This is a genomic window from Alteraurantiacibacter lauratis (assembly GCF_037154155.1).
Taxonomy (GTDB): Bacteria; Pseudomonadota; Alphaproteobacteria; order Sphingomonadales; family Sphingomonadaceae; genus Alteraurantiacibacter; species Alteraurantiacibacter lauratis.
The window spans coordinates 1-225,760 of sequence record NZ_JBANRN010000005.1 but is presented as its reverse complement, the minus strand read 5'-3'; the positions used below and the strand labels follow the sequence as shown (position 1 = coordinate 225,760).

General features: G+C 64.7%; 217 protein-coding genes, 2 tRNA genes and 1 pseudogene. 135 read left to right on the top strand and 85 right to left on the bottom strand.

Translation table 11 applies throughout. The features are described from left to right. The first annotated feature begins 148 nt into the window (after positions 1-148). Positions 149-1,090 (top strand): hypothetical protein, encoded by a 942-nt coding sequence (locus WFP39_RS07345; protein ID WP_336918660.1) that lies wholly within the window; start codon positions 149-151, stop codon positions 1,088-1,090. A gap of 140 nt (positions 1,091-1,230) precedes the next feature. Here WFP39_RS07345 and WFP39_RS07340 read toward each other — a convergent pair whose 3' ends face one another. Then, on the bottom strand, positions 1,231-1,809 hold the full coding sequence (locus WFP39_RS07340) for a nucleoside deaminase (RefSeq protein WP_336918658.1): 579 nt from the start codon (positions 1,807-1,809) through the stop codon (positions 1,231-1,233). Positions 1,810-1,903: 94 nt separating this feature from the next. Between WFP39_RS07340 and WFP39_RS07335 the strand changes: the two genes are divergently transcribed. Further along, positions 1,904-2,272: a hypothetical protein gene (locus tag WFP39_RS07335; protein ID WP_336918656.1), complete on the top strand. Its 369-nt coding sequence runs from the start codon at positions 1,904-1,906 to the stop codon at positions 2,270-2,272. A gap of 33 nt (positions 2,273-2,305) precedes the next feature. Here the strand turns inward: WFP39_RS07335 and WFP39_RS07330 are convergent, their stop codons facing one another. The 15 genes from WFP39_RS07330 to WFP39_RS07260 all read right to left on the bottom strand — a co-directional run bounded on the left by WFP39_RS07330 (position 2,306) and on the right by WFP39_RS07260 (position 21,509). Next, on the bottom strand, positions 2,306-3,025 hold the full coding sequence (locus WFP39_RS07330; RefSeq protein ID WP_336918654.1) for a M48 family metallopeptidase: 720 nt from the start codon (positions 3,023-3,025) through the stop codon (positions 2,306-2,308). Beyond that, positions 3,022-6,234: a type I restriction endonuclease subunit R gene (locus tag WFP39_RS07325; protein WP_336918653.1), complete on the bottom strand. Its 3,213-nt coding sequence runs from the start codon at positions 6,232-6,234 to the stop codon at positions 3,022-3,024. Before WFP39_RS07325 ends, WFP39_RS07330 begins: the two co-directional genes overlap by 4 nt. Then, positions 6,231-7,433 carry a restriction endonuclease subunit S gene (locus tag WFP39_RS07320; protein WP_336918652.1) on the bottom strand — a complete coding sequence of 401 codons (1,203 nt, stop codon included), beginning with the start codon at positions 7,431-7,433 and terminating at the stop codon, positions 6,231-6,233. Before WFP39_RS07320 ends, WFP39_RS07325 begins: the two co-directional genes overlap by 4 nt. After that, positions 7,426-8,451, bottom strand: a complete 1,026-nt coding sequence (locus WFP39_RS07315) for a virulence RhuM family protein (protein ID WP_336918650.1) — start codon at positions 8,449-8,451, stop codon at positions 7,426-7,428. Before WFP39_RS07315 ends, WFP39_RS07320 begins: the two co-directional genes overlap by 8 nt. Beyond that, positions 8,444-9,961: a type I restriction-modification system subunit M gene (locus tag WFP39_RS07310; protein ID WP_336918649.1), complete on the bottom strand. Its 1,518-nt coding sequence runs from the start codon at positions 9,959-9,961 to the stop codon at positions 8,444-8,446. The genes WFP39_RS07315 and WFP39_RS07310 overlap by 8 nt, the downstream gene beginning before the upstream one ends. Continuing rightward, the gene (locus WFP39_RS07305) at positions 9,958-10,587 is read right to left on the bottom strand and encodes a restriction endonuclease subunit S (RefSeq protein ID WP_336918648.1); all 630 of its coding nucleotides are present in this window, start codon (positions 10,585-10,587) and stop codon (positions 9,958-9,960) included. The genes WFP39_RS07310 and WFP39_RS07305 overlap by 4 nt, the downstream gene beginning before the upstream one ends. Positions 10,588-10,717: 130 nt before the next feature. Continuing rightward, the gene (locus tag WFP39_RS07300) at positions 10,718-11,968 is read right to left on the bottom strand and encodes a DEAD/DEAH box helicase family protein (protein ID WP_336918646.1); all 1,251 of its coding nucleotides are present in this window, start codon (positions 11,966-11,968) and stop codon (positions 10,718-10,720) included. 246 nt (positions 11,969-12,214) lie between these two features. Next, positions 12,215-13,252 (bottom strand): hypothetical protein, encoded by a 1,038-nt coding sequence (locus WFP39_RS07295; protein ID WP_336918644.1) that lies wholly within the window; start codon positions 13,250-13,252, stop codon positions 12,215-12,217. 83 nt (positions 13,253-13,335) lie between these two features. Then, complete coding sequence (locus WFP39_RS07290; protein WP_336918641.1) at positions 13,336-14,355, bottom strand: ABC transporter ATP-binding protein; 1,020 nt, start codon at positions 14,353-14,355, stop codon at positions 13,336-13,338. Then, positions 14,352-15,398: an ABC transporter ATP-binding protein gene (locus WFP39_RS07285; RefSeq protein WP_336918640.1), complete on the bottom strand. Its 1,047-nt coding sequence runs from the start codon at positions 15,396-15,398 to the stop codon at positions 14,352-14,354. The genes WFP39_RS07290 and WFP39_RS07285 overlap by 4 nt, the downstream gene beginning before the upstream one ends. A 6-nt stretch (positions 15,399-15,404) precedes the next feature. Then, on the bottom strand, positions 15,405-16,316 hold the full coding sequence (locus tag WFP39_RS07280; protein ID WP_336918639.1) for an ABC transporter permease: 912 nt from the start codon (positions 16,314-16,316) through the stop codon (positions 15,405-15,407). Beyond that, positions 16,309-17,226 carry an ABC transporter permease gene (locus tag WFP39_RS07275; protein WP_336918638.1) on the bottom strand — a complete coding sequence of 306 codons (918 nt, stop codon included), beginning with the start codon at positions 17,224-17,226 and terminating at the stop codon, positions 16,309-16,311. The genes WFP39_RS07280 and WFP39_RS07275 overlap by 8 nt, the downstream gene beginning before the upstream one ends. A gap of 33 nt (positions 17,227-17,259) precedes the next feature. Next, complete coding sequence (locus tag WFP39_RS07270; protein ID WP_336918637.1) at positions 17,260-18,888, bottom strand: peptide ABC transporter substrate-binding protein; 1,629 nt, start codon at positions 18,886-18,888, stop codon at positions 17,260-17,262. Positions 18,889-19,045: 157 nt separating this feature from the next. Further along, a complete protein-coding gene (locus WFP39_RS07265; protein WP_336918636.1) occupies positions 19,046-20,746 on the bottom strand; it encodes a RyR domain-containing protein in 1,701 nt (566 codons plus the stop codon). Continuing rightward, positions 20,733-21,509: a hypothetical protein gene (locus WFP39_RS07260; protein WP_336918634.1), complete on the bottom strand. Its 777-nt coding sequence runs from the start codon at positions 21,507-21,509 to the stop codon at positions 20,733-20,735. Before WFP39_RS07260 ends, WFP39_RS07265 begins: the two co-directional genes overlap by 14 nt. Before the next feature lie 107 nt (positions 21,510-21,616). Between WFP39_RS07260 and WFP39_RS07255 the strand changes: the two genes are divergently transcribed. Further along, complete coding sequence (locus tag WFP39_RS07255; RefSeq protein WP_336918633.1) at positions 21,617-25,411, top strand: DUF4062 domain-containing protein; 3,795 nt, start codon at positions 21,617-21,619, stop codon at positions 25,409-25,411. On the opposite strand, the gene WFP39_RS07250 is transcribed toward WFP39_RS07255, so the two are convergent. The 8 genes from WFP39_RS07250 to WFP39_RS07215 all read right to left on the bottom strand — a co-directional run bounded on the left by WFP39_RS07250 (position 25,399) and on the right by WFP39_RS07215 (position 33,820). Beyond that, positions 25,399-27,009, bottom strand: a complete 1,611-nt coding sequence (locus tag WFP39_RS07250; RefSeq protein ID WP_336918631.1) for a type IV secretory system conjugative DNA transfer family protein — start codon at positions 27,007-27,009, stop codon at positions 25,399-25,401. The two genes, WFP39_RS07255 and WFP39_RS07250, sit on opposite strands and share 13 nt — an antisense overlap. Further along, complete coding sequence (locus WFP39_RS07245; RefSeq protein ID WP_336918630.1) at positions 27,006-27,671, bottom strand: hypothetical protein; 666 nt, start codon at positions 27,669-27,671, stop codon at positions 27,006-27,008. Before WFP39_RS07245 ends, WFP39_RS07250 begins: the two co-directional genes overlap by 4 nt. A gap of 276 nt (positions 27,672-27,947) precedes the next feature. Further along, complete coding sequence (locus WFP39_RS07240; RefSeq protein ID WP_336918629.1) at positions 27,948-28,322, bottom strand: Na+/H+ antiporter subunit G; 375 nt, start codon at positions 28,320-28,322, stop codon at positions 27,948-27,950. A 6-nt stretch (positions 28,323-28,328) separates the two neighbouring features. Next, positions 28,329-28,598, bottom strand: coding sequence for a K+/H+ antiporter subunit F (locus WFP39_RS07235; RefSeq protein ID WP_336918628.1), 270 nt, complete (start codon positions 28,596-28,598; stop codon positions 28,329-28,331). Beyond that, entirely contained in the window at positions 28,595-29,086 is a 492-nt protein-coding gene (locus WFP39_RS07230) for a Na+/H+ antiporter subunit E (RefSeq protein WP_336918627.1), read from the bottom strand. The genes WFP39_RS07235 and WFP39_RS07230 overlap by 4 nt, the downstream gene beginning before the upstream one ends. Further along, complete coding sequence (locus WFP39_RS07225) at positions 29,083-30,606, bottom strand: monovalent cation/H+ antiporter subunit D (protein WP_336918626.1); 1,524 nt, start codon at positions 30,604-30,606, stop codon at positions 29,083-29,085. Before WFP39_RS07225 ends, WFP39_RS07230 begins: the two co-directional genes overlap by 4 nt. Then, positions 30,606-30,974 (bottom strand): Na+/H+ antiporter subunit C, encoded by a 369-nt coding sequence (locus WFP39_RS07220; RefSeq protein WP_336918624.1) that lies wholly within the window; start codon positions 30,972-30,974, stop codon positions 30,606-30,608. The genes WFP39_RS07225 and WFP39_RS07220 overlap by 1 nt, the downstream gene beginning before the upstream one ends. Then, positions 30,971-33,820 (bottom strand): monovalent cation/H+ antiporter subunit A, encoded by a 2,850-nt coding sequence (locus tag WFP39_RS07215; protein ID WP_336918623.1) that lies wholly within the window; start codon positions 33,818-33,820, stop codon positions 30,971-30,973. Before WFP39_RS07215 ends, WFP39_RS07220 begins: the two co-directional genes overlap by 4 nt. 501 nt (positions 33,821-34,321) lie before the next feature. Between WFP39_RS07215 and WFP39_RS07210 the strand changes: the two genes are divergently transcribed. The 4 genes from WFP39_RS07210 (at position 34,322) to WFP39_RS07195 (ending at position 40,046) form a co-directional block, all read left to right on the top strand. Continuing rightward, positions 34,322-36,205, top strand: coding sequence for a hypothetical protein (locus tag WFP39_RS07210; protein WP_336918622.1), 1,884 nt, complete (start codon positions 34,322-34,324; stop codon positions 36,203-36,205). A gap of 150 nt (positions 36,206-36,355) precedes the next feature. Continuing rightward, entirely contained in the window at positions 36,356-37,399 is a 1,044-nt protein-coding gene (locus WFP39_RS07205; RefSeq protein ID WP_336918621.1) for an extracellular solute-binding protein, read from the top strand. Between the two features lie 59 nt (positions 37,400-37,458). Then, positions 37,459-38,994: an ABC transporter permease gene (locus tag WFP39_RS07200; protein WP_336918619.1), complete on the top strand. Its 1,536-nt coding sequence runs from the start codon at positions 37,459-37,461 to the stop codon at positions 38,992-38,994. A gap of 11 nt (positions 38,995-39,005) precedes the next feature. Beyond that, the gene (locus tag WFP39_RS07195) at positions 39,006-40,046 is read left to right on the top strand and encodes an ABC transporter ATP-binding protein (protein ID WP_336918618.1); all 1,041 of its coding nucleotides are present in this window, start codon (positions 39,006-39,008) and stop codon (positions 40,044-40,046) included. Between the two features lie 64 nt (positions 40,047-40,110). Here WFP39_RS07195 and WFP39_RS07190 read toward each other — a convergent pair whose 3' ends face one another. Both WFP39_RS07190 and WFP39_RS07185 read right to left on the bottom strand, forming a co-directional pair. Then, positions 40,111-40,803: an OmpW/AlkL family protein gene (locus tag WFP39_RS07190; protein WP_336918616.1), complete on the bottom strand. Its 693-nt coding sequence runs from the start codon at positions 40,801-40,803 to the stop codon at positions 40,111-40,113. Positions 40,804-40,964: 161 nt separating this feature from the next. After that, the gene (locus WFP39_RS07185) at positions 40,965-41,546 is read right to left on the bottom strand and encodes a hypothetical protein (protein ID WP_336918615.1); all 582 of its coding nucleotides are present in this window, start codon (positions 41,544-41,546) and stop codon (positions 40,965-40,967) included. Positions 41,547-41,810: 264 nt separating this feature from the next. Here WFP39_RS07185 and WFP39_RS07180 point away from each other — a divergent pair, with 264 nt between their 5' ends. From WFP39_RS07180 to WFP39_RS07165, 4 genes are read left to right on the top strand one after another with little or no spacing between them, the layout of a single operon-like run. Next, positions 41,811-43,007: a sensor histidine kinase gene (locus tag WFP39_RS07180; RefSeq protein ID WP_336918614.1), complete on the top strand. Its 1,197-nt coding sequence runs from the start codon at positions 41,811-41,813 to the stop codon at positions 43,005-43,007. Continuing rightward, on the top strand, positions 43,004-43,702 hold the full coding sequence (locus WFP39_RS07175; protein WP_336918612.1) for a response regulator transcription factor: 699 nt from the start codon (positions 43,004-43,006) through the stop codon (positions 43,700-43,702). The genes WFP39_RS07180 and WFP39_RS07175 overlap by 4 nt, the downstream gene beginning before the upstream one ends. Then, complete coding sequence (locus tag WFP39_RS07170) at positions 43,699-45,717, top strand: ATP-binding protein (protein ID WP_336918611.1); 2,019 nt, start codon at positions 43,699-43,701, stop codon at positions 45,715-45,717. Before WFP39_RS07175 ends, WFP39_RS07170 begins: the two co-directional genes overlap by 4 nt. Next, positions 45,714-46,181 (top strand): response regulator, encoded by a 468-nt coding sequence (locus tag WFP39_RS07165; RefSeq protein WP_336918609.1) that lies wholly within the window; start codon positions 45,714-45,716, stop codon positions 46,179-46,181. The genes WFP39_RS07170 and WFP39_RS07165 overlap by 4 nt, the downstream gene beginning before the upstream one ends. On the opposite strand, the gene WFP39_RS07160 is transcribed toward WFP39_RS07165, so the two are convergent. The 3 genes from WFP39_RS07160 to WFP39_RS07150 all read right to left on the bottom strand — a co-directional run bounded on the left by WFP39_RS07160 (position 46,172) and on the right by WFP39_RS07150 (position 53,048). Further along, entirely contained in the window at positions 46,172-47,887 is a 1,716-nt protein-coding gene (locus WFP39_RS07160; protein ID WP_336918608.1) for a bifunctional metallophosphatase/5'-nucleotidase, read from the bottom strand. The genes WFP39_RS07165 and WFP39_RS07160 overlap by 10 nt on opposite strands. 90 nt (positions 47,888-47,977) lie before the next feature. Then, the gene (locus tag WFP39_RS07155; protein WP_336918606.1) at positions 47,978-51,391 is read right to left on the bottom strand and encodes a TonB-dependent receptor; all 3,414 of its coding nucleotides are present in this window, start codon (positions 51,389-51,391) and stop codon (positions 47,978-47,980) included. A gap of 334 nt (positions 51,392-51,725) precedes the next feature. After that, positions 51,726-53,048, bottom strand: coding sequence for a NupC/NupG family nucleoside CNT transporter (locus tag WFP39_RS07150; RefSeq protein ID WP_336918604.1), 1,323 nt, complete (start codon positions 53,046-53,048; stop codon positions 51,726-51,728). 116 nt (positions 53,049-53,164) lie between these two features. Here WFP39_RS07150 and WFP39_RS07145 point away from each other — a divergent pair, with 116 nt between their 5' ends. Beyond that, positions 53,165-53,848 (top strand): queuosine precursor transporter, encoded by a 684-nt coding sequence (locus WFP39_RS07145; RefSeq protein WP_336918603.1) that lies wholly within the window; start codon positions 53,165-53,167, stop codon positions 53,846-53,848. Positions 53,849-53,855: 7 nt separating this feature from the next. Here WFP39_RS07145 and aptA read toward each other — a convergent pair whose 3' ends face one another. After that, on the bottom strand, positions 53,856-55,181 hold the full coding sequence (gene aptA / locus WFP39_RS07140; RefSeq protein ID WP_336918601.1) for an omega-aminotransferase AptA: 1,326 nt from the start codon (positions 55,179-55,181) through the stop codon (positions 53,856-53,858). Between the two features lie 305 nt (positions 55,182-55,486). On the opposite strand from aptA, the gene WFP39_RS07135 reads away from it, so the two are divergent. From WFP39_RS07135 to WFP39_RS07115, 5 genes are all read left to right on the top strand, one after another. Beyond that, entirely contained in the window at positions 55,487-56,197 is a 711-nt protein-coding gene (locus WFP39_RS07135; RefSeq protein ID WP_336918599.1) for a TorF family putative porin, read from the top strand. A 72-nt stretch (positions 56,198-56,269) separates the two neighbouring features. Continuing rightward, positions 56,270-57,619: a glutamine synthetase family protein gene (locus WFP39_RS07130; RefSeq protein ID WP_336918598.1), complete on the top strand. Its 1,350-nt coding sequence runs from the start codon at positions 56,270-56,272 to the stop codon at positions 57,617-57,619. Between the two features lie 3 nt (positions 57,620-57,622). Then, positions 57,623-58,897, top strand: a complete 1,275-nt coding sequence (locus WFP39_RS07125; RefSeq protein WP_336918597.1) for an NAD(P)/FAD-dependent oxidoreductase — start codon at positions 57,623-57,625, stop codon at positions 58,895-58,897. Beyond that, on the top strand, positions 58,894-60,249 hold the full coding sequence (locus WFP39_RS07120; protein ID WP_336918595.1) for an aspartate aminotransferase family protein: 1,356 nt from the start codon (positions 58,894-58,896) through the stop codon (positions 60,247-60,249). Before WFP39_RS07125 ends, WFP39_RS07120 begins: the two co-directional genes overlap by 4 nt. Next, the gene (locus WFP39_RS07115; RefSeq protein WP_336918593.1) at positions 60,246-61,634 is read left to right on the top strand and encodes a glutamine synthetase family protein; all 1,389 of its coding nucleotides are present in this window, start codon (positions 60,246-60,248) and stop codon (positions 61,632-61,634) included. Before WFP39_RS07120 ends, WFP39_RS07115 begins: the two co-directional genes overlap by 4 nt. Before the next feature lie 16 nt (positions 61,635-61,650). Here the strand turns inward: WFP39_RS07115 and WFP39_RS07110 are convergent, their stop codons facing one another. Continuing rightward, positions 61,651-62,547: a LysR family transcriptional regulator gene (locus WFP39_RS07110; RefSeq protein ID WP_336918592.1), complete on the bottom strand. Its 897-nt coding sequence runs from the start codon at positions 62,545-62,547 to the stop codon at positions 61,651-61,653. A 223-nt stretch (positions 62,548-62,770) separates the two neighbouring features. Between WFP39_RS07110 and WFP39_RS07105 the strand changes: the two genes are divergently transcribed. The 14 genes from WFP39_RS07105 (at position 62,771) to WFP39_RS07040 (ending at position 81,209) form a co-directional block, all read left to right on the top strand. Continuing rightward, on the top strand, positions 62,771-63,892 hold the full coding sequence (locus WFP39_RS07105; protein ID WP_336918590.1) for an ABC transporter substrate-binding protein: 1,122 nt from the start codon (positions 62,771-62,773) through the stop codon (positions 63,890-63,892). A 40-nt stretch (positions 63,893-63,932) separates the two neighbouring features. Then, positions 63,933-64,835: an ABC transporter permease gene (locus WFP39_RS07100; protein ID WP_336918589.1), complete on the top strand. Its 903-nt coding sequence runs from the start codon at positions 63,933-63,935 to the stop codon at positions 64,833-64,835. Further along, complete coding sequence (locus WFP39_RS07095) at positions 64,835-65,680, top strand: ABC transporter permease (RefSeq protein ID WP_336918588.1); 846 nt, start codon at positions 64,835-64,837, stop codon at positions 65,678-65,680. The genes WFP39_RS07100 and WFP39_RS07095 overlap by 1 nt, the downstream gene beginning before the upstream one ends. Before the next feature lie 4 nt (positions 65,681-65,684). Then, positions 65,685-66,812, top strand: a complete 1,128-nt coding sequence (locus WFP39_RS07090; RefSeq protein WP_336918587.1) for an ABC transporter ATP-binding protein — start codon at positions 65,685-65,687, stop codon at positions 66,810-66,812. A 117-nt stretch (positions 66,813-66,929) separates the two neighbouring features. Then, positions 66,930-68,360: an aminobutyraldehyde dehydrogenase gene (locus WFP39_RS07085; protein ID WP_336918586.1), complete on the top strand. Its 1,431-nt coding sequence runs from the start codon at positions 66,930-66,932 to the stop codon at positions 68,358-68,360. Between the two features lie 4 nt (positions 68,361-68,364). Beyond that, complete coding sequence (locus WFP39_RS07080) at positions 68,365-69,102, top strand: gamma-glutamyl-gamma-aminobutyrate hydrolase family protein (RefSeq protein ID WP_336918585.1); 738 nt, start codon at positions 68,365-68,367, stop codon at positions 69,100-69,102. Positions 69,103-69,222: 120 nt separating this feature from the next. Further along, entirely contained in the window at positions 69,223-70,620 is a 1,398-nt protein-coding gene (locus tag WFP39_RS07075; RefSeq protein WP_336918584.1) for an aspartate aminotransferase family protein, read from the top strand. Further along, positions 70,617-71,732 (top strand): alanine dehydrogenase, encoded by a 1,116-nt coding sequence (gene ald, locus WFP39_RS07070; protein WP_336918583.1) that lies wholly within the window; start codon positions 70,617-70,619, stop codon positions 71,730-71,732. Before WFP39_RS07075 ends, ald begins: the two co-directional genes overlap by 4 nt. Next, entirely contained in the window at positions 71,732-73,228 is a 1,497-nt protein-coding gene (locus WFP39_RS07065; RefSeq protein WP_336918582.1) for a CoA-acylating methylmalonate-semialdehyde dehydrogenase, read from the top strand. Before ald ends, WFP39_RS07065 begins: the two co-directional genes overlap by 1 nt. Positions 73,229-73,324: 96 nt before the next feature. Continuing rightward, the gene (locus tag WFP39_RS07060) at positions 73,325-73,867 is read left to right on the top strand and encodes an RNA polymerase sigma factor (protein ID WP_336918581.1); all 543 of its coding nucleotides are present in this window, start codon (positions 73,325-73,327) and stop codon (positions 73,865-73,867) included. A 38-nt stretch (positions 73,868-73,905) separates the two neighbouring features. Then, positions 73,906-74,823, top strand: coding sequence for a FecR family protein (locus WFP39_RS07055; RefSeq protein WP_336918580.1), 918 nt, complete (start codon positions 73,906-73,908; stop codon positions 74,821-74,823). Positions 74,824-74,826: 3 nt separating this feature from the next. Beyond that, the gene (locus WFP39_RS07050) at positions 74,827-77,211 is read left to right on the top strand and encodes a TonB-dependent receptor (RefSeq protein ID WP_336918578.1); all 2,385 of its coding nucleotides are present in this window, start codon (positions 74,827-74,829) and stop codon (positions 77,209-77,211) included. Between the two features lie 80 nt (positions 77,212-77,291). After that, on the top strand, positions 77,292-80,507 hold the full coding sequence (locus WFP39_RS07045; RefSeq protein ID WP_336918576.1) for an autotransporter outer membrane beta-barrel domain-containing protein: 3,216 nt from the start codon (positions 77,292-77,294) through the stop codon (positions 80,505-80,507). Positions 80,508-80,591: 84 nt separating this feature from the next. Continuing rightward, positions 80,592-81,209: a TetR family transcriptional regulator C-terminal domain-containing protein gene (locus WFP39_RS07040; protein WP_336918575.1), complete on the top strand. Its 618-nt coding sequence runs from the start codon at positions 80,592-80,594 to the stop codon at positions 81,207-81,209. 6 nt (positions 81,210-81,215) lie between these two features. Here the strand turns inward: WFP39_RS07040 and WFP39_RS07035 are convergent, their stop codons facing one another. Continuing rightward, on the bottom strand, positions 81,216-82,823 hold the full coding sequence (locus tag WFP39_RS07035; protein ID WP_336918573.1) for a phytoene desaturase family protein: 1,608 nt from the start codon (positions 82,821-82,823) through the stop codon (positions 81,216-81,218). Positions 82,824-82,895: 72 nt separating this feature from the next. On the opposite strand from WFP39_RS07035, the gene WFP39_RS07030 reads away from it, so the two are divergent. After that, entirely contained in the window at positions 82,896-84,173 is a 1,278-nt protein-coding gene (locus WFP39_RS07030) for a Xaa-Pro dipeptidase (RefSeq protein WP_336918572.1), read from the top strand. Between the two features lie 279 nt (positions 84,174-84,452). After that, positions 84,453-85,355 carry an OmpA family protein gene (locus WFP39_RS07025; protein ID WP_336918570.1) on the top strand — a complete coding sequence of 301 codons (903 nt, stop codon included), beginning with the start codon at positions 84,453-84,455 and terminating at the stop codon, positions 85,353-85,355. A 48-nt stretch (positions 85,356-85,403) separates the two neighbouring features. On the opposite strand, the gene WFP39_RS07020 is transcribed toward WFP39_RS07025, so the two are convergent. After that, a complete protein-coding gene (locus tag WFP39_RS07020) occupies positions 85,404-87,401 on the bottom strand; it encodes a S9 family peptidase (protein ID WP_336918569.1) in 1,998 nt (665 codons plus the stop codon). A gap of 128 nt (positions 87,402-87,529) precedes the next feature. Here WFP39_RS07020 and WFP39_RS07015 point away from each other — a divergent pair, with 128 nt between their 5' ends. From WFP39_RS07015 to WFP39_RS06985, 7 genes are all read left to right on the top strand, one after another. After that, positions 87,530-88,933 carry a M20/M25/M40 family metallo-hydrolase gene (locus WFP39_RS07015; RefSeq protein ID WP_336918568.1) on the top strand — a complete coding sequence of 468 codons (1,404 nt, stop codon included), beginning with the start codon at positions 87,530-87,532 and terminating at the stop codon, positions 88,931-88,933. Between the two features lie 51 nt (positions 88,934-88,984). Next, on the top strand, positions 88,985-90,616 hold the full coding sequence (locus tag WFP39_RS07010; RefSeq protein WP_336918567.1) for a phytoene desaturase family protein: 1,632 nt from the start codon (positions 88,985-88,987) through the stop codon (positions 90,614-90,616). After that, entirely contained in the window at positions 90,613-91,812 is a 1,200-nt protein-coding gene (locus WFP39_RS07005; protein WP_336918566.1) for an aromatic ring-hydroxylating oxygenase subunit alpha, read from the top strand. Before WFP39_RS07010 ends, WFP39_RS07005 begins: the two co-directional genes overlap by 4 nt. A gap of 7 nt (positions 91,813-91,819) precedes the next feature. Further along, positions 91,820-92,170 (top strand): DUF2200 family protein, encoded by a 351-nt coding sequence (locus WFP39_RS07000; protein ID WP_336918564.1) that lies wholly within the window; start codon positions 91,820-91,822, stop codon positions 92,168-92,170. After that, a complete protein-coding gene (locus WFP39_RS06995; protein ID WP_336918563.1) occupies positions 92,167-93,906 on the top strand; it encodes a tetratricopeptide repeat-containing sulfotransferase family protein in 1,740 nt (579 codons plus the stop codon). The genes WFP39_RS07000 and WFP39_RS06995 overlap by 4 nt, the downstream gene beginning before the upstream one ends. 250 nt (positions 93,907-94,156) lie before the next feature. Beyond that, positions 94,157-96,601, top strand: a complete 2,445-nt coding sequence (locus WFP39_RS06990) for a TonB-dependent receptor (protein WP_336918562.1) — start codon at positions 94,157-94,159, stop codon at positions 96,599-96,601. 39 nt (positions 96,602-96,640) lie between these two features. Beyond that, complete coding sequence (locus WFP39_RS06985; protein WP_336918561.1) at positions 96,641-97,990, top strand: amino acid permease; 1,350 nt, start codon at positions 96,641-96,643, stop codon at positions 97,988-97,990. On the opposite strand, the gene WFP39_RS06980 is transcribed toward WFP39_RS06985, so the two are convergent. Further along, positions 97,961-99,583: an alpha-glucosidase gene (locus WFP39_RS06980; RefSeq protein ID WP_336918559.1), complete on the bottom strand. Its 1,623-nt coding sequence runs from the start codon at positions 99,581-99,583 to the stop codon at positions 97,961-97,963. The two genes, WFP39_RS06985 and WFP39_RS06980, sit on opposite strands and share 30 nt — an antisense overlap. Before the next feature lie 287 nt (positions 99,584-99,870). Between WFP39_RS06980 and WFP39_RS06975 the strand changes: the two genes are divergently transcribed. From WFP39_RS06975 to glgX, 5 genes are read left to right on the top strand one after another with little or no spacing between them, the layout of a single operon-like run. Beyond that, the gene (locus WFP39_RS06975; RefSeq protein WP_336918558.1) at positions 99,871-102,285 is read left to right on the top strand and encodes a glycogen/starch/alpha-glucan phosphorylase; all 2,415 of its coding nucleotides are present in this window, start codon (positions 99,871-99,873) and stop codon (positions 102,283-102,285) included. Positions 102,286-102,294: 9 nt separating this feature from the next. Beyond that, positions 102,295-104,460: a 1,4-alpha-glucan branching protein GlgB gene (gene glgB / locus WFP39_RS06970; protein ID WP_336918556.1), complete on the top strand. Its 2,166-nt coding sequence runs from the start codon at positions 102,295-102,297 to the stop codon at positions 104,458-104,460. Positions 104,461-104,500: 40 nt separating this feature from the next. Then, entirely contained in the window at positions 104,501-105,757 is a 1,257-nt protein-coding gene (glgC, locus tag WFP39_RS06965) for a glucose-1-phosphate adenylyltransferase (RefSeq protein ID WP_336918554.1), read from the top strand. Then, a complete protein-coding gene (gene glgA, locus WFP39_RS06960; protein ID WP_336918553.1) occupies positions 105,754-107,181 on the top strand; it encodes a glycogen synthase GlgA in 1,428 nt (475 codons plus the stop codon). The genes glgC and glgA overlap by 4 nt, the downstream gene beginning before the upstream one ends. Then, positions 107,178-108,947, top strand: coding sequence for a glycogen debranching protein GlgX (gene glgX, locus WFP39_RS06955; RefSeq protein ID WP_336918552.1), 1,770 nt, complete (start codon positions 107,178-107,180; stop codon positions 108,945-108,947). The genes glgA and glgX overlap by 4 nt, the downstream gene beginning before the upstream one ends. Before the next feature lie 16 nt (positions 108,948-108,963). Here the strand turns inward: glgX and WFP39_RS06950 are convergent, their stop codons facing one another. After that, a complete protein-coding gene (locus WFP39_RS06950; protein ID WP_377923218.1) occupies positions 108,964-109,368 on the bottom strand; it encodes a MerR family transcriptional regulator in 405 nt (134 codons plus the stop codon). A 40-nt stretch (positions 109,369-109,408) separates the two neighbouring features. Continuing rightward, the gene (locus WFP39_RS06945; protein WP_336918550.1) at positions 109,409-111,109 is read right to left on the bottom strand and encodes a long-chain-fatty-acid--CoA ligase; all 1,701 of its coding nucleotides are present in this window, start codon (positions 111,107-111,109) and stop codon (positions 109,409-109,411) included. A 214-nt stretch (positions 111,110-111,323) separates the two neighbouring features. Between WFP39_RS06945 and WFP39_RS06940 the strand changes: the two genes are divergently transcribed. Genes WFP39_RS06940 through WFP39_RS06915 form a run of 6 tightly spaced genes read left to right on the top strand, consistent with a single transcriptional unit; the run spans position 111,324 to position 119,164 of the window. Beyond that, positions 111,324-112,445: a thiolase family protein gene (locus tag WFP39_RS06940; protein ID WP_336918548.1), complete on the top strand. Its 1,122-nt coding sequence runs from the start codon at positions 111,324-111,326 to the stop codon at positions 112,443-112,445. Further along, the gene (locus WFP39_RS06935; protein ID WP_336918547.1) at positions 112,445-114,772 is read left to right on the top strand and encodes a 3-hydroxyacyl-CoA dehydrogenase/enoyl-CoA hydratase family protein; all 2,328 of its coding nucleotides are present in this window, start codon (positions 112,445-112,447) and stop codon (positions 114,770-114,772) included. The genes WFP39_RS06940 and WFP39_RS06935 overlap by 1 nt, the downstream gene beginning before the upstream one ends. A 24-nt stretch (positions 114,773-114,796) precedes the next feature. Next, positions 114,797-116,587 (top strand): acyl-CoA dehydrogenase C-terminal domain-containing protein, encoded by a 1,791-nt coding sequence (locus tag WFP39_RS06930; RefSeq protein WP_336918545.1) that lies wholly within the window; start codon positions 114,797-114,799, stop codon positions 116,585-116,587. Positions 116,588-116,643: 56 nt separating this feature from the next. Beyond that, positions 116,644-117,492: an NAD(P)H-dependent flavin oxidoreductase gene (locus WFP39_RS06925; protein WP_377923219.1), complete on the top strand. Its 849-nt coding sequence runs from the start codon at positions 116,644-116,646 to the stop codon at positions 117,490-117,492. After that, complete coding sequence (locus WFP39_RS06920; protein ID WP_336918541.1) at positions 117,489-118,238, top strand: electron transfer flavoprotein subunit beta/FixA family protein; 750 nt, start codon at positions 117,489-117,491, stop codon at positions 118,236-118,238. The genes WFP39_RS06925 and WFP39_RS06920 overlap by 4 nt, the downstream gene beginning before the upstream one ends. After that, positions 118,235-119,164, top strand: coding sequence for an electron transfer flavoprotein subunit alpha/FixB family protein (locus WFP39_RS06915; RefSeq protein ID WP_336918539.1), 930 nt, complete (start codon positions 118,235-118,237; stop codon positions 119,162-119,164). The genes WFP39_RS06920 and WFP39_RS06915 overlap by 4 nt, the downstream gene beginning before the upstream one ends. Here WFP39_RS06915 and WFP39_RS06910 read toward each other — a convergent pair. The 14 genes from WFP39_RS06910 to WFP39_RS06845 all read right to left on the bottom strand — a co-directional run bounded on the left by WFP39_RS06910 (position 119,130) and on the right by WFP39_RS06845 (position 132,531). Next, complete coding sequence (locus WFP39_RS06910; RefSeq protein ID WP_336918538.1) at positions 119,130-122,756, bottom strand: hypothetical protein; 3,627 nt, start codon at positions 122,754-122,756, stop codon at positions 119,130-119,132. The genes WFP39_RS06915 and WFP39_RS06910 overlap by 35 nt on opposite strands. Continuing rightward, positions 122,753-123,679 carry a fimbrial biogenesis chaperone gene (locus tag WFP39_RS06905; RefSeq protein ID WP_336918537.1) on the bottom strand — a complete coding sequence of 309 codons (927 nt, stop codon included), beginning with the start codon at positions 123,677-123,679 and terminating at the stop codon, positions 122,753-122,755. The genes WFP39_RS06910 and WFP39_RS06905 overlap by 4 nt, the downstream gene beginning before the upstream one ends. 91 nt (positions 123,680-123,770) lie before the next feature. Next, complete coding sequence (locus WFP39_RS06900; protein WP_336918536.1) at positions 123,771-124,304, bottom strand: DUF4402 domain-containing protein; 534 nt, start codon at positions 124,302-124,304, stop codon at positions 123,771-123,773. A gap of 73 nt (positions 124,305-124,377) precedes the next feature. Further along, a complete protein-coding gene (locus tag WFP39_RS06895) occupies positions 124,378-124,878 on the bottom strand; it encodes a DUF4402 domain-containing protein (RefSeq protein ID WP_336918535.1) in 501 nt (166 codons plus the stop codon). A gap of 166 nt (positions 124,879-125,044) precedes the next feature. Beyond that, positions 125,045-125,488, bottom strand: a complete 444-nt coding sequence (locus WFP39_RS06890; RefSeq protein WP_336918534.1) for a DUF4402 domain-containing protein — start codon at positions 125,486-125,488, stop codon at positions 125,045-125,047. Positions 125,489-125,577: 89 nt separating this feature from the next. Next, a complete protein-coding gene (locus tag WFP39_RS06885) occupies positions 125,578-126,069 on the bottom strand; it encodes a DUF4402 domain-containing protein (protein WP_336918532.1) in 492 nt (163 codons plus the stop codon). Between the two features lie 143 nt (positions 126,070-126,212). Continuing rightward, positions 126,213-126,953, bottom strand: a complete 741-nt coding sequence (locus tag WFP39_RS06880; RefSeq protein WP_336918531.1) for a sigma-70 family RNA polymerase sigma factor — start codon at positions 126,951-126,953, stop codon at positions 126,213-126,215. After that, complete coding sequence (locus WFP39_RS06875) at positions 126,950-129,004, bottom strand: flagellar biosynthesis protein FlhA (protein WP_336918530.1); 2,055 nt, start codon at positions 129,002-129,004, stop codon at positions 126,950-126,952. The genes WFP39_RS06880 and WFP39_RS06875 overlap by 4 nt, the downstream gene beginning before the upstream one ends. Positions 129,005-129,070: 66 nt before the next feature. Continuing rightward, positions 129,071-129,946, bottom strand: a complete 876-nt coding sequence (locus WFP39_RS06870; protein ID WP_336918529.1) for a transglycosylase SLT domain-containing protein — start codon at positions 129,944-129,946, stop codon at positions 129,071-129,073. Positions 129,947-130,028: 82 nt separating this feature from the next. Then, the gene (locus WFP39_RS06865) at positions 130,029-130,364 is read right to left on the bottom strand and encodes a flagellar protein FlgN (protein ID WP_336918528.1); all 336 of its coding nucleotides are present in this window, start codon (positions 130,362-130,364) and stop codon (positions 130,029-130,031) included. Continuing rightward, positions 130,364-130,657: a flagellar biosynthesis anti-sigma factor FlgM gene (locus tag WFP39_RS06860; protein ID WP_336918527.1), complete on the bottom strand. Its 294-nt coding sequence runs from the start codon at positions 130,655-130,657 to the stop codon at positions 130,364-130,366. The genes WFP39_RS06865 and WFP39_RS06860 overlap by 1 nt, the downstream gene beginning before the upstream one ends. A 79-nt stretch (positions 130,658-130,736) precedes the next feature. Further along, positions 130,737-131,297, bottom strand: coding sequence for a flagella basal body P-ring formation protein FlgA (locus tag WFP39_RS06855; protein WP_336918525.1), 561 nt, complete (start codon positions 131,295-131,297; stop codon positions 130,737-130,739). Between the two features lie 62 nt (positions 131,298-131,359). Further along, complete coding sequence (locus WFP39_RS06850) at positions 131,360-131,836, bottom strand: hypothetical protein (RefSeq protein WP_336918523.1); 477 nt, start codon at positions 131,834-131,836, stop codon at positions 131,360-131,362. Continuing rightward, on the bottom strand, positions 131,836-132,531 hold the full coding sequence (locus WFP39_RS06845; RefSeq protein ID WP_336918522.1) for a MotA/TolQ/ExbB proton channel family protein: 696 nt from the start codon (positions 132,529-132,531) through the stop codon (positions 131,836-131,838). Before WFP39_RS06845 ends, WFP39_RS06850 begins: the two co-directional genes overlap by 1 nt. Before the next feature lie 191 nt (positions 132,532-132,722). On the opposite strand from WFP39_RS06845, the gene flgB reads away from it, so the two are divergent. The 14 genes from flgB (at position 132,723) to WFP39_RS06775 (ending at position 143,733) form a co-directional block, all read left to right on the top strand. Beyond that, positions 132,723-133,070: a flagellar basal body rod protein FlgB gene (gene flgB / locus WFP39_RS06840; RefSeq protein WP_336918520.1), complete on the top strand. Its 348-nt coding sequence runs from the start codon at positions 132,723-132,725 to the stop codon at positions 133,068-133,070. Positions 133,071-133,107: 37 nt separating this feature from the next. After that, the gene (gene flgC / locus WFP39_RS06835) at positions 133,108-133,512 is read left to right on the top strand and encodes a flagellar basal body rod protein FlgC (RefSeq protein WP_336918518.1); all 405 of its coding nucleotides are present in this window, start codon (positions 133,108-133,110) and stop codon (positions 133,510-133,512) included. After that, entirely contained in the window at positions 133,512-133,844 is a 333-nt protein-coding gene (locus WFP39_RS06830) for a flagellar hook assembly protein FlgD (protein ID WP_336918517.1), read from the top strand. The genes flgC and WFP39_RS06830 overlap by 1 nt, the downstream gene beginning before the upstream one ends. Positions 133,845-133,857: 13 nt before the next feature. Next, positions 133,858-134,676 carry a flagellar hook-basal body protein gene (locus WFP39_RS06825; RefSeq protein ID WP_336918516.1) on the top strand — a complete coding sequence of 273 codons (819 nt, stop codon included), beginning with the start codon at positions 133,858-133,860 and terminating at the stop codon, positions 134,674-134,676. A gap of 25 nt (positions 134,677-134,701) precedes the next feature. Continuing rightward, positions 134,702-135,442, top strand: a complete 741-nt coding sequence (locus WFP39_RS06820) for a flagellar basal body rod protein FlgF (RefSeq protein ID WP_336918515.1) — start codon at positions 134,702-134,704, stop codon at positions 135,440-135,442. Between the two features lie 32 nt (positions 135,443-135,474). Continuing rightward, a complete protein-coding gene (gene flgG, locus WFP39_RS06815) occupies positions 135,475-136,263 on the top strand; it encodes a flagellar basal-body rod protein FlgG (RefSeq protein ID WP_336918514.1) in 789 nt (262 codons plus the stop codon). 11 nt (positions 136,264-136,274) lie between these two features. Continuing rightward, positions 136,275-136,943, top strand: coding sequence for a flagellar basal body L-ring protein FlgH (locus WFP39_RS06810; RefSeq protein WP_336918513.1), 669 nt, complete (start codon positions 136,275-136,277; stop codon positions 136,941-136,943). Beyond that, entirely contained in the window at positions 136,943-138,052 is a 1,110-nt protein-coding gene (locus WFP39_RS06805; protein ID WP_336918512.1) for a flagellar basal body P-ring protein FlgI, read from the top strand. The genes WFP39_RS06810 and WFP39_RS06805 overlap by 1 nt, the downstream gene beginning before the upstream one ends. Then, positions 138,049-138,369 carry a rod-binding protein gene (locus WFP39_RS06800; RefSeq protein ID WP_336918511.1) on the top strand — a complete coding sequence of 107 codons (321 nt, stop codon included), beginning with the start codon at positions 138,049-138,051 and terminating at the stop codon, positions 138,367-138,369. Before WFP39_RS06805 ends, WFP39_RS06800 begins: the two co-directional genes overlap by 4 nt. Before the next feature lie 3 nt (positions 138,370-138,372). Beyond that, the gene (gene flgK, locus WFP39_RS06795) at positions 138,373-139,704 is read left to right on the top strand and encodes a flagellar hook-associated protein FlgK (RefSeq protein ID WP_336918509.1); all 1,332 of its coding nucleotides are present in this window, start codon (positions 138,373-138,375) and stop codon (positions 139,702-139,704) included. Continuing rightward, complete coding sequence (locus WFP39_RS06790) at positions 139,701-140,618, top strand: flagellin N-terminal helical domain-containing protein (protein WP_336918508.1); 918 nt, start codon at positions 139,701-139,703, stop codon at positions 140,616-140,618. The genes flgK and WFP39_RS06790 overlap by 4 nt, the downstream gene beginning before the upstream one ends. Positions 140,619-140,633: 15 nt before the next feature. Next, a complete protein-coding gene (gene motA / locus WFP39_RS06785) occupies positions 140,634-141,497 on the top strand; it encodes a flagellar motor stator protein MotA (RefSeq protein WP_336918507.1) in 864 nt (287 codons plus the stop codon). A gap of 52 nt (positions 141,498-141,549) precedes the next feature. After that, positions 141,550-142,395: a flagellar motor protein MotB gene (locus WFP39_RS06780; RefSeq protein ID WP_336918506.1), complete on the top strand. Its 846-nt coding sequence runs from the start codon at positions 141,550-141,552 to the stop codon at positions 142,393-142,395. A gap of 84 nt (positions 142,396-142,479) precedes the next feature. Next, positions 142,480-143,733: a potassium/proton antiporter gene (locus WFP39_RS06775; protein WP_336918505.1), complete on the top strand. Its 1,254-nt coding sequence runs from the start codon at positions 142,480-142,482 to the stop codon at positions 143,731-143,733. A gap of 91 nt (positions 143,734-143,824) precedes the next feature. Here WFP39_RS06775 and WFP39_RS06770 read toward each other — a convergent pair whose 3' ends face one another. Continuing rightward, the gene (locus tag WFP39_RS06770; RefSeq protein ID WP_336918504.1) at positions 143,825-144,643 is read right to left on the bottom strand and encodes a flagellin N-terminal helical domain-containing protein; all 819 of its coding nucleotides are present in this window, start codon (positions 144,641-144,643) and stop codon (positions 143,825-143,827) included. A gap of 260 nt (positions 144,644-144,903) precedes the next feature. On the opposite strand from WFP39_RS06770, the gene WFP39_RS06765 reads away from it, so the two are divergent. From WFP39_RS06765 to fliS, 18 genes are read left to right on the top strand one after another with little or no spacing between them, the layout of a single operon-like run. Next, complete coding sequence (locus WFP39_RS06765) at positions 144,904-146,175, top strand: sigma-54 interaction domain-containing protein (RefSeq protein ID WP_336918503.1); 1,272 nt, start codon at positions 144,904-144,906, stop codon at positions 146,173-146,175. Next, positions 146,172-146,552 carry a flagellar hook-basal body complex protein FliE gene (gene fliE, locus WFP39_RS06760; protein WP_336918502.1) on the top strand — a complete coding sequence of 127 codons (381 nt, stop codon included), beginning with the start codon at positions 146,172-146,174 and terminating at the stop codon, positions 146,550-146,552. The genes WFP39_RS06765 and fliE overlap by 4 nt, the downstream gene beginning before the upstream one ends. Positions 146,553-146,555: 3 nt before the next feature. After that, positions 146,556-148,193, top strand: a complete 1,638-nt coding sequence (gene fliF, locus WFP39_RS06755) for a flagellar basal-body MS-ring/collar protein FliF (protein WP_336918501.1) — start codon at positions 146,556-146,558, stop codon at positions 148,191-148,193. Beyond that, positions 148,190-149,194 carry a flagellar motor switch protein FliG gene (locus WFP39_RS06750; protein WP_336918500.1) on the top strand — a complete coding sequence of 335 codons (1,005 nt, stop codon included), beginning with the start codon at positions 148,190-148,192 and terminating at the stop codon, positions 149,192-149,194. The genes fliF and WFP39_RS06750 overlap by 4 nt, the downstream gene beginning before the upstream one ends. Further along, entirely contained in the window at positions 149,178-149,795 is a 618-nt protein-coding gene (locus WFP39_RS06745) for a FliH/SctL family protein (RefSeq protein WP_336918499.1), read from the top strand. Before WFP39_RS06750 ends, WFP39_RS06745 begins: the two co-directional genes overlap by 17 nt. Beyond that, positions 149,789-151,150, top strand: coding sequence for a FliI/YscN family ATPase (locus WFP39_RS06740; RefSeq protein ID WP_377923214.1), 1,362 nt, complete (start codon positions 149,789-149,791; stop codon positions 151,148-151,150). The genes WFP39_RS06745 and WFP39_RS06740 overlap by 7 nt, the downstream gene beginning before the upstream one ends. Next, positions 151,137-151,556, top strand: a complete 420-nt coding sequence (locus WFP39_RS06735) for a hypothetical protein (protein WP_336918497.1) — start codon at positions 151,137-151,139, stop codon at positions 151,554-151,556. Before WFP39_RS06740 ends, WFP39_RS06735 begins: the two co-directional genes overlap by 14 nt. Positions 151,557-151,591: 35 nt before the next feature. After that, the gene (locus WFP39_RS06730; RefSeq protein ID WP_336918496.1) at positions 151,592-153,058 is read left to right on the top strand and encodes a hypothetical protein; all 1,467 of its coding nucleotides are present in this window, start codon (positions 151,592-151,594) and stop codon (positions 153,056-153,058) included. Positions 153,059-153,084: 26 nt separating this feature from the next. Continuing rightward, positions 153,085-153,660, top strand: coding sequence for a flagellar basal body-associated FliL family protein (locus WFP39_RS06725; protein WP_336918495.1), 576 nt, complete (start codon positions 153,085-153,087; stop codon positions 153,658-153,660). Beyond that, entirely contained in the window at positions 153,657-154,583 is a 927-nt protein-coding gene (locus tag WFP39_RS06720; protein WP_336918494.1) for a flagellar motor switch protein FliM, read from the top strand. Before WFP39_RS06725 ends, WFP39_RS06720 begins: the two co-directional genes overlap by 4 nt. Further along, on the top strand, positions 154,573-154,851 hold the full coding sequence (gene fliN, locus WFP39_RS06715) for a flagellar motor switch protein FliN (RefSeq protein ID WP_336918493.1): 279 nt from the start codon (positions 154,573-154,575) through the stop codon (positions 154,849-154,851). The genes WFP39_RS06720 and fliN overlap by 11 nt, the downstream gene beginning before the upstream one ends. Then, positions 154,851-155,156: a flagellar biosynthetic protein FliO gene (locus WFP39_RS06710; RefSeq protein WP_336918492.1), complete on the top strand. Its 306-nt coding sequence runs from the start codon at positions 154,851-154,853 to the stop codon at positions 155,154-155,156. The genes fliN and WFP39_RS06710 overlap by 1 nt, the downstream gene beginning before the upstream one ends. After that, on the top strand, positions 155,156-155,932 hold the full coding sequence (gene fliP / locus WFP39_RS06705) for a flagellar type III secretion system pore protein FliP (RefSeq protein WP_336918491.1): 777 nt from the start codon (positions 155,156-155,158) through the stop codon (positions 155,930-155,932). The genes WFP39_RS06710 and fliP overlap by 1 nt, the downstream gene beginning before the upstream one ends. 14 nt (positions 155,933-155,946) lie before the next feature. After that, a complete protein-coding gene (locus tag WFP39_RS06700; protein ID WP_336918490.1) occupies positions 155,947-156,222 on the top strand; it encodes a flagellar biosynthetic protein FliQ in 276 nt (91 codons plus the stop codon). Then, positions 156,219-157,001 carry a flagellar biosynthetic protein FliR gene (fliR, locus tag WFP39_RS06695; protein WP_336918489.1) on the top strand — a complete coding sequence of 261 codons (783 nt, stop codon included), beginning with the start codon at positions 156,219-156,221 and terminating at the stop codon, positions 156,999-157,001. The genes WFP39_RS06700 and fliR overlap by 4 nt, the downstream gene beginning before the upstream one ends. A 10-nt stretch (positions 157,002-157,011) precedes the next feature. Continuing rightward, a complete protein-coding gene (locus WFP39_RS06690) occupies positions 157,012-158,148 on the top strand; it encodes an EscU/YscU/HrcU family type III secretion system export apparatus switch protein (RefSeq protein ID WP_336918488.1) in 1,137 nt (378 codons plus the stop codon). 30 nt (positions 158,149-158,178) lie between these two features. After that, complete coding sequence (gene fliD / locus WFP39_RS06685; protein WP_336918486.1) at positions 158,179-159,627, top strand: flagellar filament capping protein FliD; 1,449 nt, start codon at positions 158,179-158,181, stop codon at positions 159,625-159,627. A 13-nt stretch (positions 159,628-159,640) separates the two neighbouring features. Beyond that, complete coding sequence (gene fliS, locus WFP39_RS06680) at positions 159,641-160,009, top strand: flagellar export chaperone FliS (RefSeq protein ID WP_336918483.1); 369 nt, start codon at positions 159,641-159,643, stop codon at positions 160,007-160,009. Position 160,010: 1 nt separating this feature from the next. Here the strand turns inward: fliS and recF are convergent, their stop codons facing one another. Further along, the gene (gene recF, locus WFP39_RS06675; protein ID WP_336918481.1) at positions 160,011-161,096 is read right to left on the bottom strand and encodes a DNA replication/repair protein RecF; all 1,086 of its coding nucleotides are present in this window, start codon (positions 161,094-161,096) and stop codon (positions 160,011-160,013) included. A gap of 224 nt (positions 161,097-161,320) precedes the next feature. On the opposite strand from recF, the gene WFP39_RS06670 reads away from it, so the two are divergent. Together WFP39_RS06670 and WFP39_RS06665 are read left to right on the top strand one after the other, a co-directional pair. Next, complete coding sequence (locus WFP39_RS06670; protein WP_336918479.1) at positions 161,321-161,449, top strand: hypothetical protein; 129 nt, start codon at positions 161,321-161,323, stop codon at positions 161,447-161,449. Continuing rightward, positions 161,446-161,679: a PspC domain-containing protein gene (locus tag WFP39_RS06665; protein ID WP_336918477.1), complete on the top strand. Its 234-nt coding sequence runs from the start codon at positions 161,446-161,448 to the stop codon at positions 161,677-161,679. The genes WFP39_RS06670 and WFP39_RS06665 overlap by 4 nt, the downstream gene beginning before the upstream one ends. 7 nt (positions 161,680-161,686) lie before the next feature. Here WFP39_RS06665 and WFP39_RS06660 read toward each other — a convergent pair whose 3' ends face one another. Further along, on the bottom strand, positions 161,687-162,436 hold the full coding sequence (locus WFP39_RS06660; RefSeq protein ID WP_336918475.1) for a queuosine precursor transporter: 750 nt from the start codon (positions 162,434-162,436) through the stop codon (positions 161,687-161,689). 59 nt (positions 162,437-162,495) lie between these two features. Between WFP39_RS06660 and WFP39_RS06655 the strand changes: the two genes are divergently transcribed. Beyond that, positions 162,496-162,572: transfer RNA gene (locus WFP39_RS06655), tRNA-Arg, on the top strand. A 239-nt stretch (positions 162,573-162,811) separates the two neighbouring features. On the opposite strand, the gene WFP39_RS06650 is transcribed toward WFP39_RS06655, so the two are convergent. The 7 genes from WFP39_RS06650 to leuC form a co-directional block, all read right to left on the bottom strand. Next, entirely contained in the window at positions 162,812-163,426 is a 615-nt protein-coding gene (locus WFP39_RS06650) for an SOS response-associated peptidase (RefSeq protein ID WP_336918473.1), read from the bottom strand. A gap of 137 nt (positions 163,427-163,563) precedes the next feature. Continuing rightward, positions 163,564-163,893, bottom strand: coding sequence for a Grx4 family monothiol glutaredoxin (grxD, locus tag WFP39_RS06645; RefSeq protein ID WP_336918472.1), 330 nt, complete (start codon positions 163,891-163,893; stop codon positions 163,564-163,566). A gap of 34 nt (positions 163,894-163,927) precedes the next feature. Further along, complete coding sequence (locus WFP39_RS06640; protein ID WP_336918471.1) at positions 163,928-164,161, bottom strand: BolA family transcriptional regulator; 234 nt, start codon at positions 164,159-164,161, stop codon at positions 163,928-163,930. Positions 164,162-164,165: 4 nt separating this feature from the next. Then, positions 164,166-164,489, bottom strand: coding sequence for a DUF1476 domain-containing protein (locus WFP39_RS06635; protein WP_336918470.1), 324 nt, complete (start codon positions 164,487-164,489; stop codon positions 164,166-164,168). Positions 164,490-164,535: 46 nt separating this feature from the next. After that, positions 164,536-165,138 carry a 3-isopropylmalate dehydratase small subunit gene (gene leuD / locus WFP39_RS06630; RefSeq protein ID WP_336918469.1) on the bottom strand — a complete coding sequence of 201 codons (603 nt, stop codon included), beginning with the start codon at positions 165,136-165,138 and terminating at the stop codon, positions 164,536-164,538. Further along, positions 165,138-165,296 (bottom strand): isopropylmalate isomerase, encoded by a 159-nt coding sequence (locus tag WFP39_RS06625; RefSeq protein WP_336918468.1) that lies wholly within the window; start codon positions 165,294-165,296, stop codon positions 165,138-165,140. Before WFP39_RS06625 ends, leuD begins: the two co-directional genes overlap by 1 nt. Before the next feature lie 48 nt (positions 165,297-165,344). Next, positions 165,345-166,778: a 3-isopropylmalate dehydratase large subunit gene (gene leuC, locus WFP39_RS06620; RefSeq protein WP_336918466.1), complete on the bottom strand. Its 1,434-nt coding sequence runs from the start codon at positions 166,776-166,778 to the stop codon at positions 165,345-165,347. A gap of 127 nt (positions 166,779-166,905) precedes the next feature. Here leuC and WFP39_RS06615 point away from each other — a divergent pair, with 127 nt between their 5' ends. Together WFP39_RS06615 and WFP39_RS06610 are read left to right on the top strand one after the other, a co-directional pair. Next, on the top strand, positions 166,906-167,337 hold the full coding sequence (locus tag WFP39_RS06615) for an acyl-CoA thioesterase (protein ID WP_336918465.1): 432 nt from the start codon (positions 166,906-166,908) through the stop codon (positions 167,335-167,337). Between the two features lie 26 nt (positions 167,338-167,363). Next, a complete protein-coding gene (locus WFP39_RS06610; protein ID WP_336918464.1) occupies positions 167,364-167,885 on the top strand; it encodes a sterol desaturase family protein in 522 nt (173 codons plus the stop codon). Positions 167,886-167,894: 9 nt separating this feature from the next. On the opposite strand, the gene WFP39_RS06605 is transcribed toward WFP39_RS06610, so the two are convergent. From WFP39_RS06605 to WFP39_RS06555, 11 genes are read right to left on the bottom strand one after another with little or no spacing between them, the layout of a single operon-like run. Further along, complete coding sequence (locus WFP39_RS06605) at positions 167,895-168,242, bottom strand: YbaN family protein (protein WP_336918463.1); 348 nt, start codon at positions 168,240-168,242, stop codon at positions 167,895-167,897. Positions 168,243-168,247: 5 nt separating this feature from the next. Further along, positions 168,248-168,658 (bottom strand): SufE family protein, encoded by a 411-nt coding sequence (locus WFP39_RS06600; protein WP_336918461.1) that lies wholly within the window; start codon positions 168,656-168,658, stop codon positions 168,248-168,250. Between the two features lie 56 nt (positions 168,659-168,714). Continuing rightward, positions 168,715-168,966, bottom strand: a complete 252-nt coding sequence (locus WFP39_RS06595; RefSeq protein WP_377923215.1) for a hypothetical protein — start codon at positions 168,964-168,966, stop codon at positions 168,715-168,717. Between the two features lie 11 nt (positions 168,967-168,977). Beyond that, on the bottom strand, positions 168,978-169,238 hold the full coding sequence (locus WFP39_RS06590) for a hypothetical protein (protein ID WP_336918459.1): 261 nt from the start codon (positions 169,236-169,238) through the stop codon (positions 168,978-168,980). Beyond that, a complete protein-coding gene (locus tag WFP39_RS06585) occupies positions 169,235-169,561 on the bottom strand; it encodes a hypothetical protein (protein ID WP_336918458.1) in 327 nt (108 codons plus the stop codon). Before WFP39_RS06585 ends, WFP39_RS06590 begins: the two co-directional genes overlap by 4 nt. Then, positions 169,561-169,944, bottom strand: a complete 384-nt coding sequence (locus WFP39_RS06580) for a hypothetical protein (protein WP_336918457.1) — start codon at positions 169,942-169,944, stop codon at positions 169,561-169,563. Before WFP39_RS06580 ends, WFP39_RS06585 begins: the two co-directional genes overlap by 1 nt. Further along, entirely contained in the window at positions 169,944-170,261 is a 318-nt protein-coding gene (locus WFP39_RS06575) for a hypothetical protein (RefSeq protein WP_336918456.1), read from the bottom strand. The genes WFP39_RS06580 and WFP39_RS06575 overlap by 1 nt, the downstream gene beginning before the upstream one ends. 29 nt (positions 170,262-170,290) lie before the next feature. Next, positions 170,291-170,671, bottom strand: a complete 381-nt coding sequence (gene pspC / locus WFP39_RS06570; protein ID WP_336918454.1) for an envelope stress response membrane protein PspC — start codon at positions 170,669-170,671, stop codon at positions 170,291-170,293. After that, positions 170,668-170,964, bottom strand: a complete 297-nt coding sequence (gene pspB, locus WFP39_RS06565) for an envelope stress response membrane protein PspB (RefSeq protein ID WP_336918453.1) — start codon at positions 170,962-170,964, stop codon at positions 170,668-170,670. Before pspB ends, pspC begins: the two co-directional genes overlap by 4 nt. Before the next feature lie 3 nt (positions 170,965-170,967). Further along, entirely contained in the window at positions 170,968-171,822 is an 855-nt protein-coding gene (gene pspA / locus WFP39_RS06560) for a phage shock protein PspA (RefSeq protein WP_336918452.1), read from the bottom strand. Further along, positions 171,819-171,995, bottom strand: coding sequence for a hypothetical protein (locus WFP39_RS06555; RefSeq protein ID WP_336918451.1), 177 nt, complete (start codon positions 171,993-171,995; stop codon positions 171,819-171,821). Before WFP39_RS06555 ends, pspA begins: the two co-directional genes overlap by 4 nt. Before the next feature lie 165 nt (positions 171,996-172,160). Between WFP39_RS06555 and pspF the strand changes: the two genes are divergently transcribed. The 8 genes from pspF to rbfA all read left to right on the top strand — a co-directional run bounded on the left by pspF (position 172,161) and on the right by rbfA (position 180,278). Further along, a complete protein-coding gene (gene pspF, locus WFP39_RS06550; protein ID WP_336918450.1) occupies positions 172,161-173,222 on the top strand; it encodes a phage shock protein operon transcriptional activator in 1,062 nt (353 codons plus the stop codon). Positions 173,223-173,287: 65 nt separating this feature from the next. Next, a complete protein-coding gene (locus tag WFP39_RS06545) occupies positions 173,288-173,596 on the top strand; it encodes a hypothetical protein (RefSeq protein WP_336918449.1) in 309 nt (102 codons plus the stop codon). Positions 173,597-173,762: 166 nt separating this feature from the next. Then, positions 173,763-174,320: a ribosome maturation protein RimP gene (gene rimP, locus WFP39_RS06540; protein WP_336918447.1), complete on the top strand. Its 558-nt coding sequence runs from the start codon at positions 173,763-173,765 to the stop codon at positions 174,318-174,320. Beyond that, a complete protein-coding gene (gene nusA / locus WFP39_RS06535; protein WP_336918445.1) occupies positions 174,320-175,972 on the top strand; it encodes a transcription termination factor NusA in 1,653 nt (550 codons plus the stop codon). Before rimP ends, nusA begins: the two co-directional genes overlap by 1 nt. Next, on the top strand, positions 175,953-176,720 hold the full coding sequence (locus tag WFP39_RS06530; protein WP_336918444.1) for a DUF448 domain-containing protein: 768 nt from the start codon (positions 175,953-175,955) through the stop codon (positions 176,718-176,720). The genes nusA and WFP39_RS06530 overlap by 20 nt, the downstream gene beginning before the upstream one ends. A gap of 4 nt (positions 176,721-176,724) precedes the next feature. Continuing rightward, positions 176,725-179,280 (top strand): translation initiation factor IF-2, encoded by a 2,556-nt coding sequence (gene infB / locus WFP39_RS06525; protein WP_336918443.1) that lies wholly within the window; start codon positions 176,725-176,727, stop codon positions 179,278-179,280. Positions 179,281-179,335: 55 nt separating this feature from the next. Next, on the top strand, positions 179,336-179,872 hold the full coding sequence (locus WFP39_RS06520; RefSeq protein ID WP_336918441.1) for a DUF1697 domain-containing protein: 537 nt from the start codon (positions 179,336-179,338) through the stop codon (positions 179,870-179,872). A 1-nt stretch (position 179,873) separates the two neighbouring features. Beyond that, positions 179,874-180,278 carry a 30S ribosome-binding factor RbfA gene (gene rbfA / locus WFP39_RS06515; RefSeq protein ID WP_336918440.1) on the top strand — a complete coding sequence of 135 codons (405 nt, stop codon included), beginning with the start codon at positions 179,874-179,876 and terminating at the stop codon, positions 180,276-180,278. 3 nt (positions 180,279-180,281) lie between these two features. Here the strand turns inward: rbfA and WFP39_RS06510 are convergent, their stop codons facing one another. Next, complete coding sequence (locus WFP39_RS06510) at positions 180,282-181,901, bottom strand: AbgT family transporter (RefSeq protein WP_336918439.1); 1,620 nt, start codon at positions 181,899-181,901, stop codon at positions 180,282-180,284. A 90-nt stretch (positions 181,902-181,991) separates the two neighbouring features. On the opposite strand from WFP39_RS06510, the gene truB reads away from it, so the two are divergent. From truB to WFP39_RS06465, 9 genes are all read left to right on the top strand, one after another. Continuing rightward, positions 181,992-182,975: a tRNA pseudouridine(55) synthase TruB gene (truB, locus tag WFP39_RS06505; RefSeq protein ID WP_336918438.1), complete on the top strand. Its 984-nt coding sequence runs from the start codon at positions 181,992-181,994 to the stop codon at positions 182,973-182,975. A 25-nt stretch (positions 182,976-183,000) separates the two neighbouring features. Continuing rightward, positions 183,001-183,270 (top strand): 30S ribosomal protein S15, encoded by a 270-nt coding sequence (gene rpsO / locus WFP39_RS06500; RefSeq protein ID WP_336918437.1) that lies wholly within the window; start codon positions 183,001-183,003, stop codon positions 183,268-183,270. A gap of 205 nt (positions 183,271-183,475) precedes the next feature. After that, entirely contained in the window at positions 183,476-185,794 is a 2,319-nt protein-coding gene (gene pnp / locus WFP39_RS06495) for a polyribonucleotide nucleotidyltransferase (protein ID WP_336918436.1), read from the top strand. Positions 185,795-186,055: 261 nt separating this feature from the next. Next, positions 186,056-187,108 carry a histidine kinase dimerization/phosphoacceptor domain -containing protein gene (locus tag WFP39_RS06490; protein WP_336918435.1) on the top strand — a complete coding sequence of 351 codons (1,053 nt, stop codon included), beginning with the start codon at positions 186,056-186,058 and terminating at the stop codon, positions 187,106-187,108. A gap of 97 nt (positions 187,109-187,205) precedes the next feature. Further along, positions 187,206-188,267: a class I SAM-dependent methyltransferase gene (locus WFP39_RS06485; protein WP_336918433.1), complete on the top strand. Its 1,062-nt coding sequence runs from the start codon at positions 187,206-187,208 to the stop codon at positions 188,265-188,267. Positions 188,268-188,396: 129 nt separating this feature from the next. Then, positions 188,397-189,344 carry an SDR family oxidoreductase gene (locus tag WFP39_RS06480; protein ID WP_336918432.1) on the top strand — a complete coding sequence of 316 codons (948 nt, stop codon included), beginning with the start codon at positions 188,397-188,399 and terminating at the stop codon, positions 189,342-189,344. 25 nt (positions 189,345-189,369) lie between these two features. Next, positions 189,370-189,969, top strand: coding sequence for a histidine phosphatase family protein (locus tag WFP39_RS06475; protein WP_336918431.1), 600 nt, complete (start codon positions 189,370-189,372; stop codon positions 189,967-189,969). A 78-nt stretch (positions 189,970-190,047) separates the two neighbouring features. Further along, the gene (locus WFP39_RS06470; RefSeq protein ID WP_336918430.1) at positions 190,048-191,385 is read left to right on the top strand and encodes an MFS transporter; all 1,338 of its coding nucleotides are present in this window, start codon (positions 190,048-190,050) and stop codon (positions 191,383-191,385) included. A gap of 133 nt (positions 191,386-191,518) precedes the next feature. Continuing rightward, positions 191,519-192,331 carry a helix-turn-helix transcriptional regulator gene (locus WFP39_RS06465; RefSeq protein WP_336918429.1) on the top strand — a complete coding sequence of 271 codons (813 nt, stop codon included), beginning with the start codon at positions 191,519-191,521 and terminating at the stop codon, positions 192,329-192,331. Between the two features lie 334 nt (positions 192,332-192,665). Here WFP39_RS06465 and WFP39_RS06460 read toward each other — a convergent pair whose 3' ends face one another. Next, complete coding sequence (locus tag WFP39_RS06460) at positions 192,666-193,391, bottom strand: GcrA family cell cycle regulator (protein WP_336918428.1); 726 nt, start codon at positions 193,389-193,391, stop codon at positions 192,666-192,668. A 239-nt stretch (positions 193,392-193,630) separates the two neighbouring features. On the opposite strand from WFP39_RS06460, the gene WFP39_RS06455 reads away from it, so the two are divergent. Further along, complete coding sequence (locus WFP39_RS06455) at positions 193,631-194,431, top strand: ABC transporter permease (RefSeq protein WP_336918662.1); 801 nt, start codon at positions 193,631-193,633, stop codon at positions 194,429-194,431. Between the two features lie 99 nt (positions 194,432-194,530). Here the strand turns inward: WFP39_RS06455 and hspQ are convergent, their stop codons facing one another. Continuing rightward, the gene (gene hspQ, locus WFP39_RS06450; RefSeq protein ID WP_336918426.1) at positions 194,531-194,911 is read right to left on the bottom strand and encodes a heat shock protein HspQ; all 381 of its coding nucleotides are present in this window, start codon (positions 194,909-194,911) and stop codon (positions 194,531-194,533) included. Between the two features lie 177 nt (positions 194,912-195,088). Between hspQ and WFP39_RS06445 the strand changes: the two genes are divergently transcribed. Beyond that, positions 195,089-195,178 (top strand) — tRNA-Ser (locus WFP39_RS06445). 287 nt (positions 195,179-195,465) lie between these two features. Here WFP39_RS06445 and WFP39_RS06440 read toward each other — a convergent pair. The 5 genes from WFP39_RS06440 to WFP39_RS06420 form a co-directional block, all read right to left on the bottom strand. Further along, positions 195,466-196,449: a calcium/sodium antiporter gene (locus WFP39_RS06440; protein ID WP_336918425.1), complete on the bottom strand. Its 984-nt coding sequence runs from the start codon at positions 196,447-196,449 to the stop codon at positions 195,466-195,468. Between the two features lie 186 nt (positions 196,450-196,635). Then, positions 196,636-197,001, bottom strand: coding sequence for a hypothetical protein (locus WFP39_RS06435; RefSeq protein ID WP_336918423.1), 366 nt, complete (start codon positions 196,999-197,001; stop codon positions 196,636-196,638). 142 nt (positions 197,002-197,143) lie between these two features. Next, complete coding sequence (locus WFP39_RS06430) at positions 197,144-197,977, bottom strand: universal stress protein (protein ID WP_336918422.1); 834 nt, start codon at positions 197,975-197,977, stop codon at positions 197,144-197,146. 133 nt (positions 197,978-198,110) lie between these two features. Beyond that, the gene (locus tag WFP39_RS06425; protein ID WP_336918661.1) at positions 198,111-198,359 is read right to left on the bottom strand and encodes a TFIIB-type zinc ribbon-containing protein; all 249 of its coding nucleotides are present in this window, start codon (positions 198,357-198,359) and stop codon (positions 198,111-198,113) included. Between the two features lie 116 nt (positions 198,360-198,475). Then, positions 198,476-198,649, bottom strand: coding sequence for an HP1242/YdcH family protein (locus WFP39_RS06420; RefSeq protein ID WP_336918420.1), 174 nt, complete (start codon positions 198,647-198,649; stop codon positions 198,476-198,478). Positions 198,650-198,737: 88 nt separating this feature from the next. Here WFP39_RS06420 and WFP39_RS06415 point away from each other — a divergent pair, with 88 nt between their 5' ends. Next, positions 198,738-199,649: a hydrogen peroxide-inducible genes activator gene (locus WFP39_RS06415; RefSeq protein WP_336918419.1), complete on the top strand. Its 912-nt coding sequence runs from the start codon at positions 198,738-198,740 to the stop codon at positions 199,647-199,649. Between the two features lie 33 nt (positions 199,650-199,682). On the opposite strand, the gene WFP39_RS06410 is transcribed toward WFP39_RS06415, so the two are convergent. The 6 genes from WFP39_RS06410 to WFP39_RS06385 all read right to left on the bottom strand — a co-directional run bounded on the left by WFP39_RS06410 (position 199,683) and on the right by WFP39_RS06385 (position 203,609). Beyond that, the gene (locus tag WFP39_RS06410) at positions 199,683-200,060 is read right to left on the bottom strand and encodes a hypothetical protein (protein WP_336918418.1); all 378 of its coding nucleotides are present in this window, start codon (positions 200,058-200,060) and stop codon (positions 199,683-199,685) included. Then, positions 200,057-201,391 carry a recombinase family protein gene (locus WFP39_RS06405; protein WP_336918417.1) on the bottom strand — a complete coding sequence of 445 codons (1,335 nt, stop codon included), beginning with the start codon at positions 201,389-201,391 and terminating at the stop codon, positions 200,057-200,059. Before WFP39_RS06405 ends, WFP39_RS06410 begins: the two co-directional genes overlap by 4 nt. Then, on the bottom strand, positions 201,388-201,855 hold the full coding sequence (locus tag WFP39_RS06400; RefSeq protein ID WP_336918416.1) for a DUF2924 domain-containing protein: 468 nt from the start codon (positions 201,853-201,855) through the stop codon (positions 201,388-201,390). The genes WFP39_RS06405 and WFP39_RS06400 overlap by 4 nt, the downstream gene beginning before the upstream one ends. Positions 201,856-201,896: 41 nt before the next feature. After that, entirely contained in the window at positions 201,897-202,181 is a 285-nt protein-coding gene (locus WFP39_RS06395; RefSeq protein ID WP_336918414.1) for a hypothetical protein, read from the bottom strand. A gap of 130 nt (positions 202,182-202,311) precedes the next feature. After that, positions 202,312-203,244 (bottom strand): ImmA/IrrE family metallo-endopeptidase, encoded by a 933-nt coding sequence (locus WFP39_RS06390; protein WP_336918413.1) that lies wholly within the window; start codon positions 203,242-203,244, stop codon positions 202,312-202,314. After that, on the bottom strand, positions 203,241-203,609 hold the full coding sequence (locus WFP39_RS06385) for a helix-turn-helix domain-containing protein (protein WP_050474482.1): 369 nt from the start codon (positions 203,607-203,609) through the stop codon (positions 203,241-203,243). Before WFP39_RS06385 ends, WFP39_RS06390 begins: the two co-directional genes overlap by 4 nt. Positions 203,610-203,704: 95 nt before the next feature. Here WFP39_RS06385 and WFP39_RS06380 point away from each other — a divergent pair, with 95 nt between their 5' ends. The 27 genes and pseudogenes from WFP39_RS06380 to WFP39_RS06250 all read left to right on the top strand — a co-directional run. After that, entirely contained in the window at positions 203,705-203,947 is a 243-nt protein-coding gene (locus WFP39_RS06380; RefSeq protein ID WP_045449871.1) for a DUF2188 domain-containing protein, read from the top strand. Positions 203,948-203,958: 11 nt separating this feature from the next. Continuing rightward, positions 203,959-205,146 carry a hypothetical protein gene (locus tag WFP39_RS06375; protein ID WP_336918410.1) on the top strand — a complete coding sequence of 396 codons (1,188 nt, stop codon included), beginning with the start codon at positions 203,959-203,961 and terminating at the stop codon, positions 205,144-205,146. A gap of 31 nt (positions 205,147-205,177) precedes the next feature. After that, complete coding sequence (locus tag WFP39_RS06370) at positions 205,178-206,074, top strand: hypothetical protein (RefSeq protein ID WP_336918408.1); 897 nt, start codon at positions 205,178-205,180, stop codon at positions 206,072-206,074. 101 nt (positions 206,075-206,175) lie between these two features. Continuing rightward, on the top strand, positions 206,176-206,385 hold the full coding sequence (locus WFP39_RS06365; RefSeq protein ID WP_050474479.1) for a helix-turn-helix transcriptional regulator: 210 nt from the start codon (positions 206,176-206,178) through the stop codon (positions 206,383-206,385). Positions 206,386-206,395: 10 nt separating this feature from the next. Next, positions 206,396-206,884, top strand: a complete 489-nt coding sequence (locus WFP39_RS06360) for a hypothetical protein (RefSeq protein WP_188236055.1) — start codon at positions 206,396-206,398, stop codon at positions 206,882-206,884. After that, positions 206,881-207,177, top strand: a complete 297-nt coding sequence (locus WFP39_RS06355; protein WP_336918402.1) for a hypothetical protein — start codon at positions 206,881-206,883, stop codon at positions 207,175-207,177. Before WFP39_RS06360 ends, WFP39_RS06355 begins: the two co-directional genes overlap by 4 nt. Continuing rightward, positions 207,177-208,064 carry an ATP-binding protein gene (locus WFP39_RS06350; protein WP_336918401.1) on the top strand — a complete coding sequence of 296 codons (888 nt, stop codon included), beginning with the start codon at positions 207,177-207,179 and terminating at the stop codon, positions 208,062-208,064. The genes WFP39_RS06355 and WFP39_RS06350 overlap by 1 nt, the downstream gene beginning before the upstream one ends. Positions 208,065-208,082: 18 nt before the next feature. Then, positions 208,083-208,682, top strand: a complete 600-nt coding sequence (locus WFP39_RS06345; protein ID WP_336918400.1) for a hypothetical protein — start codon at positions 208,083-208,085, stop codon at positions 208,680-208,682. Positions 208,683-208,689: 7 nt separating this feature from the next. Then, on the top strand, positions 208,690-210,378 hold the full coding sequence (locus tag WFP39_RS06340) for a DEAD/DEAH box helicase (RefSeq protein ID WP_336918399.1): 1,689 nt from the start codon (positions 208,690-208,692) through the stop codon (positions 210,376-210,378). A gap of 3 nt (positions 210,379-210,381) precedes the next feature. Continuing rightward, complete coding sequence (locus tag WFP39_RS06335) at positions 210,382-210,789, top strand: DUF6511 domain-containing protein (protein WP_223181236.1); 408 nt, start codon at positions 210,382-210,384, stop codon at positions 210,787-210,789. Beyond that, on the top strand, positions 210,789-211,577 hold the full coding sequence (locus WFP39_RS06330; protein WP_188236050.1) for a hypothetical protein: 789 nt from the start codon (positions 210,789-210,791) through the stop codon (positions 211,575-211,577). The genes WFP39_RS06335 and WFP39_RS06330 overlap by 1 nt, the downstream gene beginning before the upstream one ends. Then, positions 211,574-213,895: an AAA family ATPase gene (locus WFP39_RS06325; protein ID WP_336918398.1), complete on the top strand. Its 2,322-nt coding sequence runs from the start codon at positions 211,574-211,576 to the stop codon at positions 213,893-213,895. The genes WFP39_RS06330 and WFP39_RS06325 overlap by 4 nt, the downstream gene beginning before the upstream one ends. 431 nt (positions 213,896-214,326) lie before the next feature. Then, positions 214,327-214,863, top strand: a complete 537-nt coding sequence (locus WFP39_RS06320; protein ID WP_336918397.1) for a crossover junction endodeoxyribonuclease RuvC — start codon at positions 214,327-214,329, stop codon at positions 214,861-214,863. Continuing rightward, entirely contained in the window at positions 214,860-215,312 is a 453-nt protein-coding gene (locus WFP39_RS06315; RefSeq protein WP_336918395.1) for a DUF6362 family protein, read from the top strand. Before WFP39_RS06320 ends, WFP39_RS06315 begins: the two co-directional genes overlap by 4 nt. A gap of 54 nt (positions 215,313-215,366) precedes the next feature. Further along, complete coding sequence (locus WFP39_RS06310; RefSeq protein WP_086620131.1) at positions 215,367-215,642, top strand: type II toxin-antitoxin system TacA family antitoxin; 276 nt, start codon at positions 215,367-215,369, stop codon at positions 215,640-215,642. After that, positions 215,639-216,157, top strand: coding sequence for a GNAT family N-acetyltransferase (locus tag WFP39_RS06305; protein ID WP_086620132.1), 519 nt, complete (start codon positions 215,639-215,641; stop codon positions 216,155-216,157). Before WFP39_RS06310 ends, WFP39_RS06305 begins: the two co-directional genes overlap by 4 nt. Positions 216,158-216,692: 535 nt before the next feature. After that, positions 216,693-218,069 (top strand): site-specific DNA-methyltransferase, encoded by a 1,377-nt coding sequence (locus WFP39_RS06300; protein WP_027442681.1) that lies wholly within the window; start codon positions 216,693-216,695, stop codon positions 218,067-218,069. Position 218,070: 1 nt separating this feature from the next. Further along, positions 218,071-218,580: pseudogene (locus WFP39_RS15230) on the top strand (DNA cytosine methyltransferase); the annotation flags it as partial. A 202-nt stretch (positions 218,581-218,782) separates the two neighbouring features. Continuing rightward, positions 218,783-219,265, top strand: a complete 483-nt coding sequence (locus WFP39_RS06290; protein WP_027442683.1) for a hypothetical protein — start codon at positions 218,783-218,785, stop codon at positions 219,263-219,265. Then, positions 219,262-219,522, top strand: coding sequence for a DUF7220 family protein (locus WFP39_RS06285; RefSeq protein WP_051220904.1), 261 nt, complete (start codon positions 219,262-219,264; stop codon positions 219,520-219,522). Before WFP39_RS06290 ends, WFP39_RS06285 begins: the two co-directional genes overlap by 4 nt. A gap of 29 nt (positions 219,523-219,551) precedes the next feature. Beyond that, positions 219,552-220,130 carry an elements of external origin gene (locus WFP39_RS06280; protein WP_336918387.1) on the top strand — a complete coding sequence of 193 codons (579 nt, stop codon included), beginning with the start codon at positions 219,552-219,554 and terminating at the stop codon, positions 220,128-220,130. After that, complete coding sequence (locus WFP39_RS06275; protein ID WP_336918386.1) at positions 220,075-222,117, top strand: phage terminase large subunit family protein; 2,043 nt, start codon at positions 220,075-220,077, stop codon at positions 222,115-222,117. Before WFP39_RS06280 ends, WFP39_RS06275 begins: the two co-directional genes overlap by 56 nt. Positions 222,118-222,127: 10 nt before the next feature. Next, entirely contained in the window at positions 222,128-222,340 is a 213-nt protein-coding gene (locus WFP39_RS06270; RefSeq protein WP_188236044.1) for a phage head-tail joining protein, read from the top strand. 3 nt (positions 222,341-222,343) lie between these two features. After that, complete coding sequence (locus WFP39_RS06265) at positions 222,344-223,816, top strand: phage portal protein (RefSeq protein ID WP_336918384.1); 1,473 nt, start codon at positions 222,344-222,346, stop codon at positions 223,814-223,816. A 10-nt stretch (positions 223,817-223,826) separates the two neighbouring features. After that, positions 223,827-224,165 carry a MerR family transcriptional regulator gene (locus WFP39_RS06260; protein WP_188236042.1) on the top strand — a complete coding sequence of 113 codons (339 nt, stop codon included), beginning with the start codon at positions 223,827-223,829 and terminating at the stop codon, positions 224,163-224,165. 10 nt (positions 224,166-224,175) lie between these two features. Next, on the top strand, positions 224,176-225,546 hold the full coding sequence (locus WFP39_RS06255; protein ID WP_336918382.1) for a S49 family peptidase: 1,371 nt from the start codon (positions 224,176-224,178) through the stop codon (positions 225,544-225,546). An 11-nt stretch (positions 225,547-225,557) separates the two neighbouring features. Then, positions 225,558-225,760: head decoration protein (locus WFP39_RS06250; protein ID WP_336918381.1), on the top strand; the 203-nt coding region annotated here is incomplete at its 3' end.

Below are 225,760 nucleotides of genomic sequence, written 5' to 3'. Positions count from 1 at the left end.
AAAACCAAAGAATCATACCTCGGCTTCGTCGCACTGGCCTCAATCAAACTCTGGATACCCTTTGTCCACGAAGCCTAGTATCACCATCGTCCCCGCGGTAAGCGCCAGGACACCCCAAGTCCGGATCCGGCAGGTGTTGGGAGCCCCGGTGAGCAGCAAGGCGCTGGTGCCGGGGCCGCGCTCCAAGGAGCGGGAACACACCACCGCAGCCAACAACCTGCGCGCCCTGCGGACTTACCTTGCTGCCCGATCCAGGCAGATGAGTGGCGGGACGGCACCGGTGCTCGCTATCGGTCAGATGCGGACGGTGCAGGCTCTCACCAAAGGCGAACTGCCAGCCAATCTGGAGACTGCCCACTTCAATGCGCTGAGCGGGCTCGATCGCTGGGGCAATGTCGCCGGCATGATCGTCATGGGCCGCACGCTGCCTGCACCGGCGGTGATCGCGAAGCTGCAGACTGCGCTCACTGGCAGGCCGCCTCAGGAGGACACCAGCAACGAGAGTTGGTGGTATCCGTTGACCGAGCGGGTCATTCGCCGGCCGAGAGGACGATCCCATCCAACGCGCGGAGAATACCATCCCGATCCGATCGCCGAGGCCATCCGCTGGAGTATCTGCGAGGCCGAACTGATCCAGGCGCTGGGTCGCGGTCGCGGGGTGAACCGCACGGCCGAAAATGCGCTCCAGATCGACCTGCTCACCGACATTGTCCTGCCGGTCCCTGCCGACGAGGTGATCAGCTGGGATGACCTTGCGCCCAGCCGCATCGACATGATGGCCGCGCGCGGAGTGATCCTCGACAACGCCGCAGACCGGGCCCGCTGCTTCCCCGACCTGTGGCCGAACCACGATGCCGCAAGGAAGGATGGGCAGAGGACTGGGACAAATTGCTATTATAGAAGTTCCTATAATAGCAGAATGTCCCACTCCTCGGGCATGGTGACCTATCGACCGGCCGGTCCGGGACAGAAGCGGCGGACGGCCAACTTCGACCTCGACCTGATCCCGGACCCGCGATCGTGGCTCACGGAACACCTGGGCGAACTGGCCAGCTACGAGGTGGTTGCGGACCGGGACCTGGCTGCATGATCCGTGCCCCCCGGGGGGAGGGTAAAACTTGAGACGGTTCGCAACGGAAACCGCCCCCGATCCAAAGTTTTCACGCCCGCGAGTTAGTGACCGGGGGTCACGGTGAGGAATTGGCGGAAAACCGTGCCTTCGGGCTGCGGCTAACCGGCTTCCTGTGAATTGTAGATCTGGCCGCCGCGGCGGACATATTCGGAGAACACCTCGATCGCCTGATCGCGGCCAACATCACGCATCACGGCGATCCCGCGTTCTTGCAGATCGCATTTCCAGTTGCGGCTCTTGGGGCCTTCATCGAACCCGATCTGCTCCGCCTCTTCGCTGCGCGCACCGCACACCACCCGGCGCACCCCCGACCACGGGATGGCGCCAAAGCACATCGCGCAGGGCTCGGCACTGGTAACCAGTTCATGCGCGGCCATGCCGGGACCTCCCAGGTCGTAGGTGCCGAGGGCGCGTTGCGCGGTGATGAAGGCGACCATTTCGGCACGCAGAATCGACAGGTTTTCGGTGGTCACCAGATTGACGCCAAGGCCCACTAGTTCGCCGCTGTCGATCGCGAAAATGCCGGCGGCAAACGGGCCCCCGGTCCCATGCTTCACGTTCTCCATGGCCGCCGCGATGACGAATTCCATCCGCGTAGAGATATCAGGTGTGGGGACATAGGTTCGGGCGAACGCCGGCAGCCATTCGGGCAGATGGATTTCTATCGTCGGAAGCATGGCTTTGTCTCTTTGTCCTGCTGCCGCATCTTATCGAGTTGCTCTGGTCGGCCAATAGAGCGTTAGTCGCCTCCGCCAACCACGGAGACGCACGATGAGCAACTCGACCCTTCCGACCCGCAACGAGGCCTGGGGCTTCTACGGTGCCGCCGCCGGGTTCACGGACGCGGACGCCGCATGGTCGATTGCATTGCCGGCGATCGCGAAGGCTGTTCGCGCCAGTGCCGAAGGGGTTCGGGACTTTCTCGACAGCCGCCACGGCCGCCACTTCGCCGACGACGTGCATAACGGGATCCACGCAGGCCTCGCCCTCAAAGCGGCGATCGACGCTGCCATCGCCCGCTGGATGGGCTGGACCATCAGCCGGGCAACTGCGCAGGAGCATGGCATTCCTCAGGGGCTGCCATATCTGACTGGTTTCGTTGGCCTATACGAAATCATGGCTGAGGCGGAACAAGTCTGAGGGATTGGGTGGTCGGCCACATTCACGTGGCTATCAGGCCATTGTCCGTTCGAGCCGCAGCTTGCGGCGCTCCCAGTCCGGCATCACCCGTTCGAGCAGATCATAAAAGGCGGCGCCATGATGCGGCTCTGTGATGTGGCAAAGTTCATGGGTGATGACATAATCGATCGCGTCGATCGGGGCCTCGATCAGGCGGCGATTCAGCATTAGGCGAGCTCCCGGTGACATTGACCCCCAGCGTTGTTTGAGCTGACGGACGATTAGTCCTTTGGGGCGGCGTCGTTCCGGGTCAGCAAAGCGCTTTAGGTTGATCTCGATACGCTCTGCAAATTTGACATGCGCCCGTTCGCGGTACCAGGCCTCGACCAATTCCTGGGTCACATCGGGACTGAGCGGCCTGTGCGTTTGCACCACGAAGTAGCCGCGGATCAATTTTACCGTCTGCCGCACGTGGGGGACGACCTTCAGCCGGTATTGGCGCCCAAGATAAAGATGTGTCTCGCCCGGCACGAACTCCCGCGGTGGGACACGGGGAAGGAATTGGGCAAAGAAGCGCTGCTGACGCGTCACCCAGGCTGCCCGTTTCCGCAACTTGGCCTCGATCGCTTCGAGGCTCGCATCTTCCGGGGCCGCAATAACCACGGACGCGTCCGGCTCGACCGCAATCTCGAGCGTTTTACGTGCCCGTCGGATAACCTGGTAATCGATCCGGCCTTCACCATACATCAGGCTGAGATGCTCAGGCTGCGTCACGGAAACCTCGCCCGGGCCAGATCCATGATCTTCTGCTCAAGGTCATCCAGCATCTCAACGGGGACGCCGACACCCTTTTCGTCACGCAAGACGTCGAAGAAATAGTCGTCGATGGCGTTGCGCATGTTGTTCTGAGCAACTTCGTTGGACCACACGCCCACAATGTGGTGGGCCTTGATGATACCGATGATGTCGAGCGCCACCTGGGCGGTGTCCTCGCGCTCGACCGGTTCGCCAGCCTGGGTTGTCAGGCTGCCATCGAGAAGGCCGAAGAAGGCCTGACCGTCATCATTGCCTTTGACGGCGTCGGGCACATCCCGCCCGCGATCCTTGCGCGCAACCTTGCTGGCAAGATCGATGACACCATTCAGGTAGTCTCGTTCGGACAGGCGCTTTTCTCGGTAAGCGCGGATCGTCTCTTCCAGCAGTTCGGAAAACTGCATGTAGAAGGCCGGATCCTCCTCCATCTTCTCCGTGATCGTCCGCCGAGTGGCGCTGGCAATGCGGTCGGCCTTGGAACCTTCGGACACCCCGGTTTCTTCAACCACGGCCTTGAGCGCGTCGGGGTCATTTATGTTGACGACCTCGATAATGGTCTCGGCCGGCAATGCCACCACATGATCGTCGAGCAACTTCTGGATCTTGGGCTCGAACTCCTTGATGTCGACGACTTCCTGGTACCGCAGCTGGACCGATCGCTTGAGCTCGGAGAACCGCTTCCAGTCCCGCTTCATCGTCTCGACCTTGGCCTCGTCAAATACGTCGAGGAACTTGTCGGATGACATCGAGATGTGCAGGCACCGGCTGAACGCCTTCAGCCTTTCGTAGAAATCGTGCCGGATGGCTTCATCGCCCAGGAGCTGCTCGAATTCCTCCATGTCCTTCTTGTTTCGAACGGACTTGAAGATGTCCCAGAGCTGGTCGTGCAACTGCGGCAGCTTGCGGATTTCCTCCCGGACGTCGTGGACAGTCCCGACGAGATCGCCGGCATCATAACCCTCAAACGCGCTGTAGGTGGTCAGCGCGCTGTCGAGCTCGCCGAGCAGGCCTTCATAATCGATGATGAAGCCGAACTGCTTCTCGACCCCGTCATTCTCATACAAACGGTTCACGCGCGCGATGGCCTGGAGGAGATTGTGCTCCTTCAGGGACTTGCACACATAAAGGACCGTGTTCCGGGGGGCGTCGAAACCGGTCAGCAGCTTTGACACTACAATCAGGATTTCTGGATCGCCCGAGCCCTTGAACGCATCGATGATTTGCCGGTTGTACTCTTCCTCGGTCTTGAACCTCGCCATCATCTGGTCCCAGAATTTCCGGACCAGATCCTTGGATTCCTTGTCGACTTCCTCGTTGCCCTCGTTGTCATTGGGCGGCGACATGATGATTTCGCTGGTGACGTGACCAATCTCGTCCAGCATCTCCTTGAAGCGAATGGCCGCGGCCTTGGAAGGCGCCACGAGCTGGGCCTTGAACCCGGTGCCCTGCCAGTGCTGCCGGTAGTGTTCGGAGATATCGAACGCCTTTGCCCGGATCGCCTGGCCGGTCTTGGCCAGTGCATCCATGCGCGAGAACTTCTGCTTGAGGTCTGCCTTCTGCTTGTCGGTCAGGCCTTCGCTGATCTTCTCGAACCATTTGTCGATAACGGTGCCCGAGATCTGCTGTTCGACCATCCGGCCTTCGTAAAGCAGCGGGACGACAGCCTCGTCGGCCACGGCCTCGTTGATGGCGTATTTGTGGATCAGCCCGCCGAAGGTCGAAAGCGTGTTTTTTTCCTTCTTCAGTAGCGGCGTGCCGGTGAAGCCAAGGTAGCAGGCACGGGGAAGCAGTCGCCGCATCTTGGTCGCGAACTGGCTGTGCCCGCCGTACTTCCCGGTCTGGGTACGGTGGCTTTCATCGACCAGGACAAAGATATTCGCATCGGCATCGGCGCGCGCACTGTTGCGCAGGGCCGTGTCGAACTTGTTGATGATCGTCGTGATCAGCCCGGCCTTGTGCTCGATCAGTTCCAGCAGATTGGCGCCGGTCGTCGCCCGCACAGGCTCCATGTCGCAGGACCGGAACGTGTCCTTGATCTGTTTGTCGAGGTCGTCGCGGTCGGTGACGATGATGATCCGCGGGTTGGGAATATCCTTGTCGAGCGCCAGCGAACGGCCGAGCATGACCATGGTCAGCGATTTGCCTGACCCTTGCGTGTGCCAGATCACGCCGCCCTTGCGGGCGCCTGTGACATCGACCTGCTTGACCCGTTCCACCGCCTTGCGTATGCCGAAGAACTGCTGGTGGCGTGCCACCTTGCGCACGCCGCCGTCAAACACCGTGAAGCGGCGGATCAGGTCGAGCAGGCGTTCCGGCCGGCACAGGGCATGGATCGTCCGGTCCTGCGGAGAAATGGCGCGCGTCCCTTCCGCGGCCATCGCATCGAAATATCGGCGCGCATCGGCGAAATCGCCGGAAAAGATCGCGTCTTTCTCGGACGCGGTCAGCGGGCGGTTGGCACGCGGTTCGATCGCCTCGTCCGTGTCCTCCTCGTCCCGCCAAGTGCCCCAGAACTTCTGCGGTGTGCCGACGGTGGCATAGCGCGCCTCCACCCGGTTCATGGTCAGCAGCAGCTGGGCGAAGTGGAACAGCTGCGGGATCCGGTCTTCGTTCTGATAGCCGATCAGCTGGCTGCCGGCCTTCTTCAGGCTCTCCGTGGGGCGCTTGTTTTCGATCACCAGCACCGGAATGCCGTTCACGAAGGCGACGATATCGCAGCGCTTTGTCTGGGTGCTGCCCGTCCGCTCGACCGAAAATTCGGCAGTCACGTGGAATGCGTTGTTGGCCGGGTTTTCCCAGTCGATGAAGCGGAAAGAATAGCTCTTCGAATCCCCGTCGATCGTCTTAGTGATCGTCGTGCCCAGCACCAGCGTATCGTAGATATCCTGGTTGGTGCCGCGCAGGCCCTTCAGCCGGTCCGGCGTCGGCTTCAGCTTGCGCATCGCCTCGTGCGCGTCTTCCAGATCAAAGGGGTATTCGCGCCCCTTGTGGGTGAAGCGGTTTATGCGCATCAGGTTTTCGACAAGGATATCGTCGAGCACAACATTGCGCAGGCGTCCCCCGCGCAGACGCAGCGCCTCGGCCTGGCTCAGTGGCTGGAAGCCCAGCGCCACCAGCATTTGCAGTGCGGGGATCTGCGACTGGAACTTTTCGGCTGCGTTGAAGCTCATGCGGCTTCCTCCACTTGCACACGCCATTCGCCCGTCAGCAGCTTCTGCATCAGGCCGCGCTTCTGGCGGGTGAGAAGGTCGATTTCCCGATCCAGCAGGCCGACCTCCTGTTTCGAAGCGGTCAGGGCCTGTGCGATGGACGCTTGTTCCTCGACAGGAGGCACCGGCACTTTGCAGCCAAAGAAATCCTCTGGGTCCAAATTCAGGAGACCATCGTTCCTCACGCCAGAATTGATCAGGCGGGAAAGTTGATGGTTGAGTGCTCCGGCCGCAAACAGATGAGCATAGAATTCACGGTTCATGCCCGCATTAAGCGCAAAGCAGAAATACACGAAAGGCACCAGCGCAGTCGGACGGTCTAGCGGGAAAATGCAGCCATAGGGTGCCGTGAGTGAGTTGCCTTTGTTGTAGGCAAACTCGCCCTCATTCAGAACAATGTAGCGATCTACACTACTGCCAGCCATGTCGCGGCTGAATTTGTCGGACTGCAACCGAAAGCCAGATTTTGCAGAAATGGTCATCACCGGGTGATCGCCGCCGCCGTTTTGGCGACGAACCCGCGTTGATATTGCTGACAGCGGGCGTTGCTCCCACCGTTCAGGAAAAACGCCGCCGATGCCGAGCAATTTCTGCGCTAGCCCGATAAGTTGCTCCCGCTTCGCCGCCCGCAGCGCCTCCAGCTTCTCGATCGCCTCGTCCCATGTGCGCAGGATTTCGGCGATCTTGCGCTGTTCAGGAAGTGGGGGGAGATCGACAGTCACGCCAGCGAGGTCACTGGCATGGATATGGACAATCGACTGCCCTTTCCCGAGCCGAGATTTCTGTTTGATTACCGAATGACTATTCAACAAATGAGCGAGGAATGATGGGTCTTGCCCATGATCGCGCAGGATAACAGTATCTCCGCCTGCTACTGCGTCGAAGCGCCCGACGAACGCGACCGCCTTGCCAATATCTTCGGCTGTTTCCCCAGATGCAGCAAAAATTATATCGCCATATTTGATGCTTGTCGCATCAGATGCCGACTCAGTTGGCACAAAGCTAATTAGCTTTGACGTTACATCGCCGAACGTAGTGTAGATTTCGGCGTAGCGCAGGCATGGCACACCATCGTCACAAAGTTCCGACTTCGTAATCCCTTTGCCCTTATGAAAGGTGCCAAGATTGCCCAGCTGTGAGCGCGTCCACCCCTCAAGCATCGCCGCCTCCCTTCTTCCGCCCCTTGGAGGCCTTGGCAATCCGCTCCAGCTCCGCCAGATCATCCGTCTGTGCGGCAGCCAGCCGCTCGGCCTCCCGGCGCTTGCCCTCGAACTCCGCATAGCGCGCATGGGCAATCTGCTCGGCCTTCTTGGCCGAGATGCTGCCGGCATTGCGCAACAGCGGCAGTTCGTTGGAGGTGATGAAGGTATCGAGCACGCCCTCCCATTCGGCCAGCCGCATCGTCTGCCTGCGGCTGGCGCGCAGTTCCGCCGTGTCGAGGAACATGGTGACGATCAGGTTGAGTTCCCTGATTTCCGCCTCACCCAGATAGTTCTTGGCGGTGGTCACATCGCCCTTGCGGACGACCGCGCCTTTCCAGGTCGTCAGCCCCATGTTGGGCGCATCGGGATTGGCGCGGGACTTGATCAGTTCCGCTGCAGTGCCGCCGGCAACCGCGAACAGCATCTTGTTCTGGATTGTCGCGTAGAACTCCTGCGCGGCGCCCGATTTGGGATCATAATCCTCGCTGAGTGCCAGGATGTCCCGGATCTTCTGATAAAACCGCGCTTCCGACGCCCGGATATCGCGAATGCGTTCCAGCAGTTCGTCGAAATAGTCGTAAGCGGGATCCTTCAGGCGGGCATCGTCCATGACGAAGCCCTTGACCAGGTACTCCTTCAGGACGGTGGTTGCCCAGCGGCGGAACTGGGTTCCGCGGGGCGAACGGACGCGGTAGCCAACCGACAGGATGACCTCGAGGCTGTAGGCGTCAACTTCGCGGGAAACCTCGCGTGCGCCCTCGGTTTGAACTATCCGGAATTTCCGGATCGTTGCATCGGGATCGCACTCACCGTCAGCAAACACATTCTGAATGTGCTCGTTTATGGTGCGCACATCCTTGTCGAACAGGTCGGCCATCTGGCGCTGGGTGAGCCATGCGGTGCCGCCCACCGCACGAAGCTGGATCTGCGCGGCGCCATCATCAGTGGTGTAAAGGATCAGGTCGCCTTCAGACATTGACGCCCAGCTCCTTCAGATAGCCAGCCATCTTCGCCCGCACTTCGACCAGTTCGGCCTCGATCCGGTTGATGTCCTTTTGCAGGGCGGCGACGTCGATCTCCTCCTCGGCCTCGAAGGTGTCGACATAGCGCGGAATGTTGAGATTGAAGTCGTTCTCGGCAATCTCCGCAGGCGAGGCGAGGTGAGAATATTTCTCGATTTCCGTTCGGTTGCGGTAGGTTTCGAGAACCTTGGCGATATGCTCTTCGCTCATGACGTTCTGGGTCTTGCCCGGCGTGAATTCCTTGCTGGCGTCGATGAACAGCACGTCCTTGCGCGCTTCATTCGCGCCGCCTTGCTCGCGCGAACGGTCAAAGATCAGGATTGCAACCGGAATGCCGGTGGTAGTGAACAGGTTGGCTGGCAGGCCGATCACCGCATCGAGCAGGTTTTCCTCGATCAGGGCCTGGCGGATCCGGCCTTCCGCCCCGCCGCGGAACAGCACGCCGTGCGGCACGATCACCGCCACGCGCCCGCTCTGCCGCTTGGCGATCTCGATCATGTGCGTGATGAAGGCGTAATCGCCCTTCGACTTGGGCGGGATGCCGCGCCAGTAGCGATTGAACTGATCGCTGTCGGCGTGTTCGGCACCCCACTTGTCGAGGCTGAACGGTGGGTTGGCCACCACCACGTCAAACTTCATGAGATGATCGCCCTCAACGAGAGCCGGGCTGTTGAGCGTGTCGCACCATTCGATGCGCGCCGCATCCTTGGAATGCAGGAACATGTTCATGCGGGCGAGCGCCCATGTCGCGCCGTTCACTTCCTGCCCGAACAGGGCGAAGTTGTCCGAGCCCACTTCCTGCGCCGCCTGGATCAGCAGCGAACCGGAACCGCAGGCGGGGTCACAGATGGTGTCCCCCGGCTTCGCGCCGGCCAGCTTGGCCAGAAGGCCCGAGACGGCCGAGGGGGTGTAGAATTCGCCAGCCTTCTTGCCCGCATCCGAGGCAAAGCGGGAAATCAGGTAGATGTAGCATTCGCCGATGATGTCTTCGGTCACCCGCGACGGGCGCAGGTCGAGCGCGGGCTTGGCGAAGTCCTCGAGCAGGTTCTTCAGGCGCCGGTTGCGATCCTTGACCTTGCCGAGGTTCGCTTCCGAGTTGAAGTCGATGTTGCGGAACACGCCTTCAAGCTTGCTGCGGTTGGTGTCTTCGATCTTCTCGAGCGCAATGTTGATCAGCTCGCCGATATTGGCCTCGTTGCGTCGGTCGTAGAGGTCGTAGAAGCTGGCCCCTTCGGGCAGGACGAACCGCTCGCGCTCCAGTCGGCGGCGGATGCGCGCCTCGTCGCCACCGAACTGTTTGCGGTAGGTCTCGACGTGATCGTTCCAGAGGTCCGAGATGTACTTCAGGAACAGCATCACCAGGATGTAGTCCTTGTACTGCCCGGCATCGACGACGCCGCGGAAGGTATCGCAGGCAGCCCAGGCAGTCTGGTTGACCTGCTGTTGGGTCAGTTGGTCGGTCATTGGTGGGCTCCTTTAAGCTGGGCGCCGCCTCGGGCTGCATTGGCCAGATCGGCGAGAATGATGCTGGAAAGGGTGTGTCGTTTGTCGGCCAGCTCGTGGAGCAGCGACGTTTCCCGGGCTGCCAGCCTCCCGACCTGAACGATAAGCGCTTGGGTCTTGAGGTCCGGCACGGACACTTCGATGTTCTCGAGGCTGGTTTTCGAGATCATGCGAAGGCTCGTCCCCTGCGCCTCAGCGTCCAGTTGCCTTTGGGCATCCGCCTGGTTGATCGCCCAGGCAAGATATTCTGCTGAGACGAGCCCCGGTTTTGGGCGAAGGATAAACAAGGGTAGCAATGCAATTGCCGGTTCGACCATGTCCGCGGAAACGGCGCAGGCGATATTGGGCTGACCCCGCGACTTGAAGATCACATCGCCCGGCCCGACCGCATAGCGATCAGACAGTGGGCCGAGGTCAAACCTTTGAAGATTGCCCGCATCCAGCGAGCCACCTTCCAACAGATCTCTGAGCTGCACGCAGGGCTGACCACCTTCGCGCGCTGGCTCGAGCCGGCCGCGCACCGTGTAGCCCGTCTGGAGTTGGCAGATATCCTGGAGTCGCATGGCGTAATCCGCTGTATGAGTCATACAGATAAATATTAGCCGCCAAACCCTGCGTCAAGCAGAAATGTGCTGTAGCTAAATTACAGATTATAATTTCGGCGGGCGTAGGCTGACCTCACCGTCAGATGAGGTCAGCAGGTTACCGAAACTACCTTCACTCGGTCCGCAGATAGACCTTTGCCTCACACGAGGAATCCATGAGATTGCCGACACCGGACGACAAATCCCACTGGATTGACCGGCTTGATGGGCCCGGTGGTCCGACACGCGCGCGCATGATCCGATCGTGGAAGGCACGGCGATCGCGGTAAGGCCTGCAGCGCATATTGAAGATGCCTGGATCAAACCCGGCAGCTAGCAAGAGTCGTTTCATCTCGTTCTGCTGGATCTCGGGCCCTTCACCCGCTTCATCAGGATATTTTTCACGCCAGGTAAGTGCGACATACTCAAAGGAGGCGCCGTCCTTTTGGAGCGTGGTGAGCAATGCGATGAGCGCCCGGCGGGCGCGGTCATCCTTGAGCAGAAACGGATCATCGATCTCAAGTCGCACGGTGTTGTCCAGCATCGCCGCGAATGTCTCGGTGAGATTGCGCGGCGCTCCTGCTGGATAATCCCACACGCGAACGTTACCCAGAATGCTGGTCAAAGCGTTTTTGACGAGCTGCCCTGCCTTCAGCGCATCGAAGAGATTGGCGACAATGTCGTGCTCAAGATTGGCTGCGAGGTACGGCGCATCTCCAATCAGGCCGGCCAAGAGGGGGGAATCGCCCTCGTTGTTCCAAAGCGCCATTGCTCCATCGCTGCCTTGCGCGAAGAGTCTTGGAAGGTCGCGCGTGAAACGGTCAGGCGGCAGTCTGAATACAGATAGTCGCCCAGTCTTCTCGAGCTTGGCCAGAATTTCGACTGCTTCGAGATCTGCAGTGCCGAGTTCAGAAACCGACAGAGGAAGCTTCCCGGCCGCAGCAATGAATATGCGGCGGGTCGGATCGCGCTCGGCAAGGTCACGGAGCAATCGTGCCGTGGCAACAGCCGATTCTGCATCGTCGGTTCCGGCAATACGCGTTGCGAAGAGTACGATTTGTTGCGCACCGGACAACCGGGAAGCGAGAGCAGCCAGAGACGGATCAGTCCATTCGGTGGCGCCTCTGGGGAGGTCGTCACGACAATCGGGATCGGACAGAAGATCGCGAAGCCATTCAAGCACGGGTACTGCCTTCACCCCGGGCCGGTCTCGGTCCGGCGATCGCAAGAGCGCATCTACCAGCGGGTATAGAAATGACTCGGTCTTGCCAGAGCCTGTCCCTGTCGCGACGAGGTAGTTGTCTGACACAGCGCGAAGAATTGCGCTTTCCTGATGCCGGTGCAGACGGCGCTCATATAGATGCCGATGACCGGTATCGATCATACGGTTCCAGGTGGGGTCTAGGACGCCATCCTCAACCAGCTGGGAAATTGAGCGCCCTTTTTCGAAGTCTGGAAGACTCTCGAGATACGGCCCCTTCACCATGGCCGTGCCAGCCTGACGAATTGCATCGCGAACGCGCGCAGCCAGGCGCGGAGCACGTTCATCGGAAATCGGAACTGCCGATGCGGTGTAACGCCCCAGCGTCTCCTGAAGAGTGTCGCGCAGTTTGAGGGGGGTCCAGATCGCTCATGCGTCTTGTCTTTCTGTCATACGGATCAGCTCCCAGAGGAGCAGGTAAAAGGCTGTTAGTTCAGTTGCGAGACGGAGAAGAAACCCGATGTCCTCGAGCAGCATTTCCTGCGCTGTTGAGGTCCGCTGGCTCAGTTCATTCAGGAATGCGGAAAATTTGTTGAACCGCCATGCCTTAGCTGCTCCAGAAAGAAATGGCGCCACGCTGTGCACCAGCTGGCACCGCTCGCCGAGCATTTCCGAGATCGGGAAGGCCTCATTCTTATAATCGCGAGCCGCCGAGGAGATCAGCCGGTTCAAGCGCACCATGCGTACGTGATTGGAGGTGTCGTCAGGTACTGCGAGTTGGAAGCGGTCTATGAAGCGATCAACGCACCATTCGTGATGCCATTCGTTAAGGCGGCCATCTGAAGGGCGCCAAAGAGACGGACTTCTCTTTGTTTGGCCCATCAACTGGCGAGTGCTAACCAGTCTGGTGAGGGAGAAGTCGCGCAGTCTCACCGATTTCCGTTCGGCCTCCTGCCAATTGGCAAAGCCGAGGAAGAATAAGGGGTCTACGAACAAGGCTTCGCCAGCTTCGCGGACGCGTTCAATCGAAGCTAATCGGTGCAAGTGTTCGAGTTCTTCGGTGCCGTCGCCCTCTATCCCGACAGCATGGAAATATACCGGTTTGACCGACAGCAGTTCCGGGGCGATTTCGATCGGGTGCCGGAGTGGAACCCAGGCTGGCGCCTGACCAGCGGGCAGTGGTCTCCCCCACGCGCGAAGCAGTTCTTCTGTGCGTCCGCGTTCTACCAGAGCCCTGCCAGCTTCCTTCCAGGCAGTCACAATGGGTTTGACGAGATCCCAAGTTTCAGGCGCCACGCATCGCGAGAGAAGATCGGTGGCTGCAAGAAATGCAGTTGCAGAGTTCAGGCTCGGTTGCCCGTCGGTCAGAAATAGGAACGCATCGCCGCGCATATTCCGCAACTCACGGTAGCGTTCCTCGCCCTCTAGGCGAACCGCCAGCTCGGCGAAGCGGCAACTGTCGGCCATGGCCTGAGCGGACGCCGGGGTAGGGACAGCTCTGCCAATCGGCGACACGCTGCGGTCTGACAGACAGCACCAAACCCGGTGCATTACGCCGGTTTTTCCACACAGAACGGGCAATTGGCCGCCCAGTGATCGGGCAGGATTTCCTCGAAGGGGGGCGCGTGCGTTGTCATCCACTCGTCATGCGGCACGGGGCTGCGCGGCGCGAAGACGCAGCCCTGGGGAGGATTGAGCGGGGATGGCAGGTCGCCTTGCAGGATGATGCGCGACCGCTGCCGCTCTGCGCGGGGATCGGGCAGGGGGACCGCGCTCATCAGCGCCTTGGTGTAACTGTGCAGCGGCCGGTCGACCACTGCCTCCGCGCTGCCCAGTTCGACGATATGGCCCAGATACATCACCGCGATGCGATCCGCCACATAGCCCACCACCGACAAATCGTGCGAAATGAAGAACATGGTGAGGCCCATCTCGCGCACCAGCCGCTTCAGCAGGTTGAGGATCTGCGATTGGATCGACACGTCGAGCGCGGATACCGGTTCGTCGGCGATGATCAGCCGGGGTTCCGGCGCCAGCGCGCGGGCGATGGCGATACGCTGGCGCTGGCCGCCTGAAAACTCGTGCGGATAACGCTTCATCTGCGCGGGGTTCAGCCCCACCGTGCGCAGCAGGTCGGCAATGCGGCTGCGCATTGCGTCGCCGCGCAGATCCGGGTGCCGCGTGCGGATTGCCTCGGCCAGCGTATCCATCACCGTCATGCGCGGATTGAGCGAGGCGTAGGGATCCTGGAAGATCATCTGGAAGTTCATGCGCTTATGCCGGATATCCTTGTCCGAAATCGCGCTCAGTTCCTCGCCATCCAGCCAGATCTCTCCCGAAGTCGGCCGGATCAGCTGCATGATCGTGCGGCTGAGGGTAGATTTGCCGCAGCCTGATTCGCCCACCAGCCCAAGGACTTCCCCCCGGCGGACCACCAGCGATACGCCATCGACCGCCTTCACCACGCCCTTGCTGGTGCGGCTCCAGAAGGTGCGGCCCATGTCGAAATGGGTGCGCACATCGCGCAGGACGAGGAAATCGGTGGCGGGATTGCCGATGGGCGCGCTCATACAGCGGCGCTTCCAGCCGGCGCCAGATCGTCGGTCTTCAGCTCCTGCGGCAGCACGCTTTCAATCGGGGCGCTGCTGTCGCACGAATGGCAATCGGCATAGCAATGGCCATTGCCCAGATCGCGCAGCAGCGGGGTGTCGGCATCCGGCCCGGTTAGCTTGGGATAGGGGCAGCGGGGATAGAAGGCGCAGCCGGTGATCGGGCGGGCAAGGTCGGGTGGCAGGCCGGGGATCGTGAACAGCTTCTGACCCTTCTTCTGCAGCGACGGGATCGTCTTCTGCAATGCGCGGGTATAGGGGTGGCGCGCTTCGTAGAAGACCTGCTCGGTCGTGCCGCTTTCCATGATCCGCCCGGCATACATTACATTGACCTTGTCGCAGGTGCCCGCGACCACGCCCAGATCGTGCGTGACGAGGATGACCGCGGTGCCCAGCTTTTCCTGCCGCTCGCGGATAATCTCCAGGATCTGCGCCTGCACCGTCACGTCGAGCGCGGTCGTCGGCTCGTCCGCAATCAGCAGGTCGGGATCGGTGATCAGCGCCATGGCGATCATCACCCGCTGCCGCATCCCGCCGGAAAATTCGTGCGGATAGCTGCGCACCCGGCGCGAGGCTTCGGGAATGCCGACTTCCTCCAGCGCGGCGATCGCCTTGTTCATCGCGGTGCGATCATCGATATCGCTGTGCGATTGCAACGCCTCCACCAGCTGGGTCGATATCCGCAGGTAAGGATTGAGCGAGGTCATCGGATCCTGAAAGATCATGCTGATGCGCTTGCCCCGCACGCCGCGCAGCTGTGCCGGGGTCATCTGCAACAGGTCCTGCCCGTCGAACAGGGCGGTTCCGCCCTCTATCCGGCCCGGCGGTTCGGGGATCAGGCGCAGCAGCGAATAGCAGGTGACCGATTTGCCCGATCCGGATTCGCCGACAATGCCCAGCGTTTCGCCGCGATCGACGGTAAAGGACACGCCGTCGACCGCGCGAACCACGCCATTGCGCGTGTGAAAATGCGTGGTGAGCCCGGATACTTCAAGCAGAGCCATGAACGGTCAGTCTCCCGCGCTTTTGGGATCGAGGGCATCGCGCAAGCCATCGCCAAGGAAATTGAGGCAGAACAGGGTGAGCGCGAAGAAGAAGGCAGGGAAGATCAGCAACCAGGCGAAGATTTCCATGTTCTGCTGCCCTTCATTGATCAGCACGCCCCAGCTGGCATCGGGCGGCTGCACACCCAGCCCCAGAAAGCTGAGGAACGCCTCCAGCAGCATCACCGCCGGCACAGTCAGCGTGGCGATCACGATCACCGGGCCGAGCACGTTGGGAATCAGGTGGCGAAGGATGATGCGGCGGTTGGAGAGACCCAGCGAAACGGCCGCCTCGACGAATTCCTGTTTCTTCAGGTCGATCACCCCGGCGCGCACGATCCGCGCCATTGTCAGCCATTCCACACAGCCGATGGCGATGAACATCAGCCACAGCGATCGCCCGAAGGCCACCATCAACAGGATCACGAAAATCGTGAACGGCAGGGCATAGAGCAGGTCGACAAAGCGCATCATCGCCGCATCAACCTTGCCGCCGACATAGCCCGCCGTTGCGCCGTAGATCACGCCGATCAGCAGCGAAACGCCGGTTGCCACCAGGCCCACCAGCAGCGAGATGCGCCCGCCTTCCATCACCCGCACCATCAGGTCGCGGCCCAGCGTGTCGGTGCCGAACCAGTGCTTTGCCGATGGCGCCTCTGCCCCGCCAAACAGGTTCTGCGTTTGGCTGTCATAGGGCGAGAGCCAGGGGCCGACCACGCAGAACAGGCAGATCAGGATAAACACGAAGAGGCTGCCCAGCGCGAGCCTGTTCTTGCGCAGCCGCGCCCAGGCATCGCTCCACAGCGAAGAGCCCTGTTCGAGCTGTTCAGGAACAAGCGGTGCCGGTGCCAGCGGCAACTTGGATGCAAGATCAGCCATGTTTCAGCCTGGGATTGAGGGCCACCTGCGCAATATCGACCAGCAGGTTCATCACCACGATCAGCGCGGCGAACAGCAAGGTCAGGCCAAGGATCAGGAAATCATCCCGGTTGAGCGCGCCGCGCACGAACCACTGGCCAAGGCCGGGCACCTGAAAAATTGTCTCCACCACGAAGGAACCCGAAATGATGCCTGCCAGCGCCGGGCCAAGGAAGGTGATCGCGGGGATCAGCCCGCCTTTCAGGCAGTGGCGGAAGATGATCCGGCGTTCCGGCACGCCCTTGGCCCGCGCGGTGCGCACCCAGTCCTGATTGAGCATTTCCAGCATACCGCCGCGCGTCAGCCGGGCGAAATAGGCGGCATAGACCAGCCCCAGCGTGGCCGCCGGCAGGATCCAGTAATCGGGGCCGAACCACCCGGCCACCGGCAACCACCGCAAGGTAATGCCAAATATCAGCGCGAGCAGCGGCCCCATGACGAAGCTGGGCAGGCAGATGCCGACCATCGCGGCCGACATCGGCACATAATCGAGCCAGGTGTTGCGCCGCACGGCGGCCACGATACCGGCCGGGATGCCCAGCCCCAGCGCGATGAGCAACGCCATCCCGCCCAGATGCAGCGATACCGGAAACGCCTCGCCAATGATGGCGGTGACCGATCGGTTGGCATACACCGCGCTTGGCCCGAATTCGCCTTGCAGCATGTTCACCAGCGCGACCCAGAAGCGTTCGAGCGCGGGCTTGTCATAGCCGTAAAACGCCTCGATCTGCGCGAGGATTTCGGGCCGGATCGCCCTTTCCGAACTGAACGGGCTGCCCGGCGTCATCGCCACGAGGAAAAATGTCGCCGCATAGATCGCCAGCAGGACCAGCACCCCCTGCAGCAGGCGCAAGGCAATGAATTTCAGCATGGGGTCACCCCGAACCTGTCCGCCATCGCGCGATCAGCCCGCGCGTAGCGAAACATATTTGAAAGGATGGTTGTCGAGCAGTTTCGGTTCCCACCCCTGCACCCGCGGATCCTTCAGATAGACGCGCGTATACCAGTAGATCGGGATGATCGGCATGTCGCCCAGCAGCATCGCTTCGGCCTGTTGCAGAAGCTGCATCCGCTCGGCTTCGTTGGGCGCCACGCGGGCGCGGCGGATCAGCGCATCGTAAGCGGGATTGCTCCACCCGGTATCATTGTTGCCGTTGCCGGTGGTAAAGATGTCGAGGAACGAGGTGGGGTGCACATAATCACCGATCCATCCCGCGCGGCTGATGTCGTAATCCAGCTGCGACTGGCTATCGAGATAGACCTTCCATTCCTGGTTATAGATGCCGACATCGATGCCCAGCTTTTCCTTCCACATCGCCTGCAGTGCCTGCGCGATCTTGCGGTGCGATTCGGAGGTGTTGATGAGGATTTCGGCCGAAGGGAAGCCGCGGCCATCGGGATAGCCGGCCTCTGCCAGCAGGCGCTTGGCCTCTTCGGGATTGTATTGCACCGCCGTGGATGCGGGATAGCCGGCAATGCCCGAAGGGGTGAAGCCGGTGGCGGGGGCCTGCCCGCCTTGCGTCACGCGGTCCACCAGCAGCTGCTTGTCGATCGACAGAGCCAGCGCGCGGCGCACGCGCACATCGTCAAACGGCGGCCGGGTGGTGTTGATCCGGTAGAAGTAGGATCCGAGATAGGGCTCGATCCGCAGCTGGTCGGGCATTTCCTGGCGGAAGCTGGGGATCTTGTCGGGCGAAACGGTGTTGGTGAGATGCAGCCGTCCGTCGCGGAACATCGCTTCTTCGGTGCCCACATTGTCGATCGGGAAGAAGCGGATGCCATTCAGCTGCACCGTCGCGGCATCCCAGTAATCGGGGTTGCGTTCCACCTCGATGACCTGGTTGGTCACCCATGCCTTGAGCTTGAAGGGGCCGTTGCTGACATAATTTTCCAGCGTCGACCATCCGCTCTGCCGATCGGTCATGCCGCCATGCTCCTCCACCGCGCGCGGGTTCACCGGCAGGAAACTGGTGTGCATCAGCATGCCGAGGAAATGCGGCGTCGGGCCTTCCAGCGTCACCTCCAGCGTGCGATCATCGATGGCCCGCACGCCGACCTGGCCGAAATCGGTGGTGCGACCGGCATGAAAATCTTCCGCACCCCGGATGACATACAGCATCTCGGCATATTCGGCGCCCAGCGCGGGGCTGAGAATCCGCTGCCACGAATAGACGAAATCGCCCGCCGTCACCGGATCGCCATTGGTCCATTTCGCCTCGCGCAGGGTGAAGGTCCAGACGGTGAAATCGGCATTGCTTTCCCAGCTTTCCGCCATCGCGGGAGCAGGCGCGAGGTCGTCAACGGGATCGGGCGCGACCAGCCCTTCCATCAGCGCGCGCAGCAACTGCGATTCCGGCACGCCCGTTACCAGATGCGGATCGAGCCCCTTGGGTTCCGATCCATTGCCGATGAGAAGGATGCCTTCCTCTACCGCCCGGTCGGCTTCGGTAGGGCCGCCACAGGCCAGCAACAGGGAACAGCACAGAGTGGCGAGCGCGCCGCGAAAGAATCTGGTTGCCTTGGAAATCATCATGGCGGCAATCATGGCGCTATTGCCGTTCCGTGACAAATGCTGATTTCCCCCGCGATGCCGGAAATTGCCGTTTCATACCGAATGTGAAGGCCGGCGCTGACGCCGAGCGGGGCCTAACTGCGCCAATCGGAGCCGGAGAGCGGCCCGCCCGGCAGCATCAGGGCAATCTTGCCGCGGGCGACCGCTGCGCTTTCAGCAGGTCGGACACGGCGTCACGGTCCTTCTGGCGCGCCTCCTCGCTCAACCCGTCCCACGGCTTGAGGTCGGGATGCAGCCAGCGGACATCGTCGCGCGGGCCATCGCCAGACGGAGCCCAGCCTGAAAGCAGCCGCTCGGCGCACCAGCGGTTATGTTCCATTACGGCAAGCCCCTCGATCAGTTCGGCATCGCTCAGTCCACTCGTCCGCGCATCCCACAGCTTGATCGCACGGTGATCGGCTGCCGCGCGGTTGGCCGCGACAAATGTTTCGGCAAGGTCCTGCCACGGGCCGCTGGCAGGCGCGGCTCCGTCGCGGCCGTAGCGCGCGTTGTAGGCGATTTGAATGCGGGCGGCCTCTTCGTCCTGCGCACGGTCCACCAGCGCCTGCAAGGTCAGCCCTTCGCCGGGGAGGATCGGCGGCCGGAAGCAAAGGTCATTGGTGACAAACAGCGGAGCAGCCGCATCGGTGATTGTGTTGGCGAGTACGGCTTGAACCGGCGGCGGGTCGGCAAAGGCCTGCCGCAACCGCGCCGCCAGGGCAAAACTGGCCGCAACCGTGGCATCTGCATGGCCGGCATCGACCAGGTGGCAGGTGACAGTGGCATCATGCACGGCGTCATCCCGGCTCATCCGTTGGAACGTGGGCCGTTCATCGGGTGAAAACACGGCGGTCGCAAAATCTGCCAGTTTGGCCAATGCCTCAGGCAGGGGCAGATGGGCGGGCCGGTCGGCCCAGATCACACGCGGTGGGCCAAGGCGGATCGACCAGAACTGCCTGAGCGCGAGTTCTGCGGCCCAGACCAGCGCAGGACTGTCGCCCCACAGGCATATGGTGACCTGCCGCGACCCGCGCCGCAGTGCCAGTTCCGCCAGTTGCGGCCCTGCCAGCGAAGCTCGGACTGACATGCCCGCCAGCGAATGCGGGCGCAGCCGCGCTCCGCCTTGCTCCATCAGCGCGGGCACCTTCAGCAAGGCCCGCTGCAAGTCGGCGGATTGCACTGACAGGTGGATCTCGCGGGTGCCGGTGGTTCCCGCCTCACGCAGTTCGATGGCCTTGGCGATATTCTCCGCATCGAGCGGGCGCCACAGCGCCAGCGTGCCGGCCCGTTCCAGCGATGCGGGGGGCTGGGCGCGGCAGATTACCCCCGCGCAGCCAAGGCGGACAAGGCGATCCTTCTCGTCCACCACGCTCGGATCCACCAGCACCACAACCTCGCCTGCCTCGGCGCTGGCCAGGGCCAACGCATCTGCGCTGCCATCCTTGCCCAGGATCACGCCATGGCCGCTGGCGCCGTAGCGGATCAGCAATTCGGCCAGTTCGCCCAGCGCGCGTCGACGCACCAGCCAGACTATGCCTGCCACCGGCACCAGCGGGCCGATGATCCTGCCCACCGTTTCGGACCAGTGCAGATCCTTGGCGAATTGCAGGCTGTTCTGGGGGACGAGGTAGATGTAGAGCGCATAGACATGGTCGAGCAGTTGCGGCCATGTCATGGGCAGGTTGGCCTGCCGGTGACGTTCGGCCGTGCCGATCGCTGCCAGCACAAGGGTGAGCACAAGCAGAACCGACACCAGCGCCAGTCTCTGCCAGCGCACCGGAGACCAGGCGCGCTGCACGCACCAGCGGGCAAGTCGCGCGCGGCGGTTAGCTGTCTGCATGTTCGGCGACACCCTTTGTGGCATAACGGCCGATGGCGGCGGCCAATGCGGGTTCGATCCCCCTGTCCAGCGACATGTCGCCCGGCGCGAGGCCCGATACGGTATGGGGAGGCTGCGGGTCGATGCGGATCACCGGCACGCTGTGGGCAAACGCCATGGCCACCACATCGCCAGTCCCGCCGGGGCCGCGCGGGGCTTGGCCGTCCCACAGCGCGAGCAGCAGATCGGCCTGCGCCACCAGGGCCTCGCCCAGCGCGGCATAGCGCGTCGCCTCCGTATCGTCTGCCTGCGCGGGTGGCAGCCAGTCTTCGGGCAGCAGGACCATGGCCGCCTTGTCCGTCAGCTCGGCAATGGCATGAATGGCGGCAACGATCTCGGCATCAGCGAGAGGTTCGGTTCCGGGCGCTAGCTCGGCCATGCGCTGATGCAGCGCGGCGTGGGCAATGCGGCTGTAGTCGTCCAGGTCGAAAGGCAGAAAGGCATGAAGCTGCCAGCCATCGGCAAGAAGGGCCGCGCGCGCGGCAATCTGGTCTGCCCCCGGCGCAAGAGCGCTGATTAGGCGCAGCGTGGCCAAGGGTTCTCCCGTTTCAGCGCGGCTGGCGCACATGCGGGCGCGGACCTTATCCAGCAGGGCAGAGATACGGCTTTCCAGCGTGGCGTAATGGCTGTGGGCAATTGTCCGGTGCCCGGTGATCGCAACCGTAAAAGCCGCATTTTCGCCGGGGTGCGTGGGCAGCCGGGCGGGAGCCTGATCCTGTGCCACTACGGTGCCCTCAGGTTTTCGGGAAAATGCCCGATTCGCCAGCGCTTATGTTGCCAGCGTCAGTGCAGTGTGCATAGTCTGACCGTGGCTGAAGCAGGGGGACCATCGTGCCAGAGCTGAAATGGACAGTGATGGTTTCGAGCACCACGCGCGACCTTGTCAATTACCGGCAGGCCGTGAGCGAATTGCTGGCCGAGTTGCAGTTCGATGACGTATCCATGGAACAGGCACCGGCGCCGAACATGGATGAAATCGATATCTCCATGGCTCTCGTGGCAAAATGTGACATTTTCATCTGCCTTGTCGGCAAGCGTTATGGCACTTGCATACCTTGCTCCAGACGCAACCCGGATAACGTCTCGGTTGTCGAGTTGGAGCATCGCCGGGCAGTTGAGCTGGACAAGTCGCGGCATTACTTCCTGATCCAACGCGGTTTCGACCATGGCGAAGACGTGGATGAACTGCTCTTTGCGGAGCGACACGACGGCAGAAAGGCAAAGCTGGACACATTCCGCGCCAGCCTTGGCCGTGCTGTTATGCCGATCGCGAGCGTTGAAGAGCTGAAGAAAGAACTTCGCAAGACCCTCTTAAATCGGCGCGACGAGCTGAACAGGAGCGCCACCCCTTCGGCCGTCGGTGCGTTTGCCAGCGCCGGACTGCGCAGGGTTGCCACCGGGCTGGTTGCGCTGAATGCCCCCTATCCGATGAAGTCCAAATTGGTGGGGCGACAGCGTGAACTGGCGCTGCTCGATGCTTTCGCGCAAGACGCCGATCACAGCCTGCTGCTGATCCAGGCGATTGGCGGAATGGGCAAGAGCCGGATGTTGTGGCACTGGGCAGACCGGCACGCCCCCAACCTTGGCTGCGACTGGGCAGGCATCTTCTGGTACACCTTCGACGAGAAGGGCGCGACCCTGAAGAACCTGCTGGTCGAGGCGCTTTCCGAGATAACCGGCGCCAGCCAAGCCGATCTGGAACAAAAGCGGCTGGTTGAGCTGGGCAACCAGTTGTTCCGGATCATCGACAAGGAGCCGTTCCTGCTCATCCTCGACGGGATGGAGCGGCTGCTGGGGCAGTATGACACTCTTGGCAGGGAAACACAGGCAGAACGGGAAGCAGCGGGGAGGCCTGACCGTTCGGGCAGGCAGGGTGACGAATGCATTGACCCTGATGACGACGTCATTCTCCAGCGTCTTGCCCAATCGAGGAAGAGCAAGATTGTCGCATCCTCCCGGATCTTCCCGCGCGCCCTGACGCAAGGGTTCACCAAGCGCAGCCAGACACCGATCGACCGCGTCAGGCGACAGCCCCTGGATGGACTGGAACCGGAGGATGCGGCCCGATTGCTGCAACTGCTTGGAGTCCACGGCGATGTGAAGGCCATGGAGGATTACCTTGAGCGCAATTTCGAAGGATATCCGCTCGCGATTCAGGTGATTCCCGGCCTGATCGAGGATTTTCTTGAAAATGAGCCGCGCGGTATCGGTGAGGAGCCAGATCTCGATTTTGACCTGTGGGTGAAACACAAGGCTGGCGGCCAGCGGCCCGAACTTGTGTCTGGCGCCGTTTCCGAAAAGGTCGAGGCGTTGCTGCAGGTCGCCTTTGCGTCCCTAGAGGATGATGACGCCAGGCTTTTGGCAGCCATGGCCCTTTGCAACAGCGGCTATCAGCCCGAAATCTTGCAGGTGCTCAATCCGCATTGCCCGGCTGACCGGTGTGAGGACCCGGCCTGGCACGCTTCATCCGACGGAAAACAGGCTGCCGTAAAATTGCGGCAAATGCTCGACCGGCTGAGCAAACGCGGCCTTGTGCAGCGCGATCCGGAAACGGGAGCGCTGGCTATGCATCCGGCGATCCGCTCGGTGGTGTGCGAAGGCTCGCGCTTTGCCGAATGCAAGCATTGGGGGGCGCAGCGCGTGGCCGCCGCCTTTGACCGCTATGCCCGCAACCCGCGCCAGGAGCTCGCCAGCAAGGAAGATATTGGGCGGGCGATTGATTGCGTGGTGGCCTATGCCCTGATCGGACGGTTGGATCGCGCCATTGAGCTCTTTGTAGGCGGTCTGTCTTACGCCCTGCACCGGTCTGGGGCGCTGGATGCCAGCACCAAATTACTGCGGCTGTTCATGACCGACGATTTCAGCACGTTTCGCGATGATTTTTCCGCCCCCATCCGCGCATTCCTTCACAACGAGGCGGCTATTTTGCTTCACCGCAGCGGGGACAGCGAAGCGGCGCTCGACCGCTATCGGCGGGCGATTGCGATCAGTGCAGAGCAAGGCAATGTCAGGGGCACGGTGACCAATCTGCGCAACCTGACGGTCGATCTGATCGCAGCGCACAACTTTCGTGAGGCACAAGCGGCGGCTTCGCTGGGCTTTCGGGTCGCCGCGGAGAGCGGAATCGACGAATGCCTTGGCTGGGCGCTGGCGATTGAGGCCAACTTGCTGACCAGACGCGGAATGCTGGACGAGGCTCAGGCGAAGCTTGACAGCATACCGGCCATTGGCAAGGACTGGAACTTCGCGGAACAATTTCGGGCCGAATTGCAGTGGGAGCGCATCCGATGGCGCATAGCCAGCGATACGCTTGATCTGCCCAGTGCAGAAGCTGCGCTGGACGAGTTGCGAAGATCGGGTCTGACCGACTATATGAGCGATGGGCTCTGGATGGTCGGGGGATGGCTGCAGCGGCAGGGTGGCAGGCAAGGCCATGAAATGGCCGACGCGCTCTTGTCCGAAGCGGTCAAGCTGATGCGGCAGACCAGCCACACCAATGCACCCGCCGCCGAAGCGCAGCGGGCCATCTCGCTCATCGCTCTGGGGCGTGCCGAGGATGCCCGCCAGATTGCCGGGGCCGTCGAAGGGCGAGTTGCAAAATATCCCTCGATCCTCGCGCGGCTGTATTTCGATTTGGGCGATGCGGCAAAGGCACGCGAGTTCGCCTTGGCGGGCTATCGCCAGGCCTGGGCAGACGGGCCGCCCTATTGCCATGCCCGGCAACTGGCCGATTGCCGCGACCTGCTGGCCCGACTGGGCGAAGCTGAACCCAGGCTTCCCCCCTATGACCACTCGCGCGATGTGCCTCCACCCTATGCCGACGAGGTGGAAGGCCTGATTGGCCGGCTGAAAGTCGATCGCGCCAAGCGCGAAGACTTCCTCTCCACGGTTGGCACCCGCCTCGCCAAGGCTCGTGCAAGCGGCTGGCATTTGCCGCCACTTCTGCCGCAGGCATGGCAGGACGAGACGGGCGGGAATGCGCTGAACCTGCTGGCGCGGATATTCGGTTGGAAGGAGCCCTTCGATGTTCAGTCGAACTTCCCCAGGGAACGCCAGGTCGACCGCGTTCGCGCGGCACGGCTGGGCTGCTATTCGGATGCCATGCTGGTGGAAGTGCAGGGCTACACTGACGATGGCCGTCCGGGTCTTGCCTCGTTCCTCGTTCACGACAGGGGAATTGTCGCACTCAACGGAACATCCCCGCCGATCCACGATTACAACGCTGCCTCGCCGCCGGACTTCTCCACCGAAACCGCACGGCAGGATTACATCCAGCTGTTCATGAACCATGTGTGCGGAGAAGAAGGGCGCTTCCAACTGGTTGGGGACCGGCAGACACTGGCCCAGCGGCTGCGCAACAGCGCCCGGATCGAGGAGGTGGCGGACAGCCTGCAGCCTCTCACCCCGATCGGCGAGGAGCAGGACGATGTCGGCACGCACTTCCGCTATGTTGCCACGGTGCTGTATTCCGACGCATTGTTCCGGGCCGAGTTGCGGCTGTCGACATCGGGCATGATCGAGATGCTCGATGACGAAGCGCTTGCTGGCGATCTGGACGTGCGACGTGAAGACAGGGACGGGCTGCTGGTGATTGAACGCAAGCCGGCCAGCGATCAGGAAGCCTGATCCCTCCAGACCTTGGCGTGCAGGGGATCGGGCAGGGCTGCCCGCTCCTCGCTTTCGCGGCGGCGCCGTTGCTTCTCCTCCTCCTGCCGCCGCAGTTCCGCGATGAAGGGATCGCCTGCAGGCGGTGCCTCGCGCGGGACATCCGGGGCGCTAACAGGCGGCGTGGGTGGGGGCAGCAGGGTGACCCTTGGCTCCGGCTCAGGCATGATCGCCTGCTCCGGATCGTGATAGGGATTGGCATCGAAAAGGCCGGCAAAGGGCGGGTCGGTCAGATAATCCGGCTTCCTCGCCCGCATGGCCCGGTCCCCGGCGATCTGGAGCAGCATCTCGCTGTCATCAAGATCAAGAACGGCCTGCGCATCGCCAAAGCCGGTGAGCTGCGCCATCGCCCCTGCCGCCATCAGGTTGAGCGCGCCAAAGCACTGCACCACGCGGCAATTGTTGACCATTGTTTCCCAGTCATTGGGATACAGCCGCCGCAACTGGCTGACATCCTGCCACAGGCTCCAGCATTGCAGGCCATATCCGCGCAGCAGCGTTACCGCCTGGCGCAATTGCGGCAAGGTGCCCAACTGGGCCGCTTCGTCGAGGATGAAAAGCGTGGAGCGTGCCGGTTTGCCGCGCCGCCGGGTAATCAGCGAGATCAGCGCCATGACCCACAGCCGCAACAGACGGCCGTGGCTTTCCATCATGTGCGGCGGCAGAACAATGTAGATCGACAGCGGATCGCCGCGGGTAACTGCACCGAGATCGAAGGTGCTGGTTTCGATCGCTTTCTCGATCAGCGGGCCACGCAGGAAATCCACGCCATCCTGCGTCATCGACAGGATCGAGCCGAGCCCTTCGGTTGCGCTGGATTGAAGCACCGAGGCCGCCATCCGTGCTTCGGGATGCGGGCTGACAAGCATGTCGTTGGTGGCTTGGCGAAATTGCGGTTCCAGCCGCTGTTCGGCCATGACATCGGCCAGGAATCCACGCGCCTTCGCAAAGCTGCGTTCCCCGGTGCCGGGACGGCTTGCCAGATGCAGGAATATGCCGGTGAGCAGGTGCTGCGCACGCTGATACCAATACTGGTTTTCCGGATCCGCCTTCCCGTCGATCATCGCATCCGCGAACATGGTCGCCAGATCCACCGCACCAGCACTTTCCGCGTCGATCAGGTCGAGCGGATTGAACCCGCCTGCCTGTTCACCGGTGATGCCCATCGGATCGAGCACGACCACATGCTGGCCCATTTCACGCCGCCGCCGGGCGGTGACTGCCACGTTTTCGCCCTTGGGGTCGATCACGATCACCGGCCCTTCATGGCGCAGCAGGGCCGGGATGATGCAGCCTCGCCCCTTGCCGGTGCCGGTCGGGGCAATGGTGATGATGTGGCCCTCGCTCTCCAGCAGGATCGGGTCGAGCCAGCCCTTGTCAGGGGTGAGTTGCGGATTGCCGAAGCTGAAGCCAACCGGTTGGCGGCGATGTTCCTGCTCCAGCGACCAGCCGACCAGCAGGCCCGGTTCGGGCAGGTCTTCCGGCAGCCGCATGGCCACCGCGCGGTCGGTCGGCACGCCGGTCGGGTGGGCTGCAGGGGCGTTGGGAAAGGGCATCATGCGGCATCCTCATGCCTGGTGGGATCGGCTTCCGGTTCGGGCGAAACATTGCCGAGTTCGGCCAGATCGGGAGCGGCGATATGCAGCACCCCGTCGCGCCAGATGGGCACTGCACCGGGGATCACCCCGAACAGCGGCGCGTCGTCGATCATTTCAACCAGCACGGCCGCGTTGACGTCAAAGCGGGCGGCGAAGAACCGCGAGCCGTAGGCGATCGCGGCGTCCACATTCCAGCCTTGCCCGTCACGGGCAATTGCGAGTGGCTTGGCGATCTGCGCTGCGGCATGGGCGGCATGGGGATTGCTTGCACTGCGCCGCGTGGGAAAGCCCGTGCGCATCGGGTAAAATGCGCCTTCGCTTCCGTTGACCGAGGCGCAGAAGAGGCGGAACAATTGTTCTGCCTGTGCCGCCGTGTCGAGCCGCAGCGCACCTTCGGCATTGAGATCATGGAACGGCGTCGAGGCGCCTTCCAGAGGCAGGAAGCGGTTGGGTAGCCAGACAAAGGCGCCGGTTGCACGCCAGTTTTCGAACTGCCCGGCGAGGTCGTATTCCACCAGAATGCCCGCGCGCACACAGGCCAGCGGCAAGACCCTCACCGCCAGCACGCGCCCTTCGGCAAGCCCCCAGCGGTCGTTCAGCCGCGCCCCGGCAAAGCGGGTCATCAGTTGCAGGCCATCCTGTCCACGCAAGGTTCGCCACCTGCCCGGAACCAGTGGCAAGAAGCGCCAGTCATGCGGACGCACGGCTGCCGGCAGCAACCGGAGCCAACCGCGGCCCGACGCGGGCAGGGAATGTCCTTGAAACGATGCATCCACCACGACTGCCCCCCGCTTGTCGCAGGATGCTAGTTGATTTGTGTTGCGGAGTCTTGGGCCAATTCATGCGCCAAGCCATTGGTTTGGGGCGGCGCGCGCGGCCGCATCGGTTGCGGACCCGCATCAGCGCTTGTTGAAGGTCGCCCACTTGTCCGGTTCGGGCAGGTTCTCGCGGATATCGTCGGCCGGATTGGGATCGATCCCCGCGCCCTGCCGGTGCAGATGCGCCTTGGCAATCATGTTCGCGGTGATCGGCGCTGCGATAAACAGGAACAGCGTGATCAGCAATTCGTGTGCCGAAAAATGTCCCACGAACATGGGAAAGTAGATCATCGAGGCGATCAGGATCCCGCCTACACCCAGCGTGGTCGCCTTGGTCGGGCCGTGCAGCCGCGTCATCAGAGAGGGAAGGCGGACCAGACCCCACGACCCGACCAGCGCAAAAACGCCGCTCAGCACGATCATGAGCGAGATGACGATTTCGGCAAGCAGTTCCATCGCCACTTACTCCACAATATCGCCGCGCAGCAGGAACTTGGCATAGGCCACCGTGCCGACAAAACCCACCATCGCCAACAGCAGCGCCGCTTCGAAATAGAATGCGGTCCGCTCGTAAATGCCGAAAAGGACGATCAGCGCGATGGCGTTGATCAGCATGGTGTCGAGCGCCAGTATGCGGTCGCCGCGCGTGGGGCCGGCGAACAGCCGCCACACGGTGAGCAGGATTGCCAGCGAAATCATGGCAAAGCCGGCGATGATGGCGATGTCGATCATGCGAAAATCCTCATCAGGCGCGCTTCGTAACGCGATTTGATGCGCGCGACTTCTTCCTCGCGGCTTGCCACATCAAGCGCGTGGACCAGCAGCAGCCGGCCGTCGGTCGACACATCGGACGACACGGTGCCGGGCGTCAGGCTGATCGTGCCCGCCAGCACGGTGATCGCCTCAGGCTGCCGGACATCGAGCGGGATCACCAGCCAGCACGAGCGCAGATCGCGATTGCGCCGGAACAGGATCAGCCAGGCGACATGGAAGTTGGCGACGAAAATATCCCAGATCACCACCAGGACATAATCCACCATGGCCCAGCTCCATTTCAGTCGCGGTTTCCCGCTCCAGTAGGGGGAGGTGAACAGCGGCACCAGCAGGCCCACCACGCAGGCCATCACGATGGTGCCCGGCGAAATGGTGTTGGCCAGCAGCACCCAGACAATCGCCAGCATGGCGCTGAGGCCCGGATGCGGGAAAAGCCGTGCAATCATGGGCGGTCACTCCCTGGGGCGGGTTCCGGTTGCAGCACGGCGCCAATATATGCCTCGCGCGCAAAGAGCTGGTCCGCGGTCGCCTGGGCGAAGGAGGTGGCAGGGCCGGCAAGGGCGGCAAGCGCCACCAGCACGGCAAAGATGGCCCAGGCCGGAAACGTCGCCCCCGTGCCTGCGGTGAGCTGGCCCTGCGGCTCCCCCCCACTCTTCCAGAACAGCACGCTGCCCGCGCGGGCAAAGCCGATCATGGCGAGGAAAGTGGTGCCAAGGATGGCCAACCAGATCCAGAGCGCGGAACTGGCCTCAGCCGATGCCGACAGGATCATCAGCTTGCCGATAAAGCCCGCCAGCGGCGGCAGGCCGACGAGGGCGACCGCGGTGAGCATGAACAGCAGGGAAAGTTGCCCCATGCCGGCAAAGCGCGCGCCCGGTTCCAACCGGTCATCCAGCGCGCCGCGCGACCGGGCCACACAGTCCGCCACCAGAAACAGCATCGCGCTGGCAAAGGTGGAATGCGGCAGATAGTAGAGCGCCGCCGCGACCGAGGCAGGCGTGAACAGGGCCATCGCGGCGAGCAGCGTGCCGGTTGAACCGATCACGGCAAAGGCGGCCAAACCGCGCAGCCGCCGCGCCGCGACCAGCCCGACAAAGCCGATCGTCAGGCTAATCAGCGCTGCGGGCAGCATCCATCCGGCCGGCGCCCACGCCGCCGCGCCCGCATCCTCTCCAAACATCAGCGTGGTTGTGCGCAGGATCGAATAGACGCCGACCTTGGTCAGGATGGCGAACAGCGCCGCCACCGGCGCGGAGGTGCTGGAATAGGCGCGTGGCAGCCACAGGTGCAGCGGCAGCAGCGCGGCTTTCAGCGCGAAGACGGCGATCAGCACCTGCGCCCCGGTGCGCAGCAGCGCCTGATCCTCTGCCGGGGCATTGGCGATGCGCACCGCCATGTCGGCCATGTTGAGCGTGCCGGTCACGCCATACAGCAGTCCCACCGCCACCAGGAACACGGTCGATCCCACCAGATTGACGACGACATATTGCACGCCCGCCTGCAACCGTTCCGATCCCTGTCCGTGCAGCATCAGGCCGTAGGACGCGATCAGAAGGATTTCGAAGAACACGAACAGGTTGAACAAATCGCCCGTCAAGAATGCACCGCACAGGCCCAGCAACTGGAACTGGAACAGCGGGTGGAAATGCCAGCCGCGCCGATCCAGATCGGTCAGCACAGCGTGTAGCATGACCCCTGCGGCAAGGATGTTGGTGACCAGCACCATCAGCGCCGACAAGCGGTCGAGCACCAGCACGATACCGAACGGGGCCGCCCAATCGCCCACCGCATAGGTGCGGATCGCACCGTCCGCGGCAAGGGCGAACAGGGCCACGGCGATGCCCAGTTGCACCAGCATCGCGCCCAGCGACACATAGCGGCCCAACCGCGTCAGGCGCGCCGTGCGCAGCAGCAGAAAGGCGCCGATGACCGCCGGCAACAGAATGGGGGCAAGGATCAGGTTCATCACACCTCGTCCCCGGCATCGGGATGCTGTTCCCCGTCATTGGGCAGCCCATCGACGTGGTCGGTCCCGGTTTCGAGATAGGCGCGCAGCGCGAGCACGACCACCAGCGCCGTCATCCCGAATGCGATGACAATAGCGGTCAGCACCAGCGCCTGGGGTAACGGATCGGTATAGGTGGCCGTATCGGCAGACCAGATCGGCGGCTGATCGATCACCAGCCGACCCATCGAAAACAGGAAGGCGTTGATTGCATAGGACAGCATGGCAAGGCCCAGCACGACCGAAAAAGTGCGACCGCGCAGCGTGAGGTAGATGCCCGCAGCCGTCATCACGCCAATCGCGCTGGCGACTAGAAATTCGACGCTCATCGCTGTGCCTCCGCTTCGCGTGTGGGGTCGATGTCCATGGCCTCTTTTGGTGTCTCCAGCTTTTCGGCGCGCTGGGCAATGTTGGACAATTGGCCCAGCGCCAGCAGCACCGCGCCCACCACCGTCAGCGCCACGCCAATGTCGAACAGCAGCGCGGTTGCCAGCTCGACTTCGCCCACAACGGGGAAGTGGAAATAGCCGAACGCACTGGTGAGGAAGGGCGCGCCAAAGGCCAGCGATCCGAGGCCCGTGGCCGCCGCAATCAGCACGCCGAACGCGATCAGTGCGTGCCGTTCGGTGCGTCGCCGCTCCTCCGCCCATTCAAAGCCCGACGCCATGAACTGGATCAGCATGGCAATGGCAAACACAAGCCCCGCGATGAAGCCGCCGCCGGGCAGGTTGTGCCCGCGCAGGAAGATGTGCAGCGCCACCACGATGGCAATCGGCAGGATCAGGCGGCTGGCGACCACCAGCATCATCGGGTGCCGTTCGGGCGAGCGGACGATATCGGGTATCCACGCCAGCAGCCGCGCGCCCGACGCGCCGCGCGTGGCGGTTTGCAACAAGGCATAAATCGCCAGCGCCGCGATCCCCAGCACAATGATCTCGCCAAAGGTGTCGAACCCGCGGAAATCCACCAGCGTCACATTGACGACATTGGTGCCGCCGCCACCCGGCTTCGATTGCGCCCAGTGGAAAGCGGAAATGGGATCGTTGGGCGCGCGCGTCATCACGGCATAGGCCAGCCAGCCCACTCCGCCGCCCGCCCCGATCGCCAGCACGGCGTCGCGCACATGGCGCACGCTGGCGCTGCGCGGCAAAGTAATCTTGGGCAGCAGGTTGAGCGCCAGCAGCAGAAGCAGGATGGTCACCACTTCCACCGATATTTGCGTCAGTGCCAGATCGGGCGCTGACAGATAGATAAAGCCCAGCGACACGATCAGCCCGACGACGCTGATATAGATCAGCGCCAGGAAGCGCTTGTGTTCCGACACGACCACCGCGACCACACCGGCAATCAGCGCCAGCCATGCGATTACGGTAATGGGCGAGGCGGGCAGCGTCTCGCGCGTGCCCGCCGCGTAGCTGCCACCGCTCATCCCTTCGGCCCCCAGCGCCAGCGTAGCGAGGAAGAACACGAACAGCGTGCGTTGCAGCGACCCGTTATTGATACCATCGCTCAGCCAGCGGCAGCCTTGCACAAGGCCTGCGATGAAGCGTTCGAACAGGTCTTTTGCAACCGGCACGGGCAGGCGTTGCCAGATGCGTTCCGCCAATCCGAACCGCCACAGCACCAGCGCGCCGCCCGCCACGGCCAGCACGCTCATCAACAGGGCGGCGTTGAAGCCATGCCACAAGGCCAGCTTGTAAGCGGGCGGCTCCCCGCCGATCACCGCACCCGAAACCGCCTGCACCAGCGGCCCCGCCAGTGTCTGCGGAAACAGGCCGATCAGGACAACCAGCACGACCAGCGCAGCGGGCGGCCCCCACAGGCCAATTCCGGGATCGTGCGGGGTTTTGGGATAATCGGTGCGGCGCGGGCCGAAATAGACAGCGACGATGTAGCGAAACGAATAAGCCGCCGACAGCAGCGCGGCCAGCGTCACCAGCACCGGGACCAGCCAGGCGCTGCCCGCCCAGGCTGTGTGAGCGGCTTCTTCCAGCATCATTTCCTTCGACAGGAAGCCGTTGAGTGGCGGAATCCCCGCCATCGACAGCGCCGCGACAATGCCCAGCGTGGCCGCAATCGGCATGAGATGCAGCAATCCGCCCAGTTGCCGCGTGTCGCGTGTGCCGACTTCGTGATCGACGATACCTGCATTCATGAACAGGGCGGCCTTGAAAGTGGCATGGTTGAGGATGTGGAACACGCCCACGATCGCGGCCATAGGCGTGCCAAAGCCAAACAACATGGTCAGCAGCCCCAGATGGCTGACCGTGGAATAGGCAAGCAGCGCTTTCAGATCAGTCTTGAACAACGCGATCGCTGCGCCAACCAGCATGGTGACAAGGCCCGTGGTGGCAACAAGGTAGAACCACAGATCCGTGCCCGCCAGCACCGGCCACAGCCGGGCCAGCAGGAACACGCCCGCCTTCACCATGGTGGCGCTGTGCAGATAGGCGCTGACAGGGGTGGGCGCGGCCATGGCCTGCGGCAGCCAGAACTGGAACGGGAACTGCGCGGATTTGGTGAAGCAGCCGATCAGGATCAGCACCAGTGCCACCGGATACAGCGGCGAGGCCTGAATGACTTCGCCCGCGCCCAGGATCTCGGTCAACTCGTAAGATCCGGCGATATTGCCCAGCACCAGCATCCCCGCGATCAGCGCGAGGCCTCCGCCGCCGGTCACCGCCAGCGCCATCCGCGCGCCCTGCCGCCCTTCGGCCAGATGCCGCCAGAACCCGATCAGCAGGAAGGAGGACAGGCTGGTCAATTCCCAGAATACCAGCAGCAGCAGGATATTGTCCGACATCACGATGCCCAGCATCGCGCCCTGGAACAGCATCAGGAAACTGAGGAACCGCGCCGAGGAATCGGCCGCCGAGAGGTAGAAAGCGGCGTAAATGATGATCAGCAGCCCGATGCCCAGGATCAGCCCGGCAAACATCAGCCCCAGCGGATCGAGGAAATAGCTGACATTCAGCCCAATGGCCGGAACCCATTCGATGCGGGCGGAAATATCCTGCCCGGCCAGAACGGCGGGCGCCTTTGCCAGCACCAGCAGCAACGCGGCAAGGCTGAAGCTGCCGGCAAGGGCGGCGTGCGCCATGCGCGGCGCGCGCGCGGCCAGCGCAACCCCCAGCGATCCCAGAAACGGGAGCAGCGAAATCAGGATCAGGTCCAAAGGTAAGTTCCCCCAGGCAGGCTGCAGCGCTGCAACCGGGCATAATCGCGCACGCGCCATGGTCGATCAGCCAAGGCTGAATGCGCCATTCTGACAAATGGTTCCCGGATTTCAAATCCGTGCGTGGGCAAGGCTGCATATGGGTAACAGGGTCGAGGCGACATGGTGTCCTGGCTCTGTTTCGGATTGTTCGGGCGTTGGTTCTGCCTGAATGATCGGGGCATTTGTGTCAAAGGGAATACGGCCGATTTAGGCTTCCCGGCCTAGGCTGGGAAGCCGCAGGAGGTGTATCCGCGAGGCTGCGCCGTCGGGTACGGAGGGGCGGCTTTCGGGTGATCGGCGCCCGTGGACGGGGTTGCCAGAAATTGCCTTGTGCTGCATCGCAGCAAGGCGGGCTTCGGCCATTCAGCCCTCGATACGATTTATGCGGAATATGCCCAAGCCATGATCCGGAGCCTGTGCCAGCCTCTTCCCCTTCTGACTTTCGCGGGTGCCGCGGCCATGATGCCGCTGCCTGCCGCGGCGCAAGGTGTTGATGCCAATGCCATTGCCGATGCCAGCGATGCCTTTGGCCAATCAGTGGGCAATGAACGCATCGGCATATATTCCGCCTTCGAAGTGCGCGGCTTTTCCCCCGTGGATGCGGGCAATACGCGAATCGAGGGGCTGTATTTCGCGCCTATCGAAGCGCCGCCAAGCCGCTTGATTCTCGGCAACCGGGTGCGCGTGGGGTTGACGGCGCAGGGCTATCCCTTCCCCGCGCCCACGGGGATCGTCGATTACGATCTGACTGCGGCCGAACCGGGCGAACTGGTCACGCTGTCGCTGGAGCGGGCGCAATACGGGTCGCTGGTTGGCAATCTGGATGCGCGCCTGGCGCTGGGCGATGATGTCACCGGCTATGCCGGCGGCGCGATCCGGCGGCAGAACCGGCACGAAGGCGGCACATTCAAATCGCATATCCTGACAGGCGGGCTGACCTGGCGACCTTATGAGGGCGCGGCGCTGACCGGCTTCTGGGGCTATACCCGCCTGTATGACGACGAGGCCGCGCCGACCGTGTTCCTGGGCGGCGATTACCTCCCCCCGCGCATCACCCGGCGCCAGACGATCGGGCAGGAATGGTCGAAACGCGACAGCAACCAGTCCGTGGGCGGGCTGGTGGCGCGACTGCCGCAGGGCGACTGGCTGTTCGAAGCAGGGCTTTTCCGGGCAGAGCGGCAAGTGGATTTCAACTTCACCGATATCTTCACCGCCACGCAGCCTGATGGCACCACGCCCGACCGGGTGATGGTGATCGATGCCGACAATCACGACCGGCTGAGTTCGGGCGAACTGCGTGCTGCGCGCATCTTCGGCACAGCCAGTCTTGCCCACCGGCTGACCGTCAGCCTGCGCGGCAAGCGCGGCAACCGCGTGTTCGGCGGGGCGCAGCGCGTGTCGCTGGGGCCCAGCACGCTGCAATTTCAGGATCTGAAGCCGCAGCCGGTGTTTGCCTTTGGTCCTGACGATGCGGACCGCACATCGCAGACCACATTTGGCGTCGGCTATTCGGTAACGCGCCCCGGCCTGTTCGCGGTGGATATGGCGCTGTCGGCCTCGCGCTACCGCAAGACGATTGATCTCGCATCGGCGGCGGCCCCTGCCACCATGCAGGACGAGCCGGTAACGGGCAGCCTGACCGCAAATGTGACGCCGCTTGCCGGGCTGACCCTTTATGGCGGATATGTGCGCGGGTTCGAGGAGATCCCGGCCGCTCCCGCCAATGCCAGCAATCGGGGCGAGGCGCCGCCCGCCATCCGCACCAACCAGGCCGATTTCGGCCTCCGTTACGCCGTTCTGCCGGGGATGACGCTGGTGGCGGGGGTGTTCACGATCACCAAACCCTATTTCAATGTCGATGACGCGCTGCTCTATCGCGAGCTGGGATCGCTTCGAAACAGAGGGGCGGAGTTTTCGCTGTCAGGTCATCCACTGCCGGGCCTTTCGGTGGTGGCGGGCACGGTGCTGCTCGACGCGTCGGTCAGCGGGGAGCTGGTGGAGGATGGCACGATCGGCCCGCGCCCGATTGGCAGCATCAGGCGGCGCAGCAGCCTCAATATCGACTGGCGGCCCGAAGGGGGCAACAGCCCGCTGTCATTCGATTTGAGTGTCGAAAGCCTTTCGGGCCGGATTGCCAATGCGCGCAACACGCTGATGGTGCCGCCATCGGCTACGGTCGATGTCGGGATGCGCTACCGCTTTGCGCTCGCCCAATCGCGTGCGCTGCTGCGGGTGCAGGTGGCCAATCTGTTCGACAATTACAGCTGGCGCGTATCGGGCAATGGGTCGCTGCTCTACACCCACAACCGTCGCGTTCTGGCCGAATTGCGGCTGGATCTGTAAGCGCAGGCCGCATTGCCTGTTGCTTTTGATAACCATTCGCAATAATTCGCTTGCAAACCGGCCTCGGCCCTGCTTTTGAGGGTGCGAAGGGCGACTCCCGTCGGCCGGATGGTCGGCATGGCGGGCTGGCGTTTGCAAGGAGAAGACGAGATGGCGCGTTTCGGGATGATGGGGGTTATGCTGGCGGGCCTGGCTGCGCTGGCGGGGTGTTCGGACACGGGTGAGCAGGCAGCGCAGGAAGGCGGCGTGGTCAATCTGTACACTGCGCGCCATTACGACAGCGACCAGGCCCTGTATGACCGGTTCAAGCAGGAGACGGGCATTACCGTCAATGTGATCGAGGGCAGTCCGGATGAACTGGTCGCCCGCATGACCAGCGAAGGCGCCAACAGCCCGGCCGACCTGTTCGTGGCCGCCGATGCCGGCGCGCTGTGGCGCGCGCAGCAGGCAGGGCTTTTCCAGCCGGTTTCGTCCGAAACGCTGAACAGCCGCATCCCCGCCAATCTGCGCGAGCCGAGCGGCCTGTGGTACGGTTTCGTGCGCCGCGCCCGCGTGGTGGCCTATGATCCGGCCAAGGTGCAGCCGGACGAGATCGACGATTACGCCGACCTCGCCAGCCCGCGGTTCCGCGGCAAGCTGTGCGTGCGTTCGTCCGACAGCGTCTATAACCTCTCGCTGGTGGGCGCGCTGATCGAAGCGTGGGGCGAAGAACGCGCGGGCGAATGGGTGCGCGGCGTTGTCGCCAACATGGCCCGCCCGCCCGAAGGCGGCGACCGCGACCAGATCCGTGCGGTGGCGGCGGGCGTGTGCGAAGTCGCGCTGACCAACAGCTATTACTACATCCGCATGGCCAGCGGCGATGACGCGGCCGACCGCGAAGTGACGCAGAAGGTCAAGCTCGGCTTCCCCAGCCTCAACGGCGAGGGCGCCCATGTGAACATTTCGGGCGGCGGCGTGGCGGCCCATGCCCCCAACCGCGACAACGCGATCCGTTTCCTCGAATTCCTGGCATCGCCCGAATCGCAAACGCATATTGCGGCGAACAATAACGAGTTCCCGGCATCGCCCGATGTGCCGGCGCCCGCCCCGGTTGATGCCTATGCGAACTTCACCGCCAATCCGATGTCGGTGGCAGCCTTTGCGGCACGGCAGCCGCAGGCGCAATCGCTGATGAGCGCGGGCGGCTGGCGCTGATCGCTTCACCTGCTCTTGTTCCCACGCAAGGCCTGAGGCTGCCATCCCCCCTGGCGGGGATGGCAGCCCTTGCCGCGTTCATTGTCCTGCTGCCGCTGGCTGGCGTGGTGCTGGCCGCATTGGGCGGCAGCGGCACGGCGGATATCGCCGCGCGCGATCTGGCGCGCTACGCGCTGACATCGGCATGGCTGGCATTGCTGGTGGGATGCGCCACGGCCGTCATCGGCACACTGGCCGCGTGGCTGGTGGCGATGCACCGCTTTCCGGGCCGGAGCTTCTTCGCCTGGGCGCTGGCTTTGCCGCTCGCCGTGCCCGCCTTTGCGATGGCCTATTCCTATGCCGACCTGCTCGACGTGGCCGGCCCTTTGCGCATCTTCATGCGGGCGGAACTGGGCTTTGACATGCCCTTCAGCACGATCCGCAGTGTTGGCGGGGCGGCGTTCATCCTGACGCTGGCGTTCTATCCCTATGTCTTTCTGGCGATGCGCGCGGCGTTTCTGAACCAATCCGCCGCCGCGCTGGAAGCCGCCGCGATGCTGGGGTGCAATGGTTGGCAGGCGCTGCGGCGCGTGGCGCTGCCGATGGCGCGGCCGGCTTTGGCGGCAGGGGTGGCGCTGGCGATGATGGAGGTGCTGGCCGATTTCGGCGCGGTGCGCTTCCTGTCCGTGCAGACACTGACCACGGGGATTGTCCGTGCATGGACCGTTTACGGATCGACTGTCAGCGCGGCGCGCTTTGCCCTGCCGCTGCTGGCGGCGGCGGCGCTGCTGCTGTGGCTGGAGCGTTCGGCGCGCAAGGGACGCAGCCATGATGGCGCTCGCGCGCGCTGGCGCGAGATCGAACCCCAAGCACTCACCGGCTGGCGGGGTTGGAGCGCCAGCCTGTTCTGCGCCGTTCTGCTCACCGCCGGCCTCTTGCTGCCGGTGGGCTGGCTGGCGTCGAACATGCTGGGCCTGTCGCCCGATTGGGCGCGGCTGCTGCAGGCGCTGCGCCACAGCCTGTTGCTGGCAGGCAGCGGCGCGGCGCTGACGGTGCTGCTGGCGACATTGCTGGCGCTGGGCACGCGCCGCTTGCCAGTGGCCGCCCGGCTGGCGAGCCTTGGCTATGCCACGCCCGGCGCGGTGATGGCCATCGGCCTGCTGGCGCCGGCGGGCCTTGTCTGGTCGATGGTGCAGGGATCGGGCGTTGCGATTGCCATTGCCCTGCTGCTGCTCGCCTATGCCGCGCGGCTGATGGCCGCCGCGCTGGAGCCGATCGATGCGGGGCTGGCGCGCGTCTCGCCGTCGATGATGCAGGCCGCGCGCACGCTGGGCCGGACCGAGATGCAGGCAGCGGTGGCGGTGGACTTGCCGATCGTGCGCGGCACGCTGCTTACCGCCGGGCTGATCGTCTTTGTCGACATCCTGAAGGAACTGCCCGCCACGTTGATCCTGCGGCCGTTCAATTTCGATACGCTGGCGGTGCTGGCGCACCAATATGCCAGCGACGAGCGCCTGCCGCAGGCGGGGCCGCCCTCGCTGATGATCCTTGCCGTTTCACTGCCCACGGTCATCTGGCTGACGCGGCGAATTGCGCAGGCGCGCCCTGGCCACTAGAGCGCGCGGACATGGACGATCAACCTATCCTGTCTCTGCGCGGCGTTACGCGTCGTTATGGCCCGCGCGCGGTTGTGCAACAGGCCAGCCTTGATCTGGCAGAGGGCCGGATCGCCTGCCTGCTTGGCCCGTCGGGCTGCGGCAAGAGCACGATCCTGCGACTGATTGCCGGGCTGGAGCCGGTGGACGAAGGCGAGATCCGTGTCCATGGCGAGACGGTGGCAGAACCCGGCGCCAGCGTCCCGCCCGAACAGCGCGGCATCGGTCTGGTGTTTCAGGACAATGCGCTGTTCCCGCATCTGTCGGTGCGTGACAATGTGGCCTTCGGTATCCGCAACCAGCCCGCAGCGGTGCGGCGGCAGATGGTCGAGGCATTGCTGGCCCGTTTTCAGGTGGGGCATCTGGCGGGCAAGTTTCCGCACACGCTTTCGGGCGGAGAGCAACAGCGCGTGGCTATTGCGCGGGCGCTGGCGCGCGAGCCTTTCCTGCTGCTGCTGGACGAGCCATTCTCCAGCCTTGACGGGCATCTGCGCACGCAGGTGCGCCAGTCGCTGGTCGCTGATCTGCGCAGCGTGGGCACAAGCGTGCTGATCGTTACGCATGATCCGGACGAAGCAATGCTGATTGCGGACCAGCTGATCCTGATGGCCGAGGGCCGGATTCTGCAAAGCGGGCTGCCGGGCGATTGCTATGACAACCCCGTATCGCTGGTTGCTGCCCGGCTGCTGGGCGATGCCATGGGCATTGATGTGGCGGTGGCTGACGGCGCGGCGCAAACGCCGTTCGGCACGGTGCCGGCGCCCGGTCTGCCCGATGGCGTGGCGCAATTGGTGCTGCGGCCAGACGATCTGCTGGCGGTCGTCAACTCGATCCATCCCGGCCTTGATGGACAGGTTACCGCGTTGCGGCGGGTGGGCGCAGCGCGGACGGCCATCGTCGCGTGCGATCTGGGAGAAATTGCGGTTCCCTTGCCCGGCGCGCCGCTTCCGCAAGGGCAGGCGGTGCGCCTGCATCTGCGATCAGGGGCAGGGCGGATCGTTCCGCTGCCGTAACGAACGGCAAGGCCCCTCCCGCAGATGTGCGGCAAGGGGCCCCGGAAGTTTAAGTGTTCTGCGATCAGAAGCTGAATGTGACGCCCGCGCTGATCACCCACGGGTCGAGCTTGTGACGGCTTTGCAGCGCCACCGCATTGCCCGCGCGGAACGTGGCGGTGGTGTCCACGAAATAGCGCTTGGCATCGACGCTCAGGCCAAGGCCGCCATCGTTCAGCGGCACATCGAAGCCGGCCTGCAGCGCAAAGCCCAGATCATCGGACAGGTTCACATCGGTTGCTCCCAAGGTGGCGGCGGTGGCGCCCACGCCTTCGGAGAAGATGAAGAAGTGCGTCGGGCCTGCGCCGACATAGGGCTTGAACCCGCCGCCCAGATCCATGTGCAGCTTGGCGGTGACGGTTGCAGGCAGGATGATCGCATTCTCGATCAGCTGCGCGCCGTTCAGGCCGCCGGTGCCGCGCACATCGTGCGGGGTGATGCAGCAGATCGTTTCGATCGAGAAATTGGGCGACGGGAAATATTCCACCGCCACGGTGGGCACCACGCTGTCGGTCGCGCGGGTCTGTGACAGCGCGGGCAGGCCGATATTGTCGGTAATCACGCGGGTGATCTTGCCATCGGGCAGCACGGCGGTGCCCATGGCCTTGATCTGGATGGTGCCTGCATCCTGCGCCTGTGCCGGAGCAGAAAGCGCCAGCGAAGCGAGGGCGAGCGGAAGGGCAGCGCCGCCAAGGGCGCGGAAACGAAATGCAGTCATCTGGGGGAACTCCTTGGACTTGACCTCCCGCCATGCCCAGCTTTTCCGGAGGGAAGAGGAAGGCATGGCGGGCGGCGTAGTGGCCGACTGACCGGATCCTGGGGAGGGGGTGGTGGGGGGAGGGGCCCAGTCAGCCGCGCCGAGGCTGTCTGTGGGGGTGATTACCCCGAATAGGGCAGCGAGGAATGGTGCAGCACGATGCGCAGTTTGCCCTCGCCATCGCGGACATAGCCCCACGTCTTGTCCACCACGGTTTCATTGCCCTGTGCGTCGAAGATGTGCACATTGCCCATCGAAATCGCGGTATTGCCCGTGATCACAATGCTGGCATTGTTGATGCGGAAATTGCGCCAGCCCTTCAGCGCGAAGCCCGTGTCAGGATAGGCCGGATTGCCGCCGACGAAATAGGCCAGCGCCCCATCGCGGGTGGTGCGGAAGGTCTGCGGCGCGACGGTCAGCGTCGGCTTGAACAGCACCGGACCCATATTGTAGGCATAGGCGCTGTCGAGCACCTGCTCGGCAAGGCGGGTGGCGGCGGCATGGCCGTTGGTGTCATATTCGGTGGCGATGGCGACCAGCGCCTGACCCCAGGCCTGCTGCGCGGCTTCCACTTCGGCCACGGTGATCGGCGCGTAGGCAGCGGTGTGGTGCGCGCTCTGGGCAAAGGCGGGGGCGCCAACGGTCAGGCTGCCGCCCATCAGGGCAACGGCGGCAAGGGCGGAACGGAAACGGCGAGACGACATTGCAATCCCTTTCGTGATCGAAACTCACATCCCCCGGCATATGGCTGGGGAACGGCAGGGTGTGTTCTGCCCTGCCTGTGTCGTTAAACTATGGTCGCCGCTTGCCGCTTCCCATCCGCCGCGTGGCGCGCTGACGGGCCTAGGCTGGATGGCCTATGCGCTTTGCGCCGGACGGGTTAGATTGCGTGCATGGCCCCTCCCGCCAAACCTCTTGCCGCCCGACAGGCCCTTGCTTCCGCTGCCGCATCCTCCGGCGCTGGAGCGGTGCCCGCCTTGCTGCCCGGCCAGATCGAGACCGTGGCCGAATTGCGCGACCTCTACCGCGCGGCAGAGGCGCGGGCGGCACGGCTGCGCCTGTTGTCCGAAACGGGGCGCGAACTGGCCCAAATCGGCGCGGATAGCGGCGTCGATGCCAGGGAGGAGGCGTTTCAGGCTGCGCTGGACACGAGCGCGCGGCGACTGGCGCACTTTCTGGGCTGGGGGAGCGGGAAGATCATTCTGAGGCCGGAAGGGGAGATCGGCGATTCCCGCATTCCTATCCCCGCGCCGGGGGCAGACGGAGCGCCGATCGCCTGGCTCGTCATTCCCGGCTTCACCTCGCCCGACACGATCCGCGACGCCGAAGACCGGGAAGCGGTGCAGATGCTGCTGCAGATGTTCGGCGCTGCGATTGACCGCAGCCGCCGCGAGGCGGAGCGGTCGCAATTGCTGGAGCAGTTGCAGGAACGCGAAAGGCGCCTGGAATATCTGGTGGGCCGCCTCTTCTTTGCGCAGGAGGAGGAGCGCCGCCGTGTTTCGCGCGAATTGCATGACGGGGTGGCGCAGAAGGCGACCGCGCTGTTCCGGATGCTGGAGGGCGATGCGGCGGTGCCCGGCAGGCTGGCCGGGATTGCCCGCGAACTGGTGAGCGAGCTGCGCGAGGTCATCGGCGGTCTGCGCCCGACCATCCTTGACGATCTGGGCCTCCCCGCCGCTCTGCGCGCATTGGCCGAAGGGCTGAAAAGCGAAGGCTTCGCCGTGGAGCAGGACATAGCAGAGGGCGCGCCGCGTTGGCCCCCCAATCTGGAAACCGCCTTTTTCCGCGTGGCGCAGGAAGCCATGTCGAACATCCGCAAGCATGCCGGCGGCCCGTGCCGGGTCAAAATCGCGCTGATGGCAGGGGAACAGAATGCCGAATGGCGATTGCTGGTGCGCGATCACGGCACCGGCGGACAGGGCGGTGAAGTCGGCACCTCCGGGCTCAACCCGGCCGACTTCGCTGCCACGCTTTCGGCAAGTCCGGGCGAGCATATCGGCATCGAGGTAATGCGCGAGCGGATGGCAGCCATCGGGGGCAGTCTGTCCTGGCGCTTTGTTCCCGGCGGCGGGGTGGAGGTGCTGGCGACGCTCGCCCGTCACCGGCTGTCCATTCTTCCCGAAGCGCACATGCCTCAGAAAAACGCATCAGGAGGAACCGCATGATGACCGTATCCGCGTTGAAAGAGGGCGGGGCTGCCACTCTGCCGCGCATCCTCATCGTGGACGATCACCCGCTGGCGCGCGAGGGCCTTCGCGCGGTGTTGAGCGCGGGCGGGTTTGACGTCGTCGCTGATGTGGGAACGGGCGAGGAAGCGGTGGAACTGGCCGAACGGCTGGTGCCCGATGTGGTGCTGATGGATGTGCGGCTGGGTGCTGGGATCGACGGGCTGGAAGCCACGCGGCGCATCACCGCGCTGGGCCTGCCGGTGCGTGTGCTGATGCTGACACTGCACGACATGCCCGGTTATGTGCGCGAGGCGCTGGTGGCCGGGGCATCGGGCTATGTGCTGAAGGATACCGGCATTGCCGAATTGCGCACCGCGGTGCAGCAGGTGCTGGCGGGGCAAGGAGCCATCCCGCTCGACCTCATCGCTTCGGCCATGGATGGCGGCGCCGAGGAGGGGGCCGATACCGCCCGGAACCGCCGGCAAGCAGAGGCGCTGGGCAGCCTTACCCAGCGCGAACGCGAGGTGCTTGATCTTGTGGCGCTGGGGCAGACGAACAAGGAAATCGCCCGCAGCCTGGCGATCAGCCCCGCTACGGTCAAGGCCCATGTCGAGAGGATTATTTCCAAGCTGGGGGTGAGCGACCGGACACAGGCCGCCGTTGTCGCCACCCGCAGCGGATATGCGGAGTGACCCGTTTGTCCGCCAGTCCTGCACGGATCATGCGTTTGTGGGCGAACCAGCCGCTGGCCTGGAAAGGGCTGGTGGTGGTGGCGCTTCCGCTGGCGGTGCTGATCGGCGCGCTGGGATCGCTCTATATCTCCAGCAGGGTGGAGGCGCAGGCCGAAAGCGATGTCCGCCGCGCCTTCGCCATCCAGCGCGACACTTACCGCGTCCACGCCTTGCTGGCCGAAGCGGCGGCAGGCGTGCGCGGCTATTTGCTGACGCGTGAGGAACGCTTTCTGGAGCCATACCGTAAGGCGGAGGCGGATCTGCCCGCCACCATGGCGCGGCTTGATGCCGACATTCGCGATGCCGAGGTGCGTGCGCGGTTCGAGCGGGTGCAGGCGCGCACCGCGCAAAAGCGCGAGGGGTTGGCGACGCTGGTGGCGCTGGCCGACAGCCCCGGCAATGCGGCAGAGCGCGACGCGCGGATCGCGGCGGCGCTGGCGGCGAACAAGGTGGTGCTCGATTCCATGCGCGCGGAAATCGACAATATCCAGCGGCGCGAGGCGGTGCTGCTCGACCAGCGGCGGGCACGGGTGGAAAGCGTGCAGCGCAACTTTCTCATCCTCACCGTGATCAGCGCTCTGGTGGGGCTGCTGGGCAGTCTTGCCGCAGTCTATCTGTTTTCTACCGGCATCGTCCGGCGCGTCCGCTTGCTGGAAGGCAATGCCGAACGGCTGGCGCGCGGCGAGGAGCTGGGGCCGTTTCCCGAAGATGCGGACGAGATCGGCCGGCTGGCGCGCCGACTCTCTCTCGCCAGCCAGTTGCTGCGCGCGCGCGAACGCGATCTGCGCGAGAGCGAGGAACGGTTTCGCCTGGTGGTCGAAGGGGTGCAGGATTACGGCATCTTCGCGCTCGATCCCGATGGGGTGGTGGCCAGCTGGAATCTGGGTGCGCAGCGAATCAAGGGTTGGCAGGCACAGGAAATCCTCGGCCACCATTTCAGCCGCTTCTATCCACCCGAAACGCGCGACTACCTGCCTGCGAGGATGCTCGACATGGCGCGGCAGGGCGGAACGGCAGAGGACGAAGGCTGGCGGCTGCGCAAGGATGGCAGCCGCTTCTGGGCGAATGTGGTGATCACCGCATTGTATGACGAAGGGGGGCAGTTGCGCGGTTTTGCCAAGGTAACGCGCGACATTACCGAACGCCGCCGGACAGAGGAGGCGCTGCGGCAGGCGCGCGAGGAAGCGATTGCGGCCAATCTGGCAAAAAGCGAATTCCTGTCGCGCACCAGCCACGAATTGCGCACGCCGCTGAGCGCGATTCTGGGCTTTGGGCAATTGCTGGAACTGGACGAAGAGGAGTTTGATAGCCGCCACCGCGCCGCGATCGGGCAGATCACCAAGGCAGGCCGGCATCTGCTGTCGCTTATCAACGACTTGCTCGACATTTCCAGTATCGAGGCGGGCGGATCGGAGCTGGAGCTGGAGCGCGTGGACATGGGCGAAATGCTGGCCGAAATGCACGCGCTGGCCTTGCCCATCGTGGCCGAAGCGGGGCTCGATTTCCGGCTGGAGCCCGATCCCGGCCCGCTCGCCGCCACCGCCGACCGGCGTCGTTTGACACAGGTGATTCTCAATCTGGTTTCCAACGCTGCGAAATATAACCGCGATGGCACATTTGTCCGGCTCGGCTGCCATGTCCAGGATGACCAGGCGGTGGTGGAGGTGGAGGATGACGGCCCCGGCATCGCCGCTGCCGATGTCCCCCGCTTGTTCACCCCGTTCGACCGGCTGGGACAGCAAAGCCGGATGCGTGTGGATGGATCGGGGCTGGGGCTTGCCCTGTCGCGCCGGCTGGTGGAGGCGATGGGCGGGCAGATCGCCTATGCGCCGGGTCGCAAGGGCGCCTTGTTCCGCTTCACCTTGCCGCTCGCCGCGCGTTCGGCAGGCGAGGCAGCGGACAGGCGGCCGCGCAGGAGGACACAGAAGGCCGCAACTGCAAAGGGCAACAATCCGGCGGAGACTGACGCGAAATGATGGCGCAACCCGTTCAGCGCGCGGAACTGCTCGCGCGGCGTATTCTGGCGATCGACGACGAAGAGGCCAATGTCCTCCTGCTCGCCAGCCTGCTTGAACGCGAGGGATATGGCGATGTGCACTATCTGACCGATCCGGTGCGGGCGGTGGAAACCTTCCTGACGTTGCAGCCGGATATTGTGCTGCTCGACCTCATGATGCCGGGGGTGGATGGGTTCCAGCTGCTGGAAGCCTTTGCCCGCCATGCGCGCGAGGACGAGTTCCGCCCGATCCTGGTGCTGACCGCCGACACTACCTTGCAGGCCCGTCGCCGCGCGTTGGCGCTGGGGGCAAAGGATTTCGTGGTCAAGCCGTTCGACATTATCGAGATAAGCCTGCGCATCGCCAATCTGCTGGAAACGCGCATCCTTTACGAGCGGCTGCGCCAGAACGCTCTCCAGCAACCGCCTGCCAATCAGGTCTGAGGCGGCGTCAGATCGGCCAAGCGCCCGCAGGCAGGAAGCGTCCGTTCGCCTGAGCTCAGCCAGCTTTCCAGCGCGTCCAGATCAAGCCCGGCATCAGCCACGGTGCGGTGGCGGCTGAGGCTGGCGAAGCCATCTCCGCCGCTGGCAAGAAAATTGTTCACCACTACGCGGTAGCGCGCCTGCAGATCGAGCGGACGCCCGTCCACTTCCACGCCAGTCACACGCTGCCCCGCCGGATGGCTGCGGTCAAACCGGATGCGCAGATTGGCCGACGGCGCGAGCAGGCCGAAACAGGGCCGCGCCACGCCTTCGCCGCAAAACTGTTCTTCCAGCATATGCAGAACGTCCGCGCCCGTCATCTCCAGCACCTGCAGCGTGTTGCCGAAGGGCTGCATGGCGAAAATCTGGCCATAGGTGATCGCGGGATCGTAACCGGCGGGAAAGCGGGTGCGCACCCCGCTGATATTCATGAAAGCCATGTCCGCGTGCCCGCCGGTTGCCTGCCGGGCGGCGTGCAGCTGGGCATCGGCGACCAGATTGGCTTCCGCCGGGTCAATGCAGGCTTCGCCGTCGCTACCGGTGGCCGAGGGCGCCAGCGTGCCCACCACACGCGCCGCCACCGGCGCGGCCGCGGCGGCATAGCGTGCCACCAGCGCACCGATTGCCGCATCCTCGCCCGCCGCGCCGTTCACCGGCACATTGCGCGCGGCGGCAATGCGGACTGCGCGCGTTTCGGGATCAAAGGCGAGGCGGATATCGGTGACAAAGCTGCCGTAGCGGCCTGCACTCGTCAGCAGGCGCGGCGGGGCGTTCTCGCGGGGCAGCTGGCAGATATAGGATTGGTGCGTGTGGCCCGATACGACAAGCCCGATTTCGGGAATCAGCCGTTCGATGATCGGCACGACCGGACCGGAAAGGTTGGGGCAGGCGGAGATGTTCTGCGTGGGATCCACGCGGCCGCCTTCATGGATCAGCAGCACAACCGTATCGGCACCCTGATCAAGCAGCTGCCGCGCCAATCGGTTGGCTGTCTCTGCCTCGTCCAGAAAGGTGTAGCCGGCCGTTTGCGAAGGGGCGACAAGCGTGGCCGTGGCGCGCAAGGTCAGGCCGACAAAGCCGATCCGCGCAGGGCCGACATCGCGGATCAACCCACCGGGGAACAGCGTCTGCCCGGTATCGTCCACCGTATTCCCCGCCAGATAGGTGAAAGCTGCGCCGCCATAATGTTCCAGCGCGCACGGGGTGCGCAGCGTGTTTGTCTCGCACCCGCCGTTCTGGATCCGGCGCAATTCGGGGATGCCGCGGTCGAATTCGTGATTGCCCACCGCAGCCACGTCCAGCTGCATCAGATTGAGCGAGGCGATGGCAGGTTCATCCAGGAAATTGGCCGACACAAAGGGCGTTCCGCCGATCAGGTCGCCGGCTGCCACCGAAACGCTGTGCGCTTGCCCTGCGCGCAGCGCCGCCATTGTAGCCCCAAGCCGTGCCGCGCCGCCCAGCACCTCGCGCACCATTGCGCCATCGGCATTGTAGGCGGTGGTGCCGCTGGGCACTTCCAGATTGCCGTGAAAGTCGTTGATCGCCAGCACCTGCAATTCCACCGGCAAGGCCGATGGGGCAACCATTTGCAAAGCGGGCGTGCCCGCGCAGGCAACCAGCGCCAGCGCCGATGCGGCTGACAGAACGAATGCGGCAGAACGGCTCATCATCGCAAATCTCGCATAATTGCGACCAAAGGAAAGGGCCGCAGCGCCCGTGCGGAACTGCGGCCCTTTTTCATTGCAAACTTTCAGTCCTTAGAAGCTGTAGCTTACCCCAACCTTGACCCGCCAGACCGAGGAGGAGAGGTTGATCTGGTTGTCGGCTTCGAAATCGGGGTTGAAGGCGGTGAAGATATAGCGGCCCTGCGCGTCCACCCCGCTCACCGTCGCCACGTCCTGACGCCCGGCAAAGTCGCGGCGGCGCTGGATGTTCGCATCCTTGTCAAGGAAGTTCAGGAAGTTGTCGAACATGGCGAACAGCCGCAGGCGATCCTGCGCGATATTGGTAAGCGAGCCGAGGAAGGGCACTTCCTGCGACACCGACAGATCCATGTCGTAATACCAGTCGTTCGAGCAGGTGTTGCGAGGGATGCTGGTTCCGATGTGCTTGCGCGCGCACTTCAGTCCGTTGGCAAAATCGACCAGGCTTTGCACTGCCGCCGCGTCCGACGTGGGCGAAATGTTCGGATCGTTCACGCCGGTGGGCAGATAGGCGAGCGCGTTCTCAGCGCCCGACACGCTGTCGTTGAACACGCCGCTGCCGGTGAAAGTCAGGCTGTAGGGCCTGCCGGAACGCGCGATGAAGCTGATCCCCAGGCGCGTCGCGTAATCGGCGAAAAATTCCTCGCGGAAATTCAGCTGCGTGGTGATGTTGTGTTTGCTGGAATAGAAGCCACGCGAGGCGGCCGGATCCTGCCGGTCGAACGCTGCCGTCAGGTCGTAGTTAGACCCGGCGGTGGAATTGTACATGTTGCGGCGGTCGCGCGCATGGGTGAAGGCATAGCCGGCGCTGAAATAGGTCGAGCCGTTTTGAGTGAACAGGCCGCCGTCGAAGCTCTTCGAAAGAATGCCGCTGACGATGTAGCTGTTGAAGCTGCCAGCATTGGTCAGCTGCAGTTCGTCATCGCGTGAGGTGGCAAAACAGGCCGCCGTTACGCCGGAGAAGACCGGCGCCGGAGTCTGATCGACCAGCACTGCATCGCAATTTGCCACCGTGGGATCAATCGCGGCGTAGATCGGGCGACCGTCGATCGTGAAGCCGTTCAACCCCCGACGGATGTCGGGGATCTGCGACAGGTCAACCACGGTGAGCGGATTGCGATGGTGGCTGTAGATCGCGTCGAGATTGAGGTTCCAGTTGCTCAGGAAGCCGGTGGGGGCAAGGTCGAAGGGTGAGGAGAAGCCGAAATTGGCGCGCACCACTGTGGGTTGGGTGATGTCCGGGCTGATCGACTGGGTATCGCCGAGGCCGGCCGCCGCGCGGGCGCTGCCGGCAGCGCGGAAGCAATCGGGAACACCGGTAAACTGGCCGTTCACCACCACGTCGATTGGCCCGGCAGGGCAGGGCGCGTCGCCCAGCGTGCCGGTGGCAAAGCCGCGGCCGTCATTCTGGAAGGCGTTGCCGAACCACACCAAGGGGTCGCCGCCGGAGAAGATGCCGACACCCGTGCGTACTTGCGGCGCGGAGAAGGGCCCGAATTCGGGGGCATCCCAGGTCAGAGCGACACGCGGCAACCAGACCGGATCGAGATCGTCAAAGCCGACCGCGTTGCTGAAACCGTAGCGGTTGCGGAAATTGGGGTTATCCTTGGGTGCGCCGCCCGAAAACCATTCCACACGCACACCGGCGACTGCGCTCAGCGAACTGGTGATATCCCATTCGTCCTGGACGAAGGCGGCGTGGATCGTGCGCGAGAAGGCCGCGGCGGCATCGGTCACCACGCCGGAGGCCGAGAAATTGCCGTCCGCGCCCACCGACTGGCCGGCAACGAGCTGCGTGGCGCTGGGGTTGGTGGTGGTGCCGTTCGACAGGATCCCTTCGCGCAGATTGGCAAGGCTGCTGAAATACAACGTGCCGGTTGCGTTCTGGACGAACAGGTTGAACAGATTGGCGTGGTTCACTTCCAGGCCGAACTTCAGGCTGTGGTTTTCCAGTTCGTAACGGCCGATGAAACGGAACGCGTCAACATCGGTCTTGAGGTCGTTCGCGGCGCGCGAGAAACCCGGCCCGGCCAGCAGCTGGCCGTTGCGTCCGCCATTGGTGACGCCCACCACGATGCGCGGAATGGGATTGGCGCTCTGCGCTTCGCCGCCGCCAACGGGATCCTGAAGATCCTGCACTTCCGAGCGCGAATAGCGGATTTCAGTCGAGAAGTTGTCGCTCCATTGGGAATAGAGGCGGCCCGAATAGTAATTCGATTCCGTACCGCTGAAGTAGAAGGTATTGAGTCCCGCCAGGCGCGCATTGGTGGCCGAGGTGCTGATGTCATCGGCGCGCACCGTTGCTTCCTCTAACCGCTGATAAGTCAGTTCGAGGCGGTGATCTTCGTCGATCTGCCAATCGAGGCGGCCGAAATAGCGATCGTTCTTGAAGTCACGGCTGGTAACCAGGCCGCCGGTTTCGATGCCGTAAACGGTCTTCAGGATGTCGGTGAATTCGTTGAAATTGGCGAGCGTGATGGAGGCCACCTCGTTGGGGTAGCCTGCGCCTGCAGGGCCATCGTCCTGCGATTGGCCGGCCTCCTGGTGTTCGTAGGCACCGAAAAAGAACAGGCGATCGGGAATGATCGGCCCGCCAAGGTAAGCACCCCAGCGCTTGTCTGCCTTGATCGGCGCTACCGCGCGATCGGCCACCTGATTGCCGCGCAGGCCGTTGTCCGAATATTCGAAGAAACCGCCGCCGAAGAAATCGTTCTGGCCCGATTGCGTCACCACATTGATCGCGCAGCCGGTGAAATTGCCGTATTCCACATCGAAGGGCGCGAATTGCACCTGGGTTTCGCGGATTGCGTCAAACGGAAGCGGGGTGGAGCTGCGCGAGGAGAAGCCGGTGTCGTTCAGGCCGTAAATATCGCCCTGGCTGATGCCGTCTACGGTGAAGGCGTTGCCGCGGTCGTTACCGCCAAGGCACGAAATGCGGTCCACGCCCGAACCGCCATCGTCACGGTCAAGGCTGACGCGCGGATCGAAGCGGATGATGTCGCGAATGTCGCGGTTGAAGCTGGGCGCGGCGGTGAGCAGCTCGCCCGAAAAGCTGGTGCCAGGACCAACCGCCAGTTCGACCAGCCGCACCCGCGCGGCCGACACCACGATCATGCCGCCGCCGCTGGACAAGGTGAAGCCGAGGCTGGTGTTGCCCTGCAGCGATGTGGTGACGCCTTCCAGCGTCTGCCCTTCGAAACCGTTGGCATTGGCGGTAATGGTGTACGGTCCGCCCACGGTAAGGTTGCCGATCGAGAACGCGCCGTTGCTGCCGGTCGTCAGCGTGCGCGTAGCGCCGGTGCGTGTATCGGTGATGGTTACCTGCGCGCCCGCAATTGGGGCGCCGCTCTCGTCGCTCACCGTGCCCTGAAATCCCGAAGTGATCTGCTGGGCGGCAACCGGGGTGGACGAGGCCATCGCGGTCGCAAGGCTGGCAAGGCTGGCGGCAAGGAAATAGCGGATTTGCATGTGGGATTGGCTCCGGTCGTTTCACGCAAGGGTGTTCGAGATGCCGGCCGGTTAGGCAGGGCTTGTGACGAAACCAAGTCGCTTTGCATCACACGGCGGACGCATTTCAGCAGTTGATGCACTTTGTTTCCTGTGAAACAAAAATGTCACATTGCGATTGTTTTCCACCTGTTGCCGCAATGCAACACGGGACAGGGTCGTTTTTTTGCAAATGCGAAGGAAAGCGTGCGGCCTTGCTTGGCCGCGGTTGGTCCAGGGAACATTCCGACGAATCAGCGATCGGCGATTGCCGATCCCGGCTCTGCGCGCGGACTGCCCGGCAGTAACGGGCCGCCTATACGGGCAGCAACAGGCCTGCCAGCGCAGCGCTCATCAGATTGGCCAGTGTGCCCGCCGCCAGCGCCTTCAGCCCCAGCCGGGCAATCACCGGGCGTTGGTTCGGGGCAAGCCCGCCGGTTACCGCCATCTGGATGGCGATCGAGCTGAAATTGGCAAAGCCGCACAAGCTGAAGATCACGATCGCGCGGCTGCGTTCGCTGAGCGCGTCGGCGGCCAGCGCCTGCAAATCGATGAAGGCGACGAATTCGTTCAGCACCACCTTGGTGCCGAACAGGCCGCCTGCCAGCTGCGCCTCTTCCCAGGGAATGCCCAGCAGCAGCATCATCGGCGCGAGGATATACCCAAGCAAGCCCTGGAACGTGACATCGGCATAACCAACCAATCCGCCCGCCCATCCCAGCAGGCCGTTGGCAAGCGCCACCAGCGCCACAAAGGCCAGCACCATTGCGCCCACCGCGGCAGCCAGTTTCAGCCCGGTCTGCGCGCCTTGCGCGGCGGCTTCGATGATGTTGGCAGGGCGCGCTTCGCCTGCGAGACCCTCGGCCGCGATCACTTCGTGCGGACGTTCCGCGCCTTCGACCAGCGCGGCCGGCCCCTCTGCGCTGATGCGCACATCGGGCAGTTCCACTTTGTCCGCGTCACGGTGCGCGGGCCGGTGCTCGTCGGGCATGATGATCTTGGCCATCAGAATGCCGCCGGGCGCAGACATGAAAGTGGCCGCCAACAGATAGGGCAGGTATTCCGCCCCCAAAAGGCCAGCATAGGCGGCCAGGATCGTGCCGGCCACACCTGCCATGCCCACGCTCATCAGTGTGAACAGGCCCGACGGGGCCATGCGTGCGAGATAGGGGCGCACCACCAAGGGGCTTTCCGACTGGCCGACAAAGATATTGGCCGCCGCGCCCAGCGCCTCGACCCGGTCAATGCCGGTCACCCAGCCGATCGCCCCGCCCAGCCAGCGCACCAGCCGCTGCATGATGCCGATATGGTAAAGGATCGAGACCAGCGCGGCGAAGAAGATGATCACCGGAAGCGCGCCCAGCGCGAAGGTGTTGGCGAGTGGATTGGCATCGGGCGATCCGAGCAGGAAGGCCGTGCCGGCATTGGCATAGGACAAGAGCGCCGCCACCCCGTCCGCCAGCGCCTGGATAAAGGCCCGCCCGCCAGATGTGCGCATGATGAGCAGGGCGAGCCCTGCCTGCAACCCAAAGGCGGCGGCCACCACCCGCAACCGGATACGCCGCCGCGCGCTGGACAGCAGAACGGCAATGGCAAGGATGGCAACGATACCGATCAGGCTAATGGCTTGTGGATGCATGAGAGCTCCGCAAAGGGACAGGTGACTTGCATTGCCGCTGCCTATTTGCGGGTCAATCGGCAAGTCAGGCGATTTTTGGGTTTTGCACACCGGCCTGCCTGCGATAGCAAGCGTCGATGCCCGACGTTTCCCAGCTGCACACTTTGCCGCAAGCCGCCCCTGTCATCCCGCGCCCGCTGTTCCTGTTCGGTTTGCTGTATGGCGGGATGACCTGCATTGCCGGGGTGCTGGGGGCCAAGCAGGTTGCCATTGGCCCCCTGGCGGTGGAGGCCGGGATATTTCCATTCCTGATGCTGGTCGCAATATCGAGCGCGGTTGCCCAGCTTTACGGGCGGCCGGCGGCGGACCGGTTGGTGCGGTACGGATTCGTGCCGCTGCTCACCGCCATTTTCCTCACCTTCGTGGTGCTGCAATTGCCCGCGGATGAGGAGATGTATGAACCGGCCAAGGATGCCTTTCCTATTATCCTGGGGCAAAGTTGGCGTCTGATGGTGGCGGGCATTATCGCCTATGGCGTGTCGATGACGATGAACGTGCTGATCTTTTCCCGGCTGGCGCGCGTGGCGGGCGCGCGGCTGGTGGGGGTGCGCGCAGCGGTCGCCAGCATGGTCAGCCAGGTGGTTGACACGCTCATCTTCATCACCATTGCCTTTTACGGGGTGCGGCCGATTGCCGAACTGTTGCTCGGTCAGGCGCTGGCCAAGATTGTGCTGTCGATCGTGCTGGTGCCTGTGGTGATCCGCGGGCTGCTGATCGTGGCCGAGCGGATGGCCGCACCGACCGAGCGGGCGGCAGCCTGATCCAGCGTCACTCCACCGTTGGCAGGATGGCGGCGAGTTTCTCCACGATTTCGTCGATCTGCGGTTTTTCGATGATGAGCGGCGGGGAAAGGGCAATGATGTCGCCCGTGACACGGATCAGCAGCCCGGAATCGAATGCGCGGTGGAACACCTCCATCGCCCGCTTGGTGGGCGCGCTGGGGCGCGGTTCCAGCTCTATTCCGCCAATGAGGCCGATATTGCGGCAATCGATGACATGGCGCGCGTCGCGCAGCGAGTGGATCGCATCAGCCCAGTATTCCTCCAGCTCGACGGCCCTCTGGAAAAGCCCTTCGGACTGGTAAATGCCCAGCGTGGCAATCGCGGCGGCGGCGGCGAGCGGATGGCCCGAATAGGTGTATCCGTGGAACAGCTCGATCCCCGGCGCGGCGGAATTGAGGATGGTGTCGTGCACTTCGCGCCGCACCGCCACCGCGCCCATCGGCACCGCGGCATTGGTGAGGCCCTTGGCCAGCGTGATGATATCGGGTGTCACGCCCAGACGTTCGGCGGCGGTGGCACAGCCGATGCGGCCAAATCCGGTGATCACCTCGTCGAAGATGAGGAGAATGTCGTGCCGGTCGCAAATCTGGCGCAGCCGTTCGAGATAGCCGACCGGCGGGATCAGCACCCCGGTGGAGCCTGCCACCGGCTCCACAATCACCGCCGCGATCGTTTCCGCGCCGTGCAGCGCCACCAGCCTTTCGAGATCGTCCGCCAGTTCCGCGCCGTGCTGCGGCTGGCCTCGGCTATAGCTGTTGCGCGCCGGATCATGCGTGTGGCGCAGGTGATCCACACCTGTCAGCAGCGTGCCGAATTGCCGCCGATTGCCCACAATGCCGCCCACCGAAATGCCGCCAAAGCCTGTGCCGTGATAGCCGCGCTCGCGCCCGATCAGCCGCGTGCGTGTGCCTTGCCCGCGCGCCTTTTGATATGCGAGCGCGATCTTGAGCGCGCTGTCGACGCTTTCGGAGCCCGAATTGGTAAAGAAGATGCGGTCCAGCCCTTCCGGCATCAGCAGCGACAGGCGCGAAGCGGCTTCGAAGGCGAGCGGGTGGCCCAGCTGGAACGTGGGCGCGAAATCAAGCTGGCCGGCGGTGTGGCGGATCGCCTCGACAATCGCCTCGCGCCCGTGTCCGGCGTTCACGCACCACAGCCCGCCCGTCCCGTCGAGTACCTGATGCCCTGCGGACGCAGTGTAATGCATGTCCTTGGCCGCCACGAACATCCGCGGATGTTCCTTGAAGAAGCGGTTATCGGTGAACGGCATCCAGAAGGGAGCCAGATCGTTCGGCAGTTCGTTGGGTTCGGTCAAGGCTCGGCTCCTGCGCGGGGGTTCAAATGCGCGGGCAAACCATATCGCCCGGCCCGCCGCGCCGCCAACAGGTTCCCACGCCCGCAACCCATCGGAAAAGCCGATAGGGTGCTTGCGCATAAATATCTGTGGCGATTTCAGGCGAAACCGGACAGTATGGCACCTGCAATACACACGAATAAGGCCGTCAACGGCCAGCAGGAGGAACATTCGCACCCGGCCACGGCTTTGCCGCGCACGGGGGAGCAATGGCAACAAGGGGTCCGCAGACTGTCATGCAGGCCGAAAGACAAATGAGGGTTTTCATGAAATTGCTCAAGATCGCGGCGCTGGCCGCACCGTTCGCCCTGATATCCGCAATCGCCACGCCCGCCATGGCGCAGGACGAGGAAGAGGTCGCCGGCCCGTGGGAAGTCGATGGCGAAATTGCCGTCTTCTCCGACTACCGATTCCGCGGTGTCTCGCTGTCGGGCAAGAACCCGCAACTGACCGCTGAACTGGCCGTTTCGCATGAATCGGGATTTTATGCGGGCGTGTGGGGGTCCAATGTGGACCTCGGCAGCGGCAATGACGAGCTGGAAGTTGACCTGTATGGTGGCTGGACCACCGATCTGGGCGGCGTAACGCTGGATGTCGGTGCACTGTATTACTGGTATCCGGGCAATGACGGCTTCGATTACGCGGAAGTCTATTCGTCCATCGGCACGACCGTGGCCGGCGCGGACCTGACCCTGGGCGTCGCCTATGCGCCCAGTCAGGGCGCGCTGGGCAATACCGACAACATCTATGTCTATGCCGCCACGGAAATCCCGCTTGGGGATACGCCCTTTTCGCTATCGGGCTCGATCGGTCTGGAAGACGGCGCGTTCGGCAACAGCAAGGTGGACTGGCTGGTGGGCCTGAACATGGAAGTGACCAGCGGCGTGACCGCGTCGGTGTCCTATGTCGATACCGCTCGCGCGGGCAGCAATCTGGGCGATCCGACCGCGCTTGTCTCGCTGGCGTTCTCGTTCTGATGAAAGGGGCGGGGGTGGGCCTTCGGGCGCTACCCCCGCCACCGCCACCGCCGCGCAACCGGACACCCGATCATGACCAATGACATCGCCGCCTGGATTCGCGAACGCGGTATTGCCGAGGTCGAATGCATCGTGCCCGACATGAACGGCATTCAACGCGGCAAGGTGTTGCCCGCAAACAAGTTCCTGAAAAGCCTCACTGACCGCACGCTGCGCATTCCCGGCAGCGTCTTTGCGGTGACGGTGACAGGCGATTACCCCGAAGACATTGACGGTGTGGTCCCGTCTTTCGACCCCGATGTCGTGCTCGTGCCCGATGGCGACACGCTGCGCGAGGCGCCCGGTTTCAAGACGCCCACAGCCTATGTTATTGCCGATGCGTTCGACGGGGCGGGCAAGCCGTTCGACATCGCGCCGCGCCACATCCTGAAAAAGGTGCTGGCGCTGTTTGAAAAGCGCGGGTGGAAGCCGGTGATCGCGCCCGAACTGGAATTCTACCTCGTCTCCAAGAACCTCGACGCCGATTTCCCGCTGCAACCGCCCACGGGCCGATCGGGCCGCGCCGAAACGGGCAGCCAGCCCTATGGCCTCGAAGCGCTGAGCGAGTTCGAGGACATCATCGAGCATACCTATGACTGGTGCGAAAAGGCCGGCCTTAACATCGACACGATGATCCACGAGGCGGGAGCGGCGCAGCTCGAAGTCAATTTCGAGCATGGCGATCCGCTGGCGCTGGCCGACGAGGCGATGCTGTTCAAGCGCATCGTGCGGCAGGTCGCGCTGGAACACGGCGTCTATGCCACTTTCATGGCCAAGCCGATGTCCGACCAGCCCGGCAGCGCGATGCATATCCACCAATCGGTGCTCGATGTCGAAACCGGGCGCAATGTCTTCTCCACCGCCAATGGCCGCGACAGCGCGCTGTTCCGCAGTTACATCGCAGGCCTTGTGCGCTTGCTGCCGCAAATCTCGCCGCTGTTTGCGCCCAATGTAAACAGCTTCCGCCGGATGCGGCCCGATACCGATGCGCCGATCAATGTGCAGTGGGGCAGCGACAACCGGTCCTGCGGCCTGCGTATTCCGGTGTCGGATTCCCGGAACCGCCGTATCGAAAACCGCCTGCCGGGCGCGGATGCCAACCCCTATCTCGCCATCGCGGCCTCGCTCATCTGCGGCTATATCGGCATGGTGGAACGGATGCAGCCGCCCAAGGCGATCACCGGCAATGCCTATAACCGCGCGCGCACGCTGCCGCGCACGCTGGAAGGGGCGCTCGACCGGTTCAGCCATTGCAAGAAGGTGCGCGAATATCTGGGCGCCGATTTCTTCGAGGTCTTCTACGCCATCAAGGATGCCGAACTTTACGCTTACCAGTCGGTCATCTCCTCGTGGGAGCGTGAGCATCTGCTGCTCAAGGTCTGAGCCGTGGCTGATCCGCTGGCAAACAGCTATTACGCCGCATCGGTTGACCGGCCCGCCCCGCACCCTGCGTTGGAGGGGCAGCTATCCGCCGATGTGTGCGTGGTGGGCGGCGGTTTCACCGGGCTTTCTGCTGCGCTGGCCTGCGCGGAGGCGGGCCTCGATACCGTGCTGCTGGAAGCCGAGGTGGCGGGTTTTGGCGCATCGGGCCGTAATGGCGGGCAATTGATCCCAGGCCTCAACAAAAGCGGGCCGGAACTGGTCGCGATGCTGGGCAAGGCCCATGCCGAGGCGCTGTATCGCCTTGCGCTGTCCGCACGTGAGCGTGTGCATGACCGGATTGCCCGCCACGCGATTGATTGCGACCTGCGCGCCGGCCATTTCCATGTCGCGGCAAAGCCTGCGCATTTTGCCGCATTTGCCGAGGAGTGCGCCTTCGTCAACCGGCTGCTGGGGTACGAGGATGCGGTGCTGGTGCCGCCTGCCGAAGTCAGCCGCTATCTGGCGGTCGATGGCTATCACGGCGGGATTTACGTGCAGAGCGGCGGGCATTTCCACCCGCTCAAATACGCGCTGGGGCTGGCGCGCGCGGCCGAGGCGGCGGGGGTGCGGCTGTTCGAGCACAGCCGCGTCACCTCCGTTGCGGATGGTGTTCCCGCAACCGTCCGCACGGCCACGGGTAAAGTGCGCGCGGGGCGCGTGATCCTGGCTTGCGATGCGATGATGGCGGATCTGTCGCCCGATGCAGGGCGCTTCACCATGCCGGTGCTGAATTACAATATCGCCACCGAGCCGCTGGGAGAGGAACGGGCGCGCGCGCTGATCCCCAGCGGGGCGGCGGTGTCCGACAGCCGCTTTGTGCTCAATTACTTTCGCATTTCCGCCGATAACCGCCTGATCTTTGCCGGGGGCGAGAAATACACGCCCAAGCCGCCCGCTGACATTGCCGGTTTCGTGCGTCCGCATATGCTCAGGCTGTTCCCGCAGTTGGCTGATGCGCGGATCGATTACGCGTGGGGCGGCGCGGTGGGGATCACGCGCAACCGCCTGCCGCAATTCGGGCAGCGCGGCAATCTTCTGTTCGCGCATGGTTTTTCGGGGTTGGGCGCGCTGCTCACGACGCTGGCGGGCGATTTGCTCGCCGAGGCGGTGCAGGGCAAGCGCGACCGGTTCGATCTGTTCGCGCGCATACCGCATCGCCCGTTTCCCGGCGGCAAGCTGCTGCGCACGCCGCTCTATGTGCTGGGCATGGCCTATGCCGCTGCGAGTGACCGCCTATGATTAGCGATGCTGCCATTGCCGCAATGATTGCCGGGGAAACCGCGCACTTTGCCGCTGCCAATCCGCGTTCGGCTGAATTGGCGCGGCAGGCCGCTGCGCATTGGCACCGGGGCGTGCCGTTCCACTGGATGCTCGATTGGGGCACGCCGTTCCCGCTGTTCGTGGAACGGGCGCAAGGCGCCGAGCTGTGGGATGTGGACGGGCACCGCTTCGACGATTTCTGCCTTGGCGACACGGGCTCCATGTTCGGCCATTCGCCGCCGCCCATTGCCGAGGCGCTGGCGCGGCAAGGCGCGCGCGGCCTTACTTACATGCTTCCGGGCGAGGATGCGATTGCCGTGGCCGATGCGCTGGCCGAGCGGTTTGGCCTGCCGTTCTGGCAAGTCACATCCAGCGCCAGCGAGGCGAACCGCGCAGTCATCCGCTGGTGCCGGGGGATTACGGGCCGCGACAAGATATTGGTTTTCAACGGCTGCTATCACGGTGCGGTGGACGATGTGTTCGTCGATCTGCGCGATGGCCTGCCGGAATTGCGCCGCAGCCTGGTGGGGCAGGTCTATGATGTGCGGCAACATACCGTGGTGGTCGAGTTCAACGATCTGCCCGCGTTGGAAGAAGCGCTGGCCAAGGGCGACATCGCCTGCGTGCTGACCGAACCGGCGCTCACCAATGTGGGCATGGTGCTGCCCGATGCGGGATATCTGGAAGCGATGCGCGATCTGTGCAGCCGCCATGGCACGCTGCTGGTGTTCGATGAAACGCACACGATTTCGAGCGGCTATGGCGGCCACAGCGCGACCTATGGCCCGATGCCCGACCTTTTCGTGCTGGGCAAACCGGTGGCGGGCGGGATGCCCTGCGCGGTTTACGGCTTTTCCGCCGAAGTGGCCGAGCGGATGGAGCGGTGCCGCGCGGAAGGGGAAACGGGCCATTCGGGCATCGGCACCACGTTGTCGGCCAATGCGCTGGCGATGGCGGCGATGCGCGCCTGTTTGACCGAGGTAATGACGCGCGAGGCCTATGATCACATGTTGGCGCTGGGCGATCAGCTCGCGGCGCGGGTGGCCGAGGTTATCCGCGCCAACGGCCTTGATTGGCATGTCGCGCATATTGGCGCACGGGGTGAGTTCATCTGCGCCAGCAAAGCCCCGCGCAATGGCAGCGAGGCCCGCGCCGCGATGCAGGGGCCGCTGGAACGCGCGCTGCATCTGTTCCTCATCAATCGCGGCGTGCTTATCGCCCCTTTCCACAATATGACGCTGGTCAGCCCCGCCACCCGGCCGGAGCAGGTGGACCGGCTCGCGTCAGTTCTCGACGATTGCCTCAAGACCCTGATCGGAACATCCGCATGACCAAGCCGCCTTTCAGCTCGAACAAGATTGCTTCCGTTGACGAGGCGCGCGCCTTCTTTGCCGCGCATCCCGATGTGGACGCGGTGGACATCATCTTCACCAATCTGTCGGGCGTGCCGCGCGGCAAGCGCCTGCGCCAGCACGAAGTGATCGCGGTGTACGAAACCGGGCGTTTCCTGCCCGGATCGGTGTTGGTGGTCGATATTACCGGCCGCGATACCGAGGAGACGGGGCTGGTGTGGGAAGATGGCGATGCCGACCGCTATGTCCGCCCCGTGCCCGGCACGCTGGTGCCCGCGCCGTGGCTAGGCAAGGGGGCGGCGCAATTCCTGACCAGTTTTTACGAGCTGGACGGCACGCCCAACGATCTCGATCCGCGCCATGTGCTGGGCCGGGTGGTGGACAGCTTTGCCGAGCGCGGCTTGACCCCGGTCATGGCGGTGGAGCTGGAGTTTTACCTTGTCGATGTGGACGGCGGGCGGGTGCTGCCTGCGCGCGGGCAGGTGTCGGGCCATCGCGGCGAAGACATTCAGGTCTACGGCCTGAGGGAATTGCAGGATTTCAAGCCCTTCTTCGATGAGCTTTACGCTTCCTGCGATGCGCAAGGGCTGCCGCTGGAAAGCGCGATTTCCGAATTCGCGCCGGGCCAGTTTGAGCTGACTCTGCGGCACAAGGCCGACGCGCTGCGCGCCACCGACGATGCGGTGATGTACAAGCGGCTTGTGAAAGGTGTCGCCATGCAACACGGTTTCGAGGCGACCTTCATGGCCAAGCCCTTTGCCGACCAGGCGGGCAACGGGATGCACCTGCACATCTCGATGAATGACGAGGCCGGCGCCAACGCCTTTGCCAGCGAAGACCCCGAAGGCACGCCGATGCTGCGCCATGCGATTGGGGGCATGAAGGCATTGCTGGCCGACAGCATGGCAATTTTCGCGCCCAATGCGAACAGTTACCGCCGTTTTCGCGCCAATTCCTATGCCCCCGTTGCGCCCACATGGGGGGTGAACAACCGCACCGTATCGCTGCGCGTGCCCGCTGGCCCGCCATCGTCGCGCCATGTCGAACACCGCGTATGCGGGGCGGACGCGCATCCCACGCTGGCGAGTGCTGCCGTGCTCGCAGGCATGTTGCACGGCATCGCGCACCAGATTGATCCCGGCCCCGCGGTGGTGGGCAACGGGTATGAGCATCCAGAAGCCAAGGTGAAGCTGCCCAACAACTGGGCCGCCGCGATCGATGCTTTCGAGGCAAGCGCGGAGATGAATCGCTATCTGGGGACGCGCTTCGTGAAGAATTATGCCTGCGTGAAGCGGGTGGAAATGGCGAACTTCATGGCGCAGGTCACCGAGGCCGATTACGCTTGGTATTTGCGCAACGCATAAGGCCCGGAACAGCCCCTTACCGGCGGTGGTTCTGCGCGGTTTCGAGGAACAGCTTGACTGGCCCCGAATGGCGCGACAGGCGCCGCCAGCCAATGCCGATATCGACCGTGGGCAGGCTCTCGCGCGTGCGTTTGGCGAGGATGCGATCGCCTTCCAGCGTCCAGGGGCGATAGACGAGATCGGGCATCAGCGTAATCCCTGCGCCCGTGCCCACCAGGCTGCGCACCCCTTCGACCGAGGTGGTACGATAGGCAACGCGCGGCGGGTGGTCGAAATGCGCCCAGATGCCTTCGATCAACCCTTCCAGCTCGTCGAGGCTGAGCATCACCACCGGATCGTTTTCCAGTTGCGCCAGCGAAAGCCCGTCCACCTGCGCCAGCGGATGCGACGGGGCCAGCCACGCACGGCATTCGCTGCGCAGCAGGACTTCGAAATCGATCGCGCTCCTCTGTTCCAGCGTGGAGACATTGAGGAGAGCGAGATCGAGCTCTCCGCCCACCAGCATATGTTCGATATAGGGGCGCTTGTCTTCCACCAGCGAAACCTCGATCCGGGGGTAGAGGCGGCGGAATTGAGAGAGGAGATCGGCAAAGAAATAGCCTGTCACCAAAGGCGTTGCGCCGATGCGGATGCGGCCTTCGGTCTGGTCTTCCCCCTGCGCCACGCCCACCGCCAGATTGTTGACCGAATCAAGGATGGCGCGGGCATTGCGCAGGAACTGGCTGCCTTCGCGGGTAAGCGAAACGCCCTTGGCATGGCGGTTGAACAGCGTGAGCCCGGTTTCCAGTTCCAGCGTGCGGATCGCATCGGTCACCGCGCTTTGCGAAATGCCCACCGCATTCGATCCGCCCGATACCGAACGCGCTTCGGCCACGGCGATGAAATAGCGGAGCTGGCGCAGCGTGATGTTCATGGGCGGGCATCTTCTAGCAAGCGGATTTTCCGATAGCTATCGTTTTGCATAATCGACTGGCGCGCGCGTGGAATCAGGGCATTCTTCGCAATTGTGCACTTGCAGCATTGTCAGGCTGGGGTAGCATCACGATTTGACTGCGCAGGGACTCGCCACTGTTCCGCATCCGGTTTGGGGCTGGCATCTGAAGTTTCTGGCGCCAACAACAAGGGGCTTGACCGTCATGAGCAACTCCAGGGACATCACCATCGACATCCGGCAACTGCAAATGGGCCGCCGCTCGCTTCTGCAAGGGCTTGGCGTGGCGGCAGTCGGCATCAGTTTCGGCGGTCTGGCCGCGTGCAGCGATTCCAGCGGCGGTCTGGCCAGCACGGGCGAGGAGGCGACGCTCAACTTCTACAACTGGGACACCTATATCGGTGAAACCACGCTCGACGATTTCCGCGAGGCGAGCGGCATCACCGTGAATATGAGCCTGTTTGCGACGAACGATGAACTGTTCGCCAAGCTGCGCGCGGGCAATCCGGGGTACGACGTCATCGTGCCGTCGAACGATTTTGTCGAACGCATGGTGCAGGCCGAACTTGTGCAGCCGCTGGATCACTCGCTGATCCCCAACATGGCCAATATCGATCCCAGCTTTATCGATGTCAGCTATGATCCGGGCCGTGTCCATTCGATGCCCTATACCTGGCTGGCGCTCGGCATCGGTTACCGCAAATCCAAGGTTTCGAGCCCGCCCGACAGCTGGAAGGTGCTGTTCGATTCCAATGAATATGCAAACCGCATTGCCCTGCTTTCCGAAGCGGGCGATGTGATGCGGCTTGGTGCGAAATATCTCGGCCATTCGGTGAACGCGATCACGCCCGAAATCATCGCGCAGGTCGAAGCGATGATGATCCGGCAAAAGCCGTTCATCCGCACTTTCCACGAGGATAACGGGCAGGATCTGCTGTTGTCGGGCGAAGTGGATGTCGTCATGGAATATAACGGCGACATCGCCCAGATCATGACCGAGGATGACGATATCGATTTCGTGATTCCCAAGGAAGGCAGCCAGCTCAACTCGGATAATCTGTGCATTCCGGTGGGCGCGCCGCATCCCAAGAATGCGCATATGTTCATCAACAATCTGCTCGATGCGGAAGTGGGCAAGAAGATTACCGAGACGATCCTCTATCCCACCCCCAATGCGGCAACCAAGGCGCTGATGCCGGCCGAATACGCTGCCAATCCGGTTATCTTCCCGCCGGCGGACTTGCTCGCCAAGTGCGAGTATGCGGCCTACAACGCCACCAACCAGCCGCTGTACGAGGAAGCCTTCACCCGCATCCGTGCGGCCTGATCGCGGCATCTCTTCCTGACAGGCCCAAGGGGGGAACCGGATGGAAAGCTGGAAGAATGCCAAGGCGGTGTTTGCGGCAATTGCCGTGGCCCCGATGTTCTGGCTGCTCTTCTTTTTTCTGATCCCGCTTGGGCTTGTCTGGCTGTACAGTTTCGGCACCAATGCCAGCCTGACCGAGATCGAGATTTCGGGCACGTTTTCGAATTACGCCCGCGCTCTCGATCCGCTCTATCTGGGCATTTTGTGGAAATCGGTGCTCGTGGCGGCGGCCACCACCGTCATCTGCCTTGTGGTGGGATTTCCCGTGGCGCTGGCGATCGTGTTCGCGGCGGACAAGTGGAAGCCGTGGCTGCTGCTGGCAATCATGCTGCCGTTCTGGACGAACCTGCTGATCCGCACCTATGCGCTGATCGCGGTGCTCAGGCGCGAAGGCTATGTCAACCAGACGCTGGGTTGGCTGCACGAGCATTACGGAAACCTGATGGTGCTGGTGGGGCTGCCCGCCCCCGGCGCTTTCGAGCCGCTGGAACTGCTTTACAACAATTTCGCGGTGATCTTCGGCCTTGTCTATGTCCACCTGCCTTTCATGGTGCTGCCGCTCTATGCCGCGCTTGACCGGATGGACAAATCGCTGATCGAGGCGAGCCTTGATCTGGGCGCGGGCCATGTGCGCACGCTGCTGACGATTGTCGCCCCGCTGGCCGCGCCGGGCATCATTTCGGGGGTCATCATTACCTTTGTGCCGGCGCTGGGTGCCTATCTGACCCCCGATCTGCTGGGCGGGCCGGACAGCCAGATGATCGCCAATGTGATCGAACGCCAGTTCAAGCGCGCGAATGACTGGCCGTTTGGCGCGGCTTTGTCCTTCCTGCTGATGTATGCCACCTTCATCGCGATTGCCATTCAGGCCATGAAATCGCGCCAGGCGGAAAGGCGGCAGTGATGTTCTGGAAACGCCGCACGCCCATTGCCCCGCTCGAATATTCGCGTCGCACCTCGATGCGGCTGTGGGTGGGGCTGGTGCTGTTCTTCCTCTACGCGCCGCTGATCACGCTGATCGCGTTCAGTTTCAACGACAGCCGCCGCAATATCGTGTGGCGCGGTTTCACGCTCGATTACTACGAACGGGCGCTGAACAATGCCAGCCTGATGGAGGCGCTGCTCAATTCGCTCACTATTGCGGCGCTGGCCACGGCGGTCAGCGTGGTGCTGGGCGCGCTGGCGGCGGTGATGCTGTGGCGGTTCCGCTTTCCGTTCAAGTCAGGGGCCGAAGGCGCGATGGCCTTGCCTATCGTGGTGCCCGAAATCTGCCTGGGCGTCGCGTTTCTGGTATTCTTTGCCCGGATCGGATTTCCTGCCAACCTGCCCTGGCCGCTCAATCTGGGGCAGATCATCATCGCGCATATCACCTTCTGCTTCCCCTTCGTGGCGATGGTGGTGCGCAGCCGCCTGACCAGTTTCAACCGAGAGGAGGAGGAGGCGGCCAAGGATCTGGGCGCGAGCGAGTGGCAGACTTTCCGTGACATCCTGCTGCCGCATATGAAGCCGGGCCTGATTGCGGGCGCGCTGCTGGCCTTCACGCTCAGCCTTGATGATTTCGTGATCACCTTCTTCACCAGCGGGCCGAACACGATCACTTTCCCGGTCAAGGTCTATTCGATGGTGCGATTTTCGGTCACGCCAGAGGTGAACGCGGCATCGGCCATGGTCATCGCCATCACCGTCATTCTCACCACAATTGCGCTCAAGCTGCAAAGCCGCATGGGCCAGATCACCCAAAGGCATTGAGGCCATGGAAAGCAAGCAGCCGATCATCCAGATCAAGAATGTCTCCAAGCGGTTCGGCCCGGTGACCGCGGTGGACAATGTCAGCCTGGACATCATGCCGGGGGAGTTTTTCGTGCTGCTGGGTCCGTCGGGCTGCGGCAAGACCACGCTGCTGCGCATGATCGCCGGGTTCGAACTGCCTACCGAGGGGCAAGTGATTATCGACGGGCAGGATATGGCCCGCGTGCCGCCCAACAAGCGGCCCGTGAACATGGTGTTCCAATCCTACGCCGTGTTCCCGCATATGAGCGTGGCGGACAATGTCGGCTATGGTCTCAAGATTGCGCGGGTGGGCGGGGACGAGATCAAGAGCCGCGTGGCCGAGGCGTTGGAACTGGTGAAGCTTGACGGTTTTGCCGACCGGATGCCGAACCAATTGTCAGGCGGGCAAAGGCAGCGCGTGGCGCTGGCCCGCAGCCTGGTGATGCGACCCAAGGTGCTGCTGCTGGACGAGCCGCTTTCCGCGCTGGACGCCAAATTGCGCGCGCAGATGCAGTTCGAACTGGCCGATTTGCAGGACCAGGTGGGCATCACCTTCGTCACCGTGACGCATGATCAGGACGAGGCGCTGAGCATGGCGGGGCGCATCGCGGTGATGAACAAGGGCGAAGTGGCGCAGCTGGCGACGCCGTCCGACCTCTACGAGTTTCCGGCGAACCGCTTTGTCGCCGATTTCGTCGGGTCGGTGAACCTGTTCGAAGGCAAGCTTACGCTGGACGAGCCGGACCGGGCGGCGGTGGATTGCCCCGGTCTTGGCAAGGTGTGGCTCAACCACGGCGTTACCGGCCCGCACGGGGCGGATGTGTGGGTGGCGATCCGGCCGGAGAAGATCTACCTCCACGTGCCGGGTGACGGAAAGGCCGTGCGCGCTGCGGCCGAAGATGCGCCTGACGGGCACAATTTCGCGCGCGGCACGATCAAGGGGATGAGCTATCTGGGTGACATCACCCTGTTCGACATCAAGCTGGAATCGGGGGCAATGCTGCGCGTCTCGCGGCCCAATCTGTCGCGCCGCGATCAGGAGGATTTCACCTGGGACGACAAGGTGTCGATGCACTGGCGCGCCGACAGTCCGGTGGTGTTGCTGGGCTAGGGAATCGGCTTGCCTATCGCCAAAACCGATAGCGCTCGCTTTCCCTTTCCTATTTCCCCGGAATAGGCGCGGGGCCTAGTGTCTGGGGCATCAGCATAACCACCCGGAAAGCCTCGCATGATCGATCAGCACAGCCAGTTCATCGGTGGAAAAGCCGCACATGGCAGCGAAGCGCCCGAAGCGGTGTTCAACCCGGCCACGGGCGAACAGATCGCCAATCTGCCCAGCGCCAGCCGTGCGCAGGTGGATGCGGCGGTGGCAGCGGCGCAGGCTGCTTTCCCCATATGGTCGGCAATGACTCCGGGCGAGCGATCACGCGCCATGCTGAAGATCGCCGACCGGATCGAGGCGCTGGCGGATGATTTCGCCGCGCTCGAAATGCTCAATTGCGGCAAGCCCGTGGGCACGGTGCGCGCTGTGGATGTGGGCAATACGATCGATGTGTTCCGCTTTTACGCGGGCGCGGCGCGAACCGTGCCGGGGGTTCCGGCGGGCGAATACCGCAAGGGCCACACATCGATGCTGCGGCGCGATCCGCTGGGCGTCTGCGTGGGGATTGCGCCGTGGAATTACCCGCTGATGATGGCGGCGTGGAAAATCGCCCCCGTCATCGCGGCGGGCAACACGATTGTGCTCAAACCGTCCGAACATACGCCGCTCACCGCGCTGAAACTGGCGGAGGTTTGCGCCGAGTTTTTGCCCGAAGGCGTCGTCAATGTCGTCACCGGCGGCGGGGCCAGCGTGGGCGCGCAATTGGTGGCGCATCGCGCGGTGCGGATGGTCAGCCTGACAGGCGATGTCGCCACGGGCCGCAAGATCCTCGAAGCCGTCGCCCCCACGATCAAGCGCACCCATTTTGAACTCGGCGGAAAGGCGCCGGTTATCGTGCTGGCCGATGCGGATATCGACGCAGCCGTCGCCGCGATTGCCGAGGGCGGTTATTACAATGCCGGGCAGGATTGCACCGCCGCCTGCCGCGTGTTTGCGCACGATGCCGTGTATGAAAGGTTGGTGGCTGAACTGCAGCGCGCGGTGCAGGATATCACGATGGGCGACCCCACCGATCCCGCAACGCAATTGGGCCCACTCATCACCCCACGCCAGCGCGACCGGGTGGACGGTTTCGTTGCCCGTGCCGCTGCCGATACCGATGCGGAGATTGTGACCGGTGGCTTCGCGCCAGATGGCCCCGGATTTTTCTATGCCCCCACGCTGGTGGCGGGTGCTGGCCCGGCCGACGAGATCGTGCAGAAGGAAGTGTTCGGCCCCGTCGTCTCGGTTACCCGCTTTGGCGACGAGGAGCAGGTGCTGGGCTGGGCAAATGACAGCGAATACGGCCTCGCCAGTTCGGTGTGGACGCGCGATGTGGGCAAGGCAGCGCAATTTGCCGCGCGGCTGCAATACGGGGTGACGTGGATCAACACCCATTCGGTCAACGCCACCGAAATGCCGCATGGCGGGGTGAAGTCATCCGGCTATGGCTCAGATCTGTCGATATACAGTCTGGAACATTACATGACCACGCGTCATGTGATGATAAAGCACTGATCCGATGACGAAGTCGCGCCCGGTTCTTGGAGTGATTGCCTGCCAGCGGCAGGTGGGGACAGAGCCTGCGCAGACGGTGATCGAACGCTATGTCCGCAGCGCGATGCGTTATGCCGATGTGGCTGCGCTTATCATCCCCAGCCTGCCCGATCTGATGAGCGCGGGCGAAGTGGCGGGGCGGCTGGACGGCGTGTTGCTGACGGGCAGCCCGTCCAATGTGCAGCCGCACCGCTATGCCGACGAGGGGGGCGAAGGCCCGTTCGATCCCGGCCGGGATGAAATCGCGCTGGGCATGGTCGATGCGATGACCGCGCGGGGCCGCCCGGTGTTTGGCATTTGCCGGGGCTTTCAGGAAATCAACGTCGCGCTCGGCGGCACGCTGCGCCGCGATGTATCGGCCAGCGACGAATTGCTGCGCCATCACGCGCCAGACGATGTCCCCTTCGATGCCATGTTCGATCATGCGCATCCGGTGCATCTGACCGAAGGCGGTGTGCTGCACCGGGCGCTGGGCAAGGCGGAACTTACCGTTAATTCGGTGCATTTTCAGGGCGTGGGCCGGCTGGCCGATGGCCTCACCGTGGAAGCCACCGCGCCCGATGGACTGGTGGAAGCCTATTCCACGAAGATAGGCAACGCACCCATCATCGCGGTGCAATGGCACCCCGAATGGCAGCCGGAAAAGAACCCCGACAGTCAGGCTTTCTTCCGCCTTATGGGCGACACATTGCGGGGGATATGATGGCCGCCATCGTCCCAGCCACGCGCACCAACCGCTTTCTGGCACGGATCGGCTTTTCGCCCTGAGGGGCGGGCACGCGCCATCCGTTCCCCCCAACACTGATCTTCCAAGGAAACTACCATGCCCGGCAATTACGATATCGCGGAATTGAAGCGCCTCGACGTGGCGCACCACCTGCCCGCGCAGCAGGATTACAAGCTGATCGAGGATATGGGCGGCAGCCGCATCATCACCCATGCCAGCGGCTGTTACATCCACGATGGCGACGGCAACCGCATTCTGGATGGCATGGCGGGCCTGTGGTGCGTGAATGTCGGCTATGGGCGCGAGGAGCTGGCCGATGTGGCGGCGGCACAAATGCGCGAACTGCCGTTCTACAACACCTTCTTCAAGACGGTTACGCCGCCCACCGTGCTGCTGGCGCAGAAGATTGCCTCGCATACCGGTGGCAAGCTTCAGCACATCTTCTTCAACGCCAGCGGTTCGGAGGCAAACGACACCGTGTTTCGCATGGTGCGCCATTACTGGAAACTGAAGGGCGAACCCAAGCGCACCGTCTTCATCAGCCGCTGGAACGCCTATCACGGATCGACCGTGGCGGGGGTGAGCCTGGGGGGCATGAAGTTCATGCACGAACAGGGCGATCTGCCCGTGCCGGGGGTGGAGCATGTGCGCCAGCCTTACTGGTTTGGCGAAGGCTTCGGCACCGATCCCGCGCGGTTCGCCCATGATTGCGCCGCCGCGATCGAGGAGCGGATTCTGGCCGTGGGGCCGGAAAATGTCGCCGCCTTTATCGGCGAGCCGGTGCAGGGCGCGGGCGGGGTCATCATCCCGCCGCCGGGTTACTGGCAAGAGGTCGAGGCAATCTGCCGCAAATACGGCATCCTGCTGGTCGCGGACGAGGTGATCTGCGGGTTTGGCCGCACGGGCGAATGGTTCGGCCACCAGACCTACGGCTTTACACCGGACATGGTCTCGATGGCCAAGGGGCTGTCGAGCGGATATCTGCCGATCAGCGCCACCGCCGTATCCAGCGACATTGTCGAGGTGCTGAAAACTGGCGGCGATTTCGTGCACGGCTTCACCTATTCGGGCCATCCGGTTTCCGCCGCCGTGGCGATGCGCAATATCGAGATTATCGAGCGCGAAGGGCTGGTCGAACGCACGCGCACCGATACCGGCCCCTATCTGGCCGAGGCGTTGCAGCGCATCGCAGGCCACGAACTGGTGGGCGAAGTGCGCTCGATCGGCCTGCTGGGCGCGGTCGAGATCGTGAGCGAGAAGGGCACCAACAAGCGCTGGGGCGGGAAGGAAGGCAATGCCGGGCCAGTGGTGCGCGATGTGTGCATCAAGAATGGTCTGATGGTGCGCGGCATCCGCGATACCATCGTGATGTGCCCGCCGCTGATTATCAGCCATGACGAGATTGACGAGATGATCGCCATTATCGCCAGATCGCTCGACGAGGCCTTGCCCGCCCTGCGCGCAATCGGCCAGAACGGGGAGAGACTGCCATGATCGTGGGAACCGTTCGCGAGATCAAGAACAACGAATTCCGCGTGGGCCTGACTCCGGAGGCGGCGCAGGAGCTGGTCGCCGCCGGGCACGTTGTGCTGGTGGAAGCAGGCGCGGGGCAGGGCATTGGCGCGGGCGATGATGCCTATGCCAAGGCGGGTGCGCGCATCATCCCCACCGCCGCCGAAGTGTTTGCCAGCGCCGACATGATCGTGAAGGTGAAGGAACCCCAGGCGGTGGAACGCGCCATGCTGCGCGAGGGGCAGGTGCTGTTCACCTACCTCCACCTCGCGCCCGATCCCGATCAGGCGCACGATCTGATCACAAGCGGCGCGGTGTGCATCGCCTATGAAACCGTCACCGATGCAGGCGGCGGCCTGCCGCTCCTCAAACCCATGAGCCAGGTGGCCGGGCGCATGGCGATACAGGCGGGTGCGACCGCGCTGGAAAAGGCCAATGGCGGGCGCGGCGTGCTGCTGGGTGGGGTGCCGGGCGTGTTGCCGGCCAAGGTTGCGATCATCGGCGGCGGCGTGGTGGGCTTTAACGCCGCGCAGATGGCGGCAGGGCTGGGCGCGGATGTGACCATTCTGGATCGCAGCGCCGAAGTGCTGGAGAAACTGGGCATCCATTTCGAAGCCCGCGCCAAGACGCGCTTTTCCAACCGCGCCAATCTCGCGGCCTGCGTGGCGGAGGCGGATCTGGTGATCGGTGCGGTGCTGATCCCCGGTGCCGAAGCGCCCAAGCTGGTCACCCGCGACATGCTTGCCACCATGAAGTCGGGCGCGGTGTTGGTGGATGTGGCGATCGATCAGGGCGGCTGCTTTGAAACCAGCAAGCCCACCACCCATGCCGAACCCACCTATGTGGTGGATGGTATCGTGCATTATTGCGTGGCGAACATGCCCGGCGCGGTGGCGCGCACCAGCACCTATGCGCTGGGCAATGTCACGCTGCCGCATGTGCTGAAACTGGCGGGGCTGGGCTGGCGCGAGGCGCTGAAGCGCGACAGGCATTTGCTTGCGGGCCTGAACATCGCGCACGGCAAGGTGACCTGCGCGCCGGTGGCAGAGGCGCTCGATCTGCCCTTTACCGATCCGGCGGAAGTGCTGGGCTGATGCGGCGCATCGGGCATTATATCGGTGGGCGCGACATCGCCTCGCCAACCGGGCGGCAGGCGCCAGTGTTCAATCCGGCAACGGGCGAGGAAAGCGGCCGCGTGGCGCTGGCCTCTGCTGCCGAGGTGGCCGCGGCGGTGCGCACGGCGGCGGCGGCCTTTCCCGGCTGGGCCGCGACCCCGCCGTTGCAGCGCGCGCGCATCCTGGGCCGCTTCCTGCGCATCCTGGAGGAGCGGACGGGCGAACTGGCGGCGGTGATTACCGCCGAACACGGCAAGGTGCTGTCCGATGCGCGGGGCGAGGTGCAGCGCGGGCTGGAAGTGGTCGAATTCGCCACCGCCGCGCCGCAATTGCTCAAAGGCCAGATGACCGAGAATGTCGGCCGCGATGTGGACAGCCACGCGGTGCGCCAGCCTTTGGGCGTGGTGGCGGGCATCACCCCGTTCAACTTTCCCGCCATGGTGCCGATGTGGATGTTCCCCGTGGCGCTGGCGGCGGGCAATTGCTTCATCCTGAAACCCTCCGAACGCGATCCGTCCGCATCCTTGTTGATTGCGCGCTGGTTGACCGAAGCGGGCCTGCCGGCGGGTGTGTTCAACGTGGTGCAGGGCGACAAGGAGGCGGTCGACGCGCTGCTTGCCGCGCCGCAAGTCAAGGCGATCAGCTTTGTCGGATCGACGCCGATTGCCCGCTATATCTACGAAACCGCCGCGAAGGCGGGCAAGCGGTGCCAGGCGCTGGGCGGGGCGAAGAATCACATGGTCATCCTGCCCGATGCCGATATGGAACAGGCGGCCGATGCGCTGATGGGCGCGGCCTATGGCTCGGCCGGCGAACGCTGCATGGCGATTTCGGTGGCGGTGCCGGTGGGCGCGGAAACCGCGGACCGGCTGGTGGAAATGCTCAAGCCTCGCGTCGCTGCGCTGAAAGTCGCGCCCGGCACCGATGCAGAAGCCGAGATGGGCCCGCTGATCACCGCCGCGCACCGTGACAAGGTGGCCGGCTTTATCGCCAGCGGGGAGGCGCAAGGGGCCAGCCTGCTCGTCGACGGGCGCGGCCTGTCGATGCAGGGGCACGAAGGCGGCTTCTTCCTGGGCGGCACGCTGTTCGACCATGTGACGCCGGACATGGACATCTACCGCGAGGAGATTTTCGGCCCCGTCCTCTCCGTGGTGCGGCGCGACAGTTTCGAGGATGCGCTGGCGCTGGTGAACGCCTGCGAATTCGGCAACGGCACATCGATCTTCACGCGCAGCGGCGATGCCGCGCGCCGCTTCGCCGCTGGCGTTGAAGTGGGCATGGTGGGTGTGAACGTGCCGATCCCGGTGCCGATGGCCTTCCACAGCTTTGGAGGGTGGAAAGCCAGCCTGTTTGGCGACCATCACATGCATGGCGAGGAAGGCTTTCGTTTCTACACCCGTCTGAAAACGGTGACGACGCGCTGGCCCAAGGGCACGGGCGGCGGGGCCGATTTCGTCATGCCCACGATGCGCTAGGTCCGGGCCTCAGGTTTGGGGGCTAGGGCAGGGAAGGTCTTTCCAATTGCCATAACTGCCCCTATTCCCCCGCGCCGGGGCAGAACGGCAAGGGTGATGGCACACGGCAAGTCTGGCAGCGGGCTGGAACATGTATTCCTGGAAAACCGCGCGGCCCTGCTGCGGTTTCTGCGTGCGCGCGGCGCGGGTGAGGCGGCCGAGGATCTTGTGCAGGAGGTGTGGCTTAAAGTGGCCAACGCCCCCGCCGGGCCGGTGGGCGCGCCGCTCTCCTACCTCTATGCCGTGGCCAACCGGCTGATGATCGACCGTTACCGTTCCGCGCACGCCACTGCCTTGCGGGAAAGGGAATGGACGGCGACACAGTTCGACATCGCCACCGGACGAAGCGACGCACCCGATGCAGAGCGGCTGGTGGCGGCGCGCCAACTGGCCGCATTAGTCGAGCAATTGCTGAACGATCTGGAGCCGCCACGCGTGGCGCAGGTGTTCCGCCGGCACCGCGTAGACGGGGTGGCGCAGCGCGATCTCGCCGCCGAATTCGGCGTGAGCCTGAGCACGATCGAGGCCGATCTGCGCAAGGCCTATCGCGCGCTGAACGACTTTCGGGCGAAGATGGAGGTGGCGCAGGATGAGGGTTGAGCGCCATGTCTCCGTCTTACCTGTAAAGGGACCGCAAGATGCAGGCAGATGAGCAGATCCGCGACCAGGCGCTGAGCTGGGCATTACGCACCGGCGATCCCGCTTTTGCCGATTGGGAGGCCTTTACCGCATGGCTGGAAGCCGATCCCGCACATGCTGCCGCCTATGATGCCGTGGCCGCCGCTGTGGCCGATGCGGCCGAAGTGCTGGCGGCAGCACCTGCCAATGATGATGCGCCGTTGCTGTCTGTCGCCCGCCGCCGCTGGATGGGCGGGGCGATTGCGGCCGCGCTGGCGGTGGTCGCGCTGGTGGGGGTCTTGAACCGGCCCGGCGGTGCCGAACTCTACGAAACCGCGCCGGGCGAGACGCAGCTGATCGCGCTCGCCGATGGCAGCACGATTGAACTGGCGGGCGGGACCGTGCTGGAAATGCCCGAAGGCACCTCCACCCGCGAAGCCGTGCTGCGCGAAGGGCAGGCGCTGTTCACCATTGTCCACAATGATGCCGATCCGTTTGTGTTGCTGGCAGGCGCAGACCGGCTGGTCGATGCGGGCACGGTATTCGATGTGAAACTGGGCCAATCCGGCCTCACCCTGGGCGTATCCGAAGGGGCGGTGATCTACAATCCGGCCGCAGCCAATCTGCGGGTCGATGCGGGCAACGGCCTTGTCGCGCGGCCCGGCCGCGCACCCGTGGTCGCCGCGCTTGCCCCCGAACTGGTGGGCGAATGGCGCGAAGGGCGTCTCACTTTCGACATGGCACCCTTGCGCGAAGTGGCCGAGGATCTGACGCGCGCCACCGGCATTGCCTTTACCGCTCGGCCGGGCGGGCGCGATCAGGCGATTTCGGGTAGTATCGTGCTCGCCCCGGTTCTGGCCGATCCGCGCAGCCTGGAAGGGCTGCTGGGCGTCTCGCTGACGCGGCGGGGCGACGGCTGGGAGATCGCGGGACAATAGGCCATGGCGCGCGCGCTGAATCCGCTTTGCAGCCTTGTTGCTCTGACTATGCTCGCCGGGGCAGGCCCGGCCTTTGCCCGGCCCGTGCTGGTGGACAGCCCTGCGGGGCAGGCGGGGCGCGCGGCGATTGCGCTGGCGCGGCAGACCGGCGGCAGCATTGTGATTGCCGACCGGGCGTTGGCCGAACGGCGCGTCCCTGCCATTCGCGGGCGGATGGAACCGCATGAGGCGGCGCGGCGCCTCGCGCAGGCATCGGGCGGGCGACTGGTGCGCGCGGGCGATGGTGCGTGGCGCATCATTCCCACCGCGCCCACGGCGCCATTGCGTGCCATTGCCGCGCCGTCATCTCCCGTGCGCAGTGCCCCGCAGCCATTTGAAGGACCACCTGCCGAAGCGGAACCCGGACAGATCCTCGTCACCGCCAGCAAGCGTGATCTCTCGCTCGATCAATATGCGGGGCAAGCCTCCTTCCTGCCGGGGGAGGAGCTGATCTTTGGCGGGGTTGGCGGGACCGAGCGGATCATGCAGCGCCTGCCCACGCTATCTTCCACCCATCTGGGCAGCGGGCGCAACAAGCTGTTCATTCGCGGCATTGCTGATTCCAGCTTTACCGGGCCGACGCAGGCGACGGTGGGGCAGTATCTGGGCGATTTGCGGCTGACCTATAACGCGCCCGATCCCGATCTGCGCCTCTCGGACATGGAACTGGTCGAGGTTCTCGAAGGGCCGCAGGGCACGCTTTACGGCTCCGGATCGATGGGCGGGATCATTCGCATGGTGCCCAATGCGCCCGAACTGGGCGTGACATATGGCGCAGCCATTCTGGGTGCATCGCAGACCTGGCACGGCGCGGCGGGCGCAGACGCCAATCTGGTGCTCAACCTGCCGTTCCTGGTGGACGATGCGGCTTTTCGCGTCTCGCTCGATATGGCGAGCGAGGGTGGCTATATCGACAAGCCGCTGCTCGGGCGGCGCGATGTCAACCGCACGCAGATCCTCGGCGGGCGTGCCACGCTGCGCTATGAAATCGCGCCTGATTGGACAGTTGACCTGATGGGCGTGGCGCAATCCACCCGTGCGCAGGACAGCCAATATGCCGACCGCGATGGCCCGCCGCTCGAACGATCGAGCGCGGTAGAGGAAGGCGCGGATGCCGATTACGCGCAGGGCCAGTTGGTGCTGTCGGGGCGGCTGGGCGAAGTGCGGCTGCGATCCACCACCGGCATTGTGGGCCAGCAGCTGGAGGAACACTACGAAGCGACCATGCCCGGCGGCCCGCCGCGCCGCTTCGTGCAGATGAACGATACCAGCATGGTGGCCAACGAAACACGGTTGTGGCAGCCGCTGGAGAATCGTTTCGGCTGGGTGCTGGGCCTCAGCTACACGCACAACACCACGCAGCTCACCCGCGCGCTGGAGGGCGAAGGGCAGCGCGCCGCCACCACCGGGGTGACGAACGCGGTGCGTGAATTCACGACCTATGGCGAAGTGAGCGCACTGCTGTTCGATGGCCTGGTGGCGAGCGCTGGCGGCCGTTTCACCCATGCGCGGCTGGGCGGCGAGGGCGAGGATGTGGCTCCGCAATTGCTGGCGCAGATCGCCGGCATCACCGCTGCACGGCGCGAAACCGCATTCCTGCCTGCTGCCTCGCTGCTTGCGAGACTGACGCCTGAAACGCAGCTCTACATCCGCTACCAGCAGGGCTTCCGTCCTGGCGGCCTGGCGATCGAGGGCCAACTGGTGCGCCGGTTCCGCAACGACCGCAATTCCACTTTCGAGCTGGGCCTGCGCCATGGCGTGCCGGGTTCCTCCCCTTTCGAGATGGCGGCCAGCCTGTCCTACACCACCTGGCGCGACATCCAGGCCGATTTCATCGATGCGGGCGGCTTTCCCAGCACCGCCAATATCGGCGATGGCGAGGTGTGGACGGCCAGCTTCAACGCGGGCTGGCGCGTGACGCGTGACCTGCGGGTGGATGCGGGCGTCACCTATAATGACAGCCGGGTGGACGAACCGCGCCCCGAATTTTCGACCCTGCGCCTGACCGAAGTGCCCAATGTCGCGCGCGTGGCGGGCCGGGTGGGCGTGGAGTATGGCGGACGGCTGGACAATGGCTGGGACATCACGGCGCGCGGCTGGGCGGGCTATGTGGGCAAATCGCGGCTGGGGATCGGCCCCGAACTGGGCGATCCGCAAGGCAATTACCTTGACAGCGGGCTGACCCTGCGCGTGGGGCGGCCCGATCTTGGGCTGACGCTGGGCGTCACCAATCTGGCGGACGAAGTGGGCAACCGGTTTGCCCTTGGCACTCCCTTTGCCACCGGGCGCGATCAGATCACCCCGCTGCGCCCGCGCACGGTGCGGCTGGGGCTGGACGCAAGTTTTTGAACGAAATGGCAGGCCGCGGCCAAGGTTGCGGGGCTTTGTCTCCGTCCTGAGGGAAAACACCTTCAGGAAGGATCCCCTTGATGCATCGCCACCTGCTTGCCACCTCGGCCATGGCCGCCGCTCTTGCTCTGCCCGCTATTGCCGGCAGCGCGGCGGCGCAGGACATCACCACCGCGCGCACCACGCCCGCGGCTACTTCCACCATCGCCAATGGCGCGCCGGGCAATCTGCGCATCACCTCCACCGGATCGGTGACCGTGGGTGCGGGCACGGCGGTGACGCAGGACAGCAACCACTCCGTGCTCAATGAAGGCGCGATACGCATCAGCAATGCCGATAATGCGGTTGGCATTGCCGCCAATGCGGGCACCAATGGCACGATCACCAATACCGGCACGATCACGGTGGACGAGAATTACACCCCCACCGATGGCGACAATGACGGCGATCTGGACGGCCCCTTTGCGCTGGGCAGCGGGCGTTACGGCATCCGCACGCTGGGCGCGCATAGCGGCGCGATCACCAATACCGGCACGATCACGGTCGAAGGCAACAATTCCTACGGCATTGCTCTGGGCGGCACGCAGACTGGCAATGTCATCAATAACGGCACCATCAATGTCTTGGGCAACGATACGGTAGGCATCGCGCTGGACGATGTGGCGGGCAATGTCCGCATCGCTGGCGCTGTGACCGTGCGGGGCGAGGATGCCATCGGCGCGCATCTGGCGGGCGATCTGACCGGGCGGCTGGAAGTGCAGGGCACGCTGGCGGCAACCGGCTACCGCAACACCACCGCACCTGCCAACACCGCTTCGCTCGATGCCGATGACCTGCTGCAGGGCGGCCCCGCGCTGCTGGTGGAAGGCAATGTGACCGCCGGCATTGTGGTGGCGGTTCCGCCGCGCGATGCCGACGCCAACAACCCGGACGAGGATTCGGACGGCATACCTGATGCAAGCGAAGGCAGCGGCCAGATCCAGTCCTTTGGCGCGGCACCGGCAATGGTGATCGGCGCGACCGATCGCACGGTGGCCATCGGCCCGCTGGCGGGCACCGCCACGCAATACGGGCTGCAGGTGGATGGCACGGTGCGCGGCGCGGGTGTCTATACCGGCGTGGCATCCACCGGCATCCAGATCGGCGGGCGCGGCGGCGATGTGACCATTGCGAACGGCATCGGCATTGCCGGAACGGTGGGCGCCACCGCTGTCAACGCGAACGCGACCGGGCTGAAGATCGGTGCAGGCACGCAGACCCCGCTGATCCACGTGACCGGCACGGTGGAAGCATCGGCCAACAACGCCGCTTCCGCCAGTGCCACCGCGATCCGGGTGGAAGCGGGTGCGAATGTCCCCACGATCCGCAATGCCGGCCGCGTGCGTGCGGGCGTCGGGGCGGATGGCACGGCCACCGCGATTATTGACCTGTCGGGCAATGTCACGCTGATCGAGAACAGCGGCCTGATCGCCGCGACCGGCGCCACCGCCACCTCCACCCGCAATGTGGCGGTCGACCTTTCGGCCAATACCACCGGAGCCACGCTGCGCCAGACGGTGGTGGGGGCAGGCATCACCGCGCCGTCGATCGAAGGTGATGTGAAGTTTGGCACAGGCAATGACCTGTTCGACCTGGCGGATGGCACCTACAAGGGCACGGCTACATTCGGCGGCGGCAACGATCGGCTCACGCTCAGCGGCGATGCCGTATTTACCGGCACGGCCCGGTTCGGCGCAGGTGTCGATACGCTCAGTCTTGCCGGATCATCGGTATTTTCGGGCGCGGCCGATTTTGGCGGCGGCGCGGATATCCTGACACTGGCGGGCACGGCGCGCTTTTCGGGCACGCTCGCCAATTCGGGCGGGCTGGCGGTGTCGATGACGGGCGGGGTGCTCGATGTAACCGCGCCGGCCACCATCGCCTCGCTCAATGTCAGCGGCACATCGGTGCTGGTCGCCACGCTCGACAAGGATGCGGGCGAAGGCACTTTCCTGACCGTGGCGGGCGAGGCCAGCTTTGGCACCGGCGCGCAGCTTTCCCTTCGCGTGGCTAATCTGGACGATGCCGAAGGCACCTATGCCATTCTTCAGGCTGGCACGCTGACGGGGGCGAGCAATTTGCAGATCACCAACACCACGCTGCCTTTCCTGTTCAAGGCGACGCTGGGGACGGATACGCTGGCCAACCGCCTTTCGGTGACGATTGCGCGCCGCAACGCGACCGAGCTGGGCCTGAACGCGGCGCAGACCAGCGCCTACAGCGCCATTTTCGCCGCGTTGCAGCAGGACGCGCAGATCGAGGATCTGTTCCTCGCCACCACCGATGCGGACAGCTTCCGCCGGGCGGTGAACCAGATGCTGCCCGATCACGCGGGCGGCGCGTTTGACGGCCTGAGCCTTGGGCTGCGCACGCTGGCCCGGCAGCAGGCGGAAGCGACCGGCCCGGTCTATTCCTTCGGCGGGCTCGACATCATCCTCAACGCGGCGGTGTGGAACGGCGGCAAGGACGCGGCCGCAACCGCGGGCTACGATCTGGCTGGGCTAGGCGCGTCGGCGGCGGCGGAAGTGGATACGGGCCTTGGCGCCGTCGGCTTGTCGCTGGGCTGGATGTTCAGCGATTACGATCAGGGCACGGATCGTGCTTCGGTCTATTCGCACAGCTACGAACTGGCGCTCTATTGGCGCGGGCAGTGGGATGGCTTTACCGCCTTCGCGCGCGGTTCGGTCGGCAAGGCCAACTTCAAGGGCGAGCGCATCCTGCGCGGCACGCTGGGCACAACGCCCGTGGAACGCACCGCAACGGGCGACTGGAGCGGCACCTTCACCAGCGCCAGCGGCGGCGTATCCTACGAAACCGGCGGCACCTTCTTCGTGCGGCCTGCGGTCAGTTTCGATTACCTCAGCCTGTCGGAAAAGGGCTTTACCGATACCGGCGGCGGCAAGGCGCTGAACCTGACGGTCGACAAAAGGTCGAGCGACGAATTCGCCGTCAATGGCGGCATCACGGTCGGGATCGACTTTACCGGTACAGGCCCGCGCGATGCCAACTGGTTCCGCGTGGAAGGCGAAGGCGGCTGGCGCGAGATCGTCGGCGGATCGCTGGGGGCCACCACTGCGCGCTTTGAAGGCGGCACCGCCTTCACCATTACACCCGAAGACCGCGAAGGCGGCTGGTTTGCCCGTGCCCGCGCAGTGGGCGGCAACCGCATCTTCGAACTGGGCGGCGAACTGGGTGCGGAACAGCGCAACAGCGATGTCGCCCTGACGCTGCGTGGAACCTTGCGCATGGGGTTCTAAAGCGGGCTTCTGATAGCCGCGAGCCGGTCGCAGGGCTTGCGGCGGGGGTTCCCTTTCGCTTCATCAGGTGCCAAGGGAACCCCCATGGCCCGATCCGCCTTTGTCCGCGAAGATGCCGATACACGGCGGCACAGCCTGATCCAGGCGGCCGCCGCCTGTCTGGCGCAGCAGGGCGCGCGGGGCGTTTCGGTGCGGTCGATCTGCGCGCGCGCCGGGGTATCGGCGGGCCTTCTGACGCATTATTTCGACGGGATCGGCGATCTGATCCTTGCGACTTACCGCGAGACAGGGCGCAAGGTGGCGGATGCGGTGGCGCAGGCCGTGGCGGCGGCAGGCAACGATCCGCGCGCGAGGCTGGAAGCCTATGTCACCGCCAGTTTTCGTCCACCCGTGCTTGATCCTGAATTGCTCGCCACCTGGCTCGCCTTTTGGAGCCTGGTGAAGTCCGATCCCAAAGTGGCCGAAGTGCACGGCGAACTCTATGCCGATTTTCGCGCTGGGCTGGAAGGCCTGCTGCGCGAATATTGGGGCGAGGGGGCGAGGGACGAGGAGGTGCGCCTTGCCGCCATCGCGATCAACGCGCTGGTCGATGGGCTGTGGCTGGAACTGTGCCTGGACGAGCGCGGGCCCTTCAGCCCGGCAGAGGCGGAACGGCTGGCGCTGGACTGGCTCGATGCGATGCTGGCACGCCGAGAGGGTTAGGCGCGCTCAGCCGCCAAGCAAGCGGCCCACAAAACGGCGATCCGCCAGAATGGCCGCCGCCGCATTGTGCCCCGGCGCGCCGGTGACCCCTCCGCCCGGATGGGTGCCTGCGCCGCACATATACAGCCCCTTTACCGGCCCGCGATAACTGCCGTGGCCCAGCACCGGGCGCGCGGCCCAAAGCTGATCCAGTCCCATATTGCCGTGCATGATGTCCCCGCCGATGAGGCCAAACTTGCGTTCGAGATCGAGCGGCGAATGAATCTGCCGCGCGATCACGCTGGCGCGGAAGCCGGGCGCGTGTGCCTCCACCGTGTCGATGATGCAGTCCGCCGCCGCCTCGCGCTCGTCATCCCAGCTTCGGCCGTCTGGCAATTCGGGTGCGAATTGCTGGCAGAACAGGCTCGCAACATGTTGACCTTTTGGGGCAAGGCTATCGTCCGCGGTGGAGGGGATGAGCATTTCGACAATGGGCTGCTTCGACCAGCCGTATCGCTTCGCATCGAGGAAAGCTGCGTCCATGTAGTCGAGCGTGGGGGCAATGATGATGCCGCTCTGGTGATGCTCGCCCGCTTCGGGCAGGCAGGTGAAGCGCGGCAATTCGGACAGCGCCACATTCATGCGAAAGGTGCCGCTGCCCGCCTTGAACCCGCGCATCCGGCGGCGGAAGTCGGTCGGAAGATCAGCCGGGGCCATCAGCCGCTCATAGAGCAGTTTCGGCCCCACATTGGCAGCGACAAGACCGCCCGCGATCTCCTCCCCGCTCGCCAGCTTCACGCCTACGGCCCTGCCGCCATCGACCAGCACCTGCGCTACCGGGCTTTCGAGGCTGATTTCGACGCCCAGTTTCCGGCACGCCTGCGCCATTGCCTGCGTGATTGCGCCCATGCCGCCCACCGCATGGCCCCATGCGCCTTTCTTGCCGTTCACTTCGCCAAAGACATGGTGCAGCAGCACATAGGCGCTGCCCGGCGTATCGGGGCTGGCGTAATTGCCGACCACCGCGTCAAAGCCGAACGCCGCCTTCACCGCCTCGCTTTCAAACCACTGGTCGAGCATTCCGCGCGCGGATTTGGCGAACATGTCGAGCAGATCGCGCTTGGCTTCCAGCGGCAGGCTGGCCAGAGGGCGCCCTTGCGCGGCGGCAGCGATAACCATGCGCAGCCCTTCGCCCGCATTGGGCGGTGCCTTCAGCGCAAGGGCGCGCAGGATATCGGCAATGCGTTCCAGCGCGTCGTAATAGGCGGGCAACGCCTCGGCATCGGCGGCGGAGAATTTGCGGAATTCCTCCTGCGTTTTCAACAAACCTCCACCTAGCTTGAGGTAGCGTCCGTCCTCCTGCGGCAGGAAATTGCTGATCGGCCGTTCGACCACGCGGTAGCCGTAATCAGCCAGCCGCATATCCGCGATCACTTTGGGTTGCAGCAGGCTGACGGTGTAACTGGCGGTGGAATTGCGGAAGCCGGGATGGAACTCCTCGGTCACTGCCGCGCCGCCGACCACGTGCCGCGCTTCCAACACGCGCACTGACAAGCCGGCGCGGGCAAGGTAGAAGGCGCAGGTCAGGCCGTTATGGCCGCCGCCCACGATCAGGGCATCGTATCTCTTGGTCATGGGCGCGTGTGATCCTTGCTTGTTTTACATTCGTAAGACAAGATCGAAGGCCAGGCAAGAAGGGGATCGGCAATGGTGCGGTGGATCGGGGCGATAGCGGCGCTGATGCTGTGCATGATGCCCGCCCTGGCGCAGGCGCAAACCACCTATGTCCATGCCGGGCGGCTGGTCGATGTGCAAGCGGGCCGCGTGCTGACCGATCAGCGCATCACGATCGAGGGCGAGCGGATCGTGGCGGTGGAACCATGGAGCGCACCGCCCGAAGGCGCCACCGTGATCGACTGGTCACAACTCACGGTGTTGCCCGGCCTGATCGACGCGCATACCCATCTCGCCGATTGGGGGCAGACCGATAATGTGGCCGAACCGCTGCTGCATTCCCCGCAGAAAATCGCGCTGATTGGGGCGCATCACGCGCGGCTGACGCTGGAGGCAGGCTTTACCAGCGTGCGCGATGTCGGCACCTTCCGCGCCTTTGGCGATGTCGCGCTGCGCGATGCGATCAACCGCGGCTGGGTGCCGGGGCCGCGCATGTGGGTGGCAGGCGCCTATCTCACCGTGCCGGGCGGCGGGGGCGAAGTAACTGGCTTTGCCCACGGCGTGACCGTGCCCGAAGACATGCGCGTGGGCGTGGTGCGCAACGCCGACGAAATGCGCGCGGCGGCCCGTTACCTTTTCCAGCAACGCGTCGATTTCCTGAAACTGATCGCCACCGGTGCGGTGCTGGCCGAGGGGACAGAGCCGGGCGCGATGGAATTGACCGAGGACGAAATGCGCGCCGCAGTCGATGTGGCGCGTGGTTACGGCAGCTATGCCACCGCGCACGCGCACGGGGCCGAAGGGATCAAGGCCGCGATCCGCGCCGGGGTGCGCTCTATCGAACATGCCAGCCTTATCGATGACGAAGGCATACGCATGGCGCGCGAGGCGGGCGTGTGGCTGGTGATGGATGTCTATAACGGCGATTTCATCGACGAGGTGGGCACGCGCGACGGCTGGCCCGCCGATATGCTGCGCAAGAACCGCGAGACGACCGATGAACAGCGCGCCGGCTTTGCCCGCGCGGTGGCGGCGGGCGCGCGCATCGCCTTTGGCACCGATGCGGGCGTGTTTCCGCATGGGGATAACGCCCGCCAGTTCGCCTATATGGTGCGCCACGGAATGACGCCGATGCAGGCGATCCGGAGCGCGACGATTGAAGTTGCCGACATGATGATGACGCAGGATGTGGGCGCGATTGCGCCGGGCCGCTATGCCGATATGGTCGCCGTTTCCGAAGACCCGCTGGCCGATATCACCGCGCTGGAACGCATCGCCCATGTGATGAAAGGCGGCGCCCTGGTGCGCTGAGTCGCCGCCGCGACTTGCGGCCAAAATGCGGCGCACACGGCTCGCTTCACCGCATCAACCCCTCCTGCTGTCCCTCCTTTGGGTATCCTTTTCCAAAGTGTTCATCTGCCAGACAGGTTGATGACGAAAAATCAGCTCAAGCGACACAATTGGATACATTTCGATCCTTGTGAGTTTAGATCACCTGCATGGCAGGTTTTGCTTTGTTCCGCTGGCAATGATGCCTGCGGGATTGGGATGATATTTGCTTGGGCGGGATTGAATTGGAAGGATGTCTTTATGAAGAGTCGATCTGGCATCAAGTATGCAGGGCTTTTTGTTTCGGCGGCTGGACTTGCCTTTTCGGGCACGGCCTTGGCGCAGCAGGCCGATGCCCCCTGGGATGAAAACAGCATCACCGTTCAGGGCAGCGCGCCCGCCGATCTGGAAGGGCTGGCCGCAGGGCCGGAAATCGAAGGACTGATTTCGGCCCGCGGTTTCGAGACTTTGCAGGTGACGGGCGCCGATGGAACCGCCACCACGGTTTATATCAGCGATGCCACACAGGTGCGCGGGCGCGGCGGGTTTCTGGGCCTTGGTCGGACTGAAGCCAACGCCGCTGCGCTGATCAACGGCCTGCCGGTTACCGTGCAGACGGTGCAGTGGAATGGCGGCCTCGTCGCCAGCCGCATCCGGTACCGCGATGCCGATATGCAGACTGCCGCGATGATCCAGACCGGCACCGCCCAGCGCTTTGGCGAAAACGAAATGGCGATCCGGCAGAACGCCGCCGCCACCGAAGCGTTGCGCGGGCGCGTGGGCAGTATCGACCAGTACAACATCAAGAATACCACCAATGTCTATTTCGACACCGGCCGCTGGCAGATCAGCCCCGCCGCGCAGGCCGAATTGTGCGAGGCGGCGCGGCAGGCCGAGCAGATGGACAACGCGCTGTTGCTCGTCGTCGGCTACACCGACGCCGTGGGTGACGAGGAGTTCAACCAGCAATTGAGCGAGCGGCGCGCGGGCCGCGTGGTCAATCATCTGCAACAGCAATGCGGCTGGGCGCCGTGGCGGATGCTGACCCCCACCGGAATGGCCGAAGCCGATCCGCTGGCGGATAATTCGACCCCGGCCGGCCGCGCGCAGAACCGCCGCGTGGCGGTCAACATCCTTGTCAGCAAGGCGGTTGACGGGATCTAAACGAATGGGCCGGGGCGCGGCGCTGATGCTGCCGCCCCGGCCTCCGCCTTATTCCCCGCCAATGCCGCGCAGATAGCGGTCATACCAGCCAAGGCTGCGCTCGATCCGATCCTTCAGGTAACTGGGCACGGAAAGCCCGTGGTTCTGCCCCGGATATACCACCAATTGGGTGGGGACTTCGTTGCTGAGCAATGCCTGATACATCGCCAGCGAACCTTCGCACGGCACATTCCAGTCCTCTTCCGCGCACATATACAGCGTGGGCGCGGTGATCTGGCCTGCGCGGTAGAAGGGGTAGGAAATCTCCAGCCAGCGATCGAGGTTTTCCCACGGCTTGCCCAGTTCCAGCACATAGTCGCGGCCATATTGGTCGACGCCAAATCCGCCGAGGAAATTGGCCATGCCTGCGCCCGATACGGCGGCGGCAACGCGCGGGTCGCTGGCGATCATGTAATTGGACAGGATGCCGCCATAACTCCACCCGCCAACGCCGATGCGTGCAGGATCAGCAATGCCGCTGGCGATTGCCCAACTGATCCCGGCGCTGATGTCGGCGGCATCGGGGCCGCCCCACCGGGCCATCTGCGCCTGCGCAAAGGCGGCGCCGCGCCCGGATGACCCGCGTGGATTGATGCCCAACACCGCATAGCCGCGCGCGGCGAACACCTGCCAATCGGCCATGAATTCGTGGCTGAACTGGTAAACCGGCCCGCCATGCAGCCGCACGATCATGGGCAGGCCGCGCGCATCCTCCTGCCCCGGCGGGAGCAGCAGCATGCCGTGGATTTCGACCCCGTCGCTCATAAAGCTGACATCGCGCGTGGCGGCCAATTGCCGCGTCGCCACCCAGGCGTTGTGGGGGGACAGGGTGCGCGGGGCCGCCTCCACCGTGCGCAGTGCCGTGGGTGTCATCGCATCGCCATCGAGCACCGCGATGCGCGATCCGTCGGGGCTTTGCGCAAAGCCATAGGCAAAGCGCTGGCCCCGCGTCAGATATTCCACCCGGTCCGTCGCCGGATCGATGCGGGCAAGCCAGGTATCGCGGTCGCCCTCCACCAGTGCCAGAATGTGGCGGCCATCGGCGGTGAAGCGCGGGTGATAGAACCAGCGGTCGATCTGCGCCGGCATGATCTCGCGCCCCGTGGCAAGATCGGCCACCACGAGTTGCAACGGGTTGTACCAGGTCTCCTCCGGCGGGCCGCTGCGCAGCCAGACCAGCCGCGTGCCATCGGTTGACCATTGCGGGCCGCCGCCTTCGAGGCCGGGATCGGCATCCTCGCCTGCAAAGGTGCTGATGCGCCGCGCTGCGCCGCCGCTGGCGGGCATCACATATACATCCGAACACCGCAGGCGGCCCACCGGATCGCATTCGCGGCTGACATAGGCGATCTGCGTTCCATCGGGCGAGAAGGCGGGCAGATCGGCATCGAAACCGCCCGTTGTGATCTGCGTCGCGGTGCCGCTGGCAATCTCGATGCGGAACAGATGCGTGCGCCGGTCGTCCACCCAGCCGCGGTAATCCTCGCGCGCGGCAAAGCGGGTGATGACGATGGGTGCCGGGATGGCGGGCGGCGTGGCGGAGATGTTCGCCCCCACTTCGGACACGGCAACCGCGCTGCGCCCGTCGGGGGCAAGCGTGAAGCGGCTGACACCTGCGGCAAGGTCGCTGACCTTGCGCGGGGGTGCGCCGCCCTCGCTCACCCATAATTGCGTCGCCTCGCCCTCTGCCCCGCTGCGCAGGAAGGCGAGCACGCGGCCATCGGCGCTCCAGGCCGGGCTGGATTCGTCGCGGTCGAGCGTGGGGAACAGCGGCGCGGCACCGCTGCCATCCCAGCGCGCCTGCCACAGATCGGACTGGAATGCATCGCCATCGCCGGGGCCGGTGAGGACATAGGTGACCGCATTGCCATCGGCGGTAAAGATCGCGTCGGACAGATCCTCGATCCGCAGCATGTCGTCGCTGGTAAACGGCGTCTGCGCGGCGAGCGGGCTGGCGATGAAACCCAGGCCCAATGCCACAACGGATACGAAAGCGGTTGTCCTCATGATGTCCCCGGCCCTAATTTTACGATTGGACAATTTGTGTTGGACTTGGCTGCGCCATTCGGCAGATTGTTGCAAGTGTGACGATTGAGGGACGGATGGTTTTTCCTGCCTCTTGGGGGAGTTTGCCGATGAAAATCCGCGCAACTGCATCGCTTGTGTCGCTCTGTGTCGCTTTGGGTGCCTTTGCGTCCCCCGCCTTGGCCGCGCCCGACCAGGTGCTGGCGCGGCAGCTTCTGGACGACCTGATTGCCAGCAATACCGCGCCCAGCGGTGGGCCGGATACGCGCCACGCAGTGGGTCTGTTGGTCGATGCACTGCGCGCCGAGGGCTTTCCCGAAGAAGATATCCATGTTGTTGGCATATCCGAGGAATTGCCCAGCCTCGTCGCCCGCTACCGCTCCCCCGATCCCAAGGCGGGCGCGGTGCTGATGATGGCGCATATCGACGTGGTCGAAGGGCTGGAAAGCGACTGGAGCTATCCCCCCTATCAGGCCACCGAAGAGGACGGCTGGATCTATGGCCGCGGTTCCACCGACAACAAGGCGGGCGTGGCGATGCTGGTCGCCTATTTCATCGCGCTTCACCGCGAAGGCTTTGCGCCCGACCGCGACCTGATCCTGATGCTGACCGCGGACGAGGAGACCAACGGCTTTTCCGCCAACATGCTGAGCACCACGCAGCGCGACCTGATTGCGGCGGACTTCGCGCTCAACACCGATGGCGGCGGGGTGATCGCCGGGCCGGATGGCGCGCCGCTGGCCTTTGTGATGCAGACGGCGGAGAAGGTCTATGTCACCTATGCCTTCACCGCCAGCGATCCGGGCGGGCATTCCAGCCTGCCCAAACAAGACAGCCCGATTTCCGCCGTGTCGCGCGCATTGGCGGCGCTGGAGGATTACCACTTTCCCATCAATCTCAACGAGATATCGCGCGGCTTTTTCAGCAATTGGAGCGTGGTCGCCCCGCCCGAAGACCGTGCCTTGCTGGCGGCGATGGCGGCATATCAACCGGGTGAGGCCGAGCCGGAAGGGCTGGCGGCGCACCCCTATTACAATTCGCTGGCGCGCACCACTTGCGTTGCCACGCAGATTGGCGGCGGCCATGCCGAAAACGCCCTGCCGCAAACCGCGCGCGCCGTGGTCAATTGCCGCGTATTGCCGCAGGAAAGCGCGGAGAGCGTGGAGCAGCGCCTCACCGCTCTCGCCGCGCCGCACGGTGTGCAGGTGGAGACGGTGTTCCCCTATATGGCCAGCCCGCCCAGCCTGCCGCGCGAGGATGTGACCGGCCCGGTTACTGCATTGGCGCACCGTCATTTTGGCACCATTCCGGTGATCCCCGAACTCAGCACCGGGGCAACCGACGGCGCCTTTATCCGCAATGCCGGCATCCCGGTTTACGGCGTAAGCGCCATTCTGGAAGACCCCGCCGACATCCGCGCACACGGCATGGATGAACGGATTGCGGTGACCGCCTATCAGCGGTCGGTCGCCTATTGGTATGATCTGGCCAAGGCGGTTTCGACGCTTGATTGAAAGCCTGTTTTACATCTGTTAAACAAGCCTTCGGTCAACTGAGGACAGGTTTTGGCATCAGCCGCGCAGTACGATGCCGTCATCATCGGCGGCGGGCATAACGGCCTGACCTGCGCCTTCTATCTGGCGCGGGCGGGCAAGCGTGTCTGCGTGCTGGAGCGGCGGCACATCGTGGGCGGCGCGGCGGTGACCGAGGAGTTTGCGCCCGGTTTCCGCAATTCCACCGCTAGCTATTCGGTCAGCCTGCTCAGCCCGCGCGTGATTGCCGACATGGATCTGGCCCGCCACGGTCTGACGGTGAAACTGCGCGAGGCGGGTTATTTCGTGCCGCTGGGCGATGCGGATTATGTGCTGCTCCCCAAGGATCCTGCGGAAAAGCTCGCCGCGATTGCCGCGCGGTCGCCCCGCGATGCGGCGACGTGGCCAGAATACAACCGGCGGCTCGATGTGCTGGCCGCCTTGCTGCGCGAGAACCTGCACGAAACCCCGCCCAATCTGGGCGGCGGCCTGAGCCAGCTTCCCGGCACCCTCGGCCTTGGCAATCGGCTGCGCAAGCTGGGGCTGGAAGGGCAGGGTGACCTGATCGACCTGTTTGGCAAGAGTGCAGGCGAAATCCTTGATTCCTGGTTCGAGGATGACGCGCTGAAAGGCATGTTGGCCTTCGATGCGCTGACCGGCAATTACGCCAGCCCCTATACTCCCGGCACCGCCTATGTGCTGCTGCACCATGTGTTCGGGCAGGTGAACGGGGTGGATGGGGCATGGGGCCACGCGATGGGCGGGATTACGCAGGCGATGGCGCGCGCTTGCGAAGAAGCGGGCGTTACCATTCGCACCGAGGCCCCGGTGGCGCAGGTGCTGCGCGATAATGGCGCGGCGGCGGGCGTGCGGCTGGACGGTGGTGAGGAGATCACCGCGCCCGTGGTGGCCGCCAATGTGAACCCCCGGCTGCTGTTCAGCCAGATGCTGCCCAATGATGCGGTGCCGCCCGCCTTTGCCCGGCGGATGCGCGACTGGCGCTGTGCCAGCGGCACCTTGCGGATGAATGTGGCGCTCACCGAATTGCCGCGCTTCACCTGCCTGCCATCGGAAGGCGAGGGGCGGCACCACCGCGCCAGCATCCTCATCACCCCTTCGCTTGGCTATCTCGAACGCGCCTTTGACGATGCCCGCCAGTTTGGCTGGGCGCGCCAGCCTGCGATCGAGCTGCATATTCCCAGCACGATCGATCCCTCGCTCGCCCCGCCCGGTTGCCATGTCGCCAGCCTGTTCTGCCAGGGCTTCGCACCGCAGCTTCCCGATGGGCGAAGCTGGGAGGATGCGCGCGAGGCGGCTGCCGATACGGTGATCGACACGATCACCCGCTACGCCCCCAATTCCCGAGCCAGTGTTGTGGGCCGCATGGTGCTGACCCCGCTGGATCTGGAACAGCGGCTGGGCCTTGTGGGCGGCGATATCTTCCACGGCTCGCTGCGGCTCGACCAATTGTTCAGCGCGCGGCCTGCTGTGGGCCATGCCGATTACCGGATGCCATTGCCGGGCCTCTATCTGTGCGGGTCGGGCGCGCATCCCGGCGGCGGGGTGACCGGCATTCCCGGCCACAACGCCGCGCGCGAAATCCTCAAAGACATGAACAGCCGCCGCTTTGCGCGGCGCAAGCAATTGACCGGAGTGACGCCATGAACCTGATGACATCCCCGCCGCGCCAATCAGGTGCCGACCAGTCGGGCTGGAGCCTGCCCGCATGGACCTATTTCGACGAGGATTTCCAGAAGCTGGAGAAACGCCACATCTTCCTTCCCGCGTGGCATCTGGTGTGCCATGTCTCCGACCTTCCGCGCGCGGGCGATTACCGCACCTTTTCCATGATGGGCGAACGCGCGCTGGTGTTGCGCGGCAAGGACGGGCAGATCCGTGCGTTCCACAATGTATGCCCGCACCGCGCGGCGCGGCTGGTGGATGGTGACGCGTTCGGCGATGGCGGTGGCAATTGCGGCGGGCGGATGACCTGCCCCTATCACGCATGGAGTTTTGCACTCGATGGCAAGCTGCTCGCCGTGCCGTTCATCGAGGAATACGAGAATTTCGACAAGGCCGACTTCGGCCTGTTCCCGCTGGAACACGGGATTGCCCACGGCTTCGTCTATGTCCGCTTTGGCTCCGGCACCGAAACGCTGGAGGAATATCTTGCCCCCGTGGCTGAGGAAATGGGCATTTACCGCTTTGCCGAAATGGGCCCGATTGGCCCCATCCGTAGCCGTATTCGCGAGGTGAACTGGAAGAACGCCTGCGACAATTATGTCGATGCGCTGCATGTGCGCGTGGCGCATCCGGGGCTGAACAGCCTGGTGCGCGACACCTATCGCCTCTCGGTCGATCGCGGGGTGGACAAGATCTTTGCCCATGCGGGCGCGGGAAAGAGCGCCCATGCCAGCGTGACGGCCTACCGCCGCTTCCTGCCGCGCGTCGATCACCTGCCCGAAGAGCGGCAGAATATGTGGACATATTACCGCCTGTTTCCGGGGCTGATGTTCGATGTCTATCCCGATCAGATCGATTTCATGCAGTTCATCCCCGTCAGCCCGACGCGCTGCATCCTGCGCGACGGGGCCTATGCCCTGCCCGATGCGCGGCGAGAGATGCGCGCGGCGCGGTATCTCAACCAGCGTATCAACCGCGATGTGAATGCCGAGGACAAGGCGCTGATCGAACGGGTGCAGGATGGCATGGGCACCGCGCCGTTCAAGGCGGGGCCGCTGGGAAGGAACGAGATCTGCCTGCGCGCCTTTGCCCAGCGGATGCGCGCGACAATCCCCATCGCGGCAGAGGTGGAGCATCCGGGCCGCGAAAGGTTGCAGGCGGCGCTGGACGCGGCATAAGGAGGCAATGAGCCACCGCATCTATGCCATGACCTTTGCCCGCATCCATGCGGCACTGCTCGCCAAGGTGGAACGCAAAGGGCGTAGCCGCGAGGAACTCGATGCGGTGATCGGCTGGCTGACCGGCTACGACGCCAGCGGCATTGCGGATTCCGTAGCAGATGGGCGCGACATGGCGGCATTTTTTGCCAGCGCGCCCGCGCCCAATCCGGCCCGAATGGATGTGACCGGCGTGGTGTGCGGCGTGCGTGTGGAAAATGTCGAAGAACCGTTGATGCGCGATATCCGCGTGCTCGACAAACTGGTGGACGAACTGGCGAAGGGCCGTCCGCTGGCCAAGGTTCTGCGCCAGCAATGACCGCGGCCGATGCGATTGCCCGCCTCGAAGCGCTGGTGGCGCGCGATCCGCAATCGGCCGATGGCTGGCGCGCGCTGGGCGATGCGTGGACCGCGCGGGGGAACACGGCAGCTGCCGATGCCGCCTATGCGCAGAGCATCCGCGCCGCCACCCGCGATCCCGAATTGCTGCGCGCCGCCAACGCGCTGGTGGCGGGCGAGCTAGCCGTGGCCGAACCGATCCTGCGCGCGCGGCTGAAACGGGCGCCCACCGATGTGGCGGCGATCCGTATGCTGGCCGAACTCGCCAGCCGCCTGGGCCGTTATGGCGATGCCGAAAAGCTGCTGGCGCGTGCGCTGGAGCTGGCCCCCGGTTTCCGCGCCGCACGGCACAATTACGCGCTGGTGCTGCACCGGCAGAACCGCGCGGGCGATGCCTTGACGCAGATCGATATCCTGGCCGCGGAGGAGCCGGACAATCCCGCGCTCGCCAATCTGAAAGCCGCCGTGCTGGGCCGCATCGGTGAATATGAGGACGCGCTGGAGCTTTACGCCCGTGTGCTCGATCGCCAGCCCAACCAACCCAAGGTGTGGATGAGTTACGGCCATGCGCTCAAGACCGTGGGGCGGCAGGGTGATGCGGTGGACGCATACCGCCGCGCCATCGCGCTGGAACCGGGCATGGGCGAGGTGTGGTGGAGCCTTGCCAATCTCAAGCGCGTCACCTTTGATGCGGACGACATCGCCGCCATGCGGGCCGCGCTCGAACAGGACAGCCTGACAGCCGAAGACCGTTTTCACCTGCATTTCGCGCTGGGCAAGGCGCTGGAGGATGCGGGCGATTACGCTGCCTCTTTCGCGCATTATGCCGAAGGCAACCGCCAGCGCCGCGCCATGGTGCGGTACGACCCGGACGAGATTGCCGCCCATGTGCAGCGCAGCGCCGCGCTGTTCACGCCCGCCTTCTTCGCGGAACGGCAGGGCCATGGCTCCTCCGCGCCTGACCCGATCTTCATTCTGGGAATGCCGCGCGCAGGCTCCACGCTGATCGAGCAGATCCTTGCCAGCCACAGCATGGTGGAAGGCACAATGGAACTGCCCGACCTGCCGCAGATCGCCGCGCGGCTGGGCGGGCGGAAATTGCGCAGCCAGGACAGCGCCTATCCCGAAGTGCTGGCCGATCTTTCGCCGCACGAATGTGCGGCGCTGGGCGAGGAATATCTCGAACGCACGCGCATCCAGCGCAAGACCGATGCGCCTTTCTTCATCGACAAGATGCCCAACAATTTCCTGCATGTGGGGCTGATCCGCCTGATCCTGCCCAATGCGAAAATCATCGACGCGCGGCGGCATCCGCTCGCCTGCTGCTTTTCCAACTTCAAGCAGCATTTCGCGCGCGGGCAGGCGTTCAGCTACGATCTGGCCGAGCTGGGTGCCTATTACCGCGGCTATACCCAGGCGATGGCCCATTTCGACGCCGTGCAGCCGGGCGCGGTGTACCGCGTGTTTTACGAAGCTGTGGTGGATGATCTGGAAGGCGAGGTGCGCCGCCTGCTGGCTTATCTCGGCCTGCCGTTCGAGGAGGCATGCCTCAATTACCACGCCAGTGCGCGGGCGGTGCGCACCGCCAGTTCCGAACAGGTGCGCCAGCCGATCTTCCGCGAGGGGCTGGACCAGTGGCGGCATTACGAGGAGTGGCTGGAGCCGCTGAAAGAGGCGCTAGGCCCGGCGCTTTCGGGCTATCCCTTCGCCACCTGAGGCGGGCCCGCCACTGTGATGCAATTGCCATAGCGCGTCGGCATTGCGAACCGGTTTCGCCGGGAACTTGACAGGCCGCCGAATTGCAGTTCTCTTACAGTTGTTCAACAAGCGAAGCCTGCCGCAAGACAGGGACTTCCGGGCCATTCCAGGGGGGAGTGCGTTACAGGGACCAACCGAAATCCGCGGGATGCCTGCCAGGCACGAAGAAGGCGCAGCCCCCGCGCGACCGGCAATGAGGGATCATACGATGGCTAGCAAGATTTACGCATATCGCTGCATTCGCGCCCGCCGCCTGGCAGCTTCCGTGCTGCTGGGTTCCACCATCCTCGCCAGCGGCCATGTCGCCGCGCAGGAGGCAGTGGCAGAAGCGGAGGAGGTCGATCCCAATGTCATCCTCGTCACCTCGCAGCGGCGCGTGGAAAACCTTCAGGATGTGCCGCTCAGCGTGCAGGTGCTGGGTGAGCAGCAGCTCGACAATCTGCAGGTCACGAGCCTGGAGGATTACGTCAAGTTCCTCCCCTCGGTCACCACGCAGAACCTGGGCGGGCCGTTCAGCCAGCTGGTCTATATGCGCGGGGTCGCCAGCGGCGGGGACGGGAACCATTCCGGCCCGCTGCCTTCGGTCGGCACCTATCTGGACGAACAGCCGATCACCACGGCGCAGGGAAATCTCAATGTTCACCTGTATGACATCGCCCGCGTGGAGGCGCTGGCCGGGCCGCAGGGCACGTTATTCGGCGCGTCGAGCCAGGCGGGCACGATCCGCCTGATCACCAACCGGCCCGATGCATCCGGTTTTGCGATGAGCGCGGATGCCGAACTCAACTGGATCGATGGCGGGGAACCGGGCGGTTCGCTGGAAGGCATGGTCAACCTGCCATTGTCCGACGGCATCGCTCTGCGCGCGGTCGGCTGGTATGTGCGCGATGGCGGCTATATCGACAATGTGCGCGGTGTGCGCACCTTCCCCTCCAGCGGCGAGACTGACGATAACCAGGCGCTGGTGGAGGACGATTTCAACGATGTCGAAACCTATGGCGCGCGTATTGCGCTGGGGATCGAGCTGGACGACAACTGGACGGTGACCCCTGCCATCATGGCGCAGCGGCAGAACACCGACGGCGCGTTCTCGTTCAATCCGGCGGTGGGCGATCTGCAGACGCAGGTCTACCGCGACAATTTCGCCGACGACGAATGGTATCAGGCATCACTGCTGATCGAAGGGCGGATCGGCAATTTCGATCTGGTCTATTCGGGTGCCTATCTGGACCGCGCGATCGATGCGCTGACCGATTATTCGGACTACGCCTATTTCTACGACGTGCTGTATGGATATGGTGCCTATTTCGTGGGCGATTGCCCGGCGCAGGATTTCTCCTGCCCGATGGTCAACCCCTCGCAGTATTTCGCGAGCGAAGACCGCTTTACCAAGCTGAGCCAGGAATTGCGCCTGTCGACCGATATTGGCGAGCGCATCCAGTTCCAGACGGGCGTGTTCTACCAGCGGCAGACGCACGATATTCAGCAGCAATATATCATTGACGATATTGCCGATTTCATCTCGGTTCCCGGCTGGAATGACACGATCTGGCTGACCAAGCAGGACCGCGTGGACCGCGACTTTGCCGTGTTCGGGCAAGCGACGGTGGCGCTGACCGACGAATTGTCGCTGACCGGCGGCCTGCGCTATTTCCGTTACAACAACACGCTGATCGGTTTCTTCGGCTATTCCGACGGGTTCAGCGGATCGACCGGGGTTGCCGCCTGTTTCGGCCCGGCCAGCACCGATGGCGCGCCCTGCACCAATCTGGGCGTGCCGGTCGCAGGCGGCGGGGTTGCGCCGCGCCGGTCAAAGGATGACGGGCTGATCCATCGCCTTAACATCGACTGGAAATTCACGCCCGACAACATGGTCTATGCCACCTGGTCGCGCGGTTTCCGCCCCGGCGGCACCAACCGGCGCGGCGGCCTGTTCGGATACCAGGCCGATTACCTGACCAATTACGAACTGGGCATGAAGCATACCTTCCTAAATGGTGCGCTGCGCTGGAACACGGCGCTTTTCCAGCTCGACTGGAACAATTTTCAGTTCGCCATCCTTGGCCCCAACGGTCTGACCGAAATTCGCAACGCGGCGCAGGCGCGTATTCGCGGGCTGGAATCGGATCTGACCTTGCGCCCGGATGACAACCTGTCGATCGGGGCAGGGGTCACATTCCTTGATGCCAAGCTGCGCGAGAATTACTGCGGCTTCACTGATGCCAATGGCGATCCGGTGACGGTGTGCCCCAATCCGCAGGCTCCGGCGGGAACGCGGCTGCCCGCTTCGCCCGATTTCAAGGGCAACCTGACCGTGCGCTACGAATGGGACATGGACAGCGACCTGCGCGCCCATGTGCAGTTTGCCGGCGTCTACCAGACCGAAATCCGCGCCGAATTGCGGTTGGATGACGATGCCCTGATCGGGCGGCAGGATCCCTATGGCACGATTGACCTGGCCTTTGGCGTGACCAACGGCAATTCGGGCTGGCGGGCCGAAGCCTATGTCACCAATGTGACCGACACGCGGGGCGAGGCGTATCTTTCCACGCAATGTTCCACCAGTGTGTGCGCCAATCCGGTGAATGGGATCGTCTACCAGGTGCCCAACCAGCCGCGCACCTTCGGCCTGCGGGTGGGTTACAGCTATTGACCGGAGCGGCGGACGCGTGATGCGGGCGGGGCTTCGCCGGTGAGTGAAGTGCCGCTCGCCGCAGCGCGTTCCACCGCGGGCAAGATGGGCCGCTGGATGGCGGTATCGCTCGTCGTGGGCAACATGATCGGGTCGGGCATATTCCTGCTGCCGGCCGCGCTCGCCCCGCTGGGTTGGAACTCGGCGCTGGGCTGGCTGCTGACGATTGCGGGCGGGCTGTGCCTTGCCGCGACCTTTGCCTGGCTCGCGCGCGCCATGCCGGTGGCGGGCGGCCCCTATGCCTATTCCGCTGCCGCCTTTGGCCCGCTAACCGCCTTTCTGGTGACGTGGAGTTACTGGATCAGCCTGTGGATCGGCAATGCCGCGATTGCGGTGGCGGGCGTCAGCTATCTGGGCGCGTTCGTGCCGGGGCTGGCGACAGTGCAGGGCGGGGATGCGCTGGCCGCCGTGGTGATGATCTGGGCGCTGACGTTGCTCAACCTGCGCGGTGCGCGTTCGGCGGGCGGGTTCCAGCTGGTCACGACGCTGATCAAGATCGTGCCACTGGTGCTGGTGCTGGTTCTGGCGGCCATGGCCCTGGGATCGGGCGAGGCTAGCCTGCCGCCCTTGCCGCACGTGGGAGAGGCAGGCGGGCTGGAGGCCGGGCTGGTCACTGCGGCTGCCACGCTCACGCTGTGGGCCTTGCTGGGGCTGGAATCAGCCACGGTTCCGGCGGACAGCATTGCCGATCCGGAACGCAACGTGCCCTTTGCCACATTGGTTGGCACCGCGATCACGGGCCTGCTTTACCTCGTTACCTGCTCTGCCATCATCCTTCTGGTGCCGGTGGAGGTGATTGCGAACTCCTCTGCGCCTTTTGCGGACTTTGTGGCCCGTTTCTGGGCACCGGGGCCGGCGCTGGCGATTGCGGGTTTTGCCGCGATCAGCTGCATTGGCGCGCTCAACGGCTGGATCCTGGTGCAGGCGGAACTGCCCTGGGCGATGGCGCGTGATGGCACATTTCCCCGCTGGTTCGCCGCCACCAACGGGGCCGGGGTTCCGGCGCGCGCGCTGGTGGTGTCGAGCGCGCTGATGACGGTGGTAATGCTGCTCAATTTCCAAAGCAGCGCGGCGGAAATCTTCGGCTTCCTGCTGCTGATCGCCACCTGCACCAGCCTGTTCATGTATCTCGTGTGCATGGCGGCGGCTCTGGTTCTGCGGTTCAACGGTTCGCTCGGATCGCGCACATGGTTGCCCCCGGTGGCGGCGCTGGCGGTGCTGTATTCGGCATGGACGATCTACGGCGCAGGCGGTGAAGCGGTGGCGTGGGGGCTGGTGCTGCTGGCGCTGGGTCTGCCCGCTTATTATGCCTTCGCCGCCCTAGCGCGGCGTGCGGCCGATCCAGGCTGAGAGCGCGGGAAGCCCATCCCTGCTGCCCGCGCCGTTGATGGAGGCGAGCATGGCCATCCGGCCCGCCATCGGCGGCATGGCCGCATCATCTGCACCCAGATTGAAGGCGCACAGAACTTCGCTGCCCGGCAGGGTGCGGCGGAAGATCAGGACATGGCGGTTCGCCTGCACCAGTTCGAACCGGCCCAGCCGCAGTTCGGCATTCGCCTGCCTTATGGCGATCAGCCGGCGCGTGGCTTTGAGCAGTGAATGGGGCGCGGCTTCCTGAACGCTGACGGCCCGCGCGCGGTTCGCCTCGGACAGCGGCAACCACGGCGTGCCGGTGGTAAAGCCGGCCAGCGGTTCATCGCTCCACGGGAAAGGCGTGCGTGCCCCGTCGCGGGACAGGGTCAGCGGCCAATTGGCAATCGCTTCGGGGTCTTGCAGCAATTCGAAGGGAATATCGTCCTGCAACAGGCCCAGCTCCTCGCCCTGATAGAGGATCGGATTGCCGCGCAGGCACAACAGCAGCGCCATCTTGAGCGGGGCGTAAAGCTCCTGATCCTCCGGCGCGCACCAGCGGGATAAAGCGCGCGGTGCATCGTGGTTTTCGAACGCCCAACTGGGCCAACCTTCGCCCTCCTCGCCCGGCCATTCGGCCATCGCCTTGGCCACCAGCGCAGGCGTCAGATGCGGTTCATACAGGAAGTCGAAGCCATAAGCGCTGTTCAGCCGGTGATCGCCAAGAGTGAAGGCCTTCATCTCCTCCAGCGGGTTGCTGCCGCCGATTTCAGCCATGGTGAAAATCGCGCCATAGGCATCGGCCACACCGCGCAGCCGCTCGGTGAAATAGACCATTTCGGGCTGCGACTGGCTGTAAATCTTGTCCTGAAAATCGAACGGGCGCGTGCGCAGCTTGCCCGGCACCGGCGCGGCGGGCGGATTGTCGCGCAAGGCGGGATCCACCATCGCATGGTTCAGCGCGTCGAGCCTAAACCCGTCCACGCCGCGATCTAGCCAGAACCTTGCCACATCGAGCAGCGCATCCTGCACGGCCAAGTTATGGAGGTTGAGCTGCGGCTGTTCCTTCAGGAAAGTGTGGAGGTAATATTGCCCGCGCCGCGCGTCCCATGTCCATGCCGGCCCGCCAAATACCGATTGCCAATTGCTGGGCGGGGTGCCGTCGTCCTTTGGGTCGGCCCAGACATACCAGTCCGCCATTTCCCCTGCGCGCGCGGCGCGGCTGGCGGCAAACCAGGCGTGCTGATCGGATGTGTGGGCATAGACCTGATCGATCAGCACTTTCAGCCCCAATTGGTGCGCGCGTGCCACCAGCGCATCGAAATCGGCCAGCGTGCCGAACACCGGATCGACCGCGCAATAATCGGAGATGTCGTATCCGAAATCCTTCATGGGCGAGGCGAAGAAGGGCGATATCCAGATTGCATCCACGCCCAGATCGGCCACGTACCCCAAGCGCGCGGTAATGCCGGGCAAATCGCCCACCCCGTCGCCGTTGCTGTCCTGAAAGCTGCGCGGGTAAATCTGGTAGATCACCGCCCCGCGCCACCACGGAGCAGGGGCAATATTCTTGTCCGCAATATCGTGCACCATGGCGCGTCCCCCCGGAAAGTCGCTTGGCTGTTCATAGCACGAAAGCGCCGCGGACACAGCAATTTTGCTGCAATGCAACAATGTAGCGGTCATCTGCATGGAAAACCTTGTCGATCTGCATCTTGCGTCCTACGACATGGCGGTGGCGCGCGGTCCGGCAGGCGCGCCGGCGTTTCGGGGGATGGGGGGAACCGCCCGCCGGATCAGCAAACAAGACCGGTCGCCCGTGGGAGAGAACCGCAACCGCCGCTGCGGTATGGCAGCGCGCATTTGGTGAGGAAATGCTCATGCCCCGCAATGCCCAGCCCAGCAGCGCCCCGATCGAAGAACTGATCATCGATGTCCTGCGCCACCGCGTGGGCAAGGATGAACGCGCGGCAAAATCGCATGACTGGTATACGGCGACCGTCCTGACGCTGCGCGACAAGATCATCGACCGCTGGATGGAATCCACCCGCCGCACTTACGATGCGGGCAGCAAGCGGGTCTATTACCTCAGCCTCGAATTCCTGATCGGGCGGCTGCTGCGCGACGCGCTGAACAATATGGACCTGACGCAGGAAATGGACCGGGTGCTGAAGGAAAACGGCCTCGATCTTGCGGTGCTGGAAGATCTGGAACCGGACGCAGCGCTGGGCAATGGCGGGCTGGGGCGGCTGGCGGCGTGTTTCATGGAAAGCCTGGCCAGCCTCGATATCCCGGCTTACGGCTATGGCATCCGTTATGTGAACGGCATGTTCCGCCAGCGGATCGACGATGGCTGGCAGGTCGAATTGCCCGAAACCTGGCTCAGCCATGGCAATCCGTGGGAATTTGACCGCCGCGAAAGTGCTTACCGCATCGGTTTTGGCGGAGAGGTTGTTGCCAGCGCGGATGGCGGGGTGCAATGGCGCCCGGCCGAAGTGATCGAGGCAAGCGCGGTTGACACCCCCGTGGTGGGCTGGCGCGGCAAGCGGGTCAACACCTTGCGACTGTGGACGGCGCACGCGCTAGATCCCATCCGGCTCGACGCGTTCAATGCGGGCGACCATGTTGGCGCGCTGGAGAACGAGGCGCGCGCGGCGAGCCTTGTGCGTGTGCTCTACCCCGCCGACAGCACGCCTGCGGGGCAGGAATTGCGGCTGCGGCAGGAGTTCTTTTTCTCCAGCGCCAGCATTCAGGACATCGTGCGCCGCCATGTGCAGTATGAGAAGGACATTCGCACCCTGCCCGACAAGGTGGCGATCCAGCTCAACGACACGCACCCCGCGGTGGCGGTTGCCGAATTGATGCGGCTGCTGGTGGATGAACATCAGCTGGAGTTTGACGAGGCGTGGGAGCTGACGAAAAAGACCGTCGCCTATACCAACCACACGCTGCTGCCCGAAGCGCTGGAAAGCTGGCCGCTGCCGCTGTTCGAGCGGTTGCTGCCGCGCCATATGCAGATCGTCTATGCCATCAACAGCCGCGTGCTGCGCGAAGCGGGCAAGGCCGGTCTGGACGGGGACGCGATTGCCGCGATCAGCCTGATCGACGAAGGCGGCGAGCGGCGCGTGCGCATGGCGAACCTTGCCTTTGCCGGCGCGCACAGCGTCAACGGCGTGGCCGCGCTGCATACCGATCTGATGAAACAGACAGTGTTTGCGCATCTCCACCGCCTCTACCCCACGCGCATCAACAACAAGACCAACGGCGTCACCCCGCGCCGCTGGCTGATGCAGTGCAATCCCGCGCTGACCCGCGTGATCCGCGACGCAATTGGCGATGCGTTTCTGGACGATGCGGAAAAGCTGTCCGATCTGAACGCGCTGGCCGCCGATCCGGTGCTGGGCGAACGCGTGGCCGAGGTAAGGCGAGCGAACAAGCTGGCTCTGGCCGATTATCTGAAGCGCGAGATGGGCCTGCGCCTCAATCCCGATGCGCTGTTCGATGCGCAGATCAAGCGTATCCATGAATATAAGCGGCAATTGCTCAATCTGATCGAAGCGGTCGCGCTGTATGACCAGATCCGCAGCCATCCCGAACGCGACTGGGTGCCGCGCGTGAAGATCTTCGCAGGGAAGGCGGCGCCCAGCTATCACAATGCGAAACTGATCATCAAACTGGCGAACGACATCGCGCGGCGGATCAATTCCGATCCTTCGGTCGGCGGGCTGCTGAAGGTGGTGTTTGTGCCCAATTACAATGTGAGCCTTGCCGAACGCATCATTCCGGCGGCCGACCTGTCCGAACAGATTTCCACCGCCGGGATGGAGGCATCGGGCACGGGCAACATGAAATTCGCGTTGAACGGCGCGCTCACCATCGGCACGCTGGACGGTGCAAATATCGAGATCATGGAGCGCGTGGGCGCGGACAACATCTTCATCTTCGGTCTCACCGCCGATGAAGTGGCGGAAAAGCGTGCCAATGGTTACGACCCGCGCGCGATTATCGAAGGTTCCCCCGAACTGGCGCAGGCGGTGCATGCGATTGCCAATGGCGTGTTTTCGCCCGACGATCCCGCCCGTTACCGCGATCTGATGGAGGGATTGCTGAACAGCGACTGGTTCATGCTGGCGGCCGATTTCGACAGCTATTGCGCTGCCCAGCGCAAGGTCGACCTGTTATGGCAGGATCAGAACATGTGGCGGACCAAGGCCATTCGCAATATCGCCAATGTCGGCTGGTTCTCGTCCGACCGCACGATTGGCGAATATGCGCGCGATATCTGGGGAGTGTAGGACCTGTCATTGCAACCACCCGCATCGGCGATAGAGGCGCTGCTGAATGGCACCCATGCCGATCCGTTCTCGCTTCTGGGAACGCATGCCGGGCCAGTGGGCACCTTTGCCCGCGCGATCCTGCCGGGGGCGGAGGCGGCCAGCGCCTTCAGCCTGAAAGGCGGCTTTCTGGGCCATCTGGAACGGGTGGATGATCGCGGCCTGTTTGAAGGGCTGGTCAGGGGCAAGCCGCGGCCGGTCAAATACAAATGCGTGGCGGGCAAGCACAGCTGGTGGGTAACTGATCCCTATTCCTTCGGCCCGGTGCTGGGGCCGCTCGACGACCTGCTGATTGCGCAAGGCACGCATTTTCGCCTGTTCGACAAGATGGGCGCGCATCTGCTGGAGCATGAAGGCGCGCAGGGCGTGCATTTCGCCGTGTGGGCGCCCAATGCCGCGCATGTCAGCGTGGTAGGCGATTTCAACGGCTGGAATCCCGCGCGGCACCAGATGCGCCGCCGCGTGGACATTGGCGTGTGGGAGATTTTCGTTCCCGACATCGGCGAATGGGAAGCCTACAAATACCGCATCATCGGCCCCGATGGCGCGGTGCTGCCGCTGAAAGCCGATCCCTTTGCCTTTGCCAGCGAGCTCAGGCCCAAGACTGCTTCTCTCACTGCGCGGCCTGCCAAGCCCGATTGGGGCGACTGCGCGCACCGCGCGCATTGGGCCAGCGTCGATCCCCGGCGCGAGGCAATCTCCATTTACGAAGTGCACCCCGGATCATGGCAGCGCGACGATAATGGCTGGTTCCTGACCTGGGACGAAATGGCCGCGCGGCTCATCCCCTATGTGGTCGAGATGGGCTTTACCCATATCGAGTTCCTGCCCGTGTCCGAACACCCCTATGACCCCAGCTGGGGTTACCAGACTACCGGGCTTTATGCGCCCTCGGCCCGCTTTGGCGCGCCCGATGGCTTTGCCCGGTTCGTGGATGGTGCGCACCGGGCGGGCATTGGCGTGCTGATCGACTGGGTGCCCGCGCATTTCCCGGTCGACGAACACGGCCTTGCCCGGTTTGATGGCACCGCTCTGTATGAACATGACGACCCGCGGCTGGGATTTCATCCGGACTGGAACACCGCGATCTACAATTTCGGGCGGCGCGAGGTAGCAAGCTTCCTCATCAACAACGCGCTGTTCTGGGCCGAGCAATACCATGTTGACGGCCTGCGCGTGGATGCAGTCGCTTCGATGCTCTACCGCGATTACAGCCGCGCGGCGGGCGAATGGATCCCGAACGAGGCTGGCGGACGCGAGAACTGGGAAGCGGTCGATTTCCTGCGTGCGGTGAACCGGGCGGTCTATTCCAGCCATGCGGGTTTCCTGACCATTGCCGAGGAATCAACCGCCTGGCCGGGCGTCACCCTGCCTGCCTATGAAGACGGCCCAAGGGAAAGCCTGGGCTTTGGCTTCAAGTGGAACATGGGTTTCATGCACGACACGCTGAAATACATGGGCCGCGACCCCGTGCACCGGAAATTCCACCACGACGACATCACCTTTGGCCTGATGTACGCCTTTGCCGAGAATTTCGTGCTGCCGCTGAGCCATGACGAGGTGGTGCACGGCAAGGGCAGCCTGCTCACCAAGATGAGCGGCGATGCATGGCAGAAATTTGCCAATCTGCGCGCCTATTACGGTTTCATGTGGGGCTATCCCGGCAAGAAGCTGCTGTTCATGGGGCAGGAATTTGCGCAGGGGCGCGAATGGGCCGAGGACCGCGCGCTCGACTGGCACCATCTGGACGATCCCGCCCATGCAGGCGTGCGCGCATTGGTGCGCGATCTGAACCACGCCTACCGCCGATACCCCGCGCTGCACGCCCGCGATTGCGAGGGCGAGGGGTTCGAATGGCTGGTGGTGGACGATGCGGCGGCCAGCGTGTTTGCATGGGTGCGCAAGGCGCCCGGCCATCGACCGGTGGTGGTGGTGAGCAACATGACCCCGGCGCTGCACACCTCCTATCGCCTGCGTCTGCCGCATGACGGCCTGTGGGCGGAGATCATCAATTCCGATGCAGCGGTCTATGGCGGCAGTGGGCAGGGCAATCTGGGCGCGGTCACGGCGCATCACGGCGCGGCGGATGTGGTTCTGCCGCCGCTTTCGACGCTGATGTTCGTGCATCAGGGCTGATTTTCAGGCAGATTGAGAAAAATAAACAGGAGCGGGCCGAATGAGAGATTCCACCACCCAGCCACTGGCGCGCGATGCCATGGCCTATGTGCTGGCCGGCGGGCGGGGCAGCCGGTTGAAGGAACTGACCGATAACCGCGCCAAGCCCGCCGTCTACTTCGGCGGCGTATCGCGCATTATCGATTTTGCCCTGTCCAACGCGATCAATTCGGGCATCCGCCGCATCGGCGTGGCCACGCAATACAAGGCGCACAGCCTGATCCGTCACATGCAGCGCGCGTGGAATTTCATGCGGCCGGAAAGGAACGAGAGCTTCGACATCCTGCCCGCCAGCCAGCGCGTTTCGGAAAGCCAATGGTATGAAGGCACGGCCGATGCGGTGTTCCAGAACATCGACATCATTGCGGCGCACGCGCCCAAATACATGGTCATTTTGGCGGGCGACCATGTCTACAAGATGGATTACGAACTGATGCTGCGCCAGCACGTGGAAAGCGGCGCGGACGTGACCGTGGGCTGTCTGGTCGTCCCGCGCAAGGAGGCAACCGGCTTTGGCGTGATGCATGTCGATGCAACCGACCGCATCACCGCCTTTGTCGAAAAGCCCGCCGATCCGCCCGGTATCCCCGATCAGCCCGACATGGCGCTCGCCAGCATGGGCATCTATGTGTTCGAAACCGCCTTCCTGTTCGACCAGCTGCGGCGCGATGCGGCGGATCCTGCATCGGGGCGCGATTTTGGCGGCGATATCATCCCCTATATCGTCAAGCATGGCAAAGCGCAGGCGCACCGTTTCACCGCCAGCTGCATCCGCGCAGCGGACGAGATCGAGGAATACTGGCGCGATGTGGGCACGCTGGACGCCTATTTCGAAGCCAATCTCGACCTGACCGACGTGGTGCCCAAGCTGAACCTGTATGACCGCGACTGGCCCATCTGGACGGACCAGATTGTCGCCGCTCCGGCCAAATTCGTGCATGACGAGGACGGGCGGCGCGGCCATGCCATATCCTCGCTCATCTCGCAGGATTGCATCGTATCGGGCGCGCTGGCGCGCAACAGCCTGCTGTTCACCGGCGTGAAAATGGGCAGCTATTCCAGCGTGGAGCGGGGCGTGATCCTGCCCTATTGCAATATCGGGCGCGGTGCGCGGCTAACCAATGTCATCCTCGATTCCGGCGTGCGCATCCCCGAAGGACTGGTGGTGGGCGAGGACCCTGTGCTCGATGATCAACGGTTCCGCCGCACCGAAAAGGGCGTGTGCCTGATTACCAAGGACATGATTGCAAAGCTGTGAAGCTGTTGAAAGTTCTCTCTGTCGCATCCGAAGCGGTGCCGCTGATCAAGACCGGTGGGCTGGCCGATGTGGTGGGCGCGCTGCCTGCTGCGCTGGCGCGGCAGGGTGTGGAGATGACCACGCTGCTGCCCGGCTTCCCCGCAGTGATGGATGCGGTTCGCAAGCCGCGCAGAGTGCCCGGTATCGACAATCTGCTGGGCGAACCGGCGCGGGTTCTTTCTGCGAAGCTGGATGACGGGCGCCGCCTGCTGGTGCTTGATGCGCCCAATTACTTTGCCCGCGCCGGCGGCCCCTATGGCGACACAAACGGGTCAGACTGGCACGACAATTGGCGCCGTTTCGCCGCGCTGGGCCTTGCCGCGCACGAGCTTTCGGCCAAGTTCAATCTGGTGCACGCGCATGATTGGCAGGCGGCGATGGCGCCGGTCTATCTGCGCTATCGTGGCAGCAAAGTGCCGTCTGTTCTCACCATCCACAACATGGCGTTTCAGGGCTATTTCGGGGGCGAGGTCTTCCCGCGCCTCGCCTTGCCCGATGCGGCGTGGAGCATGGACGGGGTGGAGTTTCACGGCGGGGTCGGGATGCTGAAAGGCGGCATGGTCTGCGCCTCTGCCATCACCACGGTCAGCCCCACTTATGCGCGCGAGATTCATACCGCGCGCTTTGGCATGGGGCTGGACGGCGTGGTGCGCGCGCGCAGCCATCTGGTGTACGGCATATTGAACGGCATTGACCGCGCCGAATGGAACCCGGCCAGCGATCCGCATCTGGCCGCCACCTTCGATGCGAAAAGGCTGGCCCCGCGCAAGGCCAACACGCGCGCGGTGGAGGCAGCTTTCGGGCTGGAGGAGAGCGAAGGGCCGCTGTTCGTCGTCATCAGCCGGCTCACCTGGCAAAAGGGCATTGATGTGCTGCTGGAGGTAATTGACCATCTGGTCGGCCTTGGCGGGCGTCTGGCGTTGCTGGGTGCGGGCGACCTGGCGCTGGAGGCTGCATTGGTGGAGGCGGCGCAGCGGCATCCGGGGCGCGTGGGATTGCGCTTTGGTTATGACGAGCCGCTGGCCCATCTGATGCAGGGCGGCGGCGATGCGATCCTGATCCCCAGCCGGTTTGAGCCTTGCGGCCTGACGCAGCTTTACGGCCTTGCCTATGGCTGCGTTCCCCTTGTCACGCGCACCGGAGGCCTTGCCGATACGGTGATCGACGCCAACCCCGCCGCTCTCGCCGCGCGCACCGCGACCGGCGTGGTGCTGAACGAGGCGAATTACGACGAACTCTCGCTCGCCATCACCCGCGCGATCCGCCTCTTTGCCGACAAGTCCGCTTGGGGGCGGATCCAGAAAACCGGCATGGCGGCGGATTTCGGCTGGGATGAAAGTGCGGCGCAATATGCCGCGCTCTACCGGCACCTGGTTTCCGCGTGAGCATCACTCCTGGCGTGACTGTCACGCCCACGGGCACCACCTTTGCCGTGCGCGCACCGCAGGCCCGCGCGGTGGCGCTGGTGCTGGACGATGCGCCCATCGTGATGGAGCGGGCGGGTGATCTGTGGGTGGCGCAGCTTGCCCGCGATTGCACCGGCGCACTTTATGGCTACCGCGCCGACGGCGATTGGGCACCGGAACGCGGGCTGTGGTTCGACCCGGCGAAATTGCTGGTCGATCCCTATGCGGTCGAACTGGACCGGCGGTTCCGCCAGCATCCCGCGCTTGGCCAATTTGGTGTCGATACCGCGCCCCTTGTGCCGCGCGCCCGCGTGATAGGGCCTTTGCCCGAAGTGCCGCGCACCGCGCCCTGTTTCGCGCGCGGCGGCTTGATTTATGAAGTGAATGTGCGCGGCTTCACCATGCAGCATCCCGATGTGCCGAGCCCCTTGCGCGGCACCGTTGCGGCGCTGGCGCATCCGGCGATCATCGCGCATCTCAAGATGCTGCATATCAGCGCAGTGGAACTGATGCCCATTGTCGCCTGGATTGACGAGCGGCACCTGCCGCCACTGGGCCTTTCCAACGCCTGGGGTTATAACCCGGTGGCGATGATGGCGCTCGACCCCGGTCTGTGCCCCGGCGGGGTGGCGGAATTGCGCGAGACGGTGGCGGCCCTGCACGCAGCGGGCATTGGCGTGATCCTCGATCTGGTGCTCAACCACAGCGGGGAAAGCGATAGGCACGGCGGCGTGCTGTCCCTGCGCGGGCTGGATGACAGCCATTATGCCAAGGAACCGGACGGGCAATTGTCCAACGTCACCGGCTGCGGCAACACGCTGGATTTCGCGCAGCCGCATGTCCGCGCATTGGCGCTGGCAACCATGTGCCACTTCGTGCGGCACGCCGGGGTGGACGGGTTCCGCTTCGATCTTGCACCCGTTCTTGCCCGATCGCCCGATTTCGATCCCGCCGCGCCGATCTTTGCCGAAATTGCCGCCGATCCGTGGCTGGCTGACCGCGTGCTGATTGCCGAGCCGTGGGATATCGGCCCCGGCGGCTATGCGCTGGGGCGGTTTCCGGCGAACTGGCTGGAATGGAACGACCGTTTCCGCGACGATGTGCGCCGGTTCTGGCGCGGGGATGCCACCATCGGCACGCTGGCGACGCGGCTGGCGGGTTCGTCCGATGTGTTCGGCACCGGGCCAAGCCGCAGCGTCAATTTCCTCGCCGCGCATGACGGGTTCACCCTGGCCGACTGCGTCACCTATGCCCAGCGCCACAACCTCGCCAACGGGGAGGAGAATCGCGACGGGCACGGCGGCGAAGTGAGCTGGAACCACGGGGTCGAAGGGCCAACCGACGATCCGCGCATCCGGGCCGCGCGCAAGGCGGATGTGGAGGCAATGCTGGGTACGCTGTTTGCTTCGACCGGCACGCTGCTGCTGACAGCGGGGGACGAGTTTGGCCGCACGCAGGGCGGAAACAACAATGCCTATGCCCAGGACAACGCGACCAGCTGGCTCGATTGGGAAGGGCGCGACCGTGAATTGGAAGCGCATGTCGCGCGGCTGGCAGCGTGGCGGGCGGGGCGGTTGGATGTGTTCCAGCGCTTTCCTGCTGACGGGCACTGGCGCGGCGAAGGCGGGGCGAAATTGACCGCAGAGGACTGGCAATCAGCCGATAGTCACACGGTCAGCTTTTCGCTGGGCGCGGTGAAGATCGCTGTGGATCGGCGGGCGCGCGAAGTGCATTTCACGGAATGAACGCCAAAGGCAGTTGCTAACCCGCCTTGCGCAGCCCCTTGCCCGCGATCCGTTCCAGCGCCTCCGCCTCGATCTGCCTGAGTTCCGCCATCGTTTCCTCCAGCGCGGCGCGTTGCTGCATCAGGCTGTCCAGCCTTTCGCGCACGCGCACCAATAGATGCTCCATCTGCTCGCGGTGGCTGGGATCGGTATCGTACAGATCCAGAAACTCGCGGATTTCGCGGATGGTAAAGCCCAGCCGCTTGCCCCGCAGGATCAATTGCATCCGCCCGACATCGCGGCGCGAATAGATGCGCGTGCTGCCCACACGCTGCGGGCTGATCAGGCCGTTATCCTCGTAAAAGCGCAAGGTGCGCGGCGTCACGCCCAATTCGCGCGCGACATCCTGGATGCCGCGATGATCCCCGTTCCCCGTCAGGATGGCGCCGCCTTCCAGCGCGGCACTATCGTTCCCCCGATTGTCATCCACGTTTTGCGCGCTCCTCTTCAACCAGTTCCTTTTTCGAAAGCTTGCCAATCATCGTCTTGGGCAAGCTGTCGCGGATTTCGATTTCCACTGGCATTTCCAGCTTGTTGATCAGCGTTGCCAGATGCTCTGCCAGCGCGGCGGTCGTAAGCGAAGAGCCGGGCACCAGCGCAACGAACAGCTTGGGCACCTGGCCCAGATAATCATCGGGAATGCCGATGGCGATCGCCTCTTTCACTTCCGGATGGTGATAGGCGGCATCCTCGATCACGCGCGGATAGACATTATAGCCCCCGCGCAGGATCAGGTCCTTGATCCGGTCGACGAGGAACAGATAGCCGTCTTCGTCCAGATAGCCGATATCGCCTGTGCGCAGCGCCCCGTTGTAGAAGGTGGCTTCGGTTTCGGCGGGCTTCTGCCAATATCCTTTCATCAATTGCGGCCCGCGCGCCATTACTTCGCCGCGTTCGCCCTGCGGCATGAGCCGGGCCGGGTTTTCCGGATCGCGAATTTCGATGATGGTGCCGGGAAAGGCCGGGCCGCAGCTGTTGTCCTTCACCAGGCCGAACAGCGGGTTGCAGGTGATGATCGGGCTGGCTTCGGACAGGCCATAGCCTTCGACCACGCGGGCGCCGGTGCGTTCCTCGAACGCCTGCCGCACTTCCAGCGGCAAGGGCGCGCCGCCCGAAATGCAGCAGATCACGCGGGACAGGTCGGGTACCTTGTTTGCCGGCAACTGGTTGATCGCATTGAACATGGTGGGCACGCCAAAGAACTGCGTGGGCGGCTTGCGCTTGATGGCGGCCAGCAGCTTGTCCATTTCAAAGCGCGGCAGCAGCACCAGTTCGGAACCGGTATCGATCGCGTAATTGAGCACGCAGGTCAGCGCAAAGACATGGAACATCGGCAGCACGCCCAGCGTGCGCTGCTGCGTGGCCATATATCCGCCCGCATGGGCCACCATTTGCGCGCTGTTGGCGGCAAGGCTGGCATGGGTCAGCATGGCGCCCTTGGGCAGGCCGGTGGTGCCGCCCGTATATTGCAGCACTGCCACATCGTCGGGTTGCCGCGCCACGGGGGCGGGATCGCCCGCATTGGCAAGCAGGTCGGTCAGTTCCAGATGCAGCGCCTTGTCGGTGATGCGGATATGGTCCGCACGGCGCAGCAAGCGAAAACCGATATTGAGGCCGAAGGGCAGGATTTCCTTCATGCGGCACAGCAGCAGCTTTTCCACGCCAGCCTTTCGCGCCACCTCCTGAAACTTTTCATGCACAAAGCGCACTTCGGGCACGGCGACCATGCGCACGCCGGCATCCTTCAGCAGATGTTCAAGTTCGGACGGGGTGTAGAGCGGGTTGAGGTTGACCACCACGAGGCCATTCTTCAGCGCGGCAAAATACAGGACGATGTGATAGGGCGAATTGCCGGTGCACAGTCCAAAGCGGTCGCCCGGCATCAGGCCCGCATCCTGCATCCCGCGCGCGGCACGATCCACCAGCGCGCCGATTTCGCGGTATGTCCAGCAGCGGCCGAAATAATCGACCGCAATGCGATCGGCCCAATGCGTCACCGCCTTGTCGATAAGGTCGGTAAGCAGGCGCGGCGGGAACACCTGCCGTCCGTCGGTATCGGTATGATAGGGCAGCGGCGGGCCATCCGCAGTGGGAACAAGCGTATCGGGAGGTGCAACCATCATGCCGTTGCTCCTTCCTTGCCTTTCGGGCCGCAGCCTCTGCGCCGCAACGCTGTCATCTCTCCATCTCCCAACGTAGCTATCCGGAGCCTTCAAGGTGCCCCGTGGCGAATCGCATTCTGCACATTTTTTGGTTGACGCATAGGGAAATCGGTTCACCATTAGGGCAGAGAAACGGCCGGGGTTGATTCCCGGCGCGATTTGGAGAGGCTGATCGATGCGCGACGTCGTCATTGCGGGCTATGCCCGGTCCCCGTTCCACCTTGCCGGCAAGGGCGCGCTGGCGCGTGTACGCCCCGATGACATGGCCGCCGCCGTGGTGCGCGGCCTGGTCGATCGCACGGGGGTTAACCCCGCCGATATCGAGGATTTGCTGATGGGCTGCGCCTTCCCGGAAGGGGAGCAGGGCTTCAACATCGCCCGGCTTGTTGGCCTGCTGGCCGATCTTCCGCTCACCGTGGGAGGGATGACGCTGAACCGCTTTTGCGGCTCGTCGATGAGCGGCATCCACTATGCCGCCGGACAGATCCAGCTGGGCGCGGGCGAGGTATTTGTCTGCGCGGGCGTTGAATCGATGAGCCGGGTGCCGATGATGGGCTTCAACCCCATGCCCAATCCCGCGCTGGCGAAGGCGAGCCAGGCCTATATCGGCATGGGCGATACGGCGGAAAATGTGGCGAAAGCCTACAACCTCTCCCGCGCGGAGCAGGAGGAGTTCGCGGTGCTGAGCCAGAAGAAGGCGCGCGATGCGATTGCGGCAGGCAAGCTTAAGGACGAGATCGTGCCAGTGGCGGGCGTCGATGCCGATGGCACCCCGCGCCCCGATACCACCGCTGAAACTCTCGCCGGGCTCAAGCCCGCCTTCAATGCCGAAGGCACGGTGACGGCGGGTACATCGAGCCCGCTCACCGATGGCGCGGCGGCCGTGCTGGTGACAAGCGCGGAATATGCGGCCGCGCACAACCTGCCGGTGCTGGCGCGCATCAAGTCGGTCGCGATTTCGGGCTGCGCGCCCGAAATCATGGGCATTGGCCCGGTTGCCTCCAGCCAGAAGGCGCTGGCCCGCGCCGGCATCAGCGTGGCCGATCTGGACGTGGTCGAACTCAACGAAGCGTTCGCCAGCCAGAGCCTCGCGGTAATTCGCGATCTGGGCCTCGACATGGCCAAGGTGAACCTCGACGGCGGCGCGATTGCCATCGGCCACCCGCTGGGCGCGACCGGCGCGCGCATCGTGGGCAAGGCGGCGGCGCTGCTCAAGCGCGAGGGCGGCAAATATGCGCTCGCCACGCAGTGCATCGGCGGCGGGCAGGGCATCGCTACCGTGCTGGAGGCGATCTGATGGCCGACAATGGGATCAAGAAGGTTTGCGTGATCGGCGCGGGCACAATGGGTGCCGGCATCGCGGCGCAGGTCGCCAATGCGGGCGTGCCCGTGCTGCTGCTCGACATTGTGCGCGATCCTGAAAACCGCAATGCGGTGGCGGCGGGCGCAGTGGAGCGGATGCTGAAAACCGATCCCGCCCCTTTCATGGGCAAGCGCGCGGCCAAGCTGGTTGAGGTTGGCAATATCGAGGATGATCTGGCAAAGGTTGCCGAATGCGATTGGGTGGTCGAAGCCATTATCGAAAAGCTCGACCTGAAGCAGGATCTCTATGCCAAGCTTGAAGCGGTGCGCCGCCCCGGCACAGCGGTCTCCTCCAACACCTCGACCATTCCGCTGGCGCAATTGACCGAGGGGCGCAGCGACGCGTTCAAGCGTGATTTCCTGATCACGCACTTCTTCAATCCGCCGCGCTATATGCGCCTGATCGAGATTGTTGCGGGCCCGCACAGCGATGCGGCGACCGTTGCCAAGGTGCGCGATTTTACCGACCGCGTGCTGGGCAAGACGCCGGTCGATGCCGAGGACAGCCCCGGCTTTATCGCGAACCGTATTGGCACTTTCTGGATACAGGCAGCGGTTAATGCAGCCTTTGACATGGGCGTGTCGGTGGAAATGGCCGATGCCGTGGCGGGCAAGCCCATGGGCGTGCCCAAGACCGGCATTTTCGGGCTGATTGACCTGATTGGCCTCGACCTCATGCCTTATCTGCAAAAGAGCCTGACCAGCACGTTGCCGGCCAGCGATCCTTATCAGGCAATTGCCCGCAGCGAGCCCCTGATCGAGAAGCTGATTGCCGAGGGCTATACCGGGCGCAAGGGCAAAGGGGGCTTCTACCGCATCAACCGCGAAGGCGGTGGGAAGGTGAAGGAAGCGATCAACCTCGCCACCGGCGAATATGCGCCCGAAGGGCGGGCGCCCGAAATCTCCGGCCCGGCGGGCAAGGGCGATCTGGCCGCGCTTATCGCCACCAAGGGGGTGGTGGGCGAATATGCCTGGGCGATCCTTGGCCCGACGCTGTCCTATGCCGCCAGCATTGTTCCCGAAGCGACGAAAACCATTGTGGGCGTCGATGACGCCATGAAGCTGGGCTACAACTGGAAGGCTGGCCCCTTCGAAATGATCGACAAGATCGGCCCTGCCGTTCTGCGCGCCAAACTTGCCGACAACGGCCTGCCCGTGCCGCCGCTGCTCGAAGCCGTGGGGGAAGGCACCTTCTACCGCATTGAAGGTGGGAAGCGGCAGTTCTTTGGCACCGATGGCCAGTATCACGATGTGGTGCGGGGCGAAGGCGTGCTGTTGCTCGCCGATATCAAGCTCGCCAGCCAGCCCATTCTGAAGAACGGTTCCGCCGCTTTGTGGGATGTGGGCGATGGCGTCGCCTGCCTCGAATTCACTGGCAAGATGAACGCGCTCGATAACGAGGTGATGAAACTGATCGGCGAGGCGATCCCGCTGGTCGCCGAAAAATTCAAGGCGATGGTCATCTACAACGAAGGCACGCATTTTTCGGCCGGTGCCAACCTTGGCCTTGCCCTGTTCGCGGTAAATATCGCCGCCTGGGGCGAGATCGAAAAACTGGTGAGCGGCGGGCAGCAGGCGTTCAAGGCGCTGAAATACGCCCCCTTCCCAGTGGTGGCCGCACCATCGGGCATGGCGCTGGGCGGCGGGTGCGAGGCCGTGCTCAATTCCGACAGCGTGCAGGCGCATGCCGAAACCTATATCGGCCTTGTCGAGACCGGCGTGGGGCTGATCCCCGGTTGGGGCGGCTGCGGCGAGATGCTGGAACGCTGGCAGGCGATGCCGGGGTTGCCCAAGGGCCCGATGCCGGCGGTCGCCAAGGTGTTCGAGATTGTCTCCACCGCCACCGTCGCCAAATCGGCGGCCGAGGCAAAGGAGCTGGGCTTCCTGCGCCCGACCGATGGCATCACGATGAACCGCGACCGCTTGCTGGCCGACGCCAAGGCGCGCGCGCTGAAACTCGCCGAGGGCTACACCCCGCCTGCGCCACCCGAATTCTTCCTGCCCGGCCCCAGCGGCAAGGCCGCGCTTGATCTGGCGGTGCAGGGTTTCCGCGCACGCGGCCTTGCCACGCCATATGACGAAGTGGTCGCGGGCAAGCTCGCCACCGTGCTGACCGGTGGGGATACCGACCCCACCCAGACCGTTACCGAAGAGCAGTTGCTGGCGCTCGAACTGGCCGAGTTCATGGAACTGGTGCACGAACCGCGCAGCATGGACCGGATCGAGCATATGCTCGCCACTGGCAAGCCGTTGCGGAACTAGGACAAGCGAGAGAGGACACGAGCGATGCAAGTCTATGAAGCCCCGATCCGCGACATGCGCTTCGTGCTCGATGAATTGTGGGTGGACGATGGCTTCGGCAATCTGCCCGCCCTGGAGCAGTTCGACAGCGATCTGACCAACGCCATTCTGGAAGAAGCCGCGCGCTTTTCCCGCGAGGTGCTGCTGCCGCTGAACCAGCCGGGTGATCTGGAAGGGTGCCATTTGGAAAACGGCGTGGTGCGCACGCCCAAGGGTTTCAAGGAAGCCTACAAGGCGTTCACCGAAAGCGGCTGGTCGTCGCTGGCCGCCAGCCCGGAATGGGGCGGGCAAGGCCTGCCCGAACGGGTGAACAAGCTGGTGGAGGAAATGACCTGCTCCACCAATTTGTCCTTCGGCCTCTATCCCGGCCTGACGCATGGCGGCGCTTTGGCGCTCGAAGCGCATGGGACGGACGAGTTGAAGCAGCTTTATCTGCCCAAGATGACCAGCGGCGAATGGTCGGGCACGATGTGCCTGACCGAGGCGCATTGCGGCACCGATCTGGGGATGCTGCGAACCAAGGCAGAGCCGCAGGGCGATGGCAGCTACAAGATTTCCGGCGCGAAGATTTTCATTTCCGCCGGCGACCATGATCTGACCGAAAACATCATTCATCTGGTGCTGGCCCGCCTGCCCGATGCGCCTGCGGGAACCAAGGGCATTTCCATGTTCCTGGTGCCCAAGTTCCTGCCCAAGGAGGATGGCACGCCCGGCCAGTCCAACGGCGTGCTGTGCACCGCGCTGGAACACAAGATGGGGCTGAAGGCGTCGGCCACCTGCCAGATGCAATTCGATGGCTCGACCGGCTGGCTGGTGGGCGAGCCGAACAAGGGCATGGCCGCGATGTTCACCATGATGAATGCCGAGCGGCTTTCCGTCGGCATCCAGGGGCTTGGCATTGGCGAGGCGGCATACCAATCCGCCGCCTGGTATGCCAAGGATCGCCTGCAGGGTCGGGCCTTGTCCGGCGCGAAATATCCGGAAAAGGCGGCCGATCCGATCATCGTCCACCCCGATGTGCGGCGGATGCTGATGACCATGCGCGCCAACAACGAAGGCTGCCGTGCGCTGGGCGCGTGGGTCGCCCGTGCGCTTGATGCCGAACGGCTGAGCGAGGAACCCGAAGTGCGCCAACGCGCGGAGGATTTCGTCGCCCTGATGACGCCGATCGTGAAGGCGCTGTTCACCGATCTGGGGCACGAAAACGCCAATCTGGCGGTGCAGGTCTATGGCGGGCACGGCTATATCTGGGACAGCGGGGTGGAACAATATGCCCGCGATGCCCGCATTGCCATGATCTACGAAGGCACCAACGGCATTCAGGCGCTCGACCTGGTGGGTCGCAAGCTGGGGGCGAACACCGGCCGCCTGCTGCGCAGTTTCTTCCACCCGGTGTCGGCTTTCATTGAGGCAAACAAGGGCGACGGCCCGATGAAGCCGATGATCGACGGGCTGGAAAAGGCCTTTGGCGCGCTGCAATTGTCCACCGCCACCATCGCCCAGCGCGGGCTGGCCGATCCGGAGGAAGCGGGGGCGGCGGCGACCGAATATCTGCGCCTGTTTGGCCTTGTCGCCATGGGCTATTGCTTTGCCCGCAGCGCGCAGATTGCGGGGCTGCGCCTCGCCTTTGGCAGCGAGGAGAAGGATTTCTACAAGGCCAAGATCACCACCGCGACCTTCTTCTTTGAACGGCTGCTGCCGCAGGTTTCGGCCCTGTTCCTGTCGATCAAGGCAGGCAAGAAGAGCATGATGGCGCTGGCGGAGGATGCGTTCTGAACCACAAGGCCGCCGATCTTGCCGCGCGGCTGGCGGTGCCTGCCATTGCCGCGCCGATGTTCCTGGTGTCGGGCCCCGACCTGGTGGTCGCCTGCTCGTCCGCCGGGCTGTGCGGCACCTTCCCCACGCTGAACGCGCGCACTCCGCACGCGCTCGATCAATGGCTGGGCGAGATGGGGGAACGGCTGGCGGGCAAGCCTTTCGGCGCGAACCTGATCGTGCACAAAAGCAACCCCCGCGTGGCCGAGGATCTGGCGCTGCTGGTCAAGCACAAGGTGCCTCTGGTCATCACCTCGCTGGGCGCGGTGCCCGATGTGGTGGAGGCGGTGCACGGCTATGGCGGGATGGTGCTGCACGATGTCATCTCCATCCGCCACGCGCAGAAGGCGATTGGCGCAGGCGCCGATGGCGTGATTGCCGTGTGCGCAGGCGCAGGGGGACACGCCGGAACGCTCAGCCCCTTTGCCCTCACGGCGGAAATCCGCGCCTTTTTCGACGGCCCGCTTGCGCTGGCAGGTGCGATCACGCATGGCCGCCATATTGCGGCGGCGCGGATGATGGGGGCGGATTTCGCCTATATCGGCTCGCACTTCATCGCCGCAGAGGAGAGCATGGCAAGCGCTGCACAAAAGGACATGATGGCGCAGGCACAGGCGGCCGATATTGTCTACACCGACAAGGTGACGGGCGTGGGTGCCAATTTCCTGCGCCCCAGCCTGAATGCGGCCAGCCTGCCCGCCACCGGCCACGGCGAACTCGCCCTGTCGGACGAGGCGAAGGCGTGGAAGACCATCTGGTCCGCCGGGCACGGCGTGGGCGCCACCCACGAAACACGGCCTGCCGCCGCCATTTGCGCCGACCTGATCAGCCAATACCATGAAGCCCAAAAGGGATTGCAGCTATGAAGATACTCGTGCCCGTCAAGCGGGTGATCGATTACAATTTGAAGCCGCGCATCAAGGCGGATGGCAGCGGCGTGGACCTCGCCAATGTCAAGATGAGCATGAACCCGTTCGACGAGATCGCGGTGGAAGAAGCCATCCGGCTGAAGGAAAAGGGTGCGGCATCCGAAATCGTGGCGGTATCCATCGGCCCGGCCAAGGCGCAGGAGACGCTGCGCACCGCGCTCGCCATGGGCGCAGATCGCGCGATCCTGATCGAAACCGAGACGCAGGTTGAGCCGCTGGCGGTCGCCAAGCTGCTCAAGGCTATTGTCGACGAGGAAGCGCCGGGTCTGGTCGTGATGGGCAAGCAGGCGATTGACGATGACAGCAACCAGACTGGGCAAATGCTCGCCGCTTTGTGGGGCCGGGGGCAGGGCACCTTTGCCAGTGCGGTTGCTATTGACGGCGATCATGTTTCCGTCACCCGCGAAGTCGATGGCGGGCTGGAAACGGTGAAGCTGGCGCTGCCCGCCGTGGTCACCACCGACCTCAGGCTGAACGAGCCGCGCTATGCCTCGCTCCCCAATATCATGAAGGCCAAGTCCAAGCCGCTGGCGGTGAAAAAGCCCGAAGATTACGGCGTTGATATCACCCCGCGCCTGACCACGCTGAAGGTGGTGGAACCGCCTGTGCGCAAGGCAGGCGAAATGGTCGCATCGGTGGATGAACTGGTGGCGAAGCTGAAGGCAAAGGGAGTTGTGGCATGAACGCGCTGGTCCTTGCGGAACACAATGACGGCAAGCTGAGCCCCGCAACGCTGGCTGCGGTGACGGCGGCAGGAAAGCTGGGCGGCGATGTGCATGTGCTGGTTGCGGGCGGCAGTGACGCTGTTGCTGCCGAAGCGGCCAAGGTGGCAGGCGTTGCCAAGGTGCTGCACGCAGGCGATGCGGCGCTGGCCAACCAGTTGCCAGAGAATGTCGCGCCCTTGGTGGCGGGGCTGATGGCGTCCTACGATGCCTTCCTTGCCCCCTCCACCAGCACGGGCAAGAACATTGCCCCGCGTGTGGCCGCGCTGCTCGATGTAATGCAGCTGTCCGATATTCTCTCGGTCGAAGGGCCCAAGACCTTCACGCGCCCCATTTATGCGGGCAACGCCATCGCCACGGTTGAATCGGGCGATGCCAAGCTGGTGATCACCGTGCGCACCACCGCGTTCGACAAGGCGGCGGCAGAGGGCGGATCGGCTGCCATCGAGGCTGTCAGCGGCGGCGCGGATGCGGGCCTGTCCAGCTTTGTCGGGCTGGAAGCCACCAAGAGCGAGCGGCCCGAACTGACCAGCGCGCGGGTGGTCGTGTCGGGCGGGCGGGCGCTGAAGGATGCCGATACCTTCGCCGCGCTTGTAACCCCCCTGGCCGACAAGCTGGGCGCGGCCATCGGCGCCAGCCGCGCGGCGGTGGATGCGGGCTTTATCGGCAACGATCATCAGGTCGGGCAGACAGGCAAGATCGTTGCGCCGGAACTCTATGTCGCACTCGGCATTTCGGGCGCGATTCAGCATCTGGCAGGCATGAAGGATTCCAAGGTGATCGTGGCGATCAACAAGGACCCTGACGCGCCGATCTTCCAGGTAGCGGATTACGGTCTGGTGGCTGACATTTTCACCGCGGTGCCGGAACTGACGCAGAAGCTGTGAGGCTGTCAGCCACCTGCGGGGGATTTTCCGCGCAGGTGGCGACCGCCAGATCGCGGGCGATCAGCGTTCCCGTTGCCGGCACCTCCAGCCTTTGCGGGCTGGCAAGGCAAATGCCCAGCCGCTCCGCCTGTGCCGGATCAATGACCAGCGCATAGGGACCGGGGCGCACCTGTTCGAAAAAGTAATAGCCGCCGCGCTCGGTACGCGTGGTATGGGCCACTTCGCCCAACGCGTCCCGCAATTGCAGTCGCAGTCCCGATACCCCGCGATTGCCGTCCCCGCCGGTAAAGCTGACAGTGCCCTCCACTTCGCTCAGTTCCACCACGGGGAAAGCGGCGACATGGATGCGGCCCGCACGCGGCACGATCTCGATGCCCCGCCGTGCCGGGGCCATGGTGATATCGGGAAGGGTGGCAGGGTCGATCTGCACGCTTACCCGCTGGCCGTGGCCCAGATCGGTCAGCCGCGCCATGCCCGCTGCATCGGTGGTGGCGGTCGCGTTGAACACCGCAAAATCGACATCGGGCAAGGCCATGTCGCCGCTGGAAAACACGCCATTGCCGTCGCGGTCGTGGAAGGCCTGCGCTGCCACCCCGCCTGATGTCGCCACACCCGGCCGATCGACGAAGAATTGCCGTCGCAAGGGATCGCGCCCGAAACTGAGGCCAAGCCGCAGCGCCACCGCATAGCTGCGCTGGCGAAAAGCGTATTGCCCGTCCAGCGCCAGGCTGAACCGGTCGAAAGAGCGTGCGGCCGAAAGGCCCAGCGCCAGATCCTTTGCCTCCACCGCATAGGCCGCGGTCGCGCTCAGCAGTGTGCGCGGGTCCAGCCGGTGCGCCACATTGCCCCCTACCTGCACCAGCGCGATATCGGGCAGCAGGCGGTAACCCAGCGACCCGCGCAATTGCGTGTCGCTGCGCCCGATATTGGCCAGATCGAAATTGCCGACCAGTTGCGAAAAGCCGATCCCGCCCGGCGCGGCATTGCGCAGGTAATCCAATGTATTCGATACCAGCAGGCCCTCCAGCCGCGCCGATCCGCGCAGGCCCGCCGCCAGCCGCGTGCGCCCGTCGGCATATTCGGCATAACGCAGCCGCGCGGACAGCGGCAGCGTGATGCCGGTTTCCTGGCTGCCCAGTTGCAACGCGGTGTTGAAGTCGGCCTCGCTCGCCCGGCGCATGGCTGCGGTATCGAGGCTGTGCACCTCGTCCACAAAGCCGCCGCCATATTCGAAATGCGTCAGCGCAAAGGAACCGCCCAACAGCGGGCCGCCCAGCCCGCCGCCCAAACCATGGCCAAGCCTGCCGCCACCACCGCCCGAAAGCCCCGCATCCCCCCGAATCGCCAGCGCGCCGATGCCCGTGCGCATGCCGGCGGAGGCAATCCACCGCTGGTCCACCCCGTCTTCGTACCACGCAGCGCTGGCCACGGCAGTGAAATCGGAAGTGAGGCCATAGGCCAGTTCGCCCGTTGCCTGCCAATCGCCATAGCGCAGACCGGGGCGGAAATCGGGCCCCTCCACCCCCAGCAGATTGGTGCCGCGCTGCACCATGCCGAAACTGTAGTTTAGCTGGCCTGCGGACAAACGCCCGTCACCCACGCTTATCCGGCGGACTTCCTCGCGCCGCTGGCCCTGCGGGCCGTAAAAGACGAGGCGGAATATGTTGAGGCCGTAGTCAACCGGGATTTCAAGAAATTCGTATTGCCCGTTCACCGCCTGCGCGGTGGAGCCGAGCAGGATGTCGTTGCGGTAGAGTTCCACTTCATAGCCATCGGGCAGCACCCCGCGCAGATCGATCCGGTCGAACACCGATGCCTGTTCCAGCGGCAGATTGGTGATGAAGCCGCCGCGCCCCGCCGTGCCGCGCAGGCCCAGCGGCAGCGATGGCGTCGCCACATCGCCCAGTTGAAACTCGGTAGCGCCCAGCGGCCCCAGCAGATCGCCATCGGCATCGCGCCGCCCCAGTTCCACCAGTGCGGCCACCAGCCCGTCGCGCGTGGTGGCGCCCAAAAACACCTGCCCGGTCATGAAGGCGACATCGCCCGCCAGCCACAGATCCCCTTCGGCGCGGGTGCCCTTGCCGGAATCAGACACGCCGCGCAGGTCCATGCTCGCCATCGGCACGGACAATGCCCGCCACGGCGTATCCTCGCGCGGGAAGGTCTCGGCTTGGGTGCCGTTGCCGCCCCGCTGGCCCAACTGCGCGCGCAGCGCCTCGCGCCGCATCCGCTCCTCGAACGGGAACGGCTCGCGCGTGGTCAGCAGCACCGCCTGCGCGCGCAGATCGGGCGCGATATCGATCGGGAGCAGGCTGGCAAGGAAATCGCTGCGCAGATACAGATCGCCTTCGAACGCCTGTGCCACCCCCTGCGGCAGCGGCACGGTTCCGGCCGAGGTGGTCAGCGTGCCTTGCCGCAGGTCAATCTCGATCACCCGGTCTTCGCCCAGGAACCAGCCGCCCGCAAACTGGCCCCCATCGCTGACCCGGATCGCCAGATCGAGGATTTGCGCCATTTCCCCCAGCGGCAGATAAAGTCCCGCGCGCGTGCCATAGGCGATGATCGTATCGCTCGCCTGCACGCCTGCCACGCGCAGTTGCAGAATGAGTTCGTCCTGCACGCTGAACAGCGGCGCGCCCTCGGCGGCGGGAAAGACCGGCTGGCCCGGCGCAAGGCCGCGCGGTTGCACACGGGTGGAGGCTAATGCGGGGGTTTGGGCGGGGGCAGAGGCCGTTGCGCGCTCTGCTGGCGGGGCTGCAACGGGGGTGGCGGTTGGGGGCGCGGGCAGCGGCGCAAGGCCGACCGGTGCGTCGTCGAGAGCTTCGCTCTCTGGCGCAGGCGCAGTCCCTGGCGCAGTGACAGGTACGGGCGCGGGAATGGCAGCGTAGGCCTGTCTTTCAATCGCAGCAGGCCGCTGTGGAGGGTCCGCTTGGGCGACAAGAGAGGTATCCGGAGACGCGGAGAGGAGCGGCGCGGAGACATCTTCCCGATGCGGCGGTTCGCCTCCTATCACCGCCCGTTCCGCCGCGCTGGCAAGCTGGGGTTGCACCTCGGCCAGCGCTTCACCCGTAGCGGGTGGCTCGACCGGCGGGGCGGGGGCGAGCGGAGGGAGGGCAGCCATGGCCTCCATCAAGGCGCTTGGCGCCCCCATATCGGGCACGGGCTGTGCGTCTGGCTGGCCCGGAAGCAGCGGCGGGGTCGCGGCGCGCCGTTCGGCTTCCAGCGTCAAGGCTGCGCCCAGTATTCCGGCCTGCCCCTGCGCAAGTGCCAGATCGCTCGCGCTTTGCGCCAGTTCGGCCTTGATCCGGCGCGCGGGTAAGGGATTGGCTGACCGTGCCTCTGACGCAGCCGGTTGCGCGCGGATTACCGGGGGCGGCAGCGGGGCGGGGCGCGGCTGCACCCGCTGCGCCAGCACTTTGCGGCCCAGTGCGGCCACGTCCTCGCCGTCCGGGCCGTTCCATTCGCGCAAGGGCACAGGGCTGTCGGCGGTGCCCAGCCACAAGAGGGACCCGCCAACCAGCGCCGCGCCGCCCGCCAGCGCCGATCCGATCGCGACAGGCCCAAGCCGGAGGCGCCTGCGCCCGGTTGTCACGGCACGGTGAATTCCTGCCGCGCCAGCACGGTGCCGGGCGCAAAGTCATCATCGGTATAGGTCAGGGTGAGCCGCGTGCCGGGGCGCAGCAGCGCCCGGTCGAATGCCGGGTTGATCGCCAGCAACACTGGCCGCGCGTCGATTTCCGGATAGATACCAATGCCGCGTGCCAGTGCCACCGGCACATCGCTGCCGGGCGCTGTCACCACGATGTCGCCAAAGGCTGAACGCGTGCCGCTGCGCGTAAGGGTGGCAGCAATTGCGGGGCCATCAGCCGTTTGCACGAGGCCAAGATTTGTCAGCCCCACCTCCAGCGTGGTTTCCCCCACCCGGATGATGACGGGTATGGCAATGCCAAAACGCGGGCGGATGGTGACGCCTATATTGCTTTGCCCGGCCTCGGCTCCGCTCACCGCCTCCTCGATGCTGAGGCCCTGATCGACATCGGCCGGAATCGATACGGCCATGAAATGTGCGCGGTATTCGCCATCGGGCAGATCAGCGGGCGGTCGCGCCATGATGCGCACCGTCTGCGCCTCGTTCCCTTGCAAGGCCACGCGGCGCGGCGACCAGCGCAGCATCGCGCTGGCGGAGGCGAGCCGCTCTGCCGAAACGCCGGGAGGCAGATTGTCGAGCTGGTGCACCGATCCGTCGGGCGCCATCACCATGTCGACAATGCTGATCTCGTATTCGCCGGCATGGATCGTGCGGTTGTAAACGCCCACGCTGGCGGTGCGGCTGCGATCGGCCATGACCACCCGGCGGGGATAAAGGTTGATGTCGCCCATGCCGCCAACCGCCCCTTCGGGCGCAGCGGCGAGCGCAGGCGGGGCGGGCATCTCGAACTCGCTCGCATCCTGTGCCAGCGCGGGAAGCGCCAGCGCCAGCGGCGCGAGCGCAGCGGGGAGCAGGTGCATAGGCATGGCACCGCGCCTTTGGTTAACAAACACGGTAAATATCCCCTTACGAACCCGCCTTTCTATGTGGAAATGCGTAGGTTCCTGCAAGGGGAGGTTACTGGAAAATCACAGTTACCTGAAAATTGCCCGAATATTCGCCGGGCGCCTGATTGGCTGCGACCTGCAAGGTGCCGCCTACCCACAGCATGAAGATGCCGCTGGCGTCAAAGCGGTTCGACCCGTTGCGCATATTGGTGGTGATGTTGCGCACCTGCATGGTGGCCGAACCGTTCGATATCGTGATCCGGTTGGGCAGATTGGCCACGAAGGCGCGGTTGGCCGTCCCGTCGAGCCGGAACAGCGCCGGGCCGCGCCCTTCAGGCGGTTGCGGAATGGTCATGCCGGCCGCGATCTGGCCCGTTCCGGTGGCCGTACCATCGGGCGCGATGACCAGCGTACCTGCCGCTGTAGGCTGCATGAATGCGCCAAAGCGCAGGTCGCGCAGATGGGTAAGGCGGCCGAGTTCGGGCACTTCGGCTTGCGCGGTGCCCGACGCGGTCGCGCTGTCGCCCGGTTGCGCGATAACGGTGGCCGGGGCCAGCGCTAGCGCAAGACCCAGGCCCCGCGCAAAGTAGCGCAGCTGCATCATCGTTCAACCTTCCTGCCAAGCGAATGGAGGCGCGGCCGCGTTATCCCCGTCGGGGCCGCGCCTCCAAACTTGCTCAGTTGTAGGTGACGGTTACCGAATAGCTGCCGGTATACACGCCGGCCGGCTGGTTCGCGCCCACGGTCAGCGTGCCACCCACGGTGAAGCTGGCTGCACCGCTGCTGTCCAGCGTGTGGTTTGCGCGTGCGTCGGTGGTGAAGTCCATGGTGTTGCCACCCGAAGTCACGGTGCCCGCACCGGTAACGATGGAGAAGCGGCGGCCAGCATCCCCGGCCACGGTGAAGCTGTCGGCAGCTTCCACCGAACCCGGCATCAGCGTCACATCGCCGCCGGCGGTGCCGTTGCCCGCACGCGAAACGGTAACGGAGCCGCCCACGGTGCCGGGCACAAAGGTGCCGAAGTTGAGCGTGGCGCCCGCAACATGCGTCAGCGTCAGCGGAGCGACGACTTCGGCGGTAGCGGCGCCATCAGCGGTCGACTGGTTGCCCGGAGCGGCGAGGGCCGGAACGGACAGCACGGCAGCCGAGGCTGCGGCAACGATAGCGATCTTCTTCATGCATTATCCCCTGGTATCTGTTTCTCTTCCCGCATGAACGGGCCCGGACCGTGAGGCATGGTTAAGCCCGCCTTCGGTCAGCCTGCGTGTTATCCCGTAGTCGTTAACGAAAAGCTGAGACCGAACGAAAAAAGTCACGCTGCCCCATGCTCTTAGGGCCACATCCTCAATCGTATGTCACAGTTACCGGCACGCTGGCATGGTAAATATCGGGTGAAGCCAACGCGCCGACAGTCAATGTGCCGCCTACCGAAAACGCTCCCTCTCCCTCGGCGTCGAGTAGGCCGGATGCTGTTCCCGCGCTCGCCACGCTGTGCAGCGACAGCGCGTGCACCGTCAGCCGGGCGGCGCTGCGTTGGCCGCGTGCTTCCACCGTGTCGGGCAATAGGACGCGGTAGCTGCGGCCCGGCTCCCCGCTCACTGCAAAGCGTGCCGGGTGAGGCAGGCAGGACGGCTCGGCACCGCAAGCTGGTCGCACGACGCCGGAGTAGGCACCCGGTCCCCCGCGCGGATCGATTGTGACCGTGCCGCCCCCGGCACCACCCATCGCCAGCGCGAGCCGGCCAAAGGACAGGTCGGCAACGCTTACCGCGCGGATCGGACGGATCACCTGCGCGCTGGCCGTGCCGGTGGCGCTGGCATCCTGAGCGAAGACGGCAGGCTGGCTGTTGAAGCAGATGCCCAGCGCAAGTGCTGACGCTAAACCCCGCGCCGGTCGATTGCGATCACGCGGACATCCACCGGAATGGGCAGGACAAGCTGCGCGCCACCGAAATGGCGCGTCACATCGAGTCTTCCTCCTACCTGGAATGTGCGGCTGCATATGCGTGTCCGGCAATCACTGATGACTAGCCGGAACGGGCGCCCCGGCGTAATACGCATTGCCCCTGGGAGATCGGTTTCAACCGCGGACAGGCGCGCCTCCACGCCCCCCATGCGGGCTTGAGCAGGAACGCTGATGACGACTTCGAGTTCCAGCTCCATCGCATTGCGGCTCTGGTTGCCGCGGTCATAGCTGATAGTGAAGCGCGCGGGCCCGGTCGGTCGCCCTTCCAGCGCGACTATCCCGATATCGCTGACCGTTCCTGCGGGGCTGATGCTGCGGCTGCCGCTGCCAAACACCATGAACGTGCCAAAGCTCAATTCGCTTTCGGGCACAACGGAGATTTGCGGCGTGTTGGCGAGCGGCATCGAACCGGGAAGGCACAACCCTGCCAGCAGTGCAAGCAGTGCCGGCAGGGTCAAAAGGCGTCCCGGCGGACGCGGGCAGGTTGCTGCTGCCTCACTCGCTTCCCCCGCCCCGATCAGGCCCACTGCCGTCCCCTGAAATTTGCCTAGTCGCTGCCTTCCTGCATCAGGTCGCGCAACTTGACCAGTGCCTGTGTCTTCAATTGGTGGACGCGCGGCACGCTGACTTCCAGCACTTCTGCGATTTCGGTAAGGTTCAGTTCTTCCACAAAATAGAGTTGCAGCACCAGTTGCAGCCTTTCGGGCAATTCGTGCATGGCCCGTGTGAGCCGGGCGGCGTCCTCCAGTTCGCACAAGACGGCAAAGGGATCGGGCAGATCGGTGGCAAAGGCGGCAGAATGGTCGTCATACGCTTCGTCCAGCGGCGACAGGTGAACCTGCGCGGCATCCGCCGCCGCCAGATCGGCAGGCGAGATGTCCAGATGCGCGGCCAGTTCGGCATCGCCCGGCTCGCGCCCCAGTTTCTGACGCAGCGCAACTCGCGCAGCGTCAATTTCGCGGCGACGGCGGATTGCGGCGCGGCTGCTGGGCAATTGCTTGCGCACCAGATCGAACATCGCCCCGCGCACGCGGATCTTGGCATAGGCGGCAAAGCCATCCTCGGTCGGGCCGGTATGGTTGCGCGCGCATTCGGTCAGCGCGATATAACCTGCCTGCACCAGATCCTCGATCTCCAGCCCCTCGCGCCCGGTGCCGTGGATATGCCATGCGGCCTTTTTCACCATAGGCATAAAGCGGCGGATGCGGTCGGCCACGATGTCCTGCGCGCCGTAAGCCGCGGATACGGAGCCGGTTCTGCCGGCAAAGGAGTAATGGTCGTGCTTCATGCGGCCATCGCTTGCGTGTCACTGTTGTCGGAAAGGGCGGGCGGGGGAGACTGCTGGCCGCCGATTACCGCCACCACTTCCACCGGCTGGGTGGCGGGCAGTTCGGCAATCGACAGCACCAGGCAATGCGGCGCGCGCTGGCGCAGCAGATTGGCCAGAGCACGGCGCGCAGGCGGCTGCACGATCAGCGCCAGCGCGCGGCCATCGGCCTGCGCGGCGAGAGCAGAGTTTACGTTATCGGCAATCATGCGGGCGCAATCCGGCTCTATCACCGGTTGCCCGGTGCCCGGATCGCGCATCCCGCCGATGATCGCGCTTTCGAGCGCGGCATCCAGCGTGAGCACGCCCAGCACCTGATCGGGCGGGCAGATCTGCCCCACCAGCCAGCCGCCCAGATCGGCGCGGATATGGTCGACCAGCGGATCGAATTCGCGCGTGGTTTGCAAGCCAATCGCCAGGCTGGACAGGATCGGCAGCGGGTGCGCCAGGCTGATCCCGTCGGCCAGCAATTGCCGCAAAAGACGGGTGAGCGCCGCGAGCGAAAGCGGATCGGGATGCACCGCCTCCACCAGGCCGGGCGATTTTTCGCGCAAGCCATCGAGCAGGCTGCGCACTTCCTCCGGCCCCAGCATCTGATCGGCGCGGGCCAGCAGCAACTGGTTGAGATGCGTCGCGATGACCGTGGCGGCGTCCACCGTCAGGAACCCTTCGGCAATCGCGTGGTCGCGTTCGGCCAGCGGCAGCCACAGCGCGGGGCAGCCAAAGCTGGGATCGCGCGTGGCATCGCCCACCAGGCCGTGGCCGGGGCGGACTTCGCCGGTGTCGATGGCGAGGATGCAGTCGGGCCGCGCCTCCGCCCGTGCCAGTTCCACCCCGCCCACCACGATGCGATAGGCATTGGCGGGCAGTTCGAGCGAATCCCGGATGCGGAATTGCGGCACGACAAAGCCGAAGGTCTGCGACAATTGCTTGCGCACTCCGGTGATGCGGGTGACGAGGGGGGAGCCTTTGGCTTCCTCCACCAGATGCACCAGGCCAAACCCGACCTCCAGCGTGACCAGTGTCTGGTCACTGACATCGGAAATCTCGATGCGCTGCGCATCGACCGGTTCCACCGGTGCGACGTCCAGCACGGGACTTGCGTCCAGATGCTTTTTCAGCACGCGGTAGAGCCAGAAGGCGAGCGCGGCAGCGGGCAGGAAGATCATCTGTGGCATGGCGGGCACCAGCCCGATCGCGCCCAGCACCAGCGCCACCGGCAACCAGCTGCCCGGCGCGGAGAACTGCCGCGAAATCTGCCCCACCAGATCGCTCTGGTCGTTGACGCGGGTGACAATGGCCGCCGCGGCGATCGACAGCAGCAGCGCAGGCACCTGCGCCACCAGCGCATCGCCCACGGCCAGCGTAATATAGACCTGCGCCGCTTCGGCTGCGGACAGACCGTGGCTGATCATCCCCAGCGCAAAACCGGCAATGATATTGACGCCCAGGATCAGCAGCGCGGCAATCGCATCGCCTTTCACGAATTTGGAGGAACCATCCATCGCACCGTAAAAATCCGCCTCGGTCGCCACTTCGGCGCGGCGGGCCTTGGCTTCCTCGGCCGTCATCAGCCCGGCGGCGATATCGGCGTCGATCGCCATCTGCTTGCCCGGCAAGGCATCCAGCGTGAAGCGGGCGGACACTTCGGACACGCGGCCCGCGCCCTTGGTGATCACCACCATGTTGATGATCATCAGGATGACGAACACGAACAGGCCCACGGCGAAATTGCCGCCCACAAGGAAGGCGGCAAAGGCCTCGATCACCTGGCCCGCTGCGGCCTCGCCCTCGTGCCCGTTGACCAGCACCACGCGGGTGGACGCGACATTGAGCGCGAGGCGCAGCAGCGTGGCGAACAGCAGCACAGTCGGAAAGGCCGAGAAATCGAGCGGCTTTTTCGCATTGAGCGCCGCCATCAGGATGCCGATCGACAGCGCGATGTTGAACACGAAAAACGCGTCCAGCATCAGCGTGGGGATGGGCAGCACCATCATGGCGATCAAGGTCATGATGCCAACGGGCAGGGCAAGGGCCGACGGGGCGAAAGGCAGCTTCATGCGCGCACGCTCGCTTTCTTACAGGCCAAAGGCGGACAGGCGGGCATAGGCCCGGCGGATATGGGCAAGGCCGGCGGGAGCCTGACTGCTCGCGTCCGACAGGCCGAAACTCTTCTCCAGAGTATCCGCCATGGTTGGGCGGGGCGCGGATGCAGGCAGGGCCTGAGCCACGGCGGGCAGGCTGGGCGGGGGCCATTGCCCCGCAATCCGCGCGCCAGCGGCATAGCCTTCGGGAACGACGCCGCCTTGCGCCATCGCCCGGTCAACCTTGGCGCGCACCACATCCATCACTCCCGCTACCGAGCGCGGGGCGCCCGATTGCTCGAAGAAGATCGCCCGGTTGGCGCGCGCGGCCTGCGGCAGGATCGCGGCGGCGGGCGTGTCGGGGCTGTGGCCCAGCGTGGATAGCAGGCGGGCGGAACCTTCGGCCCCCAGGAAATGTGCGAGATACAGTTCGGCATGGTCAGGCTCGCGTCCCAACACGGGCAGCAGGGCTTCGCGGTTGTCCCCAGCCAGCGCGCCTGCCATCAGGCTGGCGATTTCAGGATCATTGCGCAGCGCCAGGATTTGCCCGCGCAAGGTGGGATCGGTTACCCGCGCGCGTCCGCCGGATGTGGATATGGCATCGGCAAGATGCCCAAGGCCCAGCCGCTCCCCATGTCGGTCGAGTGTGGAAAGCCAGGTCTGGTCGATGAACTGGAACAGGCCGGTTGCGCTGGATGTGCGCGCGCGGGCCTGCGGATCGAGGCCCGATTCCACGCGCGCCTGTGCCAGCAGATAGGAGAAATCGACGCCCGTTGCGCGCGCCGCGCGGGCAATCGCGGCTTGCGTATTGCCAGTCCCCGCAGGTCTGGCCGCTGGCGCGCTCTGCACTGTCGTGGCCGGATCGCTCATCGCTTGCACCTTTTTGCCGGTTTCCTTCGCCAGAAACTCAGCAAGATGCGTGCCATTTCACGCCCCTGACGGGATCAAGGGATCAGGCGATGCGGGCCTGTGGGGCGCGATACAGGCCGGGTTGGCGGGTCAGCGCGTCGAGCCGTGCCGCAACATTGGCTGCCAGCAGGTTGCGGATCTTGCGATTCACCTCGTTCTGATGGCGCGCGGCTTCCAGCAGGCTGCGACATTCGGCATCGATGACGGGCGGGCGGCAATCTTCCAGCTCGCTCAACAAGGCCGATTTGGAACCGGTGCACAGCACCAGCGCGTCCACATCCATGGCGGCAAGCGCCTGCCGCTCGGTTTCCAGAACGGCAAGCATTTGCCGCAGCGATTCCGCCAGGGACAATGCTGGCGAAGAGGTTTCGGCGGTCATCAGTTCGTGCTCAACATCAGGCGCGCGGCAATGATCGCATCGGAAATGCGGGTGGGCACCAGCGGGTAATTGCCATCACGCAGGGCGGCGCGGATTTCGGCCACGCGGTCCTTGTCCACCGGCGCGCTTCCGGCGGCGATGCGCGAGGCGGTCTCCACCGCCACGCCCTTGTCAGCCGGGGCGGAAGCCGAAGTTGCGGCGGGCTTTTCTTCGGGCCGTTCGCCTGCAAGGTCGCGCGCCACGCTGCGCAACGCGCCGGGGCCGTTAAGGCGGTTGACGTCGTAGAGGGCCATTAGCTCGCTCCTATATTCCTTTCTGCTGCGAAGGACGGTTCTGCGCAGGGGTGTTTAAGGGTTGCCTTAAGGATTTTTCTCAGCCCACCGGAATCACGGCGCGGCCCGGATGCGTGATGCGGGCGCGGAGGGGTTCGCGATTGCTGCCCGTGCGCGCCGTGGCCGTGGCGCCGCGCTGGGCATCGGGGCGCACGCGGATCCAGTCGCCAATGGCGCCGGCTTCCAGTGCTTCGGCCTGCTGCGTCACCGAAAAGCCGCGTCCTTCCACTGCTACGGTCAGGATCTGGCCGCGCTCCACCACGGGAACGGGGCGGGCAGCGGCAATGGCGGTGGCGGGCGAAGCGGCGGCGTTGACCGGCACGAATATCTGCCAGCCGGCAATCGCGGGACATTCCACCCGCACCATGTCTGCGCGGCGGCCATGCCAGGCAAGCGCGAGCGGCTGCGGACAGGCGGCCATACGCAGGCGCCGATCCACCGGATGGCGCGCACCGCCGGGGCTTCCCGCCGGGGCACCGGTAAAGGCGGCAATTTCTGCGTCGATCGCGGCGGGATCGGCAAAGCCGCCCGCTTGCGCTGCGAGCGCGGAGGGCAGAGCGGCCAGAGCCAGGGCCGGCAACAGGGCAAGACGGGGCTTCATGGGCGAAGACTCCTTGAGCAGACGGATCATCTCTGCTCCGTTTCAAGCAAGGGCTGTGCCAGTTAGCGCGCGGGAGTGGGTGTGGCCGTGGGTGTCGGCAAGGGCGGATCGGCATCATGCGCGATGACGGCTTGCAGCGTCGAGCGGGTGGCGCCTGCCGGGGCGGCCTGCATGATCACGCGCGGTTCCACCCCGGCGGCAAGTGCTGCGGCGGCCAGTTCATCTGCTCGTTGCGCTGTTCGGTTCCGATCTCCGGGCGCATAGCGCGCCTCCACCGTCAGCAATTCGCCGGGGCCGGGTCGGCGGGTGGCAAGCCAATCGGCCAGAGAAGGGCCGCCCGGAGCATCCACGAACACCGCCATCGCCGCACCTTGGGCAAAGCCGCCTTCCCGCATATTTTCCTGCGGCGGCGAATGGTTCTGCGCGCTGAGCGCGGCGGCAGTGATAATGTACAGGATCATCGACAGATCGGCCAATGGCACCAGCCAGGCGCTGCCCATGTCGCGAAAGCCAGGATGCGCGCTTGAGGAACCCGGCATCACACCACCCGTTCCAGCCGGGTGCGGGCACGTGGCAGCGGTGACGCGTGTTCGCCCTGTCGCGGTGCAGAGGGCGGCACTGTTCCCGACAATTGCCGCGTCATCCAGTCGATCAGCATTTGCCGTTCTTCCTCCTCTGCCGCACCGCGCCGGGCGATCAGGCTGGCAAGAGGATGCAGCACCAGATGCGCCAGCATGAGGCCATACAGCGTGGTGACGATGGCGATTCCGATTCCGTCCATTATCAGCCCGCCAGCGGCCGGATCGTGATCCATTTGCGAGAGGGCGAACAATGTCCCCGCCATGCCGAACACCGGGGCCATTTCCGCTGCCAGCCGGATGGGGCGCAGCGCAAGCGCGCGCAGCCTTGTGCGCTGCGTGCGGAATCGTTCATGTGCGGCGATGAGCGAGGCGAGCGAACGGTCGCGGATCATGGCGCGGGTGGCGGTGGCAATTTCGCTGTCCGAACTGTGAAACGGGCCAGACCGCAGCACGCCGTCCACACGCAATTCCTCGACATCGCGGGCAATTTCGGCGCGCGCGGTTTCAAAGCGGAACGGGCGAATGAACAATTGCCCTGCGCAGCGCAGGGCCGCGGCCAGCTCACGCCGTCCGCTGCCCACGCAGGTCGCCAATAGCGTTCCGCCCAGCACGATAACCGCGCCGGTGGGGTCCAAGAGGGCCGTCACATCCATCGCCAGAAAACTCCTTCGCCAGCGGGCAGAACGGACATCCGCAGGGCGAAATTAAGGTGCGGCACAAATTTGCCGGACACGCGGCAGGGGCTTGCCGGCTTGCGCGCCTTCGAGGGGCATTCCGCGCCGCAGAGCGCAATTGGCACAGTGTTTGCTGATCATCCGCCGGAAACCCTTGTGTGGAGGCAGATATGAGCGAAAGGCTGTTCGGCATACACGGTGCGGCGCTGGAATTGCGCTCGCACCGCATGGGCCTGATCGCAGGCAATATCGCCAATGCGGCAACACCCGGATACAAGGCGCGCGACATCGATTTTGCCGCTGCGCTGAACGCGCGCACCAATGGCGCGGGCCGCGACGCGGCGTTTGCAACCGCCACCCGTTACCGCATCCCCACCATGCCCAGCATGGATGGCAATACGGTGGAACTGGCGAACGAGCAGATGGCCTTTGCCGAAAACGCGGTCGCCTATTCGGCCACGCTCTCCTTTCTCAACGGCCGGGTGGAAACCATCACCCGCGCGCTGAAAGGCGAATAGGCATGTCCTCAAGTAGCGAAGCGATAGGACAACCCACATGAGCGGCCAAATGACCCTGTTCGGCATGGTCCAGCGCGGCATGTCCGCGCAGATGGTGCGCATGAATGCAGCGGCGAGCAATATTGCCAATGCCGGTTCGGTCGCATCGAGCGAACAGGCCGCCTACCGTCCGGTGCGCGCGGTGTTCCAGCAGGAACTCGATGCCACAAGCGGCCTGTCCAGCGTGCGCGTATCCGAAGTGCGCCGCGCCGATGTGGCGCCCACCCGCCGCCACGACCCCGATCACCCGCTCGCCGATGCCAATGGCGATGTGTGGGAAGCGCCCGTCGATGAAACCGCCGAGATGGTCGAGATCATGGAGAGCGCCCGCCAGTACCAGAACCTGGTCGAAGCGATGAACACCGCCAAGCAGCTGATGCTCGAAACGCTGAGGAGCAAGTGATGACCACGATTACCGGCAATTCCGGGCTGACTGACAGCCTGAAGGCGATCAATTCCGGCCCCGCCGTGAACCCCTCCGCACGGGCAAAGACGGGGCTTGGCGCTCTTGATCAGGGCGATTTCCTGAAGCTGCTGGTCACCCAGTTGCAGCAGCAGGACCCGCTCGCCCCGGTCGATAACAAGGAGATGCTGGCGCAGATGGCGCAGTTCTCCACGCTGGCCGGCTCTACCGAAACCAACGCCACTCTGGCCGATATCTCAGGCAAGCTCGACGCGCTGATCCAGGTACAGAAAGCCGCCGCCAATCCCGCCACTCAAACTTCCGCAAGCTGAGGAGCACCCCGCCATGACCTCGTTCTACACCTCGCTGAACGGCCTGAAGAATTCGCAGACCGACCTTTCGACCATCGCCCACAACATCGCCAATGCCGAAACCACCGGCTTCAAGAAGAGCAATGTGGAATTCGCCGACATCGTCTCGTCCGGTTCGGCCGCCAATCCGCGCATGACGCAGGGGATCGGCGCGACGGTTGCGGGCATCAACCAGAGCTTCGGCCTCGGCGCGATCGAGCAGACCGGGCGCAGCCTCGATATCGCGATCGACGGGGACGGTTTCTTTGCCACGCGCAATGTCGAAAGCGGGCAGATCCTGTTCACCCGCAACGGCAGTTTCCAGATCGATGCGGCCGGTGCCGTTACCGATTTTTCGGGCAAGCGCCTGCAGGTGTTCGAAGTTGATTCCACCGGCGCAGTGGTCAATCCGGGTACGCGGGTGGATGCCATAATCCCCACCAGCAACGGCGCCGGATCGGACCTTGCCAGCATCACAATCGAAAAGAACGGCCTGATCTTTGCCGCCTATGCCGACGGGACGGCCGAGCCGGTCGGGCGTGTGGCGCTGGCCACTTTTGTCGCTCCCACAGGCTTGCGCCCGGTTGGCTCGACCAATTGGGAAGCCACCGGCTTTTCGGGCACGGCAAGTTACGAACTGCCCGGCAATGGCCGCAACGGGCAATTGCTGGCGGGCGCTCTCGAACGCTCCAACGTCGATCTGGCCGAAGAAATGGTGGGCCTGATCACCGCCCAGCGCAATTTCCAGGCCAATGCCAAGGCCATCGATACCGCCACCCAGTTTGCGCAGACGATCATCAACCTGCGCAGCTGATCCCTAACCTGACGGGAGCCATGCGATGGACCGCCTGATCTATACCGCGCTGACCGGCGTCGATGCCGCGATGAACCGCCAGCGGGCGGTGGCGAACAACCTTGCCAATGTCAGCACGCCGGGTTTCCGCGCGGAAACCTTCAGCGTGTCCAATCTGCGCCTGCGCAGCGAAAGCCTGGATGTGCGCGGGCTGGCGCAGGGCGCGGTGCGCGGGGCGGATATGTCGGCGGGCACGGTGATGCAGACCGGGCGCACGCTCGATGTGGCGCTGGGCGGCGATGCGCTGATGGCGTTGCAAGCCGCCGATGGCAGCGAAGTCTACACAAGGCGCGGCGATTTGCGGATCGAGCCGGACGGCCGCCTGCTGAACGGTGACGGCCTTGCCGTAATGGCCGAGGCGGGACCGCTGGTGGTGCCGCCGGGCTGGGCCATTTCGATCGCCCAGGATGGCGGTGTTTACGCTGCCGACCCCGCCGCGCCCGATGTGCCGGCGGAACTTGTCGGCCGCATCAAGCTCGCCAATCCCGCCGGCAGCCCACTGGTCAAGGGGCTGGACAATGTGCTGCGCGTGCCCGGCGGCGGCATTCTGCCTGCCGATCCCACCGCCACGCTGGTAACCGGCGCGCTGGAAGGCAGCAATGTCGATACCGCCGCCACGCTGGTCGACATGATCGAGGCGCAGCGCAGCTTCGAACGCCGCACCAAGCTTCTCTCCACCGCCGAACAGCTCGACCAGTCGAGCACGCGGCTGATGTCGCTCTCGTAAGACACCCAGAGCGGGACTGAAAGGAACCAACCATGCCCATTTCTGCCCTCCAGATTGCCCGCACCGGCCTTGAAGCGCAGGACACCCGGATGCGCGTGATCGCGCACAATCTTGCCAATATCGGCACCACCGGCTTCAAGCGCGACCGCGCCGATTTCCAGACGCTCGCCTATGACGATGCGCGCGTGGCAGGCCAGCGTTCGGGCGGGGACAACGCCTATGCCATCGGCCTCAATCTGGGCACCGGCGTGGCGGTGCAGGGCACCACGCGCATTCAGACGCAAGGCTCGCTCAACACCACGGGCAATTCGCTCGACCTGGCGCTCGACGGCGACGGTTACTTCCAGGTGGAATTGCCCGGCGGGCAGACTGCCTATACCCGCGCGGGCAATTTCAGCATGTCCGCCGAAGGCACGCTGGTCACCGCGCAAGGTTATCCGCTGGTGCCCGCGATCCAGATCCCGCAAGGCGCGCAATCGATCAGCGTGGGCGCGGATGGCACCGTTACCGCGGTTGTCGATGGCGAAACTGCTCCGGCTGAACTGGGCCAGATTACCATCGCCAGCTTCATCAACCCCGCCGGGCTTCAGGCGCGCGGCGACAACCTGCTGCTCGAAACCGCCGCCAGCGGAGCGGCCGATGTGGGCGCGCCGGGCGAAGTCGGGCGCGGGCAGATCCGGCAGGGCATGCTGGAAGCATCCAACGTGAACGTGGTGGAGGAACTGGTCGACATGATCGCCACCCAGCGCGCCTACGAAATCAATTCCAAGATGATCAGCGCGGTCGACGAAATGCTGCGCAACGCCAACCAGACGCTGTGAGGGTGAAACCGATGGTCCTGCGAATTGCCGCCATTGCCGCACTGAGCCTTGCCACCGCCGCCTGCGGCATGGAAGGCGGCACCCGCCGCGCCGGGTTCGACCCTGCGCTGCCGCCGCCGCCCGCACCCGGCTTTTCCGCGCCTGCCAATGGCGCGATCTTTCAGGCGGCCAATGGCTATACCGGCCTGCACGAAGGCACGCGTGCGCGCCGCGTGGGCGATCTGGTCACCGTGATGCTGGTGGAAAGCCTTGGCGCATCCAAGAGCACCAGCGCACGCACCAACCGCGCTGGCAATGCCGGAATCGAGCCGCCTACTGCCGGTCTTCTGTCGTTCCTCAACCCCGATGCCCTTAATGCCGCGGCCGAAGCGTCGTTCAATGGACAGGGCAATGCTTCGCAGCGCAGCACGCTCAACGGCGCCATCGCGGTCACTATCGCGGAAGTGCGGTCGAACGGCACTGCGCTGGTGGTTGGAGAACGGCAAATGCAATTGAGCCAGGGCGATGAATGGGTGCAGTTTTCCGGAATCCTGCGACTGGCCGACATTGATGTGAACAACCGTGTGCTTTCCACCCAGATTGCCGATGCGCAGATCATCTATGGCGGGCGCGGCGCGATCCAGCAGGCGAGCCGCCCCGGCTGGCTGAGCCGGTTCTTCAACATGGTGAGCCCGTTCTGATGCGCCGCCTGTTGTTCAGCCTTGCCTTTGCGCTGTTTGCTGCCTTCATCGTGGCGCAGCCGGCCCATGCGCAAGTGCAGCGCGTGCGCGATCTGGGGGCGTTCGATGGCGTGCGGCCCAACCAGCTGACCGGTTATGGCATAGTGGTGGGGCTGGACGGCACCGGCGATGACAATTTCGAATATCTGACACAGGCCATGCGCGGTGTGTCGGGGCGGCTGGGGCTGACCCTGCCGCCGGGTGTGTCGCCGGGGCTGAAGAACGCGGCCGCTGTCATCATCACCGCCGAACTGCCCGCCTTTGCCAAGCCGGGTCAGACGATTGATGTAACCGTGTCCACCATTGGCCGTGCGCGCAGCTTGCGCGGCGGCACGCTGGTGCTGACCCCGCTGACCGGCGCTGACGGGCAGATTTACGCGATGGCGCAGGGCAATCTGGCCGTGGGCGGGCTGGGCGTGTCGGGCCGCGACGGCAGCCAGGTGACGGTGAATGTCCCAACGGTGGGCCGCATTGCCGATGGCGCGACGGTGGAGCGCGAAGTAGCCACTGGGTTTGATCAGGCGGGCGAGCTGCGCTTTCACCTGCACAATGCCGATTTCCAGACCGCGTCGCGGATGCGCGATGCGATCAATTATCGCTTCCCCGGTGCCGCGCGGGTGGTCGACGCGGTGACGCTGTCGATCGTGATGCCCTATGGCGGCGATGCACGGGCCGAGATGATCTCGCAGATCGAGATGCTTGAAGTGTCCCCCGCACAGACCCCGGCGCGCGTGATCGTCAACAGCCGCACAGGCACGGTGGTTATCAATTCGGCGGTGCGCCTGGCGCCGGCGGCGATCAGCCACGGGCGGCTGGTGGTGCGGATCGAGGAAGAGCCGCGCATCATCCAGCCCGAACCTTTCAGCCGCGGCCAGACCGCGCTGGAGGAGGCGAGCACCGTCGATGTGATCGAACGCGATGTGCGTCTGGCCGCGATGCCGGGCGGCGCGAACCTGTCCGAAGTGGTCGATGCCCTCAATATGCTGGGCGTCGGTGCATCCGATCTTGTGGTTATCCTGGAGGCGCTCAAGCAAGCCGGCGCGCTTCAGGCCGAAATGGTGGTGCTGTGACGAACCCTGTCTCCTCTGGCGTCACGGCCCTCGGTGCCCGGCCTGCGCCCCCTGCCGCCGGCAATTCCGCACAGGCGGATGAGCTGCGGCAGGCGGCGCAGGCCTTCGAGGCGATCTTCATCCGCCAGATGCTGAGCGCGGCGCGAGGCGCTGATTTCGGGGGCGAACAGGCGCTGCTGGGCGGCCCCGGCATCGAACAGTTCACCGCCATGCGCGATGACCACTTTGCCGAAATCGCATCGCAGCGCGGCACCTTCGGCATGGCGGCGATGATCGAACGGCAATTGGCCGGCCAGCTTCGCCAGCAGGGGGATTAAGCCATGTCCAGCAACCTCCTCCTGATCGGCAAGAGCGGGGCGATGGCCGCGCGCAGCGGCCTGGAACTGACCGCGCAGAATATCGCCAATTCCAGCAACCCCACCTATGCCCGCCGCACGCTGGCGATGGCCGAAGTGGCGGCCAAGGGCGGCATTGCGATGGAACCGGGCGCCACGCTTTCGGGGGTGCGGCCTGACCAGATCCTGCGCACCAATTCGCTGTTCCTGCAGAACGAGGCACGCCGCACCGGCGGCGATCTTGCGCGGGCCGATGCCGAATTGCGCGGCCTGACCAATGCCGAAGCCGCGGTGGAGCAGGCGGGGATCTTTCCCGCACTGGTCGATTTCGAAGCCAGCCTGGCGCGCCTTGCTTCCGACCCGCTCGATGGATCGCTGCGCACCGCCGTGCTGGAGGATGGCCGCCGTCTGGCGCAGACCTTCCAGATTGCCACCAATGCGCTGGACGTGGCCGAAGCCGATATTATCTTTGGCGCGGATGCAGGGGTGGATCAGGTCAATCTGCTGGCGGGCGAGTTGGCGCGCACCAATGCCGCGATTGCCCGCGCGGGCCCCGGCAGCACCAATATGGCGGTGCTGCACGATCAGCGCGACGCTTTGCTGAAAGGCATGGCGGATATTGCCGGGGTCACTGCCACCTTCGACAATCTGGGCCGCGCCACCGTGCGGCTGGGCGGCGAAGTGCTGGTCAGCGGCGTGGATTCCTTCACGCTCACGCGCAGCAGCAATCCTGATGGCAGCTTTGCCTTTGCCGTGGCGGGCCAGCCGGCCACCCTGACATCGGGCAGCCTTGTCGGCGGATCGCAGGCGATGCGCGCGATTGGCGAATTGCGCACCGAGCTGGACGATATTGCCGCGCTACTCATCACCCGCGTCAACACGGCGCAGGGCAATGGCGCGGCGCCCGATGGATCGGCGGGGCAGCCCTTTTTCAGCGGCAGCGGCGCAGCCGATATTGCGCTGGCGCTGACCAGCGGCAACCAGATCGCCACCGCGCCCGCCGGTTCCCCGCCGGGCAGCCGCGAAACGGGCAATCTGATGGCGCTGCGCGATGCGCTGGCCAATGGCGGGCCATCGTCGGCCACCGATGCCATGCTGTTCAAGCTGTCGAGCGGGATCGCGGCGCGCACCGTGACCCGCGATGGCCTGCGCACCATTGCCGATACCGCTGCGGTCGCTCTGGCGGCCGAAACGGGCGTCGACCTCGATCAGGAAGCCGCCAATCTGCTGCGTTACCAGCAGATGTTCGAGGCATCGGGCCGGATCATGCAAACCGCGACCGAGATTTTCGACACCATTCTGGGGATCGGGCGATGACCGCGATTACCAATTCGACGCTCGCCTTCTACCGGCGCACCACCTCGAAAATGGGCGATCTGCGCGGACAGGCCGAAGCCTTGCAGCAGCAGCTTTCCACCGGGCAGCGCCTGACGCGTTCGTCCGACGATCCGGTGGCGGCATCGCGCCTGCGCAGTCTCGACCGGGCCGACCGGCTGGGCGCAATCGATGCGAGCAATGCGAACCGCGCCGCGCAGGATCTGGGGCTTGTCTCCAGCGCGCTGGAATCGATGGGTGCGGACATTATCCGCGCGCGCGAACTGGCGCTCTGGGCCGCCAGCGACACGGTGGGTGCCAGCGAACGCGCCTCCATTGCGGCCGAACTCGACCAGTTGCGCCTGCGCCTGATGGCGACCGCCAATTCGCCCGATACCAGCGGCAATGCGCTGTTCGGCGGCGAGGCGAGTGGCAAGGCCTATGAAATGGGCGCGGGCGGGGTGATTTCCTATATCGGCAGCCCGGCCAGCGGCACGATCGATCTGGGACAGGGGCAGGCCATCACCCGCGGCCTGACCGGCCCCGAAGTGCTCAATTTCACCGCAGCCGGCGCGCCGACCGATATCTTCGCATTTCTTGCCACGCTTTCCACCGCACTGACCGGCGGATCGCCTGATCCGGCTGGCGCAGCGCGGGATGCCATGGCCGGGCTGGACGACGCGCTCGACACGCTGACGCGTTCGCAGACCGTGGTCGGCACGCGGCTGGCCTGGATCGAGGTGATCCAGGATCGGCAGGTTGATCAGGCCGTATCGCGCGCCACGCAGAAGGCCGATACCGGCGGCGTCGATCTGGCCGGGACGATCGCGCAAATGCAGCAATTGCTCACCGTGCTCGAAGCCAGCCAGGCCGGGTTCACCCGCCTCGCCGGGCTCAGCCTGTTTGACCGTATCTAAAAGGGAACCGGAACCATGTTTGCAGCTGCCGGGATCGTGATCCTGCTTGTTCTGGTGTTTGGCGGCTTTGTCATCGCGGGCGGTTCGCTGGGGCCGGTGATGAAGGCTTTGCCGCTCGAAATGATGATTATCGGCGGCGCGGCGCTGGGCGCGACGGTTGCGGGCAATTCGATGCACGAGCTGAAGCTGATCGGCGGCGGGTTCAAGAAGGTGTTCAAGGGGCCGAAATACACCGATCAGGATCATATCGACGCGATCGCGCTGTGCAGCCGCCTCATGCGGATGCTGAAAAGCGAAGGGCCGGTGGCGCTGGAATCGCATGTGACCGATCCTGCCAATTCGGCGATCTTTGCCGAATATCCCGGCATCCTGGCCGATCCAGCGCTGACGAGCCTTGTCTGCGACACGCTGACGCTGATCGTCGTGTCTTCGGGGACGCTCGATACCAGCGCGGTCGAGGATGTGATGGACAATTCGATCAAGGCGCAATTGCACCAACTGGACGAGCCAGCACATGCGCTGCAAACACTGGCCGATGCGCTGCCCGCGCTGGGCATTGTCGCGGCGGTGCTGGGTGTGATCAAGACCATGAGTCATATCGATGAACCGCCCGCCGTGCTGGGCGGGATGATCGGTTCGGCGCTGGTCGGCACATTCTTGGGCGTGCTGCTGGCTTACGGCATTGTCGGACCATTGGCCGGACGGCTGAAGCAGATCAACGCGCATGACGGGCAGATTTTCCAGTCGGTGAAGCAGGTCATCATCGCCTCGCTCCACGGCTATCCGCAGCCGCTGGTGGTGGAAAGCGCGCGGTCGGGCCTGCCGCCCGCGCACCGCCCGGCGCTGACCGATCTGCTCGACATGCTGCGGGGCAAATAGAATGCAGAGCGCGCCTTTGCCTGTGCCCAGCGGCTCCCCGCCGCCCGCACCAATGGCACCGCCGCCGGCTGCCAATGCCCCCATACCCGCGCCGATCATCGTCAAGAAAGTGACGTTGGTGGCGGGTGGGCACCATGGCGGGGCGTGGAAAGTGGCCTATGCCGATTTCGTGACCGCGATGATGGCGTTCTTCCTGCTGATGTGGCTGCTGGGTGCGACTACCGAGGATCAGCGCAAGGGCCTCGCCGATTACTTCACCCCCACGCTGATCAAGATGCGCGAACAAAGTGCGGGCGCGGACGGGATGCTGGGCGGTTCAAGCATCGTGGATGCCGACAATTATCCCAACGCCGCCGGGCAGACGGGAAATCAGGCGATAACCGTGCCGCGCGATGCGCGCGGCGGCCCCACCGAAGGCGGGGCGGAGGATGCCGAGCGCCGCCGCATGGAAATCGCCCGCCAGATCCAGGAACGCATCGCCGCGGTCGAACGCCTGCAGCGCCTCGCTCGGCAGGTGCGCGTGATGCAGACGCCCGAAGGCATCCGTATCGATCTGGTCGACGATGCCGATTTTTCGATGTTCCACCTTGGCTCCACCGTGCTTGTGCCAGAGGCGCGCGAACTGCTGGGCATAATTGGCGAAACGATTTCGCCCACGGGCAAGCAACTGATCGTGCGCGGCCATACCGATGCGCTGCCCTGGCGCGGCGGATCGGGCGCGAACAACTGGTCGCTGTCGACTGGCCGGGCCGAGGCGACGCGGCAGGAATTGCTGCGCCATGCCCTGCCCGAAAGCCGCTTCAACCGCATTGAAGGTGTTGCCGACCGCGAACTGCTGGTGCGAAACGATCCGGCCGACCCGCGCAACCGCAGGATCTCGATCCTGCTGGTGGAGTAATTCCGCGCTGTCAGCGCTTGGTCAAGGCCACTTAATTTCGCCTTTGGCCTTGCCACGCTGGGCGTCCTCCGGTCTTTAAGGGCCATGTTCTCCGTCAGCCCAGATGTCGCGCTGCTTGTCCTTGGGTTGCTGCTGCTGCTCACCGTCATTGCGGGCAATCTGTCGAGCCGGTTCGGCCTGCCCGCGCTGATCGGCTTTCTGGGCCTGGGGATGCTGGCCGGTGTGGACGGGCCGGGCGGCATTTCGTTCAGCGACTATGTTCTGACTCAGAATATCGGCATTGCCTGCCTGATTTTCATCCTGTTTTCAGGCGGCCTCGATACCGATTGGAAGGACGTGCGGCGCGTGGCCGCGCCGGCTCTGCTGCTCGCAACATTGGGCGTGATGATCAGCGCCGGGGTGACGGCGGGGGCATCGATCCTGCTGCTCGATCTGCCGCCGTTTCAGGCCTTTCTGCTGGGCGCGGTGGTAGCTTCCACCGATGCGGCGGCGGTGTTTGCCATCCTGCGCACATCGGGCCTCGATCTGCACGGCGATGTGCCCGCGCTGATCGAAGTGGAATCGGGCTCGAACGATCCGATGGCGATCTTCCTGGTGGGCGCGGCGCTGCTGTTCATTGCCACGCCCGGCTCGTCGGCTCTGATGCTGGTGCCCGATTTCGCGCTGCAAATGGTGCTGGGCACGCTGACCGGGCTTGCGGTGGGCTATCTGCTGCCCGAATTGCTCAAGCGGTCGCATTACCGCAATGCGGGCCTGTCCTTCGTCATTTCGATCGCGGCCGCGCTGATCGCTTATGGCCTGGCCGAGCTGCCCGGCGGCAACGGCTTTCTGGCGGCCTATGTCGCGGGGCTGGTGGCAGGCAACCGCACCTATACCGCCAAGCGGCTGGTCAGCACGTTTCAGGATGGGATGGCCTGGCTGGCGCAGGTGGTGATGTTCCTCACGCTCGGCCTGCTGGTCGCGCCGACCAATCTGCTGGAGATCGTCGCGCCGGGCCTCGCGATCACCGCGATCCTCATGTTCATCGCCCGCCCCTTGAGCGTCTTCATCTGCCTTGCGCCGTTCCGCCGGTTTGGCTGGCGGGCCAAGCTGTTCATATCATGGGCTGGCTTGCGCGGCGCGGTGCCGATCGTGCTGGCGACCTTTCCCATGGTGGCGGGCGTGCCGGGGGCCTTCACCATTTTCAACGTCGTGTTTTTCGTGGTGCTGATTTCCAGCATTATTCAGGGGCCAAGCATCAAATGGCTGGCGGCAAAGCTCGACATTGCCTCGCGCCCCGACAGGGTCAGCGTGCGCCAGCCCGAAAGCGCGCTCCCACCTGTGCAGGTCGATCAGTAGCGCACGCCAAACGGCCCGGAAGCTTGGGAAAGCTCCGGGCCGTCCGGGGAGGGCGGGGAGCAGAGGGCGGCTCCCCTTCAGGGACTTGTTATTAGCGCAGCAGCGACAGCACGTTCTGCTGGCTCTGGTTGGCCTGTGCCAGCATCGCGGTCGAGGCCTGGCTGAGGATCTGCGCCTTGGCGAGAGCCGTGGTTTCCGCCGAATAATCGGTGTCCACGATCCGGCTGCGGGCGTCCGACAGGTTGATGGAGTTGGTCGACAGGTTGGTGATGGCCGATTCGAGGCGATTCTGGCCAGCACCCAGCGAGGCGCGGGTCGCGCTGATGTCCTTCAGTGCCGCATCGACGTTGCCGATCGTGGTGTCAGCCAGCGCGGCGGTGGACACATCCAGCGCAGTGGCGCTGATGTTCGTGCCGTCGATCGCGGTGCTGGTCAGCGTCACGACGTCGGTGGCGTTGGTGGCGATGTCGACTTCCACATCGGTGCCCGCCGAGGTGCTGAACAGCGTCACGCCGTTGAACTTGGTGTTCGCCAGAATGTCGCTGATCTGTTCCTGCAGCTGCGCCACTTCCGAGTTCATGTAGCCACGGTCGTCGTTGGAATAGGTTTCCGTCTTGGACTGGACGGCCAGTTCACGCACGCGCTGCAGCATGTTCGACACTTCGTCGAGCGCGCCTTCGGCCGTCTTGGCAAGGGCGATGCCGTCGTTCGCGTTGCGGATGCCCTGGTTCATGGCGCGGATATCGGCGGTCATCGTGGTCGAAATGGCGAGGCCGGCGGCATCGTCCTTCGCGCCGTTGATGCGCTTGCCGGTGGAAAGGCGTTCCATCGCGACGCCCATCATCTTGTCGGCGCTGGTCGAGGCGTTCGAGGCGCGCAGGGCGTTAATGTTGGTGTTGATAGCGGCCATTTGTGGTCTCCTGCTAGAAAATGCGGGGTTGGTCAGGTCTTCGTCTTGGTCTTCGTCGGTTCGGTGGGTGCTGCCCTTTCGGTGGCCCGATCGATGCAGCTTCCAGCCAGAAGAGCGGCCGCCGGCAAAAATGTTTAAGTCCGCCCCGTCGGTTGTGCCGTGCCTGAGCCTAGGCGTTTCTACGGGGGGTTAAGTTTCCGCTTCCTTGGACGTTCGGGCCGCATTTCCCCTCTGTAATCAGGGTTAACAGGGGCAGTTTCATGGCACGCATCAGCGCTTCCAAGGGGTTGGAAAAAAATCACGCAGGCCTGCTGAATTATGCGAAGATCATGCTGGAAAGCGGCGTTTGCGGTGGTGAAGTGTTGCTGGCCGGGGCGGAAAACGACCTGCCGGCGCGCCGCCGCGATGACCGGCTGATCGTGCTGGAAAAGGGTGCGTTGCCGAGGGTGGAGGGCCTTGGTGCGGGCGCGCTGCGCCTCACCTATACACAGGCGGAATGTCCCGCGACCTGCGCCGCTCTTTTGGCCTGTGCCGCACGTCCGGGGCAACCGGTGGCGGCCGACAGCGGCTCCATCGCCATGCTCACGCTGGCCGCGCGCGTTGCCGCCAGCGAAATCCCCGTGCTGATCGAAGGGCCGACCGGCACCGGCAAGGAAGTGCTGGCCCGTTATATCCATCAGGCCAGCCCGCGTGCCGCCGCGCCGTTCGTGGCGATCAATTGCGCGGCCATGCCCGAAGCGATGCTGGAAGCCATGTTGTTCGGCCACCGCAAGGGCGCCTTCACCGGCGCGACCGAGGCGGCGGAAGGTTTCTTCCGCGCCGCCGATGGCGGCACGCTGTTGCTCGACGAACTGGGCGAAATGCCCCTGTCCTTGCAGGCCAAGCTGCTGCGCGCGCTTCAGGAAGGCGAAGTCGTGCCGCTGGGCGCGACGCAGCCGGTAAAGGTGGATGTGCGCGTGATTGCCTGCACCAACCGCGATCTGGCAGCCGAAATCGCCGCAGGCCGCTTCCGCGAGGATCTGTATTACCGTCTCAACGTGTTTCCCCTGCGGCTCGACGCGCTGCGCGTGCGGCCCGATGACATCGCGCCGCTGGCCTTTGCCATGCTGCTGCGCCACGCGCCTGCTGCTGGCGCGCGGTGGATCGGGGCCGATGCGCTGGACAAGCTGCGCGCCCATGCCTGGCCCGGCAATGTTCGCGAACTGGAAAATGTGATCCGCCGCGCGCTGCTCCTGGCGGGCGACGAACCCACCCTTACTGCCGCGCATATCGTGTTCGATAGTGCGGTGCGTCCCGTCGGAGCTGGCGATACCCTGGTCGCTGCGGTTACCCCGGCCGCCTCCGACGGGCGCAACCTTTCCGCGATTGTCCGCCGCTCCGAAGCGCAGGTGATCCTCGACACGCTGGATCAGCACGGCGGCAACCGCCTTGCCACGGCCGCCGCGCTGGGCATTTCGGAACGCACGCTGCGTTACCGGCTTGCATCGATGCGTGAGGCCGGTCTGGTCGCCGCGGCCGGAGGTGCACGATGAGCGTGACCGGCCCTTCAGCCACAGGTGGCGGCCTGCAACAGGTGATGGCGCTGCGCCGCCAGATCGCCGAACAGTCCGATGCGCTGCGCACGCTGCGTGAAGCTGGCTCTGTCGCCGGATCGCCGCAACCCGGCACGCAAGCGCCCACGCCCGCAGGCGGCGGCTTTGCCGATACGCTGCGCAGCACGCTCGATCAGGTCAATGCGGTGCAGGCCCGCTCGTCCGAGATGACGGCGGCCTATGAACGCGGCGAAGTGACCGACATCGCGCAGGTGATGCTGGCACGTCAGGAATCCAGCGTCGCCTTCGAAGCCACGCTGCAGGTGCGCAACAAGCTGTTGTCCGCCTATCAGGACATCATGCGGATGGGAGTGTGATAGATGGCCGAGGCTGATCTTCCCGCCACCCGTCAGTCCGCCTTGCTGGGCGGCAATCCCTTGCTCGGCGACCGGCTGGGCGGCATCTTGAACAACCCGCTGCTGCGCCGCAGCCTGCCCGCGATTGCAGGCCTTGGCACGCTGGCGGCCGTAGGCGCACTGTATCTGGCGCTGTCGAGCGGGCCCAGCCGGATGCTGTATTCCAGCCTGACCGATGCCGAACGCGCCAGCGTCGTCGCTGCGCTGGAAGCAGGCGGTATATCCTACAAGATCGATCCGGGCACCGGCGCGCTGTCGGTGGCGGAGGAGGATCTCTACCGCGCGCGCATGCTGGTGGCATCCGATGGCGCGCTGGCGAGCCCTGACAGCACATCCGAAATGCTCGATGCGATCCCGCTCGGCTCCAGCCGCACGCTGGAAGGCGAACGGCTGAAGAATGTGCGCGAGCGCGAACTGATGCTCACCATTGCCGAAATCGACGCGGTGGAAAGCGTGCGCGTGCACCTCGCCAGCCCCGAACGCAGCGTGTTCGTGCGCGAGAATGTCGCGCCGTCGGCCTCGGTCATGCTGCGGCTGGCGCGCGGGCGTTCGCTGACCAACGATCAGGTGCAGGCCATCGTCAATCTGGTGGCAGGCTCTGTCCCCGGCCTCTCGCCTGATGCGGTGCGCGTGGTCGATCAACAGGGCCGCCTGCTTTCCGCACCCCGCAACGGCGCGGCCGATGCGCTGGAATTGCAGCGCGAATACGAGGACAAGCTGCGCCTGCAAGTTGCGCAGCTTCTCACCCCACTGCTGGGCGATGGGCAGTTTTCCACCGAAGTGCAGGTGGAACTCGACATGGCCGAAACCACCTCGGCCCGCGAGAGCTATGACAATGAAGGCGTTGTGCGCTCGATCAGCGAAAGCAATGCGACCCGTGCGGGCGAGACGCTGGCCGCTGGCGTGCCCGGCGTTGCCGCCAACACGCCGCCGCCGCCTGCCGTGCTGGAAGAAGGCGCGCCGCAAGGCGGGGCTGCGGTCGGGCAGGTAACGCCCGCAACGGGCCAGTCCTCCTCCCAGCGCACCTATGAACTCGGCCGCGAGGTCGCCGTGTCAAGCACGCGCCCCGGCACCGTGCGGCGCCTTTCGGTGGCGGTCGCCTTGTCCGAAGAAGCCTTGCAGGCAATTGCGCCTGCCACCGTGCAGCAAGTGCAGGAACTGGTTTCCGCAGCCGTGGGCGCGGATGAAGCGCGCGGCGATCAGGTGCGCGTGGTGGCGGGTGCCTTCAAGGCGGCCGAAGAAGAAACAGTGCCCTTTTACGAAACCGGCTGGTTCGCCATGGCGCTGCGTTATGGCACCGCGCTGATTGCGGTGATCCTCGGCCTGCTTTTCGGCGTGCGTCCGATCATCGCCGCGCTGCGCGGCCCGAAAAAGGACGAGGCCGAAGACGAGGATGGAGGTCCGGCGCTTGCCGCAGAGGATGGCGACGAACAGGGGCAGATACTGTCCGGCCAGCGGGTAAACATCGCCGTGGGCGATCCGCAGGACGATTTGCGCGAGCAAGTTGACCTGGCGCGCCGCCTTGCCGCTGAACAGCCCGAACGCGCCGCTGCCGCGCTGCGCCGGATGCTGGCTGCCCCCGCCGAAGGGGCCAGCGCATGAACATGGCCACTCCCGTGACCGAGGCCGACCGCGCCGCAGTTGTCCTGATGCTGATGGACGATGCTGAAGCCGCGCGCATTCTGGCGCAGATGGAACCCGACGAGCTGGCGCTGATTGGCGAGCGCATGATCGCGCTGGGCGAAGTGGGTGCAGATGGCATTGCCTCTGCCATCGAAGGCTTTGTCCGCCACGCGCAAAGCACGTCGCTTCCCGCGTATGATCGGCCCGCGCAACTGCGCAGCCGGATGACTGCCGCCGTGGGCGAGGTGAAGGCCGAATCGATCATGCAGCGCATTGCCCCTGATGCGCGGCCCCGTTCCATCGAACTGGCGCGCTGGCTGGCGCCGCAGGTGCTTCTCGAACTGATCGAGGGTGAACACCCGCAGGCGATTGCCGTGCTGCTGTTGTTGCAGGAGGCAGAACCCGCCGCGCGCCTGCTGGCGATGATGCCGCAGGCGATGCAGCCCGATCTGGTCGAACGGATCGCGCGCATGGGCAAGGTTTCGCACCATGCGATGGCGATGCTGGACGAAATCCTTTCCGCCCGCATTGCCAGCCGTTTTGGCGAAGCCGCGCTGACGATGGGCGGCCCGCGCGAAGCAGCCGAACTTATCAATCTGGCTGCGGGCAATATGGGCAAGGTGGTGATCCCCGCGATCTCCCAGCGCGACGCCGATCTGGCCCGCGCGATCGAAGCGGAAATGTTCACTTTCGAGATGCTCTACGCGCTCGATCCCATGCAGATGGGCCGTCTGCTGCGCGATGTCGAAAGCGAAGTGCTGGTGGATGCGCTGAAGGGTATCGAGGAAGAACAGCGCGCCCCGTTCTTTGCCGCCATGTCCAGCCGTGCGGCGGACGGCGTGCGCGACGAGATCGAGATGCGCGGCCGGATCAAGCTGGCCGATGTGCGCGAGGCGCAGCGGCGGATCGTGGCGCTGGCGCGCGAACTGGCAGAGCTTGGCGAAATCAGTCTGGGGGCGGGCGATGGCGAGTTCGTTTGAGCCGCTGTTCGCGCCCGCACCGGCGCAGGGTTCAGCAAGTGGCCCTGCGTGGATGGCGCTGCTGTCCCAGCGCGGCGGCTTTTCCAGCGCCGGTTTTGCCGCGCGCCCCCACCAGCCGGAACCCCCGCCGCAGCCCGAACCCGATGCCGCGCTGGCCGAGGCTTTTGCCCAAGGCGAGGCACACGGCCGCGCGATGGCCGAAGCCGCCTTTATCGAAACCGAGGAAGCGCGCGCCGCTCTCACGCTGTCGCTGGCGCAGCTTGACGAGGGGATGGAGCGCGAACTGGCGCAGCGGCTGGCCGAATGTGTCGCGGCGCTGTGCGAGGCGACGCTGGCCCCGCTCGCGCTCGACCGCGAGGCGCTGGAAAGGCGCTGCGTGCGCGCGGCGGGCATGGTTGGCGAGGGGATTACCGATGCCTCGCTACGCCTCCATCCCGATGATGTGCGGCTGCTCGATCCCGGCTTTGCCTCTACTTGGCATATCCTCCCTGATCCCATGCTCGAACGCGGCAGTGTGGTGTTTGACACGGCGGAAGGCGCGGTGGTCGATGGCCCGGCCGAATGGCGCGCCGCGCTGCGCGAGGCGCTGGGTCTGTGCTGAACACGCTTGAGGACGAACTGCGCCACATTGCCCGCGCCGCGCCTGATCTGCGCGAGGCGCTGGGGCCGGTGCCGTTGGGCCGCATTGTCAGCTGCGATGGCGGGATGATCGAGGTGTCCGGCCTTGCCGCGCCCATCGGCACGCTGTGCCGCGCGCGGGTGGCCGATGGGGATCACGCGCCCGCCGCCGAAGTGGTCGGCTTTCGGTCAGGCCGCAGCCTGATGATGCTGCTCGGCGATACGGTGCGCCTGCAACCGGGCACGCTGGTGCGCGCCGAAGGGCGGCCCGGCATGGTGCGCGTGGGCGAGGAGTTTCTGGGCCGCGCTGTCGATGGCGCGGGCACACCGATTGACGGCGGGCCGCCGGTCAACGGAGCTGCATTGTGGCCGTTGGGGGGAATGCGCGAAGGGGCGCTGGAACGCGCATCCGTCTCGCAGCCTTTCGATTGCGGGATCCGCGCAATCAACGCGCTCGCCACGCTGGGCGAGGGGCAGCGCGTGGGCATTGTTGCGGGCTCTGGGGTGGGCAAGTCGGTGCTGCTCGACATGATGGTGCGCGGCGCGGATTGCGACATTGCGGTGATCGGCCTGATTGGCGAACGCGGGCGCGAGGTGTCCGATTTTGTAGCGCGGCATATGGCCAAAGACACCAAAGGCGATCGGCGGATGAAGACCGCGCTGGTTGCGGTGCCCGCCGATCACGCCGCCAATCTGCGCCTGCGCGGCGCGCAGCTGGCCTGTTCGCTGGCGGAATATTTCCGTGCGCAGGGCAAGCGCGTGCTGCTGGTTCTCGACAGCCTGACCCGCGTGGCGCACGCCGCGCGCGAGATTGCGCTGTCGCTGGGCGAACCAGGCGCGGCGCGTGGCTATCCCCCGTCCGCGCTCGCGGCAATTACCAAGCTGATCGAGCGGGCAGGCAATTCCGCCCGTTCGGGCGGCGCGATCACCGGCATTTACACCGTGCTGGCCGATGGCGACGATGCGAACGATCCCGTGGTCGATACCGCCCGCGCCATTCTGGACGGGCATATCGTGCTCAGCCGCGAAATTGCGCAGCGCGGGCAATATCCCGCAATCGACATTCCCGCCTCGCTCAGCCGCGTGATGGAAGCGGTCGCCACCCCGGCTCACCGGCAGCAGGCGCGCGCGCTTCGTGGTTTGGTGGCCGCGCTCGAAAGCAACCGCGATTTCCTGCTGATGGGCGCCTATCGCCCCGGCGTTGACGCGCAACTGGATCGGGCGCTGGCGATGCAGGATGCGATCCGCGCCTTTCTGGGGCAGGAGGCGCACGAGCAGGTGCCGCTTGAAAGGGCGATTGCCGAACTGACCGGATTGATGGGCCATGGCCCCGCCTGATCGCAAGGCCAAGCTGTTTGCTCGGATGGCGCGCTTGCGTGAAGTGGAGCGGCAGGCCGCAATGGTGCGCGTGGCGGAGGCCGCGGGCCTGCATGGCAAGCTGATCAACCTGCACACCCGCAGCGGCGAAATCGCCGCATCCTATGCCAGCCACGAACACACCCATTCGGGCGGCGATCTGGCCGGGCGGCTGACCTTTCTGGCGGGCCTGCAGACGATATTGAGAGAGACCGAAGGCGACCGGCGCAAGGCCGAACGATCGAGCGCGGAGGCGATGGCCGCGCTGCGCCTGGCCGAAAGGCGACGCGACATTGCCGGTGAACGCGTGGCCGCCGAACGCGCAGCAGCCGAAAAGCAGCTCGCCGCGCGCGAGATTCCCGTTTTGGCACGGAAGTTGAAAGGCTGACGGCAGAACCACTCTTACCCAAGGGAAATCGCCCAGTGAACCTCGCCTCGCTGCTGACCGCCACGGCCGGACATTCCGCCGGTTTCTCTGCACCGCAGGTCGTAAATGCGGGTGCCGACGGGGGTGAAACTCTATCCTCACGTGCCTTTGCCGAATTGCTCGGCCCGCTGTTGCAGGGCGCGGCCACACCCGATGCGCGCAGTTTGGGCGGCAAGGAGGCGGCAGAGGGCGGCAAGGACTTGCCGGTTGCCGCTGGCATTGCCGCGCCCGATGCGGGAGCGCTGGCTGTTCTTCCCGAATTGCCTGAACCCCTTCTGCCCGCGCCTGAAGTCCTTGCCGCGGCGATCGCCTTGCCCGATGCTGCGCCGAACGCGGATGTGCCGGTTGCGGCAGAGCGTGGCGGGCCAAACCTGCCGGTTCCGCCGCAGGTGGTATCGCGCAAGCCAGCCATAGCGCAGGAAATGCCGGGCGCGTCGGCCTTGCCGGTCCCTCCCGCTGCGCTGGCAGCAAGCGGGGCACCGGCGATGAGCGCCGCACCGCTGGCTCTGCCCTTTGCCCGCACCGCTATTCACCTCAACCTGCGTGGTGAGCCGGGCAGTGCCAGCGCCGCCCAATTGCCTGCCGCAAACGCGCCTGCCGCGTCGATGCCTGCCGCGTCCGTTACCCCTGCGGAAGTCGCAGAAAAGCTTGCGCCCGAATATATGCCCGCGCGGGGATCCGCCGTGCAGGCCATTGCGGCCCGGCTGGCAGAACGCGCCGCGCCATCTGCCGCCATCCCCGTGGACAGCGGGATGCAAGAGGTCTTATCGCCGTTGACCGCTTCCATGGCGATGCCGGTGCGCAGCACTGCGCGCGGTGCGCCCGTGGACGCGGTGGCGAGTGACAAGCCTGCGGCCGCGCCAACCAATGCGCCGCTGCTTACTGCCCCTGCATCGGCGCCAGCACCTGCACCGTCCATTGCCGTGGCCGATGCCCCGCGTGGGGCAACCGCCGAAAGCGCCAACACGCCGCAAGCTGCCGCTACCCCCACCACACCGGGGCACGATTTCGAAGCCGTGATCGACAGGTTGGCACAGGCGCGCGAACTGGCCCAGCCGGGTCGCGCTTCGCTCCAGATCGCGCACCGCGAATTCGGCCAGGTGGCGGTGCAATTCGACATGGTCGGCCAGTCGCTGAAAGTCGCGCTGTCGAGCAGCGATGCCGGTTTCGCTCCGGCCGTGCAGGCCGCATTGGCCGACCGCCCGGTGATCGCGGTGCAGGATGGCGCTGCGGCCCGCAATGATGCGCGCGGTGACGGGCGCAATGATGCACGCGCGGATCAGGGCGGGGGCCAGAATCCCGGCTCTGGCCTCTCGGCCCAATCCGATCAGCAGCGCGGCGAGCAGCAGGCCCGCGCACCGCGCAATCTTGCCGCTGGCGAACAGATCCTGCGCCAGAACGACCCGAACCAATCCGGCGAAGCAAGCCCACGCGCCCCGCGCGATGGCAGCCGCTTTGCATAAACCCCTGATTTTCCGGAGCTGCTGAGATGAGCAAAAAGAAGGAAGACGGTGAAGCCAAGCCCAAATCGGGCAAGATGAAGCTGATCCTGGGCGCAGTCCTGCTGTTGGGTCTGGGTGCGGGCGGCGCCTATGGCGCGGTGGCGATGGGCTATATCGGCTCGCAGGGTGCAGGCGCACACGAACCCGATGTGCCGCGCTATGTCGCCAAGGGCGATCCCGATCCCTTTGCCGATGCCGAAGGGGATGAAGGCCCCCCGATGGTTTACGGTGAAGGCGGCAGCGAATACCGCGCCGCCTATTACACCTTCGAGGACGGCTTTACCTCCAACCTCAAGGATTCGGCCGGGCTGGTGCAGGTCAGCCTTGCCGCCTCCACCCGCCGCGACGGGCGCGTCATCCGCTGGCTGCAACTGCACGAACTCGCCATCCGCTCCGCCATTCTGGTCGAACTGGCCGATACGCCCGAAGACGATGTCTATTCGGTCGAAGGCAAGCAGCGCCTGCAACGCCGCCTGACCGCCGCGATCAACCGTGTGCTGGAGGAAAACGAAGGCTTTGGCGGCGTCGAGGCCGTGCATTTCCGCAGCTTCCTCGTGCAATGATTTCCGAAGGCTTCCTGAAGGCCGAAAGGCCGCTGGCGCAGCACAGCAGCAGCCTGGCCGCGCGCGTGCCGCAGCCCGACGAGCTGGCGGGCGCGCTGGCCGCCGCCGCGCCGCGCCTGCGGCTGGCACTTGCCGAAAGCCTGCGCCCGCTGTTGGGCGGTGAGAAGGCGCAGATCGAATGTTCCAAGGTCGAGAAAGTCGCCGCGCCGCGCCTGCACAAGATGATCGATGCAGTGGCGGTCAACCTGCTGCTCGAAGATGTTGGCGGCGCGCAGATGCTGGCCAGCATGGATTATGCCGCGGCGCTCATTCTGACCGATCAGGTCTTTGGCGGGCGCGGCGATGCGCCCGGCGTGCTGCCCGATCGCCTGCCCGCCGCGACCGACCTCACCATGGCGCGCCTTGCCGCCGCGCTGGGCGAAGCGCTGGCGGGTGCGCTGGAACGGCCGCAGCCCTTGCGTCTTGCCGCGCGCAGCGAAGTGCTGGGCAAGCTGGTGCGCGCGCGCGATGACGACATGTTTCTGGCGCTGCGCTGCGATGTGGCGCTGCCGGGGCGCAATCCGTGGAGCGTGCAACTGGTGATGCGCCTGTCGCAGGCGGCGCTGCTGCTGGTCGAAGGCGCGCGTGCCCCGCGCAGTTCCGAAGCCGTTGCCGAAAGCCCGGCGACGGCTCTGGAAGCTCCCTTTGCCGATCTGCCGCTGGAACTGGTGGCCGTGCTGGCGCAGATGCAGGTGCCGGTGGCGCGCATTTCCGCCCTGAAACCCGGCGACACCATTCCGCTGGCGATCCCCGCCAACATTCCCCTCTATCTCGACCGCGTGGCGATTGCCCACGGGCAGGCGGGCAGCGCCGATGGTGTGCTGGCGCTGCGCCTCACGCGGCTGGCCCATTCCCAAAGCGAAGGACATACCAATGACCGCTGACGATCTGCGCGCGCTCGACCTCATCCGCGATGTGGATGTGACCCTGACGGTGGAACTGGGCCGCACACGCCTGCCGCTCAAGGATGTGCTTGCGCTGGGCGAAGACAGCGTGGTGCCGCTGGGCCGCCAAGTGGACGAGATGTTCGACGTGCTGGTGAACGGCAAGCTGATCGCGCGCGGCGAAGTAGTGACCGAAGGCAACCGCTTTGCCCTGCGCATCGTGGAGATGGCGGGCGATGCCCGCAGCACGCCAGAGGGCCGCCGTTGATGCTGTGGTATATCCTCAAGCTGCTGCTGCTGCTGCCGCTGCTGGCGGGCCTTGTGTGGGGCAGCTTGTGGCTGACGCGCAAGATGCAGGCACGCATGGTTGCGCCCGGCGGCGAGAAAGCCGCGCGGCTGGTGGAAACCACGTTCCTTGCCCCCGGCATAAGGCTGGCGGTGATCGAGTTTCGCGGGCGCGAGATCCTGGTGGGCGCAACCAAGCAGGGGCTGGTGCGGCTGGCCGAGAACGATCCCTATGCCGCGCGCCGTCAGGTGATGCCTGCCGATACCCGCGAATGGGAGATGAGCTGATGCTGCGCCTTCTGACCGCAGTGTTGGCGATGGCGGCGCTGATCGTGCTGCCCGATATGGCGATGGCCGCGCCAGCGGTGCCAGCCATGCCGGCGGCGGGCCTCGGCGGCGCGTTGGAGCGCGCCATGGACGGCGCAAACGGCGGCGCGCCCTTGTCCTTCTCGCTGCAATTGCTCCTTATCATGGGGCTGCTCACCATCCTGCCGGGGCTGGTGCTGATGATGACCAGTTTCCTGCGCATCATCATTGTGCTGTCGATCCTGCGCCAGGCGCTGGGCCTGCAGCAATCGCCGCCCAACCAGGTGCTGATCGGCCTTGCTCTGTTCCTGTCGCTGTTCATCATGGCCCCCACGCTGGAACAGGTGAACACCGCCGCCATTGCTCCCTACGCCGCAGGCACGATCGAGGCGGATGCGGCGATTGCGGCCGCGGGCGATGCCTTCCATTCCTTCATGATCCGCCAGACGCGCGAAACTGATCTGGCGATGTTTGCCGAGATGGCGGGGTACGGCACCTTTGCCAGCCCGGACGAGGTGCCCTTTTCGATCCTGCTGCCCAGTTTCGTGACAAGCGAGCTCAAAACCGCGTTCCAGATCGGCTTCATGATCTTCCTGCCCTTTCTGGTGATCGACCTTGTGGTGGCAAGCGTGCTGATGAGCCTGGGCATGATGATGCTGTCCCCCACGATCATCTCGCTGCCGTTCAAGCTGCTGCTGTTCGTGCTGATCGATGGCTGGGCGCTCTTGATGGGCAGCCTCGCCATGAGTTTCGGGTAGGGGAGGGCTGAGCGATGGATGACGGCGCTTCGCTGTTTGCCCTGTTCGACCGGATGCTGTGGACGACCGCGCTGGTCGCCGCGCCCATCCTGCTTGCCGCACTGGCCATTGGCCTGCTGGTGGGCGTGATTCAGGCGGCAACATCGGTCAACGAACAGACGCTGACCTTTGTGCCCAAGCTGGCCGTGGTGGCGGCAGTTCTGGTGTTCTTCGGTGCGGCCATGTTCGGCCTGATCGGCGATTTCGCGCGCGAGATATTCGCCCAGATCGCGGGGCTTTCGGCCCAGTGACACTGCCCGATTTCGGCATTGGCGCAATCGAGGATCAGCTGTGGGTGCTGATCTTTCTGATGGTGCGCATTGGCGCCGCGCTGATGGCGGCTCCGCTGTTCGGTGCGCGCAGCGTGCCGGTGGAAGTGCGTATCGTTATTGCGGGCGCGGTTGGCGTGTTCGTGATGAACTGGCTGCCGGTGCAGGTGCCGGCGGATATGCTGGCGATCGAGACGATCCTCGCCCTGCTGACCGAGGCGGTAATCGGCTTCACGCTGGGCTTTGTGCTGCAACTCTCCTTTGCCGTGCCGCTGATCGCGGCGGAACAGATTTCGGGCACGATGGGCATGGCGATGGCGACCGCGGTTGATCCCAACAGCGGCGGGCAATCGGGCGCGCTGGGGCAGGTGTTTGCGATCATGCTGACATTGGTGTTCCTGGCGCTGGGCGGGCATCTGCTGTGGCTGCGGCTGGTGGTGGAAAGCTATAATCTGTTCCCGCCGGGCGCAGATTGGAATGTGGGTGAACGCGGCTGGCTGGTGGCGAGCTTTGCCAGCCAAGCGCTGGCGACCGCGGTGGCGATTGCCCTGCCGGTCACGCTGGTGCTGCTGCTGGTGCAGATCGTGACCGGCGTGATCAGCCGTTCGGCCCCGTCGCTCAACCTGTTTGCGCTGGGCTTGCCTGCAGGCGTGCTGGCGGGGTTGGCCGCGCTGATTGCCGCGGTGCCGCTCTTGACCGATCATTTCGTGACGCTGGCCGAAGCCGCCATCGAGCAGGCCGGACTGGCGGTGCAGCCGTGAGGTATCGGGCGTGAGCGAGCAACCTGCTGGCGAAAAGAGTTTCGCCCCCACCGAAAAGCGTCTGCGGGATGCGGCGAAAAAGGGCAATGTCCTGCGCAGCCGCGAAGTGGCGACTGCCGTATCGATGCTGGCAGGTGCGCTGTGGCTCAAAGTGGCAGGGCCATGGCTGCTCACCGCAGTGGAAGGGCGCGCCACCACCGCGCTGACATTCGACCGGGGCGCGCTGGAGGATTTCAGGCCCGAACGGCTGGTCGCCGACACTGTCTGGGCGCTGTTGCCGCCGATCCTGTCGCTCGGCGTGCTGGTGATCGTGGTCGTCTTCACCGCGCAGCTTGCCTATGGCGAGGGGAAGTTCGTCGCCGGCAACGCCTTGCCCAAGGCCAGCCGCATCAACCCGCTGGCAGGGCTGGGCCGAATGTTCGGGCCACAGGGGCTGATCGAACTGGGCAAGAGCCTGGCCAAGCTGTCGCTGCTGGGCGGCGTCGCCTGGTATTGGGGCAGCGCCAATCTGGCCGCGCTGATGGCGCTGGGGCGCGGCGAACTGACCGGGCAGCTTTCCGCTGCCTGGGACGCGACCGCCAATCTTCTGCTGCTTCTCTCCGCCGGGCTTGCAGTCATCGCAGCCATCGACTGGCCGATCCAGCATCTGCTGCGCATCTCCAAGCTGAAAATGACTGCCCAAGAAATGCGCGACGAATACAAGGAAATGGAAGGCAGCCCGGAAAAGAAGGCCGCCATTCGCCAGCGCCAGCGCGACATTGCCAAGGGCGGGGTGGCCGGCGCGGTGCGCGAGGCGCAATTCGTGCTGACCAACCCCACACATTTCTCGGTCGCGATGGCGTATGACCCGGCGGTGGCGGCTGCGCCCTATGTGCTGGCCAAGGGGCGCGGGGAAAAGGCGCTGGCGATGCGCGAATTGGCGGCGGAATACGGTGTGCCGCTGCTTGAATACCCTACGCTTGCCCGCGCGGTCTATTTCACCACGCGCGAAAACCAGATGATCCGCGCCGAACTGTATTCCGCCATCGCCAGCGTGCTGGCCTTCGTCATGTCGCTCAAACGCGGTGAAGCGCCGGTGCGTCCCTCCATTACCGTGCCGCTGGAATTGCGTTTCGACGCCGAAGGGCGGCCGCAGGCGCGGGGTTAAAGCCGTGCCACGCCAACCGTTCTTGCCGTTATGACCAGCACCAGCAGCACATCCAGCATCATTACCACGCTTGGTGGTGGCAGCGGGGTCGACATGATCAAGCTGGCGACGGACCTCGCCGAAGCGCGCTTCCTGTCGCAAAAGGGCCAGTTGCAAAGTCGAAGCCAGGCACTGGAGGCGCGGATTTCCGCCGCTTCGACCTTGCGCCGCCAGATTACCAATCTTGCCAGCGCCTTGGGCGACCGGATCCGCACCGGCGATCTGTCGCCCAGCCCAACGCTGTCCAATCCGGCGGTGGCGCAGATTTCGCTCCTGCCCGGTTCACCGGGGCGGGGCAGCTATTCGCTCGAAGTCACCGCGCTTGCCTCGGCCCAGACGCTGGCCAGCAACGGCTATGCCGCGAACACTGCGCCGGTGGGTGAGGGGCAGTTGACGATCCGTTTCGGCACGGCAGGCGCATCCAGCTTTGCCGAGGATACAGCCCGTGCGCCTGTTACCATCGATGTGACCGACACCGATACGCTGGCCGATGTGGCGCGCAAGATCACCCAGTCGGGCAGCGGCCTCACCGCCTATGTCGCGCAAGGCGCGGGCGGCACGCGGCTGGTGGTGAAGGGGCAGGACGGGGCGGCGAATGGCTTTGTGATCGAGGCAGCAGGTGCCAGCGCCAGCGATGGCGTGACCCCCCCAGTCGCGGGCCAGATCGATTACCTCGCCTGGTCGCCTGCCAGCGACAGCGGACAGCGCAAGGCAGCGGCGCAGGACGCCGCTTTCCTGTTCGATGGCGTGGCGATGACCAGCGCCAGCAACAAGGTAAGCAATCTGCCCGGCGGCCTCGTGCTGCAACTCACCGGTACCAATGCGGGGGCGCCCGCGCAGATCGGCTTTGCCGACAAGACGCAGGCGATCACCGCGATGATGGGCGATTTCGTCGCGGCGCTGAACGACATCACCGCCTCGCTCAACGAACTGGCCAATCCGCGCAGCGGCGAACTGGGCAATGATGCAGGCGCCCGTGCGCTGAAACGCGCGCTGGCCGGGCTGACGACGCAGGTGGTCATGCCCAATGCGGCTGACGGCGATCCGCGCACGCTGGCCGATCTTGGCCTTGCCACCACGCGCGAGGGCAATTTCCGGCTCGATGCCGTGCGCCTGCGCGAAACGCTGGCGAACAGCCCGGCGGGTGCCTCAGCCATGTTCACCACCGGCCTGTTTGGCGTGTTCGCCACGGTGGACAGCATGGCGCGCAGTGTCACCTTGCGCACCAATCCCGGATCGCTGGGCGGATCGGTCGAACGTTACACACGGCAACAGGAACAGATTACCGAGCGGCTGGGCAAGATTGCCGAGCAGCAGGAAAAGCTGCGCGAGCAATTGGTGAAAACCTTCACCAGCAGCGACCGCAATGTGGCCGCCTCGCAATCGACGCTCGCCTTCCTGAAGAACCAGATCGCCGCGTGGAACGCGCCGCGCAATTAAGGGGCAAATCGCCATGTTGAAAACCGCCAACCCCGCCGAAGCCTATCGCCGCGTCGATTTCGACGCGCGCGTCGCCGGGTCCAGCGGGCTGGATCTGGTGCGGCTGTGCCTGGCCGATGTCGATGCGGCGCTGGGGCAGGCGATCTGGGCGCATGACAACGGGCGCGAGGATATTCGCCGCAATGGGTTGGCGCGTGCGCAAAGCGGGCTGGGTGCGCTGCGCCTGGGGGTGGATCGCACCAATCCGGTGGGGCCAGCTTTGCTGACGCTGTATGAAGCGATGTCCGCCACCGTCACCGCCTGCCGGTTCCGTTTCGATGCCGCCGCGATATCGCGCGTGCGCGCCGATCTGCGCGAAATTGGCGCGGCGATGAACGGCTGATCTACGCGACCCGCTCCACCGTTCCGCCTGCCACCTGCCACACCGCCGCCTCGTCCAGAATATCGGCAAAGGGCGCGGTTTCGGTGCCGGTCAGCCAGACCTGGCTGCCGCCTGCGCGCAGCCTCTCGAACAAGGCAGCACGGCGCAGCGGATCGAGATGCGCGGCAACCTCGTCAAGCAGCAGCACGCCCGGCCTGCCGCCTGCGGCAAGGCCTGCGTGGGCGAGCGTGATGGCGATCAGCATCGCCTTCTGCTCGCCAGTGGAACATTGCGCCGCCGGCATGGATTTGGCGGCCATCTGAACGTTCAGCTCGTCCCGGTGCGGCCCGGTCAACGTGCGCCCCGCAGCCCGGTCGCGCCCGCGCCCGCGCCGCCATTCTGCGCGCAGGGCGTCGGCACTGGTGCCGCCTCCTGCCACATAGGTCAGGTCTGGCCGGGCAAAAGGTTCGTCGGGCAGGTCTGCCAGCGCGGCAGACAGCGCCGCGATCACGCCCTCGCGCCCGGCAGCCAGTGCCGCGCCGCCTTCGGCCATCTGCGCCTCGATGGAATCGAGCCAGACCGGATCGGGTTCTGCCGCATCGGCCAGCAGGCGATTGCGTTCGCGCAGGGCCGCCTCATACTGGCTGGCATGGCGGGCATGGGTCGGGTCCAGCGCCACGGCCAGCCTGTCAAGATAGCGCCGCCGTGCCGATGCCGTGTCGGCAAACAGGCGGTCCATTGCCGGGGTCAGCCAGCCGATCGCCAGCCATTCGCCCAGTGCCAGCGCGCTGGCGCCTGCGCCGTTGATCTGCACTACGCGGCGGGCCGGCGCGTCAGGCTGCGTTCCGGTGCCGAGTTGCACCGTGGCGTCATCGCCGGTGCGCAGTGTGGCACTGATGGCGAAAGTGCCGCCGCCACTCTGCCCCGCCATCTCGGCCAGCGGCGCGCGGCGCAGGCCACGCCCAGGTGCCAGCAGAGACAGCGCTTCGAGCACATTGGTTTTGCCCGCGCCATTTTCCCCCACCAGAAGGTTGAAATGCGCTGCCCCGTCCAGCCGCGTGGCGGCATGGTTGCGAAAGGTGGAAAGGGTGATCCGGTCGAGCGCCATTGTCCGCGTCGTGGACTAGGCCAGCGGCCGCGGCAATTCTACGAAAAATCACATTCCCAAACCTTGGTGAAAAAAACCAATAATCAGCTTGAGGGGACGGCTAAGCTTTCGCTCGGCTGAACAGAATTGGCAGAATTCCGCCATTTTCGCGAATTGGCACGGCCCCTGCAGTTACCCTTGCATCGGACGCACACCGCGTCCGGCAAGCAGGAAGGGAAAATACAATGTCGAACGAAAAGAGCATCTTCCACCGCGCCGCCGCCGCCCTTGGCGCCGTTTCCATGTCGCTGGCGATCCTGGTGAGCTATTTCGCTACGCCGGAAATGCAGGCGGTTTCAGGAGTGCTGGCATGACCGCGATGAACAACCAGCCGGGCAATCAGGATGTCCGCCTTGCATCGCGCAAACTTGCGCTCGATCGCCAGAATGCAAAGCTCGGCGGGGTGTGCGCTGGCATCGCCAACTGGCTGGGCACCGATCCGCTGCTGGTGCGGCTTGGCTTTGTCATCGGCACCGTTGCGGGGCTAGGCAGTCTGATCCTGGTCTATCTGGTGATCTGGTTCGTGGGCGCACTGGCAGAGTAATCCTCTGTCATGCATCCCCACGATCTGAACGGGCGAAGGGGGAGAAATCGGTGTCGGTATCGAAGACATCGACCCCCTCGCGCGCCTTCAGGAAGCCGACCACCTTGTAGGTGACCGGCGTCAGCAGCACTTCCCACGCGGTTTTCAGCCCCCATTGCGTCAGCGCGACCGTAATCACCAGATCGGTCGTCCACCCCGCCGCACCAAGGAAGGCGATGGGGTAGAACAGCGCGCTGTCCACCCCCTGGCCCACCACGGTTGACCCAATCGTGCGCGTCCACAGATAGCGGCCCTGCGTCCATACCTTCATCCGCGCCAGCACATAGGAATTGACGAATTCGCCCGCCCAGAAGGCGATGATCGATGCCATCACGATGCGCGGCACCTGGCCGAACACCTGCTCGTAAGCGTCCTGCCCGCCCCAATTGTCTGCCGGCGGCAGCGCGACCACCACGGTCGCCATGAAGGCCATGAAGATCAGCGCGGCGAACCCCACCCAGATGCAGCGCCGCGCATGGGCGTATCCGTAAACCTCGGTCAGAATGTCCCCGATGACATAGGAGACGGGGAAGAACAGGATGCCTGCGCCAAAGGCCCACAAGCCCAGCACTGGCACATCCACCACCGCCACCTTGCCCGCGCCGATCACGTTCGACAGCAGCAGGATCGCCACAAAGGCGGCCATCACGATATCGAAATAGCGGAACTGGCGCCGCGTTACGCCCTGCCCGGTGATCGATTGCGGATTTTGCCCCATCGCTGCTGACTAACGCGATTTGCGCGCGCCGCAAACCCCGCTAAAGGGCGGGGCAGCGCGCGCCCGTAGTTCAACTGGATAGAGCACGAGCCTTCTAAGCTTGGAGTTGCAGGTTCGAATCCTGCCGGGCGCGCCAATATCACTCTCCCGCGCTTCGCCGCACCTGTCGGCATTCTTGACAGCGGCCTCGCACCTTAACCTTTCGCCAACCATCGTCTTCCGCGCCAATCTGCCAATTCCGCAAACTGGCACGGTATGTGCAGAGTATCTGGCATAGTCTGGTCTTCGACTGAGGCGGGGCCGCACACTGGTCCAACCCCTGGAACCGATAGTCTCCCGGTCCCGCCTCCCCGAAGCCCGCTTTCCCCCCGCAGATCAGCGTTTGCCCGCCCACGGTTCGCCCGTGTGATCCACCGCAAGGTGGCCCGCATAGGGCCGGCAGAGCGCCAGAGCCTCCTGCGGCGATCCGTCCAGCCATGCGCGCCAATCGGCGCGGCGCAGGATCACCGGCATCCGGTCATGCAGGAAGGAGACGGCTGGGCTTGCCTTTGTCATTACCATGGTGAAACAATCGCCCCATTCCGCGCTTGGCCGCCACAGGCCCCCAATTGCCATCAAGGGGGCATCGGGCAGGCTGAACCAGATGCGCGTCTTGCCCCCTTTGGGCCCTTCAGCCTCGGCAAAGGCGGACACGGGGACAAGGCAGCGCCGATCCCGGAAACTGGCTGCCCAGAAGGGGCTGCCCAGCTTGTCACTGCGGGCATTGTTGACAGGTTTGGGCTTCAGCTTCTGGCCCTTGGCCCCCGTCAGGCTGAGCGGAAAGCCCCACGCCATGGGTCGTACCGTGCCTTGCGCCAGCACCAGCCCCGGATAGCCGGGATAAACCTGTTCGGGCACATTGCCGGGGATCACGCGCAGTTCGGCGGCGATATCCGCAAAGAAGCCCGCCACTTCCGCAGCGGGCTTTGTCATCCGGTACAGATTGCACATTTGCTTGTCCCGCCTCAAGTGCCGGCGCAGGCCATCCGGCTTGCTTGGCTATCCTCGCTTTCGGCCAGCCAACTGGCCTTCGCTGCGGGCGCGCGTTCGCGCTTGCGGGCCTGGCGGCCCGTTGGGCAGAAGCCGGATCAGCCCGCTTTTGCCACCTGCTTTTCGTCGAACAGGGCCTGCAATTCCCCGGCCTCGTACATTTCCATCATGATGTCGCTGCCACCGATGAATTCGCCCTTCACATAGAGCTGCGGGATGGTCGGCCAATCGGAAAAGGCCTTGATGCCCTGGCGGATTTCCATGTCCTGCAATACGTCCACGCTTTCAAACGCGACATTGCAGTGGTCGAGAATGGCGACCGCCTTGTTGGAAAAACCGCATTGCGGAAACAGCGGCGTGCCTTTCATGAACAGGACAACATCGTTGCCGGTCACGATATCGGTAATGCGTTGCTTGACGTCGGACATGGATCCCACCGAAGGTTTGAGTGCTTGCTGCATGTCACTTGGGAACGGCGGTAGACAGTTGCAAGGCATGCAGCACGCCGCCCATGCGCCCGCCCAGCGCGTCATAGACCATCTTGTGCTGCGCCACGCGCGTCTTGCCGGCAAAGGCGGCGCTGGTGACATGGGCGCGCCAATGGTCGCCATCATCGACCAGCGCGGTCATCTCCACCACTGCATCGGGCAAGGCGGCCTTGATCATCGCCTCGATATCGGCGGCGGCCATCGGCATGGGATCAGGACTCGCTCATCAGCTGGCGGCGCGCTTCCACTGCCTTTTCATCGAGCATCGCGCGCACGGTGGCTTCATCCACCTCTTGCCCAGCGGCAATCAGATCGCCCAGCACCTTGCGGATCACGTCCTCGTCGCCCGCTTCCTCGAAATCGGCCTGCACCACCGCTTTGCGATAAGCGTCGGTTTCCTCTGCGGTCAGACCCATCAGGCCTGCGGCCCATTCACCCAGCAGGCGGTTGCGGCGCGCGGCGACGCGGAAGGCAGTGTCTTCGTCCAGCGCGAATTTGGCTTCTTCGGCGCGCTCGCGGTCGTTGAAATTGGTCATCGGAGTTCCTCGTGTGCGGGATGTGGCGAAACTACTGCGTGGCCGGTCAGGCGGCAAGCCCGGTTCCGTTGGCAACCCATGGCTGACTTAAGGCAAGGCGAGCTTCGTAAGCAGCGATGGCGGCCTCGCTCTTCAGCGTCAGGCCCACCTCGTCCAGCCCCTCCATCAGGCAATGCTTGCGGAAAGGGTCGATTTCGAACGTCCAGCGATCCTGAAACGGCGTTGTCACGCTCTGGCTTTCCAGGTCGATGCTGATGGGATCGGTTTCGGCCACTTCCATCAGCCGGTCGATTGCTTCCTGCGGCAGAGCCACGGTCAGGATTCCGTTCTTGAAAGCGTTGCCGGCGAAAATATCAGAGAAACTGGGCGCGATCACCGCCTTTACACCCATGTCGAGCAGCGCCCATGCGGCGTGTTCGCGGCTGGAGCCGCAGCCGAAATTGTCGCCCGCCACGATGATCGGCGCACCCGCATGGCGCGGATCGTCGAACACATTGGCCGGGTCCTTGCGCAGCGCCTCGAACGCGCCCTTGCCAAGCCCGTCGCGCGTCACCGTTTTCAGGTAATGCGCGGGGATGATGATGTCGGTATCGACATTCTTCATGCCGAACGGGTAGGCGCGGCCTTCGACCTTGCTGACCGGTTCCATCAATCGGTCTCCGGATTTTCGCCAGAGGGGATGGGGCCAGGCCCGGCATTGTCCGGCTTCTTGCGGCGCTTGCTGGCGTAAAGCAGCGCAGCGGCCACGGCGGCAGAACCGATGGCGGCACCGGCGGCAATCAGCTTTTTCTTGGTTTCGTCTGTCATGATGGCAATGTGGTCTCTTGCAAGGACGGGGACAAGCGGCCGATCAGCCTATTTCACCAGCTCGCGCACATCGGTCAGCTTGCCGGTAACAGCGGCAGCAGCGGCCATTGCGGGAGATACCAGATGCGTGCGTGCGCCCGGCCCCTGTCGGCCCACGAAATTGCGGTTGGAAGTTGATGCGCAGCGTTCGCCCGCAGGCACCTTGTCCGGGTTCATGCCAAGACAGGCCGAACAACCCGGTTCGCGCCATTCCAGGCCCGCATCGATAAACACCTTGTCCAGCCCCTCGGCTTCGGCCTGCATCTTCACCAGACCTGATCCGGGCACCACGATACCCCATTTGATATTGGGATGCTTCTTGCGGCCGCGCAACACTGCGGCGGCGGCGCGCAGGTCTTCGATCCGGCTGTTGGTGCACGAACCGATGAAGATGTTTTGCACCTCGATCTCGTCCATGCGCTGTCCGGGGGTGAGCCCCATATATTCGAGGCTGGCGCGCGCCGCGCGCTGCTTGGACGGATCGGCAAAGCTTTCCGGATCGGGCACCACGCCGCCGATCGCCACCGTGTCCTCCGGGCTGGTGCCCCAGGTGACGGTGGGTTCGACATCGGCGGCGTTGATGACCACGCTCTTGTCAAAGGTTGCGCCTTCATCGGTGTGCAGGGTGCGCCAATAGGCAACCGCCGCCTCCCAATCCGCGCCTTGCGGGGCGAAGGGGCGGCCTTTCAGATAGGCAAAGGTCGTCTCGTCGGGCGCGATCAGGCCGGCGCGCGCGCCGCCCTCAATGCTCATATTGCAGACCGTCAGGCGGCCTTCGATGCTCATCTGTTCGAACACGCGGCCGCGATATTCGATCACATGGCCGGTGCCCCCGGCGGTGCCGATGGTGCCGATGATGTGCAAGATCAGATCCTTGGAGGTCACGCCCGGCTTGAGGTCGCCTTCGACGCGCACTTCCATCGTCTTGCTCTGCCGCAATTGCAGCGTCTGCGTGGCGAGCACATGCTCCACTTCCGATGTGCCGATGCCAAAGGCGAGCGCGCCCACGCCGCCATGGCAGGCGGTGTGGCTGTCGCCGCAGACAATCGTGGTGCCGGGAAGCGAGAAACCCTGTTCCGGGCCGACCACGTGGACGATGCCCTGCTGCGCGGCCGTGGCGCTGAAATAGCGGATGCCGAATGCGGGCGCGTTGCGCTCAAGCGCTTCCAGTTGCTGGCGGCTTTCGCTGTCGGCAATCGGCACGCGATTTCCCTGCGCATCGACGCGCGGAGTGGTCGGCAAATTGTGATCGGGCACCGCCAGCGTCAGTTCGGGCCGGCGCACCTTGCGCCCGGCAAGGCGCAGCGCCTCGAACGCCTGCGGGCTGGTGACCTCGTGCACGAGGTGGCGGTCGATGAAGATCAGGCTGGTGCCATCGGGACGCTGCTCGATGACGTGGCTGTCCCAGATCTTTTCGTAAAGGGTGCGCGGTTTGGATGCCATGATGCAGGCCCGTTAGCGCCTGTGGGCCATGCCCTGCAAGCGGGGTGGATCAAGGAATTCTTTGCGCAGGCAAAATAAGCGCACTGCGCGCCTTGGAATTGTCATGCGGATGCACTAATTGACACGCATGTCAGCAAACGCCCACGCGATTCCCATCCGCATTGTCCCTGAAGATATCGATTTCATGGGTCATGTGAACAATGCCCGTTACCTCAATTGGGTGCAGGACGTGGTGCTGGCGCACTGGCACCGCTTTGCCCCGGCGGAAACGGCGGCGGCGCACGCCTGGGTGGCGCTGAAACACGAGATTACCTACCGCAAGCCCGCCTTTCTGGGCGATGATGTGATCGCGCGCACCGTGCTGGAAAAGGTGGCGGGCGCGCGGTCGTTCTACAACACCGTGATCGAGCGTGGGGGCGAGGTTCTGGCCGAAGTGCAATCCATGTGGTGCTGCCTTGATTCGGCCACGCTGCGGCCGGCGCGGATCAGCCGCGAGATCGCGGAGAAGTATTTCGGCATAATCGCGGGAGATAGGGCCAAAGGCGAGACTTCCGCCTGACGCGGTTCGGGCCTATAGCAACGCCCATGTCCGATACCGTTCTTGCCATTCTGATCGTGCTTGCCAGCGTGCTGGCGATGGAATGGGTCGCCTGGGCGAGCCATAAATACATCATGCACGGGTGGGGGTGGGGCTGGCACCGCGACCATCACGAGCCGCATGACAAGCGCCTCGAAAAGAACGATCTTTACGGCGTGGTCGGCGCGGTGATGAGCATTTCGATGTTTGCCGTGGGCAGCCCGCTCGTCATGGGTGCTTCAGCCTGGTGGCCGGGCACATGGATCGGGCTTGGCATCCTTGTCTACGGCCTCATCTACACGCTGATCCATGACGGGCTGGTGCATCAACGCTATTTCCGCTGGGTGCCCAAGAGCGGCTATGCCAAGCGGTTGGTGCAGGCGCACAAACTGCACCATGCCACCATCGGCAAGGAAGGCGGGGTCAGCTTCGGCTTCGTCTTTGCGCGCGACCCGGCCAGGCTGAAGGCCGAATTGAAGCGCCAGCGCGAGGCAGGGATTGCCGTGGTGCGCGACAGCGCGGGGGCTTGAAACGCGGACTTATTCCGGCCGCGTCCAGATCCAGCTCCCCGTTACGCTGACTACGCCCAGCGTGACCAGCCACCACGGAAAACCGGCGGTCAGCCCGGTCAGCACCACGCCCATGCCCATCGCGATCAGCGCGGATATCTTGGCCCGGCGCGAAATCGCCCGGCGTTCGCGCCAATCGAGCAAGGGCGGCCCCCAGCGCGGATGGGCGAGCAGCCGCGCCTCCCACGCCGGGTTGCCGCGGGCAAAGCAGAACGCTGCCAGCAGCAGGAAAGGAACGGTCGGCAAGAGGGGCAGAAAGGCACCCAAAGCGCCCAAACCGACAAACAGCAGCCCCGCACTTGACCAGAGCGGGCGCAAGGCGATCAGGCTGCCGCTGCGATGCGCGCGGCGTGCTCTTTCACCAGCGCGATCATGTTGGGCACCCCTTGCGTGCGGTTGCTGGAGAGCTGGTTCTTGAGGTCGAAAGGCGCGAGCGCGCCCGCCACATCCATTGCCGCCACTTCGGCCGCCGGCCTGTCCTGCACCGCCGCGATCACCAGCGCCACAATGCCCTTGGTAATCGCGGCATTGCTGTCGGCCAGAAAGTGCAGCTTGTCCGCATCGCCCGTGGGATAGACCCAGACCTGCGCCGAACAGCCGCGTACCAGCGTGGCGTCGGTCTTGAGCGGCGCGGGCATTTCCTCCAGCTCGCGGCCCAGTTCGATCAGCAGGCGGTAGCGTTCATCGCCGTCGAGGAAATCGTATTCGTCGAATATGTCGGTCAGGCTGCGCATGGCTGCTGCGTTAAACGCCTGCCGCCCGCAAATCCACCCTGTCCAAACAGCGGGGCCTAGAGATCCACGCCGCTGGCAATCGCTTCCAGCTTGCGGATACGTTCTTTCAGATCGGCAATCTCGATCCGCTGCATTCCTTCGCTTGTTCCGCTCTCGGTATTGGCGGGCGAGAGCCGGCGTTCCAGTTCGCGCTCCTTCAGCGCCAGCCAACCCTGCCACCCTTTCAGCACTGCGGCGGCCAGGATCGTCAGGCCCAGCAGAGGAACCAGCAGAGAAGCACTGGCCAACAGCAATTCTTCGCTCATCATTCCCTCACTTCCTATTCGTCGCGCAGCTTCTCGATTTCAGAGGAGAGGCGTTGTGCCTCGCGCTCGTCGGTAACGATGCGTTCCAGCACCTTCACCCGTTCGCGCAGGGCTGTTACCTCGGCCTGCAGCTCCGCGTCGCGGGCGGAGACTGCCTTGTGCAGCTTGCCATCCGCATCCTCGACATGGCCCATGCGCGCCAGATTGCGCTGCTTGACCAGTTCAAATGCCATGCCCGCAATCACCACAAGAAAAACGAAGGTCCAGAAACTCATTGCACCTTTTCCTTAAGGTTCAGCGGAACGCCGTGGGCTTCCTCTTGCTGCGCACGCAAGGCATCGATTTCCCGTGCCAGCGCGGCGCCGGTATCAGTCCCGCCATCGGTGGCGATGCGCTCCAGCACGCGCAGGCGTTGCTCCATCTTGTCCAGCCGGGCAGCCACATCGCTTGCCAGCGCCGGTGCCGAGACGGCCTTCTGCGCCTCGATCTGCTTTTCTTTCAGCGCGATCGCGCGCTTGGTCACTTCCTTCACCGTGCCCATCACGATCGCCGTGATCACGATGATGAAGCAGAAGAGAAAGGCGATGCCAGCGTCCATCAGATGATCCCTTCCCGGTCGTGCACCTTTTCGCGGGAAAGGCCCGCCAGAGGCGCGCTGTCGCGGAGGCTTTCAATTTGCTGCGTCAGGTGGAACCCGCCATCGGTGACAATGCGTTCCACATTGGCGAGCCGGTCTTTCAGGCTGCCGAGTTCGGCGCGCAAGGCGGCGTTTTCCTGGGTGAGCAGGGTCACGCGCTGCTGCGCCTCGCTGGTCATGCCGGGCTTCAGCGACTGGCCCCACATCCCTTCGAGCGGATAGCCGTTCTTGATCTTCATCCGGGTGGAATTCCACGAGGCGAGAATGCCCGCCAGCGATATGATGACCACGCCGCTGACAATCAGTGGGACGTAATCCAGGATTTCGGCCAGATTGGGGTCCATCACGCGCGCTCCTTGCTGGGGGCCTTGTCCAGTGCCAGCGGCACGCCGTGATCGTCTTCCACATGGCGGGTGTCGCGCAGCGCCTCGATCTGGGCCGAGACATTATAGCCGCTGTCGGTAACGATGCGTTCCAGCACCCGCACGCGTTCCTCCAGCGCGGCGACCTGGCTGGCATATTGCGCGGCGCGTTCGGCGGTGTCGGTGGCAGTGCTTTGCAATCGCATTTCGGCGAGCCGTTGCTGGTGCTTGCTCCAGATCGCCATAAGCGGGATCGACAGCGCCAGGATCGGGATCAGCAGGGCCAGACTTCCTTCCATATTCGGTTCCCCCCTCTTGGGAATTGGTGTTAGCGCAGCTTCTCGATCTCGTCGGAAAGGCGCGGATTGCTGTTCACGTAAAAGCTTTCCACCTCGGCCAGGCGGCGGTCGATGGTGCGGAACTGGGCGCGGATTTCGCGCGCGGTGCGTTTCGGGCTTTGCCGCACGCGCTGCCAGTATTTCTGCTCACCCTCGTCGCGGTAGAGATAGGGCGGCTTCTTCTGCAGCAGGAACCAGGCGGCGATATAACCGGGCACGGTGATCGCCGACAGCGGCAGGAACAGCGAGACGATCAGCCCCAACCGCACCCAGAACACGTTGATCCCGGTGTAGTCGGCGATGCCTGCGCAGACCCCGGCAATCTTGCCATTGGCCTTGTCGCGGTAAAGCGTGGTGTGCGGCGTGTTCACCGGCGTTCCCTTCTCTTTTCGGCCAGCATCATTTCCAGCTCGCGCAGCTTCAGATTATCGCTTTCCAGATCGGGGATGACCCGCGCAGGCTTGAAATCGGCGTGATCGCTGGCGACCAGGCGTTCGACTGTATCCATCCGTTCATCCAGCCGCTTGGCGAGTTGATACAGTTCTTCCAGCAGCGCCTCGTCATCGGTGGTGATGCTGGCGGCGGTCTTCCATTTGGTCATGTAGTGGAGGACGATCCACGGCAGTCCGATGAAGACCGCAAGAATTCCGATCAGCGGTTCCATGACTTATTCCCCCCGTTTCCCGTCATTGCCCATCCCCAGGGCGCGCTTCATTTCCTCCAGCTCCTCGTCGACCTTGTCGGTGCCTTCGAGAGCGGCGAATTCGTCCGCCAGCGTGGGCTTGCCCCCCTGCATCCCGATCGCATCGGCGCGGCCTTCGGCATAATCGACGCGGCGTTCGAGCTGGTCGAACCGGGCCAGCGCCTCGTCCACGCGTTCGTTTGTCATCAGGCTGCGCAGCTTGAAGCGGTTTTCCGCGCTTTCGAGGCGCGCGGCGATCTGGCTCTGGCGGCTGCGGGCTTCGCGCAGGCGGCTTTGCAGCTTGTGAATGTCGGCCTCGTAGGCGCGCAGCGCGTCTTCGAGCACCGCAATCTCGGCCTTCAACTGCTCGGCCATGTCGCCCGCGCGCCGCTTTTCCACCAGTGCGGCGCGCGCCAGATCTTCGCGCCCCTTGGACAAGGCAAGCTGCGCCTTGTCCGCCCAATCGTGCTGCAGCTTGTCCAGCTTGGCTGCGTGGCGGTGCATTTCCTTCTGATCGGCAATCGTGCGCGCGGCGGATGCGCGCACTTCCACCAGCGTTTCCTCCATTTCCAGGATGATCATGCGGATCATCTTTGCCGGGTCATCGGAGGAATCGAGCAATTCGTTGAAATTGGCAGCGATAATGTCACGCGTGCGGGAAAAAATGCCCATCAAGGCAGCTCCTGTGGAAGTGGAATAGCCAGCGGATAGCGAATTGCGAGTGGGTGTGGGAAGCCGTGTTGCACCGCTGCGCAGCCGTTCGATCTCGCGTTCAAGCCGCGAGGGAGCGGCCTGCCCCTGCTCGATGGGTGTCAGCGCGGTGCCTGGCTTGTCGTTCACGCCAGTTCTGCCATCTGCACCAGCGCGGCAGGTGCGCTGCCGAGTGGGTTGGCGAAGGACGAGGAAGCGGTGCTCGCCTGCGCCACGGCGAAGAGGTTGAACGCCACCATCGCGGCCACGCTGACCAGCGCGCTGAGGCCCAGTTTGCTGGCGAAGAAGCTGTTGTTCGACATGGTTCAATTCCCCTGAAATTGCGGCGCGTGCCGGTATTGACGGATGATTTGCAACGCCTGTGCCAAATGCAGGAAAGCCCAGAAATCCGCCATTCCTGGCTCAAATTGCGGACAGCAAGTTGGGAATTATTGCCAAGCCTTGGGCAAATTTGCTATTCCTTGGTAATGGAGCGGGGCAATCAATTCATTGGCCAGTCGGGCGCGTTTCTCGACGCGGTGGAGCGCGCCAGCCGCGCCGCGCCGCTGCTCCGCCCGGTGCTGGTGATTGGCGAACGCGGCACGGGCAAGGAACTGATCGCCGAACGCCTCCACCGCCTGTCCGACCGGTGGGAGGAACCGCTGGTCACGCTCAATTGCGCGGCACTGCCCGAAACGCTGATCGAGGCGGAACTGTTCGGCCACGAGGCGGGCGCCTTTACCGGCGCGACCCGCGCGCGCGAAGGCCGGTTCGAGGAAGCGAATGGCGGCACGCTGTTCCTCGATGAACTCGCCACCCTGTCGATGGGCGCGCAGGAGAGGTTGCTGCGGGCGGTCGAATATGGCGAGGTGACGCGCATCGGCTCGTCCCGCCCGATCCGTGTCGATGTGCGCATCGTCGCCGCCACGAACGAGGATCTGCCGCGGCTGGCGCGGGAGGGCCGCTTTCGCCCCGATCTGCTCGACCGGCTGAGTTTCGAAGTCATCACCCTCCCTCCCTTGCGCGTGCGCGAGGGGGATATCGCAGTGCTGGCCGATTATTTCGGGCGGCGCATGGCGGCGGAACTGGGCTGGCAGGAATGGCCCGGCTTTGCCCCGCATATTGCCCGCGCGATGGAGGAATACCCGTGGCCCGGCAATGTGCGCGAATTGCGCAATGTGGTGGAACGCGCGATCTACCGTTGGGAGAATTGGGGCGAGCCTGTGGGGCATATCCAGTTCGACCCGTTCGACAGTCCGTGGAAGCCAGTGGGACTGATGCCCGCTGCCGCTCCCGCTCCCGCCTCTGCCGCATCGCTTGTCCGCGCAGCGCTGCCTGCGCCTTCCGCCACATCCATGGCCCCGCCCGATTTATCGCAGGTCAGTGATCTGCGCGCGGCGGTGGACGCGCATGAAAAGGCCATCGTGGAACAGGCGCTGGGCCGCCATCGCTGGAACCAGCGCCAGACCGCGGCAGCGCTGGGCCTCACCTATGACCAGCTGCGCCATTGCCTGAAGAAGCACGGCATCACCGGCAATCCGCCCGACTGACCGCTACCAAAAATTAGGCATCCTTTCGTAAGATCAGGAGAATAGCATCCTGATGGAGTGGAATGATGAGCATTGGTCGAGGAATTGCCGCCCTTGCCGGAACTGTGGCGGTTGCCGCCGTGGTTGCCTATGCCGTGTCCGCGCCACGCAATGCCGACAACTTCATGGCGCAGGAGCAGGCCTCGCTTGGCGGCAAGTCGATCAACGAAACCATGGCCGAAGCGCAGGCTGATGCGAAGCGGCAGCAATGCGCGCAATATACCCGCGCCGCCGAAGACGCATGGAATCGCGCGATGGAGCAGGGCACGGCCGACCGCGATGCCGCCCGGCTCGACGAACTGGACAGCCAGGTCGCCCGGTTCTGCAACACCTGATTGGCGAAGGTCCGGCGATAAGGCCTGTTGCTTTTCTGGCCGCAAGCCCCTAAGAACCGCTCATCCCGACATTGTAATGGCAATTTCCGGATGCTGGCGCCGCAAGGGGCCGGCCCAAACCCGGTTTGTCGTTACGCTGCCGGATTGAAAGGATACGCAACGCCCCATGGCCAATATGCCGCGCCTGACACAGCTGATCGAAGCCGAAGCGACCGCGCTCGGCTTTGAACTCGTGCGCGTCCGGCTGAGCGGGGAGGGCGATGAGCGCACGCTTCAGATCATGGCCGAGGATCCCGCCACCGGGCAGATGATCGTGGAGCAATGCGCCACGCTCAGCCGCGCGATTTCCGCCGCGATTGACGCGGTGGAGGAGGCCGAGGGCGAGCTGGTCGACGGCGCCTATATGCTGGAAGTGTCGAGCCCCGGCATCGACCGCCCGCTGACCCGGCCCAAGGATTACGCCAACTGGAGGGGGCACGAGGCGAAGATTGCGCTACTGCCCGGCCACGAACACCGCCGCCTGTCGGGCGAATTACTGGGCCTGGATGGCGATGTGGTCGCCATTGAAGACCGCAAGCTGGGCCGGGTGGATGTGCCGCTGGCGCAGATTGCCCATGCCCAGCTGGTGCTGACAGACAAGCTGATTGCCGCCACCCAGCCGCTCGACATGAGCGGGGCGGATGAAATCGAAGAATCCACCGAGGAAGAGAAGGTCGAAGACTGATGGCCACCCCGATTTCCGCCAACAAGGCCGAACTGCTCGCGATTGCCACCGCCGTCGCGTCGGAAAAGATGATCGACAAGGCAATCGTGATCGAAGCGATGGAGGAGGCCATTCAGAAGGCCGCCCGCGCGCGTTACGGTGCCGAAAACGATATCCGCGCCAAGCTTGACCCGCTGACCGGCGATCTGCGCCTGTGGCGCGTGGTCGAAGTGGTCGAGGAGGTCGAAGACTACTTCAAGCAGGTCGATCCCAAGCAGGCCCAAAAGCTGCAGCCGGGTGCGAAGGTGGGCGATTTCATCGTCGATCCGCTGCCCCCGGTGGACCTTGGCCGCATCGACGCGCAGAGCGCCAAGCAGGTCATCTTCCAGAAGGTGCGCGATGCCGAGCGTGAGCGCCAGTACCAGGAATTCAAGGACCGTGCGGGCGAAGTCATCACCGGCGTGATCAAGTCGGTCGAATTCGGCCATGTGATCGTCAACCTTGGCCGCGCCGAAGGCGTGATCCGGCGCGACCAGCAGATTCCGCGCGAAGCCGCCCGTCCGGGTGAGCGTATCCGCGCGCTGATCCTGAAGGTGGAGCGCAACAACCGCGGCCCGCAGATTTTCCTCAGCCGCGCGCACCCCGACTTCATGAAGAAGCTGTTCGCGCAGGAAGTGCCCGAAATCTATGACGGCGTGATCGAGATCAAGGCCGCCGCCCGCGATCCGGGCAGCCGCGCCAAGATCGGCGTGATCAGCCGCGATTCGAGCATTGACCCGGTCGGCGCCTGCGTCGGCATGAAGGGCAGCCGCGTGCAGGCGGTGGTGCAGGAATTGCAGGGCGAAAAGATCGACATCATCCCCTGGAGCGAGGACACCGCGACCTTCGTGGTCAACGCGCTGCAGCCCGCCACCGTGTCGCGCGTGGTGCTGGACGAGGACGAGGGCCGCATCGAAGTGGTGGTGCCCGATGACCAGCTTTCGCTGGCGATTGGCCGCCGCGGCCAGAATGTGCGCCTCGCCAGCCAGCTGACCGGGCACCAGATCGACATCATGACCGAGGAAGAAGCCTCTGAAAAGCGCAGCAAGGAATTTGCCGAGCGTTCCAAGATGTTCGAGGAAGAGCTGGACGTCGACGAAACGCTCTCGCAGCTGCTGGTCGCCGAAGGCTTCGCCGAGCTGGAGGAAGTCGCCTATGTCGACCTCGCCGAACTCGCGAGCATCGAAGGCTTCGACGAGGAGCTGGCCGAGGAGCTGCAAAGCCGCGCGCAGGAAGCGATCGAGCGCAAGGAAGAAGCTTTCCGCGAACAGCGCCGTGAATTGGGCGTGGAGGACGCGCTGGCCGAAATCCCGCATCTGACCGAAGAAATGCTCGTGGTGCTGGGCAAGGCGGGCATCAAGACGCTCGACGATCTGGCTGACCTTGCGACCGACGAACTGATCGCCAAGAAGCGCGAGGCGCAGCGCCGCCGCAATGCCGACGGCCCGCAACTGCGCCGCAATGTCCGCGAAGGCGACAAGGGCGGTGTGCTGGGCGCGTTTGGCCTGTCGGAAGAACAGGGCAACGAGATCATCATGGCGGCCCGCGCGCATTGGTTCGCGGATGAGGACGAGGCCGCTCCGGCGGCCGGCTCCGCAGATGAGGAGGCCGCCCATGCGGAATCCTCGCAATGAGCCGCTAGGTTCCGACATATCGGGCAATGCGCGTGGGGGCAGCGATGCCCCTGAGCGTCGGTGCGTGCTGACCGGCGAGACCACGGCTCGTGACGATCTGCTGCGGCTGGCCGTTTCGCCCGACGGCTTGGTGATGCCCGATGCCCATGCCAAGGCCCCCGGACGCGGCGCGTGGATCGGCGTGGACAAGGCCGCCCTGGCCGAGGCTTTGGCCAGCGGCAAGCTGAAGAGCGCACTTTCCCGCGCGTTCAAAACAGGCGCGCTGATCATTCCGGCCGACCTGCCCGATCTGGCAGAGGCGGCGCTGCGGCGCGCCTTGCTTGACCGGCTGGGGCTTGAACTGCGTTCGGGCAAGCTGATCCTGGGATCGGACAGGATCGCGAACGAGGCGCGGATGGGCAAGGTGGCGGCGCTGTATCATGCGGCAGATGCCAGCGCTGATGGTGCGCGCAAGCTGGATAAGGCATGGCGCGTAGGGCTGGACGAAGAAGGCTCCGGCCTTGTCGGCACAAGGCTGCCACTGGACCGCGATGCCCTGTCTGTGGCATTGGGCCGCGACAATGTCGTTCACCTGGCCTTGGTGGACCATGCTGCGGCACAGCGGGTATCTGTCCCGCTGGGGCGTTTTGCGACCTTTATCGGGGCTTATTCCGGCACGGCTGACAGCGGTGCGGGCAATGCGGGCGACCAGCCTGATATTGCCCAAGATGTTGACGACAACGAATTGAATTTTGAAGGAAATCGGTAGGCGTATGAGCGATAACGAAGACAAGCCGCAGCGTGAACGCAAGCCTTTGGGGCTGAAGCGTTCGGTCGATGCGGGCGAGGTCAAGCAGACCTTCAGCCACGGCCGCACCAACAAGGTGGTGGTCGAGGTGAAGCGCCGCCGTGTGCTCGGCAAGCCGGGGGCGCCCGAAGCCGCTGCCCCACCGCCGCCGCCGCCCGTTGCCGTGGCGCCGCCTCCACCGCCGCCCCCGCCCGCACCGCGCCCGTCCGCTCCTGCCGGCGAAACGCCGCAGGAACGCGTCGCCCGCCTCCAGCGCGAGGCCGAGGAAGACCGCCTGCGCCTGGCCGAGGAAGCCCGCCGCCGCGAGGAGGAGGAGAAGCTTCGTGCGATCGAGGAAGAAAAGCGCCGGGCCGAGGAAAACCGCGCCCAGGAAAGACGCGCAGAGGAAGAGGCCTCCGCCGCTCCGGCCGAAGAAGCTGCACCTGCTGCTCCGGAAGCGCCCGTGGCGGAACATGCCGCAGCGCCCGAAAGTGATGCAACGACTGCGCCATCGCCGCCCGCGCCGCGCCGTTTCACACCGGTTGAACGGCCCGAACCCAGGCGCGCCGAAGCCGCGCCCAAGGAAACCAAGAAGGCTCCTGACCGTTCTGATCGCAAGCCGGGTGCCGGCAAGGTGTCCGAGCGGGAGAACCGCCGCGGCAAACTGACGGTCAACCGCGCGCTGAACGAGGACGAGGGCGCTCGCGCCCGCTCGCTCGCCGCGCTGAAGCGTGCGCGGGAAAAGGAACGCCGCGCGCATTATTCGGGGCAGAGCCAGCAGCGCGAAAAGCAGGTGCGCGACGTGGTCGTGCCCGAAGCGATCACCGTGCAGGAATTGGCCAACCGCATGGCCGAAAAGGGCGCCGACCTGGTGAAGGCCCTGTTCAACATGGGCATGATGGTCACTGTCAACCAGACGATCGACCAGGATACCGCAGAACTGCTGGTCACCGAATTCGGCCACAACATCACCCGCGTGTCCGAAAGCGATGTCGACATCGACACGTCCGAGGATCAGGATCCCGAAGATACGCTGAAGCCGCGCCCGCCCGTGGTCACGGTCATGGGCCATGTTGATCACGGCAAGACCAGCCTGCTCGACGCGCTGCGCGGGGCCAATGTGGTGAAGGGCGAAGCCGGCGGCATCACCCAGCATATCGGCGCCTACCAGATCACGACCAAGAACAAGGACAAGATCACCTTCCTCGACACGCCGGGCCACGCGGCCTTCACGCAGATGCGTCAGCGCGGCGCGAATGTCACCGATATCGTCATTCTGGTGGTGGCCGCCGATGACGGGATCATGCCGCAGACGATCGAGGCGATCAATCACACCAAGGCGGCCGGCGTGCCAATGATCGTGGCGATCAACAAGTGCGACAAGCCCGAAGCCAATCCGCAGAAGATCCGCGAACGCCTGCTTGAACACGAAGTGGTGGTCGAGGCGATGTCGGGCGATGTGCAGGATGTGGAAGTGTCCGCCAAGACCGGCGCGGGGCTGGACGATCTGATCGAGAAGATCCTGCTTCAGGCCGAACTGATGGAGCTGAAGGCCAATCCCGATCGTCTGGCCGATGCAACCGTGATCGAGGCCAAGCTCGACAAGGGTCGCGGCCCGGTGGCAACCGTGCTGGTCAATCGCGGCACACTCAAGGTTGGCGATACCTTCGTGGCCGGCACGCAAAGCGGCCGTGTGCGCGCGCTGATCGACGATCGCGGGCAGCAGATCAAGCAGGCGGGCCCGGCTACTCCGGTCGAAGTGCTCGGCCTTGGCGGCGTGCCGCAGGCGGGCGATTCGCTCACCGTGGTCGAAAACGAACAGCGCGCCCGCGAAGTCGCCGCGTTCCGCCAGCAGCGCGAGACCGAGAAGCGCACCACGCTCGCCCCCACCAATTTCGACACCATGTTCTCCAGCCTGAAGAGCAGCGTGATCGAATATCCGGTGGTGGTGAAGGCGGATGTGCAGGGCAGTGTGGAGGCCATCGTCACCGCGCTCCACAACCTCTCGAATGACGAGATCAAGGTGCGCGTGCTCAATGCAGGCGTGGGCGCGATTACCGAAAGCGACGTGACGCTGGCCGCGGCCAGCAAGGCGCCGATCATCGGCTTCAACGTGCGTCCCAACGCCAATGCGCGCCAGCAGATCGAACGGCACAAGACCCGGATGATGTATTACGATGTCATCTACCACCTCACCGCCGATGTGGCGAAGGAGATGGCGGGCATCTGGGGGCCGGAACGCATCGAACATGTGGTGGGCCGCGCCGAGGTCAAGCAGGTGTTCCCGGCGGGCAAGCGCGACAAGGCGGCGGGCCTCTTGGTGCTGGAAGGCATCATCCGCAAGGGCCTCAACGCCCGCCTCACCCGCGACGATGTGATCGTCTCGGCCACCACGGTTGCCTCGTTGCGGCGCTTCAAGGACGATGTCGACGAAGTGCGCGCAGGCCTCGAATGCGGCGTGGTGCTGGCCGACACGAACGACATCAAGCCGGGCGACATGCTCGAAATATTCGAAGTCGAGGAACGCGAGCGTACGCTATAACCTCTTGCCCCTCCCGCAGGCGGGAGGGGGCGGGGGTGGGCAAAGGGCAAGGATCATGACCCGTTACGTGGCCCTGTTCGGCGCGATCAATGTGGGCGGCAACCGGCTGTCGATGGCGGATCTGCGCGATGTGCTGGAACGAGAGGATTTCGAGGGCGTCGAGACGGTCGTCGCCAGCGGCAATGTGCTGTTCGATCACGAAGACCGCCCTACCGAAGGTCTGGCGGAAAAGCTGGGTTATGTCGTGCGCGAGGCGTTCGGGTTTGATACGTTTGCCGTGGTTCTTACCCGCGATGCGCTGGCTGCGGCGATTGCGGAAAACCCCTTTACCGATGATGGGGAGGAAAAGCTGGTGCACACGGTGTTCCTCTCCGCCGCGTATGACCGCGATGAATTGATGGCCTTTGTGCAAAGTTACGCCGGGCCGGAACGGCTGGCGCCGGGCACGCATTGTTTTCATATCGATTATGTCGAGGGGGGGGGGCGGTCGCTTCTCGATCCGGCCATGCGCCGCGCCAAGCTGAAAATGCCGCGCGGAACGGCTCGCAACATTCGCTCGTTGCGGCGTATACTTGCCAAGATGGATTCCTAGAATGCCCCGCCACCACACATCCTCAGTTGAACCCTCGGTCCGCCTGCTCAAGGTGGGGGAGCGCGTGCGCCATATCCTGTCCGAGCTGCTCGCGCGCGGGGAGGTGCAGGACGATGTGCTGTCCGCAGCTACTGTCAGCGTGACCGAGGTGCGCATGTCGCCCGATCTCAGGCAGGCGAAGGTCTATGTGAAGCCGCTGCTGGGCCATGAGGAGGCGAAGGTGGTGAAAGCCTTGCAGGTAAACACCGCCTTTTTCCAGCGCGAGGTCGCGCACCGCCTCGGCCTCAAATTCGCGCCCAAGCTGCGGTTCCAGCCGGACGAGAGCTTTGACGAGGCGAGCCGCATCGACCGGCTGCTGCACGATCCCAAGGTGCGGCGCGATCTGGAGGATGGCGAGGAAGGCTGAGGCTTACGGCGCCGTCGCCTCCGCCGCCGATGCCGCCGGCGCGAAAGGCACATCGGTAAACACACCGGCCCCCGGCCCCAGCGGCAGGTCGAACGCCACCCAGCCGATCGTCATCGCCACGCCCACTGCCAGCAGCGCCATTGAATAGGGAAGCATCGTTGCCGCAAGCGAGCCAAGGCCGAAATCCTTCTGCCAGCGCTGGCAGAAAATCAGGATCAGCGGGAAATAGACCATCAGCGGCGTGATGATATTGGTGGCGCTGTCGCCCACGCGGTAGGCCGCCGTCGCCATTTCGGGCGAAATGCCCAGCAGCATCAGCATCGGCACCAGCACGGGCGACAGCAGCGCCCACTTCGCACTGGCCGATCCCACCAGCAGGTTCAGCGCGGCGGCCACCAGGATGATCGCGGCGAGCAAGGCCCAGGCAGGCAGGCCCGAATGGCTGAGGAAATCGGCCCCGTTCACCGCCAGGATCAGGCCAAGGTTCGACCAGCCGAACATGGCCACGAAATGCGCCGCGGCAAAGGCCAGCACCAGGTAATAGGCCAGATCCTCCATCGCGCCTGCCATCATTTTCACAAGGTCGCGGTGGTTACTGATCGCGCCGGTCGCCCGGCCATAGGCCCAGCCGGCCAGGATGAAGAGCAGGAAGAAACCCGCCACAAGGCTCTGATAAAACGGCGTCAGCTGCGCTTCGGGCGAGGCATCTTCGTCAATCAAGGGGGTGCCGGGGCCGAGGGCGAAAAAGGCCCACAATGCGCACACCGCCAGCACAGCAAGGCCCGCATGGCGAAGACCCTTGCGCTCCGCATCGGTCAATGGACGGTCGGCGGGCTCGTCAGCGTGGGCCGTGCCGGCCCGCGCGGCATCCCAGGTGCCAAGGCGCGGCTCGATAATGCGGTCGGTAACGTACCAGATCACCGGCAGGAACAGGAAGAACATGGCGGCAATGAAATACCAATTGCCCGCAATATTGGCGGCAAAGGCGCCGAAGGTGCTTTCCACCGCCGCTTCGGTAATGCCAAACAGCAGCGCGTCGAGCTGGCCCGGCAGAAGATTGGCCGAAAAGCCGCCCGATACGCCGGCGAAACTGGCCGCAATGCCCGCAATCGGGTGCCGCCCGGCGGCATGGAAGATGATGCCCGCCAGCGGGATCAACACGACATAGGCCGCGTCTGCCGCCAGATTGCCCATCATGCCCACGGCCACCACGATGGGGGTCAGCAAAGCGCGCGGGGCGTCGCGCACACCTGCGCGCATGGCCGTGCCGAACAGCCCCACCTTTTCGGCTACGCCTGCGCCCAGCATCACCACAAGCACATAACCCAGCGGGTGAAAGTGCGTGAAGGTGGTGGGCATTTCCACCCACAGGCGGCGGATATTGTCGGCCGAAAGCAGGCTGGTGGCGGCGATCACGCGCGGCTGGCCGGTATCAGGGTCGATCTCGGCCGGGTGCGGCACGCTCCAGCCCGCCAGCGATGCCGCCACCGATACCGCGACGAGGCCGAGGATCAGCCACAGGAACAGGAAAACGGGATCGGGCAGCTTGTTGCCTGTCCTTTCGATCCAGCCGAGGAAACCCTTCTGCGATGGTGAGGGGGCGGCGGGCCTGCTTACTGTCACGGATGATCCCTTTTCATCGGAAACTTGTTGCCTAGCATGGCGCAGGCTTGCGGTCTTTACCAGTCGCGCAAAAATCCCCAAGGCAGTGCCATGACCGATCTTTTGCACCCCCATGGCTGGCTCATCTTCGATAAACCACGCGGGCTTGGTTCCACGCAAGCCGTGGGCATGGTCAAGCGTGTGCTACGCGAGGGCGGATATGACAAGGTGAAGGTGGGGCATGGCGGCACGCTCGACCCGCTGGCCGAAGGGGTGCTGCCCATCGCGCTGGGCGAGGCGACCAAGCTGGCAGGCCGCATGCTCGATGCCGACAAGATTTACGCCTTTACCATCGCCTTTGGGGAAGAGACCGACACGCTCGATACCGAGGGGCAGGTGGTGGCGACCAGCGACCGGCGCCCGCCCCGCGCCGCGGTAGCGGCAATTCTTGATGCTTTTACCGGCCCCATCGATCAGGTGCCGCCGGCCTTTTCCGCGATCAAGGTGGATGGCAAGCGCGCCTATGATCTGGCCCGCGCGGGCGAGGCGGTGGAAATGGCGACGCGGCGCGTCACAATTCATTCGCTGGTGATGGAAGGCGGGGGGCAGTTCGATGCGGTGGATTCGGCCTTTGCCACCACCGCCGGGCGGCCCGATCCCTATGATCCATCCGCGCCGCTGGAACTGGCGGACAGCGTCACGCTGATCGCGCATGTGTCCAAGGGCACCTATATCCGCAGCCTTGCGCGCGACATCGCGCACGCCCTGGGTACGGTGGGCCATGTCACCTATCTGCGGCGGATAAAGGCGGGGCCGTTTGTCCAAGAGCAGGCGATTTCGCTGGACAAGCTGGAGGAAATCGGTAGAGGCGCGGGCTTGAAAGACCACCTCCTGCCGCTGGAGGCGGGGCTGGACGGCATCCTGGCCCTGTCACTCGATCCGGAAAGCGCGCAGGCGGTCCGCCAGGGCCGGGTCATTTCCGGATTGCCCAATCCCGACGGGCTTTACCTCGCAAAACTGGGCGATGTTCCGGTTGCGCTGGTGGACATATCGGGAGGCACGGCCATGGTCGTGCGGGGTTTCAACATCGCATGATGCTGCGAAAGGTGAAGAAGACGAGATGACAATTTCTGCTGAACGCAAGGCCGAAGTGATTGCCGACAATGCGCAGGCCCCCGGTGATACCGGCAGCCCCGAAGTGCAGGTCGCGATTCTGACTGAACGTATCCGCAACCTGACCGAGCATTTCAAGACCAACCACAAGGATAACCATTCCCGCCGTGGTCTGCTCAAGATGGTTAACAAGCGGCGCAGCCTCCTTGCCTATCTCAAGAGCAAGGATGTGGGCCGGTACAACGCGCTGATCCAGAAGCTGGGTCTTCGCAAGTAAGAGTTTTCGGGAGGGCGGCCGGAAAGGCCGCCCTTTCGCTTTTGGCGCAAGGGCTGTTCGATGGCCGCGCCAGCACAGCCGTTTCCTGCAATTCGGCGGGAAGGGGACACGGGGCGCGAATTATGCCCCAGACCGCAACCGGGGCGGATTACCCGGCAGCAAACCCCGCGCACGCAATCTGGCGGCGCGGGTTCGAAGGATAAATATGTTCGACACCAAGACTGTATCGCTGGAGTGGGGCGGCAAGACCCTCACTCTGGAAACCGGCCGCATTGCCCGTCAGGCTGACGGCGCGGTCCTCGCCACTCTGGGCGAAACCGTTGTTCTGTGCGCGGTGACTGCCGCCAAGAGCGTGAAGGAAGGGCAGGATTTCTTCCCCCTTACCGTCCACTATCAGGAAAAGTTCTCCGCCGCCGGCCGTATTCCGGGCGGCTTCTTCAAGCGTGAACGCGGCGCGACGGAAAAGGAAACGCTGATTTCCCGCCTGATCGATCGTCCGATCCGCCCGCTGTTTCCCGAAGGTTTCTACAACGAAATCAATGTTATCTGTCAGGTTCTTTCCTTTGATGGCGAGAACGAGCCCGATGTGCTGGCGATGGTTGCGGCCTCGGCCGCGCTGACGATTTCGGGCGTGCCCTTCATGGGCCCCATCGGCGCGTGCCGCGTGGGCTTCATTGATGGGGAATATGTCCTCAACCCCAAGCAGGACAAGGCGCTGGAAGACGGCCGCCTCGACCTGGTTGTCGCCGCCACGCACGACGCGGTGATGATGGTGGAATCGGAAGCCAAGGAGCTGACCGAGGAGGAAATGCTCGGCGCGGTCATGTTCGCGCACGAGGAAAGCCGCAAGGTCATCGGCGCGATCATCAAGCTGGCCGAACAGGCCGCCAAGGATCCGTGGGAAGTCGACCTGTCGGACAACACCGCCGAGATCAAGGCGAAGCTGAAGGATCTGGTGGGCGCGGATATTGCCGCCGCCTACAAGCTGACCGACAAGTCCGCCCGTTCGAACGCGCTGAACGAAGCGCGGGCGAAGGCCAAGGAAGCCTTCGCCGATGAAGGCCCGCAGACGCAGATGGTCGCCATCAAGACCATGAAGAAGCTGGAAGCCGATATCGTGCGCACCGCCATCCTGAAGGACGGCCAGCGCATCGACGGACGCAAGCTGGATCAGGTGCGCCCGATCGAAAGCATGGTGGGCTTCCTGCCGCGCACGCACGGTTCGGCGCTGTTCACGCGCGGGGAAACGCAGGCGATCTGCACCACCACGCTGGGCACCAAGGATGCGGAACAGATGATCGACGGGCTGGAAGGCCTTTCGTACCAGTCGTTCATGCTGCACTACAACTTCCCGCCTTATTCGGTGGGCGAAGTGGGCCGTTTCGGCGCGCCCGGTCGCCGCGAAGTGGGCCATGGCAAGCTGGCATGGCGCGCGCTGCATCCGGTGCTGCCGTCCAAGGAAGATTTCCCCTACACCATCCGCATCCTGTCCGACATTACGGAGAGCAACGGCTCCTCCTCGATGGCGACCGTGTGCGGCGGCTGTCTGTCGATGATGGATGCCGGCGTGCCGATCAAGGCGCCGGTTTCCGGCATCGCCATGGGCCTGATCCTCGAAGGTGACGAATTTGCCGTGCTGTCCGACATCCTGGGTGACGAAGATCACCTGGGCGACATGGATTTCAAGGTGGCTGGCACCGAAAACGGCATCACCTCGCTCCAGATGGACATCAAGATTGCCGGAATCACCAAGGAAATTATGGCCAAGGCACTGGAACAGGCCAAGGCCGGCCGGGCGCATATCCTGCGCGAAATGACCAAGGCGCTCGGCTCTGCCCGCACCGAACTGTCGGCCCATGCCCCGCGCATCGTCACCATGCAGATCGACAAGTCGAAGATCCGCGATGTGATCGGCACGGGCGGCAAGGTGATCCGCGAAATCGTGGCCGAAACCGGCGCGAAGGTGGACATTGACGATGAAGGCGTGATCAAGATCTCCTCGTCCGACATGGCCCAGATCGAAGCCGCCAGGGCGTGGATTTCGGGCATTGTGGAAGAAGCCGAAGTCGGCAAGATCTACACCGGCAAGGTCGTGAACATCGTCGATTTCGGCGCATTCGTGAACTTCATGGGCGGCAAGGATGGCCTCGTCCACGTGTCCGAAATGAAGAACGAGCGCGTGGAAAAGCCGACCGACGTCGTGTCCGAAGGGCAGGAAGTTAAGGTCAAGGTTCTCGAAATCGATCCGCGCGGCAAGGTTCGCCTGTCGATGCGTGTGGTGGATCAGGAAACCGGTGAAGAGCTGGAAGACACCCGCCCCGCACGCGAACCGCGTGAACCGCGCGGCGATCGCGGAGACCGAGGCGGTGATCGCCGCGGCCCGCGTTCGGGCGGCGGCGGCCGTGGTGGGGACCGCGATCGCGGCCCACGCTCTGGCGGCGGAGACCGTCCGCGCCGCGATGATAACGGCGACGACAACAACGGCGGCGCCGGCCACCTGCCGGCCTTCCTGAAGGACGACTAAAGCTCGACCGGGGGGCTCGACTGGGGGGATCGCGCAGGGACGGGCGCGAAACCTTCCTTGCAAAAGCACAAGGGAAAAGGCCGCGGGGGCTATGCTGCCGCGGCCTTTTCCATCCCTTGCTTTCGCACATCTCATGCTAGCATCCGCTGGCTCACGCTGAGTCGGGCATCGCTCAAAGGATCATTAAGTTTTCCGTTTATGCCCGCACGCACTGTTCAACATCTGTTTCGGGGCCTGCCCCTGTTGGGCGGCAGGCCTTTGGTGGCCGTTCCGGCGGCGCTGGCCATGACCGGCCTTGCCTTTCTGCTGCGGCTGGCGTTGGCGGATTTCCTGCCACCGGGCTTTCCTTATGTTACCTTCTTCCCCGCCGTCCTGATCAGCGCGCTGCTGTTCGGGCTGTGGGGCGGGGTGGCCAGCACGGTTCTGGGTTTTGTCCTGTCGCGCTGGTTCTTTATCGCGCCGACCGGCTCGCTCAGCCTCGACGGCCCGCCGGGCTGGGCAATGGCGCTCTATTGCTTTGTCACCGTGGTCAATGTGGTGACGATCCACCTGCTCCAGATCGCCTTTCGCGGGCTGGATGAAGAACGGCGGCGGAATCGCGACCTGGCGCGCAGCCGCGAATTGCTGTTCCACGAATTGCAGCACCGCGTGGGCAATAATCTCCAGATGATTGGTTCGCTGCTGGCCATGCAGGCGCGGCGGGTGGAAGATGAGCCCGCGCGCATCGCGGTGGAACAAGCAGTGCGGCGCGTCAGCGTGGTGGGCAAGATCCAGCGCACGCTCTACAATCCCGAAGGATCGCAGCGCAGCCTGTCCGCCCTGCTTGGGCCGCTGGTGCAGGATCTGGTCGACAGCGCGCAAGGCAGCGCAGTGTCCATCCGGCTGGAGGCGACGCGTGACCGGCTGTTGCCGGCCGAACAGGCGATTCCCGTGGCGCTGATCGTCACCGAGGCGGTCTCCAACGCGCTGGAGCACGGCTATGGCCCCGGTGGCGGCGGCGAGGTGGTGGTGCGCATCACGCAGGATCAGCCGGACGACGCGGGTGCCACCGCGCCCTTTCTAAGCATCGCGGTGGAGGACGATGGCGCGGGCCTGCCCGACGGGTTCACCATGGCGGCCAGCGGAAGTCTGGGCCTGCGCATTGCGCGCAGCCTGGCGGGCAGCCTGGGCGGCGAATTCAGCATGGTTCCGCGCGCGGCGGGCGGCACCTGTTCGCTCCTGCGCTTTCCCGTGCGCGATGCCAACGCGTCGCCGCGGGCGGCGGGACGGGCCCATGTGCAGGAAATGTGGCGCGAGGCTTCCGCCTCCGCTTGAAAACCCCGCCGTTTGGCTTTGCGTGCCAGCCCTGCGTGGTGCTAGGCAGGGCAAAACAGGCCGCAATCACGGCCGCACTTCGGGGAGAGCAGCAGAAATGAGTGAAGAGATCGACTTTGCCAAGGTCCAGGAAATGGCTGGCAAGGTAATGCACGATGTCGCTGGCGCAGTCAGCCTGATGATGGCCTATATGGGCGATCAGGCGGGCGTTTTCGCCGCGATGGACGGCGAAGGGCCGATGACGCTGAATCAGCTGGCTGCCAAGACGGGGCTGGAGCCGAAATATCTGCGCGAATGGCTGGGGTCGGTATCAGCCGCCGGATATGTCGATTTCGATCCGGAGGCCGAAACCTTCTGCCTGCCGCCGGAAAAGGCGCTGGTCTTTACCCGCGAAGGCCAGCCCGCCTGTATGCAGGGCTTCATTCAGGCCGTGGTCGCGCAGTATGAAATGCACGAAAAGGCGGTGGAAACTTTCAAGACCGGCAAGGGCCGGCCGTGGAGCGACCATTCGCAATGCCTGTTCTGCGGCACCGACCGCTTCTTCCGCCCCGGTTACGAGATGAACCTCATCCCCAACTGGCTCCCCGCGCTTGACGGGGTGGTGGACAAGCTGAAGGCAGGCGCCAAGGTGGCCGATATCGGCTGCGGATACGGCACCAGCACGATCCTGATGGCGAAGGAATACCCCAATTCCACCTTCGTCGGCATCGATTTCCACTTGCCCTCGATCGAAACCGCGCGTGCCCGCGCGGCGGAGGAAGGGCTCACCAATGTCAGCTTCGTCCACGCCAGGGCGCAGGACTTTGAAGGCGACGGGTTCGATTTCGCCTGCATCTTTGACGCGCTGCACGATATGGGCGACCCCGTAGGCGCGGCCGCGCATATCAAGGCGGCCTTGAAACCCGACGGGACCTTCATGGTGGTGGAACCGATGGCGGGCGACCGCATGGCCGACAACATGCACCCGATGGGGCAGATTTTCTACGGCTTCTCGTGCATGGGCTGCGTGCCTGTCTCGCTCAGCCAGGAAGTCGGCTATGGCCTTGGCGCGCAGGCGGGCGAGAAACGGTTGGCACGCGTGCTGAACGAGGGCGGTTTTGCCCATGTGCGCCGCGCCACGCAGACGCCCACGAACATGGTGCTCGAAGCGCGCGCCTGATTGCGGTGCAACCGGGGGAGGCGCGGCATCTGCGCTTCCCTCGCCGCTTTCTTGCGTTACAGTGCGAGAGGCGACGCCGCGCGGGCCAACCCGCGGCCAAAGGGAAAAGCGGGGGAGAGAGCGCAGCTTATGGAACATCTCGAAGGGCGGGTTGCCTTCATCACCGGCGGGGCCAGCGGCATTGGCCTTGGCATGGCAAAAGCCTTTCTTGCCGAGGGCATGAAGGTCAGCCTTGCCGATTGGAGTGACGCGCATATCGCCAAGGCCAAGGTGGAACTGGCAGGCAATAACGCCGCCTTTTTCGTGAAAGCCAATGTCGCGGACCGCGCCAATCTCAAGGCCGCGGTGGAGGAAACGCTGGCCCATTTCGGCAAGATCCACGTGCTGTGCAACAATGCCGGGGTGAATGGCGGCGGCACCGCGGCCAGCCCCGATTTCGACGATTGGGACAAGGCCATCGCGGTGAACCTTGGCGGGGTGGTGAACGGCACCAAGATTGTCGCCCCGATCATCCGCGCGCAGGGCGAAGGCGGGCATATCGTCAACACCAGCAGCATGGCCGGCATCGTCCCGCTGCCCGGCCTTGCCGCCTATTCCACCGCCAAATACGCCGTGCGCGGCTTTTCGGAGAGCCTGAGGATGCAACTGGCGCCCAAGGGCATCGGCGTGTCCTGCCTGTTCCCCGGCGCCACGCGCACCGCGCTGGTGCCGCTGCCGGAAGATGATCCATCCATCGATGCAGAGAACGCACCGCAATTCCTGAAAGATCTGTGGGATGCGATGCGCGGCGCGATCGACCCGCTCGATACCGGCCGCGCGGTGGTGGAGGCTATAAAGGCCAACCGGTTCTACATCTTCACCAACCGCGAATTCCTGGATGAGGTGAAACAGCGCCACCGCGAGATCGAGGAGGCCTTCCCGCTCGACGAGCCCACGCCGGGCCGCGTGAAGTTTGAAACCATGCGCGCCGAACAGGTGCGCAATCTGATGGCGCCGGGCAACCGGCCCGTGCCGCAGGAGGATCCGGGCGACATGGCGCTCGACCTCGGTTCGCGCTCCCCCGCTGGCGGGCAATAGTTGGACACGGGAAAGGCCGCTGACGATGATCTACCTGCTGCGCCACGGCCAGACCCACTTCAACCTTGAACGCCGGATCGAAGGCAGCCTCGACAGTCCGCTCACCAGCCTGGGGCGCGAACAGATGCGCAGCGCGGGCGAACGTCTGCGCGGGATGCTCGATGGCGAAGCGGACTATCAAATCCTGTCCAGCCCGCAGCCGCGCGCGCACCAGTCTGCGCTGATCCTGCGCGAGGCAATGGGCACGCAAGCGCCAGTAGCCGGCCCGGTCATCACCGATGCGCGGCTGGTCGAGGTCGGCTGCGGTTCATGGGAGAAGCACCATTACGCCTCCATCGGCGCGCGCGATCCACTGGTGGAGGAGGAGCCGACCTTCCTGTCCGCCTGGGCGCATCATTGTCTCGACGGCGAAGGGCTGGACGCGGCGGTCGAGCGCCTGTGGGGCTGGCTGCGCTGGGCAGGCAATGCCCGGCTGATCGTGGTGGGCCACGCCATATCGGGCGCGATCCTGCGTGCGCTCTATGCAGGCGAGGGGCGCGATGCGATGCTGCTCCATCACACGATAGAGCCTGACTGTATTCACCGGCTGGAACGCGGCTGGGTGGAGGAGATCGCGGTAAGCTGAACCGGCGCCGCCTAATGCGAGAGGATCACGGCATGACACATCGCACCGCCTTGGCTCCAGCCGAAGGGGCTGCCTGACATGGCCCGCACTTTCGTTGATGCATTGAACGCGCTGCCGATGCGGCCTTTCCAATGGGCCACGCTGGCGGTTTGCATGTGCGTGCTGATCGGGGCCGGGGTGGCGCTGCAACTGCTGGGCGTGGTCGCGCCGCTGGTGATGGAGGCATTCGGCGTGGAGCGCGGCGAATTCGGCATCGCGATGAGCGCGGCGATCATCGGCTTTGGCGTGGGTGCGTGGGGCGGCGGCTGGCTGGGCGACCGGATCGGGCGGCGCTGGACAATCGCCATTGCCGCGCTTGGCTATGCGCTGGCGGCGATGGGTTCTGCGACCACCACCGGCGTGTGGGAACTGGCGATCTGGCGGCTGTTCACCGGGCTTGGCGTCGGCGGGGTCTATCCCAATGTCCTCTCGCTTGCCAGCGAGTGGCTGGCGGAACGCTGGCGGCCGGTGGCGGTCAGCACATTGACCGTGGGCGTGCCGATTGGCGGCACGGTCGCGGGTTGGCTTGCACCGGGCCTGTCGGCCGCAAGCGGCTGGGAAGGCACGTTTGCGGTGTTGGGGCTGGGCCTGCTGGCCGTGTGCGTGCTGGTGGCGCTGATCCTGCGCGACAGCCCGTCCTTCCTGCTCGAACGGGGCAAGGCGGAGGCGGCGCGGCGCAACGCCGCCCGCGTGCTGGGCGCGCCGGAGGAGCTGCTGCCAGAAGCCAAGCCCGCGCAGGCCGAGGGCGAGGGGCATATCGGTGTGCTGCACCCGTCCAACACGCGGTTCAATATCGGCGTCGGTATTGCCTTTTCTTCTGCCGCGCTGGTGGCGTTCGGCATATTGAGCTGGACGACCACATTCCTGACCACGGCGGGATTCGATTTTGCCGAAGCGAGCCGCGCGGTTTCCATCGCCGGGATCACCTCGATCGCCGGATCGGTGCTGGCGGGCGTGCTGGTGCGGCGTTACGGATCGCGCCTGATCATGAGCCTGTTCAGTGCCACGCTGTGCCTCGTGATTCTGGCGCTGGGCTGGCAGGTGCAGGCCTTGCCCGCCGAACCGGATGCAGCGCAGCGGCTGGTTGTTACCTGTCTGGTGGGATTGGCGGGCGCGGTGTTCAGCGCCTGCATGGCCGCGATGTATGTCATCATGGCGCTGGGCTATCCGCAAAGCTGCCGTTCGGCGGGCATCGGCTTTGGCATTTTCATGAGCCGGGTGGGCGCGTTCCTTGCTACCGCCTTTGGCGGAACCTTGCTGCAATGGGGCGGCACCAGCGTGGTGCCGTTCTTCGCCGTGCTGCTGGTGGCATCGGCCATGGTGTCTGCGGCGGCCTTTGTGGTGGATCGGCAAGTGCCGCCAGCCAGCCGGAGCTGATGCCTTCCTGGCTCGGAGGGGTTGGCTTGTGCAGGTGGCAGATGCATGGCATTCTAAACATCGCCATCCTAAATGGTGCAACAGGCAGCAGGGAGAGCGGCCTTTGATTTAATCGCGATGCTTGACTTGAGGAATGGCGATGCCGGCGCAGCGGCCTGACGTAGTCGAGGAGTTTTCCAGTCGCCTCGCGGCGATAGATGCGTGCGATTCGGTTATTGCCCTGCGCGAAGCCACGATGAGTGCGCTGGCATTGCTGGGCTTCACCGCAGCCTGTTTCATCGCTCCGCTGACCCGTGATCCGCGCGTGGGCCGCAGCATGACCAATATCGGTCTACCGTGGACATGGGAAAAGCAATACCGCGCGCGGCTTCATGCCATTGATCCCTTGCCCGATATCGCTTTGCGCAGGCTTTCCGCCTTTGTCTGGCCCGACGATCTGAAGGATGAAAAGCTGAGCAAGGCGCAACAGCGCTTTTTCCAGGCATCGGCGCAACTGGGCGTCGCGCGCGGCGTGGCGACAGCGTGCTTCGGGCCGGAGGGGCGCAGCGGATTTCTTGGCGCATTGCTGGCCCTTGACGCGCCGCGGCCCGACCAGCTGACGCTGCAACGTTTCCACGCGGTCGGCCAGACCTCTTTCCAGTCCTATTGCCGCATGGTCAAGCGGATGCAGGACATCCCCCAATTGTCGAACCGCGAAATGGAAGTGCTGCACTGGATCGGCCGGGGCAAGAGCAATTCGGTCATTGCCGAGATACTGGGGATCTCCCCCTCGTCGGTCGATGTCTATGTGCGGCGCATCTTCGCCAAGCTGGGGGTGAGCGACCGCACCACTGCCTCGGTAAAGGCCTATTCGCTGGGCCTGATCATCACGCCTGATTACGAGAAGTTCGTCGCCGAGATCGACGCGCAGGATGCTGGCCGCGATCCGCCCCAGGACGCCAACTGATCCGCCGGGCCAATCCGACGCTGAACTGCCATTGTCGGGCAATCACGTTACATGCGGATGTGGGACACCTGCCCTAGAGGCCGTGCCGAGACCAGCGACGGCCCTTCGGGTCGCGTCGAAGGATTGTCATGGTCTCGGCGTCCTGGACCCCAAGCCGGGACGCCTTAAGTTTCCCCAGATCGTGCGGCCTCGTGCCCAATCCCCCCCCCCCCCTGCCTTCCTGAAGGCGGCGCGGGGCCGCATGATCTTCCTCCCTGCGATGTGCCAGCACTCACCAAAACGGCCGCATCCCGGTGGGACGCGGCCGTTTTTGGCATTGTGTGGTCGTTGCGTTCTACCGCACGCGCGGCCCGCCAAAGGGGAGCGGCGGCGGAGGACGGCGCGCACCGCGCGGCAGCTGTGCCTGATAGGCCCGGCCGCAATGTTCGACGCAATAGGGGAAGCCGGGGTTCACCTTTTCGCCGCAGAAATGGAAATCCGCCTCGCCCGGATGGCCCATCGGCCAGCGGCACACGCGGTCGTTCAGGTCGAGCAGATGCGTCTTGTCCGCCACTTCGGGGCTGGGCTTGGCCGGAACGCGGCGGCGCGGCGGGGCGGGTGGGATCGGTGCCTGCTGCTCGCCCGGCCCCTGCCGCACGAAACCGCCGGGGCCAACCGAATGGATGCGCGGCAGTGGCTCACCCCGGCCGGGCAGCGGCTGGCTGTTTTCGGTGGACGGTTTCGGATTGCCGGCGGGCTTGGTCGCAGGCGCAGTGCCGCGCGGTTCGGGCCGGGGCAGGGGCGCCTTGGCCTGCGAGGCTGGGGCGGCAGGTGCAGCAGGTGCAGCGGCGGCGGGTGCTGCCTTGCGCGGTGCCGGGGCGGGGGCGACCTCCTTCGTCTTGGCAGGCTTGGCCTCGTTCGCCTTGACAGGCGAGGGGCGCGATTTCAGGCCAAGGCGGTGCGCCTTGCCGATCACCGCATTGCGCGAGACGCCGCCCAGTTCCTCGGCGATCTGGCTGGCGGTGGAACCGCTCTCCCACATCTTGGTCAGCTTGGCGATGCGTTCTTCGGTCCAGCTCATTCACAAATCCGTTTCATCATGCGGGCGGACGCGCGCCGGGGTTGCTGCACCCGCCACACCTCACACAGGGCTTGCCAGCGCATATGCAGGCCGATAGGCGGCAGCACATGGCCAATCAAGCCCCCGAAAGCTTCACACCCGGCACAACACCACTTGGCGGGAACAGCCCCGCAGCCGTGATTCATACCGTCAGCACCGTTGCGGATGCCGGGCGCAGCTTCCCGCCCAAGGGCCAGCCCATGATTACCGGGTTCAACCGGATCGGGCTGTGGAGCCTCTATATTAAGGAGATACGCCGGTTTCTCAAGGTGCAGACGCAGACTGTCTGGGCCCCGGCGATCACAACGCTGCTGTTTCTGGTGATTTTCACCGTGGCGCTGGGGGGAGATCGGGCGGACCGGCTGATCCTTGGCGTCAATTTTGCCACCTTCGTCGCACCTGGCCTCATCATGATGGGCATGATGCAGAACGCCTTTGCCAATGCCAGCTTCAGCCTGCTGGGCGGCAAAATGCAGGGCACCATCATCGATTACCTGATGCCGCCGCTCAGCAATGGTGAGCTGATGATCGCAATTGTCGGCGCCGCGATCACGCGCGCGGTGATGGTAGGCGGTGCGGTGGCACTGGCCATGGCGCTGTGGCCGGGGGTGGATATGCAGGCAGCGCATCCGTGGGCGATCGTCTGGTTCGGCCTGATGGGCGCGATGATGCTGGCGCTTATGGGCCTGCTCGCCAGCCTGTGGGCGGACAAGTTCGATCACAACGCAGCCGTCACCAATTTCATCGTCGCCCCGCTCAGCCTGCTGTCGGGCACGTTCTATGTCATTTCCAACCTTTCGCCCTTTTTCCAGGCGATCAGCCGCGCGAACCCGTTCTTCTACCTGATTTCGGGCTTCCGCTTCGGCTTTCTGGGGGAAAGCGATATCGGCAACACCAATATGGCGGTGCTGGGCGCGGCGGCGGGCGTGGGCGTGCTCAACCTTGTGCTGGGCGTTGTGACCTATCGCGTGCTGAAAAGCGGCTGGAAGATCAAGAGCTGAAGGTTTTCGCGAAAGCCAGACTACCCGTCCCACCTCCCCGTCCGGGGATCAGCCGGACAGGACCCCTGGCAGGCAGCCGGGTGAGCGCCTGCTTGGATATCAGTGAGTCAGGCTGCGGTGCAGGCGATACCGCCCGCCGGAAAATGTACCGAAGAGCTGCGCAATGCCGGGGTGGTCCACCGGGCCACCATCCCCGTCGCGCATCAGGTTCTGCTGGCTGACATAGGCGACATAGGTGGAATCCTCGTTCTCGGCCAGCAGGTGATAGAAGGGCTGGTCGCGTTCGGGGCGCATGTCTTCGGGAATGGCTTCATACCATTCTTCCGAATTGGCAAAGACCGGATCGATATCGAACACCACGCCGCGGAAATCGAACAGGCGGTGACGCACCACGTCGCCAATGGCAAAATGCGCGCGGCGGTGGCGGGGGGCATCGACCTTGCGGCCGGCAGCGGGAAGGAAGAATTCCGACCGTTCCATATGGCGCAATATAATCCTTCGCATCTGCGAAACAAGCAGGCCGCAGCAATTATCCGCAGCTCTGGCCCCATCTGTTGCCCGAAGGCCGCTCAGAGGGGCTTGGCAAGCGCCAATCCTTCGGCTAACCGCCGCGCTCTTGATCGACCAGCCGGTGCAACCGCACCGTGCCTTTCTAGCGGAGAGGTGGCAGAGAGGTCGAATGCGCCGCACTCGAAATGCGGTTTACGGGCAACCGTAACGTGGGTTCGAATCCCACCCTCTCCGCCAACATCTCAATGCGAATCAATGAGATGGGCCTTCCAGGGCCAGAAAATCCCTAGCTTCCGCGCGGTTTTGCCGATCGCGCCTAAACCTCAGAGACTGCCAGAAACGACGAAATTGGTCTCTGATCGGCTTTTGTCTCTTTTCACCCGAACCCCCTCTGAAAACGTTCGGTCTCCAGAAACGACGTAAATCCAAGGTTTTCTGGCTTTCGTTCAACCGAACCTTTTGCGCCCAATCTCGGCAGGCGCCTGGGCAGAGAACCCGAGGTTCCAACAAATGTCGACCAGCCGTCAGAACATGCCGACCGTGTAGGCCGTGTATGCAGCGTAGGATGCGATGAGGGCGAAGCCTTCTTTTCTGCTCAACCGGCCTCCGGAGAAGGCAAATACCATAACAACCAGCGACGCCGCCACTAGCAACCGGAGGTCAAAGGCCATCATGCTGGCAGGTACTTCGGTGGGGGCCACCACGCCAGTGATGCCGCCGATGAACAAGATATTGTAAATGTTGGAGCCGAGGACATTGCCCAGGGCAATGTCACCTTCCTTGCGATAAGCAGCCACGGCAGAAGTGACCAGCTCCGGGAAGGACGTCCCAACCGCCACGATCGTCAGACCGATGACAGCGTCGCTCACTCCGAGCTGCTCTGCAATCTTGATGGCGCCATCCACCAAAAGCGAACCGCCGCCCACTATCAGTACGAGACCAACCAAGAACAGGAGAATTGCAATCGAGAGCCTTCCGCCAGGTTGCGTCTGCGGGATCAGGGCCGGGTCGACTTCTTCCATAGCCACGGCGCGATCATAAGCGGCGCTGTGGGGCGCTCCCAGGCGTTCCTGGCGATACGCATAATAAACATACCCTCCCATCGCGATCAGGAAGATGATGCCAGCCTCGCGGGAGAGGCCAACAGTCGCGCCGGCGGCGAGCAAGGCCAGAACGGCGAGGGTGCCAATACCGCCATCGCGCCAAAGGGTGCGGGTTTTTACCGCGATGGGTGTGATCAGTGCAGCTATTCCGAGGATCAACAGGGCATTGGCAATGTTCGATCCAACGATATTGCCGATGGCAATCCCTGGTGATCCGGCAAGGCTGGCCTGCACGCTTGCGGCAAGTTCAGGCATAGAAGTGCCCATGCCCACAACTGTCAGGCCGATCAGCATCGGCGACAGACTCAGTCTTTCGGCAATCCGCACGGCACCGCGGACCAACAGGTCACCGCCTGCAATCAGCAGAACAAGGCCCAGCAACAGGAAAAATGCATCAGCAAGCATGATGTGACAGCAACCTTTGTCGGGAGATTAGCGTCGATCAGTAGGGTGATGCCCTGCGGCTGTCACTGGGGTTGTGCCGGCGCATCGCCTGCCTTGTGCTCCTACCCCGACAGTTTCCATTGTACTCGTGCGTATTACATCGACTTGCCAGAGACGCACACAGCAAAGCGGATGCGAAGCGGTACGTTATTCTACAGGCGGCTGTGTTACCCGATCGGCCGCACCGTTCACCGCCTCGCGGACGGCTCCGCGTAACGCTTCACCATCCACTGCCTTGTCGACACCGGTGATAAGGGCCTCCTCGTCGATCACTGCGCCGACAGCCGCCATTTCTTCGGCTGGAAGGGCCTCGCCAAGAGCCTGCCTTGCGGCACCTTGTGCCATGCCCTTGATGGCCTCCTCGTCAACCGCCGAAGCAACAGCATCCACTACACCCTGCCCTTCGATTGCTGCGTCGGCCTTGCTGCGCAGTTCTTCAGCCTGCTTGGCAGCATCGCCACACGCAGCGAGTGCAAGAGCTGCTCCGGCCACGAAGATCAAGTTCTTCATCATTTAGGTATCCTGTTGATGCACCCGTTCGGTGGACCTTGCCTCGTTTCACTCGTTATGATCCTCACCTGCATTTCGGCCGGGGCAGAACGGACACTTGATCGTTCGCCACTCGCGCGAGGCGCATGAGTCATGCGAGGCCGGGTCAATGTGACATAAGGACTGGGAGGCGCGGATTTTCGAGGACCTCGCGCGTGGCCCCACCTAGAATGAACTCCCGCAGTCTGGAATGGCCATAGGCTCCCATGACGAGCAGATCCGCTTCATTGGCCAGAGCCTCATGCTGGAGCGCCTGTCCGATTGTTCGCTGACCGAGATCAACCTGTTCCAGACGTGCATTCAGCCCTTTGCGCGACAGCGCGCCTTCGATCGTAGTGGCGTCCGGATTAGTCTGGAACTGCTTTTCCCCGCCGATCACCGTGAGGATCACTTCTTCGGCTAGCCGCAGGAGCGGGAGCGCATCATGCAATGCACGAGCAGCAGAACGCGTGTGATCCCACGCAACTGTGACCCTCTTGCAGGAAAATGAACCGGCATGGTCGGGCGGAACGAAGACGACCGGACGCCCCGCTTCTATGAGCACATGCTCCGCAAACTTGCGTTCACTGAGAAATATGCTCTGATCAGTTCCCATGATCACAAGATCGTGCAGCTTGGCTTGATCGCCAACAAAGGGAATGGGGCCAAATGCATGCGCCCAATCAGTCTGGCCTGAGGCGCTGACGGCATTGGCGTGAGCTTTGGCTAGAATGGATTCGACAAGCCCAGTGAGTTTGTTGTGACGTTCCTTATCGTCCCGCTCAATCTGTTCGGCAGTCCGCGAACCCCAGTTATCAGGAGTGCGTACGTCGACATGCGGTGCCAGTATATTTAGATGAGCACCGAGCGCTGCAGCTGCGTTGATCGCAAATGCTGCGGAGCCGATTGCAGGCTGCGAGCCCTCCAGCGACGCGTAAAGCAACAGATTATGATTGGTCATTAAGTACGCTCCTCCTTTTGCCATTCTTAGCTCACTAGCGGGGTTGATTGTCGCGCTCCCGCATGATCGGATTCGATCATCTGCCGAACTCCCTACCCGCTAGAAAACAAATGTGCAGGGACTCGGCAGGCGATTAATCGAACAACTCCTGAAGGAAGGACTTACGCCTCTTCTGATGATAAACGGGCTGTTGCCCGTATTGCTGCGGCTGCGTAGGCGCCGGAGCTTGTGCTACCCGGGGTGCGGCGCTTTCCGAACGTTCGATGATCTTGTCGAGTTCGCCGCGATCGAGCCAGACGCCTCGGCATTGCGGGCAGTAATCAATCTCGATGCCTTGTCTGTCGCTCATGACCAGTGCGACGCTACAAATTGGGCAATCCATTCTTCCGTGCTGTGTCACTGAACTATCCTCATCATCGCCACGAAGTGGCGCAACAGTCGGGAAAAAAGGGGCGGCGCGGGGAATGGGGGGGCACGCGCCGCCCCGGCGCAGCGTGGTTAGGGGGTGACGGGACCAGCGCTGCGCTGCAGTTGGGCAATCCTGTCCTTGATTTTGAGACGCAGCTTCTTGAGCGACATCATCTCACTCTGACGAGCAACACTGCGACAATTGTCGATCAGGCGGTTCAGGCGTCGATGCTCCTGCTGCAAGCGATCAAGATATCGGTTCATGTTCTACCTCCATGCGCTGGAAGATCAGTGAGAATCGGCAATTACTCAAATTGATTCGCATCGGCGTATTTGATAGTATTTGACTATCATGACCACTCTACGCCAATTCACCTATCTCGTCGCCCTTGCGGATTATCGGAACTTCCGGCGCGCAGCGGATGCCGTCCATGTCGCGCAGCCGACCCTGAGCCAGCAATTGCGCGCGCTGGAAGCCCGGCTTGGCGTAACTCTGGTCGAGCGCAATGAAAGCCCGCTTCAATTGACGCCCATCGGACGTGAAGTGGTAGCGCGTGCGCGCAAGCTGCTGCTCAATGTAAAAGACATCGAGGACATGGCCCTGCGCGCCAAGACTGGAATCGGGGGCACGATCCGCTTTGGCGTAACTCCGACTCTCGGCCCCTATCTGATGCCAGGCATCGTCGCATCCTTGCACCGCGCGTATCCCGATATGCGCCTTTATGTCCGCGAGGGCATTCCCGACGAACAGGCCCGCGAACTCGCACGCGGCGAATTGGACATGATCCTCTCTCCACTCCCGGTATCGGGAAGCGCACTTCACATTGAATCGCTATTCCGCGAACCGCTCCATATTGTATGCCCCCCCGATCATCCGGTTTCAAAGATGGCGCGGGTGCGAAAACAGGATCTGGCGGGCGCAGAATTCCTGAGCTTTGACCAGCGCCATCATGCCTATCGCCAGGTCAGGGAAGTGTGCGACGACTTCGGGGCGCTTGTTCTTGAGGACTATCAGGGAACAAGCCTTGATGCCCTTCGTCAGATGTGTGGTTCGGGCCTCGGCTTCGCGATCATTCCGGAATTGTACCTGCGCTCCGAGGTCGGTGGGGAAGACATGGTCAAGCGGCTTGACTTGGCGGACTGGAGCGCAAGCCGCGCGATCGCAGCCGTATGGCGCGAAGGTGCTGCCTATTCTGACAGTTACCGGATCATCGCGGAAGCGATCGCCAGCGAAGCGCGACGCATCCTAGCCGAGGACTTCTGATAGATAAGGACATGGATGCGAAGGCGACGACGATTAGCCAAACACGATAATAACCTGATCCGCCCAAGGCAGTGTTGCTGCCGCGGCCAGTTCCTTGACCGACACCGCTGGCGGGACGCGCGCAATCAGCATCTTCTCCAGCACAGCTGGTGCCAGATAGGCTAGGCGCAGCATTCGCCCGACATAGCGGTCCGAGATGCCCTCGGAATCGGCAATGTCTTGAATGGTCGCCACCTGGCCGCTTTCCAGCTTTCGCCGCCAACCCCACGCCCTCGCGATCGCCTTCAGCACATGTGGGTCAACCCCGCCAGTATCCGGCACCACGTCGGCAGGCGGCACGATCTTCGGCCGTCCGTTGCGCTTGCGGATGGTGAGCGGGATGAACACGCGCATGGTGGTGGGGGTACTCATGCTGCCAGCTCCTGCTTCGGGGTGACCATTTCCCGGATGACCGACCCGAGGCCCTCGGTGCGCAGGTCAACCGCAAGGCCATCGGCACTGACCGTGACCCGCTCGATCAGCAGGCGGGCGATACGCGCCTGCTCGGCCGGGAACAGCGATTCCCACAGTCCATCAAAGCCCGCCAGCGCACTGACAACATCCTGCTCATCCATATCCGTAGTGGTACGGCGGATCGCTTCCATTGCCCGCGCCGCGATTTCCGGTGAGCGCAGCAGCGACCGGATGTGCTGGACGACGGCGCCTTCGACCATCCCAGCATTCAGCCGGACAAAGCTGTCCCGGCCTTCACAGGCGCGGTTCCGGATCGCATCCATCGAGGTGTAGTAGCGGTAGTGCCGGCTGCCTTTTTTCGTCACCGTCGGCGTCATGGCTATGCCGCGATCCGTGAAGATCAGTCCCTTGAGCAGCGCCGGGGTCTGGGTGCGGGTGTTGGCCGCCCGCTGGCGCGGGCTCTCCTGCAGGATGGTATGGACGTGATCCCACAGCGGCTGGTCAATGATGGCCTGATGCTCGCCGGGATAGCTCGTGCCTTTGTGGACGGCCTCGCCGAGGTAGAGCCGGTTGCGGAACAGCTTGTACAGGAACCCCTTGTCGATCGGCTTGCCGCGCTTGTTGAGAGCGCCGCTCGCCACCAGTTCCCGGGTCAGCAACGTTGCCGATCCCAGCTCGACAAACCGCTGGAACATATGCCGGACCGCCGCCGCCTCGGCCTCGTTGACGACCAGCTTCCGGTCGACGACGTCGTACCCCATCGGCACGAACCCGCCCATCCACATGCCCTTGGCGCGGCTGGCAGCGAACTTGTCGCGGATGCGTTCGCCGGTGACCTCGCGCTCGAACTGGGCAAACGACAGCAGGATGTTGAGCGTCAGCCGGCCCATGCTGGTCGTGGTATTGAACGCCTGCGTCACGGACACGAAGGTCACGTTGTTGCGGTCGAAGGCCTCCACCAACTTGGCAAAATCCATCAGGGACCGTGACAGGCGGTCGATCTTGTAGACGACGATGACGTCCACCAGACCGGCCTCGACGTCTTCCAGCAGGGCCTTGAGACCGGGGCGCTCGAGCGTCCCGCCCGAGAACCCGCCGTCATCGTAGCGTTCGCGCATGCAGACCCAGCCTTCAGCGCGCTGGCTGGCGACATAGGCCTCGCAGGACTCGCGCTGGGCGTCGAGGCTGTTGAACTCCATGTCGAGCCCTTCCTCGCTCGATTTGCGGGTATAAATGGCGCAGCGCTGGCGGCGCGGAACGACCGCGACGGCTTCCTGATGACGGCTCATCGGTCGTCCCTCCGGGCCTCGCGGAGGCCGAAGAAGCGATAGCCGTTCCACTGCGTGCCGGTGATCGCCCGCGCCACCGCCGACAGCGACTTGAACTTGCGCCCCTGCCAGTCGAAGCCGTCCTTCATCACCGTGACGGTGTGCTCCACCCCGTCCCATTCACGCACGAGGCGGGTGCCGACCACCGGGTTGCGGGAATCCGCGATGATCGTCTTGCGCCCGACCCGGCCCTCGATTTCGTCGGCCAGCAAGTCAAGCGTCCGCCGCGTCTCGCGGGACAGGCCGCCGAGGGTCAGTTCCTGGACCCGGTAGCTGAGCCTCAGCTCGAGGTAACTGCGGCTGTTGTTCGGAGCGGGCGTGCCGAAGAGGCTTTCCCACTTCGCCTTAAGCTCGACCACCGTCATTCGTTTCAGCGCTGCAAGCTGCGTGACCACGCTCGCGTCCGCCGTGTCGCGTTCGCCCACCCGCCATGGCGCGGCGTCAGTCTTTCTCTTTGTTCCTGGCATCATTGTCCTCCAACTCGGTTGCTCGGTTTGCGACGACCAACACGGCGTTTGAGGGCGAGAATGTCGAATGAACTGTCTTCGCCAGGTGCAGATAAAGAACTGGACTGTTCCGGCAGGATACGCCTGAGCCCCGCGGCAAGAATCTGCGCGAGTTCATCGAGGCGTTCGTCCGCCGACAGACGGACGGGCAACAAAGGGTTCGGACCGGATCGGGCGTCTTGCATGAGACCGTTCGCAACAGAAGATGGCTGGCGAAACGGTAGGCGCAAAACGATGATACGCAATCAAATTCAATGACTTATCGCGTTGCTGCGGAATCATTAGAAGTAGATCGAAGCCGTTCGTCAGGCCTTTCCAGCGTGAACATCTGTGCAAATCGCCCGGAGCGGCGCTACCCGCAGCATTGTCGGGTCGTTACCTCGAATCATCGCGGGTGAACTGGTCGTAGCTATCCCAAGGTTCTTCGTCCTCGACCTCAGCTCCATCGACGGCACGATCGAACTGCAGAAGAGACACCGCCAAACCGAGCCGGTCAGAGAAGAAGGTCAGTTCTCGGACGGGTTCGGAGCCCCGACTAAATGTCCAGATGCCGGCTGGCAAAGCCACCGGGCGCTGAGAACTGGTGTGCTGCGACGCCGACCCCATGGCCATGATGGAGCCGTCGGGAATCGGCATGCCCGATTGAATGAACACACCGCTTCTGTAGGCGCGCGTGCTCGCTCTGCCCCACAACGCGAATCCGTCTCGCGCAACCACCATGGCCGCTCGGGTGTCGGTGAATTCGATCCACTTGCGCGCGGCCGCAAGAAGCGAAACTCCGTATCGGTCAGTCACATGGCCAAGGAGGTCGCGAGTTACCTCCTGACTGCCGACCTGGTTCCGATAGTCGTCGATCGGCATCAACAGGAAGGAGGCGAAGGTATCGGCATCTTCTTCACGCTGCTTCTCCGCATCCTTCCAGCCGTTGGCTTGCAGCGGAAGGCACTCGAAGTCGAACTCGTCCGAGAGCTCGCCGTTACGGTAGTGCGCTGCGGTCAGCGGGCGCCGGTGCAGCAAGTAGTGCCCGAACTCATGAGCGAGCGTGAAGCGCTCGCGTCCACGGTAGCGGGGCTGAGTGTTGTAGAGGATCTGCCAACCGGGCTTCTTGCGCCGTGCCCGGAGCATGCCCTCGAAGCCGTCGATGTCGACGCCCTTCACTGCCGTAATCGGGTCCTCGTGGTTTCGGGAGACTTCGAGCGCCAGCGCCTCCACGTCCACGGGGAACCGGTCTTCTCCCAGCACGGTGCGGAGAAGCACAGTCAGATCGTTCGCGGCCCTTCTGGGCGATTTTCTGCCGCTACTGCTCATTCATCCTCATCGTCCAGGATCTTGAGCATCTCGCGAAGCTTCTCTTTGCTCTTCGGTTTCATCTTCTGATACTTGCGAAAGAAAGCAGTGTCTGTCGCGTCCGCTTCGGTGACTTCGTCGGCAGATATCAGGTAGTCGGTCGTCGTCTCGAGGGCGGCTGCGATCTGGTGAAGTTTCTCGGCCGAAGGGCGCGCGACGTCCTTGTTCTCGATCTCCCACATGTAGCTCTTGCTGGATCCGACCCTTTCGGCCAGCGCCTCCAGGGTCAATCCTCGCTTCAGTCTGAGCTCGCGAACGCGCTCTCCCAAGGGTGTTGGCACCGGGTGTTCTCCTGTTTGTCCGCCGGGTTCGTTATCGCGATACATCTAGTCCTTGACACGCCGCACCTGCAATACCTATCTTGCGCACAAGTTCGTAGTAACGAACCCACTTTCGCGCTTTCACGAGACAGGAGGCCGTCATGGCTAAAGCAGGTAACGGTTCGGGCACCCATCACGTGGTCCCCAATCCCAATGGCGGATGGGATGTCCGCCGCGGCGGCGCCGAGCGCGCCAGCGGGCACTTCGACACGAAGCGGGAGGCGATCGACCGTGGGCGGGAGATCAGCCGCAACGCCGGGACGGAATTCAAGATCCACAACCAGGATGGCCGGATCGGCCAGTCCGATTCCCACGGGAACGACCCCCGCAACATCAAGGGCTAAGGAGATCGGCCATGGCCTCAGTGACGAGTTTCATCCGCAACGTGCCTGCCTCGTCGCTGCAGGCCTATTTCCACCACACCGGCATCGAGCTTCCGACCGAGGTCGATTGGGAGGCGCCCGAGCCGGAAGTCGCCCGCGTCACCTTGCGGGCCGTCGACGAATTGGACGACGAAGCCCGCGCCCGCATCGTCAATGACGCCGAGCGTGTGAGCGCCCTGGCCGATGATGCGGGGCAGACCGCACTCTACAGCGTGATCGACGACCGCACGGTGCTCGATAATCTGGCAAATGGCCATGCGCGTTCGCTCTGGATGTTCCTGAACGAACCGGTTCGGTTCCGCCATGCCGAGGAGGTCCGTTACACCGATGAGCGGCGCCGTGGTCGGAGCTGGGACGGGTTCATCGGCGAGCCGAACCTCGATCTGCGGCGGGACGAGGCATCCATCGATGCCTTCAAGACGGCACTGCGCGAACGGTTCGCTTCCAACAACATCCACATCGACATCTTCGGGCGCTACCGGCCGACCTTCGACGGCGAGGATTGCGAGCTTGTCCAGATCGCGATTTACCGCGAAGGCCTCCTCGACGATTTCCTGGCGTTCGATGACGCGGGAACGCTCGTCCGCCGCGCCCGCCGTCCCGTGTTCGAGGCGGCCATGACGTATGAACCGGCGACCGGCGTCATCGAAGTCGTCGCCAACGACCGCGAGAGCCGCGAGGAGATGGTCCGCTTCATGGCGCGCGACCTGCTGGGGATCGAGTTCCAGAGCGAGAAGGTGCCCTTCCGCACCTACGACCTCGCAGTTCTGCTTCATCCTTTCGATTTTCCGACCGACCCGGAGGATGGGATCGAGTCCGTCGAGGTCAAGCAGCTGCGTCTGATGCCCATCGACAATGTGGGCGAGCGCGTCACGCTGGAATGTCTTCGGAAGGCCGACCGTACTATCTGGAGCATGTCGGCGGAGCGGTTCGGCGCCAACGATCCACTGGCTGGCGGTTGGGTGGCGACACAGGCCAAACTCTCCATCAAGTTCCATCCCAAGGGCGATGCCAAACGCGGTCGGACGCTGCCATTGACGATCACGATGCCGCATGGCTGCAATCTCAAGGACCAGACCGAAGAGGAGCAGCTGATCGGCGAAAAGTATCTCTGGCGCTGGGGCATCCTTTCCGGAGACGGCGGTGTCGTTGTCGATTGATCGGAGGGCGGTTGATCTGCTCCTCTCAATCGTGGAGAGCGCGGATGCCAAAGTCGCCGGCTCCGTGCTCTCCGACTATCACGCCGACAGCGCGGGGAAATTGCTGGCGGCGAATGTGCTGCGTCCCGATGGCCATAACGCGGCGGCCGCCTCGCTGGCTGATTTCGAAGACGAGCCGGTCTCCCTGATCTGGTCCTCGGAACGGAACGGCTACGGATACTTCAGCCCGTCTGCTGGCTGGGTCGGTGTCCCGAAAGAGCGGATGGGAGTCTACGGGGTCGACTTCCCGGTCCTCTTCGCCCGCTTGCTGGTCGGGCTGGACATTGCGTCCCGCGACGGCGCCAGAGTGCTCGTTCCACGAGCTTTGTGGGAGCTTGGCAACGCACGCATCGGCCGTCGCCCTCAGCGAGTCCCGATATGGTTCGCGCGCCGCCTTTCGGACCGGAAGATTTGGGCAGATGTGGCTGATGCGGCCCGAAGGCGACCAACACCCCATGTCCGCATTCTCTTGACCAGCACGCCCAGTGGTCGGCTCCATGAACCGGGGCTGCCGGGGCACCTCGTCGTGTCCATCGGCGATGCCATCGATTTCGATGACGGAATGGCGGTCAGCCCTGAAATCCTATCGGCACTTCTCGATGGCACACCCGCCGTCAGCCCTCATACGCCCCTGTCCCTCTCACCGAGCGGGCAGCGACTCACCATCCATGGCAACGTCACGATCGATCTCAAGTCGGACATCCATATCGCCATCATTCGCAAGCTGGTTGAGGGACACCAGGACGGCCGACGCTTCAGCGCTCGGGAACTCCTTGATCATGCCCACTCCAGCGCGAAGACGCTGCGTCAAGCATTTGGTGCGCAGCGATGGGCAGACCTCGAACCTTATCTGAAGTCCGAGAACGGTCTCTGGGGCTTCGCGCTCTGACGAAATTCTCTCTGTTCTTCTCCCTCTGACCGGGTCGGTTTTCTCCCTCCCGGCCAGCCATCGTCTCCGCAGGTTTTCGACCAAAACCGAAGGAGACACAGATGGCTACGAAACACCTCAACCAGATCGACCTGGCTGCGCGCTGGAACATCAGCCACCGCACGCTTGAGCGGTGGCGCTGGACGGGCGAAGGCCCGCGCTTCGTCAAGCTCGGCGGTCGCGTCGTGTACCGCCTCGAAGACGTCGAGGAGTACGAGCGCGAGCAGATCCGCGCGAGCACTGCCGACCACCCCAGCAAGCCTGCGGCGTGAGGGGGCGGTGATGACGATCTCAAACCGTATCTCCCTCGATGAGCTCCGCCGCATGGCCGTCGGCGACATCGCCGCTCTGCCCGCCGAGCAACTCGCCCTCTTGCAGGACGATGCCGCCGACGCCCTGCGCCGCGCCAAGACCGTCTGCGACTGGCTCGATGGGGCCGTCGCGCTCAAGTACGGCGATCGTGCCCACGCAGCGCGCCAGACTGCCGGCAAAGACACCGGCACGGTCCGCTTCGATGACGGCGCGGTCACCGTGATCGCCGATCTGCCGAAGCGCGTCGACTGGGACCAGGACAAGCTCGCCGCTCTCGTCGAACGCATCCGGGCCGAGGGCGACGACCCCGGTGAATACGTCGATGTCGCGATCAAGGTGCCCGAGCGCAAGTTCGCGGCCTGGCCGAGCCACATCCGCTCCGCCTTCGAGGACGCGCGCACCGTCCGCACCGGCAAGCCCAGCTTCCGTCTTTCCCTGAACGGCGAGGTGACGACATGAGCATCACGAAGAAGCTCGCGGTGCTCCGCGAGCACCATTACGGGCTGGAAAAGCTGCCCGAGACCATCCGGGTGCCGGCCCTTGGCGAGCGTCGCGACGAGACCGTCAAGCCGGTCGGGACGGCCTCGATCGACGACCTGGCATTTGCCCTCATCGGTCTGAACGAGCGGGCATCGGCCCTCTACCGAGAAATCGACGCGGTGCGCACCCTCCACGACGAGGCCCGCAAGGCCGGTGCGCTCGGAGCCGATGTCGCGATCGACGCCCTGATCGCGGCGAAGGGAGGCAAGTGATGGCCCTCCCGATCATTTCCGCCGACCAGCGGCTCGCCGAGCCGCGCGGCATCAAGGGCACGATCTTCGGCAAGTCCGGGATCGGCAAGACCTCGCTTCTCTGGACGCTCGACCCCGCCACCACGCTGTTCATCGACCTGGAGGCGGGCGACCTCGCCATCGAGGGATGGTCCGGCGACAGCGTCCGCCCGCGCACATGGGCCGAGTGCCGCGACTTCGCGGTCTTCATCGGCGGCCCCAATCCGGCGCTGCGGGACGACCAGGTCTACAGCGAGGCCCACTTCGCAGCCGTGTGCGAGCGCTTCGGCGATCCGGCTGCGCTCGACCGCTACCACACGGTCTTCATCGACTCGATCACCGTCGCCGGGCGGCTCTGCTTCCAATGGTGCAAGGGGCAGCCCGAGGCATTCTCGGAGAAGACCGGCAAGCCCGATGTCCGCGGCGCCTATGGCCTGCACGGCCGCGAGATGATCGCGTGGCTCACGCATCTGCAGCACACGCGGGCGAAGAACGTCTGGTTCGTCGGGATCCTCGACGAGAAGCTCGACGACTTCAATCGACGCATCTTCCAGCCGCAGATCGACGGCGCGAAGACCGGCCTCGAGCTGCCGGGCATCGTCGATGAAGTCCTGACGATGGCGGAGATCAAGGACGAGTCCGGCGCGCCGTACCGTGCCTTCGTCTGCCAGACGATCAACCCCTGGAAATTCCCGGCGAAGGATCGATCCGGCCGTCTCGACCTGATCGAGGAGCCGCATCTCGGCCGCCTGATGGCCAAGATCCGCGGCCCCGTGAAGCCGGCTTGCGAACGGCTGGCCTATCGCAGGGCGCCCCCGGCCGCGACCGCTGCGACCTCCGACGCCCCTGCCATTTCCGAAAACACCTGAACGAGGAGACCTGCAGCCATGACTGGATGCTGGAACGATTTCAACGACGCCAAGCAGAACACCCATCTCATCCCCAAGGGCACGCTGGCCAAGGTGCGCCTGACGATCCGTCCGGGCGGATTCGATGATCCGGCGCAGGGCTGGACCGGCGGATACGCCACACGGGGGACCACCGGCTCGGTCTATCTCTCGGGCGAGTTCACGGTTCTCGGAGGGCCCTTCGCCCGGCGCAAGATCTTCACCCTGATCGGGCTCTACAGCCCCAAGGGGCCGGACTGGGCGAACATGGGCCGCAGCCTGATCCGCGGCATGCTCAACTCTGCGCGCGGCATTTCGGACAAGGACACGTCCGCTCAGGCCCAGGCCGCCCGTCGCATCAGCGGCTTTGCCGATCTCGACGGGCTCGAGTTCGTGGCGCGGATCGACATCGGCACCGACACCAACGGCGAGGAGAAAAACGAGATCCGCGCGGCCGTGACGCCGGATCACAAGGAGTATGCCGCTCTCATGGGTGGCGTGCCCGGTGTAGCAGCGCAGCCGCAGGCTCAGCCTTCCCAGCCCTCCATGCCGCAGTCTTCGAAGCCGGCGGCGGGCACGCGCCCGTCCTGGGCGCAGTGAGGCGGCCATGCTGCTGCGTCCCCGCCAGAAGCAGTTCGTCGAGCGCAGTCTTGCCGCGCTCGATGCGCACGGCAACACACTCGGTGTCGCCCCGACCGGAGCCGGCAAGACGATCATGCTCTCGGCGGTCACTGGTGCGACGATCGCTGGCGGCGCCAAGGCCTGCGTGCTCGCCCACCGCGACGAGCTGACCGCGCAGAACCGCAGCAAGTTCGGCCGGGTGAACCCGAAGATCACGACCTCGGTCGTCGATGCGAAGGAGAAGTCGTGGGCTGGACAGGTCACCTTCGCCATGGTGCCGACGCTGGCGCGCGCCGGTAATCTCGGCCAGCTGCCTGCGCTCGACCTCCTGGTGATCGACGAGGCGCACCACGCGGCCGCCGACAGCTATCGCCGCATCATCGACGCCGCGCTCCAGCGCAATCCCATGTGCCGGATCTACGGTGTCACGGCGACGCCCAACCGAGGCGACAAGCGCGGTCTGCGCCTGGTGTTCTCGAACGTCGCCGACCAGATCCGGATCGGGGAGCTCATCGCGTCGGGGCATCTCGTGCCGCCGCGCACCTTCGTGATCGACGTCGGCGTCCAGGACCAGCTCACCAAGGTGCGCCGCACGGCCGACGATTTCGACATGGCCGAGGTCGACGCGATCATGAACCGGTCGCCGGTCACGGACGCCGTTATCCGCCACTGGCGGGAAAAGGCGGGCGAGCGCCAGACGGTGGTGTTCTGCTCGACCGTGGACCACGCGCGCAACGTGACCGCCGCCTTCAACGCGGCCGGTGTCGCCGCCGGGCTGATCCACGGCGACATGGCCGATAGCGACCGCAAGACGACCCTTGCGGCCTATGCCGCCGGCGAACTGCGGGTCGTCGTCAATGTCGCGGTGCTGACCGAGGGGTGGGATCACCCGCCCACCTCATGCGTCGTGCTGCTGCGGCCGAGCTCCTACAAGTCGACCATGATCCAGATGGTCGGTCGGGGCCTGCGCACGGTCTCGCCCGAGGAGCATCCCGGCATCATCAAGACCGACTGCATCGTGCTCGACTTCGGCACGTCGACCCTGCTGCACGGATCGCTGGAGCAGGACGTCGACCTGGACGGTCGCGAACCTACCGGCGAAGCGCCGACCAAGGATTGCCCGGACTGCGGCGCCATCGTGCCGCTCGCCACCATCGAATGCCCGCTTTGCGGGCATGTCTGGGAGCGTCCCGAAGGCGGCGAAGCAACGCCGCTCGGTGACTTCGTGATGACCGAGATCGACCTGCTGAAGCGGTCGAGTTTCCGCTGGTGTGACCTCTTCGGCGACGATGCCGCGCTCATCGCCAACGGCTTCAATGCCTGGGGCGGTGTCTTCTTCCTGAACGGCCGTTGGTACGGCATCGGAGGCCTCCAGAAGCAGCGGCCGCATCTGTTGGCCGTGGGCGAGCGCACCGTCTGTCTGGCAGCGGCTGACGACTGGCTCAACGAGCATGAGAGCGACGAGAGCGCCCACAAGACCCGCCGCTGGCTGAACCAGCCGCCCACCGACCGGCAGCTCGCCTTCCTGCCGCCGGAGTCCCGGCAGGACTTCGGGCTCACCCGCTACCAGGCCTCGGCGCTGCTGGCCTTCCGGTTCAACCGCGACGCCATCCGCTCCCTCGTCTTCGGCGCGGCCGATGCCGCGCCCGAAGCAGCCATCGGGAGGGCGGCATGAGCCATGGCTTCTGTTTCCCCTACCACGGCCGAGGAACGGCGGCGGCTCTGGCATCCGCGTGGAAGGCTCTGTGCTGTTTGCCGGCGACCCACCCGTGGCTTTGGCTGGTTCGATCCGGTGCCATCGAACTGGCCGCGCCCCTCGGTCTGGTTCTGCTCGATGGCCTGCCAGGGCTTCTGGACGCGCTTGGCGCGGGAGCGCTGGGCCATGGTTGATCTCACCGAACAGGAGAAGGCGGCGATCCGCGCCGCCATGAAGCCGGTCGCCGAAATCATGGAGGAGATCGGCTGGCAGACGCGCTTCTCCGATCTCTCGGAGGCGCAGGTGCTCACGCTCATCGAGGTCGCCGTCGGCGGCTTCCAGGACGCCATGCACGCCATTGCTGCTGAAGACGAGGATGTGCCGTTCTGATGCTCGACTACAACCGCCGCCCCACCTGCGCCGAACGCATCAATGCGGTGATCGACGAGGCGATCGCTGCTGAACGCGCGGCGGTTGCGCCCAGGACCTACCTCGGCGGCTCCCGCCTCGGGCACCCGTGCGAACGCGCTCTGCAATTCGAGTTCACGGGGGCGCCAAAGGATGAGGGCCGGGAGTTCTCCGGCCAGACGCTGCGGATCTTCGAGATCGGACACGCGCTCGAAGATCTTGCCATCGGCTGGCTGCGCGGTGCCGGGTTCGATCTCTTTACCCGCAAGGGCAACCGTCCGGACGGCGAGCAATTGGCTGGCGCCGACTTTCAGTTCGGCTTCTCGGTCGCGGGTGGCCGCATCCGCGGTCATGTCGATGGGATCATTGCCGCTGCTCCGCAGCAGCTGGGCATCGGCGTTCCCGCGCTCTGGGAATGCAAGACGATGAACGCCAGGAACTGGCGCGAGACCGTGGCCAAGGGCGTGGTTGTCGCGAAGCCGGTCTACGCCGCCCAGATCGCCCTCTACCAGGCCTACATGGAGCCGCAGGTCCCCGGCATCTCCGACAATCCAGCGCTCTTCACCGCCATCAACAAGGACACCGCCGAACTGCACCACGAACTCGTGCCGTTCGACGCAGGGCTCGCCCAGCGTATGAGCGACCGCGCCGTGCGGATCCTTCAGGCGAGCGATGCAGGGGATCTGCTGCCGCGCATCGCTACGAGCCGTGACTTCCACGAGTGCCGGATGTGCCCGTGGTCGGATCGCTGCTGGGGGCTGGCGGCATGAGCGAGAACAAAGTCGTCTCCCTCGACGCTTGGCGCGACTTCAACGACGCTACGCCGCAGTCCGATCCGTTCGACATCGAGCCGGATCCAGAGCAGATCGCCGTCTTTCTCGACGTCGTCTTCGGTTATTGCGAGGGCTGGGTTCCGCTGCGCGGGTTCGTGGACAAGGGCCAAGGCCCAAAGAAATCTGAAGATGGCCGTGCGGAGCACGGCGGGGGCCGACCCCACAACGCCTGGATCGAGATCGACGACAGTTTGCTGGAGAAGGCGGTTTCCTTTGCCGGTTGGGCAGCACGCGAAGGGGCGGCCTTCTATGTGGTGCCGGGTACGGTCGCCGAGACCGGCAAGGCCAAGGCCGCCGATGTCCAGCAGATGCAGACGGTCCTGGTCGACCTCGACGCCGGAGACATTGCGGCCAAGCTCGACCACCTCATCCGTCATCTCGGCGAGCCGACACTTCTCGTCGAAAGCGGCGGCCGGACGCCGGAAGGTCTCGACAAGCTGCATGTGTGGTGGCGCTTGAGCGAACCGGCCGAGGGCGAGGACCTCGCGCTGGTGTGCCGCTTGCGTGGCGACATCGCGGTCAAGGTCGGCGGCGACACGCATTTCCGCTCGGCCCACCAGCCGATCCGCCTGGCCGGCTCCGTCTATCACAAGGGCGGGTTCAAGCGGCTGGTCAACATCCGCCGCCATAGCCCGCGGGTCGAGGTCCATCTGCACGACTTCGCCGAGATGGTCGATGCCATGCCGCCGCTTTCCGGGGTCGGATCCGAGCCAGGCCCATCTTCGGACAAACCCTCGATCACCGATGTCCTGACGACACCGGTCCGCGAAGGCGGCTCGGACGACTGGACGCGCTTCCAGGGGGCGAGCGCCGCGATCGGCCACTACGTCCGCATGGCGCACGAGGGCCGCATGAGCCGCGACGACGCGTGGGAGGCGATCTGCCAGTACAACGCCGCCCAGCTCCGTCCCAGCTGGCCGCTCGAACGTCTCGCCTCGGAAGCACAGCGCCTCTGGCGGCTGCACGAAGAGCGCCACGGACCGGCCCTCGAACGGATCGCTGTTCCGCCGATGTCCGCGCTTCCGGTTTTCACGCTCGGCGCACTGCTCGACGACGTGAGCCCGATGCCCGAGGACATCATCGCTCCGCGGCTGCTGACGCCCGGCGGGATGCTGGTGCTCGGCGGCGCCCCCAAGGTCGGCAAGAGCGATTTCCTGATCAGTCTGCTCGTCCACATGGCGGCGGGCGTGCCGTTCCTCGGCTTCGCGCCAAGCCGGCCCTTGCGGATCTTCTATCTGCAGGCGGAGATTCAATACCACTACCTGCGCGAACGCCTTCAGGCGATCCGGATCGATCCGGCGCTCCTGGCCGCGGCGCGCGACAATCTCGTCGCCACGCCGAAGGTCCGCATGCTGCTCGACGCCGGCGGCGTGGGCCTGACCATCGCCGCGGTTCGCGCCCACTACGGCCATGGCGCTCCCGATATCCTCTGCATCGACCCGATCCGCAATCTCTTCGATGGGGGTCCGGACGGCGGCGGGGAGAACGACAACACCGCGATGCTCTTCTTCCTGCAAGAGCGGGTCGAAGCGCTGCGGGACGCCGTAGCCCCGGATGCCGGCCTGATCCTCTGCCATCACACCCGCAAGACCACGAAGAAACAGCTCGTCGAGGACCCGTTCATGGCGCTCTCGGGCGCGGGCAGCCTCCGCAGCTTCTACACCTCCGGCGTGATCATGCACCGTCCCGACGAGGGCCGGCCGGAGCGGATGCTGCATTTCGAGCTGCGCAACGGCCCCGGCATCGAGCCGATGATCATCGACAAGGCCGACGGGCGCTGGGTCGTGGTGGACCGCTCTGGCGAGCGCCTCGTGCGCCGCGAATTTGGCGAGAAGCTGGACGCCGAACGGACCCGGAAACACGACGTGATCCTTCAACTGCTCTTCGATGAGGCCGAGGCCGGCCGACTCTACACCGCGCTGCAGTTCGCCGAGAGCTTCGAGAACCAGGCCGGGCTCGGCGGCAAGGACACGATCCGCGAACGGATCAGCGTGCTGGCGACGAAGGGTTTCATCAAGTTCGTTCGCGATGGCGCGCCGTTCGGCCTGCCAATCTCGCGCTCGAAGTTCGGCTATCTCTGCGTCGAGGGCATGACGTTCCCGACCGGAGAAGAGACGGCAGACCCCGACACCGGCGAGGTCGTGCCCGTCCGGATCCCGGTCCTTCCCAGCACCTACAAATGCCCACAGAGCGGCGCGGCGCTGCCGGTCGAGAACCCCCTGGTCTGGGTCTATCAGACGGAGGAGACCTCGTGATGTGGCAGCCCATCCCGATTACGCGGACTTACGCAGGATCAAGTTGTGGCAAGTTGCGGCGAGCTGGGCGGCCAGCTTCCCAACTACTTTCGTTGCTTTTCGCGCCGCCGCGTGCCGTCCAGCCGTCCCGCGCACAATCAAGTTGGGAACGCGCGTCACAACTACCTTTGTTCCGGCTCGCGCTCCCACGCGATTTTGCGCAGATTCAAGTTGGGAAAGGATCGGTTGTCGCGGCCCTCCACAACTTGAATTTCTCCATCATTCACAATGCTTTGTCCTTCCCCAGAAGTTGTGGGGGTGAAAGCCACCCCCTTCGGGGGTGGGGGAGAACGCCGCAGGCGGGTTCTCCCACTCCCACCCCCAGGGGCTTCGCGCACGCACGGCGTGCAGGACCTCTCATCCGCAACAGCACACGAAAAGGATCGACCCGCATGAGCTTGCATCCATCACCCGTCCTTGTAGCCGACCGCCCACCTGCGCCCGTCGCCTCTGCGGATGCGGGCGGCGCCATCCTCGCGCTCGATCTCGGCACCAGAACGGGCTGGGCGCTGCGCACCTGCGATGGGTGCATCGTCTCCGGCACCGAGGACTTCCGATCCCGTCGTTTCGAAGGCGGCGGCATGCGCTACCTGCGCTTTGCCGACTGGCTCATCGAGCTGGCGATGCTGTCGCGAGGCATCGGCCGCGTCGTCTTCGAGGAGGTCCGGCGACATGCCGGAACCGACGCCGCGCACATCTATGGCGGCTTCCTCGCCACACTGAGCGCCTGGTGCGAGAGGGAGGGCGTTGCCTACCAGGGTGTCCCAGTCGGCACGATCAAGCGCTTCGCCACGGGCAAGGGCAATGCCGGCAAGGATGCTGTCGTCGCTGCCATTCGCCAGCGGGGCTTCCAGCCCGCTGACGACAACGAGGCCGACGCCATCGCGATCCTGCTCTGGGCCATGGAGACCCGAGGAGGCGTGCTGTGAAGTGGACACCGAGCCTCGTCGAGGAACGTCTCGCGGAAGCGGCCTTCGTGCTCAAGCGCCTGCCCGAACCCCGGCGGCAGGGATATTTCAGCGTCTGGCCGGAGGTCATCCATAGCTTCGCCGACAAGGTCGGACAGGAGCCGAAGCCGATGCGCGTCATCCCGTCACCCGCCGCGATCAGCCGGATGGAGGAGACGCTCAGCTGGACGGTGGGGCTCGATCCGATCGACGGCAAGATTGTCTGGCTGCGCGCCTACGGCGAGCGCTGGAAAACCATCTGCTGGACCGTGGGATTGCAGCGCTCGGCGGCGCACGAGCACTGGCTCTACGCGCTCTGCGTGATCGCGTGGCGGCTGAATCAGCGGAAAGTCCCGCGACTCCGGTCGCGGCGCTACGTGATTGAAATGGTTAAGGAGGCTTGCGACGATCCCGCTGGACATCCCAATTAACTTCTTGTCCGTACGTTGTCCGTATGATATGGAATCTGGGACAGGAGATCAGCCATGCCCGCAGCCGAAGCCAAGTCCGAACGTATCGAGGTGCGCACCACGCCGAGCATGAAGGCGCTGCTGCAGCGAGCGGCCACGTTTTCGCACAAGAACGTGACGGAGTTCCTGCTCGAAGCGGGCATCCATGCCGCCGAGGAAGCGCTGGTCGATCGGCGCTTGTTCCGGCTGGACGACGCCCAGTGGCAAGCCTTCCAGGATGTTCTCGACCGTCCCGTCCAGAGCAAGCCGCGCCTCGCCAAACTGCTCGCCAAGAAGAGCGTGCTTGAGTGACGGCGGAGGACCAAGCGTTCTCTGCCGTCCGAAAGCTCGACGCTTCCCATAGCGTTGACGCGTTTGATTGCGGCAAAGAGCCCCTGAATCGATTCCTGCAACGCCACGCGCTGGTCAGCCAGAAAGCGGGCAGCGCTCAGACCTATGTCGTTTGTCACGAAGGGCAGCGCGTCGTGGGCTACTACAGCCTCGCGGTCGGCGCCGTCGAACATGGCGATGCGCCTGGTCGGGTCGGCAAGGGGCTGGCTCGTCACCCGATTCCGGTGATGCTCCTCGCTCGTCTTGCCATCGACCGATCCGAGCAGGGAAAGGGACTGGGCAAGGGGTTGCTCAAGGACGCGCTGCTCCGCACGGCCCAAGCGGCCGAGATTGCTGGTATCCGAGCACTGCTCGTACATGCCAAGGACGACGAAGCGCGCGCCTGGTATGAGGCGCTTGACTTCGAGCCAAGCCCGACCGACCCGTATCATCTCTTCCTGCTGATGAAAGATCTGCGAGCGCTCCTCGGCGAGTGACCGCAATCTCGCGAAGCGAGGCGGAAAGTGTCCGCCGGACACTTTTCGAAGAGACGAAAACCCCGGTTCTTGGGTAGATTCTGGCTATCCTCGGGAGAGGCGCGCGCGTCGCGGCCTTGGTCCCGCTTCCAGACGAGTTCGCGGGTCCTTCCTGGCGGAAATCGTATGCTGGCGGGCGAGGCGCGGCGTTTGGCTTGGCATGGGCCGATTTTCTGGGAAGCCACCCCCTACTGACGGAAGCCACCGGCCGTCCGATGGTCGCAGAAAGACGCGTGATTTCCGTTGGATAGCCGAAGGCCCGGGCTGGCTTCCGGGTGGCTTCCTGCTGGCCTGCAGAATCCACCCGGAGTCCACAGGCGATCCACCGTGGAATCCACCGCAGGATCCACTCTCCCGTTCGCCCAATCGAGCAAGCTGCCCATCGGCTGCATGCGCGTCGAGGCTTCGGCCGCTGAGCCAGCCTGGCCAATCAGCGGCCACCAGCGCCGGTGCCGCCGCTCCCGCGTTCCTGACCCCTCATCGGTTCCTCTTATCCATGACCCTTGCCTTTGCACCCGACCGGATCGAGACGTGGCCGCTCGCGCGCCTCAAGCCCTATGCCGGGAACGCGAAGCAGCATGGGGCCGAGCAGGTGGCGAAGATCGCCGCCAGCATGGCCGAGTTCGGCTGGACCGTGCCCTGCCTCGTGGCCGAGGACGGGGAGCTGATCGCGGGCCACGGCCGCGTTCTGGCGGCGAGCCAGCTCGGGCTGAAGGAGGCGCCGGTGATCGTGCTCGGGCATCTCACGCCCGCGCAGCGCCGGGCCTACCGCATCGCGGACAACAAGCTGACGGAACTCGGAAGCTGGGACGAGGCGTTGCTCTCCGCCGAGCTGCAGGGACTGCTGGCCGAGGACTTCGATCTGTCGCTGGTCGGCTTCTCCGACGGCGAACTCGACAAGCTCCTCGCGCTCGACCCGGACGCAGACGATGAAGACGGCGGGGCTGGCGGCTCGTTTCCGCCGGTGACCATCCCCGAGCCGCCGCGCAACCCGGCCTCACGCAGGGGCGATTTGTGGATCCTCGGGCACCACCGTCTGCTCTGCGGCGACAGCACCAACCATGAGGACGTCCGCCGCCTGATGAACGGCGAGCGCGCCGTGCTCTTTGCCACCGACCCGCCCTATCTCGTGGACTACGACGGCGCGAACCACCCGACGCGGAACAAGGACTGGTCGCAGTCCTATGGGGTGACCTGGGACGACAGTTCGCAGGGCGCGGAACTCTACGACGGCTTCATCGCCGCGGCCATTGCCGAGGCGATCACCGAGGATGCCGCGTGGTATTGCTGGCACGCGTCCCGCCGCCAGGCGATGCTGGAAGCCTGCTGGGAGAAGGCCGGCGCCTTCGTCCATCAGCAGATCATCTGGGTGAAGGACCGCGGCGTGCTCACCCGCTCGCATTATCTGTGGAAGCACGAGCCCTGCTTCATGGGCTGGCGCCGCCCGCACCGTCCGCCGAAGGTCGCCGAGGAGACGCTGCCCTCGACCTGGGAGATGGCCGTGCCTGCCGGCGAGGAGCGCCCCGATCATCCGACGCCCAAGCCGGTGGATGCCTTCGCCATCCCGATGCGCCAGCACGTCGAGCGCGGCGGGCTGTGCTACGAGCCGTTCTGCGGCTCGGGCACTCAGATCATGGCCGGTGAGGCCAACGGCCGGCGTGTCTTCGCGATGGAGATCAGCCCGGCCTATGTCGATGTCGCGATCGAACGCTGGCAGGCCGCCACGGGCCGCGAGGCGATCCTCGAGGGCAACGGGCGGACCTTTGCCGAGGTGAAAGCCGAGCGGTTGGGCGACGGCACGGAACCCATGGCCGATACGCCGGACATGGACACCGCCCCTGAACCCGCGCGAAAGCGCAAGACCGCCGCGTGACATGCATGACTTGGCTTTACCTTCCTCCGGAGACGATTCCGGAGCGGGAGATGCGTGCCTGTTCGGCCTCTCCCTCTGCTCCGGCGCAGGCGGTCTCGACCTTGGGCTCGCCATCGCCATCCCCGGATATCGTGCTGTGGGCCATGTCGAACGGGAAACCTACGCCGCAGCCACTCTCGTGGCGCGGATGGAAGACGCGTCCCTGGATCAGGCTGTTGTCTGGGACGATGTTGGCACCTTCGACGGCCGCCCGTGGCGCGGCGCGGTGGACATCGTCACTGCGGGCTATCCGTGCCAGCCGTTCTCCGTCGCGGGCAAGCGCCGGGGTGCCGACGACCCACGCCACCTCTGGCCTCATGTCGCCCGTATCATCGGCGAGGTCGAGCCGCCCTTCGTCTTCCTCGAAAATGTCGCCCATCATCTCCGCCTCGGTTTCCCCGAAGTCGCCGCAGGACTGGTCGGCATGGGCTACCGCCTTGCGGCGGGCCTCTTCACAGCGGCGGAAGTCGGCGCTCCCCACAAACGCGAGCGTCTGTTCATCCTCGCCATTCGCGAGGGGGACGAGCTGGCCGACCCCGCGCGCCTGCTCTGGAACCCGGTCGAGTGGCGGGAACCGGACGGAACTGCTGCGGCTCTGGCCGACGCCCCGCGCCAGCGCCAACGAAAACCGGCAGACGAAGCCGACGCCCTCGCAGGCAGCGGGGCAGCACGGCATGAACCTCGCGACGACGGCCGCGTTGTGGCCGACGCCGCAGACCGACAGCTTTCGCAGCCGAGGTGGGGAAAGGAAGGACGAGAAGGGTCTGGACCGGATGGCGCGGGATTGGCCGACGCCGATGGCGAACGACGGCTGCAAGCCGAGCGCGGGCAACCGCAGGAGTGCCGACCTGACCCATGCGGCGGGGATGTGGATGACGCCGACGGCGCGGGATCACAAGGATGGGGCGACGACATTGGCGAACACACCGGTGAACGGCCTGCTTGGCCGCCAGGTCCTGGTGACGTCGATGGCTGGGCGCGATATCTCGCCATCGCCCCGGACCTTGAACCCGCTGTTCGTCGAGGCGCTGATGGGCTGGCCCACCGGGTGGACCGGCTTCGGCTCTGTGGCAATGGCGTGGTCCCGCTGGTTGCAGCGCATGCGCTGCGAACTCTGGCGGCTGAACTGCTGGGCGATGGATGAGGCAGAGGCATGAAGCAATCCCGCCTCATGTCGCTGGTCGAGTCCCTTGCCAACGTCGCCGTCGGCTACGGCGTCGCGGTCGTCACGCAGGTCCTGATCTTTCCGATCTTCGGCCTGTATGCGACGCTGGCGCAGAACCTGATGATCGGCGCCATGTTCACGCTGGTGAGCCTTGCGCGCTCCTATGCGCTGCGGCGGCTGTTCGAGCAGCTGCGGGAGCGCCAGGCGCTGGGGCAAGGATCGGCAAGGCCTGATCGGTCGGTGACATGACTGCCAACGGAACTCCCGCACCCATGGGCATGAGCGAGCGGCAATATGCGGCGCATGCCGGGATCTCGCGCGGCGCGGTGCAGAAGGCGCGCGCCGCCGGGCGGCTGGTGCTGCATCCCGACGGCTCGATCGATGCCGCCGCTTCCGATGTGCGCCGCGCCGAGGCCACCGATCCGGCCAGATCCCGCCGCGGCCCGGCAGAGCGCGTCAGGCCCGTGCCCGAGGCCGCCGTCGCCGCCGTGGGCGAGACCCTGCGCGAGCAGGGGCTGGCCGCGCCGCCGGCGAACAGTGGAATGACCTTCCTCCAGGCGCGCACCGCCAACGAGGTGCTGAAAGCCCAGGAGCGGCGCATCCGGCTGCAGAAGCTGAAGGGCGAGCTGGTCGAGCGCGCCCGGGCCGAGGCGCTGGTCTTCCGTCTGGCGCGCGAGGAGCGCGAGGCATGGGTCACCTGGCCGGCGCGGGTGGCGGCGCTGATGGCGGCCGAGCTCTCGGCCGCGTGCAGCGAGGAGGTGAACGTGGAGGTGGCGGCGATGCAGAAAATCCTGGAGGACCATGTCCGCAGCCACCTCGAGGAGCTTGCCGCCCCACGGGCCCCCGACCTCACCTGAGGCGCGCGCGGCGGGCGAGGCCTTCGCCGGCGCGGCTGACATCCTGCGCGCCTGGGCACGCGGTCTCGCGCCCGATCCGCTGCTCGCGGTCTCCGCCTGGGCCGATCGCCACCGGATGCTCGCCGCGCGCGCCTCGGCCGAGCCGGGGCGCTATCGCACGGCGAGAACGCCCTACATGCGCGAGATCATGGACCGGCTCGGTCCGCACGATCCGGTGCAGCGGGTGGTGTTCATGAAGGCCGCGCAGGTGGGCGCGACCGAGGCCGGCAACAACTGGATCGGCTATGTCATCCACCAGGCGCCGGGGCCGATGCTCGCGGTTCAGCCCACGGTGGAGCTGGCCAAGCGCCATTCGCGCCAGCGCATCGATCCGCTGATCGCCGAGAGCCCGGCGCTGCGGGAGCGGGTGAAGCCTGCCCGGTCCCGCGATGCCGGCAACACCATGCTGTCCAAGGAGTTCGCGGGCGGCATCCTGATCATGACGGGGGCCAACTCGGCCGTGGGCCTGCGCTCGATGCCGGCGCGCTACATCTTCCTCGACGAGATCGACGCCTATCCGGCCTCGGCCGACGAGGAGGGCGATCCGGTGAGCCTCGCCGAGGCGCGCTCGCTCACCTTCGCCCACCGGCGCAAGGTGCTGCTGGTCTCGACGCCCACCATCCGCGGGGTGAGCCGGATCGAGCGCGAGTTCGAGGCCTCCGACCAGCGCCGCTACTTCGTGCCCTGCCCGCATTGCGGGGCGATGCAGTGGCTGAAGTTCGAGCGGCTGCGCTGGCACAAGGGCCAGCCCGAGACGGCGGAATATGTCTGCGAGGGCTGCGAGGCGCCCATCGCCGAGCACCACAAGACGGCGATGCTGGAAGCCGGCGAATGGCGCGCCACCGCGACCGCCGCCGATCCTGCCACGACCGGCTACCATCTCTCGGCGCTCTACTCGCCGGTGGGCTGGCTGAGCTGGGCGCGGATCGCGCGCAGCTGGGAGGCGGCGCAAGGCTCTGACGAGGCGATCAAGGTGTTTCGCAACACCGTGCTGGGCGAGACCTGGGTCGAGAGCGGCGAGGCGCCCGACTGGCAGCGGCTCTACGATCGCAGGGAAAGCTGGCCGGCCGGCACCGTGCCCGCGGGCGGGCTGTTCCTGACCGCTGGGTCCGACGTGCAGAAGGACCGCATCGAGGTCGATGTCTGGGCCTGGGGCCGCGGCCTCGAAAGCTGGCTCGTTGATCATATCGTCATCGAGGGCGGGCCGGACCGGCAGGAAGCCTGGGAGCGGCTGAGCGCGCTCCTCGACCGCCCCTGGCCGCACGAGCACGGCGCGCAGCTGCGCATCGCCCGGCTCGCGATCGACACGGGCTACGAGGCCCCGGCGGTCTATGCCTGGGCGCGCAGCGTCGGCTTTGCCCAGGTCGCCGCCGTCAAGGGGGTGGAGGGGTTCAACCGCTCCAGCCCGGTCTCGGGGCCCACCTATGTCGATGCCACCGAGAACGGGCGGCGCCTGCGGCGCGGCGCGCGGCTGTGGACCGTCGCGGTCTCGAGCTTCAAGGCCGAGACCTACCGCTTCCTGCGGCTCGCGCGCCCGACTGCCGAGGAGCGCGCGGCCGGCGCCGGCTTCCCGCCGGGCACGATCCATCTGCCCGACTGGATCGAGAGCGAGTGGCTGCGCCAGCTCACCGCCGAGCAGCTGGTCACCGTGCGCAACCGGCGCGGCTTTGCCCGGCTCGAATGGCAGAAGCTGCGCGAGAGGAACGAGGCGCTCGACTGCCGGGTCTACGCCCGCGCTGCCGCCTGGATCGCCGGCGCCGACCGCTGGGGGGAAGCCCGGTGGCGCGATCTCGAAGGCCAGGTGGGTTCGCTCGATCGGTGTGCCCCGGTGGCGCCAGAGACTGCTGGTTCTCACCACGGCACGCCAGGGATCGCCTCCGCGGGTCTGGTGCGACGCGCGCCAGCCCGGCGCGGCCGACGGGTGATCACGCCCAGCTATCTCGTTTGAGACCAGGACCATGACGCTTGAGGACATGATCGCGCGCCGCGATGCGCTGCTCGCCGCCCGTTGGCGCGGCGTGCGCACCGTCGAGATCGAGGGGCGCCGCATCACCTATGCGAGCGATGCCGAAATGGCCTCCGCCCTCGGCGACCTCGAACGGCGGATCGCCGAGGCGCAGACCGGCGCGCGCCGCCGCATCGTTCGCACGACGGCAACCAAGGGGCTGTGACCCGTGCTGGAATCGATCACACGGTGGCGCCGCCGCATCGGCGCGCTGGTGGGCGGCTTCGAAGCGGGGCAGGCAAGCCGCAGGCTGCGGCACTTCCAGCCGAGCCGGGCGCATCTCAACACGCTGATCGCGGCTGCCGGCGCCGACATCACCGCGCGCGCCCGCTGGCTGGTGCGCAACAATGGCTATGCGGCGAACGCGATCGAGAGCTGGGCCGGGAATGTGGTGGGCAACGGCATCAAGCCGTCCTCGCTGATCGCTGACGCTGATCTCAAGGCGCGCGTGCAGCGGCTTTGGCTCGACTGGACCGACGACAGTGATGCGGAGGGGTTCACCGATTTCTATGGCCTGCAACGGCGCGCCGCGCGCGAGGTGTTCATCGCCGGCGAGGTGTTCCTCCGCTTCCGTCCGCGCCGGCCCGAGGACGGGCTCGTGGTGCCGCTGCAGCTGCAGATGATCCCCTCCGAGATGCTGCCGCTCAGCCGCAACGAGCAGCTTCCCGGCGGCAATGTCGTCCGCCAGGGCATCGAGTTCGATGGCATCGGCAGGCGCGTCGCCTATCACTTCCTGCGCCGGCACCCGGGCGACGTGACCGATCCGGGGCTCATGGGCGAGACCGTTCGTGTTCCTGCATCCGAGGTCATCCACGTGATCGATCCGGTCGATGCCGGGCAGCTGCGGGGCGTCTCGCGCTTCGCGCCGGGGATCGTGAAACTGTTCCTGCTCGACCAGTACGACGATGCCGAGCTCGACCGGAAGAAGGTCGCGGCGATGCATGCGCTCTTCATCACCACGCCGGCACCGGCCGAGCCCTTTGACATCGCCGAGAGCGACGAGAGCGGCGAGCGGACGATGGATCTGCAGCCCGGCCAGATCGTGATGCTGGAGCCGGGCGAGGAGGTGCAGACCTCGGCGCCGGCGGATGTCGGGCAGACCTACGAGCCGTTCCAGTACCGCACGCTCCTGCAGGTCTCGGCGGCGCTCGGCATTCCGTACGCATATCTGTCGAACGACATGTTGAAGGCGAACTACTCGAACTCGCGCCTCGCGCTCCTCGAGTTCCGCCGCCGCATCGAGGCCTATCAGCATTCGGTCATGGTCTGGCAGATCTGTCGGCGCGTCTGGGCGCGCTGGATGGATACGGCGGTCATGGCCGGCACTCTCGACCTTCCCGATTACGAGGCGCGCCGCCGTGACCACATTGCCTGTTCCTGGCTGCCGCCCAAATGGGACTGGGTCGATCCGCTGAAGGATGCCCGCGCCGAGATCGAGCAGATCGAGGCGGGGCTCAAGAGCCGCACCCAGGCGCTCGCCGAGCGCGGCTATGACGCCGACCAGGTCGACGCCGAGATCGCTGCGGACCGTGCGCGAGAGCGCCAGCTCGGGCTTGCCTTTGGCAAGGCGTCCATCCCAACCGACCCGTCCGGGACGGATGAATCCGTCCCCGCGACGGAAGCGCAATCTCTCGACACCTGAGGAGGTCGTGATGACCGAACGGACGTTCACGATCGATGCGGTCTGCGCGGCCACGGGCGTCAGCCCGGCGTGCATCCACAAATGGATCAATCTGCAATATGTCAATCCGATCCATCCGACGCGGCGCGGCGTTCACCGTCCCTTCACGCTCCGGGACGCCATCCATCTGGCTGCGATCAAACAGTTGCAGGTACTGGGGCTTCCCGTGTCGCGTGCGGCTACGATCATCGGTCACTCGCCCTTGGAGACGGCGGGGCAGGATGTTCTGACCGCCCGCATCGGCGACGCAGAAATTCGCCTCGACATGACCGCGATCGCCGCGCGCGTCCGTACGAGGCTCCTCGCCTAAGGACGTGCCAATGATGCATCGGTCCTATCTCGCTCGGCTCTTGGGCCAGCCGCTGGCGATCGCGCCGCGCGCGCTCGACGGACTGCTCGCCGCCGATCTGACCGTCCATGCGCGATCTGCAATCACGCCGATCCTCCCCGACGCCGATCGGGCGGCATCGCGTGGCTTCACGGTGACCGAGAGCGGCATCGCCGTGGTGCCGGTGCTCGGACCGCTGGTGGGCCGGGGCGACTGGCTGACGGCGCTCTTCGGCGCGACCGACTATGGCGCGATCGGCAGCGCCGTCGCGGCGGCCTTCGCGGAGCCCTCGGCCCGCGCCGTGCTGCTCGAGCTCGACTCGCCGGGCGGCGAGGTCGGCGGTCTGTTCGATCTGGTCGATCGCCTCGTGTCCCTGCGCGAAGCCGCGCAGAAGCCGCTCTGGGCGGTGGCGAGCGAAAGCGCGCTGTCGGCCGCCTTCGCCATCGCGAGCGCCGCCGACCGTCTCTACGTTACCCGCACCGGTGAGGTCGGCTCGGTCGGCGTCGTCGCCATCCATGTCGACGAGAGCGCCGCCGACGCGATGGCCGGCCTCAAGTGGACGCTCATCCACGCGGGCGCGAAGAAGGTCGATGGCAATCTCCACGAGCCGCTCTCGCCTGAGGCCTTCGCCGACATCCAGGCCGATGTCGATGCGCTGCATGACGAACTCGTCGCGCTCATCGCGCGCAACCGGAACATGAGCCCGGACGCGGTCCGCGCAACACAGGCTGCCATCTATCGCGGCCGGCGCGGTATCGACATCGGTTTCGCGGACCGCTTGGGCAGCGTCGACCAGGCCCTCGCCGACCTCGCCGCGACGCTCGATCGACCGGTCCGAAGCCGGGGTCTCGCCCCGGCGAAGGCAGGCGCCCAGCGGCGCACCTCTGCCGTTCAACCTCCAAGGAGCAAGCTCGACATGACCACCGATACCGAAGTGGCGAACGATACAGCCGCCAACATCGAGACGGATGCGCCCGCCTCCAATCCTCCGGAATCCCAGGTGGACGACGGCCAGGCACCGGAACCTGCACCGGCGGCTCCCGTCTCCGCACCGGCTTCGCCCGAAGCCCCGGCTGAGGCTGCAGCCGAGCGGCTCCGGGCCGAATATGCCGAGATCGCCGCGATCGCCGCCCAAGGCGCCCGGCTGGGCGTCGCCATCGACGCCGCCGACGCCATGGCGAATGGAGTGGCGCCGCATGCGCTGCGAAGCTCCATCCTTGACGCCCTCGCGGCACGCGCTGAGGCGAGCTCTGTCGTCGCCGTGGCGCCGTCACCGGCCGGTTCGCCGGCATCGAACGGCGGCGACAGCCCCATCGTCCGCCGTGCGCGAGAGCGCGCCGCGACCACCAACCGCAACGCATGAGGAGGTGATCCATGCCCGCGCTGACCATGCCGCCCACGCTGGGCGATCTTCTCAAGTATGAGCTCAATGCGAGCTACTGCCGCGAGACCGTCACGCTCAAGGCCGGAACGAGCTATGCACTCGGTTCCGTGCTCGGGCGGATCACCGCTTCGGGCAAGTACCGGCTCTCGCCGGCGGCCCAGGTTGTCGGTGACGAGGGCGCGGAAGTCGCAAG

Bases quoted from the DNA above. Each gene is read 5' to 3' on its own strand.
- WFP39_RS07340 (WP_336918658.1), bottom strand. From the start codon at position 1,809: ATGCTTCCGACGATAGAAATCCATCTGCCCGAATGGCTGCCGGCGTTC.
- WFP39_RS07335 (WP_336918656.1), top strand. From the start codon at position 1,904: ATGAGCAACTCGACCCTTCCGACCCGCAACGAGGCCTGGGGCTTCTAC.
- WFP39_RS07325 (WP_336918653.1), bottom strand. From the start codon at position 6,234: ATGAGCTTCAACGCAGCCGAAAAGTTCCAGTCGCAGATCCCCGCACTG.
- WFP39_RS07320 (WP_336918652.1), bottom strand. From the start codon at position 7,433: ATGCTTGAGGGGTGGACGCGCTCACAGCTGGGCAATCTTGGCACCTTT.
- WFP39_RS07315 (WP_336918650.1), bottom strand. From the start codon at position 8,451: ATGTCTGAAGGCGACCTGATCCTTTACACCACTGATGATGGCGCCGCG.
- WFP39_RS07310 (WP_336918649.1), bottom strand. From the start codon at position 9,961: ATGACCGACCAACTGACCCAACAGCAGGTCAACCAGACTGCCTGGGCT.
- WFP39_RS07305 (WP_336918648.1), bottom strand. From the start codon at position 10,587: ATGACTCATACAGCGGATTACGCCATGCGACTCCAGGATATCTGCCAA.
- WFP39_RS07300 (WP_336918646.1), bottom strand. From the start codon at position 11,968: ATGATCGATACCGGTCATCGGCATCTATATGAGCGCCGTCTGCACCGG.
- WFP39_RS07295 (WP_336918644.1), bottom strand. From the start codon at position 13,252: ATGGCCGACAGTTGCCGCTTCGCCGAGCTGGCGGTTCGCCTAGAGGGC.
- WFP39_RS07290 (WP_336918641.1), bottom strand. From the start codon at position 14,355: ATGAGCGCGCCCATCGGCAATCCCGCCACCGATTTCCTCGTCCTGCGC.
- WFP39_RS07285 (WP_336918640.1), bottom strand. From the start codon at position 15,398: ATGGCTCTGCTTGAAGTATCCGGGCTCACCACGCATTTTCACACGCGC.
- WFP39_RS07280 (WP_336918639.1), bottom strand. From the start codon at position 16,316: ATGGCTGATCTTGCATCCAAGTTGCCGCTGGCACCGGCACCGCTTGTT.
- WFP39_RS07275 (WP_336918638.1), bottom strand. From the start codon at position 17,226: ATGCTGAAATTCATTGCCTTGCGCCTGCTGCAGGGGGTGCTGGTCCTG.
- WFP39_RS07270 (WP_336918637.1), bottom strand. From the start codon at position 18,888: ATGATGATTTCCAAGGCAACCAGATTCTTTCGCGGCGCGCTCGCCACT.
- WFP39_RS07265 (WP_336918636.1), bottom strand. From the start codon at position 20,746: ATGCAGACAGCTAACCGCCGCGCGCGACTTGCCCGCTGGTGCGTGCAG.
- WFP39_RS07250 (WP_336918631.1), bottom strand. From the start codon at position 27,009: ATGATGCCCTTTCCCAACGCCCCTGCAGCCCACCCGACCGGCGTGCCG.
- WFP39_RS07245 (WP_336918630.1), bottom strand. From the start codon at position 27,671: ATGACCCGCTTTGCCGGGGCGCGGCTGAACGACCGCTGGGGGCTTGCC.
- WFP39_RS07240 (WP_336918629.1), bottom strand. From the start codon at position 28,322: ATGGAACTGCTTGCCGAAATCGTCATCTCGCTCATGATCGTGCTGAGC.
- WFP39_RS07235 (WP_336918628.1), bottom strand. From the start codon at position 28,598: ATGATCGACATCGCCATCATCGCCGGCTTTGCCATGATTTCGCTGGCA.
- WFP39_RS07230 (WP_336918627.1), bottom strand. From the start codon at position 29,086: ATGATTGCACGGCTTTTCCCGCATCCGGGCCTCAGCGCCATGCTGGCG.
- WFP39_RS07225 (WP_336918626.1), bottom strand. From the start codon at position 30,606: ATGAACCTGATCCTTGCCCCCATTCTGTTGCCGGCGGTCATCGGCGCC.
- WFP39_RS07220 (WP_336918624.1), bottom strand. From the start codon at position 30,974: ATGAGCGTCGAATTTCTAGTCGCCAGCGCGATTGGCGTGATGACGGCT.
- WFP39_RS07210 (WP_336918622.1), top strand. From the start codon at position 34,322: ATGATGCCGCTGCCTGCCGCGGCGCAAGGTGTTGATGCCAATGCCATT.
- WFP39_RS07205 (WP_336918621.1), top strand. From the start codon at position 36,356: ATGGCGCGTTTCGGGATGATGGGGGTTATGCTGGCGGGCCTGGCTGCG.
- WFP39_RS07200 (WP_336918619.1), top strand. From the start codon at position 37,459: ATGGCAGCCCTTGCCGCGTTCATTGTCCTGCTGCCGCTGGCTGGCGTG.
- WFP39_RS07195 (WP_336918618.1), top strand. From the start codon at position 39,006: ATGGACGATCAACCTATCCTGTCTCTGCGCGGCGTTACGCGTCGTTAT.
- WFP39_RS07190 (WP_336918616.1), bottom strand. From the start codon at position 40,803: ATGACTGCATTTCGTTTCCGCGCCCTTGGCGGCGCTGCCCTTCCGCTC.
- WFP39_RS07185 (WP_336918615.1), bottom strand. From the start codon at position 41,546: ATGTCGTCTCGCCGTTTCCGTTCCGCCCTTGCCGCCGTTGCCCTGATG.
- WFP39_RS07175 (WP_336918612.1), top strand. From the start codon at position 43,004: ATGATGACCGTATCCGCGTTGAAAGAGGGCGGGGCTGCCACTCTGCCG.
- WFP39_RS07165 (WP_336918609.1), top strand. From the start codon at position 45,714: ATGATGGCGCAACCCGTTCAGCGCGCGGAACTGCTCGCGCGGCGTATT.
- WFP39_RS07160 (WP_336918608.1), bottom strand. From the start codon at position 47,887: ATGAGCCGTTCTGCCGCATTCGTTCTGTCAGCCGCATCGGCGCTGGCG.
- WFP39_RS07155 (WP_336918606.1), bottom strand. From the start codon at position 51,391: ATGCAAATCCGCTATTTCCTTGCCGCCAGCCTTGCCAGCCTTGCGACC.
- WFP39_RS07150 (WP_336918604.1), bottom strand. From the start codon at position 53,048: ATGCATCCACAAGCCATTAGCCTGATCGGTATCGTTGCCATCCTTGCC.
- WFP39_RS07145 (WP_336918603.1), top strand. From the start codon at position 53,165: ATGCCCGACGTTTCCCAGCTGCACACTTTGCCGCAAGCCGCCCCTGTC.
- WFP39_RS07135 (WP_336918599.1), top strand. From the start codon at position 55,487: ATGAAATTGCTCAAGATCGCGGCGCTGGCCGCACCGTTCGCCCTGATA.
- WFP39_RS07130 (WP_336918598.1), top strand. From the start codon at position 56,270: ATGACCAATGACATCGCCGCCTGGATTCGCGAACGCGGTATTGCCGAG.
- WFP39_RS07120 (WP_336918595.1), top strand. From the start codon at position 58,894: ATGATTAGCGATGCTGCCATTGCCGCAATGATTGCCGGGGAAACCGCG.
- WFP39_RS07115 (WP_336918593.1), top strand. From the start codon at position 60,246: ATGACCAAGCCGCCTTTCAGCTCGAACAAGATTGCTTCCGTTGACGAG.
- WFP39_RS07110 (WP_336918592.1), bottom strand. From the start codon at position 62,547: ATGAACATCACGCTGCGCCAGCTCCGCTATTTCATCGCCGTGGCCGAA.
- WFP39_RS07105 (WP_336918590.1), top strand. From the start codon at position 62,771: ATGAGCAACTCCAGGGACATCACCATCGACATCCGGCAACTGCAAATG.
- WFP39_RS07100 (WP_336918589.1), top strand. From the start codon at position 63,933: ATGGAAAGCTGGAAGAATGCCAAGGCGGTGTTTGCGGCAATTGCCGTG.
- WFP39_RS07095 (WP_336918588.1), top strand. From the start codon at position 64,835: ATGTTCTGGAAACGCCGCACGCCCATTGCCCCGCTCGAATATTCGCGT.
- WFP39_RS07090 (WP_336918587.1), top strand. From the start codon at position 65,685: ATGGAAAGCAAGCAGCCGATCATCCAGATCAAGAATGTCTCCAAGCGG.
- WFP39_RS07085 (WP_336918586.1), top strand. From the start codon at position 66,930: ATGATCGATCAGCACAGCCAGTTCATCGGTGGAAAAGCCGCACATGGC.
- WFP39_RS07080 (WP_336918585.1), top strand. From the start codon at position 68,365: ATGACGAAGTCGCGCCCGGTTCTTGGAGTGATTGCCTGCCAGCGGCAG.
- WFP39_RS07075 (WP_336918584.1), top strand. From the start codon at position 69,223: ATGCCCGGCAATTACGATATCGCGGAATTGAAGCGCCTCGACGTGGCG.
- ald (WP_336918583.1), top strand. From the start codon at position 70,617: ATGATCGTGGGAACCGTTCGCGAGATCAAGAACAACGAATTCCGCGTG.
- WFP39_RS07065 (WP_336918582.1), top strand. From the start codon at position 71,732: ATGCGGCGCATCGGGCATTATATCGGTGGGCGCGACATCGCCTCGCCA.
- WFP39_RS07060 (WP_336918581.1), top strand. From the start codon at position 73,325: ATGGCACACGGCAAGTCTGGCAGCGGGCTGGAACATGTATTCCTGGAA.
- WFP39_RS07055 (WP_336918580.1), top strand. From the start codon at position 73,906: ATGCAGGCAGATGAGCAGATCCGCGACCAGGCGCTGAGCTGGGCATTA.
- WFP39_RS07050 (WP_336918578.1), top strand. From the start codon at position 74,827: ATGGCGCGCGCGCTGAATCCGCTTTGCAGCCTTGTTGCTCTGACTATG.
- WFP39_RS07045 (WP_336918576.1), top strand. From the start codon at position 77,292: ATGCATCGCCACCTGCTTGCCACCTCGGCCATGGCCGCCGCTCTTGCT.
- WFP39_RS07040 (WP_336918575.1), top strand. From the start codon at position 80,592: ATGGCCCGATCCGCCTTTGTCCGCGAAGATGCCGATACACGGCGGCAC.
- WFP39_RS07035 (WP_336918573.1), bottom strand. From the start codon at position 82,823: ATGACCAAGAGATACGATGCCCTGATCGTGGGCGGCGGCCATAACGGC.
- WFP39_RS07030 (WP_336918572.1), top strand. From the start codon at position 82,896: ATGGTGCGGTGGATCGGGGCGATAGCGGCGCTGATGCTGTGCATGATG.
- WFP39_RS07025 (WP_336918570.1), top strand. From the start codon at position 84,453: ATGAAGAGTCGATCTGGCATCAAGTATGCAGGGCTTTTTGTTTCGGCG.
- WFP39_RS07020 (WP_336918569.1), bottom strand. From the start codon at position 87,401: ATGAGGACAACCGCTTTCGTATCCGTTGTGGCATTGGGCCTGGGTTTC.
- WFP39_RS07015 (WP_336918568.1), top strand. From the start codon at position 87,530: ATGAAAATCCGCGCAACTGCATCGCTTGTGTCGCTCTGTGTCGCTTTG.
- WFP39_RS07005 (WP_336918566.1), top strand. From the start codon at position 90,613: ATGAACCTGATGACATCCCCGCCGCGCCAATCAGGTGCCGACCAGTCG.
- WFP39_RS07000 (WP_336918564.1), top strand. From the start codon at position 91,820: ATGAGCCACCGCATCTATGCCATGACCTTTGCCCGCATCCATGCGGCA.
- WFP39_RS06995 (WP_336918563.1), top strand. From the start codon at position 92,167: ATGACCGCGGCCGATGCGATTGCCCGCCTCGAAGCGCTGGTGGCGCGC.
- WFP39_RS06990 (WP_336918562.1), top strand. From the start codon at position 94,157: ATGGCTAGCAAGATTTACGCATATCGCTGCATTCGCGCCCGCCGCCTG.
- WFP39_RS06980 (WP_336918559.1), bottom strand. From the start codon at position 99,583: ATGGTGCACGATATTGCGGACAAGAATATTGCCCCTGCTCCGTGGTGG.
- WFP39_RS06975 (WP_336918558.1), top strand. From the start codon at position 99,871: ATGCCCCGCAATGCCCAGCCCAGCAGCGCCCCGATCGAAGAACTGATC.
- glgC (WP_336918554.1), top strand. From the start codon at position 104,501: ATGAGAGATTCCACCACCCAGCCACTGGCGCGCGATGCCATGGCCTAT.
- WFP39_RS06945 (WP_336918550.1), bottom strand. From the start codon at position 111,109: ATGATGGTTGCACCTCCCGATACGCTTGTTCCCACTGCGGATGGCCCG.
- WFP39_RS06940 (WP_336918548.1), top strand. From the start codon at position 111,324: ATGCGCGACGTCGTCATTGCGGGCTATGCCCGGTCCCCGTTCCACCTT.
- WFP39_RS06935 (WP_336918547.1), top strand. From the start codon at position 112,445: ATGGCCGACAATGGGATCAAGAAGGTTTGCGTGATCGGCGCGGGCACA.
- WFP39_RS06930 (WP_336918545.1), top strand. From the start codon at position 114,797: ATGCAAGTCTATGAAGCCCCGATCCGCGACATGCGCTTCGTGCTCGAT.
- WFP39_RS06925 (WP_377923219.1), top strand. From the start codon at position 116,644: ATGTTCCTGGTGTCGGGCCCCGACCTGGTGGTCGCCTGCTCGTCCGCC.
- WFP39_RS06920 (WP_336918541.1), top strand. From the start codon at position 117,489: ATGAAGATACTCGTGCCCGTCAAGCGGGTGATCGATTACAATTTGAAG.
- WFP39_RS06915 (WP_336918539.1), top strand. From the start codon at position 118,235: ATGAACGCGCTGGTCCTTGCGGAACACAATGACGGCAAGCTGAGCCCC.
- WFP39_RS06905 (WP_336918537.1), bottom strand. From the start codon at position 123,679: ATGCCTATGCACCTGCTCCCCGCTGCGCTCGCGCCGCTGGCGCTGGCG.
- WFP39_RS06900 (WP_336918536.1), bottom strand. From the start codon at position 124,304: ATGATGCAGCTGCGCTACTTTGCGCGGGGCCTGGGTCTTGCGCTAGCG.
- WFP39_RS06895 (WP_336918535.1), bottom strand. From the start codon at position 124,878: ATGAAGAAGATCGCTATCGTTGCCGCAGCCTCGGCTGCCGTGCTGTCC.
- WFP39_RS06885 (WP_336918532.1), bottom strand. From the start codon at position 126,069: ATGCCGCTCGCCAACACGCCGCAAATCTCCGTTGTGCCCGAAAGCGAA.
- WFP39_RS06880 (WP_336918531.1), bottom strand. From the start codon at position 126,953: ATGAAGCACGACCATTACTCCTTTGCCGGCAGAACCGGCTCCGTATCC.
- WFP39_RS06875 (WP_336918530.1), bottom strand. From the start codon at position 129,004: ATGACCTTGATCGCCATGATGGTGCTGCCCATCCCCACGCTGATGCTG.
- WFP39_RS06870 (WP_336918529.1), bottom strand. From the start codon at position 129,946: ATGAGCGATCCGGCCACGACAGTGCAGAGCGCGCCAGCGGCCAGACCT.
- WFP39_RS06865 (WP_336918528.1), bottom strand. From the start codon at position 130,364: ATGACCGCCGAAACCTCTTCGCCAGCATTGTCCCTGGCGGAATCGCTG.
- WFP39_RS06860 (WP_336918527.1), bottom strand. From the start codon at position 130,657: ATGGCCCTCTACGACGTCAACCGCCTTAACGGCCCCGGCGCGTTGCGC.
- WFP39_RS06855 (WP_336918525.1), bottom strand. From the start codon at position 131,297: ATGAAGCCCCGTCTTGCCCTGTTGCCGGCCCTGGCTCTGGCCGCTCTG.
- WFP39_RS06850 (WP_336918523.1), bottom strand. From the start codon at position 131,836: ATGCCGGGTTCCTCAAGCGCGCATCCTGGCTTTCGCGACATGGGCAGC.
- WFP39_RS06845 (WP_336918522.1), bottom strand. From the start codon at position 132,531: ATGGATGTGACGGCCCTCTTGGACCCCACCGGCGCGGTTATCGTGCTG.
- flgB (WP_336918520.1), top strand. From the start codon at position 132,723: ATGAGCGAAAGGCTGTTCGGCATACACGGTGCGGCGCTGGAATTGCGC.
- flgC (WP_336918518.1), top strand. From the start codon at position 133,108: ATGAGCGGCCAAATGACCCTGTTCGGCATGGTCCAGCGCGGCATGTCC.
- WFP39_RS06830 (WP_336918517.1), top strand. From the start codon at position 133,512: ATGACCACGATTACCGGCAATTCCGGGCTGACTGACAGCCTGAAGGCG.
- WFP39_RS06825 (WP_336918516.1), top strand. From the start codon at position 133,858: ATGACCTCGTTCTACACCTCGCTGAACGGCCTGAAGAATTCGCAGACC.
- WFP39_RS06820 (WP_336918515.1), top strand. From the start codon at position 134,702: ATGGACCGCCTGATCTATACCGCGCTGACCGGCGTCGATGCCGCGATG.
- flgG (WP_336918514.1), top strand. From the start codon at position 135,475: ATGCCCATTTCTGCCCTCCAGATTGCCCGCACCGGCCTTGAAGCGCAG.
- WFP39_RS06810 (WP_336918513.1), top strand. From the start codon at position 136,275: ATGGTCCTGCGAATTGCCGCCATTGCCGCACTGAGCCTTGCCACCGCC.
- WFP39_RS06805 (WP_336918512.1), top strand. From the start codon at position 136,943: ATGCGCCGCCTGTTGTTCAGCCTTGCCTTTGCGCTGTTTGCTGCCTTC.
- flgK (WP_336918509.1), top strand. From the start codon at position 138,373: ATGTCCAGCAACCTCCTCCTGATCGGCAAGAGCGGGGCGATGGCCGCG.
- WFP39_RS06790 (WP_336918508.1), top strand. From the start codon at position 139,701: ATGACCGCGATTACCAATTCGACGCTCGCCTTCTACCGGCGCACCACC.
- motA (WP_336918507.1), top strand. From the start codon at position 140,634: ATGTTTGCAGCTGCCGGGATCGTGATCCTGCTTGTTCTGGTGTTTGGC.
- WFP39_RS06780 (WP_336918506.1), top strand. From the start codon at position 141,550: ATGGCACCGCCGCCGGCTGCCAATGCCCCCATACCCGCGCCGATCATC.
- WFP39_RS06775 (WP_336918505.1), top strand. From the start codon at position 142,480: ATGTTCTCCGTCAGCCCAGATGTCGCGCTGCTTGTCCTTGGGTTGCTG.
- WFP39_RS06770 (WP_336918504.1), bottom strand. From the start codon at position 144,643: ATGGCCGCTATCAACACCAACATTAACGCCCTGCGCGCCTCGAACGCC.
- WFP39_RS06765 (WP_336918503.1), top strand. From the start codon at position 144,904: ATGGCACGCATCAGCGCTTCCAAGGGGTTGGAAAAAAATCACGCAGGC.
- fliE (WP_336918502.1), top strand. From the start codon at position 146,172: ATGAGCGTGACCGGCCCTTCAGCCACAGGTGGCGGCCTGCAACAGGTG.
- fliF (WP_336918501.1), top strand. From the start codon at position 146,556: ATGGCCGAGGCTGATCTTCCCGCCACCCGTCAGTCCGCCTTGCTGGGC.
- WFP39_RS06750 (WP_336918500.1), top strand. From the start codon at position 148,190: ATGAACATGGCCACTCCCGTGACCGAGGCCGACCGCGCCGCAGTTGTC.
- WFP39_RS06745 (WP_336918499.1), top strand. From the start codon at position 149,178: ATGGCGAGTTCGTTTGAGCCGCTGTTCGCGCCCGCACCGGCGCAGGGT.
- WFP39_RS06735 (WP_336918497.1), top strand. From the start codon at position 151,137: ATGGCCCCGCCTGATCGCAAGGCCAAGCTGTTTGCTCGGATGGCGCGC.
- WFP39_RS06725 (WP_336918495.1), top strand. From the start codon at position 153,085: ATGAGCAAAAAGAAGGAAGACGGTGAAGCCAAGCCCAAATCGGGCAAG.
- WFP39_RS06720 (WP_336918494.1), top strand. From the start codon at position 153,657: ATGATTTCCGAAGGCTTCCTGAAGGCCGAAAGGCCGCTGGCGCAGCAC.
- fliN (WP_336918493.1), top strand. From the start codon at position 154,573: ATGACCGCTGACGATCTGCGCGCGCTCGACCTCATCCGCGATGTGGAT.
- WFP39_RS06710 (WP_336918492.1), top strand. From the start codon at position 154,851: ATGCTGTGGTATATCCTCAAGCTGCTGCTGCTGCTGCCGCTGCTGGCG.
- fliP (WP_336918491.1), top strand. From the start codon at position 155,156: ATGCTGCGCCTTCTGACCGCAGTGTTGGCGATGGCGGCGCTGATCGTG.
- WFP39_RS06700 (WP_336918490.1), top strand. From the start codon at position 155,947: ATGGATGACGGCGCTTCGCTGTTTGCCCTGTTCGACCGGATGCTGTGG.
- fliD (WP_336918486.1), top strand. From the start codon at position 158,179: ATGACCAGCACCAGCAGCACATCCAGCATCATTACCACGCTTGGTGGT.
- fliS (WP_336918483.1), top strand. From the start codon at position 159,641: ATGTTGAAAACCGCCAACCCCGCCGAAGCCTATCGCCGCGTCGATTTC.
- recF (WP_336918481.1), bottom strand. From the start codon at position 161,096: ATGGCGCTCGACCGGATCACCCTTTCCACCTTTCGCAACCATGCCGCC.
- WFP39_RS06670 (WP_336918479.1), top strand. From the start codon at position 161,321: ATGTCGAACGAAAAGAGCATCTTCCACCGCGCCGCCGCCGCCCTTGGC.
- WFP39_RS06665 (WP_336918477.1), top strand. From the start codon at position 161,446: ATGACCGCGATGAACAACCAGCCGGGCAATCAGGATGTCCGCCTTGCA.
- WFP39_RS06660 (WP_336918475.1), bottom strand. From the start codon at position 162,436: ATGGGGCAAAATCCGCAATCGATCACCGGGCAGGGCGTAACGCGGCGC.
- WFP39_RS06650 (WP_336918473.1), bottom strand. From the start codon at position 163,426: ATGTGCAATCTGTACCGGATGACAAAGCCCGCTGCGGAAGTGGCGGGC.
- grxD (WP_336918472.1), bottom strand. From the start codon at position 163,893: ATGTCCGACGTCAAGCAACGCATTACCGATATCGTGACCGGCAACGAT.
- WFP39_RS06640 (WP_336918471.1), bottom strand. From the start codon at position 164,161: ATGCCGATGGCCGCCGCCGATATCGAGGCGATGATCAAGGCCGCCTTG.
- WFP39_RS06635 (WP_336918470.1), bottom strand. From the start codon at position 164,489: ATGACCAATTTCAACGACCGCGAGCGCGCCGAAGAAGCCAAATTCGCG.
- leuD (WP_336918469.1), bottom strand. From the start codon at position 165,138: ATGGAACCGGTCAGCAAGGTCGAAGGCCGCGCCTACCCGTTCGGCATG.
- WFP39_RS06625 (WP_336918468.1), bottom strand. From the start codon at position 165,296: ATGACAGACGAAACCAAGAAAAAGCTGATTGCCGCCGGTGCCGCCATC.
- leuC (WP_336918466.1), bottom strand. From the start codon at position 166,778: ATGGCATCCAAACCGCGCACCCTTTACGAAAAGATCTGGGACAGCCAC.
- WFP39_RS06615 (WP_336918465.1), top strand. From the start codon at position 166,906: ATGTCAGCAAACGCCCACGCGATTCCCATCCGCATTGTCCCTGAAGAT.
- WFP39_RS06610 (WP_336918464.1), top strand. From the start codon at position 167,364: ATGTCCGATACCGTTCTTGCCATTCTGATCGTGCTTGCCAGCGTGCTG.
- WFP39_RS06600 (WP_336918461.1), bottom strand. From the start codon at position 168,658: ATGCGCAGCCTGACCGACATATTCGACGAATACGATTTCCTCGACGGC.
- WFP39_RS06595 (WP_377923215.1), bottom strand. From the start codon at position 168,966: ATGATGAGCGAAGAATTGCTGTTGGCCAGTGCTTCTCTGCTGGTTCCT.
- WFP39_RS06590 (WP_336918459.1), bottom strand. From the start codon at position 169,238: ATGAGTTTCTGGACCTTCGTTTTTCTTGTGGTGATTGCGGGCATGGCA.
- WFP39_RS06585 (WP_336918458.1), bottom strand. From the start codon at position 169,561: ATGGACGCTGGCATCGCCTTTCTCTTCTGCTTCATCATCGTGATCACG.
- WFP39_RS06580 (WP_336918457.1), bottom strand. From the start codon at position 169,944: ATGGACCCCAATCTGGCCGAAATCCTGGATTACGTCCCACTGATTGTC.
- WFP39_RS06575 (WP_336918456.1), bottom strand. From the start codon at position 170,261: ATGGAAGGAAGTCTGGCCCTGCTGATCCCGATCCTGGCGCTGTCGATC.
- pspB (WP_336918453.1), bottom strand. From the start codon at position 170,964: ATGGAACCGCTGATCGGAATTCTTGCGGTCTTCATCGGACTGCCGTGG.
- WFP39_RS06555 (WP_336918451.1), bottom strand. From the start codon at position 171,995: ATGTCGAACAACAGCTTCTTCGCCAGCAAACTGGGCCTCAGCGCGCTG.
- pspF (WP_336918450.1), top strand. From the start codon at position 172,161: ATGGAGCGGGGCAATCAATTCATTGGCCAGTCGGGCGCGTTTCTCGAC.
- WFP39_RS06545 (WP_336918449.1), top strand. From the start codon at position 173,288: ATGAGCATTGGTCGAGGAATTGCCGCCCTTGCCGGAACTGTGGCGGTT.
- rimP (WP_336918447.1), top strand. From the start codon at position 173,763: ATGGCCAATATGCCGCGCCTGACACAGCTGATCGAAGCCGAAGCGACC.
- nusA (WP_336918445.1), top strand. From the start codon at position 174,320: ATGGCCACCCCGATTTCCGCCAACAAGGCCGAACTGCTCGCGATTGCC.
- WFP39_RS06530 (WP_336918444.1), top strand. From the start codon at position 175,953: ATGCGGAATCCTCGCAATGAGCCGCTAGGTTCCGACATATCGGGCAAT.
- infB (WP_336918443.1), top strand. From the start codon at position 176,725: ATGAGCGATAACGAAGACAAGCCGCAGCGTGAACGCAAGCCTTTGGGG.
- WFP39_RS06520 (WP_336918441.1), top strand. From the start codon at position 179,336: ATGACCCGTTACGTGGCCCTGTTCGGCGCGATCAATGTGGGCGGCAAC.
- rbfA (WP_336918440.1), top strand. From the start codon at position 179,874: ATGCCCCGCCACCACACATCCTCAGTTGAACCCTCGGTCCGCCTGCTC.
- truB (WP_336918438.1), top strand. From the start codon at position 181,992: ATGACCGATCTTTTGCACCCCCATGGCTGGCTCATCTTCGATAAACCA.
- rpsO (WP_336918437.1), top strand. From the start codon at position 183,001: ATGACAATTTCTGCTGAACGCAAGGCCGAAGTGATTGCCGACAATGCG.
- pnp (WP_336918436.1), top strand. From the start codon at position 183,476: ATGTTCGACACCAAGACTGTATCGCTGGAGTGGGGCGGCAAGACCCTC.
- WFP39_RS06485 (WP_336918433.1), top strand. From the start codon at position 187,206: ATGAGTGAAGAGATCGACTTTGCCAAGGTCCAGGAAATGGCTGGCAAG.
- WFP39_RS06480 (WP_336918432.1), top strand. From the start codon at position 188,397: ATGGAACATCTCGAAGGGCGGGTTGCCTTCATCACCGGCGGGGCCAGC.
- WFP39_RS06475 (WP_336918431.1), top strand. From the start codon at position 189,370: ATGATCTACCTGCTGCGCCACGGCCAGACCCACTTCAACCTTGAACGC.
- WFP39_RS06470 (WP_336918430.1), top strand. From the start codon at position 190,048: ATGGCCCGCACTTTCGTTGATGCATTGAACGCGCTGCCGATGCGGCCT.
- WFP39_RS06465 (WP_336918429.1), top strand. From the start codon at position 191,519: ATGGCGATGCCGGCGCAGCGGCCTGACGTAGTCGAGGAGTTTTCCAGT.
- WFP39_RS06460 (WP_336918428.1), bottom strand. From the start codon at position 193,391: ATGAGCTGGACCGAAGAACGCATCGCCAAGCTGACCAAGATGTGGGAG.
- WFP39_RS06455 (WP_336918662.1), top strand. From the start codon at position 193,631: ATGATTACCGGGTTCAACCGGATCGGGCTGTGGAGCCTCTATATTAAG.
- hspQ (WP_336918426.1), bottom strand. From the start codon at position 194,911: ATGGAACGGTCGGAATTCTTCCTTCCCGCTGCCGGCCGCAAGGTCGAT.
- WFP39_RS06440 (WP_336918425.1), bottom strand. From the start codon at position 196,449: ATGCTTGCTGATGCATTTTTCCTGTTGCTGGGCCTTGTTCTGCTGATT.
- WFP39_RS06435 (WP_336918423.1), bottom strand. From the start codon at position 197,001: ATGATGAAGAACTTGATCTTCGTGGCCGGAGCAGCTCTTGCACTCGCT.
- WFP39_RS06430 (WP_336918422.1), bottom strand. From the start codon at position 197,977: ATGACCAATCATAATCTGTTGCTTTACGCGTCGCTGGAGGGCTCGCAG.
- WFP39_RS06425 (WP_336918661.1), bottom strand. From the start codon at position 198,359: ATGGATTGCCCAATTTGTAGCGTCGCACTGGTCATGAGCGACAGACAA.
- WFP39_RS06420 (WP_336918420.1), bottom strand. From the start codon at position 198,649: ATGAACCGATATCTTGATCGCTTGCAGCAGGAGCATCGACGCCTGAAC.
- WFP39_RS06415 (WP_336918419.1), top strand. From the start codon at position 198,738: ATGACCACTCTACGCCAATTCACCTATCTCGTCGCCCTTGCGGATTAT.
- WFP39_RS06410 (WP_336918418.1), bottom strand. From the start codon at position 200,060: ATGAGTACCCCCACCACCATGCGCGTGTTCATCCCGCTCACCATCCGC.
- WFP39_RS06405 (WP_336918417.1), bottom strand. From the start codon at position 201,391: ATGAGCCGTCATCAGGAAGCCGTCGCGGTCGTTCCGCGCCGCCAGCGC.
- WFP39_RS06390 (WP_336918413.1), bottom strand. From the start codon at position 203,244: ATGAGCAGTAGCGGCAGAAAATCGCCCAGAAGGGCCGCGAACGATCTG.
- WFP39_RS06385 (WP_050474482.1), bottom strand. From the start codon at position 203,609: ATGTATCGCGATAACGAACCCGGCGGACAAACAGGAGAACACCCGGTG.
- WFP39_RS06380 (WP_045449871.1), top strand. From the start codon at position 203,705: ATGGCTAAAGCAGGTAACGGTTCGGGCACCCATCACGTGGTCCCCAAT.
- WFP39_RS06375 (WP_336918410.1), top strand. From the start codon at position 203,959: ATGGCCTCAGTGACGAGTTTCATCCGCAACGTGCCTGCCTCGTCGCTG.
- WFP39_RS06365 (WP_050474479.1), top strand. From the start codon at position 206,176: ATGGCTACGAAACACCTCAACCAGATCGACCTGGCTGCGCGCTGGAAC.
- WFP39_RS06360 (WP_188236055.1), top strand. From the start codon at position 206,396: ATGACGATCTCAAACCGTATCTCCCTCGATGAGCTCCGCCGCATGGCC.
- WFP39_RS06355 (WP_336918402.1), top strand. From the start codon at position 206,881: ATGAGCATCACGAAGAAGCTCGCGGTGCTCCGCGAGCACCATTACGGG.
- WFP39_RS06350 (WP_336918401.1), top strand. From the start codon at position 207,177: ATGGCCCTCCCGATCATTTCCGCCGACCAGCGGCTCGCCGAGCCGCGC.
- WFP39_RS06345 (WP_336918400.1), top strand. From the start codon at position 208,083: ATGACTGGATGCTGGAACGATTTCAACGACGCCAAGCAGAACACCCAT.
- WFP39_RS06340 (WP_336918399.1), top strand. From the start codon at position 208,690: ATGCTGCTGCGTCCCCGCCAGAAGCAGTTCGTCGAGCGCAGTCTTGCC.
- WFP39_RS06335 (WP_223181236.1), top strand. From the start codon at position 210,382: ATGGCTTCTGTTTCCCCTACCACGGCCGAGGAACGGCGGCGGCTCTGG.
- WFP39_RS06330 (WP_188236050.1), top strand. From the start codon at position 210,789: ATGCTCGACTACAACCGCCGCCCCACCTGCGCCGAACGCATCAATGCG.
- WFP39_RS06325 (WP_336918398.1), top strand. From the start codon at position 211,574: ATGAGCGAGAACAAAGTCGTCTCCCTCGACGCTTGGCGCGACTTCAAC.
- WFP39_RS06320 (WP_336918397.1), top strand. From the start codon at position 214,327: ATGAGCTTGCATCCATCACCCGTCCTTGTAGCCGACCGCCCACCTGCG.
- WFP39_RS06310 (WP_086620131.1), top strand. From the start codon at position 215,367: ATGCCCGCAGCCGAAGCCAAGTCCGAACGTATCGAGGTGCGCACCACG.
- WFP39_RS06300 (WP_027442681.1), top strand. From the start codon at position 216,693: ATGACCCTTGCCTTTGCACCCGACCGGATCGAGACGTGGCCGCTCGCG.
- WFP39_RS06290 (WP_027442683.1), top strand. From the start codon at position 218,783: ATGAACCTCGCGACGACGGCCGCGTTGTGGCCGACGCCGCAGACCGAC.
- WFP39_RS06285 (WP_051220904.1), top strand. From the start codon at position 219,262: ATGAAGCAATCCCGCCTCATGTCGCTGGTCGAGTCCCTTGCCAACGTC.
- WFP39_RS06280 (WP_336918387.1), top strand. From the start codon at position 219,552: ATGAGCGAGCGGCAATATGCGGCGCATGCCGGGATCTCGCGCGGCGCG.
- WFP39_RS06275 (WP_336918386.1), top strand. From the start codon at position 220,075: ATGTCCGCAGCCACCTCGAGGAGCTTGCCGCCCCACGGGCCCCCGACC.
- WFP39_RS06270 (WP_188236044.1), top strand. From the start codon at position 222,128: ATGACGCTTGAGGACATGATCGCGCGCCGCGATGCGCTGCTCGCCGCC.
- WFP39_RS06260 (WP_188236042.1), top strand. From the start codon at position 223,827: ATGACCGAACGGACGTTCACGATCGATGCGGTCTGCGCGGCCACGGGC.
- WFP39_RS06255 (WP_336918382.1), top strand. From the start codon at position 224,176: ATGATGCATCGGTCCTATCTCGCTCGGCTCTTGGGCCAGCCGCTGGCG.